The organism is Arthrobacter sp. B1I2 (assembly GCF_030816485.1).
Lineage (GTDB): Bacteria > Actinomycetota > Actinomycetes > Actinomycetales > Micrococcaceae > Arthrobacter.
On the sequence record NZ_JAUSYC010000001.1, the window covers coordinates 2318653 to 2549338 of the forward strand.

General features: G+C 65.8%; 203 protein-coding genes, 3 tRNA genes, 3 pseudogenes and 1 riboswitch (2 of these 210 running past the window's edge). Of the genes and pseudogenes, 118 read left to right on the forward strand and 91 right to left on the reverse strand.

What is annotated here, in order from left to right:
- Window positions 1–457, forward strand: the 3' portion of a protein-coding gene (locus QFZ57_RS10890) for a tRNA pseudouridine synthase A (RefSeq protein WP_306900166.1). 449 nt of this gene lie to the left of the window's left edge; the window shows 457 of its 906 coding nt (coding positions 450–906); its start codon lies beyond the left edge, outside the window; it ends in the stop codon at window positions 455–457.
- Window positions 458–498: 41 nt separating this feature from the next.
- On the opposite strand, the gene QFZ57_RS10895 is transcribed toward QFZ57_RS10890, so the two are convergent.
- A complete protein-coding gene (locus tag QFZ57_RS10895; RefSeq protein WP_306900167.1) occupies window positions 499–2160 on the reverse strand; it encodes a sensor histidine kinase in 1662 nt (553 codons plus the stop codon).
- 251 nt (window positions 2161–2411) lie between these two features.
- On the opposite strand from QFZ57_RS10895, the gene QFZ57_RS10900 reads away from it, so the two are divergent.
- On the forward strand, window positions 2412–3197 hold the full coding sequence (locus QFZ57_RS10900; protein WP_306900169.1) for a response regulator transcription factor: 786 nt from the start codon (window positions 2412–2414) through the stop codon (window positions 3195–3197).
- Between the two features lie 3 nt (window positions 3198–3200).
- Here the strand turns inward: QFZ57_RS10900 and QFZ57_RS10905 are convergent, their stop codons facing one another.
- The 19 genes from QFZ57_RS10905 to QFZ57_RS10995 form a co-directional block, all read right to left on the reverse strand.
- Window positions 3201–3683, reverse strand: coding sequence for an Hpt domain-containing protein (locus tag QFZ57_RS10905; protein WP_306900171.1), 483 nt, complete (start codon window positions 3681–3683; stop codon window positions 3201–3203).
- 93 nt (window positions 3684–3776) lie between these two features.
- Window positions 3777–4661, reverse strand: coding sequence for a type II secretion system F family protein (locus QFZ57_RS10910; RefSeq protein ID WP_306900173.1), 885 nt, complete (start codon window positions 4659–4661; stop codon window positions 3777–3779).
- A 7-nt stretch (window positions 4662–4668) separates the two neighbouring features.
- Window positions 4669–5601, reverse strand: a complete 933-nt coding sequence (locus tag QFZ57_RS10915) for a type II secretion system F family protein (RefSeq protein ID WP_306900175.1) — start codon at window positions 5599–5601, stop codon at window positions 4669–4671.
- A 10-nt stretch (window positions 5602–5611) separates the two neighbouring features.
- On the reverse strand, window positions 5612–7102 hold the full coding sequence (locus QFZ57_RS10920) for a CpaF family protein (protein WP_306900178.1): 1491 nt from the start codon (window positions 7100–7102) through the stop codon (window positions 5612–5614).
- The gene (locus QFZ57_RS10925) at window positions 7102–8298 is read right to left on the reverse strand and encodes an AAA family ATPase (protein ID WP_306900180.1); all 1197 of its coding nucleotides are present in this window, start codon (window positions 8296–8298) and stop codon (window positions 7102–7104) included. The genes QFZ57_RS10920 and QFZ57_RS10925 overlap by 1 nt, the downstream gene beginning before the upstream one ends.
- Complete coding sequence (gene cpaB / locus QFZ57_RS10930) at window positions 8295–9050, reverse strand: Flp pilus assembly protein CpaB (protein WP_306900182.1); 756 nt, start codon at window positions 9048–9050, stop codon at window positions 8295–8297. Before cpaB (QFZ57_RS10930) ends, QFZ57_RS10925 begins: the two co-directional genes overlap by 4 nt.
- Window positions 9051–9073: 23 nt before the next feature.
- Window positions 9074–10147, reverse strand: coding sequence for a TadE/TadG family type IV pilus assembly protein (locus tag QFZ57_RS10935; protein ID WP_306900184.1), 1074 nt, complete (start codon window positions 10145–10147; stop codon window positions 9074–9076).
- Window positions 10135–10509, reverse strand: coding sequence for a TadE/TadG family type IV pilus assembly protein (locus QFZ57_RS10940; protein ID WP_306900185.1), 375 nt, complete (start codon window positions 10507–10509; stop codon window positions 10135–10137). The genes QFZ57_RS10935 and QFZ57_RS10940 overlap by 13 nt, the downstream gene beginning before the upstream one ends.
- Window positions 10510–10608: 99 nt before the next feature.
- Window positions 10609–10827 carry a Flp family type IVb pilin gene (locus QFZ57_RS10945; RefSeq protein WP_306900187.1) on the reverse strand — a complete coding sequence of 73 codons (219 nt, stop codon included), beginning with the start codon at window positions 10825–10827 and terminating at the stop codon, window positions 10609–10611.
- Window positions 10828–11103: 276 nt separating this feature from the next.
- Entirely contained in the window at window positions 11104–12009 is a 906-nt protein-coding gene (locus QFZ57_RS10950; protein ID WP_306900189.1) for a type II secretion system F family protein, read from the reverse strand.
- A 9-nt stretch (window positions 12010–12018) separates the two neighbouring features.
- A complete protein-coding gene (locus QFZ57_RS10955) occupies window positions 12019–12966 on the reverse strand; it encodes a type II secretion system F family protein (RefSeq protein ID WP_306900191.1) in 948 nt (315 codons plus the stop codon).
- Window positions 12963–14399, reverse strand: coding sequence for a CpaF family protein (locus tag QFZ57_RS10960; protein WP_306900193.1), 1437 nt, complete (start codon window positions 14397–14399; stop codon window positions 12963–12965). Before QFZ57_RS10960 ends, QFZ57_RS10955 begins: the two co-directional genes overlap by 4 nt.
- On the reverse strand, window positions 14396–15592 hold the full coding sequence (locus QFZ57_RS10965) for an AAA family ATPase (RefSeq protein ID WP_306900195.1): 1197 nt from the start codon (window positions 15590–15592) through the stop codon (window positions 14396–14398). The genes QFZ57_RS10960 and QFZ57_RS10965 overlap by 4 nt, the downstream gene beginning before the upstream one ends.
- Window positions 15589–16332, reverse strand: coding sequence for a Flp pilus assembly protein CpaB (cpaB, locus tag QFZ57_RS10970; RefSeq protein WP_306900198.1), 744 nt, complete (start codon window positions 16330–16332; stop codon window positions 15589–15591). The genes QFZ57_RS10965 and cpaB (QFZ57_RS10970) overlap by 4 nt, the downstream gene beginning before the upstream one ends.
- 66 nt (window positions 16333–16398) lie before the next feature.
- Window positions 16399–17433 (reverse strand): TadE/TadG family type IV pilus assembly protein, encoded by a 1035-nt coding sequence (locus QFZ57_RS10975; protein WP_306900200.1) that lies wholly within the window; start codon window positions 17431–17433, stop codon window positions 16399–16401.
- Window positions 17421–17867: a TadE/TadG family type IV pilus assembly protein gene (locus QFZ57_RS10980; protein WP_306900202.1), complete on the reverse strand. Its 447-nt coding sequence runs from the start codon at window positions 17865–17867 to the stop codon at window positions 17421–17423. Before QFZ57_RS10980 ends, QFZ57_RS10975 begins: the two co-directional genes overlap by 13 nt.
- 191 nt (window positions 17868–18058) lie before the next feature.
- On the reverse strand, window positions 18059–18238 hold the full coding sequence (locus QFZ57_RS10985) for a Flp family type IVb pilin (protein ID WP_306900204.1): 180 nt from the start codon (window positions 18236–18238) through the stop codon (window positions 18059–18061).
- A gap of 37 nt (window positions 18239–18275) precedes the next feature.
- Window positions 18276–18467, reverse strand: coding sequence for a Flp family type IVb pilin (locus QFZ57_RS10990; protein WP_306900205.1), 192 nt, complete (start codon window positions 18465–18467; stop codon window positions 18276–18278).
- A gap of 278 nt (window positions 18468–18745) precedes the next feature.
- Window positions 18746–19411, reverse strand: coding sequence for a prepilin peptidase (locus QFZ57_RS10995; RefSeq protein WP_373461305.1), 666 nt, complete (start codon window positions 19409–19411; stop codon window positions 18746–18748).
- A gap of 295 nt (window positions 19412–19706) precedes the next feature.
- Between QFZ57_RS10995 and rplM the strand changes: the two genes are divergently transcribed.
- Both rplM and rpsI read left to right on the forward strand, forming a co-directional pair.
- Window positions 19707–20150, forward strand: a complete 444-nt coding sequence (gene rplM / locus QFZ57_RS11000; protein ID WP_015937805.1) for a 50S ribosomal protein L13 — start codon at window positions 19707–19709, stop codon at window positions 20148–20150.
- A gap of 38 nt (window positions 20151–20188) precedes the next feature.
- Window positions 20189–20695 carry a 30S ribosomal protein S9 gene (gene rpsI / locus QFZ57_RS11005; RefSeq protein ID WP_050684362.1) on the forward strand — a complete coding sequence of 169 codons (507 nt, stop codon included), beginning with the start codon at window positions 20189–20191 and terminating at the stop codon, window positions 20693–20695.
- A gap of 52 nt (window positions 20696–20747) precedes the next feature.
- Here the strand turns inward: rpsI and QFZ57_RS11010 are convergent, their stop codons facing one another.
- The gene (locus QFZ57_RS11010; protein ID WP_306900211.1) at window positions 20748–22676 is read right to left on the reverse strand and encodes a glycosyltransferase family 39 protein; all 1929 of its coding nucleotides are present in this window, start codon (window positions 22674–22676) and stop codon (window positions 20748–20750) included.
- Window positions 22673–23911, reverse strand: coding sequence for a bifunctional glycosyltransferase family 2/GtrA family protein (locus QFZ57_RS11015; RefSeq protein ID WP_306900212.1), 1239 nt, complete (start codon window positions 23909–23911; stop codon window positions 22673–22675). The genes QFZ57_RS11010 and QFZ57_RS11015 overlap by 4 nt, the downstream gene beginning before the upstream one ends.
- A gap of 193 nt (window positions 23912–24104) precedes the next feature.
- Between QFZ57_RS11015 and glmM the strand changes: the two genes are divergently transcribed.
- Window positions 24105–25466 (forward strand): phosphoglucosamine mutase, encoded by a 1362-nt coding sequence (glmM, locus tag QFZ57_RS11020; protein WP_306900214.1) that lies wholly within the window; start codon window positions 24105–24107, stop codon window positions 25464–25466.
- Between the two features lie 60 nt (window positions 25467–25526).
- On the opposite strand, the gene mscL is transcribed toward glmM, so the two are convergent.
- From mscL to coaA, 5 genes are all read right to left on the reverse strand, one after another.
- Window positions 25527–25928, reverse strand: coding sequence for a large conductance mechanosensitive channel protein MscL (gene mscL / locus QFZ57_RS11025; protein ID WP_142031959.1), 402 nt, complete (start codon window positions 25926–25928; stop codon window positions 25527–25529).
- 460 nt (window positions 25929–26388) lie between these two features.
- Window positions 26389–27816, reverse strand: a complete 1428-nt coding sequence (locus QFZ57_RS11030; RefSeq protein WP_306900216.1) for a phenylacetate--CoA ligase family protein — start codon at window positions 27814–27816, stop codon at window positions 26389–26391.
- A gap of 163 nt (window positions 27817–27979) precedes the next feature.
- Window positions 27980–29059, reverse strand: coding sequence for a hypothetical protein (locus QFZ57_RS11035; RefSeq protein ID WP_306900218.1), 1080 nt, complete (start codon window positions 29057–29059; stop codon window positions 27980–27982).
- 132 nt (window positions 29060–29191) lie between these two features.
- On the reverse strand, window positions 29192–30049 hold the full coding sequence (locus QFZ57_RS11040) for a M15 family metallopeptidase (RefSeq protein ID WP_306900220.1): 858 nt from the start codon (window positions 30047–30049) through the stop codon (window positions 29192–29194).
- 5 nt (window positions 30050–30054) lie between these two features.
- Window positions 30055–31050 carry a type I pantothenate kinase gene (gene coaA, locus QFZ57_RS11045; RefSeq protein ID WP_306630473.1) on the reverse strand — a complete coding sequence of 332 codons (996 nt, stop codon included), beginning with the start codon at window positions 31048–31050 and terminating at the stop codon, window positions 30055–30057.
- Between the two features lie 105 nt (window positions 31051–31155).
- On the opposite strand from coaA, the gene glmS reads away from it, so the two are divergent.
- The 8 genes from glmS (at window position 31156) to QFZ57_RS11085 (ending at window position 43953) form a co-directional block, all read left to right on the forward strand.
- The gene (glmS, locus tag QFZ57_RS11050) at window positions 31156–33048 is read left to right on the forward strand and encodes a glutamine--fructose-6-phosphate transaminase (isomerizing) (RefSeq protein WP_306630474.1); all 1893 of its coding nucleotides are present in this window, start codon (window positions 31156–31158) and stop codon (window positions 33046–33048) included.
- A 174-nt stretch (window positions 33049–33222) separates the two neighbouring features.
- Window positions 33223–33570, forward strand: coding sequence for a holo-ACP synthase (locus QFZ57_RS11055; RefSeq protein WP_013601780.1), 348 nt, complete (start codon window positions 33223–33225; stop codon window positions 33568–33570).
- Between the two features lie 12 nt (window positions 33571–33582).
- A complete protein-coding gene (locus QFZ57_RS11060) occupies window positions 33583–35166 on the forward strand; it encodes an NAD(P)H-hydrate epimerase (RefSeq protein ID WP_306900225.1) in 1584 nt (527 codons plus the stop codon).
- A 68-nt stretch (window positions 35167–35234) separates the two neighbouring features.
- Window positions 35235–37475 (forward strand): glycogen debranching protein GlgX, encoded by a 2241-nt coding sequence (gene glgX, locus QFZ57_RS11065; protein WP_306900227.1) that lies wholly within the window; start codon window positions 35235–35237, stop codon window positions 37473–37475.
- Window positions 37472–39799 (forward strand): malto-oligosyltrehalose synthase, encoded by a 2328-nt coding sequence (gene treY / locus QFZ57_RS11070; protein WP_306900228.1) that lies wholly within the window; start codon window positions 37472–37474, stop codon window positions 39797–39799. Before glgX ends, treY begins: the two co-directional genes overlap by 4 nt.
- Window positions 39796–41565: a malto-oligosyltrehalose trehalohydrolase gene (treZ, locus tag QFZ57_RS11075; protein ID WP_306900230.1), complete on the forward strand. Its 1770-nt coding sequence runs from the start codon at window positions 39796–39798 to the stop codon at window positions 41563–41565. Before treY ends, treZ begins: the two co-directional genes overlap by 4 nt.
- 102 nt (window positions 41566–41667) lie before the next feature.
- The gene (gene mgrA / locus QFZ57_RS11080; protein WP_306900232.1) at window positions 41668–42708 is read left to right on the forward strand and encodes an L-glyceraldehyde 3-phosphate reductase; all 1041 of its coding nucleotides are present in this window, start codon (window positions 41668–41670) and stop codon (window positions 42706–42708) included.
- 159 nt (window positions 42709–42867) lie between these two features.
- Window positions 42868–43953, forward strand: a complete 1086-nt coding sequence (locus tag QFZ57_RS11085; protein ID WP_306630480.1) for an inositol-3-phosphate synthase — start codon at window positions 42868–42870, stop codon at window positions 43951–43953.
- 82 nt (window positions 43954–44035) lie between these two features.
- On the opposite strand, the gene QFZ57_RS11090 is transcribed toward QFZ57_RS11085, so the two are convergent.
- The 4 genes from QFZ57_RS11090 to QFZ57_RS11105 all read right to left on the reverse strand — a co-directional run bounded on the left by QFZ57_RS11090 (window position 44036) and on the right by QFZ57_RS11105 (window position 49618).
- Window positions 44036–44953, reverse strand: coding sequence for a DUF559 domain-containing protein (locus tag QFZ57_RS11090; protein WP_306900236.1), 918 nt, complete (start codon window positions 44951–44953; stop codon window positions 44036–44038).
- A gap of 123 nt (window positions 44954–45076) precedes the next feature.
- The gene (locus QFZ57_RS11095; protein ID WP_306900238.1) at window positions 45077–46753 is read right to left on the reverse strand and encodes a formate--tetrahydrofolate ligase; all 1677 of its coding nucleotides are present in this window, start codon (window positions 46751–46753) and stop codon (window positions 45077–45079) included.
- Between the two features lie 89 nt (window positions 46754–46842).
- Complete coding sequence (gene mshA, locus QFZ57_RS11100) at window positions 46843–48108, reverse strand: D-inositol-3-phosphate glycosyltransferase (RefSeq protein WP_306900240.1); 1266 nt, start codon at window positions 48106–48108, stop codon at window positions 46843–46845.
- Between the two features lie 73 nt (window positions 48109–48181).
- The gene (locus QFZ57_RS11105; protein WP_306900242.1) at window positions 48182–49618 is read right to left on the reverse strand and encodes a family 4 glycosyl hydrolase; all 1437 of its coding nucleotides are present in this window, start codon (window positions 49616–49618) and stop codon (window positions 48182–48184) included.
- Between the two features lie 91 nt (window positions 49619–49709).
- Here QFZ57_RS11105 and QFZ57_RS11110 point away from each other — a divergent pair, with 91 nt between their 5' ends.
- Genes QFZ57_RS11110 through tsaD form a run of 6 tightly spaced genes read left to right on the forward strand, consistent with a single transcriptional unit; the run spans window position 49710 to window position 54953 of the window.
- Window positions 49710–50801, forward strand: a complete 1092-nt coding sequence (locus tag QFZ57_RS11110) for a carbohydrate kinase family protein (protein ID WP_306900245.1) — start codon at window positions 49710–49712, stop codon at window positions 50799–50801.
- A 55-nt stretch (window positions 50802–50856) separates the two neighbouring features.
- Window positions 50857–52095, forward strand: a complete 1239-nt coding sequence (gene alr, locus QFZ57_RS11115; protein WP_306900247.1) for an alanine racemase — start codon at window positions 50857–50859, stop codon at window positions 52093–52095.
- Window positions 52092–52682, forward strand: a complete 591-nt coding sequence (gene tsaE, locus QFZ57_RS11120) for a tRNA (adenosine(37)-N6)-threonylcarbamoyltransferase complex ATPase subunit type 1 TsaE (protein WP_306900249.1) — start codon at window positions 52092–52094, stop codon at window positions 52680–52682. Before alr ends, tsaE begins: the two co-directional genes overlap by 4 nt.
- Window positions 52676–53347: a tRNA (adenosine(37)-N6)-threonylcarbamoyltransferase complex dimerization subunit type 1 TsaB gene (gene tsaB, locus QFZ57_RS11125; RefSeq protein WP_306900251.1), complete on the forward strand. Its 672-nt coding sequence runs from the start codon at window positions 52676–52678 to the stop codon at window positions 53345–53347. Before tsaE ends, tsaB begins: the two co-directional genes overlap by 7 nt.
- Window positions 53348–53391: 44 nt before the next feature.
- Entirely contained in the window at window positions 53392–53865 is a 474-nt protein-coding gene (gene rimI, locus QFZ57_RS11130) for a ribosomal protein S18-alanine N-acetyltransferase (RefSeq protein WP_373461306.1), read from the forward strand.
- Entirely contained in the window at window positions 53862–54953 is a 1092-nt protein-coding gene (tsaD, locus tag QFZ57_RS11135) for a tRNA (adenosine(37)-N6)-threonylcarbamoyltransferase complex transferase subunit TsaD (RefSeq protein ID WP_306900254.1), read from the forward strand. The genes rimI and tsaD overlap by 4 nt, the downstream gene beginning before the upstream one ends.
- 69 nt (window positions 54954–55022) lie before the next feature.
- On the opposite strand, the gene QFZ57_RS11140 is transcribed toward tsaD, so the two are convergent.
- Both QFZ57_RS11140 and QFZ57_RS11145 read right to left on the reverse strand, forming a co-directional pair.
- Complete coding sequence (locus QFZ57_RS11140; RefSeq protein ID WP_306630491.1) at window positions 55023–55697, reverse strand: CPBP family intramembrane glutamic endopeptidase; 675 nt, start codon at window positions 55695–55697, stop codon at window positions 55023–55025.
- A gap of 184 nt (window positions 55698–55881) precedes the next feature.
- On the reverse strand, window positions 55882–57033 hold the full coding sequence (locus tag QFZ57_RS11145) for a glutamate--cysteine ligase (protein ID WP_306630492.1): 1152 nt from the start codon (window positions 57031–57033) through the stop codon (window positions 55882–55884).
- A gap of 383 nt (window positions 57034–57416) precedes the next feature.
- On the opposite strand from QFZ57_RS11145, the gene QFZ57_RS11150 reads away from it, so the two are divergent.
- Both QFZ57_RS11150 and QFZ57_RS11155 read left to right on the forward strand, forming a co-directional pair.
- Window positions 57417–58865: a glycoside hydrolase family 3 N-terminal domain-containing protein gene (locus QFZ57_RS11150; protein WP_306901568.1), complete on the forward strand. Its 1449-nt coding sequence runs from the start codon at window positions 57417–57419 to the stop codon at window positions 58863–58865.
- A gap of 35 nt (window positions 58866–58900) precedes the next feature.
- Window positions 58901–59743, forward strand: coding sequence for a shikimate 5-dehydrogenase (locus QFZ57_RS11155; protein ID WP_306900256.1), 843 nt, complete (start codon window positions 58901–58903; stop codon window positions 59741–59743).
- A gap of 15 nt (window positions 59744–59758) precedes the next feature.
- On the opposite strand, the gene QFZ57_RS11160 is transcribed toward QFZ57_RS11155, so the two are convergent.
- Complete coding sequence (locus QFZ57_RS11160; protein ID WP_306900258.1) at window positions 59759–61012, reverse strand: class I SAM-dependent methyltransferase; 1254 nt, start codon at window positions 61010–61012, stop codon at window positions 59759–59761.
- A gap of 53 nt (window positions 61013–61065) precedes the next feature.
- Here QFZ57_RS11160 and QFZ57_RS11165 point away from each other — a divergent pair, with 53 nt between their 5' ends.
- From QFZ57_RS11165 to groL, 3 genes are all read left to right on the forward strand, one after another.
- The gene (locus tag QFZ57_RS11165) at window positions 61066–61443 is read left to right on the forward strand and encodes a hypothetical protein (protein WP_306900259.1); all 378 of its coding nucleotides are present in this window, start codon (window positions 61066–61068) and stop codon (window positions 61441–61443) included.
- A 295-nt stretch (window positions 61444–61738) separates the two neighbouring features.
- On the forward strand, window positions 61739–62032 hold the full coding sequence (gene groES / locus QFZ57_RS11170; protein ID WP_003805290.1) for a co-chaperone GroES: 294 nt from the start codon (window positions 61739–61741) through the stop codon (window positions 62030–62032).
- Between the two features lie 78 nt (window positions 62033–62110).
- Window positions 62111–63721, forward strand: coding sequence for a chaperonin GroEL (groL, locus tag QFZ57_RS11175; protein WP_306630496.1), 1611 nt, complete (start codon window positions 62111–62113; stop codon window positions 63719–63721).
- Window positions 63722–63845: 124 nt separating this feature from the next.
- Here groL and QFZ57_RS11180 read toward each other — a convergent pair whose 3' ends face one another.
- Window positions 63846–64448 carry a dihydrofolate reductase family protein gene (locus QFZ57_RS11180; RefSeq protein ID WP_306900266.1) on the reverse strand — a complete coding sequence of 201 codons (603 nt, stop codon included), beginning with the start codon at window positions 64446–64448 and terminating at the stop codon, window positions 63846–63848.
- 223 nt (window positions 64449–64671) lie between these two features.
- Here QFZ57_RS11180 and QFZ57_RS11185 point away from each other — a divergent pair, with 223 nt between their 5' ends.
- From QFZ57_RS11185 to QFZ57_RS11200, 4 genes are all read left to right on the forward strand, one after another.
- Window positions 64672–66306, forward strand: coding sequence for a helix-turn-helix transcriptional regulator (locus tag QFZ57_RS11185; RefSeq protein ID WP_306900268.1), 1635 nt, complete (start codon window positions 64672–64674; stop codon window positions 66304–66306).
- A 94-nt stretch (window positions 66307–66400) separates the two neighbouring features.
- Window positions 66401–66763, forward strand: coding sequence for a hypothetical protein (locus tag QFZ57_RS11190; RefSeq protein ID WP_306630499.1), 363 nt, complete (start codon window positions 66401–66403; stop codon window positions 66761–66763).
- On the forward strand, window positions 66745–67851 hold the full coding sequence (locus tag QFZ57_RS11195) for a flavin-containing monooxygenase (RefSeq protein ID WP_306900270.1): 1107 nt from the start codon (window positions 66745–66747) through the stop codon (window positions 67849–67851). The genes QFZ57_RS11190 and QFZ57_RS11195 overlap by 19 nt, the downstream gene beginning before the upstream one ends.
- Before the next feature lie 58 nt (window positions 67852–67909).
- Entirely contained in the window at window positions 67910–69433 is a 1524-nt protein-coding gene (locus tag QFZ57_RS11200; protein WP_306900272.1) for an ATP-dependent DNA ligase, read from the forward strand.
- Between the two features lie 23 nt (window positions 69434–69456).
- Here the strand turns inward: QFZ57_RS11200 and QFZ57_RS11205 are convergent, their stop codons facing one another.
- Window positions 69457–70425 (reverse strand): DUF389 domain-containing protein, encoded by a 969-nt coding sequence (locus tag QFZ57_RS11205; protein ID WP_306900274.1) that lies wholly within the window; start codon window positions 70423–70425, stop codon window positions 69457–69459.
- Window positions 70426–70608: 183 nt separating this feature from the next.
- Here QFZ57_RS11205 and QFZ57_RS11210 point away from each other — a divergent pair, with 183 nt between their 5' ends.
- The 5 genes from QFZ57_RS11210 to QFZ57_RS11230 all read left to right on the forward strand — a co-directional run bounded on the left by QFZ57_RS11210 (window position 70609) and on the right by QFZ57_RS11230 (window position 80130).
- Window positions 70609–72681 (forward strand): acyltransferase family protein, encoded by a 2073-nt coding sequence (locus tag QFZ57_RS11210; RefSeq protein WP_306900276.1) that lies wholly within the window; start codon window positions 70609–70611, stop codon window positions 72679–72681.
- A gap of 23 nt (window positions 72682–72704) precedes the next feature.
- Window positions 72705–74759, forward strand: a complete 2055-nt coding sequence (locus QFZ57_RS11215) for an acyltransferase family protein (protein WP_306900278.1) — start codon at window positions 72705–72707, stop codon at window positions 74757–74759.
- 244 nt (window positions 74760–75003) lie between these two features.
- Window positions 75004–76515, forward strand: a complete 1512-nt coding sequence (gene guaB, locus QFZ57_RS11220) for an IMP dehydrogenase (RefSeq protein ID WP_306630505.1) — start codon at window positions 75004–75006, stop codon at window positions 76513–76515.
- A gap of 127 nt (window positions 76516–76642) precedes the next feature.
- A complete protein-coding gene (locus QFZ57_RS11225; RefSeq protein ID WP_306900282.1) occupies window positions 76643–78199 on the forward strand; it encodes an HNH endonuclease signature motif containing protein in 1557 nt (518 codons plus the stop codon).
- A 71-nt stretch (window positions 78200–78270) separates the two neighbouring features.
- A complete protein-coding gene (locus tag QFZ57_RS11230; RefSeq protein WP_306900283.1) occupies window positions 78271–80130 on the forward strand; it encodes an ABC transporter ATP-binding protein in 1860 nt (619 codons plus the stop codon).
- On the opposite strand, the gene QFZ57_RS11235 is transcribed toward QFZ57_RS11230, so the two are convergent.
- The 3 genes from QFZ57_RS11235 to QFZ57_RS11245 are packed head-to-tail and all read right to left on the reverse strand — an operon-like array spanning window position 80127 to window position 81576.
- A complete protein-coding gene (locus QFZ57_RS11235) occupies window positions 80127–80732 on the reverse strand; it encodes a hypothetical protein (RefSeq protein WP_306901569.1) in 606 nt (201 codons plus the stop codon). The genes QFZ57_RS11230 and QFZ57_RS11235 overlap by 4 nt on opposite strands.
- Entirely contained in the window at window positions 80729–81376 is a 648-nt protein-coding gene (locus QFZ57_RS11240) for a hypothetical protein (protein WP_306900285.1), read from the reverse strand. Before QFZ57_RS11240 ends, QFZ57_RS11235 begins: the two co-directional genes overlap by 4 nt.
- On the reverse strand, window positions 81373–81576 hold the full coding sequence (locus tag QFZ57_RS11245; RefSeq protein ID WP_306900287.1) for a hypothetical protein: 204 nt from the start codon (window positions 81574–81576) through the stop codon (window positions 81373–81375). Before QFZ57_RS11245 ends, QFZ57_RS11240 begins: the two co-directional genes overlap by 4 nt.
- A gap of 131 nt (window positions 81577–81707) precedes the next feature.
- Here QFZ57_RS11245 and QFZ57_RS11250 point away from each other — a divergent pair, with 131 nt between their 5' ends.
- The 7 genes from QFZ57_RS11250 (at window position 81708) to QFZ57_RS11280 (ending at window position 92900) form a co-directional block, all read left to right on the forward strand.
- A complete protein-coding gene (locus QFZ57_RS11250) occupies window positions 81708–82844 on the forward strand; it encodes a GuaB3 family IMP dehydrogenase-related protein (protein ID WP_306630511.1) in 1137 nt (378 codons plus the stop codon).
- A 101-nt stretch (window positions 82845–82945) separates the two neighbouring features.
- A complete protein-coding gene (locus QFZ57_RS11255; protein WP_306630512.1) occupies window positions 82946–84685 on the forward strand; it encodes a glycerol-3-phosphate dehydrogenase/oxidase in 1740 nt (579 codons plus the stop codon).
- Window positions 84686–84725: 40 nt separating this feature from the next.
- Window positions 84726–85214 (forward strand): PTS sugar transporter subunit IIA, encoded by a 489-nt coding sequence (locus QFZ57_RS11260; protein WP_306630513.1) that lies wholly within the window; start codon window positions 84726–84728, stop codon window positions 85212–85214.
- A 76-nt stretch (window positions 85215–85290) separates the two neighbouring features.
- Entirely contained in the window at window positions 85291–86160 is an 870-nt protein-coding gene (locus QFZ57_RS11265; RefSeq protein ID WP_306900291.1) for an SURF1 family protein, read from the forward strand.
- Entirely contained in the window at window positions 86157–86666 is a 510-nt protein-coding gene (locus QFZ57_RS11270) for a DUF3817 domain-containing protein (protein ID WP_306900293.1), read from the forward strand. Before QFZ57_RS11265 ends, QFZ57_RS11270 begins: the two co-directional genes overlap by 4 nt.
- 112 nt (window positions 86667–86778) lie before the next feature.
- Complete coding sequence (gene guaA, locus QFZ57_RS11275) at window positions 86779–88368, forward strand: glutamine-hydrolyzing GMP synthase (protein WP_306630516.1); 1590 nt, start codon at window positions 86779–86781, stop codon at window positions 88366–88368.
- 128 nt (window positions 88369–88496) lie between these two features.
- Entirely contained in the window at window positions 88497–92900 is a 4404-nt protein-coding gene (locus QFZ57_RS11280) for an AAA family ATPase (protein WP_306900295.1), read from the forward strand.
- A 102-nt stretch (window positions 92901–93002) separates the two neighbouring features.
- Here QFZ57_RS11280 and QFZ57_RS11285 read toward each other — a convergent pair whose 3' ends face one another.
- From QFZ57_RS11285 to QFZ57_RS11295, 3 genes are all read right to left on the reverse strand, one after another.
- On the reverse strand, window positions 93003–93746 hold the full coding sequence (locus QFZ57_RS11285) for an RcpC/CpaB family pilus assembly protein (protein ID WP_306630518.1): 744 nt from the start codon (window positions 93744–93746) through the stop codon (window positions 93003–93005).
- Window positions 93747–93858: 112 nt separating this feature from the next.
- Window positions 93859–94131, reverse strand: coding sequence for an FmdB family zinc ribbon protein (locus QFZ57_RS11290; protein ID WP_306630519.1), 273 nt, complete (start codon window positions 94129–94131; stop codon window positions 93859–93861).
- 111 nt (window positions 94132–94242) lie between these two features.
- A complete protein-coding gene (locus tag QFZ57_RS11295) occupies window positions 94243–94863 on the reverse strand; it encodes a 5-formyltetrahydrofolate cyclo-ligase (RefSeq protein WP_306630520.1) in 621 nt (206 codons plus the stop codon).
- Between the two features lie 106 nt (window positions 94864–94969).
- Between QFZ57_RS11295 and galU the strand changes: the two genes are divergently transcribed.
- The 4 genes from galU to QFZ57_RS11315 all read left to right on the forward strand — a co-directional run bounded on the left by galU (window position 94970) and on the right by QFZ57_RS11315 (window position 97719).
- Complete coding sequence (gene galU / locus QFZ57_RS11300) at window positions 94970–95875, forward strand: UTP--glucose-1-phosphate uridylyltransferase GalU (protein WP_306630521.1); 906 nt, start codon at window positions 94970–94972, stop codon at window positions 95873–95875.
- A 4-nt stretch (window positions 95876–95879) separates the two neighbouring features.
- Window positions 95880–96500, forward strand: a complete 621-nt coding sequence (locus QFZ57_RS11305) for a GNAT family N-acetyltransferase (RefSeq protein WP_306630522.1) — start codon at window positions 95880–95882, stop codon at window positions 96498–96500.
- Between the two features lie 105 nt (window positions 96501–96605).
- Complete coding sequence (locus QFZ57_RS11310; protein WP_306632484.1) at window positions 96606–97514, forward strand: hypothetical protein; 909 nt, start codon at window positions 96606–96608, stop codon at window positions 97512–97514.
- A 132-nt stretch (window positions 97515–97646) separates the two neighbouring features.
- Window positions 97647–97719: transfer RNA gene (locus QFZ57_RS11315), tRNA-Ala, on the forward strand.
- 155 nt (window positions 97720–97874) lie between these two features.
- On the opposite strand, the gene QFZ57_RS11320 is transcribed toward QFZ57_RS11315, so the two are convergent.
- Entirely contained in the window at window positions 97875–98765 is an 891-nt protein-coding gene (locus tag QFZ57_RS11320) for an LGFP repeat-containing protein (RefSeq protein ID WP_306630523.1), read from the reverse strand.
- 10 nt (window positions 98766–98775) lie between these two features.
- Entirely contained in the window at window positions 98776–99870 is a 1095-nt protein-coding gene (locus QFZ57_RS11325) for a hypothetical protein (RefSeq protein ID WP_306630524.1), read from the reverse strand.
- Window positions 99871–100149: 279 nt separating this feature from the next.
- Between QFZ57_RS11325 and QFZ57_RS11330 the strand changes: the two genes are divergently transcribed.
- Window positions 100150–100302 (forward strand): hypothetical protein, encoded by a 153-nt coding sequence (locus QFZ57_RS11330; protein ID WP_018760353.1) that lies wholly within the window; start codon window positions 100150–100152, stop codon window positions 100300–100302.
- A gap of 90 nt (window positions 100303–100392) precedes the next feature.
- Window positions 100393–100557 carry a hypothetical protein gene (locus tag QFZ57_RS11335; RefSeq protein ID WP_306630525.1) on the forward strand — a complete coding sequence of 55 codons (165 nt, stop codon included), beginning with the start codon at window positions 100393–100395 and terminating at the stop codon, window positions 100555–100557.
- A gap of 147 nt (window positions 100558–100704) precedes the next feature.
- Here the strand turns inward: QFZ57_RS11335 and corA are convergent, their stop codons facing one another.
- Both corA and QFZ57_RS11345 read right to left on the reverse strand, forming a co-directional pair.
- Complete coding sequence (gene corA, locus QFZ57_RS11340; RefSeq protein WP_306630526.1) at window positions 100705–101700, reverse strand: magnesium/cobalt transporter CorA; 996 nt, start codon at window positions 101698–101700, stop codon at window positions 100705–100707.
- On the reverse strand, window positions 101701–102195 hold the full coding sequence (locus QFZ57_RS11345) for an Lrp/AsnC family transcriptional regulator (RefSeq protein WP_306632485.1): 495 nt from the start codon (window positions 102193–102195) through the stop codon (window positions 101701–101703).
- 169 nt (window positions 102196–102364) lie between these two features.
- Between QFZ57_RS11345 and QFZ57_RS11350 the strand changes: the two genes are divergently transcribed.
- Window positions 102365–103627 (forward strand): MFS transporter, encoded by a 1263-nt coding sequence (locus tag QFZ57_RS11350; RefSeq protein WP_306630527.1) that lies wholly within the window; start codon window positions 102365–102367, stop codon window positions 103625–103627.
- Between the two features lie 20 nt (window positions 103628–103647).
- Here QFZ57_RS11350 and QFZ57_RS11355 read toward each other — a convergent pair whose 3' ends face one another.
- Window positions 103648–104151: an Lrp/AsnC family transcriptional regulator gene (locus tag QFZ57_RS11355; protein ID WP_306630528.1), complete on the reverse strand. Its 504-nt coding sequence runs from the start codon at window positions 104149–104151 to the stop codon at window positions 103648–103650.
- Between the two features lie 141 nt (window positions 104152–104292).
- Window positions 104293–105531, reverse strand: a complete 1239-nt coding sequence (locus QFZ57_RS11360) for an MFS transporter (RefSeq protein ID WP_306630529.1) — start codon at window positions 105529–105531, stop codon at window positions 104293–104295.
- Between the two features lie 117 nt (window positions 105532–105648).
- On the opposite strand from QFZ57_RS11360, the gene QFZ57_RS11365 reads away from it, so the two are divergent.
- Entirely contained in the window at window positions 105649–106623 is a 975-nt protein-coding gene (locus QFZ57_RS11365) for a LysR family transcriptional regulator (RefSeq protein WP_306632486.1), read from the forward strand.
- A 100-nt stretch (window positions 106624–106723) separates the two neighbouring features.
- Window positions 106724–107689, forward strand: a complete 966-nt coding sequence (locus QFZ57_RS11370; RefSeq protein ID WP_373461232.1) for an N-acetylglucosamine kinase — start codon at window positions 106724–106726, stop codon at window positions 107687–107689.
- A 36-nt stretch (window positions 107690–107725) separates the two neighbouring features.
- Here the strand turns inward: QFZ57_RS11370 and QFZ57_RS11375 are convergent, their stop codons facing one another.
- Window positions 107726–108745: a pirin family protein gene (locus tag QFZ57_RS11375; RefSeq protein ID WP_306630530.1), complete on the reverse strand. Its 1020-nt coding sequence runs from the start codon at window positions 108743–108745 to the stop codon at window positions 107726–107728.
- Window positions 108746–109010: 265 nt separating this feature from the next.
- Between QFZ57_RS11375 and QFZ57_RS11380 the strand changes: the two genes are divergently transcribed.
- The 6 genes from QFZ57_RS11380 (at window position 109011) to QFZ57_RS11405 (ending at window position 114792) form a co-directional block, all read left to right on the forward strand.
- Window positions 109011–110111 (forward strand): ABC transporter ATP-binding protein, encoded by a 1101-nt coding sequence (locus QFZ57_RS11380; protein ID WP_306630531.1) that lies wholly within the window; start codon window positions 109011–109013, stop codon window positions 110109–110111.
- Window positions 110111–110821: an ABC transporter permease gene (locus tag QFZ57_RS11385; protein ID WP_306630532.1), complete on the forward strand. Its 711-nt coding sequence runs from the start codon at window positions 110111–110113 to the stop codon at window positions 110819–110821. Before QFZ57_RS11380 ends, QFZ57_RS11385 begins: the two co-directional genes overlap by 1 nt.
- Window positions 110818–111564 carry an ABC transporter permease gene (locus QFZ57_RS11390; RefSeq protein WP_306630533.1) on the forward strand — a complete coding sequence of 249 codons (747 nt, stop codon included), beginning with the start codon at window positions 110818–110820 and terminating at the stop codon, window positions 111562–111564. Before QFZ57_RS11385 ends, QFZ57_RS11390 begins: the two co-directional genes overlap by 4 nt.
- A complete protein-coding gene (locus QFZ57_RS11395) occupies window positions 111561–112523 on the forward strand; it encodes an ABC transporter substrate-binding protein (protein WP_306900304.1) in 963 nt (320 codons plus the stop codon). The genes QFZ57_RS11390 and QFZ57_RS11395 overlap by 4 nt, the downstream gene beginning before the upstream one ends.
- A gap of 143 nt (window positions 112524–112666) precedes the next feature.
- Window positions 112667–113887 (forward strand): pyridoxal phosphate-dependent aminotransferase, encoded by a 1221-nt coding sequence (locus QFZ57_RS11400; protein WP_306900306.1) that lies wholly within the window; start codon window positions 112667–112669, stop codon window positions 113885–113887.
- A 50-nt stretch (window positions 113888–113937) separates the two neighbouring features.
- The gene (locus QFZ57_RS11405) at window positions 113938–114792 is read left to right on the forward strand and encodes a polyphosphate kinase 2 family protein (RefSeq protein WP_306900308.1); all 855 of its coding nucleotides are present in this window, start codon (window positions 113938–113940) and stop codon (window positions 114790–114792) included.
- Window positions 114793–114841: 49 nt separating this feature from the next.
- Here the strand turns inward: QFZ57_RS11405 and QFZ57_RS11410 are convergent, their stop codons facing one another.
- Window positions 114842–115060 (reverse strand): exodeoxyribonuclease VII small subunit, encoded by a 219-nt coding sequence (locus QFZ57_RS11410; RefSeq protein ID WP_056334565.1) that lies wholly within the window; start codon window positions 115058–115060, stop codon window positions 114842–114844.
- A complete protein-coding gene (gene xseA, locus QFZ57_RS11415; protein ID WP_306900311.1) occupies window positions 115057–116388 on the reverse strand; it encodes an exodeoxyribonuclease VII large subunit in 1332 nt (443 codons plus the stop codon). Before xseA ends, QFZ57_RS11410 begins: the two co-directional genes overlap by 4 nt.
- A 161-nt stretch (window positions 116389–116549) precedes the next feature.
- Between xseA and QFZ57_RS11420 the strand changes: the two genes are divergently transcribed.
- Both QFZ57_RS11420 and QFZ57_RS11425 read left to right on the forward strand, forming a co-directional pair.
- Window positions 116550–117401 carry a hypothetical protein gene (locus QFZ57_RS11420; protein WP_306900313.1) on the forward strand — a complete coding sequence of 284 codons (852 nt, stop codon included), beginning with the start codon at window positions 116550–116552 and terminating at the stop codon, window positions 117399–117401.
- Between the two features lie 9 nt (window positions 117402–117410).
- Window positions 117411–118490: a 4-hydroxy-3-methylbut-2-enyl diphosphate reductase gene (locus tag QFZ57_RS11425; protein ID WP_306630539.1), complete on the forward strand. Its 1080-nt coding sequence runs from the start codon at window positions 117411–117413 to the stop codon at window positions 118488–118490.
- A gap of 84 nt (window positions 118491–118574) precedes the next feature.
- Here QFZ57_RS11425 and QFZ57_RS11430 read toward each other — a convergent pair whose 3' ends face one another.
- Window positions 118575–119804, reverse strand: coding sequence for a DNA recombination protein RmuC (locus QFZ57_RS11430; protein ID WP_306900316.1), 1230 nt, complete (start codon window positions 119802–119804; stop codon window positions 118575–118577).
- Window positions 119805–119894: 90 nt separating this feature from the next.
- Between QFZ57_RS11430 and ychF the strand changes: the two genes are divergently transcribed.
- Entirely contained in the window at window positions 119895–120980 is a 1086-nt protein-coding gene (gene ychF, locus QFZ57_RS11435) for a redox-regulated ATPase YchF (RefSeq protein ID WP_306630541.1), read from the forward strand.
- Between the two features lie 8 nt (window positions 120981–120988).
- Here ychF and QFZ57_RS11440 read toward each other — a convergent pair whose 3' ends face one another.
- Complete coding sequence (locus QFZ57_RS11440) at window positions 120989–121513, reverse strand: DUF805 domain-containing protein (RefSeq protein WP_306900317.1); 525 nt, start codon at window positions 121511–121513, stop codon at window positions 120989–120991.
- A 219-nt stretch (window positions 121514–121732) separates the two neighbouring features.
- On the opposite strand from QFZ57_RS11440, the gene QFZ57_RS11445 reads away from it, so the two are divergent.
- The 5 genes from QFZ57_RS11445 to QFZ57_RS11465 all read left to right on the forward strand — a co-directional run bounded on the left by QFZ57_RS11445 (window position 121733) and on the right by QFZ57_RS11465 (window position 129173).
- Window positions 121733–123511, forward strand: coding sequence for an ABC transporter family substrate-binding protein (locus tag QFZ57_RS11445; RefSeq protein ID WP_306900318.1), 1779 nt, complete (start codon window positions 121733–121735; stop codon window positions 123509–123511).
- Between the two features lie 268 nt (window positions 123512–123779).
- Window positions 123780–125465, forward strand: a complete 1686-nt coding sequence (locus QFZ57_RS11450) for a peptide ABC transporter substrate-binding protein (protein ID WP_306630544.1) — start codon at window positions 123780–123782, stop codon at window positions 125463–125465.
- 126 nt (window positions 125466–125591) lie between these two features.
- Window positions 125592–126521 (forward strand): ABC transporter permease, encoded by a 930-nt coding sequence (locus QFZ57_RS11455; RefSeq protein WP_306630545.1) that lies wholly within the window; start codon window positions 125592–125594, stop codon window positions 126519–126521.
- Window positions 126511–127455, forward strand: coding sequence for an ABC transporter permease (locus QFZ57_RS11460; protein WP_306630546.1), 945 nt, complete (start codon window positions 126511–126513; stop codon window positions 127453–127455). The genes QFZ57_RS11455 and QFZ57_RS11460 overlap by 11 nt, the downstream gene beginning before the upstream one ends.
- Window positions 127456–127466: 11 nt before the next feature.
- Window positions 127467–129173 carry a dipeptide ABC transporter ATP-binding protein gene (locus QFZ57_RS11465; protein WP_306900319.1) on the forward strand — a complete coding sequence of 569 codons (1707 nt, stop codon included), beginning with the start codon at window positions 127467–127469 and terminating at the stop codon, window positions 129171–129173.
- A 49-nt stretch (window positions 129174–129222) separates the two neighbouring features.
- On the opposite strand, the gene QFZ57_RS11470 is transcribed toward QFZ57_RS11465, so the two are convergent.
- Window positions 129223–130161, reverse strand: coding sequence for an SGNH/GDSL hydrolase family protein (locus QFZ57_RS11470; RefSeq protein WP_306900320.1), 939 nt, complete (start codon window positions 130159–130161; stop codon window positions 129223–129225).
- Window positions 130162–130392: 231 nt separating this feature from the next.
- On the opposite strand from QFZ57_RS11470, the gene typA reads away from it, so the two are divergent.
- Window positions 130393–132321, forward strand: a complete 1929-nt coding sequence (gene typA / locus QFZ57_RS11475) for a translational GTPase TypA (RefSeq protein WP_306900321.1) — start codon at window positions 130393–130395, stop codon at window positions 132319–132321.
- 93 nt (window positions 132322–132414) lie between these two features.
- On the opposite strand, the gene QFZ57_RS11480 is transcribed toward typA, so the two are convergent.
- The gene (locus QFZ57_RS11480; RefSeq protein WP_306900322.1) at window positions 132415–132651 is read right to left on the reverse strand and encodes a putative acetyltransferase; all 237 of its coding nucleotides are present in this window, start codon (window positions 132649–132651) and stop codon (window positions 132415–132417) included.
- Between the two features lie 136 nt (window positions 132652–132787).
- Between QFZ57_RS11480 and fdxA the strand changes: the two genes are divergently transcribed.
- From fdxA to QFZ57_RS11495, 3 genes are all read left to right on the forward strand, one after another.
- Window positions 132788–133114: a ferredoxin gene (gene fdxA / locus QFZ57_RS11485; RefSeq protein ID WP_013601705.1), complete on the forward strand. Its 327-nt coding sequence runs from the start codon at window positions 132788–132790 to the stop codon at window positions 133112–133114.
- A 14-nt stretch (window positions 133115–133128) separates the two neighbouring features.
- Entirely contained in the window at window positions 133129–134274 is a 1146-nt protein-coding gene (gene dapC / locus QFZ57_RS11490) for a succinyldiaminopimelate transaminase (protein WP_306900323.1), read from the forward strand.
- A gap of 237 nt (window positions 134275–134511) precedes the next feature.
- Window positions 134512–135798 carry a citrate synthase gene (locus QFZ57_RS11495; protein ID WP_306630553.1) on the forward strand — a complete coding sequence of 429 codons (1287 nt, stop codon included), beginning with the start codon at window positions 134512–134514 and terminating at the stop codon, window positions 135796–135798.
- A gap of 68 nt (window positions 135799–135866) precedes the next feature.
- On the opposite strand, the gene galE is transcribed toward QFZ57_RS11495, so the two are convergent.
- Window positions 135867–136880: a UDP-glucose 4-epimerase GalE gene (galE, locus tag QFZ57_RS11500; RefSeq protein ID WP_306900324.1), complete on the reverse strand. Its 1014-nt coding sequence runs from the start codon at window positions 136878–136880 to the stop codon at window positions 135867–135869.
- Window positions 136881–136978: 98 nt separating this feature from the next.
- Between galE and QFZ57_RS11505 the strand changes: the two genes are divergently transcribed.
- Both QFZ57_RS11505 and QFZ57_RS11510 read left to right on the forward strand, forming a co-directional pair.
- Window positions 136979–137587, forward strand: a complete 609-nt coding sequence (locus tag QFZ57_RS11505; protein WP_306900325.1) for a TetR/AcrR family transcriptional regulator — start codon at window positions 136979–136981, stop codon at window positions 137585–137587.
- A 118-nt stretch (window positions 137588–137705) separates the two neighbouring features.
- Entirely contained in the window at window positions 137706–138317 is a 612-nt protein-coding gene (locus QFZ57_RS11510) for a hypothetical protein (protein ID WP_306630556.1), read from the forward strand.
- A 29-nt stretch (window positions 138318–138346) separates the two neighbouring features.
- On the opposite strand, the gene QFZ57_RS11515 is transcribed toward QFZ57_RS11510, so the two are convergent.
- Window positions 138347–139204, reverse strand: a complete 858-nt coding sequence (locus tag QFZ57_RS11515) for a hypothetical protein (protein WP_306900326.1) — start codon at window positions 139202–139204, stop codon at window positions 138347–138349.
- A 6-nt stretch (window positions 139205–139210) separates the two neighbouring features.
- Window positions 139211–140233 (reverse strand): 2,3,4,5-tetrahydropyridine-2,6-dicarboxylate N-succinyltransferase, encoded by a 1023-nt coding sequence (gene dapD / locus QFZ57_RS11520; RefSeq protein WP_306630558.1) that lies wholly within the window; start codon window positions 140231–140233, stop codon window positions 139211–139213.
- A 51-nt stretch (window positions 140234–140284) separates the two neighbouring features.
- Between dapD and dapE the strand changes: the two genes are divergently transcribed.
- Window positions 140285–141421, forward strand: coding sequence for a succinyl-diaminopimelate desuccinylase (gene dapE, locus QFZ57_RS11525; RefSeq protein ID WP_306900327.1), 1137 nt, complete (start codon window positions 140285–140287; stop codon window positions 141419–141421).
- Between the two features lie 72 nt (window positions 141422–141493).
- Here dapE and QFZ57_RS11530 read toward each other — a convergent pair whose 3' ends face one another.
- The 4 genes from QFZ57_RS11530 to QFZ57_RS11545 all read right to left on the reverse strand — a co-directional run bounded on the left by QFZ57_RS11530 (window position 141494) and on the right by QFZ57_RS11545 (window position 144778).
- Window positions 141494–142333: an amino acid ABC transporter permease gene (locus QFZ57_RS11530; protein WP_306900328.1), complete on the reverse strand. Its 840-nt coding sequence runs from the start codon at window positions 142331–142333 to the stop codon at window positions 141494–141496.
- Window positions 142330–142980, reverse strand: a complete 651-nt coding sequence (locus QFZ57_RS11535; protein ID WP_306630561.1) for an amino acid ABC transporter permease — start codon at window positions 142978–142980, stop codon at window positions 142330–142332. The genes QFZ57_RS11530 and QFZ57_RS11535 overlap by 4 nt, the downstream gene beginning before the upstream one ends.
- A gap of 85 nt (window positions 142981–143065) precedes the next feature.
- The gene (locus QFZ57_RS11540; protein WP_306630562.1) at window positions 143066–143953 is read right to left on the reverse strand and encodes a glutamate ABC transporter substrate-binding protein; all 888 of its coding nucleotides are present in this window, start codon (window positions 143951–143953) and stop codon (window positions 143066–143068) included.
- A 69-nt stretch (window positions 143954–144022) separates the two neighbouring features.
- A complete protein-coding gene (locus QFZ57_RS11545; RefSeq protein ID WP_306630563.1) occupies window positions 144023–144778 on the reverse strand; it encodes an amino acid ABC transporter ATP-binding protein in 756 nt (251 codons plus the stop codon).
- A 104-nt stretch (window positions 144779–144882) separates the two neighbouring features.
- On the opposite strand from QFZ57_RS11545, the gene QFZ57_RS11550 reads away from it, so the two are divergent.
- The 4 genes from QFZ57_RS11550 (at window position 144883) to QFZ57_RS11565 (ending at window position 147819) form a co-directional block, all read left to right on the forward strand.
- Window positions 144883–145665: an LOG family protein gene (locus QFZ57_RS11550; protein WP_306630564.1), complete on the forward strand. Its 783-nt coding sequence runs from the start codon at window positions 144883–144885 to the stop codon at window positions 145663–145665.
- Window positions 145666–145708: 43 nt separating this feature from the next.
- Window positions 145709–146164 (forward strand): DivIVA domain-containing protein, encoded by a 456-nt coding sequence (locus QFZ57_RS11555; RefSeq protein ID WP_306900329.1) that lies wholly within the window; start codon window positions 145709–145711, stop codon window positions 146162–146164.
- A complete protein-coding gene (locus QFZ57_RS11560) occupies window positions 146161–147417 on the forward strand; it encodes a hypothetical protein (protein ID WP_306900330.1) in 1257 nt (418 codons plus the stop codon). Before QFZ57_RS11555 ends, QFZ57_RS11560 begins: the two co-directional genes overlap by 4 nt.
- A gap of 234 nt (window positions 147418–147651) precedes the next feature.
- Entirely contained in the window at window positions 147652–147819 is a 168-nt protein-coding gene (locus tag QFZ57_RS11565; protein WP_009357720.1) for a DUF3117 domain-containing protein, read from the forward strand.
- A gap of 57 nt (window positions 147820–147876) precedes the next feature.
- Here the strand turns inward: QFZ57_RS11565 and QFZ57_RS11570 are convergent, their stop codons facing one another.
- Entirely contained in the window at window positions 147877–148509 is a 633-nt protein-coding gene (locus QFZ57_RS11570; protein WP_306630567.1) for an O-methyltransferase, read from the reverse strand.
- Between the two features lie 229 nt (window positions 148510–148738).
- Between QFZ57_RS11570 and sigE the strand changes: the two genes are divergently transcribed.
- The 3 genes from sigE (at window position 148739) to QFZ57_RS11585 (ending at window position 150734) form a co-directional block, all read left to right on the forward strand.
- A complete protein-coding gene (sigE, locus tag QFZ57_RS11575) occupies window positions 148739–149353 on the forward strand; it encodes an RNA polymerase sigma factor SigE (protein ID WP_306630568.1) in 615 nt (204 codons plus the stop codon).
- A 7-nt stretch (window positions 149354–149360) separates the two neighbouring features.
- On the forward strand, window positions 149361–150260 hold the full coding sequence (locus QFZ57_RS11580) for an anti-sigma factor (RefSeq protein WP_306900331.1): 900 nt from the start codon (window positions 149361–149363) through the stop codon (window positions 150258–150260).
- Window positions 150261–150329: 69 nt separating this feature from the next.
- Entirely contained in the window at window positions 150330–150734 is a 405-nt protein-coding gene (locus QFZ57_RS11585; RefSeq protein ID WP_306900332.1) for a Sec-independent protein translocase TatB, read from the forward strand.
- A gap of 45 nt (window positions 150735–150779) precedes the next feature.
- On the opposite strand, the gene QFZ57_RS11590 is transcribed toward QFZ57_RS11585, so the two are convergent.
- From QFZ57_RS11590 to QFZ57_RS11600, 3 genes are read right to left on the reverse strand one after another with little or no spacing between them, the layout of a single operon-like run.
- A complete protein-coding gene (locus QFZ57_RS11590) occupies window positions 150780–151919 on the reverse strand; it encodes an Mrp/NBP35 family ATP-binding protein (RefSeq protein WP_306900333.1) in 1140 nt (379 codons plus the stop codon).
- Window positions 151920–152618 carry a DUF1003 domain-containing protein gene (locus QFZ57_RS11595; protein ID WP_373461233.1) on the reverse strand — a complete coding sequence of 233 codons (699 nt, stop codon included), beginning with the start codon at window positions 152616–152618 and terminating at the stop codon, window positions 151920–151922.
- On the reverse strand, window positions 152602–153885 hold the full coding sequence (locus QFZ57_RS11600; protein ID WP_306630573.1) for a magnesium transporter MgtE N-terminal domain-containing protein: 1284 nt from the start codon (window positions 153883–153885) through the stop codon (window positions 152602–152604). Before QFZ57_RS11600 ends, QFZ57_RS11595 begins: the two co-directional genes overlap by 17 nt.
- A gap of 77 nt (window positions 153886–153962) precedes the next feature.
- Here QFZ57_RS11600 and QFZ57_RS11605 point away from each other — a divergent pair, with 77 nt between their 5' ends.
- Window positions 153963–154964, forward strand: a complete 1002-nt coding sequence (locus QFZ57_RS11605) for a general stress protein (protein WP_306900334.1) — start codon at window positions 153963–153965, stop codon at window positions 154962–154964.
- A 106-nt stretch (window positions 154965–155070) separates the two neighbouring features.
- On the opposite strand, the gene QFZ57_RS11610 is transcribed toward QFZ57_RS11605, so the two are convergent.
- Window positions 155071–156645 carry an aminopeptidase P family protein gene (locus tag QFZ57_RS11610; RefSeq protein WP_306900335.1) on the reverse strand — a complete coding sequence of 525 codons (1575 nt, stop codon included), beginning with the start codon at window positions 156643–156645 and terminating at the stop codon, window positions 155071–155073.
- 80 nt (window positions 156646–156725) lie between these two features.
- On the opposite strand from QFZ57_RS11610, the gene QFZ57_RS11615 reads away from it, so the two are divergent.
- Window positions 156726–157574, forward strand: a complete 849-nt coding sequence (locus tag QFZ57_RS11615; protein ID WP_306900336.1) for a PHP domain-containing protein — start codon at window positions 156726–156728, stop codon at window positions 157572–157574.
- A 21-nt stretch (window positions 157575–157595) separates the two neighbouring features.
- Here QFZ57_RS11615 and QFZ57_RS11620 read toward each other — a convergent pair whose 3' ends face one another.
- From QFZ57_RS11620 to thiE, 4 genes are all read right to left on the reverse strand, one after another.
- Window positions 157596–158468, reverse strand: a complete 873-nt coding sequence (locus tag QFZ57_RS11620) for a DNA-methyltransferase (protein ID WP_306630577.1) — start codon at window positions 158466–158468, stop codon at window positions 157596–157598.
- 8 nt (window positions 158469–158476) lie between these two features.
- Window positions 158477–160204, reverse strand: coding sequence for a DEAD/DEAH box helicase (locus QFZ57_RS11625; protein WP_306630579.1), 1728 nt, complete (start codon window positions 160202–160204; stop codon window positions 158477–158479).
- 288 nt (window positions 160205–160492) lie between these two features.
- Window positions 160493–161992 (reverse strand): RNB domain-containing ribonuclease, encoded by a 1500-nt coding sequence (locus QFZ57_RS11630; protein ID WP_306900338.1) that lies wholly within the window; start codon window positions 161990–161992, stop codon window positions 160493–160495.
- A gap of 36 nt (window positions 161993–162028) precedes the next feature.
- A complete protein-coding gene (gene thiE / locus QFZ57_RS11635) occupies window positions 162029–162763 on the reverse strand; it encodes a thiamine phosphate synthase (protein WP_306630581.1) in 735 nt (244 codons plus the stop codon).
- Between the two features lie 27 nt (window positions 162764–162790).
- Window positions 162791–162909: riboswitch (TPP riboswitch) on the forward strand.
- On the opposite strand from thiE, the gene thiO reads away from it, so the two are divergent.
- The 3 genes from thiO (at window position 162903) to QFZ57_RS11650 (ending at window position 165223) form a co-directional block, all read left to right on the forward strand.
- A complete protein-coding gene (thiO, locus tag QFZ57_RS11640; RefSeq protein ID WP_306900340.1) occupies window positions 162903–164183 on the forward strand; it encodes a glycine oxidase ThiO in 1281 nt (426 codons plus the stop codon). (Overlaps the previous riboswitch by 7 nt.)
- Window positions 164167–164403 (forward strand): sulfur carrier protein ThiS, encoded by a 237-nt coding sequence (gene thiS / locus QFZ57_RS11645; RefSeq protein WP_306630583.1) that lies wholly within the window; start codon window positions 164167–164169, stop codon window positions 164401–164403. Before thiO ends, thiS begins: the two co-directional genes overlap by 17 nt.
- 4 nt (window positions 164404–164407) lie before the next feature.
- The gene (locus QFZ57_RS11650) at window positions 164408–165223 is read left to right on the forward strand and encodes a thiazole synthase (RefSeq protein WP_306900342.1); all 816 of its coding nucleotides are present in this window, start codon (window positions 164408–164410) and stop codon (window positions 165221–165223) included.
- 81 nt (window positions 165224–165304) lie between these two features.
- On the opposite strand, the gene QFZ57_RS11655 is transcribed toward QFZ57_RS11650, so the two are convergent.
- Genes QFZ57_RS11655 through QFZ57_RS11665 form a run of 3 tightly spaced genes read right to left on the reverse strand, consistent with a single transcriptional unit; the run spans window position 165305 to window position 166583 of the window.
- The gene (locus QFZ57_RS11655; RefSeq protein ID WP_306900344.1) at window positions 165305–165607 is read right to left on the reverse strand and encodes a hypothetical protein; all 303 of its coding nucleotides are present in this window, start codon (window positions 165605–165607) and stop codon (window positions 165305–165307) included.
- Between the two features lie 25 nt (window positions 165608–165632).
- Complete coding sequence (locus tag QFZ57_RS11660; protein ID WP_306630586.1) at window positions 165633–165857, reverse strand: DUF3107 domain-containing protein; 225 nt, start codon at window positions 165855–165857, stop codon at window positions 165633–165635.
- A gap of 60 nt (window positions 165858–165917) precedes the next feature.
- A complete protein-coding gene (locus QFZ57_RS11665; RefSeq protein ID WP_306630587.1) occupies window positions 165918–166583 on the reverse strand; it encodes a TetR/AcrR family transcriptional regulator in 666 nt (221 codons plus the stop codon).
- An 84-nt stretch (window positions 166584–166667) separates the two neighbouring features.
- Between QFZ57_RS11665 and moeB the strand changes: the two genes are divergently transcribed.
- On the forward strand, window positions 166668–167867 hold the full coding sequence (gene moeB, locus QFZ57_RS11670; protein ID WP_306900345.1) for a molybdopterin-synthase adenylyltransferase MoeB: 1200 nt from the start codon (window positions 166668–166670) through the stop codon (window positions 167865–167867).
- Between the two features lie 72 nt (window positions 167868–167939).
- Here the strand turns inward: moeB and QFZ57_RS11675 are convergent, their stop codons facing one another.
- Window positions 167940–169262, reverse strand: coding sequence for a glutamyl-tRNA reductase (locus QFZ57_RS11675; RefSeq protein ID WP_306630589.1), 1323 nt, complete (start codon window positions 169260–169262; stop codon window positions 167940–167942).
- A 158-nt stretch (window positions 169263–169420) separates the two neighbouring features.
- On the opposite strand from QFZ57_RS11675, the gene hemE reads away from it, so the two are divergent.
- The 10 genes and pseudogenes from hemE to hemL all read left to right on the forward strand — a co-directional run bounded on the left by hemE (window position 169421) and on the right by hemL (window position 180544).
- Window positions 169421–170515, forward strand: a complete 1095-nt coding sequence (gene hemE / locus QFZ57_RS11680; RefSeq protein WP_306900346.1) for a uroporphyrinogen decarboxylase — start codon at window positions 169421–169423, stop codon at window positions 170513–170515.
- A gap of 3 nt (window positions 170516–170518) precedes the next feature.
- Window positions 170519–172020 (forward strand): annotated as a pseudogene (gene hemG, locus QFZ57_RS11685) (protoporphyrinogen oxidase).
- 105 nt (window positions 172021–172125) lie between these two features.
- Window positions 172126–173076: a hypothetical protein gene (locus QFZ57_RS11690; protein ID WP_306900348.1), complete on the forward strand. Its 951-nt coding sequence runs from the start codon at window positions 172126–172128 to the stop codon at window positions 173074–173076.
- A gap of 125 nt (window positions 173077–173201) precedes the next feature.
- A complete protein-coding gene (hemQ, locus tag QFZ57_RS11695; protein ID WP_306630593.1) occupies window positions 173202–173903 on the forward strand; it encodes a hydrogen peroxide-dependent heme synthase in 702 nt (233 codons plus the stop codon).
- Complete coding sequence (locus QFZ57_RS11700) at window positions 173900–175147, forward strand: ferrochelatase (protein ID WP_306900349.1); 1248 nt, start codon at window positions 173900–173902, stop codon at window positions 175145–175147. Before hemQ ends, QFZ57_RS11700 begins: the two co-directional genes overlap by 4 nt.
- Window positions 175144–176142 carry a hydroxymethylbilane synthase gene (gene hemC, locus QFZ57_RS11705; RefSeq protein WP_306900351.1) on the forward strand — a complete coding sequence of 333 codons (999 nt, stop codon included), beginning with the start codon at window positions 175144–175146 and terminating at the stop codon, window positions 176140–176142. The genes QFZ57_RS11700 and hemC overlap by 4 nt, the downstream gene beginning before the upstream one ends.
- A 7-nt stretch (window positions 176143–176149) precedes the next feature.
- Window positions 176150–177046 (forward strand): uroporphyrinogen-III synthase, encoded by an 897-nt coding sequence (locus QFZ57_RS11710; RefSeq protein WP_306900352.1) that lies wholly within the window; start codon window positions 176150–176152, stop codon window positions 177044–177046.
- Between the two features lie 63 nt (window positions 177047–177109).
- On the forward strand, window positions 177110–178093 hold the full coding sequence (hemB, locus tag QFZ57_RS11715; protein WP_306900354.1) for a porphobilinogen synthase: 984 nt from the start codon (window positions 177110–177112) through the stop codon (window positions 178091–178093).
- Complete coding sequence (locus QFZ57_RS11720) at window positions 178090–179166, forward strand: LLM class flavin-dependent oxidoreductase (RefSeq protein ID WP_306900356.1); 1077 nt, start codon at window positions 178090–178092, stop codon at window positions 179164–179166. The genes hemB and QFZ57_RS11720 overlap by 4 nt, the downstream gene beginning before the upstream one ends.
- A 46-nt stretch (window positions 179167–179212) precedes the next feature.
- On the forward strand, window positions 179213–180544 hold the full coding sequence (gene hemL / locus QFZ57_RS11725; RefSeq protein WP_306900357.1) for a glutamate-1-semialdehyde 2,1-aminomutase: 1332 nt from the start codon (window positions 179213–179215) through the stop codon (window positions 180542–180544).
- Window positions 180545–180625: 81 nt separating this feature from the next.
- On the opposite strand, the gene QFZ57_RS11730 is transcribed toward hemL, so the two are convergent.
- The 4 genes from QFZ57_RS11730 to QFZ57_RS11745 all read right to left on the reverse strand — a co-directional run bounded on the left by QFZ57_RS11730 (window position 180626) and on the right by QFZ57_RS11745 (window position 184148).
- Complete coding sequence (locus QFZ57_RS11730; RefSeq protein ID WP_306900358.1) at window positions 180626–181363, reverse strand: amino acid ABC transporter ATP-binding protein; 738 nt, start codon at window positions 181361–181363, stop codon at window positions 180626–180628.
- On the reverse strand, window positions 181360–182124 hold the full coding sequence (locus tag QFZ57_RS11735) for an amino acid ABC transporter permease (RefSeq protein ID WP_306900360.1): 765 nt from the start codon (window positions 182122–182124) through the stop codon (window positions 181360–181362). The genes QFZ57_RS11730 and QFZ57_RS11735 overlap by 4 nt, the downstream gene beginning before the upstream one ends.
- Before the next feature lie 33 nt (window positions 182125–182157).
- Window positions 182158–183111: an ABC transporter substrate-binding protein gene (locus tag QFZ57_RS11740; protein ID WP_306900362.1), complete on the reverse strand. Its 954-nt coding sequence runs from the start codon at window positions 183109–183111 to the stop codon at window positions 182158–182160.
- A 326-nt stretch (window positions 183112–183437) separates the two neighbouring features.
- On the reverse strand, window positions 183438–184148 hold the full coding sequence (locus QFZ57_RS11745) for a 3'-5' exonuclease (protein WP_306630603.1): 711 nt from the start codon (window positions 184146–184148) through the stop codon (window positions 183438–183440).
- A 63-nt stretch (window positions 184149–184211) separates the two neighbouring features.
- Between QFZ57_RS11745 and QFZ57_RS11750 the strand changes: the two genes are divergently transcribed.
- From QFZ57_RS11750 to QFZ57_RS11760, 3 genes and pseudogenes are all read left to right on the forward strand, one after another.
- On the forward strand, window positions 184212–184628 hold the full coding sequence (locus QFZ57_RS11750; RefSeq protein WP_306630604.1) for an MGMT family protein: 417 nt from the start codon (window positions 184212–184214) through the stop codon (window positions 184626–184628).
- A gap of 149 nt (window positions 184629–184777) precedes the next feature.
- Window positions 184778–187970, forward strand: a pseudogene (locus QFZ57_RS11755) (ATP-dependent helicase).
- Window positions 187967–191479, forward strand: coding sequence for a UvrD-helicase domain-containing protein (locus tag QFZ57_RS11760; RefSeq protein ID WP_306900364.1), 3513 nt, complete (start codon window positions 187967–187969; stop codon window positions 191477–191479). Before QFZ57_RS11755 ends, QFZ57_RS11760 begins: the two are co-directional and overlap by 4 nt.
- 32 nt (window positions 191480–191511) lie before the next feature.
- Here the strand turns inward: QFZ57_RS11760 and QFZ57_RS11765 are convergent, their stop codons facing one another.
- On the reverse strand, window positions 191512–192783 hold the full coding sequence (locus QFZ57_RS11765) for a macrolide 2'-phosphotransferase (protein WP_306630606.1): 1272 nt from the start codon (window positions 192781–192783) through the stop codon (window positions 191512–191514).
- Between the two features lie 142 nt (window positions 192784–192925).
- On the opposite strand from QFZ57_RS11765, the pseudogene nudC reads away from it, so the two are divergent.
- From nudC to QFZ57_RS11780, 3 genes and pseudogenes are all read left to right on the forward strand, one after another.
- Window positions 192926–193949: pseudogene (gene nudC / locus QFZ57_RS11770) on the forward strand (NAD(+) diphosphatase).
- A gap of 55 nt (window positions 193950–194004) precedes the next feature.
- Window positions 194005–196140: an ATP-dependent DNA helicase UvrD2 gene (locus QFZ57_RS11775; RefSeq protein WP_306630608.1), complete on the forward strand. Its 2136-nt coding sequence runs from the start codon at window positions 194005–194007 to the stop codon at window positions 196138–196140.
- Window positions 196137–196775, forward strand: a complete 639-nt coding sequence (locus QFZ57_RS11780) for a M48 family metallopeptidase (protein ID WP_306900366.1) — start codon at window positions 196137–196139, stop codon at window positions 196773–196775. Before QFZ57_RS11775 ends, QFZ57_RS11780 begins: the two co-directional genes overlap by 4 nt.
- A gap of 71 nt (window positions 196776–196846) precedes the next feature.
- On the opposite strand, the gene QFZ57_RS11785 is transcribed toward QFZ57_RS11780, so the two are convergent.
- Window positions 196847–198268, reverse strand: coding sequence for a zinc-dependent metalloprotease (locus QFZ57_RS11785; protein ID WP_306630610.1), 1422 nt, complete (start codon window positions 198266–198268; stop codon window positions 196847–196849).
- A gap of 136 nt (window positions 198269–198404) precedes the next feature.
- Here QFZ57_RS11785 and QFZ57_RS11790 point away from each other — a divergent pair, with 136 nt between their 5' ends.
- From QFZ57_RS11790 to QFZ57_RS11810, 5 genes are all read left to right on the forward strand, one after another.
- Window positions 198405–199586, forward strand: coding sequence for a YlbL family protein (locus tag QFZ57_RS11790; protein ID WP_373461234.1), 1182 nt, complete (start codon window positions 198405–198407; stop codon window positions 199584–199586).
- A gap of 148 nt (window positions 199587–199734) precedes the next feature.
- On the forward strand, window positions 199735–202713 hold the full coding sequence (locus tag QFZ57_RS11795) for a UPF0182 family membrane protein (protein WP_306901571.1): 2979 nt from the start codon (window positions 199735–199737) through the stop codon (window positions 202711–202713).
- Between the two features lie 121 nt (window positions 202714–202834).
- Window positions 202835–202908, forward strand: a tRNA-Met gene (locus tag QFZ57_RS11800).
- A 116-nt stretch (window positions 202909–203024) separates the two neighbouring features.
- Window positions 203025–203098: transfer RNA gene (locus QFZ57_RS11805), tRNA-Met, on the forward strand.
- Window positions 203099–203237: 139 nt separating this feature from the next.
- Window positions 203238–204170, forward strand: coding sequence for a cytochrome b/b6 domain-containing protein (locus QFZ57_RS11810; protein WP_306900368.1), 933 nt, complete (start codon window positions 203238–203240; stop codon window positions 204168–204170).
- A gap of 34 nt (window positions 204171–204204) precedes the next feature.
- Here the strand turns inward: QFZ57_RS11810 and QFZ57_RS11815 are convergent, their stop codons facing one another.
- The 3 genes from QFZ57_RS11815 to QFZ57_RS11825 all read right to left on the reverse strand — a co-directional run bounded on the left by QFZ57_RS11815 (window position 204205) and on the right by QFZ57_RS11825 (window position 208673).
- Entirely contained in the window at window positions 204205–205629 is a 1425-nt protein-coding gene (locus QFZ57_RS11815; RefSeq protein WP_306900370.1) for a cryptochrome/photolyase family protein, read from the reverse strand.
- 90 nt (window positions 205630–205719) lie between these two features.
- On the reverse strand, window positions 205720–206508 hold the full coding sequence (locus QFZ57_RS11820) for a PspA/IM30 family protein (protein WP_306630613.1): 789 nt from the start codon (window positions 206506–206508) through the stop codon (window positions 205720–205722).
- Window positions 206509–206615: 107 nt separating this feature from the next.
- A complete protein-coding gene (locus QFZ57_RS11825) occupies window positions 206616–208673 on the reverse strand; it encodes a TPM domain-containing protein (protein WP_306900372.1) in 2058 nt (685 codons plus the stop codon).
- A gap of 281 nt (window positions 208674–208954) precedes the next feature.
- Here QFZ57_RS11825 and QFZ57_RS11830 point away from each other — a divergent pair, with 281 nt between their 5' ends.
- The 4 genes from QFZ57_RS11830 to QFZ57_RS11845 all read left to right on the forward strand — a co-directional run bounded on the left by QFZ57_RS11830 (window position 208955) and on the right by QFZ57_RS11845 (window position 213394).
- Complete coding sequence (locus QFZ57_RS11830; protein ID WP_306900374.1) at window positions 208955–210613, forward strand: S1C family serine protease; 1659 nt, start codon at window positions 208955–208957, stop codon at window positions 210611–210613.
- 243 nt (window positions 210614–210856) lie between these two features.
- Complete coding sequence (locus QFZ57_RS11835; protein ID WP_306900376.1) at window positions 210857–211648, forward strand: electron transfer flavoprotein subunit beta/FixA family protein; 792 nt, start codon at window positions 210857–210859, stop codon at window positions 211646–211648.
- A 14-nt stretch (window positions 211649–211662) separates the two neighbouring features.
- A complete protein-coding gene (locus tag QFZ57_RS11840) occupies window positions 211663–212610 on the forward strand; it encodes an electron transfer flavoprotein subunit alpha/FixB family protein (RefSeq protein WP_306900378.1) in 948 nt (315 codons plus the stop codon).
- 4 nt (window positions 212611–212614) lie between these two features.
- Window positions 212615–213394: a PIG-L deacetylase family protein gene (locus tag QFZ57_RS11845; protein WP_306630619.1), complete on the forward strand. Its 780-nt coding sequence runs from the start codon at window positions 212615–212617 to the stop codon at window positions 213392–213394.
- A gap of 81 nt (window positions 213395–213475) precedes the next feature.
- On the opposite strand, the gene QFZ57_RS11850 is transcribed toward QFZ57_RS11845, so the two are convergent.
- The 4 genes from QFZ57_RS11850 to QFZ57_RS11865 form a co-directional block, all read right to left on the reverse strand.
- Window positions 213476–214336 carry an anti-sigma factor domain-containing protein gene (locus QFZ57_RS11850; protein ID WP_373461307.1) on the reverse strand — a complete coding sequence of 287 codons (861 nt, stop codon included), beginning with the start codon at window positions 214334–214336 and terminating at the stop codon, window positions 213476–213478.
- A gap of 10 nt (window positions 214337–214346) precedes the next feature.
- Window positions 214347–214955 carry a sigma-70 family RNA polymerase sigma factor gene (locus tag QFZ57_RS11855; RefSeq protein ID WP_306630621.1) on the reverse strand — a complete coding sequence of 203 codons (609 nt, stop codon included), beginning with the start codon at window positions 214953–214955 and terminating at the stop codon, window positions 214347–214349.
- Window positions 214956–215168: 213 nt separating this feature from the next.
- A complete protein-coding gene (locus QFZ57_RS11860; protein WP_306630622.1) occupies window positions 215169–215636 on the reverse strand; it encodes a tRNA (cytidine(34)-2'-O)-methyltransferase in 468 nt (155 codons plus the stop codon).
- Between the two features lie 23 nt (window positions 215637–215659).
- Window positions 215660–216607 (reverse strand): J domain-containing protein, encoded by a 948-nt coding sequence (locus QFZ57_RS11865; RefSeq protein ID WP_306900385.1) that lies wholly within the window; start codon window positions 216605–216607, stop codon window positions 215660–215662.
- A gap of 196 nt (window positions 216608–216803) precedes the next feature.
- On the opposite strand from QFZ57_RS11865, the gene QFZ57_RS11870 reads away from it, so the two are divergent.
- On the forward strand, window positions 216804–217499 hold the full coding sequence (locus QFZ57_RS11870) for a hypothetical protein (protein WP_306900387.1): 696 nt from the start codon (window positions 216804–216806) through the stop codon (window positions 217497–217499).
- Between the two features lie 111 nt (window positions 217500–217610).
- On the opposite strand, the gene QFZ57_RS11875 is transcribed toward QFZ57_RS11870, so the two are convergent.
- On the reverse strand, window positions 217611–218030 hold the full coding sequence (locus QFZ57_RS11875; RefSeq protein WP_306900389.1) for a DoxX family membrane protein: 420 nt from the start codon (window positions 218028–218030) through the stop codon (window positions 217611–217613).
- A gap of 88 nt (window positions 218031–218118) precedes the next feature.
- Between QFZ57_RS11875 and QFZ57_RS11880 the strand changes: the two genes are divergently transcribed.
- From QFZ57_RS11880 to QFZ57_RS11920, 9 genes are all read left to right on the forward strand, one after another.
- Window positions 218119–218784 (forward strand): helix-turn-helix transcriptional regulator, encoded by a 666-nt coding sequence (locus tag QFZ57_RS11880; RefSeq protein WP_306900390.1) that lies wholly within the window; start codon window positions 218119–218121, stop codon window positions 218782–218784.
- Between the two features lie 43 nt (window positions 218785–218827).
- Entirely contained in the window at window positions 218828–220057 is a 1230-nt protein-coding gene (locus QFZ57_RS11885) for a cysteine desulfurase family protein (RefSeq protein ID WP_306630627.1), read from the forward strand.
- A gap of 149 nt (window positions 220058–220206) precedes the next feature.
- Window positions 220207–221340 carry a tRNA 2-thiouridine(34) synthase MnmA gene (gene mnmA, locus QFZ57_RS11890; RefSeq protein WP_306630628.1) on the forward strand — a complete coding sequence of 378 codons (1134 nt, stop codon included), beginning with the start codon at window positions 220207–220209 and terminating at the stop codon, window positions 221338–221340.
- A gap of 266 nt (window positions 221341–221606) precedes the next feature.
- Window positions 221607–223247, forward strand: coding sequence for an ABC transporter substrate-binding protein (locus QFZ57_RS11895; protein ID WP_306900394.1), 1641 nt, complete (start codon window positions 221607–221609; stop codon window positions 223245–223247).
- A 127-nt stretch (window positions 223248–223374) separates the two neighbouring features.
- Window positions 223375–224466 carry an ABC transporter permease gene (locus QFZ57_RS11900; protein WP_306900396.1) on the forward strand — a complete coding sequence of 364 codons (1092 nt, stop codon included), beginning with the start codon at window positions 223375–223377 and terminating at the stop codon, window positions 224464–224466.
- A 1-nt stretch (window position 224467) separates the two neighbouring features.
- Window positions 224468–225484, forward strand: coding sequence for an ABC transporter permease (locus QFZ57_RS11905; RefSeq protein WP_306900398.1), 1017 nt, complete (start codon window positions 224468–224470; stop codon window positions 225482–225484).
- Window positions 225481–227187 carry an ABC transporter ATP-binding protein gene (locus tag QFZ57_RS11910; RefSeq protein ID WP_306900400.1) on the forward strand — a complete coding sequence of 569 codons (1707 nt, stop codon included), beginning with the start codon at window positions 225481–225483 and terminating at the stop codon, window positions 227185–227187. The genes QFZ57_RS11905 and QFZ57_RS11910 overlap by 4 nt, the downstream gene beginning before the upstream one ends.
- 100 nt (window positions 227188–227287) lie before the next feature.
- Window positions 227288–227695 carry a chorismate mutase gene (locus QFZ57_RS11915; protein ID WP_306630634.1) on the forward strand — a complete coding sequence of 136 codons (408 nt, stop codon included), beginning with the start codon at window positions 227288–227290 and terminating at the stop codon, window positions 227693–227695.
- Window positions 227692–228792: a hypothetical protein gene (locus QFZ57_RS11920; RefSeq protein WP_373461235.1), complete on the forward strand. Its 1101-nt coding sequence runs from the start codon at window positions 227692–227694 to the stop codon at window positions 228790–228792. Before QFZ57_RS11915 ends, QFZ57_RS11920 begins: the two co-directional genes overlap by 4 nt.
- Before the next feature lie 2 nt (window positions 228793–228794).
- Here QFZ57_RS11920 and QFZ57_RS11925 read toward each other — a convergent pair whose 3' ends face one another.
- Together QFZ57_RS11925 and QFZ57_RS11930 are read right to left on the reverse strand one after the other, a co-directional pair.
- Entirely contained in the window at window positions 228795–229508 is a 714-nt protein-coding gene (locus QFZ57_RS11925) for a DUF4166 domain-containing protein (RefSeq protein ID WP_306630635.1), read from the reverse strand.
- Between the two features lie 43 nt (window positions 229509–229551).
- Window positions 229552–230686, reverse strand: the 3' portion of a protein-coding gene (locus tag QFZ57_RS11930; protein ID WP_306900402.1) for a DUF58 domain-containing protein. The gene runs 158 nt beyond the window's last position; 1135 of the gene's 1293 nt are visible here — the last part of the coding sequence; its start codon lies off the right edge, out of view; it ends in the stop codon at window positions 229552–229554.

Consider the following 230686-nt stretch of genomic DNA (forward strand, 5'->3'; position numbering starts at 1 on the left):
GCCCGCCCTGTGGGATCCGCTGGGGCGGTACTTCACGCTGTGGCACAAGAGTCCGCTGGATGTGGATCTGCTGAATGAGGGTGCCTCACAGCTGCTGGGCCTGCAGAACTTCCTGTCCTTCTGCAAACCGCGCGAAGGCGCCACCACCATTCGGGAACTGCAGCGCTTTGAGTTCACGCGCGGGGAGGACGGCGTCATTGTGGCCGCCGTCCAGGCGGATGCCTTCTGCCACAACATGGTGCGGGCCCTGATCGGCTCGGCGTTGTACGTGGGGGAGGGTGCCGTGGAGCCCGGCTGGCTGCATGATCGCCTGCTGCTGCAGAAGCGGGACGCCAAGTCGGTCCTGGCCGCCCCGCACCCGCTGGTTCTGGAGGAAGTGGCCTACCCGTCCGACGGCGAGCTGCTGGCCCGGGCCGAACTGACCCGGGCACTGCGCAAGTCCCCATCCGCCCCCTAGCCTCACAAGTTCGGCCAGGGAACCCTGCGGCCGTGGGCCCACTAGAACGCCGGGGGCGGGCCCTCTGCCGGCAGCGTCACCGTAAACGTGCTGCCCTGGCCTTCATCGCTCTGGCACGTGATGGTCCCGCCGTGCCGCTCCACGATCATCCGGGTGATGGAGAGCCCCAGCCCAGCGCCCGGGATGGCGGCCGTCAGCGCGGACTCGGCACGGAAGAACCGGTTGAAGGCCTTCGCCGCGTCGTCGCCGGACATGCCCATCCCGGTGTCCGTGACGCTGAGCCGGACCCACTGCCTGTCCGCGTTCGCGCTGATGCTCACCTTGCCGCCGTCGGGAGAGTACTTGATGGCGTTGGAGACGAGGTTGTCCAGCACCTGCCCGAGCCGGAGCGGGTCCGCGTAGGCCCACAGGGGCGAGGGGACGTCGGCGGCGATCTCCACGTGGGACCGCAGCGCCGAGGCCTGGGCCGAACTCAGGCTGGTCTCCACGAGGCTGGCAAGGTCGGTCCGTTTTGGGTGGACGTTCAGGGTGGTGGATGCTGTCAGGTCGGCCACCAGGTCCAGCAGCCGTTCCGCGTTGCGCTGCACCACGAGCAGTCGCTGGGCCACCTGCGGAGACAGGCTGTCGGCGTCGTCCAGCACCAGGTCCACGTTGCCGATGATCGAGTTCAGCGGATTCTTGAATTCGTGCGAAACATTGGAAACCAGCTCATGGTTCGCGGCCAGGGATTCCACCCAGCCGGTGACGTCGCTGTAAACCACCACTGCCCCGGTGAGCCGGCCGTCCTCGCTGACCAACGGACGGGCGGCGGTGGAGACGGCACGTTGCTCAGGCCCCTCGCCGGCCCACACGAGATAATCCGCGAAGGATTCCCCTGCCATGGCCCGGTTGATGGGCCGCCGGTCCCGGGGGAGCAGGGTGCGGCGGTCCTGGCCGAAGATGAGCTGCTGCCCTTGGCCGGGAACGGCTTCGTCGGCGCCCGTGGTGCGGCGGAAGGTGCGCTGGCGGCTGTTGGACACCAGGAAGTGGCCGGAACGGTCGACGGCGGCAATACCGACGTCGGTGGCGTCCAGGACGGTTTCGAGCAGCTTCTCCCGTTCCCGGCTTGCGGCCAGCAGTTCCCGGAGTTCACGGTCTTTGTCGGCGAGCTCGGCCTGCTGCTGCCGGAGGCTTACGCTGGCGAAACGGATGGCCAGGGAGACTGCGAGCATCATGACAGGGAAGAGGACGGTACTGGTGATATCCGAGGCCGTGACGGCCGGGAAGTGGGCCACCACCGGCGGGACCATGATGAGGAACGGGCCCAGGAAACTGAGCACCAGGCTGCTGCGCGCGAGCATGCCGGAGGCGGAGAGCCAGATGACCGGGAAAACCACCAGCACCGCTAGGCCGGGCAGGAGCGGTGCCGCGCCGTTGCGCAGGAACCCGATCGCGGCGAAGTCCAGTACGGGGATCAGCAGGTACGGGCGGTGCGCCAGGCGTTCCCAGGGAACCAGGAAGCAGCCAAGGAACAGGATTGCGTGCAGGGCAATCCCGGCCACGTACAGCGGGCTGTGCATGAGCGAGGGCCAGGCGAAGGGGCTGCCCACGGCAATCGCAGCCACCATGAGGGTCAGGGGCAGCTGGCACAACACCACCTGGGCGCGGGTCCCCAGCCTGCGGAAGATGCGGCCGGGTCCACGGTGAAACAACGGCTCAGCCATGTTTCTGACTCGTACCCCTTTACGTCGGGAAGCAGATGCCGCCAAGGTGTTCAAATTCCCCCAGTTACCTTGGCGTGCACCCCTTCCTTTGGATATTGCACACGTCTTGTCATAATAATTGACTTTTCAATTTTCAGGGCCGATTCGGGTGTCATCAGCCGGGCTTACTAGTAGCGTATAAAGGGTTGGAGCGGGAATGGCATTGGCGCTGGGCCAATGGGGGGCCATCTCCGCCTGGCGCAGGGATAGCAATGGACGATCTTGGTGTAGCTGTAGTAATCGAAGATGACGCCGATGTGCGCAACCTCCTTGAAGGAGTGTTGACGCAGGCGGGCTTCGAAGTGCATACAGCTGTTGACGGGCGGGCCGGGGTTGAGGTGGTCCGCAGCAAGCAGGCCAATGTTGTGACGCTCGATATCGGCCTGCCTGACATTGACGGGTTTGAGGTTTTACGGAGGATCCGGAATTTCAGCAACGCTTACGTGGTGATGCTGACAGGCCGCACAGAGGAACCCGACCTGCTGTCCGCCCTCAACGCGGGTGCGGACGACTACATCGCAAAACCCTTCAGGCCAAGGGAACTCCGGGCCCGGGTGTCAGCCATGATGCGCAGGCCGCGGCACGAGGTGACCGGGAATCCCCTGTCTCCCTCCTTGGCGGAACAGGCCGCGGCACCTGCCGGCGGTCAGGCCGAGCCCGGAGTCCTGCAGCACAACGGGCTCCTGCTGAACCACCGGACGCGCACCGTGGAAATCAAAGGTGAGCCCCTGGGGCTGACGCGCAGTGAGTTCGACCTGCTCCACGTGCTGCTTAAGGGCGGCGGCGCCGTGTGCACTAGGGCCGACCTGGTTCGGGCGGTGCGGGGTGATTTCTATGACCGGGACACGTACATCAGCGAGGCGGACGAGCGCGCCGTTGAGGTGCACGTGGGAAACCTGCGGCGCAAGCTCAAAGAGGACCAGGTTGCCCCGCGCTGGCTGCAAACAGTCCGCGGGGTGGGATACCGGCTGGCACCGAGGCGGCCGGACGATAAGTAACTGCTATCCCTTTTCCAGGATGTAGGTTTCCTGAAGCTCGGACACAGTGCGTGCCCCGTCCCGGGCTACTCCGGCCATCATTGCCCGTCCCTGGAGAAAGTCACCCTGCCGGATCAAGCCTTCCAGGAGTTCCGCAAGCTTGGCCAGGCGCAGTCCGCCAACCATCGCGGAGCTGATCTTGAGGCTGATGACCGCGTCCAGGGCCAAGTCCTCGTCCTGACTGTAAATTGCTGTTTCCAGCCGGGCCAGGCGCAGATCCCACATGGCCGTGTAGTCACGGGCGAAGCGCTGCGCCAGCCCGGGTCCGGCCAGTTCATCTTCGAGTTCGTCCAGCACTGCTGCATCAATTAACGGCAAGAGAGCGGCCGCTTCCAGTGAGGGGACCGCGCTGGCGGCCGGAACGGGAGCGGCAGGCGAAGCGACCCCGGACAGCGGGGAGTCCACGGCGGGGCTCTTTCCGCTGGTGCCGGGATCGGGACTGTGCATTGTTCAAGGCTACTTCCTGGAATTCCTTTGGTGTCCTATTTCTTCTCATTCTGGGGAAACCTTGAGGCAACCTTGCCGCCGCCCTGAGTATCCTTACTGCCCGCTGAAGGTAATCACCGTGTTGATCACGGCCGGCCCCAGAATGGCAATGAAGAGGACCGGAAAGATAAAGAACAAGAGCGGGAAAAGAATCATGACGGGCAGCTTCAGGGCCTTTTCCTCGGCCCGTTGGCGCCGTTTGACGCGCATGACTTTCGCCTGGATGCGCAGGACCCGGCTGATGGCGATCCCGTACGTATCAGCCTGGACCACGGCCTGCACGAAGCTGCGCAGTTCGGGGATGTTGGTTCTCTCGGCCAGGGCGATGTAGGACTCGCGGCGGCTGCGTCCCACCTGCATGTCCTGCAGGGTGCGGACCAGTTCCTCGGCAAGGGGACCCTTGCCGTTATCGCCGGCGCGAGCCATGGCGCCTTCGAAGCCGAGCCCGGCTTCGACTGAAATCAGCATTTGGTCCAGTGTGTTGGCCAACTCCAGCTGCATCGCCTTCTGGCGTTCCACGCCCTTGCTGTAGAGGAGGAGGTCCGGGATGAAGTAGCCGAGGAAAAGGACGAAGAGTCCGGCGAGTTTCATCAGCGGGCTGCTTCCCACACCTGCCAGGTAGCCGCCCATGGCGACGCCGGCCAGGCCCAGGGCGAGCTTGGATCCCAGCACTTTTCCCAGCGGCATGGAGGCGGGCCGCCCGGCGAGGGCCAGGAGCCGGTCCAGGAAGGCGACATAGGCCGGGGGGGTGAGGCGCCGGCCCAGTGCTTCGAGCCGACCCGACGCTCCGGCAGGAGCAGCGGCAATGGCAGGCGCGCCGCGGGACAGAAGGTCGGTGGCAGCGAGGCGGCCCTGCTTGTCCACGGTCAGGACGGACCAAGCCAGAGCCCCTATGGGGAGGCAGACCAGGAGCACGGAGAGGAGGACGATCAGGTTCACGGGGTCCTCAAAACTTCAGGTCGATGATCTTGCGCATCCACAGCGCGCCAATGGTCATCAGGACAAAGGAAGCGCCGATCATCACCCAGCCGAGGGGGTGGGTGAACATGGAGTTCATGTAGCTGGGGCTCACGGCCAGCAGCATGGCCACGATGCCGAACGGCATGGCGATCAGGATGTAGGCGGAGAACTTGCCTTCCGCGGCCAAGGCCTTGATATGCCCCTTGATCTCCGCGCGCTCGCGGATGGTTTCGTTCACCTGGTCCAGGACCTCCGCCAGGTTGCCACCCACCTCCCGGTTGATCTGGATGGCCTGCGAGATCCAGACGAAGTCCTCGTTCTTCATCCGGTCGGCGGTGTCGTTGAGGGCGGCCAGCAGGTCCCGGCCGAGGCTTGTTTCGGTAATCACGCGCCGCATTTCCTCCGACGTCGGTTTCTGGGACTCGGTGGCGGCGGCCTCGATGGCCCGCAAGATGCTGTGGCCGGCGCGCAGGCCGCCGGAAAGCAGCTGCAGGGTATCGCCAAGCTGGCTGTCGAAGGCGGTACGGCGCTTGCCTGCCAGGAATCCGAGGACGAGTTTGCCCAGAAAAGGAGCCAGCAGGGCGAGCAGCAGTCCCACCACGGGACTCACGGTCACAGTGCCGACCAGCATCCCGACGCAGGCACCGATGCCCACCAGCAGGAAGAACTCGGCCTGGCTGAGGCGCAGGCCAGCGTTCTCCAGCTCCGGGCGGGAGAACAGCTTCACGTTCCGGCCCCCGAGCATCCGTTCGAACGACCTGACGCCGGAGAGTGCCAGGCGGGAGAGAGAGGATGGTGGCTCGGGTTCAAACGGACGACGGCGGTCCAGCGGCACCGCGGGGGCACTCGGCAGGAGCACGGCCACACCGAGCAGGCAGATGGCTGCCAGGAGAATGGCGCTTCCGATGGCGATGATCATGGCCGCGTCCCTACTTTGCGCCCGGGGACAGCGGCCCGGCGAACACTGCGGGGGACACGTGGATGCCCAGGTCCTCGAAGCGATCGATGAAGCGCGGCCGGATACCGGTGGCAACGGGCTTGCCGAGGAAGCGCCCATGGGCGTCCACGCCGGCCGAGTAGTCAAACACAAAGGCATCCTGAAGAGTGACGATGTCGCCTTCCATGCCCTGGACCTCGGTGACGTGGGTGATGCGGCGGGAGCCGTCGCGGAGCCGGGAAATCTGGACGATGAGGTTTACGGCGGAGGCGATCTGTTCGCGGATGGCGCGCAGCGGCAGGTCCATGCCGGCCATCAGCACCAGGGTTTCGAGGCGGGCGACGGCATCGCGGGGCGAGTTGGAGTGCACGGTGGAGAGGGAGCCGTCGTGGCCGGTGTTCATGGCCTGCAGCATGTCCAGGGATTCACCGCCACGGACCTCGCCCACCACAATTCGGTCCGGCCGCATGCGGAGGGAGTTGCGGAGGAGTTCGCGGATGGTCACCTCGCCCTTGCCTTCGGTGTTAGGCGGCCGGCTTTCCAGCCGGACCACGTGGTCCTGCTGGATCTGCAGTTCCACGGCATCCTCGATGGTGACGATGCGTTCGTCGCGCGGGAGGAAGGAGGACAGGACGTTGAGGAGGGTGGTCTTGCCGGTGCCTGTACCGCCCGAGACGATGATGTTCAGTTTGGCTTTGACGCAGGCGTTTAACAGCTCAGCCATCTCCGGCGTCAGCGTCCCGAAGTCAATGAGGTTGCGGACCGTCAACGGTGTCTTGCTGAACTTTCGGATGGTCAGCGATGAGCCGCCCACGGCCAGCGGCGGGATGACGGCATTTACGCGCGAGCCGTCCTCCAGGCGGGCGTCCACCAAGGGGGAGGATTCATCGATGCGCCGGCCCACCTTGGACACGATCCGTTCGATGACCTTGCGCAGGTGTTCCTCGGAGCTGAAGCGTGACTCGGTGAGGGTCAGCTTGCCCTTGCGTTCCACATAGATCTGGTCCATCCGGTTGACCATGATTTCGGTGACGGCGGGGTCGTCCAGCAGGCGCTGGAGGGGGCCGTAGCCCAGCACGTCGTCGGCAACGTCGCGGACCAGGCGGGTGCGCTCCTCGGGCGTCAGCGGCACCTGTTCGGCGTCGATGATTCGGGTGAGTTCCTTCTTGGCGGTGCTCCGCAGCTCCTGCTCGGTGACGGCGGCGTCGTTGAAGCGCGTTCCCATGCGTTCGAACAGGGCGGTGGCCGCCCTGTCCTTCATGGCTGCGAAGACGTCCACCCTCGGTGAGGCAGGCACCTGCTGCGCGGCGTCGTCGTACGTTGAATGCACGACGGCGGCCGGCGCCGGAACGTGCGGTTCCGCACCTTTTGCGGGGGACGGCAAAGGCGTCGAACGCGGCGGCTCAAGCACCGCCGTACTGGTCCCCGCGGCGGATGCCTGGTTGCGGTCCTGGACCGCGGTGATGCGTTCGGAGAGTTTCATCAGATAACCACCCTTCGGTGAAGCTTCCGCTGTGCCTGCGCGCGCCAAGCCGGGTTGAAGCGCTCCACGAGCTGGCGGAGGCTTTTGACGGCCGGGTCTTTCCTGGATTCCTGGAGGACGGGGATGCCCCGGTTGGTGGACAGTGCCACGGCGCGGGAGCGGGGGACGCTGACGTCCACGGGCGCGCCGATGGTGGATTCAACGTCCTGCACGTTCAAGCCTGCTTTGGCGTCGGCCATGTTCAGGACCACGTGCCGGGATTCGGGCATGATCTCCAACTGGCGGAGGACTTCCAGGCCGGAGCGGAGGCCGCGGAGGCTGGGGATGTCCATGGCGCTGACCCAGACCACGTCCGTGCACTGCTCCATGGCGGCGAGACCAATTTCCGGCATGCCGGGGGCGGTGTCCAGCACCACGTACTGGAATTCCTGGGCGAGCTGTTCCAGCAGGCGGGTGATCTGGTCCGGGGTGATGTGGTCCGCGTCCACCGGGTTGGGCGGGGCGCACAGGGCGTAGATGCCGGCCGGGTGCACGGTGAGGAAGGCCTTGAGGACCAGGGAGTCTTGGGCGGCCGCGGGGGTGACGGCGTCCGTGACCGTGTGTTCCGGGTTGAGGTAGAGGCCGGAGGCGACGTCCCCGAACTGGAGGTCAAGGTCCACGATGACCACGCCCATGGGCGCGATCTGGGCCAGGCCGATGGCGATGTTGGTGGCCAGGGTGGTCTTGCCCACGCCGCCCTTGGGGGAGAAGACGCCGATGACCAGGCCCTTGCCGCCTTTCTCCACCTGGGCTGATTCCGGGCTGCGGTGGCGGGTGGCGAAGGACTGGCAGGCGCGCTCGAGCAGCACCCGAATTTCCGCTGCGTCCGCCTGTGGGCTGAGGATGTCGCGGACGCCGGCGCGCATGGCGTGCAGCAAGCCATCGGGGTCGACGTCGCTGACCAGGACCAGGCTGAGGCCGGGGAGCTGGACGTCGAAGACTTTGGCGAACCGGAGTGCTTCCTCGTAGGGGACGTCCGGGCCAATGATCAGCACCTCCGGCTGCTCCTGGTTGAGGAGGGCGAAGAGTTCCTGGGGTCCGGCCGGGAGGATGTCCGAGGCGATGGTCTGGACGCTCCCCCGGAGGCCGTGGGCGACGGCGGCGCGCAGCTTCTGGTCGAAGTCGCCGTTGGGGGAGAGGAGGACGAAGCGGCTCATTTGTACACCGTGTCCTTCCTGGCGATGAAGCCGCCGTTGTCCTGGGCGTCGAGGGGTTCCTTGGTGAGCCAGAGGGTGCCGAACTCGGAAGTGAAGACGATCTTGTTGGCATCGACGTCGCTCACAGCGACAGTGATGATGAGTGCACCTTCCGGGACGGCGGTGTCTTGGGGGGTGGTGCCATCCGTCGGTTTCGCGCTTGCGTTCGCCTGCGGTGCCCGTTGAATGGCAGTGACCAGGACTTTGCGGAGGGTCAGCTGGGTCGTTGGTGCATCCGGTTTGGCTTTGTCGGTGCCCTCCTTAAAGCTGAGGGCAATACCAACATGGTCGCCCACCGCAATCCGGCCACCAACAACGCGTTGAGGTTCCAGCTGGAAGGAAACTTCCTGGAACCCGGCGGGCACCTTGACTGTGCCATCGTCCTTCGCGTCCTTTGGGGCCACAAGCCGTTCGGCCAGGAGTTGTTCGCCCGGGACGAGGTCAACTGCGGTCACAGTGCCTGCCTTGCTGTCGAGGCTGCTGAGTGCACTGGTTGAAACCGCCGAAGCGGGGACCTTTTTGATGGCAAGCGATGCGGCCACATCATTGACGGCGGTGCCGGCGGGAACGCTCTTTGTCACCACGAGCACGTCCTTCGGCTGCATGCTGGCCACAGCCCGTTGATCCGCCCCCTGGGCATAGAAAATAATGAGGACAGCTCCCACAAGCGCCAAGGCGACAGCGGCCGTGCCGGCGAGCATGCGAGACTTCACTTTTACTCCTGATGGGGGTAGTGCTAGAGGGTGAGGCGGACGATGGTGGCGCCGAAGGCGTTCACCGGGCCGAGCGTGAAGCCGTCGGCAAGCGACACGTACGTGACGAACTTCCCGATGATGCCGCGGCACGAACCTTTACATTCAGTCGTTTTTGTCACGCCAGTCGTGGTCGAGGTCAGATTATGAAAGGTGTAGGGGAGGCTGCTGTCGTCAAGACCCTTGCCGTCACCGCCGCTGAACTTCCAGCCTGTCACTTTGAATGCCGCGAAAGCGGTCAGGCCGTATATCGCCCCGTTGCCAGTGCCTGTCACCTTGTCGAAGACGGGGAGAAGAACGATGACGTCTCGACCGGCGTTAATGTCCTTGGCCCAGCCGTTAAGCGTGTCTGAGCAGTTGCCGGGAGCGTTGTTGCCGGGGTCGCTCCCGCCTTCGCTTACCGCGAGATCGATGGTGCCCCCGCACTTTCCGGCGTCCTGGACCAGCCAGCCGAAGCCTCCATCAACGGCCGCACCGGACGGCCCGTAGTTGCAGTCGGCGTTGGCGTTCTGGCCGTGGTCCTGGAGAAGCTGCAGCCCGCCGTCGATATTGTCCTTTACTTGGCAAATGGAGAAAGCCAAGGGGAAGGCCGTGCGACCCGCCTTGGGGCTGCCCCAGGCGGCCGAAGCGCTCGCGCCGACCTTCGCCGTGGGAATCCCCAGGACATCGGCGAAATAGAGCGAGACCGAGTCAGCGGGGGCGCCGTTTCCCTTTGCAGTGGTGTTTACCGTGACCTTGCGGGTTGTTGTATCCAAGGCGATGGACCTGACGTTACTCATGCCGTCCAGGGCGTTCTGGTCGGCAAGGGTCGCAGCCAGCGTGGACGTCGTGGAGCACAACGTATCGGTGGCCTTGCGCGCACACTTTTGAGCCATGCCTATGGCGGCAGCGTCTGCTCCGCTTTGAAGCTGTGAATGCTCCGAATACATGACCCCGACGTCGACAGCAACCGCCGCAGATCCGAGGAGGACAACCAGCATGATGGCAACGATGACTGAAATGGCACCGCGCTCACTTGTTGGCTTGTCTGCTGGCCGGACTGCCGTCAGCCGCCGCACAGCATGACTCCCTTGCCTGTCATTGGGAACGGACCGGCAATCCCGGTGATGGTGGAGAGCGTGTACTTGATGGTGACTGTCACTTGGGTACCCGTACTGCAAACGGTGGGGCTGACGGTGATGGCGGAGGTGGGGATGGTGGAGCTGACTGATGCGGCACCGCTCTGGGCTGCGGACGCGGCGGCTGTCGGATTGTTGTTGATGGCCATTACGCGGACGCCGTCGCGGGCTGCGTTGGTGAGAGTGAGCTGGGCGTTGTAGGCTCGGCCGAATTCGATTGTTCCCATCACCAGCATCAAGAGGAGGGGCAGCAGGATCGCGAATTCGACGGCGGCTGCACCGCGTTCCGAATCTTGTGACACCTGCTGCACCTCCTCATAGATGGCTTGTCTTCCGGGATGGGATGCTGCCCGAGACGGTGCGGTTCCGATATCGGGTCCGGAACCGGACTTTTGGTGGATCTAGCCGCCTACTACAGGGGCCTTCGGTGCCAGCTGAGTATTGATCGACTTGAAGAAGCCGTCCAACGTGCCGCCCAGGGTGCTGACGGCAACAATGATGACGACGGCGATGAGGCCGACCATGATGCCGTATTCGACGGCGGTGGCGCCCTTTTCGTTGCTGAGGCGGTCCTTGAGGCTGAAGCCGAGGGTCTGAAGGGTGGCGATGAGAGAAAGCATTTTGTACTCCTGAGCGAGTCGGATGGCTGGCCCTGCACCAGCACTAAGACGAAGTTAGCAACGCTTGATGCAGCGTTGACCGGATCTTGCAACATCCTGCGCAAAGCCTTTACCAAGTGCACTTTCACTGCGCTTTTGCCGGGTTTGTCCTGCGCTGATGGTGGGCTTCCTGAACTTTGGGGCACACACAAAGGGACCCCCTCGGTTCTGGGTGCCGAGGGGGTCCGGTATTTGGGGGCGCCGGATAGCGCACTGGGTGGCTTTCGCCGAATTAAGTCACCAGGCGGAGAAAGTTTTCATGACGTTGATGGCTGCCGGGCCGATGATCACAATGAACAGGACCGGCAGGATGGCGAACATCAAAGGGAAAAGTACCTTGACAGGCAGTTTCATGGCTTTTTCTTCTGCCCGCTGCCGCCGCTTGATCCGCATTTGTTTCGCCTGCGTCTTCAGGACCTTTGCGATAGCGATACCGTAAATATCAGCCTGTACGACGGAACGGATAAAGGCTCTAAGGTCAGGTACGTCTGTCCTGGTACCTAGTGCCTCATAGGCTTCCGCCCGGCTTCGGCCAACTTGCATGTCTTGAAGGGTCCGCATGAGCTCAAATGCAAGGGGACCTTTTCCATTCTGCGCCGCACGGGCCATGGCGCTTTCGAACCCCAATCCGGCTTCCACCGAAATGAGCATCTGATCCAAGGTGTTGGGTAGTTCCAGCTCGATCGCCTTCTGGCGTTCAGCTCCCCTGCCGTGCACCAGAATGTCAGGAACAAAGTAGGCGAGGGCTGCCGCCAGTACGACGAGCAGGGAGGCAGAAGGTGTCACGTTCTTGCTAATGAAAAGGATTCCCAGCACAGAGACGAGGAGAGCCAGAGCGGGCTTGGCAATCAGCAGCCTTGGAAGGGGCAGCTGTGCCGGTCGTCCAGCGCGAGCAAGGAGTTTGTCCAGCCATGCAACGTAGCCCTTCGGCGTGACTCTTATTCCAAGCGGGATTGCCGGCTTGGAACCAGGAAGTCCGGCAGCCACTGTCCCGGGCACCCGGCTGTCTATGAGGCGGATGCCTCTGCCGAGGTTGCTGCGGACTGCTGCGAAACCCCTTCTATCGACAGAGAGGAACGACCAAGCCAGGAAGGAAACAGGGAACACAATCAGGCCTATTATCAGCCAAGCCATTGTTGTCATTATTTCCTCCTAGAACTTGATCTTTACGACACGACTCAGCCAGAACGACCCAACGGCCAGGAGCACTACTGCTACTCCCAGAAGGACCCAGCCGATTGGGTTGGTGTAAAGAGTTGCGATGTAAGAGCTGTTGACGACCGACATGTAAAGAAACATGCCGATCGGCAAAGCGACGAGTATGTAAGCGGAAAGCCTTCCTTCAGCGCTGAGGGCCTGGACTTGGCCCTTGATCTGGCTTCGTTCCCGAATGGTTTCCCCGACCTGGTCAAGTACTTCCGCCAGATCACCTCCAACTTCACGGTGAATCTCTATGGCCTGCCCCACCCATTCAAAGTCCTCGCTGCGCAGCCGATGTGCTGCGTCAAGCATCGAGTCCCGGAGATCCCGTCCGAGCCTGTTTTCATTAACCAGTCTCGCGAACTCTTCGGAGGTAGGAGCGTCGGCCTCCTTGGCTACCGCGTCAACAGAACGGAGAAGGCTATGCCCAGCGCGTAGGCCGCCGGAGAGCATCTGAAGGGTGTCGCCCAACTGCGCCTCAAACTTGCTGCGGCGTCGGGACGAAAGCACATTCAAGACCAGCATGGCCAGGAATGGTGTGGCGATGACGAGGAGCAGCGCCGGGAGAGCGCCTCCAAGAATGAAGCCAACGAAGCCAGCCGTGACAGCGCCGCAGGTGACGAGCAACAGGAAGTCTGCCTGTCGCATCTTCAGGCCCGCTTGCTCCAGAGATGCACGACTGCCGAACCGCGCGTTCTTGCTGACGTTCTTTTCCACGAAGGAGGTAGCCGAGTCCGTGACTCGGGTAAGCAGCGTCGGGCCATTGACCACTCCCGGCCTCCTTCGGGTAATGGCAATTTCGCCCCGGGCACTCTTGAACGTAACGAGGAAGAGCACTGCCGCCGCCGACAAACAGAGTGAAACTCCAAGTGCCAGAAAGATTGGGTTGGTAATGGTCACCGGAATCCGCCGCCTACGGGGGAAGAACCGAAAATAGCAGGAGACAGTGGAATGCCGAGTTCAGCGAAGTGATCTACGAATCGGGGACGAACGCCGGTTGGCACCGGCTTCCCAAGGAACTTCCCGTTAGCGTCGACTCCCGCACTGTAATCGAACACGAAGGCGTCTTGAAGAGTAACGATATCGCCTTCCATTCCTTGCACCTCGGTTACATGAGTGATCCGCCGGGAGCCATCGCGAAGCCTGGAAATGTGAACGATCAGATTCACGGCTGAAGCAATTTGCTCGCGGATCGCACGGAGAGGAAGATCCATGCCCGCCATCAGGACCAGAGTCTCAAGCCTGGAGATCGCATCACGAGGTGAGTTGGCATGGACGGTGGAAATCGAGCCATCGTGGCCTGTGTTCATGGCTTGTAGCATGTCCAGCGATTCGCCTCCACGAACCTCGCCGATCACAATACGGTCGGGGCGCATACGCAGGGAGTTGCGGACGAGGTCTCTGATCGTTATCTCGCCCTTGCCTTCGATATTCTGCGGACGGCTTTCGAGGCGGACCACGTGTTCCTGTTGCAGTTGCAGTTCAACTGCGTCCTCGATGGTCACGATCCGTTCGTCCGGCGGAATGAACGAGGACAGCACATTTAGCATTGTTGTTTTGCCTGTTCCTGTGCCGCCGGCAACGATGATGTTGAGACGAGCTCGGACACACGCCTGAAGGAGTTCGGCGATTTCGGGAGACATGGAACCCAAAGAGATGAGGTTGTTTACGGTCAGTGGAACCTGGCCGAATTTGCGGATCGTTAAGGAAGAACCACTGACAGCCAATGGTGGGATGATGGCGTTGACGCGGGATCCGTCGCTCAGTCGGGCATCCACCAGAGGCGAGGACTCGTCGATTCGACGGCCAACCTTCGTAACAATCCGTTCAATGACTCTGCGAAGGTGGTCCTCGTCATTGAATCGGGATCCGGTGATCCCCAACTTTCCCTGGCGTTCGACATATATCTTGTCTGGGCCGTTGACCATGATCTCGGTAATGTCCCCGTCCTTGAGAAACTTCTCAAGCGGGCCAAGGCCAAGGACATCGTCGATGATTTCCTGGACCAGCCGGTTCCGCTCGCTGAGGGTCAGCGGGATGTCCTCCTCTTCGATGATCTTCTTCAGCTCATCCTTGACGTATTGCTGGAGATCGGCTTCGTCGATAGAAGAGTCTGTGATGCGGCTGCCCATTCGCTCATAGAGAGCAACGCCGGCACGGTCCTTCACAGCGCTGAGTGCCTCATTGGGCTCGCTGGCATAGCCCGCGGAGACAGTCGAATCGCCGGCCGGCGCCGCGTTGGGGTGCCATGGGGCTGCTGGAGTCGTTGTGAGGCCGCCGTTCGTGGCCTCATCGTTTCCCCGCGCTGCTTCCAACCTACGTGTCAGGCTCATTGCACTACCGCCCTTCTGTGCAGCTTCTTGTGCTGTTTTTCTTTCCAATCAGGTTTGAGCCGCTCCACTAGCTGGCTCAAACCACGGGCTGCGCCATCACGGCTACCATCTTGCAGGAGTGGCACGCCCTTATTCGTTGAGAATGGAACGGCCCGGGAGCGGGGGAGGACTACATCGACCGGGCACCCGATGGTGGCTTCAACGTCCTGGACGGTCAGACCGCTCCTACGGTCTGCGAAATTGAGCACAACATGGCGATTTTCCGGTACAAGGCTGAGTTCATCCAGGATCCGAAAACCCGTCCGCAAACCCCTGATGCTGGGGATATCCATTCCACACACCCAGACCGCGTCAGTGGCCCGATCCAAGGTCGCCAGCACATGTTCACCCAGCCCGGGTGCGGTGTCGACCACGACGTACTGGAATTCGCTGGCGAGTTGCGAGATGAGGTGTCCTACCTGCTCCCCGCTGATCTGGTCCGCCTGGGCCGGGTTTAGCGGTGCGCAGAGGGCGTATACGCCGGAGGGGTGCAGCGTCAGGTAGGACTTTAAGACCATGCTGTCCTGGACTGCGGCTCCTGTGACTGCGTCAGCCAGGGTGCGTTCCGGTTCCAGCATGAGGCCGGATGCGACGTCACCGAATTGCAGGTCGAGGTCAACGACCACGACGCCGCTCGGTGCTATTTTGCCGAGGCCGACAGCCAGATTGGTAGTGACCGTAGTCTTGCCGACTCCGCCTTTGGGGGACATCACTGCGATGATGCGTGAGCCTTTAGGTGCCTCTGCTACTGACGCCCCAAGTCCGCGGCGGCGTCCGGCGGATGCCAGGCTGGCCCGTTCCAGCATTACCCGAATGTCATCAACTGGGGCCTCTGGACTGAGCAGGTCACGAATTCCGGCGCGCATGGCGGGCAGGGCAACGTCGGGTCCTTCTCTAGCCACCAGGACAACGCTGATCTCTGGAAACTGGAGGTCGAACAGACTTGCAAGACGAATAGCATCATCCGTCGGAAGCCCGGGGCCGAGGAGAATCACTTCAGCCGGGTCCCCGTTGATCGTGCGGAGGATGTCGTCCGGGCTCGGCGGGAGGTAGTCGGCCTGAAGTGTTTGCAAGGCGCCGTGGAGGCCGCTCGTGGCCTGTTTGGTGCGCTGAGCGAAGTTGTTGTCCGGTGTGATCAACACAAACCTGCTCATTTGATCAGCTCCACTTTCTTGATAACGGTCGGAGAGCTTTCAGTAGCCGAAGCTGGTTCCTTCGTGAGCCAGAGCTTTCCAAACTCTGCGGCGAAGGCGATCCTCTGAGCGTCGGTATCGTTTCTTGCGAACGTGACCAGCAGCTGGCCTGTGGGAAGCTGAGTGTTTGCCTGCTCGGTGGAGGCTCCCTGATTGCCGGCAGAACCTTGGGCAGCGGCGCGCTGGATGCTGGTGACGAGTACTTTGTGGAAGATCTGCTGCGCAGTTCCGCCATCCGCGTTATCACCGGCGAACAGGGCGACGACGCCGACGGTGTCACCGGCCGCGATTCGTCCACCGACTACCCGCTGTGCGTCTAGCTGAACTGAGATCTCCTGCATTCCGGCAGGCACGGGGACAGATCCTGGGGCTGCCAGACTTGTTGGGTCAACGAGGCGGACTCCGAGAAGAGGTTCTCCCGGGACCAGGTCGGCGGATGTTACTTTCCCGTCGAGACCATCGAGGCTCTTCAGGGCGCCGTTGGGCACTGAAGCGGAGGGAAGGGAAGTGAGCTTTACTGCAGACTTAATCTGATCCAGGCTCGAGCCTTGCGGAATCTGCTTTTCAACCACCAGAACATCAATAGGTTGCAGGTCTGCTTGGGCCCTGGCTTCAGAACCTTGAACGTATGAGACTAAGAGCAATGTGCCAACTACTGCGAGCACAAGCGCTACGATGCCTCCCAGAAGGCGAGTTTTCACTTGTTATCTCCTTTGGTTATCTATCCGTGAAGCTGGCTAGTCCAGCCTCACCTGCTAAAGATCGCTCTAATTAGTGAGCTGGGCGCCGGTTGCGCCATATGTAGTTGGGCCGCCAAGCTTCATGGCCTCAGCAAGGGAAACCTTTTTGATGAAGCGACCGAAGATGCCGTTGTCACTGTTCTTGAGCTTGAGATCCTTGGACAGTTTCTTGGCTTCTGCGGTCATGAAGTCTTCGGGGAGAGTACTGCCGCCCGCAAGATTCCACCCGCGGAGAGAAATTTGCGCGAAAGCCTCTATATGGAACTCGGCGTTACTCCCCGTTCCGCGAGCATCATCGAAAATAGGAACAAGGATTTCCACCGTTTTGGAGGGGTCACTAAGTGTCGCCCCCCACTTGTTCATTGTTGCCGCGCAATCAGCGTCGTAGTCAGCGCCGGCGTCGGTGCCAACCCAAGGGTCAGCAATATTTACGTAGACACTGCAAGTCCCGGAGGGGTGGTCAAGCCAGCCAAAGCCTCCAGGTATCTCGAGCCCAGAGGATGAGGTTGTCTTGCATTCATAGGCGGGATCGGAAGACAACGCGTCCCCGTGGGACGGAAAGAACTGCAGGTCCTTCGTAAAACCGGGATCAGACTCACATTTCGAAAAGGCCAGCGGTACCACATTGCCGGCGGAGTAGCCGCCATACATTGCTTGGGCAGTGGCTTGGATATCCGCTGTTTGAATGCCGAGTGCACGCGCGAAGACGAGGGAAAAGTGGTTGTTGCCGGACGTGTCCTGTGCTTGCGTAGTCACGTTGACAAGGCCGGATGAGACCGTCGCACTGACGATGTTTGTGTGGGAGTCCAGAGCGTTCACGTTGGCCAGTGCCGATGCTTCCGTGACGGGGGAGGAACATGCTGCACTCGGGGGTGTCGCAAGGCAGCCTTGGGCAATTGCCAAAGCTGCCGAATCGGCTCCGTTTTGAAGCTGGGCGTGTTCCGAATACATGGTGGCGACGTCAACTGCAAAGGCGCTTAGTCCCAAGAGCGCCACCATGGACAGGGCCGCGATTGGGGCAATAACTCCGCGTTCGGGATTCTCCGCTTTCAACCGCCGCATCGCATTACACCCTTGCCTTGAATTGAGAGGGTGGCAGGCATTCCCGGTATGAGAGCGGGGAAACCTGTCATCCAGGGAGTTGAATAAGTCACGGTCGCCACAACGTTGCCGGTTGGGGTGCAAGTAGCCCCCGTAGTGAAGGAGATACCGACATTGGAGGCCGAGAGGCCGACCGATGGGGCCGCTGCTACTCCAGCAGCTTGTGCGCTGGAGTTTGAATAGCTCGACTCCGCATTGTGAATGGCCGCATAACGAGCTGACTCGCGGGCTGCTTCGCTAAGCGAGACTTGAATATTGAATGCACGCCCCATTTCAGCGATTCCCAGAACCAAAACCAGAAATATGGGGAGGATAAGCGCGAATTCCACAGCGACAGCACCGGTCTCCCGGGTTTTCCGGGAGGGCAGCCTCCGCTGGCTAAGTTTTTGCTTCATGTTGTGACCCGAGTTCTAGGGAGACCGGCCTACTGGAACTGCCGGCCGAGCTAAGAGTGGTTATGTGCGGCGACTGACGCGCCTCAAGCTGATTGTGGCGACTCAATGTGGAATGCCCAGGGGCGGGACAGGAATTGGCGAGCAACGGCTCAACTTCCCGCCCCGCCCCTCGGCTTCCGTTGGAATCGGAGTTACAGCTGGGCGGAAACCGTGTTGAAAGCGGTATTGATCTGCGTGCCCAACGACGCGACCACAACAATGATCACAGCAGCGATAAGAGCGACGAGAAGCCCGTACTCCACGGCCGTTGCACCTTTTTCCGACTCGATTCGATTCTGTATGCCTGCAATGTAGGCGAGGACTGAAATCATGACGGGAGCCACCATCTTTCCGTTGACGAGCTGCTGGCTACAGCTGGGCGGAGATCTTGGTGAACGCGGCGTTGATCTGAGTGCCGAGGGAGGCTACGACCACTACGATGACGGCCGCGATCAATGCGACAAGGAGGCCGTATTCGACGGCGGTTGCGCCCTTTTCGGAAGTGAAACGATCCTTGACGCCGGCGACGAAAGCCATCATCGAGACCATGAGAGAAGTCATTGTATTGTCCTTAATTCGGTGAAATTGGCTGATTATATATTCCAACGAATTTCCAGCTGCCCCCATAAATCCTCAGCGGCTGGACTTCGCTAAGAAGAGATTGTCATTTAGGGGCATGGGCAACAATGCGTAGTGGTACTCGACTTTTTCAGGGAATGCCAAAAGTACGTACTCGGACGAGGGGGCCGGTACTCAGAAAGCCGAGCGGGTACGTGGCTGAGTACTTGGAGCGCCTCCGCGGTGGCGCTCTCTGCCGGAAGGACTTACGGCGGCGGTGGCTAGGCGATGAAGAGCACGGCCGCTGCGAGGGCGCCCAGCATCGAGGGACCGTGCGCCACCTCTTTGGCTTTGTTTCGGCCTCTTCTACTAATTACGAGAACCGTCACCAAGCCATTCAGGATGAACCCGACGAGCCCGCCGTAAAGCAACTGACTCCACCCTAGGTACCCGAGGTAGAGCCCAACGGGAGCAGCGAGCTTCACGTCGCCCATGCCGATGCCGCCAGGAGAAATAAGTCCCAAAATTAGGTAGCCAGCAAACAGGATGACGGCTCCGAGTGCTGCGCGGAGTAGGTCATCAGCCCGCTTATCGAACAGTCCTGGCAGTAAAAGCAGTAAAAGGCCGCCGGCAAGCAGCATTAAGACTAATGGGTTTGGAAGCAGGTGGAGTGCGATGTCGATCCGCGACAGCTGCATGCCCAATACTGCAAGGAATAGGAAGGCTGGAAGGCTAGAAGTAATTCCAAAATGCAAAGTAAAGGCAAGGCACGCGAGGCCGGTGAGCGCCGCCGTCGTGATCCGTACAGAGAGGGTGGGCAGGCCGCCGAGCCTCGGAATCAATCGTGCTATCAGGATCTCGGTCATGGGGGAGAGGATGCAGCCCAGGAGTCCGGCTCCAATGACAACGAGCCATCCGCTTGCACTGTCATTCCCCACTGCTAGCACTTCATCCCCCATGAGTTCGTGAGGCCGGCGATGCCCAAGCGGCCTCCGGCTACCTCATTTTGACCCTGAACCCCCTAACGCGCTAATCTTGGTAGTCGTTGTGCGTGTCCTATTCCGATGGTGCGTGCCCGCTTGAGAATCCGGTTGCAGGATAACTACTCAACGTGCACATTCGGAACTTCAGGATGACTGGTTACATGGAGCCCTCACCTCTGTTCCGGTAGCGCGCAGACAGTAGGTGCACGAGCTAGTGACACCTAAACAAGAACGCCAGAACAAGAACGAGGCAAACACCGTGCGTACGTACACCCCGAAGCCCGGCGATATCAACCGCCAGTGGCACGTCATTGACGCCACCGACGTTGTCCTTGGTCGTCTTGCAAGCCAGACCGCAATCCTGCTGCGCGGCAAGCACAAGGCCACTTTCGCGTCCCACATGGACATGGGCGACTTCGTCATCATCATCAACGCTGAGAAGGTAGCCCTGACCGGCGCCAAGCTGGAGCAGAAGCGCGCATACCGCCACTCCGGCTACCCGGGCGGCCTGACCTCCGTCAACTACGCGGAACTGCTGGAATCCAACCCGGTCCGCGCCGTTGAGAAGGCCATCAAGGGCATGCTCCCCAAGAACTCCTTGGCTGCCCAGCAGCTCGGCAAGCTGAAGGTGTACCGCGGTGCTGAGCACCCGCACGCCGCCCAGCAGCCCAAGACTTTCGAAATCACCCAGGTCGCCCAGTAGTCCTGGCCACCAAACAACTTATCTATACAAGGAGAATCGTGGCTCAGAACGAAGAGACCACCGAAGCCGTTGAGGCCGAGGAAACCCTGACCAGCTACACCTCTGAAAGCTCAGCTGCTGACGCCGCTGCGCCGAAGAAGGAGCGCCCGGCCCTGACCGTTGCCGGCGCAGCTGTTGGCCGCCGCAAGGAAGCCGTTGCACGCGTTCGCGTTGTACCGGGCTCCGGCAAGTGGACCATCAACGGCCGTGCGCTGGACAACTACTTCCCGAACAAGCTGCACCAGCAGGACGTCAACGAGCCCTTCAAGATCCTTGATCTCGAAGGCGCCTACGACGTCATTGCCCGTATCCACGGCGGTGGCATCTCCGGCCAGGCCGGCGCCCTGCGTCTCGGCATCGCCCGTTCACTGAACGAGATCGACGTCGAGAACAACCGCGCCACGCTGAAGAAGGCCGGTTACCTGTCCCGCGACGCCCGTGTCATCGAGCGTAAGAAGGCCGGTCTCAAGAAGGCCCGCAAGGCCCAGCAGTACTCCAAGCGCTAAATCCGCTTGTACAGAAGCCCGTCCCGCCATTGGCGGGGCGGGCTTCTTTATGTCACGGCTGATGCAGGAAGTACAGTTCTACTCCATTGTTGATGTGCGTGGCATACGTTTCCCTGACCCACTGGACTATTCGTGCTGATTCGCCCTTTCCTTCGAGCGTTAGTGGGGGCAGTTCCTGGATTACCAATGATCCAACTCTGCCCTGCCCCACTAAGGCTTGAAATTGCTCCAGTGTTGGCGACGGATCTGTGCCGTCAAAACCGCCCACGGGTAGGACTGCGCGTCCTAGTTCCAGTTGGTAATTCGCGGCAGTTTCTGAACCAATAGTTGCTGTTACCCACGTGGTTGAGGGCGGGATTTTGCGGAGGGCATCTAGTACCGCTGGCGGGGGAGTGTCCCCGAACATCAAGGCTACTTGTCCGGGAATGACGTCATCGCCTAGCTGGTGCCTATCGGGGTGGTCGCTGCGGTACCCGGAGATACTGGGCCCAGCGACCACCCCCGCTCCGACATGCGGGCTGAGCGCGGTATTGGTGGACCAAATGATGGGGCCGGCCAACAGCACTGCCAGAAGTAGCGCCCTTGATGCTTGCCGAAGGCGTAGTGGAAGTGCCGGCAGGAGGTGAAAGGCGATCGCGATGGCCCACAGGAACAGCAGGAACAGAGGCAGGGCGGGGAAATCCGATGTGGACCGAAGGGCCGAAACATATGCCAGCGTCATCATTGCCACGAGTGTTGGAAGTAAAACGAGTCTTGTCTTACGGCTCTGAGACTCCACAAGATGCATTAGTCCGGTGGCGGCAAGGGTGCAAAGCGGTGGTACGGCGGTCAGGCTGTAGTAAGGATGCAGGATTCCTGACATGAATGCCAGGACCGTTGCCGAGGTTAGAAACCAAGTTCCGGAAAATAGCAGCAGCATGCGATTTCGCCTGCTACCTTCGCGCTTCACAAACCAGATTAAACCCATTGCAAGGCCAGCGACGGCGAGCGGCAGGAACCATCCGAATTGGCCGGAAAACTGCGGTTCCAGGAATCGCTGGAAGCCGCCGGTGAATGCATTGTCTACCGCTGCAGTGGGTGTGGTGCGTAGGGCGTCCTCCCCCGTGAGCCGCTGCAGGCCGTTGTAGCCCAGAGCGAGTTCCAGGGCGCTGTTGGTTCTGGATCCCCCAATGAACGGCCGATCCGTGGGGGCAGTCAATTGCACTGCTAAAAGCCACGATCCGCCTACCGCCGCTGCAGCAACTGCAGAGTAGGCCAGATGCAGGAACCGCTTGGGCCAAGTAGTGCCAGCGAATGCCAAGTACGTGATCGCAAGCGCCGGCAGTATGAGGCCAATCTGCAATTGCTTCGTGAGGAAACCGGCCCCTGCCAGCGCCCCCGCCACGACCATCAGCCAAGGGCGCTGGCGGTCTATGGCCGTGGTCACAGCCAAGGCGATAGCCACCATAATGAGAATCAGCAGGGCATCAGGATTGTTGTAGCGGAACATCACGGTGCTCACCGGTGTTACGGCCATGAAAGTCGCGGCCAAGAGGCCTACAGCAGCGCTGGTGTATCGCCGGACCAGGACGTAAAGCAGGTAGACAGTGACGACACCCATGAGAGCCTGCGGTAACAGGATGCTCCAGCTGTTGAGCCCGAATAACCGGACGGAGAGTGCCATCACCCAGATGCTCATTGGCGGTTTGTCAACGGTAATGGCATTTGCGGGGTCTGATGAACCGTAGAAAAATGCCGTCCAGTCCTGGGACCCTGCCATTGCCGCGGCGGAATAGTAGGAGTTAGCCCAGCCGTTCAGGTCAAGGCCCCAGCAGTACAGCAGGGCCGTGAAACATAAAAGGGCAGCAAGCGCTTTTCGTTCCCACGGGGCAGTGCCGAAAGACCACCGGTTGAGGAAACGAGCTACCGCAGGGGATTTGTAAAAGTAGGTGGGGCTGTTTCCTTGGCAATCGTCAGGCACGCTCTGCGTCGAAGTAGTCATCGGTTACTTCCCGCGCTGGTGTTAAGGGGCAGGATCCGGGCGAAATTGGAGCCCCGTCGATCCCGGAATACCCAAAGACGCAGCAGTACGAACCGCAAAAGAGTTGCCAGCACATTGGCTGAAGTAAGGACCAATAGTTCGAAACTTGGGAGTGCATCAGGTTGTATCGCGTGGAGTATTAGAAGCGACGAGGACGTGATTCCCCAAGCCAGAAGAAAAACGATCAGACCCTGAATTTGGTGCGTGAATAGCTTGGCCGGGCCGCTAATACCAAAGGTGAACCGGCGGTTTGCGGCTGTATTACCCATCGCCGTTATGAGGAGCGCGAGGAAATTGGCTTCCTGGGCGCCGAATGGACCCTGCATCATCAGATAGAGCAACGCGAATGCAAGTGTCGAGGCGACACCCACAAGGCCGAAGCGCAATACCTGGCCGAAGAAGCTAGGCCTTCCCGGAGGCACAACGGGCCTTCGACCCAGCTCCGCATAGATTGCCTGAACTGGAATGGCTCCTCTAAACAATGAACTGGCTACACGCACCATGCCCCGTAGGTCGTCGAGTGCCGTCTGTCTGATATCCACCCTGCTATCCGGATCATCCACCCAATCGACTGGGATTTCGTGTATCCGTAGTCCTGAGCGCTCGGCAATGATGAGGAGCTCGGTATCAAAGAACCACCCGTTGTCTTCCACATGAGGGAGCAGTCTCTCTGCAACGTCTGCGCGGATGGCCTTGAAGCCGCACTGGGCATCCGAAAAGCACACCTGCATGGTCCGCCTCAGCAGAAAGTTGTAAGACCTCGAGATGAATTCGCGCTTCGGGCCGCGGCTCACCCTCGAACTCTGTCCAAGCCTTGTGCCAATCGAGATGTCCGAATGGCCCGACAGTAATGGAGCCACCAGGGGCGGAAGGGCAGCGAGATCTGTGGATAGATCAACGTCCAGGTACGCCAGCACCTTGGCATCGGAAGCGCTCCAAGCATCCCTCAACGCGAAGCCCCGGCCCTTGACGTCAAGGCGCCGATATCCAACGTTCGGCATGTGCTCGCTAAGGCGGGCGGCAATCACCGGTGTCCGATCGGTGCTTGCATTATCGGCGATGGTAATCTTCCACGTCGACGGCATTTCTTGCGTCAAATATTCGGCGAGCCTTGTGATGCTTCTTTCGAGTACCGCTTCTTCGTTGTAGACCGGTACTACAATTTCGAGCGCCAAGCCCCCATAGCTAGGTGTCATGCATGGATCGTAGGGGCGCCCAAATAGGTATAGCGAGGGTTTGAAGTAAAGACGGGTACTGACCGTAGAAATCAAGTAGTTCAAGTAATCGGCTTGTCAGGAAGGCAGGTAGTGCCGTCCGTGTAACAGGTAGCAGAAGGGCCCCTCACCAGCCGTTTCAAGCTGCCACGCACCCATCCTCTACACTTGACCGGTGTCTAGATTATTTGGAACTGATGGTGTCCGGGGGCTGGCCAACGGCCTGCTGACAGCAGAACTGGCCCTGCAGCTGGCCCAGGCGGCCGCCGTCGTGCTCGGCCACGACCGCAACTCCAATGGCTCCCGGCCGCGTGCCGTGCTGGCCCGTGACCCGCGCGCCAGCGGCGAATTCATCGCCGCCGCGGTGGAGGCCGGGCTCTCCAGCTCAGGCATCGATGTCTATGATGCCGGCGTCCTGCCTACCCCTGCCGCTGCATACCTGGTGGCAGACCTGGACGCCGATTTCGGCGTCATGATCTCCGCCTCACACAACCCGGCGCCTGACAACGGCATCAAGTTCTTCGCCCGCGGCGGCCAGAAGCTCCCCGACGAGGTGGAGGACGCCATCGAAACGCAGATGGGCAAGGAAGCCGTCCGACCCACCGGCGCCGACGTGGGCCGCATCCAGCGCTTCTCCGATGCAGAGGACCGGTACATCGTCCACCTGCTCCGCACCCTGCCGCACCGCCTGGACGGCCTCACGGTGGTGCTGGACTGCGCCAACGGCGCTGCCAGCGGATGCTCACCCCAGCTCTTCAAGGACGCCGGCGCAGACGTGATCGTCATCGGCGCCGACCCTGACGGCCTGAACATCAACGACGGCGTGGGCTCCACCCACCTCGGCCCCCTCAAGGAAGCAGTGGTCAAGTACGGCGCAGACCTTGGTATCGCCCACGACGGCGACGCTGACCGCTGCCTGGCCGTGGACCACGAAGGCAACGAGGTGGATGGCGACCAGATCATGGCCATCCTCGCGGTAGCGCTGAAGAAGTCCGGCAAGCTCAAGAATGACGTCCTGGTGGCCACCGTGATGAGCAACCTGGGTCTCAAGATCGCACTCCGCAACGCAGGCATCACCATCGTGGAAACCGGCGTGGGGGACCGCTACGTACTGGAGGGCATGCGCGACGGCGGCTACAACCTGGGCGGTGAACAGTCCGGCCACGTCATCTTCGCCGATCATGCCACCACCGGCGACGGTCTCCTCACCGGGCTGCAGCTCGCCGCGCAGGTGGCACTGACCGGGAAGCCGCTCAAGGAGCTAGCCACCGTGATGACCAAGCTCCCGCAGGTGCTCATCAACGTCAAGGGCGTGGACCGCAGCCGTGTGGGCAGCAGCGATGTCCTGGCACAGGCGGTGGCAGCAGCGGAAGCGGCGCTGGGCGACACCGGCCGCGTCCTGCTCCGCCCCTCCGGCACCGAGCCCGTGGTCCGCGTGATGGTGGAGGCGGCCGACGAAGAGACCGCCCAGTCCATCGCGGAACACCTGGCCCAGGTGGTCCGGACGGAACTCGCGCTGGAGCTGGCTTCAAACTAGCCGCAAGAAAAGTGGCCCGCCTCCTCGTAAGGAGACGGGCCACTCTGCGTTAACTAAGGATTAGACGCGCTCTTTCAGCGCGTCCCGGATCTCGGTCAGCAGCGCAACCTGCGGATCCTCGGCAGCGTCCTTCTTCACGTCCTTGTTGATCCCCAGCCGGCGGTTGCGGCGCTCGATCATGATGTTCATCGGCATCACCACCACAAAGTAGATGGCCGCGGCAATCAGCAGGAAGTTCACTATGGCGGTCAGCAGGACGCCGAACTCGATGGCGTTGCCGTTCAGCTCCACCCTTGCGAAGCTGTCGAAGTTGGGCGCACCCACCAGGCCCGAGACGAATGGCATGAGCACCTTGTTCACCAGCGCCGTCACCACTGCGCCGAATGCAGTACCCATGACAACGGCGACGGCCAGGTCAACCACGTTGCCCTTCATGATGAAATTCTTGAATCCACTAAGCATGGAAACCAAAGTAGCGCAGATTTCAGTATCCGAACTTATCGGGAAGTGTAAGGCTGCGCCGTCAGCGGATCCAGATGCCTCAACACAAACGCCTTCCCCGGATCCCGGCCAGTGAGGGGCCAGCAGGCAAATCGATGGAAGACACACGATCACATCGCTTTGCCTCGGGACATGAGCATTCCCTTTCACACGGAAGAACGGACTGGGCTCGTGCTGACCATTCCGGTCATCATCGTTCTGCAATTGTCCGTGGCCGAGTGCGAGGATAACTGGAAGGGCCGTGGGAGCATTCCAGGACCTGTGCAATAGCTCGGGTCGGAAATCAAAGCTGACCACGTTCAGCGGTTACTGCGCCTGAGGCTACTTCTACTCCTCGTCGGCGGGTCCGGGACGCGCGTCTTCCCCGACGTCGTGGCCTGCCGACTTTGTGGGTAGGGCATGGCGTGTATCACCACGCGTCTCAGGTAGTGGCTGCGGGATTTTTTTGCGCTCGGAATGTCAGGTCCAGGGCCCAGTCTTGGGGAGCTGAGGGACCAAGCTGCCAGACGTATTCGTTTTTGAGTTTCGCGCCATCAGATACGAACGGGCCGGTGCGCAGCGCATAGAACGCAACTGTGGGCAGGCTGGACTCCGCCGACGTCAGAATTGCGTTGTTGAAATCACCGTTCATTGCTCTCAGTTGGTCAAGAATGTAGTTCCTGTACGACACCTGGTCCAAAGTGCGCTCATGGGTGGCCTTTGCAGTGAGCTGGAGCGCGATGTGCAGCTGCCGGTCTCCTTGCTCGTCTTCGAAACTGACAAGGCGGTGGTTTTCTACGGCTGCGAGAAGCCTGCGGTCGCTGCTGAGGACGTCCCGCAGGGCATCCGGTGCAACGACCGCGCCGTTGAAGTCAACGGACAGGTCGCTCCTGCCGTAGTGGAATAGCAAGGGCAAATCGAGGAACTGTTGGCGAATGATGTGTTCGAGCCCGAATTCCTTGAGCACGGCGTTGAGGTCGCGGACGCGCAGCACGTGTCCACGGTCATGGATGTTGTAGCGGATCCGCGGGTTGACGTTCTCTTTCCGCACGATCGTGGCGATCAGTTCGCCGTCCGCATTTGTTTCAAGGAGGTAGTCGTAGGGGTTGAACTGGAAGATCATCGGCAGTACGCCGTACTCGTCCTGCTTGGTGAGCCGCGCCGACAGCACCGGATCCGCGGCGATGGCCTGGCGGAGCGCCACCGTGTAGTCAGTCTCTATTGCAATGTTGATTTCCAGGTCGGAGGCCCCGTAGGAGCCGAAAGCGCTGTGGGCGTACTTTGTGATGTGCCCGCGCATGTTCTCGCTGATGCCCTCGCCGCCGAACGCCGCGACGATGTCGTAGTCTTCCCAATTTATGCGTTCATCTTCGAACAAAGCCTTCAGGAAGGGCGGGTAACTGAGGATGATGTACGTGTAATCCGTCCCAAATTCGAGCATCGTGGCGATGACTTTGTCACGGTCCGGCCCGATGGATTTGATCATTGTGACATCCGTGAGGGAAGTGCTGACGTTCATCCCCGTCGCCCATGCGCCAAGGGAGAAGCAGTTGAGCACGAACGGTTGCTTCTTGAGCGTCTCTGCAGTCCGCGAAAAACCAACCTGGAGCAACTGCCGGGTGGCGAGGCGTTCCTCCAGGCCGCGCACCCAGCTGGTGGGAACACCTGAGCTTCCGGACGATTCATCCACTACGACACCGTGGCGGGGAAGAACGCCGCCCACGCTGCGGGCAGGAATCGCCCAGCGCTTGATATAGCTGTCCTTGTCCATTTCCGGGAGCGCTGCGAACGCCTGCGTAAGCGTCTTGCCACTGAGGGAAAGCTTTCCGGGCACCCCATGTTCGGCGAGGAACTCGCGATAGGCAGGCACTCGTTTAGCCGCCATTTCAAAGGTCCGCCACGCCCTCCACCGCCCGGCGGTCCACCGGAAAGGTTCGATTCCAGGCATGAGCAGTATCCGGTGGGTGGAAATCCTTGGGGTGAACAGGCCAACGAACCTGTCCATCAGAAAAACGAATGCGAATACGAACGTTTTATTCACGGAGGGGCTCCTGTAGTGATGTGTCCTCAGGCAATGGACTAAGCAGGGTCGAGGCGGCCGGGCGGCGGTGCGCGGCTGGAGGGGTGGCGCTGTATCCGAACCTGAAGAGCATCCAGGCCATTCTGCCCGCGGTTTCATTAATTCCCGCCGCCCGGACGAATTCGGCGTGAGAGACCGGGTTGGTGATGACAGTGCCGAAGGGATGAAGGCACACGCCTTTTTCAGAGAAAAATAGCCAGACCCGCATGAACGTACGCCCGGCTTCCAAGTAATCCGCCGGCTTGTCGAAGGGGCCTTCGAGCCACCCGAGCTGACGCACCCCACGCATGGTGCGCAAGTAGATGGCTCTGATTAAGCCGCCGATTACGGGGAAGGACCACAAGCCGCGGTGCCGCATGGCGAAACGAAGCACAGGACCCGGCATGATCATGGTTTCTGCACTAAGACCGTCGGCCAGCGCTGCCGCTTCATCCTTCGAGAACCGCAGCCAATGCATAATCTCGGCGTAGACGGCATCATTGCGCAAGTCGGAAAACAGGGTCTTCTGGTTGATTTGCACAAGTAAAGAAACAATGCGGGCGTCGGTGGTCGACCGGAATTCGTATCCTTGCGCGGCGGCGATTGAATAAGCTGACGTCAGTAGCTCGGCGTCAACAAGCTTGCTGTCATAGGGCCGGCGGGAAGTTCGTCTTGACCGGAATGCAGCCAACCGACGTTGAGCTGCGGACTGCAACTCGTCGTCCTCGGGGAGGGGTTCCAATCGCACTGTCCCAATACGATGCAAGCGGTCTGTGGCAGCGAAATCCATTTCCGAATGTTCGAGGAATTCTATTGTCCTGTAGCCGCGGGCTTCCGCGACCACAGATAAGGACTCCAAGAAGACACCTGCACAGACATGGCCAAAAGGGATACCAAAAGATTCGGCAGGCAATCCCAGGTCGAGGTCATAATAAACAACTGCCGCCGTGTCACTGATGGCCCTCAGCTTGATCGGCTGGGAGTTATGGGGTGAGGGATACCAGCGAACGTCATCAACGAGGTCGAGCCAAAGGGCTCCGGCATCCATAACCATGTCGTCAATCTATGAGAACCAGCTACAAATAACCATCTGGCGCTAAATCCTTCGCAAGACTTGAGGAAATAACGGCATACGGCAGACCGAAATTGAGGTTGTCAGGATGCGCAGTCTAAATTCGCCGCTTTGTCACAAGTACGCGGGTGCCGCCTCCAGGCCGAAGTATTCCTCCAGCGTGCCAATGCCGCGGTTCACCATGTCCGTGGCCGCCTCCACCCCCACGTACCGCAGGTGCCACGGCTCGTAGTAGTACCCGGTGATAGGGTGCAGCATCCACGGGTACCGCACCACAAACCCGAACCGGTGCCCGTTCGCCTTCGCCCAGGACGCGGCGGGCTGGTCGGCGAAACACGGCTGGAAGCTGCAGGCTCCGCCGCCGTCGGCAATGTCGAATGCCCACCCCGTCTGGTGCTCGGAGTGGCCGGGCCGGGCGCTGGCGGTATCGGCGTCGGCCTGCCCGCGTGCGGCGACGTACCCGTTGTAGGTGGTCACCTGCGTGCCGTACGAGCGGTAGCCGCTGGCCAGGACCATCGCCACGCCGTCCGCCGCTGCCGACGCGAACATCGCCTCGGCCGCTGCCGCCGTCGTGCTGTTCAGCAGCGCCGCCTCACCTGCGGCGGAAATGGCGACGGCGGGTTGGGCCAGGTCGGCCGGCACGTAGTCCGCCGGGTTCAGGGGCCGGTGCTTGTTCACGATGACCCACTGGCTGGCTGGGTCGTCCAGCGAAAACTGCCGCGCCAGGGTGGCCGACGGAGACGGCGTGGGGGACGGCGCCTCCGGTGACCCGCTCACGGGGGCGGCTTCCGCCGTCGGGCCCGCTGAAGCGGTGACGGCAGCAGGGGAGGGGGAGGCGGAGGAAGGAGCGGACGACGGCGCCACCGCCTTGGGTGCCTCCGGCGTGCAGGCTGCCAGGACCGTCAGCCCGGCCCCCGCTGCGAGGAAGCGGGCGAAGCTGCGCCGACTGGGCGACCCGCATTGGTAGCACACCTGTGCTACACCTTCCGGAGGAGCATGCGGCGGATGGAGTGGTCCGCTTCTTTGGTCAGCACCAGCTGCGCCCGGCCCCGAGTGGGCAGGACGTTCTCCTCCAGGTTGGGCTCGTTGATGCGCTTCCAGATGTCGCGCGCGGTGCTTTCGGCTTCCTCATCGGACAGCGTGGCGTAGCGGTGGAAGTAGGACTCCGGCTGCGCGAACGCGGTGCTTCGCAGCTTCCGGAACCGGTCCACGTACCACTCCTCGATGTACGAGGTCTTGGCATCGACGTAGATGGAGAAGTCAAAGAAGTCACTCAGCGCCAGCCCCTGGCGGCCGTCATGCCGGGGCCTAGCCGGGGCCAGCACGTTCAGGCCCTCCACGATCAGCACGTCCGGGCGGCGGACCACCACTTCCTTGCCCGGCACGATGTCGTACGTGACGTGGGAGTACCAGGGCGCGCGCACTTCCTCGGCGCCGCCCTTGATCTCACTCACGAAGCGCAGCAGCGCCCGGCGGTCATAGGATTCCGGGAAGCCCTTCCGGTCCAGCAGCTGCCGGCGCTTGAGCTCGGCCAGGGGGTAGAGGAATCCGTCCGTGGTGATGAGCTCCACGTTGGGGGTGCCCGGCCAGCGGCGCAGCATCTCGCGCAACACGCGGGCGATGGTGGACTTGCCCACGGCAACCGATCCGGCCACGCCGATCACGAACGGGGTGCGCTGGGTCTGCTCGCCCAGGAAGGTGGTGGTGGCCGCGTGCAGCTGCCCGGCCGCCTCGACGTACAGGTGCAGGAGCCGCGACAGCGGCAGGTAAACGTCCCTGACTTCATCGATGTCCAGGGGGTCGCCGAGCCCGCGAAGGCGCAGCACATCCTCTTCGTTAAGGGGCTGTTCCATCTGGGCTGCGAGCCGGGACCAGGTATGCCGGTCCAGCTCCACGAACGGCGAGGCACCCTCCCCGTTCGCTTCATTGCGTTGCGAAGTCACGCTAAAGATTCTGCCCCCCGCCCGGCCCATCGCGAAATGACGCCCCTGCTCAGCGCGGCGGTGCCCGTCACGGAAGCCCCGCAGGGCGGCCTGCCGGTTTAGAGCAACAGCCGCGCTGCCGATAGTCTTGTGCCTATGTGTGGAATCGTGGGATACGTAGGCCGTTCGACTGACGGTGCAATTAACGGTCACAGTGCGCTGGACGTTGTCCTCGAGGGACTGCGCCGCCTGGAGTACCGCGGTTATGACTCTGCCGGGGTGGCGGTGGTGTCCAAGGGGACCATCGAGTCGCGGAAGAAGTCCGGGAAGCTGAGCAACCTGATCGCTGAGCTGGAGGCCCGCCCGCTGCCTGAAGCGGTGACCGGCATCGGGCACACCCGCTGGGCCACGCACGGCGGCCCGACGGACCGCAACGCGCACCCGCACCTGGCTGACGGCGGCAAGCTGGCCGTGATCCACAACGGCATCATCGAAAACTTCGCCGAGCTCAAGCTCGAGCTGCTGGAAAAGGGCGTGACGTTCCTGTCCGAGACGGACACCGAGGTCGCTGCCGCGCTGCTGGCCGACATCCTGCGGAACAAGCTGGGCGGTGACCCCGCGAACGGTGGCCTGACCCGTGCCATGGAGCTGGCCTGCCAGCGCCTGGAGGGTGCCTTCACGCTGCTGGCCGTGCACGCGGAGCAGCCCGACGTCGTCGTGGCCGCCCGCCGCAACTCACCGCTGGTGGTGGGCCTGGGCGAGGGCGAGAACTTCCTGGGCTCGGACGTCTCCGGGTTCATCGACTACACCCGCCGCGCGGTGGAGCTGGGCCAGGACCAGATTGTCACTATCACCGCGGACACGGTGGACATCACCGATTTCTACGGCAACCCGGCCCAGGGCAAGGAATACCACGTGGACTGGGACCCGGCCTCGGCGGAAAAGGGCGGCTTCTCCTCGTTCATGGAGAAGGAAATCCATGACCAGCCCGATGCCGTGGCACAGACCCTGCTGGGGCGTTCGGACATCAAGGGCAACCTGACCCTGGATGAGCTGCGGATCGATCCGGAGCGCCTGAAGCAGGTCAACAAGATCATCGTGCTGGCCTGCGGCACCGCTGCGTACGCGGGCATGGTGGCCAAGTACGCCATCGAGAACTGGTGCCGGATCCCCACCGAGGTGGAGCTGGCGCACGAGTTCCGCTACCGGGACCCGATCCTGGACGAGAACACCCTGGTGGTGTCCATCAGCCAGTCCGGCGAGACCATGGACACCCTGATGGCCGTCCGGTACGCCCGGGAGCAGGGCGCCAAGACCATCTCCATCTGCAACACCAACGGCTCCACCATTCCGCGCGAGTCCGACGCCGTGCTGTACACGCACGCCGGCCCGGAGATCGCGGTGGCATCCACCAAGGCCTTCCTGGCGCAGATCACCGCCGCGTACCTGCTGGGCCTGTACCTGGCGCAGCTGCGCGGGAACATCTTCTCCGGCCAGATCAAGGACGTCCTCGCGGACCTGAACAAGATCCCCGCGAAGATCCAGAAGATCCTGGACAACGCAGGGCCGCTGCGCGAACTGGCCCGCAGCATGGCGGACGAGAAGTCCGTGCTCTTCCTGGGCCGGCACGTAGGCTACCCCGTGGCCCTCGAAGGCGCGTTGAAGCTCAAGGAAATCGCGTACATCCACGCCGAAGGCTTCGCCGCCGGCGAGCTCAAGCACGGCCCCATCGCACTGATCGATGACGGCCAGCCGGTGTTCGTTGTGGTCCCGTCCCCGCGCGGCCGGGACTCGCTGCACGCCAAGGTGGTCTCCAACATCCAGGAAGTCCGTGCCCGTGGCGCCCGGACCCTGGTCATCGCCGAGGAAGGCGACGAAGCCGTCAAGGCCTACGCCGAGTACGTCTTCTACGTCCCCGAAACCCCCACCCTGCTCATGCCCCTGCTGACCACGGTCCCGCTGCAGATCTTCGCCGCGGAACTGGCAGCGGCCAAGGGCTACGACGTGGACCAGCCCCGCAACCTCGCCAAGAGCGTCACCGTCGAGTAGCGGTTACTCCCTGAACAGCCGGAAGCCCCGGGCCCTCGCGGCCTGGGGCTTCCGCCGTTAACACTGCCGTGCCAAAACCTCACGTTTGCGCTGATGGCGGACAAGGGCGCTATCCCGCCGGAACTGCGGCATCCGCCGGCTTCCGGCCGGGAGGGCCACCGTAGAATAAAGCGCATGATCGTTGGCATTGGGGTAGACGTAGTAGACATCGAGCGGTTCGGCCGCCAGCTGGAACGGACGCCGGGCCTGAGGGACCGCCTGTTCGTGCCGGCGGAACGGGAACTGAACACCCGGTCCCTGGCTGCCCGGTTCGCCGCGAAGGAAGCGGTGGCCAAGGTCCTCGGTGCCCCCGCCGGCATGAACTGGCAGGACTGCTGGATCGGCCTGGACCACAACGGGCCCACCGTCCAGGTCAAGGGGACCGTCCTGGCGGTTGCCGAGGCCAAGGGCGTCAAGCGCTGGCACCTGTCCATCAGCCACGACGGCGGCATCGCTACGGCCACGGTCCTGGCCGAAGGCTGACCCGGCCGCAGCATGATCAGCGCCTACACCGGAACCCAGGTCCGTGCAGCCGAGGAGCCCCTCCTGGCCGCCGGCCTGGGGGACGTGCTCATGCAGCGCGCCGCGCACGGCCTGGCCAACGCCGTCGTCCATGAACTCAAGTCCCGCGGCCGCCGCCTGAGCGGCGCCCGCGTGGTGGTGCTGGCCGGCAAGGGCAACAACGGTGGCGATGGTCTCTACGCGGCCGCCTTCCTTGCCACCCGCGGGATGCGCACGACGGCGGTACTCACCGGGGATTCCGCCCATCAGGCCGGGCTGGCCGCGTTCGAGCGTGCGGGCGGCAGGGTGCACCGGCTTACGGATTCGGCACTTCCGGCACTCGCGGCGGAAACCGCCGCTGCCGACGTCGTGATCGACGCCGTGCTGGGAACCGGCGCGAAGGGCGGGCTGCGGGGGAGTGCCGCGGAGCTGGTCCAGGCCCTCACTGACGGAGACATGCCCGGGCTCGTGGTGGCCTGCGACCTCCCCAGCGGCGTCGACGCGGATACCGGCGAGGCCGCCGGTCCGGTCCTGCCGGCGGACCTGACCGTCACCTTCGGGGGAGCGAAGGCCGGCCTGCTGGCCGATCCCGGCGCAGACCATGCCGGCCGGGTGCTGGTGGTGCCGATCGGGATTGAGGAGCATTTGCCGAAGCCGTCACTGCGCCGGCTGGAGGACGCCGACCTGGCACGCCTCCTGCCGCAGCCCGCACGGCGCGCGCAAAAATACTCCCGCGGCGTGCTGGGAGTGGTGGCCGGATCCGAGGACTACCCAGGGGCAGCAGTCCTCGCATGCAGGGGTGCCCTGGCCGCGGGAGTGGGCATGGTCCGGTACCTCGGTCCGCCGTCGGTGGCCGACCTGGTCCGGCAGTCCTGCCCGGAGGTGGTTTGCAGCACGGGAAGCGTGGCCGACAACCGGGTGCAGGCGTGGCTGGTGGGCTCCGGGATGGGGCCGCAGGACCACGAGCAGCTGGCCCGGGCCGGGCATGCGATTGCGTCCGGCCTTCCGGTGGTGGCCGACGCCGGCGCGCTGCCCGCCCTTCCTGACACCCTCGCCCCGCACGTGGTGCTGACGCCGCATGCCGGGGAGCTCGCATGCCTGTTCCAGCGCCTGGGCGGCGGGGAGGACCGGGAGGCGGTGGAAGCCGGGACGCTCGCCGCTGTCCGCCAGGCTGCCGACCGCACCGGGGCCACCGTCCTGCTCAAGGGCGCCAGCACCCTCGTGGCCGCGCCCTCGGGCCATACCTTCAGCCAGGCCGACGGTACGCCCTGGCTCGCCACTGCCGGCAGCGGGGACGTCCTGGCCGGCGTCATCGGTGCGCTGCTGGCCCAGGCGGGGCCCGACGTCGGCCGCTTCCGTGAAGTGGGCATCGAGGCGGACGGGCGGTGGGCTGCCATCGCCGCGCTCGGGGCCGCCCTGCACGGCCGGGCCGGGAGGGCGGCGTCGGATGGCGTATCGGGCGGCCCGGTCACCGCGGGCAGCGTGGCGAATGCCGTACCAGAAATCTGGGGTAAAGTAAGCCTGCTTAGTAACTATGGAGCCTGGAAACGTAATAGTCACAGCCAGCCATTACGGTAGGCATTAGTTCGCACCAGCAGCAGGGGCGTTCCGATGCCGTTGCTGCTGACCAATAAATGAGGAGCACGATGGAAGTCTGGCCTGGAAACGCCTACCCGCTGGGAGCTACCTTTGACGGCACCGGCACCAATTTCGCCCTGTTCAGCGAACGGGCCGAGCGGGTGGAACTCTGCCTCCTGTCCGATGACCTGACCGAAACCCGGATCGAACTGACCGAGGTGGACGGATACGTGTGGCACTGCTACCTGCCGCACATCCAGCCCGGCCAGAAGTACGGCTACCGCGTGCACGGCCCCTACGATCCCGCGAGCGGCAACCGCTTCAACCCGAACAAGCTGCTCATGGACCCCTACGCCAAGGCCATCCAGGGCCAGATCGACTGGGACCCTGCGCTCTTCTCCTACGAATTCGGCGACCCCGATTCCCGCAACGACGCCGATTCAGCTCCGCACACCATGCACGGCGTGGTCATCAACCCCTTCTTTGAGTGGGACGGCGACCGCCAGCTGCGGATCCCGTACCACGAATCCGTCATCTACGAAGCCCACGTCAAGGGCCTGACCGAGCTGCACCCGGAGATCCCCGACGAGCAGCGCGGCACCTACGCCGGCGTGTCCCACCCCGCGGTCATCGACCACATGAAGAAGCTCGGCGTCACCGCCATCGAGCTCATGCCCGTCCACCAGTTCGTCAACGACGGCACCCTGGTGGAGAAGGGGCTCAACAACTACTGGGGCTACAACACCATCGGGTTCTTCGCCCCGCAGAACACCTACAGCTCCACGGGCGACGTGGGCCACCAGGTGCAGGAATTCAAGGCCATGGTCCGCGACCTGCACCGCGCGGGCATCGAAGTGATCCTCGACGTCGTCTACAACCACACCGCCGAAGGCAACCACCTTGGCCCCACGCTGTCCTTCAAGGGGATCGACAACCAGGCCTACTACCGCCTGGTGGATAACGACCTCAAGCACTACATGGACTACACCGGCACCGGCAACTCGCTGAACGTGCGCCACCCGCACTCCCTGCAGCTGCTCATGGACTCCCTGCGCTACTGGGTCACCGAGATGCATGTGGACGGCTTCCGTTTCGACCTCGCCTCCACACTGGCCCGTGAGTTCTACGATGTGGACAAGCTCTCCACCTTCTTCGAACTCATCCAGCAGGACCCGGTAGTTTCCCAGGTCAAGTTGATCGCCGAGCCCTGGGACGTGGGCCCGGGCGGCTACCAGGTGGGCAACTTCCCGCCGCAGTGGACGGAATGGAACGGCAAGTACCGCGACACCGTCCGCGACTTCTGGCGCGGTGAGCCCTCCACCCTGGGCGAGTTCGCTTCCCGGCTGACCGGCTCCGCCGACCTTTACGAAAGCTCCGCCCGCCGCCCCGTGGCCTCGATCAACTTCGTCACCGCCCACGACGGCTTCACCATGCGGGACCTGGTCTCCTACAACGAGAAGCACAACGAGGCCAACGGCGAAGGCAACAACGACGGCGAATCGCACAACCGGTCCTGGAACTGCGGCGTTGAAGGCGACACGGACGATGACAAGGTCCTGACCCTGCGCGCCCGCCAGCAGAGGAACTTCATTGCCACCCTGCTGCTCTCCCAGGGCGTGCCCATGCTGCTTCACGGCGACGAACTCGGCCGCACCCAGCAGGGCAACAACAACACCTACTGCCAGGACTCCGAGCTCAGCTGGATCCACTGGGAAGCCATGGACCAGCCGCTCGTGGAGTTCACCGCCTTCGTCAACAGGATCCGCCACGACCACCCCACGTTCCGCCGCAGCCGCTTCTTCGACGGCCGGCCGGTACGCCGCGGCGAAGGCGAGAAGCTGCCGGACATCGTCTGGCTGAAGACCGACGGCACCGAAATGCTGCCGGAGGACTGGGGAAGCGGCTTCGGCCGGACCATCGGCGTGTTCTACAACGGCGACGGCATCCAGGAACAGGATTCCCGCGGCCGCCGGATTACTGACGACAGCTTCATCATGGCCTTCAACGCCCACGACGACGTTGTGGACTTCTGCCTGCCCTCCGACGAGTACGCCCAGTACTGGGAGGTGCTGGTTGATACGGCCAAGCAGGCCGATGCCTACGAGCCCCTCAAGGCGAAGGCGACACTGACGCTGGAAGCGAAGTCGATGGTGGTGCTGCGCGCCTACTCCGGCCCCGAGGAAGAAGTGGACCTTTCCGCCGCGGCTTCCCTGGCCTCCATGGCCGAGCATGAGGAAGCCCAGGAGGAGATGGTGGAAGCCCAGACCAAGGCAGCGGAAGCAAGCGAGGAAAGGGCAACAAAGGCATGAGGACCCCGGTCTCCACTTACCGCCTGCAGATCCGCAGCAGCTTCACCCTGTTCGACGCTGCCCAGCAGGTCCCGTACCTGAAGGACCTCGGCGTGGATTGGGTGTACCTGTCGCCCATCCTCACCGCGGAGAAGGGCTCGGACCACGGCTACGACGTAACCGATCCCTCCGCCGTGGACCCGGACCGCGGCGGCCCGGAAGGCCTGCTGGCCCTCTCCAAGGCAGCCCGCGAGCACGACATGGGCGTCCTGGTGGACATCGTGCCCAACCACGTGGGCGTGGCCTCCCCGCCGCAGAACCCGTGGTGGTGGTCCCTGCTCAAGGACGGCCGCGAATCGCCGTACGCCGAAGCGTTCGACGTCGACTGGGACCTGGGCGGCGGAAAGGTCCGGCTTCCCATGCTGGGCTCCGATGCGGACCTGGACAAGCTGGAGGTCAAGGACGGCGAGCTCCGCTACTACGACCACCGGTTCCCCCTGGCCGAGGGCACGTACAGCGAGGGTGACTCCCCGCAGGACGTCCACTCCCGGCAGCACTACCAGCTGATGGACTGGCGCCGCGCCGACGCCGAGCTGAACTACCGGCGCTTCTTTGCGGTCACCACGCTCGCCGGCATCCGGGTGGAAGTACCGTCCGTCTTCGAAAAGGCCCATGCCGAGGTGGGCCGCTGGTTCACCGACGGCCTGGTGGACGGGCTCCGCGTGGACCACCCGGACGGGCTGGCTGATCCCGCCGGCTACCTCCGCTGGCTCAAGGACCTCAGCGGCGGCGCGTACGTCCTGGTGGAGAAGATCCTGGAACCGGGCGAAGTGCTGCCGCAGGACTTCGCCTGCGAAGGCACCACCGGATACGACGCGCTGGCGGACGTGGACCGGGTCTTCGTGGACCCGGCAGGGCAGCAGGCCCTGGACACACTGGATGCCAGGCTGCGTGGAACCCCGGAACCTGCGGACTATGCCGAAATGATCCGTGGCACCAAACGCATGATCGCCGACGGCATCCTGCGCTCGGAAGTGCTGCGGCTGGCCCGGCTGGTCCCGGAGTCCCGCGGGCTCCCCGTGGACCAGGCAGCCGATGCCATCGCCGAGATCATCGCGTCCTTCCCGGTGTACCGGTCGTACCTTCCGGTGGGTGCCGACGTCCTCAAGGAGGCCTGCGAGTCCGCCGCGGCGCACCGGCCGGACCTGGAAGTGGCGGTGGGCACCCTCCTTCCGCTGCTGCTGGATCCTGCCGAACCCATTGCCGTCCGGTTCCAGCAGACCTCCGGCATGGTCATGGCCAAGGGCGTGGAGGACACTGCGTTCTACCGCTACACCCGGCTGGGCACCCTGACCGAGGTAGGCGCCGAGCCCACCGAGTTCGCCGTGGCACCGGAGGAATTCCACCACCGAATGCAGCGGCGCCAGCAGGAACTGCCGCTGTCCATGACCACCCTGTCCACCCACGACACCAAGCGCAGCGAGGACGCCCGGGCACGCATCTCGGTCATCGCCGAGCTGCCGCAGGAGTGGGCGGACACACTCGAGACGCTGCGTGGCCTGACGCCGATCCCGGACGGGCCGTACGAGAACCTGCTGTGGCAGGCAATCGTCGGGGCCTGGCCGGCAAGCCGGGAACGGCTGCAGGGCTACGCCGAGAAGGCGGCCCGGGAGGCCGGCAACTCCACGAAGTGGACTGATCCCAACGAGGACTTTGAGGCCAAGGTGAAGGCCGCCGTGGACGCAGTCTTCGACGACGCCAAGGTTGCCAAAGTGGTTGACGACTTCGTGGCCCGCATCGACGCCTTCTCCGCCGCCAACTCGGTTTCCGCGAAACTGGTCCAGCTGACCATGCCCGGCGTACCGGACGTGTACCAGGGCAGCGAGTTCTGGGAACGGTCGCTGACGGACCCGGACAACCGCCGGCCCGTGGACTTTGGCGCACGGCAGGCGGAGCTGGCAAAGCTCGACGCCGGCACGTTGCCTGACGCGGGCACGGAGGCCAGCAAGCTTTTGGTCACCTCGCGGGCACTGCGCCTGCGCCGGGACCGGCCCGAGCTGTTCCAGGGATACGCGCCGGTGGCAGCCACCGGCACGGCCGCCGGGCACCTGCTCGCGTTCAGCCGCGGAACCGACGCCTCCTCCGGCGCCCTCACGCTTGCCACCCGGCTCCCCGCCGGACTGGAAGCCGGCGGCGGCTGGCGGGACACCGCCGTCGAGCTTCCCGCTGCCATGCGTGACGAACTCACCGGGGCCGGGTACGGACCTGGCCGGGTTTCGGTGGCAGAGGTCCTGGGTACCTACCCGGTGGCCCTGCTGGTACCCGTGGATGGAGAAAAGGCATGACCCTGGTCAACGTTGGACCCGAACGCTTCGATGTGTGGGCGCCGGACGCCGAGTCCGTCATCCTGCTGGCCGACGGCCGGCAGTACCCCATGCAGAAGAAGGAAACGGAGCCGGGCTCGGAAGGGTGGTGGACGGCGCCCGACGCTCCTGCGGACGGCGACGTGGACTACGGCTACCTGCTGGACGGGGACACCACTCCCATCCCGGACCCCCGGTCCCGCAGGCTTCCCTCCGGCGTGCATGAGCAGTCCCGGACCTACGATCCCGCCGCCTATGCCTGGCAGGATTCCGGCTGGCGCGGCAAGGACCTGCAAGGCGGCGTGATCTACGAACTCCACGTAGGCACGTTCACGCCCGAAGGAACCCTGGATGCCGCCGTGGAGAAGCTGGGCTACCTGGCGGACCTGGGCATCGACTTCGTGGAGCTCCTGCCCGTCAACGGCTTCAACGGCACCCACAACTGGGGCTATGACGGCGTCCAGTGGTACACCGTGCATGAAGGCTACGGCGGACCAGCCGCGTACCAGCGCTTCGTGGACGCCGCCCACGCCGCCGGACTGGGCGTCATCCAGGACGTGGTGTACAACCACCTTGGACCCAGCGGGAACTACCTGCCCAAGTTCGGCCCCTACCTCAAGCAGGGCGACGCCAACACTTGGGGCGATTCGGTGAACCTGGACGGACCCGGCTCGGATGTGGTGCGCGAATACATCCTGGACAACGCCGCACTCTGGCTGCGCGACTACCACGTGGACGGGCTCCGCCTCGATGCCGTGCACGCTCTGCGGGACGAACGTGCGGTGCACATCCTGGAGGACCTGGGGGCTTTGGGCGACGCCATTTCGGCCGAGACCGGGCTGCCCAAGACGCTCATCGCGGAATCGGACCTGAACAACCCGCGCCTGCTCTACCCCCGGGATGTGAACGGGTACGGGCTGGCCGGGCAGTGGAGTGACGACTTCCACCATGCCGTGCACGTCAGCGTCAGTGGCGAGACCACCGGCTACTACTCGGACTTCGAATCCCTGGCCGTCCTGGCCAAGGTGCTGAAGGACGGATTCCTGCACGACGGCAGCTACTCCAGCTTCCGTGGACGCCATCATGGCCGGCCCATTAACGCCAACCTGGTGCAGCCGGCGGCGCTGGTGGTCTGCAACCAGAACCACGACCAGATCGGCAACCGGGCCACGGGGGACAGGCTCTCTCAGTCCCTGTCCTACGGGCAGCTGGCCGTGGCCGCGGTCCTCACGCTGACGTCCCCGTTCACGCCCATGCTGTTCATGGGCGAGGAATACGGCGCCTCCACGCCGTGGCAGTTCTTCACCTCGCATCCCGAACCGGAGCTCGGCAAGGCCACTGCGGAAGGGCGCATCAAGGAGTTCGAGCGCATGGGGTGGGATCCCGCCGTCGTGCCTGACCCGCAGGACCCCGAAACCTTCCGCCGGTCCAAGCTGGACTGGGCCGAGGCCGCCACAGGTGACCACGCCCGGCTCCTGGAGCTGTACCGGGCGCTGACGGCCCTGCGCCGCGAGCATTCGGAACTGGCCGGGCTTGGCTTTGGCGAAACCGGGGTTTCGTTCGACGATGACGCCGGCTGGCTGCGGTTCCGGCGCGGGTCCGTCGAGGTTCTGGTGAATATCTCGGACTCGAAGGTCCGGCTGGACGAAGCCTCCGGCAGCGTCCTCCTGGCCACGGACGAAGGAACCGCGCAGGACGGCGGATCCCTGGAACTGGCGCCATGGAGCGCCGCGATCCTCAAGTCCTAAACGGGAGAAGTTACGCCGCGGACCTGGTCCGCGGCGTAACTTTTTTGCTCGGCGCCCAACACCTGGCGTGTAGCGCGCGTCACAACTGGCAGGATGGAACGTATGACTTATTCAGCAGCGGACAACCGTTACGAATCCATGCCCTACCGCCGGGTGGGCCGCAGCGGGCTCAAGCTTCCGGCCATCTCCCTGGGCCTGTGGCACAACTTTGGCGACGACAAACGTTTCGAGGAACAGCGCGACATCCTCCGCCGTGCCTTCGACCTCGGTGTGAACCACTTCGACCTCGCCAACAACTACGGCCCGCCGGACGGCTCCGCCGAAACCAACTTCGGCCGCCACCTGCGGGACGACTTCAAGCCCTACCGCGACGAACTGGTCATTTCCACCAAGGCCGGCTACTACATGTGGCCGGGTCCCTACGGCGAATGGGGTTCCCGCAAATACCTGATCTCCAGCCTGGACCAGTCGCTGCAGCGCATGGGCCTGGACTATGTGGACATCTTCTACAGCCACCGGCCCGATCCTGAAACACCCATGGAAGAGACCATGGGCGCCCTTGACTACGCCGTCCGTTCCGGCAAGGCGCTGTACGCCGGCATTTCCTCCTACACTCCGGAGCAGACCCTTGAAGCCGCCCGCATCCTCAAGGAACTGGGTACGCCGCTGCTGATCCACCAGCCCAGCTACTCCATGCTCAACCGCTGGACCGAGGACGGGTCGCCGAACCTGTACGAGGTGCTGGACCAGGTGGGTGCCGGGTCCATCGCCTTCTCGCCACTTGCCCAGGGGATGCTCACGGACCGCTACCTTCACGGCATCCCCGCCGATTCGCGGGCAGCCAAGGCCCGGTTCCTCTCCGAGGACTCCATTACGGAGGAGAAGCTGGACCGGGTCCGCGGGCTGCGGAAGATCGCTGAGGGCCGCGGCCAGTCACTGGCCCAGATGGCCATCGCCTGGATCCTGCGGGACCAGCCCAAGGGCTCGCCCGTTACGTCGGCACTGGTGGGCGCATCCAGCGTCCGGCAGTTGGAGGACACGCTGTCCTCCATCAACAACCTGGTTTTCACGGACGACGAACTCACCGCAATCGATGAATTCGCGGTGGAGTCGGACATCAACCTCTGGAAGCAAAACGCCTGACGGCTGTTGTCTTAACAAAGCGGGACCGGGCGCACCATGCCCGGTCCCGCTCCTTTGGGTAGTATGAAGAGGCGCCGCGTGGCGCCGTGCCAGCCGGCCGCCGTCGTACCTTCTGCGTAGCAAACCCGGCCGGCTGACGTTTGTCCCCAAAGGAGTTCTGTGTCTTCACATCCCATCCGTGTTGCAATCGTTGGCGTGGGCAACTGCGCCGCCTCGCTGGTGCAGGGCGTCCAGTACTACAAGGACGCCGATCCCGCGGAGACTGTTCCGGGCTTGATGCACGTTGAGTTTGGCCAGTACCACGTAGGTGACGTTCAGTTCGTCGCCGCGTTTGATGTTGACGGCAAGAAGGTCGGTGTTGACCTTTCCGACGCCATCCTGGCCAGCGAGAACAACACCATCAAGATCGCCGACGTTCCGCCCACAGGTGTTACGGTCCAGCGTGGCCACACCCTGGACGGGCTGGGCAAGTACTACCTCGAGACCATCGAGGAATCCACCGAAGAGCCCGTGGACGTGGTGCAGGCACTCAAGGACGCCGAGGTTGACGTCCTGGTATGCTACCTGCCCGTCGGTTCCCAGCAGGCAGCCGAGTTCTACGCCCAAGCCGCGATCGACGCCGGCGTGGCGTTCGTCAACGCCCTGCCGGTCTTCATTGCCGGCACCAAGGAATGGGCGGACAAGTTCACCGCCGCGGGTGTTCCGATCGTGGGCGACGACATCAAGAGCCAGATCGGCGCCACCATCACCCACCGCGTGATGGCGAAGCTGTTCGAGGACCGGGGCGTCACCCTGGACCGCACGTACCAGCTGAACGTCGGCGGCAACATGGACTTCAAGAACATGCTGGAGCGTGACCGCCTCGAGTCCAAGAAGATCTCCAAGACCCAGGCCGTGACCTCCAACGTCGAGGCTGAGCTGGCCGCCAAGGACGTCCACATCGGCCCGTCCGACTACGTGCAGTGGCTGGATGACCGCAAGTGGGCGTTCGTGCGCCTGGAAGGCCGGAACTTCGGTGACGCCCCGGTGTCGCTGGAGTACAAGCTGGAAGTCTGGGATTCGCCCAACTCCGCCGGTGTGATCATCGATGCCATCCGTGCCGCCAAGATCGGCCTTGACCGTGGCATCGGCGGCCCGCTGCTGTCCGCTTCGAGCTACTTCATGAAGTCCCCGCCCGAGCAGTTCAACGACGACCTCGCCCGTGAAAAGGTCGAGGCCTTCATCCGCGGCGACCTGGAGCGCTAAGCCTCCACCCCCCTGGTTGCTCTATCAGATTTGGTCCCTAAACCTCCGGGTTGGGGACCAAATCTGATAGAGCAACTTGTGTCTAAGGCTCCCGAAGCGCCATTCGGACCTGGCCAACCGCCCTGTGGAAGTCGTTGGCGAGGTCGTCAGCGTTGAACTTGAAGTACCGCCACCCCGCAGAGAAGAAGGCGGCGTCGCGGCGGTTGTCCCGGGACTGCTGTTCCCGGGTGAGGTGATGTCCGCCGTCGTACTGGATGGCAATCCGGTGCCGCCGGTAACCCAGGTCCGCAGCGGGCGAGTAGGAATCGCCGGGGATGATCTGCACCTGGAGCTCGGGCTCGGGAAGCCCTGCGTCAATCATGGCAAGGCGCAGAAAGGTTTCCGGAGCCGAATCCACGCCCGCACGGATCATTTCGACGGCGGCACGTGCCTTCACGATGCCCTGCATCTTTGGGTGCCGCGTCAGCATCTCCCGAAGCTCCTGGACCGTTGACCAGGGCTGGGAGCGCAGTTCAAGTTCCTGGCGCGGCTGGCGGATCAATTGATCTCCCAAGGCGATGAGGTCTTCCAGGGGCAGCACGCGGGCAAGGTCCAGCCACGTCCGTGCAGGGGTAGAGATCCGGATGCCCTCCCAAAGCATGATTTCGTCGTCGTATGCCAACACGGTGTGACCAACGACCCCGTGACGCCGGACCTGCGGCAGCGACCTTGGCTTGCTCAGGTGCAGGTCCCGGCAGTGCTGGAGCCAGGCCGGGAGCCACAGCCCAAGCAGGACGGCTGCAGTGAGGTGGGATACCCACGCTCCGGGCGTCGCGGCCGACAGGGCCCGGGCCAAAGAGGGTAGCTCGAATTCCCAACCGGCGGGAAGATACAGCAGCCGCCCTGCGGAAGCCAGGTCCGACGATCGGAGCCGGCCCCTGCTGAGGTTTGCTGCCCGCGCTTCGCTGACGGTGAATGGTACAGACTCGAGGTGGGCCGGCAACGGCGAAACTGGTCGCATGCGCCTCATTGTTCCCCGCATGCTGGTGGCCGCGCAGAAGTTATCCACACCCGTTGTTGCTCCACCACTTTTGGTCGCTAAACCGGGGTTTTAGGGACCAAAAGTGATGGAGCAACTCTGGGGCTAGGTGAGGCCTACCGGGTTGCCGTCCGCGTCCACGTCCATGCGCAGGGCCGCCGGGACGGGAGGGAGGCCGGGCATGGTCATCACGGCACCGGTCAGGGCCACGATGAAGCCGGCACCCGTCTTGGGCAGCAGGTCGCGTACATGGATGGTGAACCCCTTGGGCGCGCCCAGGCGGGAGGCGTCATCAGTGAACGAGTACTGCGTCTTGGCCATGCACACGGGCAGTGCGCCCCAGCCGTTCCGTTCGATGTCCGCCAGGCGCTTCAAGGCCGGCACGGAGAAGTCCACACCGTCCGCGCCGTAAATTTCCTGGGCAATGGTCCGGATCTTGTCCTCAAGCGGCAGTCCCAGGGCATAGAGGTGCCGGAAGCTGTTGGGCCCCTCCGCCGCTTGCACAACGAGGGCTGCCAGTTCGTCACCGCCGTCGCCCCCGCCGCCGCGCCCCCAGACATCGGCGACGGCGGCGCGAACCCCCTCGGCTGCGCACCAGGCCAGAAGCCAGTCGAGTTCCTCGGGCGAATCGGACGAGAACCTGTTGATGGCCACCACGGGGGTAACCCCGAACTTCTCCACGTTGCGCACGTGCCGGCGCAGGTTCGCCACCCCTGCTTCGAGGGCCGCTACATCCGGCTGGGCCAGCCGGTCCTTTGGTACCCCGCCCTGCATCTTCAGGGCCCGCACGGTGGCCACGACCACAACAGCGGAGGGTGCCAGGCCACCGTACCGGGCCTTGATGTCCATGAACTTCTCGGCCCCCAGGTCAGCCCCGAAACCTGCTTCCGTCACCACGATGTCCGCCAGCCGCCGGGCGGTCTGCGTGGCAATCAGCGAATTGCAGCCGTGGGCGATGTTCGCGAAGGGCCCGCCGTGGACCAGGGCCGGGGTGCCGGCGATGCTCTGCACCAGGTTGGGTTTGACCGCCTCCTTGAGGAGCAGCGTCAAGGCGCCCTCCACCCCAAGGTCCGCCACCGTCACCGGCACCCGGTCATAGGTGTAGCCGAACGTGATCCGGCCCAGCCGGGAACGCAAATCAGCCAGGTCCGTGGCGAGGCAGAAGACGGCCATGACCTCGGACGCCACGGTGATGTCGAACCCGTCCTGCCGCGGCACGCCCTGCGAAGGCCCGCCCAGGCCAATGACCACCTCCCGCAGGGACCGGTCGTTCATGTCCAGGACGCGTTTGAAGGTCATCCGCCGCGGATCGATGTTCAGCGCGTTGCCCTGGTAGATGTGGTTGTCCACCAGGGCCATCAGGGCGTTGTTGGCCGAGGTGATGGCATGGAAGTCGCCGGTGAAGTGCAGGTTGATTTCGTCCATGGGGAGCACCTGTGAGTAGCCGCCGCCGGTGGCCCCGCCTTTCATGCCCAGCACCGGACCGAGCGACGGCTCCCGCAACGCGATCATCACCTTGTGGCCTGCCCGGGCCAGGGAATCTGCCAGTCCCACGGTGGTGGTGGATTTGCCTTCGCCGGCCGGGGTGGGGGACATGGCCGAGACCAGCACCACCTTGCCGTGCGGATCCGGCGCTGCGAGCCTGGCCGGATCGATCTTGGCCTTGTACCGCCCGTACTGCTCCAGGGCTTCCGGGTTGATCCCCGCGGCCGCCGCGATGTCCTCGATGGGCTGGATCCGGGCAGCCCGGGCTATCTGAAGATCAGAAGGGAGAGCAGACATCCTTGTCCTTTCCTGCACAGGCTCCTGCACCGGACGGCGCCGGAGGCCTGCCCCTAAGCTAACAGCTTCCGCGCTTGCAGGGGGAAGTTTCAGGAAGCAGGAACCACCGGGGCCAGCCGTCGGCCCGCAAAGTTGTCGACGGCGGCATGGTAGCTTTCCAGCGTGATGGCGGCGGTGCGCTGCCAACCGGAGTTCTGGGCGCGGATTGCGGCGGCCCGGCCCAGGTCCTCGCGGGTGGCGGGATCGTCGTACAGGGCCTCCAGGGCATCGGCCCAGTCGGCAGCGTGGTGGCCGTCCACCAGCAGACCGGTCCGGCCGTGGAAGATGGCGCGGGAAAGGCCGCCGACGCGGGTGGCCACGACGGGCGTGCCGCAGGCCTGGGCCTCAAGTGCCACCAACCCGAAGGATTCGCTGAAGGAAGGCATCACCACAACGTCGGCCGCGCGGAACCAGGATGCAAGCTCAGGTGCCTTCACCGGCGGAAGCTGCGTGACGACGTCGGCCATTCCTGCTTCCGCAACCAGGCAGCGCAGGTTGAATTCCTTGCTGCCGCTCAACGCGCCCAGGATGGTGACGTGCAGATCGATGTCCGGGCGGCGTTTGCGCAGCAGTGCCGCGGCCTTGACCAGGACGTGCGGGCCTTTCAGCCGTTGGATGCGGCCTGCGAACACCAGGTGGAAGGTGTCCGGACTGATGCCGTGTCGGGACCGCGACCGCGCCCGGAACGCGGGCGTAAAGGTGCTGAGGTCAACCCCGGGCGGCGCAATGTCGATGCGGTCGTACGTGGCGCCGTAGTGGGAGACGAGTTCGGCGGCCTCGGAGCTGGTGTTGGCGATGAGCCTGGACGCTCCGTCCACGATGCGGTGTTCGCCCAGTTCGCGCCGCCGGGGCTCGGGCTTTTCGCCGGACTCGAGGAGCAGGTTCTTGACCTTGGCCATGGTGTGCATGGTGTGCACCAGCGGCACGCCCCACAGCTCCGACAGTTCCAGGCCGGCGATCCCGGACACCCAGTAGTGCGAATGGATCACGTCGTAGCGGCCGTGCGGCTGCCGGCGCCGGATCTGCTCGATCTCGGCCACCATGGCGTGCAGCAACCCGGGCAGTTCCTCCTTGGGGATCTTCCGGGGCGGGCCGGCCAGGACATTGTGCACGCATACGCCGGGATCCGGATGCTCGACGGCGGGCTGGTCGGCTGAGGTGGCGCGGGTGAAGATCTCCACCTCCACACCCGCCTCGGCCAGCGCCGATGCCAGCTCGCGGATATAGACGTTCATTCCGCCGGCATCGCCCGAACCCGGCTGTTCCATAGGGGAGGTGTGGAGGGAGAGTAGAGCGACCCTGCGGATCAGTGCCACGGGACCTCCTTCCGGCCGGCGGATGTCAGGGCAGCCGGTTCAATGCGCGTTCGATAAAACACTACTCCTTCCCCTAACGCTCGCCGCCCTCCCATATCTTCCCCAACGCCGGGAATGCCTGCTCGTAACCTGCCAGGAGCTTCGCGGCCAGGTCGGGCGAATCCACGAGCGGGTGCCGGGCGAAGGCCTCGAGGGCGGCGGCACGGCTGCCGGTTGTGGCAGCACGCACAGTGAGCCGTTCCACCTCTTTGACCCGCTGGAGCAGTCCCAGCTGCGGTTCGACCGGCGCTTGTTGGGGCAGCGGGACGGCGCCTTTGGCCGTGACAGTGCAGGGGACTTCGACGACGGCGTCCGCTGGCAGGCCGGGAATGGCGGCTTGGGAAGGGGGTGCTGTTGCCGTGGCGGGGGCGGGTGCGTGGGGTTCCAGTTCCCCGGCTTTCCCGGCGGGTGCCACGGCGTTCCGGGTGTTGAGGATCAGTTGGGTACTCCCGCCGCCGGCCAGGGCCCGCATGGCCGCCAGCGCAACCCGCTCATAGCCGCCCCCGGCCAGGTCCTCCTCGTTCCGGCGCTCGCCCTCAGGCCGGGCCTCGGCCAGGTAGCCCTCTTCGCGGGAGCGCCGCGCCTCCTCCCACAGCCGGTAGGCATCAGGTCCGGCAGCGGCCAGCCGCGGATACAGCTCCTGCTGCTGGCTGTGGATGGTTTCACCGCGGGTGCGCGCCATGGCCCGCATCGCCCGCCGGGCTGCGTCGCGCTGGTAGTAGTAGTACAGGTACTCGTTCGGAAGCATGCCCAAACCGGCCAGGAACGGCTGCGGGAAGAGCCTGCCTTCCTCGAACGACTGCAGCGCCCCGGCGTCCGCAATCAAGTCCGGCAACACGTCCCGGCCCCTGGACTCCAGCCGGTACAGCCAGCCCAGATGGTTCAGCCCGTAGTAGCCCACGCCGTCGAGCCGCCCCTCCGGCAACGGGACGCGTGCAGCGTCCGCCGCCCGCTGCACCAGGCCGCCCGCAGAGTCACAGATCCCGATGACACGGTGGCCCAGGACGGGAACCAGCGCCTCGGTGACCATTCCGGCCGGGTTGGTGAAGTTGACCAGCCACGCGTCCGGACAGTGTTTTCGCATCAGCCGGGCGAGGTCCAGCATGTGCGGGATGGTCCGCAAGGCGTAGGAAATTCCCCCGGCCCCGGTGGTTTCCTGTCCGAGGAGTCCAAGCTCCTGCGCCACCTTTTCGTCCGCCATGCGCCCAGCAGTCCCGCCCGGCCGGATCGCCGCGAACACCATGGTTGTCCCGGGCAGGGCTCCGGCAAGGTCGGTGGTGGCGTGGACCGGAAGGCGGGCACCCTCATTCCCGGGCATGCTGGCCAGCACGGCGGTGACGGCCTCAAGGCGGGCGGGATCGACGTCGTACAGCACCAGTTCGGTGACCAGCCCGGAAAAGCGGCCGGACACCAAAGCCCGGTAGATCAGCGGCACCCGGAAACCCCCGCCGCCGGCAATCAGAAGCCGCATACCCTGCAGTGTAGGCCGGGCATCCCGCAGCCTGTCCACACCCTCCCAAGGCCCCTACCGCAGCACTGTGTCACGGCGTATCCTGCGCTCTATGGACGCGATTCCAGCCCGCCGTTACGATCCCCTGGCCGCCGTCCGCTCACACGTCGAGCCCGGATTCGACCTGCTATTGGCTGGGACCGTGTTCCAGGACATCATCTTTACCGGCCTGCCCCACGGGCCCGAACCCGGTACGGAAATCTGGAGCGACGGCATGGGCAGCTGCCCCGGCGGGGTGGCCAACCAGGCTATTGCCGCTGCCAGGCTGGGGCTGCGTACGGGTCTCGCTGCCGCGTTCGGGGACGACGGCTACGGGGACTTCAACTGGAAGATCCTCTCCGGCCAGGAGCACGTGGACCTCAGCCTCTCCCGCCGCATCCCGGGTTGGCACTCCCCGGTGACGGTGTCCCTCTGCGTGGACCAGGACCGCTCCCTGGTGACCCACGGGCACTCCGCGCCGGTGACGAACTCCGAGCTGATCGGAGATCCGCCCAAAACGCTCGCCGGCATCGCCGAGGTAGGCCTGGAGATGGAGCCGTGGGCCCGGGCAGCCCATGCGGCCGGGGTGAGGCTGTTCGGGGATGTGGGGTGGGATCCCAGCGGGGAGTGGGCGCCGGTGCGGCTCGAAAACCTTCAGTACTTCTACGCCTTCCTGCCCAACCAGCGTGAGGCCATGGCATTCACGGGCAAGGACAACCCGTGGAGTGCCCTCTATGCGCTGGCGGACCGCGTTCCGGTTGCCGTCGTGACCCTGGGAGCCCAGGGTGCCATGGCGGTGGACTCGGAAACCGGTGAGGAGGAGTGGGTCCCGTCCCTTCCGGTCAAGGCGCACGACCCCACCGGAGCCGGTGACTGCTTTGACGCCGCGTTCATCGTGGGAACCCTGGCCGGGTGGCCGCTGGGGGACAGGCTGCGGTTCGCCAACCTGTGCGCAGCCCTGGCGGTGCAGGAGGTGGGCGGCTCGCTGGCGGCCCCGGGCTGGGGCGACATCGCCGACTGGTGGCGACGCGCCAACGCCCGGCCGGAACGGCAGACGAGCCAATGGCTGCGGCGCTTCGGGTTCCTCGCGGACATCATCGAAGACGTGCCGCTGGCAGCCCAGCGCAGGGCAGCGGCCACCATCGCGCACCTTTCGGATGCTTAGGGAGCACCGGTGCCCCGATTATTCGGCGCGAAGTGCCCGCACTAGAATCACTTAGGTGACCTACCCCGCAACAACCGGTGAGTTCAGCGCTGCCTCCGGCCCGGATCCCCGCCATGAGCGGTCCGCCGTGATTGACCTGGACGCCATCCGGCACAACGTCCGCCGGCTCGCCGCCGCTGCCTCCCCTGCCAAAGTCATGGCCGTCGTCAAGGCAGATGCGTACGGGCACGGCGCCGTCCCCGTGGCCCGCGCAGCCCTGCAGGCAGGCGCGGCCTGGCTCGGCGTCGCCCACATTTCCGAGGCCCTCTCGCTTCGCGCTGCCGGCATTGATGCGCCCCTTCTGGCCTGGCTGCACACCACGGAGAGCAACTTCGGCGCCGCCGTGGCCGCCGGCGTCGACATTGGCTGCTCGGGTTGGGAGCTGGAACGCATCGTGGCCGCGGCCCGTGACCAGGAGCGTCCGGCTCGGGTGCACCTGAAGGTGGACACCGGGCTGGGACGCAACGGAGCCACCCCTGATACCTGGGACCGCCTGGTGGGGGAAGCCGTAGATTACCAGGACCAGGGACTGCTGCGCGTGGTGGGCATCTTCTCCCACCTGGCCGTGGCGGACGAGCCGGAGCGGCCCGAGACGGACCAGCAGGTGGCCGCATTCAGGGAGGCGCTGGCCATCGCCGAGGACGCGGGCGTGGATCCCGAGGTCCGGCACCTTGCGAACACACCCGCCACCCTGTCCCGGCCGGACACCCATTTTGACCTTGTCCGTGTTGGCCTGGGCATCTACGGACTGTCGCCATTTGACGGGCAGACCTCGGCAGAGCTTGGTCTCCGCCCCGCCATGACGCTGCGCACCCTGGTGTCGCAGTGCAAGGACGTGCCCGAGGGGCAGGGCGTTTCCTATGGGCTGCATTACCGCACCCGGACGGCGAGCACGCTGGCACTGATTCCGCTGGGTTATGCCGACGGCGTCCCACGGGTCGCCACCGGAGGGCCCGTCCGCGTCGCCGGGAAAACCTACCCCGTGGTGGGCCGGATTGCCATGGACCAGATGGTCATCGACCTCGGTGCGGAGGCTTCCGGGGCCGCACTGCAAGGTGCGGAAGCGGAACTGTTCGGGGACGGCGCCGATGGCGGGCCCACCGCGGACGACTGGGCACGCGCCGCCGGGACCATCAACTATGAAATTGTGACGCGGATCAGCCCCCGAGTTCCCCGGCGTTTCGTCAATGAGGACGAGCCGGCAGGCAACGGCAAGGGCTTGGTTGGCGTGCCGGGCAAGGCGGGGGCCGCATGAGCGCCCCCGAACAGTTGGCCGCCAACTGGGAAAAGACGTTTACGGCGACGACGGCGGATCAGACCCACGCTTTCGGCGCGCGTTTGGCGGAGGTGCTGCAGGCCGGGGACCTGGTGGTGCTCTCCGGCGAGCTGGGTGCCGGGAAAACAACCTTCACGCAGGGCCTGGGCGAGGGTCTGGGCGTCCGCGCAGGCATCATTTCGCCAACCTTCGTTTTGGTCCGGATCCATCCGAACCTGCCGGACGGGCCGCGGCCCGGCGGCCCTGACCTGGTGCATGTGGACGCGTACCGGCTGGGCTCGGCGGCGGAGATCGACGACATTGACCTCGAAAACACCATGGACTCGTCCGTGACCGTGGTGGAGTGGGGGCATGAGCGGGTGGAGCACCTGAGCGACAGCCGGCTGGAGATCGACATGGTCCGTCCCATCGGCCTCGGTGCCGGGGACAGCGGAGCCGGAAGTGGAAGCCTGGACTTCGACGGCGAAGACACCGACGAGCCCCGCACCGTCGTGATGCGCGGCTACGGGCCGCGGTGGGCAACCGCTCCCGGACTGGCCGCGCCGGAAGGAAGCGTCCCATGCTGATCCTCGCCATTGACACATCCGCGGTGGCCAGCGCCGCACTGGTGTCCGACACAGCCCCGGAAGGCGTGGTGGCCAGCTTCTCCACCGAGGACACACGCAGCCATGCCGAGGTACTCGCTCCGGGCATCCACGGCATGCTGGCCTCGGCCGGCGTCACCGGCCAGGACATCGACGCGCTGGTGGCGGGCGTCGGTCCCGGCCCGTTCACCGGGCTCCGCTCGGGCATCGCCACGGCCCGCACCCTGGCATTTGTCTGGGGCAAGCACCTCCACGGGCTCATGAGCCTGGACGCCCTAGCCCTGGAGGTGGCCGAATCCACCGCTGCCGTCTCCGAATTCCTGGTGGTCACGGATGCCCGCCGGAAAGAGGTCTACTGGGCCCGCTACAGCCTCGATGACGGCCAGCTGCCGCTGCTCGAGGACGGCCCGCATGTCGGATTCGCCGCGGACCTTCCGGACCTGCCCGCATTCGGTGCAGGCGCCGGGCTGTACGCCGGCGTACTTCAGGCCCACCCCGAGTTCGCCGGGGAGCAGCCTGACGCCCTGTACCTTGGCCAGTTCGCCCTGGCAAGGCTGGCTGCCGGACACGACCTGCTGGACTCCACACCCCTGTACCTGCGCGAATCCGATGCCCAGGTTCCCGGACCACGGAAGAGGGCATTGTGACTGGCACCCCCGAACCCCAAAGGGCAGGCGTCACCGTCCGCGACATGACGCTGGACGACGTGCCCGCCGTCGGCGTCCTGGAACACACGCTCTTCCCCATCGATGCGTGGCCGGTGCAAATGTTCCTGGATGAACTGTCCCAGCCGGAAACCCGGCGCTACCTGGTTGCGGAGACCGCAGACGGCATCGTGGGCTATGCCGGCCTGATGTGCATCGAGCCCATCGCGGACATCCAGACCATCGCCGTGGTGCCTGAATACGAAGGGCGCGGGATTGGCACCACGCTGCTGACCCAGCTCATTGAGGAGGCGCGGCGCAGGTACGCCGTCGATGTCCTGCTCGAGGTCCGCGCGGACAACCCGCGGGCGCAGCAGCTGTACACGCGGTTTGGTTTCGAGCAGATCCATGTCCGTCCCCGCTACTACCGTGACGGCGTGGATGCCCTCATCATGCGGCTCCAGCTCACCGGCACGCCGGAAGCCGACCATGACCAGGCAACGGAAGCAGGCCAGCCATGAACCGTTCACAGCCCCTGGTGCTGGGCATCGAATCATCCTGCGACGAAACCGGCGTGGGCATCGTCCGCGGCACCACGCTCCTGACCAACACTGTTTCTTCCTCGATGGATGAGCACGTCCGCTTCGGCGGCGTCATCCCCGAGATCGCTTCGCGCGCCCACCTGGACGCATTCGTTCCCACGCTTGAGCAGGCACTGGCGGAAGCGGGCGTAAGCCTGGAGGATGTGGACGCCATCGCCGTGACGTCCGGGCCCGGGCTGGCCGGGGCACTCATGGTGGGTGTGTGCGCTGCCAAGGCGCTCGCCGTCGCCACCGGGAAGCCGCTGTACGCGATCAACCACCTGGTGGCACACGTTGGCGTGGGACTCCTGGATGACCGTACCACCGGCCGGAAGCAGGAACTGCCGGAGAACCTGGGCGCCCTGCTGGTGTCCGGCGGCCACACGGAGATCCTGCGGATCAACAGCCTCACCAGCGATGTGGAGCTCCTGGGCTCCACAATCGATGACGCCGCGGGCGAGGCCTACGACAAAGTGGCCCGCATCCTGGGTCTTGGCTACCCGGGCGGGCCTGCCATCGACAAGGTAGCCGGCACCGGCAACGCCAAGGCGATCCGCTTTCCCCGCGGCCTCACCCAGCCCAAATACATGGGCACAGCGGAGGAGCCGGGGCCACACCGGTACGACTGGTCCTTCAGCGGCCTGAAGACGGCGGTGGCCCGCTGCGTGGAGCAGTTCGAGGCCCGTGGGGAGGAGATCCCCGTGGCTGACATCGCGGCTGCTTTCCAGGAAGCCGTGGTGGACGTAATTTCCGCCAAGGCGGTCCTGGCCTGCCGCGAGCACGCCATTAAGGACGTCCTGCTGGGCGGGGGAGTGGCGGCCAACTCCCGAATGCGCGAACTGACGGGGCAGCGCTGCGCGTCCGCCGGCATCCGGCTGCATGTCCCGCCCCTGGACCTGTGCACGGACAACGGTGCCATGGTGGCCGCGCTCGGCGCCCAATTGGTGATGGCCGGTGTGGAGCCCAGCGGGATCAGCTTCGCCCCGGACTCCTCCTTGCCGGTCACCTCGGTATCCCTGCCGGCCTGACTCCCCGCGTTGCTCTATCAGATATGGCTCCCAAACCAGCGGTTTAGGAGCCATATCTGATAGAGCAAGTCAGGCGGCGTAAGTTGCAAGGATGAGCAGCGACAGGTCGTGCAGGCCGTGGGCTGTTCCAGTCGCCAGGGTTGAGCAGTGCCGGATCCTTACGCGGGCCGTGCCCCACAGTGCCCCGAAGAACGTGGTCATCACGACCTGGAGCACATCCTGCCCGCCGGGGTAGTGCCAAAGGCCAAAGAGCGCCGAAGACAGCAGGATTGCAGCGGTATCCGAGTGCAGAGCCCGCCGTAGCGAGCCCAGGACGTAGCCGCGCCAGATCAACTCTTCGCCAAAACCCACCAGGATGAAGTTCCGCACCGCCGCGTACAGGAACATCACCAGCTGGGGCTGGCCCTCGCCGAACATACGGAAGCCCACGGCGGCCAAGGCCAGTGTCAAAGCCAGCGAAACAACCAGAAGCCCCAGAGCGATAAGCAGTTGGAGGCCCAGGTGGCGCCGGGAAATCCCGACGGCGGCGGCGAATGTTCTGCCCTCCGCCCGGGCTGCTGCGGCCACGGCAGCAAAAAAGATCGCGAACGGCACCAGATTGACGGCGATTTGTCCTGCCGCACCGGCGTTCCTGGCGGCGCTGTTACCCACCAGGGGCCACAGCGCCGCCACCGCGAACAGGACCAGCACCACGGCCATGAGCGGGAGGAAGCGGCGCACCGGCTCGACAGGAGCTTTGGACATTCACCATTCCTTCCCCTCAGGAGCCCACAGCTACAGGGGAAAAGAATCACCCGCTAATCCAACCCGGGGCAGGGCCAAAAGTCCTCAGCATCCCTGTTGCTCTATCAGATATGGCTCCCAAACCAGCGGTTTAGGAGCCATATCTGATAGAGCAACAGGGGGGTCTAGAGCAACAGGGGGCGGATCAGGCAGTGGGGCCGTTCCGCATCTGCTTGACCAGGTCCAGCACCACGGCCTGGAGGTTTCCGCCGTTTTCCGCGGCCACGCGGCGCTGGCGCTGGTACCCGGCTCCCCGGCGGATGATCTTTTCGACGTCGGCAAGCTCGTCGGCGCAGTGCAGCTTGGCCGCGACCGGCTCCAGCCGGTTCAACGTCTCCAGCAGGTGGTCGGTGACCAGCTGCTCCCGGCCTGCGGCGTCCAGGATGATGATGGCGTCCATGCCGTAGCGGGCTGCGCGCCACTTGTTCTCCTGCACGTGCCATGGCGGCATGGTGGGGATGGTGCCCCCGTCGTCCAGGATGCTGGAGAACTCATCCACCAGGCACTGGGTGAGGGCCGCTATGGCGCCCACTTCCTCCAGCGTGGCCAGGCCGTCGCAGATGCGCATTTCGATGGTGCCGAGGGCGGGTACGGGCCGGATGTCCCACCGGATCTCGGAGATGGCGTCGATGACACCGGTGGTGGTCATGTCCTGCACATAGGACTCGTATTCCTCCCAGGACTTGAACTGGAAGGGCAAGCCTGCCGTGGGAAGCTGCTGGAACATCAGTGCCCGCTGGGAAGCGTAACCGGTGTCCTCGCCGCCCCAGAACGGGCTGGAAGCGGAGAGCGCCTGGAAGTGCGGGAAGTAGTTGACCAGGCCGTCCAGGACCGGAAGGGCCTTGTCCCGGCGGTCCAGCCCCACGTGCACGTGGACGCCGTAAATGACCATCTGCCGGCCCCACCACTGGGTCCGGTCAATGAGTTTGGCGTATCGGGCCTTGTCCGTCACGGGCTGCAGCTGCGGCGGGCTGAACGGGTGGCTGCCGGCGCAGAACAGCTCCACGCCCATGGGATCGGTGATCTCGCGGACGGCGGCCACAGACCGGTTGAGGTCTTCCTTGGCCTCGGCGGCTGTCTCGCAGATGCCGGTGACCAGTTCCACCGTGTTCAGCAGCAGTTCCTGTTTGATGTGCGGGTGTTCGTCGTCTTCATTGAGTTCGGGGTGGCGGGAGGCCACGCCGCGGAGCACCTGGTTGGCAACGGAAGCAAGCTCGCCCGTTTTTCCGTCCACCAGGGCAAGCTCCCACTCAACACCGAGGGTTGACTGCCTCGATGACGCGAAGTCGATCTTCACACGTTTCCTTACTGTCCGGTTTGCCGCTGGCTGAAGCCGCTCACAGGCTGCTGCCGGCAGGCGAACGGGTGGTTCAAGTCTAGTGCAGGGGTAGCATCGTATTGATGGCCCCGTTCCTGCTGCGTCACAGTCCTGCCAAAACCAGGCCCGCCAAATCCTTCCCCCTCATCCTGGCCCTGTCAGCCATGGCCTTGGCTTCCTGCACCGCCTCCCCAAGTGCCGCGCCGACGTCGTCCGCGCCGCCCACCGGGGCCCCTTCCCCGTCAGCAAGTACGACGACGGCGCCTCCCGCCGCTGCTCCCTCACCTGACGCAGGTTCCCGGCCGCTGGGGTGGGGCCCGGAACAGCGGGACCAGGACGCCGCCGTGGCCGCCGTGGCAGCCATGACTCCGGAGGAGAAGGCCGGGCAGGTGCTGCTCCCGTTCTTCACGGGCAACCAGGTGGAGGCCCATGCCGCGCTCATCCAGCGGCTGCACCTGGCAGGATCCATCATCATGGGCGACAACGTGCCACGTGACCCGCAGGGACAGGTGGACGTTGCAGCCATGGGCGCCGTAAACCAGCGGCTGCAGCAGGCGGTTGCTGCCGGCGGCCGGCGCTGGCCGGGAATCATCAGCGTGGACCAGGAAGGCGGCGCCGTGGCACGCCTTGGTGCGCCCCTCACCGAATGGCCCACGCCCATGAGCTACGGCGCAGCCAACAACCCGGCCCTGACCCGCCAGGCAGGGAAGGGCCTGGCTGCGGAGCTGGTGCCGCTGGGTTTCGACCTCGACTTCGCACCCGATACGGACGTGACCATCGGTCCCGGCGACCCCACCATCGGTGCGCGCTCCATGTCCGCGGATCCGGCAACCGCGGCAGCCCACGGAGTCGCCTTCTCCGAGGGCATGCTGGACGCCGGTGTGCTCCCCACCGTCAAGCATTTTCCCGGACACGGCTCGGTAACCACCGATTCCCACGTCAGCCTGCCCGTCCAGCCCGCCGGCATCGAGCAGCTGCGGGGCAGGGACTGGAAACCCTTCGAGGCCGCGGTCGCCGCCGGGCTTCCCATCGTCATGACCGGGCACATCGCCGTGCCCGCGCTGGAGCCCGGCGTCCCGGCGTCGCTCTCGGCGCCCAGCTATGCGGCCCTGCGGAGCCTGGGCTTCAAAGGCGTGGCCGTGACGGACGCCCTCAATATGGGTGCCGTGGACAAGCAGTATCCAGCCGGAACGGCCGCGGTGAAGGCGCTGGCCGCCGGTGCGGACCTGCTGCTGATGCCGGCGGACGTGGAGCAGGCGCACGCCGCCATCCTCCAGGCCCTGGCTGCCGGCACCCTTCCCGCTGCCCGGCTGGATGAAGCCGCGCAGCGGGTGGCCACAATGATGATCTGGCATGCCCGCGCCGCGCCGCCTGCCGGAACAGCGGGCGCAGGTGCTGCGGCCGGAAGCGGTGCCGCGTTGTCAGCCCAGGTCTCGGCATCGGCCGTCACGGTTGTTTCGGGTCCCTGCAGCGGACCCCTGGCGCCCGGTTCGGTGCGCGTCGCCGGCGGGGGCCCGGGGGACCGGGAGCGTTTCGAAGCCGCCGCCGCGCGTGCCGGTCTGACCCTTGGGTCGGGCCCGGTGGTGAACCTCATCGGCTTCGGCGGGAGACCGGCGGGAGGGGACATCGCCGTGGCCCTGGATGCCCCCTGGCCGCTCCAGGGCGCCACCGCTCCGGTCAAGCTGGCGCTGTACGGCCGCACCGACACCGCCTTCGATGCGTTGGCCGCCCTGCTGGCAGGGAAAGCGCCCGCACCCGGGAAGCTGCCCGCCGCCGTCGGACCTTTCCCCGCGGGAACCGGCTGCCCCTGACCGCGAAGGAAGGGAAGTACGCGTTTAATGGTCAGGTGCCCATTCTGAATAAAGACATGACCCTCTGCATCTCGCTCTCTGCCCGGCCCAGCAACAACGGGACCCGGTTCCACAACCACCTGTACGGGCAGCTGGACCTGAACTGGATCTATAAGGCGTTCGCGCCCACCAACCTGGAACAGGCCATCGCCGGGGTCCGCGGCCTGGGCATCCGCGGCTGCGCCATCTCCATGCCCTACAAGGAAGACGTGATCGCGCTGGTGGATGAGATGGACCCGTCAGCCAAGGCCATCGACTCGGTGAATACCATCGTGAACACCGACGGCCACCTCAAGGCCTACAACACCGACTACACGGCCATCGAACAGCTGCTGGCGTCCAATGAGGTCCCCACGGACTATTCCGTGCTGGTCCAGGGGGCGGGCGGCATGGCGAAGGCCACAGTTGCTGCCCTCCGGGACGCCGGCTTCAAGGACGTCACCGTCATCGCCCGGAACGAGGCTGCGGGGCGCGCGCTCGCGGACCAGTACGGCTTCCAGTGGCGTGCAGCGCTCGACGGCGGCACGGCGGACCTGATCATCAACGTCACCCCCATCGGGATGGCCGGCGGTATGGCGGGAGGGATGGCCGGCGGCGCCGAAGCGGACAGCCTGTCCTTCCCCAAGGAGGCGGTGGCCGCGGCCAAGGTGGTGTTCGACGTCGTCGCCCTGCCAGCCGAGACGCCGCTGATCAAGGCGGCGCGGGCAGCAGGGAAACCGGTAATCACCGGCGCGGAAGTAGCCACCATCCAGGCGCTCGAACAGTTTGTGCTTTACACCGGGGTGCGGCCGGGCCCCGAACAGGTGCGTGCCGCCGAGGAGTTCATGCGGGCCCAGTAACGGGTCCTAAGGGAGCTAAACGGGTTCCACCACGATGGCCACCCGGTCCTCGCCGATGCGGGTCAGGACCAGGGTGGCCGTCTTGGCGCCCTTTTTTGCGGCTTTCCCGCCCGTGTTTTTGCCCTGCGGGAGGAGTTGCTTCCGCAGCTCCTCCGGGGTCACCGCCGTACCCCGCTTCTTGATATCCAGCACGGTGATGCCTTCCTGCTTGACCCAGGCCTTGAGCGCCTTGACGTTGTAGGGCATGACCTCCAGCACCTTGTAGGCCCTGGCGAACGGGGTGTCCAGGAGTTCCGGGGCGCAGATATAGGCAATGTGTTCGTCCACCAGGTGCCCGCCGAGCTGCAGCGCCACATCCGCCACCAGCCCGGCGCGGATCACGGCGCCATCGGGTTCGTACAAGTAGCCTTCAACCGGTCCTACCGGCGCGGACGGGCCGGCACCGAAGTCGTCCGCGCTGGTCAGCTCGGCGGGCCCCTGGGAGCCCAGGACAAGGGCGGCGCGGCGGACGCCGGGCCGGCGTACGGCGTTGAACCACAGGGTCACTTCGGTGACGTCCCCGGCCACCGACACCCACTGCGCCTCGCAGCCCGCGGGCACGGAGTCATGCGGCATGCCGGGTCCCATCTTCACGCCCACGGACTTCCCCGAGGCGGCCAGCGACTCCACGAATGACAGCGGCGGGGAAAAGGCTTCAGGATCCCAGAGCCGCTTGGTGCCGGACGTGGAGGTGACCCGGCGTGCGGGATCCAGCCAGACGCCGTCGACCCCGTCCAGCGGAACCGATTCAGCGTTCGCGTGGACCACCGTGGCGTTGGGAAACGGAATGAGGTTCATGGTGGCGCAGGCAGCGGTGGTTTCATCCATCTCCACCGCGGTGACATTGATATCAAGGGACGCCAGGGCCATGGAGTCGGCGCCCAGGCCGCAGCCCAGGTCCGCCACGCGGCTGATCCCGGCAGCAGCAAACCGCTGCGCATGGTGCGCCGCGACATTCAGGCGCGTCGCCTGCTCCAGGCCGGCCTGCGTGAAGAGCATCTGGCGGGCGAACTCGCCGAATTTCGCCTCCGCCCTGGTGCGGAGCCGGGACTGCGTCAGGACTGCGGACACCAGTTCGGCAGGATGGCCGGCCTTCCGGAGTGCGGAGTTGAGCTCAAACGAGTCCTCGTCCCGGTAGGGGCCCAGGGATGCCAGCAGGTCCCAGCCTTCCGGGGTCAACAGCGGTGCAATCCGGTCTTGGGAAATCTGGTCCTGGGGAGCGTGAGCCATGGGTTCCAGCCTAATGGAGGAGCGCGTGCCGGGATGCGGATACTGTGGAATCCATGGATGACAACGCAGCGCCAGGGGATACCGGCGACCACAGGGCCAGGGGCAGCGGTTCGGCCCGGTTTGCCCGTCCCGTCCTGATCGCCGCCTCCGTGGTGGCCGTGGTCTCCATCGCCCTCCTGGTGATCATTTTCCTGCTGGACACGTTCAACGCCACCGTCTATTCCGTGGGCGGCAACGACCTCCAGGACAACACCCAGGAGTCCCGGGACATCCGGGGGCTTTACGACGGCGCCCGGGCGGGGAGTATCTTCTTCCTCGTTGTTGCCCTGCTCGCCGCAGCGGCGGCCGGATGGGTGCTCTACCGGGCACCTAAGCGGGGCGGTGACGCCGAGGGCGGCGAGGACGTGGACTTCGACGACCTGGGCCGTTAAAGCAACACCTCTTCCGCCCGACCGCCCGACCGCCCGACCGTCCGGCCGCCCGCCGTCGTCGCAGTCGTCGTCGTCGTCGGACCAGAAAAGGCGTACGCCCATGACGAAACGTTGGCACTCGCCTTGACCGAGTGCTAACGCTTACATAGAGTCTTCATTAGCACTCTCCCTAGGAGGGTGCTAATACATGAAGAGCTGCCAGCCAGGCTGCTGCCGGCACCGCGACGACGGTTTGCCAGCCACGGCGGAAAGCTTTCCAGTCCACGAATTTGCTGACGTAGAAGGAGAGGTCCGAGTGTCGGTCTCTATTAAGCCTCTTGAGGATCGTATTGTTGTCCGCCCGCTCGAAGCCGAGCAGACCACGGCTTCCGGCCTGGTCATCCCGGACTCCGCACAGGAGAAGCCGCAGGAAGGCGAAGTTGTTGCAGTAGGCCCCGGCCGCTTCGAAGATGGCAACCGCGTTCCTGTTGACGTAGCCGTCGGCGACGTCGTCATCTACTCCAAGTACGGCGGAACCGAAGTCAAGACCGGCGGCACCGAGTACCTCGTGCTGTCCGCCCGCGACGTCCTGGCGATCGTCGTAAAGTAACTCTTCGGATCCCCGTGCCGCCGGCCATGCTCATGCTGGCCGGCAGCGCGGGGTTTCTGTCTTTGAAAGGACAAAACCATGGCAAAGCAGCTTGCGTTTAACGACGCTGCCCGCCGGTCCCTTGAGGCCGGCATCGATAAGCTCGCGAACACCGTCAAGGTGACGCTCGGCCCCCGCGGCCGCAACGTCGTCCTGGACAAGAAGTGGGGTGCCCCCACCATCACGAACGACGGCGTCACCATCGCCCGCGAAGTCGAGCTGGACGACCCCTACGAAAACCTTGGCGCACAGCTGGCCAAGGAAGTAGCCACCAAGACCAACGACGTTGCCGGCGACGGCACCACCACCGCTACGGTCCTGGCCCAGGCCCTGGTCAAGGAAGGCCTGCGCAACGTGGCAGCCGGCGCTGCCCCCGGCCAGATCAAGCGCGGCATCGAGGTTGCGGTTGAAGCCGTTGCCGCCCGCCTGCTGGAGAACGCCCGTCCGGTCGAAGGCACCCAGGTAGCAAACGTTGCCGCCATTTCCGCCCAGAGCGACGAAATCGGCGAGCTCCTCGCCGAGGCTTTCGGCAAGGTGGGCAAGGATGGTGTCATCACCATCGAGGAATCCTCCACCACCCAGACCGAACTGGTCCTCACTGAGGGCATGCAGTTCGACAAGGGCTACCTGTCCCCGTACTTCGTCACTGACGCGGAACGCCAGGAAGCAGTCCTTGAGGATGCACTCATCCTGATCAACCAGGGCAAGATCTCCTCGATCCAGGATTTCCTGCCGCTGCTGGAAAAGGCACTGCAGGCCTCCAAGCCGCTGTTCATCATCGCCGAGGACGTCGAGGGCGAGGCCCTGTCCACGTTGATCGTCAACCGTATCCGCGGCACCCTGAACGTCGTTGCCGTCAAGGCTCCCGGCTTCGGTGACCGCCGCAAGGCCATGCTGCAGGACATCGCCACCCTCACCGGTGCGCAGGTTGTCTCCCCGGAGCTGGGCCTGAGCCTGGACACCGTTGGCCTGGAGGTGCTGGGTACCGCCCGCCGCATCACCGTCACCAAGGACAACACCACCATCGTCGACGGCGCAGGATCAGCCGAGGACGTGGCCGCACGCGTTGCCCAGCTGCGCGCCGAGGTAACCCGCACCGACTCCGACTGGGACCGCGAAAAGCTCCAGGAGCGGCTGGCCAAGCTGGCCGGCGGCATCGGTGTCATCAAGGTGGGTGCCGCAACCGAGGTTGAGCTGAAGGAAAAGAAGCACCGCATCGAGGACGCCGTTTCCTCCACCCGCGCTGCCCTCGAAGAAGGCATCGTGGCCGGCGGTGGCTCCGCCCTGATCCACGCCCTCAAGGCACTGGATGAGGACGCCGCGGTGAACGCCCTCGAAGGCGACGCTGCAGCCGCCGTCGGCATTGTCCGCCGTGCACTGGTGCAGCCGCTGCGCTGGATCGCCCAGAACGCCGGCTTCGACGGTTACGTCGTGACGTCGAAGGTTGCCGACCTTGAGGTCAACAACGGGTTCAACGCCAAGTCCGGCGAGTACGAGGACCTGATCGCTGCGGGCGTCATCGACCCCGTCAAGGTCACCCGTGCAGCCCTCCGCAACGCGGCGTCCATCGCCGCCCTGGTTCTCACCACCGAGACCCTTGTTGTGGAGAAGCCGGCCGAAGAGGACGAGCACGCAGGCCACAGCCACTAATCCCCACCGGACCCCAAGTCCCGCTTCACTCGACTTGGGTCCCTCACCGGCGTGGTCCCTGTGGTGGCATACAAAGAACCGGCCCAGCATCCGCTGGGCCGGTTTTTTGTTCGGGCGGTGCGGGTCAGGTCGCCGCCATCTCCTGCGTCTCCACCTCGCCCCCACGCTCGTACACCAGCGACACGGCTCCCTTCGGGAAGCTGCGTGCCGGCTTGGCGAGCCGGAAGGCGGCCGGCACCGTCCCGGCGTCGAAGAGGTGCTTGCCCTGCCCCAGGGTAATCGGATAAAGCCAGAGATGAAGGCGGTCCAGCACCTCTGCTTCCAGCAGTGAACGGATGAGGACCCCACTGCCGAACATGTGCACCTGCTGGTACTCATCCCGGAGCCTGCCTGCTGCCATGGCATCCGGCAGCACGGTGGTGCCTGCCCAGGCGGGATCAGTCAGAGAGCCGGACACGACGAACTTGGGTACCCGGTTGAGGGTATCCGCGATGTCCCCGGACTGGTGGGGCCAATAGGCGGCGAAAATGTCGAAGGTCTTCCGGCCGAGGAGCAGGGCATCGATGCGCCCGATTTCGGCCGCAATGTCCGCGCCGGCCTCGTCGTCGGATACCGGTGCCTGCCAGCCGCCAAAGGCAAATCCGCCGTCAGGGTCTTCTTCGCGGCCGCCCGGCGCCTGGTAGACACCGTCGAGGGTGATGAACAGGTTCGCAACGATGAGTCCCATGAGTCCAGTGTGGAAGCCTGGTCCGGGCCTGTCCAGCATCGCCGTGGCCGATCTCGACGCTGGGCCGGCTGGCCGAGGTGGACACCATTCAAACCTTGCGGGCGCTGCTGCCCTGCAGTGCGTTGTCACAGCTCCGCGGCGGGCGTACCGTGGCGCTTAGGTAGTTCCGCATGCAATGGCGACAACGGCGGACCGGCTGGGGTGGTATCCAAGAGGAGGCCAGGTGACAGCTGAGGCGGGCCTGGACCAGGGCCGGTCAGCCTTCCATGAGCACCGCTGGACTGAAGCTTTCGAAAGCTTCCGGGATGCCGACCAGCGGGGCGGACTGCCGGCCGCGGACCTGGAGCGGCTGGCAACAGCGGAGATCCTGACGGGCAACGCTTCCAGCGGGCTCGAATCGCTCACCCGTGCCCACGAGGAATATCTCGTGATCGGAGATATCCCCGCTGCTGCCCGGTGCGCCGCCTGGATGGCGATGCACCTGACGCATCTGGGGGAGGGGGCGCGCGCCGGAGGCTGGCTTGCCCGCGGCCAGCGGCTGGTGAATGAGCTCGCCGAGCCGGACCCGGTGCAAGGCTTCCTGCTCATCCCGGAGTGCCTTGGGAAACTGTATGGCGGCGACCCCCAGGGCGCCCTCCGGTTGTTTTCCCAGGCGGCAGATATCGGCCAACGGTTCCAGGACAGGGACCTGTCCGCGCTCGCGCTGCTCGGTACGGGCCAGGCGACGCTGGAGCTGGGCCGCGCTGAGGAGGGCCTGCGGATCTTCGATGAGGTGATGGTGGCGGTCACTGCAGGGGAGCTTTCGGCAGTGCCGTCCGGCATTGTCTACTGCGCGGTGATCGGAAACTGCCACGTGGCCTTCGACCTGGAGCGGGCCCTGCAGTGGACGGCCGCCCTTGACCGCTGGTGCAGGGACCGCCCGGACATGGTTCCCTTCAGCGGACAGTGCCAGGCCCACCGGGCAGAGCTCTTCCGGCTGCACGGGGCCTGGGCAGAAGCTCTCGAGGCAGCCGCCGTAGCCCAGGAACGATCCGGCAGGGGCGATCCCCAAGCGCTGTACGGGGGCCATTACCAGCAGGGGGAAGTGCAGCGGCTCATGGGAAAACTGGATCTGGCAGAAGCTTCCTTTTTGCAGGCGGCGCGCAGCGGCTACGAACCGCAGCCCGGACTTGCCCTCGTGTCCTTGGCCCGCGGCGACCCAAAGCAGGCCCAAACGATGATCCGCAGGGCCGCCGGGCTGGCGGACACCGCCACCCGCCGGCATCTGTTGCCCGCGCTGGTGGACATCGAACTGGCAGTGCCCGACCTGCCCGCGGCGCGGCAGGGTGCGGAGGAACTGGCCCGCTTCGCCCGCCAGTGCCCCATGCCCATGGTGCGGGCCGTCGCGAACCAGGCTAACGGCGCGGTCCGGCTGGCGGAGGGCGATCCCGGGGATGCTGCGCAAGCGTTGCGGCAGGCTTGGCATCTCTGGCTTGGACTTGGCGTGCCCTATGAGGCTGCGCGCTGCCGCGTGCTGATCGGACGGGCCTGTCGGGACCTCGGTGACCAAACGTCAGCCCGGATGGAATTCGAAGCGGCCCATGCTGAATTCCTGGAGTTGGGTGCGGCGCCGGCGGCAGCATGGGCCGCGTCACTCATGCGGAACGACGACGCCGGTGCTCCCGGGCCGCTGACGGCCAGGGAAGCGGAGGTGCTGAAGCTCGTCGCCTCCGGCCAGGGGAACCGGGCCATTGCCGCAACCCTCTTCCTGAGCGAGAAAACCGTTGCCCGGCACATCAGCAACATCTTCCTGAAGCTTGGCCTTTCATCAAGGGCCGCCGCCACCAGGTATGCCTTCGAGCACGGTCTCACAGGCTGACGGGATCTGCATAAAACTACCCATCCGGTCCCTGCCGGATACATACATGATTTCCCCGAAGCGGAGGCCGGAGCCCCGGTCATAGCCTCAAAACATGAACCTTCCAGTCCTTGCCGGCACACTTTCCACGGTGCTGTTCGCCGCGGGAATGCTGCCAATGCTGGTGAAAGCCGCACGCACGCGGGACCTTGCTTCCTACAGCCTGGGGAACCTGGTCCTGAGCAACGTGGCCAACGCCGTGCACTGCGTCTACGTCTTCAACCTCCCGGCCGGGCCCATCTGGGTCCTCCACCTGGCTTACGTCCTCGCCTCCGCGCTGATGCTGGCCTGGTGGCTGCGCTACAGGGAAGCGGGCAGCGACGTGAACGGCGCTGGGGCAGCAGGGCAAAAGGAACGCTCAGCCGCAGGCATCCCCGTCAGTGAAACAGGAGCACAGCGATGGACAACAACCACGTGACCGGCATGCTGGACACGATCATCATCGGCGGCGGCCAGGCAGGCCTCACCCTCGGCCACCATTTGAAAGCGAAGCAACGGAACTTCCTGATCCTGGACGCGAACCCGCGCAGCGGCGATGCATGGCGCCAACGGTGGGACTCGCTCCGGGTGTTCACCCCCGCGAAGTACGACGGCCTGCCGGGTGAGCCCTTCCCGGCAGACCCGTTGTCCTTTCCCACCAAGGATGAGGTGGCCGGGTACCTGGAAAACTACGCCGTACACAACGCCCTGCCCATAGTCCATGGAACCCGGGTGGAGCGCCTGTGGCGGGAAGGCGGCCACTTCGTCGCGGCCTCCGACGGCCGCCGCTGGGAGGCGCGCAACGCCGTCGTGGCCACCGGAGTCAGCCAGGCCCCCAGAATTCCCTCGTTCGCGAGGGAGCTGCCGCCATCCACTATCCAGCTCCACTCCGCGGAATACCGGAATCCCGGCCAGCTGCAGGATGGCCCGGTCCTGGTGGTGGGGCTGGGGAACTCGGGCGCGGAAATCGCCCTTGAGGTGGGCCGGACCCACCCCACCACCGTCGCGGGAAAGCCGGGCGGTGAATTGCCGGTGAAGCACGGCCGGGCCGCAGCCCGATACGCCCTGCCGGTGGTGCGTTTCCTTGGACTGCATGTCCTGAACCTCGACACGCCTGTGGGACGCAAAGCCGCCCCCGCCTTCAAGGCACATGCCGCGCCCTTGATCAGGACCAAGACCAAGGACCTGGCGGCGGCCGGCGTCCGGCTGGTGCCACGGGTCACGGGCGTGGAGAACGGCAAGCCCGTCCTGGCGGATGGAACCCGGGTTGATGCGGCAAACGTCATCTGGTGCACCGGCTTCCGGGACGACTTCAGCTGGATGGATCCGGAACTGCTCGACGACGGTGCGCTGCCCCGCCAGCACCGCGGTGTGGCTCTCGATACGCCGGGATTGTTCTTCCTGGGACAGGAATTCCTGTACTCCGCGGCGTCCGCCACGTTGCCCGGAGCGGGCCGCGACGCGCGGTATTTGGCAGGGAAAATACCCCAGTCAGGTGGAGTCGATGTTTTGCCTATGCGCCAATGAGGTCTATTTGTCTGGAACAGCCCCGGGGGCTTGTCCAGAGCCGTGGCAGGATGGTGCCATGCTGCTCCTTGAGCTCGTCAAAACCGCGGAGGCCGTCACCGCCACGCGTTCCCGGCTGGCGAAGGTGGATGCCCTGGCCCAGCTGCTGGGCCGGCTTGACCCGGGAGAAATCCCGACGGCGGTGGGCTGGCTCGTTGCCAAGCCCCGCCAGGGGCGCGTTGGCGTCGGTTGGAGCGCGGTGGCGGCGGCCAAGGAGGCACCCGCCGCCGAGCCAAGCCTCACACTGGCCGACCTTGACGCTGCCCTGGACGGGCTGCTCGCCACAGCGGGTACGGGATCGGGCGCCGGGCGCGCAGCCATCCTCCGGACGCTGATGGCGGCAGCCACCGGCCCCGAGCAGTCATTCATCACCGGAGTACTCCTTGGCGAGTTGCGCACGGGCGCCCTGGAGGGAGTGCTGACCGATGCTGTTGCCCGCGCTGCCGGGAAGCCCGTCGACGCCGTACGGCGTGCGGCCATGCTTTCCGGGGACTTGGGCGGAACCGCCCTGCTGGCCATCACGGGCACCGAAGCCGAGCTTGACGCCGTCGGCCTGGTGGTCGGCCGCCCTGTGCAGCCCATGCTTGCCGCCACCGCAGCCAGTCCCAGTGCAGCCCTGGACGTAACGGGTGAGTCCTCGGTGGAATACAAGCTCGACGGCGCCCGCATCCAGGTCCACCGGGCTGGCGACGACGTCAGTATTTTCACCCGCAACCTCGCCGACGTCACCCACCGGCTCCCCGAGGTGGTGGAAGCAGTGCGCGGACTGCCGGTGCGGGACGTGATCCTTGACGGTGAAACCCTTGCCCTGGACGAGGAAGGCGGCCCCCGGCCATTCCAGGAAACCATGGCGCGCTTCGGCGCGGATGCAGTGCGCGAAACGGTGCTGCATCCCTGGTTCTTCGACGTGCTGCATATCGATGGGCGTGATCTGCTCGACGAGCCGCTGTCAGCACGAATCGGTGAGCTCGAGCGGATAGCACAGGAGTACCGGATACCGGGGGAGGTGACGGCTGATCGGGCCGTCGCTGAACGGGTATCGCAGGATGCACTGGCCGCGGGACATGAGGGCGTTGTGGTGAAGGCCATTGGGTCCACCTACGCGGCCGGGCGGCGTGGGGCCAACTGGGTGAAGGTGAAGCCTGTGCTGACGTACGACCTGGTGGTGCTCGCCTGCGAATGGGGGTCCGGACGCCGCACCGGAATGCTGTCGAACCTGCACCTGGGGGCGCTGGACCCGGACGGGGAGTTCGGTGCACCGGGCGGCTACGTAATGGTGGGGAAGACCTTCAAGGGCCTCACCGACGCCCTGCTGCGCTGGCAAACCGAACGGTTCCAGGAGCTTGAGGTGCGGCGCACTGCCGGTACCGTGTGGGTTGAACCGGTCACCGTCGTCGAAATCGCCATCGACGGCGTGCAGCAGTCCCCGCGCTACCCGGGCGGAATCGCCTTGAGGTTTGCCCGGGTCAAGCGCTACCGGGACGATAAGGCCCCCGCTGAAGCGGACACGATCCAGGCCCTGCGCGCCCTGCTGCGGTCATAGCGGAACGCCGATGCGGCGGCCGCTCAGTTCCGGGCCCCGCTCCGCTGGCGCTTCAGGTTCCGTGCCACCCCGTTGGGCAGGCGCCTGGAAATGATCCGGTAAAAGAGCAAAACTGCGACGGCGGCTGCCACGATGCCCACGAGGTTGAGCAGCAGCTGGAGGGCCGAGCCCGCCGCCTTCTGGTATTCGCCCAGGACCAGGGCCACCGCAACGTATCCTGCCGCCGGCACGGTGGTCACTGAGATGAAGACACCGACCAATGCCGCGGAGCGCCGGCCGATGATGGAGAGCATTCCGGCGATCCCCGCCAGCACGGCAACAATCAATGAATAGGGGCCCGGATGGTAGATAAATTCGACCGCCGAACCTTTGTCCAGTGCATCGCGTGGGAAAAGGCCCAGTGGAACCGAAAGCCACGCCGTCAGGGCCGCCAACAGCATGGCAACCGGGAAACCGACGCACAGCGCAACTGCGGCGCGCCGCCCCAGCTTCCACTGCCGGGTGGCAAGAGAGACGGCGAGGGCGGCCAGCGGTCCGAATTCAGGCCCTACCGCCATGGCGCCCACAATGGCAATGGGGGAGTCGGTCACGATGCCAATTCCGGCGAGTTGGGTTGCCAACACCAGGAAAGCAACGAAGTTCCACGTCAGCCGGGAATCCTCGCCCGTTTGCCGCGTGACGTCGTCCCAGATCACCGCGTCCGCGCCGTCTCCGGGTGCAGCGCGCTCCGCCCGGTCGGCGTTGCCGGACAGGACGAATTCCGGCGTGGTCATGGCAATGGATCCCACCTCGTGGATCTTCAGGATCTCCAGCTTCTCGAGCAGTTCCTCCACTGACTCCCGGGCAATCAGGACCTCGATGACATCGCCCGGTGGCACCACGGACGCACCCTGAACCAACGCCACTTCGGCCACGCCCCGCTGGTCGCGGCACGTCTTCAGCGCCACCGCGGACAGCTCCCCGGGCACACAGATCCGCAACTGCACTACCACGCCGGCTCCCTTCGATGGTTGGGGCCAGCATAGTCGTGCGCAACTGCGTCCCCCTCTTTTTCGGACCGGATCTTCAGGACCGGCGCGTTGGTTCCGGGAGTGGCGCAGCTCTCTTGATTGGCCCTGCCCTGCGCCGGTGCGTAGGCTTAACGCTTTGACCGGCCGGTGTAATAAGGGGTTTGCGTGTCTACTTTGGGAACCAAGGCAGCACGAGTACACGCAGGAAGCCCCGCCGGCCGGCCGCGCAAAACGTCGTTCCGCCCGGAAATACAGGGCCTCCGCTCATTGGCCGTCCTGATGGTGGTCACCTACCACGTCTGGTATGGACGGGTCTCCGGCGGAGTGGACGTCTTCCTCCTGATCTCAGCGTTCCTGATGACCCTGCAGTTCGTCGGCCGTCACGAACGGCGGGAGCCTTTCGCCCTCCTGAAGCACTGGCTGCATCTTTTCCGCCGGCTCCTGCCGGCAGCGGTGACCGTCATCGTGGCCACCCTGGCTGTCTCCGCCGTGGTCCTTCCCCCGACCCGATGGCTGGACGTCATCCAGCAGGGCTGGGCATCCCTTTTCTATTCCGAGAACCGGCTGCTCCAGCAGGCGGCCGTGGACTACTACGCCAATGACCACAGCCTCGCCAGCCCCTTCCAGCACTTCTGGTCGCTCTCCATCCAGGGACAGGTCTTCATCCTGTGGCCCCTGATCTTCCTGCTGGCGGGCTGGACAGCGCGCCGTTACAGCCTGTCGTACCGGCCGCTGCTTGCCTACATCTTCTTTGCGGTCTTCCTGGGCTCGCTGGGCTATTCCGTGTACTTCACAGCCACCAACCAGGCAATGGCATATTTCGATACGGGCGCCCGGCTCTGGGAGTTCGCGCTGGGCACGCTCGTGGCCCTGATTCTTCCCGGCCTGCGTTTTTCGCGCCGGGCACGCATCGTCATGGGGTGGGCGGGCGTCGCCGCCATGCTTGCCTGCGGGATTGTCCTGGACGTCCAGGGGGCCTTTCCCGGGGTGGCTGCCCTCTGGCCCACCGTGGCCGCCGCCTTGGTGATCGCGGCGGGACAGACCCAAAGCAGGGCGGGTGTGGACCGCATTCTTACATCGGCCCCCCTGGTGCGGCTCGGTGACATGTCCTATGCCCTCTACCTGTGGCACTGGCCACTGCTGGTGCTTGCGCTTGCATGGAGCGGCAAGGACCACGCCGGCTGGTTGTCCGGCTCCGCGATCATCGCCGCGGCCCTGGCCCTGGCTTACCTGACTACCCGGTACATCGAAAAGCCCTGGCGGGGATGGAAGTGGCCCGAGGTCAGGAAACGCCGTGCCGTCCTGGCCATCATGCTGGTGACGGCCGTGGCGGTGGCGCCCCTGGCCGGTTGGCGGCACCAGCTCGACGCCGAACGACGCGCCTTGCAGGAAGAAAAGCTGGCCAACAATCCCGGGTCACGCGTCCTGGACCCCACCTTCACGGCAGCCGGAATGCCCGCGGAAGGAGCAGCTCTCCTGCCGCTTGCGGCCGATTTGCCCAAGAACTGGGTAGCCATGGACGGGCCCTGCACGGCGGAGATCGCCCCGGAGGACCCGCTGTTGCGGGACGCCTGCGGGGAACAGAGGCCGTCCGGCAACCCTTCGCGGCGGGTCCTGGTACTTGGGGACAGTCACGCCCAGCAGTGGTCCGGAGCCGTCAAACCGCTGGCTGCCCAGAAAAACTGGCTTCTCTATTCCATCCTGAAGGGCGCCTGCAAGGCCACGCCGCCCGGGCTGGGGGGAAGCGAAGACTGTGACAACTTCAACGCGGCGGTACGGAACGAAATCAACAGGCAACAACCCGACGCCATCATCCTGCTGGGCACCGCGGCGGTTCCCTCCAGCCCCACGGAGGAGCTGACACCAGGTTTCGAGGAACTGGTCACGGGCTGGCTGGACAAGGGTATCGACGTTGTGGCACTCCGGGACAACCCCCGTTTCTCCTTCAACATGGCGGAGTGTGTGCTGCGGGACGGGGCAGAGGCCCAGGCCTGCCGGCCGCCCGCCGCGGAAAACCTCCGACTCGACAGCCCCTTCGGCAGCCTGGACATGGCCAGGCTCCCGGGCCTGTCACTGCTGGACCTGACGGACAGGATCTGCACCCCGGCGGAATGCCCTGCCGTGGTGGGCAACGTCTTTGTGTACCTGGACAATAACCACCTGAGTGCGGAATATGCGGACAGCATGGCCGACGAGTTCGCCAAACGGTTGCTGAGCTCAACAGGGTGGACCGGCTAATGCCCTCCGGAACCAAAGATGCCATGTCGCCCTTTGCAGTTCCACCAGCCGCAAAACCCAGGAAGCCCACTTTCCGTCCGGAGGTCCAGGGGCTCCGTGCCCTGGCTGTCCTCATGGTGGTGGCTTACCACGTCTGGCTGGGCCGGGTGTCCGGCGGCGTGGATATCTTCCTGCTGATTTCGGCTTTCCTGCTCACCCTGTCCTTCGTCCGCAAAGCAGAGTCGGGCCAGCCTTTCCGGCTCCTGGTGCACTGGTTGCACCTTTTCAAGCGCCTGCTGCCGGCCGCCGTCGTTGTGATCCTCGGAGTGCTGGCAGGCACCTGGCTGATCCTGCCGCAGGGCCGTTGGCCGCAGGTCCTCGATCAGGCATGGGCATCGCTCCTATACGGACAGAACTGGGTCCTTGCAGATACCGCAGTGGACTACTACGCGCAGGACCACGCCGGCGCCAGCCCGCTACAGCACTTCTGGTCCTTGTCCATCCAGGGCCAGGTGTTCATCCTGTGGCCGCTGATCTTTGCCGCGACCGCAGCCGCGCTGACTGCGTTGCAGCGGATTCCACGCCTCCAACGGCTGACCTACCGCGGGTTGCTGGCACTGGTTTTTGGAACGGTGTTCGTGGTGTCGCTGGCCTACTCCGTTGAGCAGACAGCCACCAACCAGGCCTATGCGTACTTTGACACCCGGGCCAGGCTTTGGGAATTTGCCCTGGGGTCCCTGCTGGCACTGGCCCTGCCGTACCTCAGGCCCGGCCCTGTGCTGCGGGTGGCCCTGGGCTGGGCAGGACTGGCAGCCATGGTGTCCTGCGGCCTGGTCCTGACCGTGGACCGGTCCTTCCCCGGATATGTGGCGCTGTGGCCCACGCTGGCTGCGGCCGCATCCATCACCGCAGGGCAGACCGGCAGCCGGTTTGGCGTGGACCGGCTGCTCAGCAGCCGCCCCGCCGTCGCGCTGGGTGACAACTCCTACGCCCTGTACCTCTGGCACTGGCCCGTCCTGGTGCTGGCGCTCACGGCCACTGGCGTGGAGGCGCCAAACATCACCCAGGGCCTGGGCATCGTCGGCGCCTCCATCGTGCTCGCCGTCCTCACCACCCGCTTCGTCGAAAAGCCACTGCGCGACTGGCACTGGCCCAAGCTGCGCGCCCGGCGCACGGCCGTCGTCATTGTTGCCTGCGGTGCCCTGCTGGCCGGGCCCGTCGCCGTCTGGCAAACGTCACTCACCGCGGAGGAAAGCGCGACGGCGGCACAGCCACGTGAGCTCACGCCCGGGGCCCTGGCGCTCACCCCAGGGAACGAAAACACGCCCGCGCCCAAGGCCAGGACCATCCCCGGGCCCGCCGCACTGGACAATGACTGGGCCGGCATCGACTCGCCCTGCACAGGTGCCAACGCCACCAGCGATCCAATCCTGGAGGGGTGCCGGCAGGAACTCCCGGCGGAACCGTCCACCAAGCGCATCGTGGTGCTCGGCGACTCCCACGCCCAGCAGTACCTGGCCGCGCTGGCTCCGGTGGCGGCTGCCCGTGGCTGGGAACTGGTGACCCTGCTGATGCCCGCCTGCCGCTTCGGCGCTGAGTCCGAAAGCAGGAATGCCGAGTGCAACGCCTACAACAAAGCCAGCTCCGCCTACGTCCTGGAACACCGGCCGGACGCCGTCTTTACGGTGGCGTCCCTGACCCACGAGGAAGCGCCGGTCGAGACAGAGGTGCCGGGGTACCTCGAAGGCGTGAAGCCGTTCGCTGACGCCGGAATCGAGATTGTGGGCATCCGCGACAACCCGCGGTTCACCTTCAACATGCCCCAGTGTGCGCAGAAGAATGGCGCCGACGACCCTGCCTGCAACCCGTCGCTGGCCGGGTCCCTGGTGGAGCCGTCACCGTTGGAGAACTACCGCGGCAAGCTGCCGGGGCTGCACCTGATGGACATGAGCGACTTCATCTGTGCCCGTGGTGTCTGCCCTGCCGTGGTGGGGAATGTGTACGTCTACAAGGACGACAACCACCTCACCAGGACATATGTGGAGACCATGATTCCCATGTTCGAGCAGCGGCTGCTGGCTGCAACCGGCTGGAGCTGAGGGGGTGCCCCACACCCGGCTGGGCTCACCTGGCGGGACCACGTGCGGTTGCTCACATTGGGAACGTGGAATAGGGGGATCGGCGCCGAGGTTCTAATATTTACTCAACACTTTCTGCCCCCGGAACGCCGTGCTGCACGGTGGTCCCGCAGGATCGTCTGCACAGGCCAGTTCCGTAATGACGGGCTGGTCATCGGCTGCAACCCCTACCCGTGACCCAGCAACCAAGGTAAGAGGCGCACTTATGACCGAGCCCGAACACAATCCCTTCGGCTTCATTGGCCTGACCTACGACGACGTCCTGCTCCTGCCGGGCCACACCGACGTCATCCCGTCCGAGGCGGACACCTCATCCCGGATCTCCAAGCGGATCACGGTGCAGACGCCGCTGCTCTCCGCGGCCATGGACACCGTTACGGAGTCCCGCATGGCCATCGCCATGGCCCGCCAGGGCGGCCTGGGCGTGGTGCACCGCAACCTGTCCATCGCCGACCAGGCGGACCAGGTGGACCGGGTCAAACGGAGTGAGTCTGGAATGATCACCAACCCGCTGACTATCCGCCCCGAAGCCACCCTGCGTGAACTGGACGATCTCTGCGCCCACTACCGCGTCTCCGGCCTGCCCGTGGTGGACGAGGACAACCGCCTGCTGGGCATCGTCACCAACCGCGACACCCGCTTCGTACCCGAGTCCGACTTCCCGCTGCGGCTGGTCAGCGATGTCATGACCAAAATGCCCCTGGTTACCGGGCACGTGGGGATCAGCCGTGAGGAAGCCTCGCACAAGCTGGCCACCAACAAGATCGAGAAGCTCCCGCTCGTCGATGAGCAAGGCCGGCTCAAGGGCCTGATCACCACCAAGGACTTCACCAAGGCCGAGCAGTACCCCCTGGCCACCAAGGACGACGAGGGCCGGCTCCGCGTTGGTGCCGCCATCGGCTTCTTCGGGGACGGCTGGGAGCGGGCCATGGCACTGGTTGATGCCGGCGTCGACGCCCTGTTCGTGGACACCGCAAACGGCCACTCGCAGGGTGTGCTGGACATGATCCGCAGGCTGAAGTCGGACCCCGTAGCCGCGCATGTGGACATCATTGGCGGCCAGGCTGCCACCCGCGAAGGCGCCCAGGCTCTGATTGATGCCGGCGCCGACGGCATCAAGGTTGGCGTTGGTCCCGGATCCATCTGCACCACCCGCGTGGTGGCCGGCGTGGGTGTCCCGCAGATCACTGCCATCTACGAATCCGCCAAGGCCGCCATTCCCGCCGGCGTGCCGCTGATCGCCGACGGCGGCCTGCAGTACTCCGGCGACATCGGCAAGGCGCTGGTGGCCGGCGCCGACACCGTCATGCTGGGCTCACTCCTGGCCGGCTGTGACGAGTCGCCGGGCGAGCTGATTTTCGTCAACGGAAAACAGTTCAAGTCCTACCGCGGCATGGGCTCCCTGGGCGCCATGCAGTCGCGCGGCAAGAACACGTCATACTCCAAGGACCGCTACTTCCAGGCGGATGTGTCCGGGGACGACAAGCTGATCCCCGAAGGCATCGAGGGCCGCGTGGCCTACCGCGGACCGCTGTCCTCCGTGGCCTACCAGCTGGTTGGCGGCCTCCGCCAGACCATGTTCTACACCGGCGCGCCCACCATCCCCGAGCTGAAGGTCCGTGGCAGGTTTGTGCGGATCACTTCCGCCGGGCTGAAGGAGTCGCACCCGCACGACATCCAGATGACCGTCGAGGCACCGAACTACGGTTCGCGGTAGCTTGCGGTGGCTCCAGGCCACTGACGAAGCGTGAACACGAGGAGGCAGGGGTGACCCTGCCTCCTTTTGTTTGCCCTTCATGAGGTTGCCGATCTTGATTGTCAGTGCCTCGTTGGATGATGTCTTTATGGGAATCAGCACGGGTGTTGGGGTGGCCTTGGAGGGTGTTCATGCCTCCGTTGCTGCCCTTGATGCCCTGACCCTGGAAGACGCTTCGCTGGCTGCCGGGGCTGGCGTTAGTGCCGGGATTGGCGATGGTGCTGATGTGGATGTCTTGCAGCGGCGGTACGAGCTCCGGCTGGAACGGATGGAGCTGACGTCCCGGCTGGAAGCGCAACTCGCGGCAGTGAAGACCCGGGACGCGGCCCGGGCGATCGAGTTCCAGCAGGCCATGACCCCGCCCGACGCCTCAGTCCAGGACCGAACCTATGCCGAGATGTCGGCGGTGGAGGAGGTCGCCGGGGTCCTCACCCTCAGCTCCGCGGCCGCCGGGGCGTTCGTGGAACAGTCCCGGCGGGTGTGTTCCCTGCCGCCGGTGATCGATGCGTTGTCCGCCGGCGCCATCTCCTGGCAGCACGCCAGGATCGTGGCCGATGAAACCGAAGGCCTCACCCCCGACGGTGCCGCCGGGCTGGTGGCGCACTTCTTCGACCCCAACGACCCCAACCCCGCCCGCGGCGCAGCCCCCGGCGAGCTCGTCCCGTCACGGTTCCGGGCCAAAGTCCGCGCCTGGCGGGAACGCCACCACCCCGAAACCCTCGAAAAGCGCCACGCGAAAGGCGTCACTGACCGGCGGATGGAATACACCCCGGACCGGGACGGCATGGCCTGGATCTCCCTCTACCTCCCCGGGGACACCGCCTGCGCCATCTGGAACCGCACCACCGCCACCGCCCGCGGCCTCCAAGGACCCGGCGAAGACCGCACCCTTACCCAACTCCGCCCCGACATCGCCGCCTCACTGCTCCTCGGCACCAGCAGCGCCAGCGCCTCTGACACCACCAGCACTACAGCCGCCGAAAACACCATGGGGATTGGGAGGATCCCTACCCCGCGGGCCGATGTGCTGGTTACCGTGCCGGTGTTCTCCCTCCTCGGCCTGACCGATGAGCCCGCAATGCTGGACGGTCTGGGGCCCATCCCGGCGTCCATGGCGCGCAGGCTCGTCGCGGACGGGGCGGATTCGTTCTACCGGGTCCTGGTCGACCCCCGCGACGGGGCGCCGCTGGAGATCGGCCGGACGCGCTACCGGCTCCCGGAAACCATCAAACAATGGATCCGGATGCGGGACGGCACATGCACCTTCCCCGGCTGCAGCAACCGTTCCCCGGACAACGAGACAGACCACTTGAAGGCCTGGGAACACGGCGGCACCACCGGTGCCAGCAACCTCGGACAGCTCTGCCCCAAACATCACCGGCTCAAACACGCCCGCCCGTGGAAACCCACCCCCGGAACGAAAAACGAGCCGCCCGGCTGGACCTCACCCACCGGCCGCCACTACAACGCCGAACACCCCGACCGCGAACCAACCCACTGGCCGCCAGGCATAAATCTGCAATCGACGAAGAGGAAGGGCCCGGCGAAAGCGCTGCGAATGGCCGGCCATCGGACGGACTTCCACTTCATGGAGCAGTCCCCGGGTGAAGCTGCCCTGGCGCGCTGTCTTCATTCCAAGGCGTGACGGGATGCTTCACCACACCGGGTGCTTAGGGCGCCGCCCTTTCATGGGCAACCCAGCACTAGGCTGATTCCATGCCCCCATCACGCCATCCGGCGGAACTGACCCCCAAACGCGACCCGCAAAAGCGGCTGGCCCTTCGTCCCTATGCCCGCGCTGTAGCCCAGGTGCTGCGGGTCAGCCTCCACGCCTCCCCGGGTGCCGTGGTCATGAAGGTGCTCGGCTCACTGATCTCGGCCGTGCTGCCGCTGGTCACCACGTACTTCGCGTCCCTCACTACCACGGCTCTGGCGGCAGCGTATGCAGGCGACGGGGGAGCGGGCCGGCTCGCGGTGGTCTACGTCGTGGTCACCGCCGCGCTGGGTCTCTTTTGGGGCGCCTTCAACAGCATTGACCGCTACATCCAGCAGCTGATGAGCTTCAAGGTGGGCGCCATCGTGGGCGACCAGATGTACGAGCGTTTCCTGGCCCTCGAGTTCTGGCGTTACGACGACAAGGAAACCGTGGACCTCTATGACCGCGCCAAGAGGTTTTCCGATTCCTACGCCCGCGTCCTGGACCGCATCGCTGCCATCTTCACGCAGCTCATCTCGGTTCTCCTGGCCATCGGCGCCCTGTTGCTGGTCAGTTGGTGGATCGCCGTCATCGTCCTGGTGGCGATCGTGCCCAGCGTGTACCTGCAGTTCAAGCTGTCCAGGGAGCAGATTGCTCACTGGAACACACAGGTGGACTCACGCCGCCAGCGCCGCATGATTGAAACCAACCTCCTGCGCCCGCAGCATATTGCCGAGATGCGGCTCTACGGCATCGTCGGTTACCTCATGGACCTTCGTTCCCGGCTTCGCGATGCAGACGAGCGGCGCCGCCTCGATTACCAGCGGCGCTACATCCCCAGGCAACTCGCTGCAGATGCGCTGCAATACGGCGCGGAGGTGGTCTCGCTGATCTGGGTGGTGGGCCAGATCATCGCCCGCGCCCAGCCTGTGGGCCAGTTCCTCTACGTGCAACAGATCGTCAGCCGCGCCTTGTCTACCGCGAACAGCCTGGTCTCTTCCTTGAGCTCCATCGACGAAGACCTCGCCAACCTGAAGGACTACGAGCTGTTCATGGCGATGCCCATGCACTCGGAGCACGCACCGCCGCTGCTGGAAGCGCCGAAGGAAGTAGAGCTGAAGGACATCCGCTTCACCTACACCGGCAGCGACATCGAGGTGATCCGGGGCATCAGCCTCACCATTCATCAGGGCCAGCACATAGCCATTGTGGGGGAGAACGGTGCCGGCAAATCCACGTTGATCCGTATCCTCGCCGGCCTGTACCGTCCCGACTCCGGCCAGGTACTGCTCGACGGCGTGGACCTTGCCGCCGTCGACGTCACCTCCTGGCACCGTCATCTGGCGGTACTCAGCCAGGAGTTCCTCAAATACGAGTTCGCCACGGCAGCCGAGAACATTTACTTCGGCGATGTGGACAGTCCGCGCGACGACGGCCGCATCCGGCGCGCAGCAGCCGACGCCGAAGCGTTGGATTTCATCAACAAGCTGCCAAACGGCCTGGACAACCACGTCAGCAACTGGATGGAGGACCCGCGAGGCCGGAAGGGAAGTGGCCTTTCCGGCGGCCAGTGGCAGCGGCTGGCCATGGCCCGGAACTTCTACCGGGACGCGTCCTTGATGGTGATGGACGAGCCCACGTCCGCCATTGACGCCCTCGCCGAGCACCGCATCTTCACCCGGCTCTTCGCAGACCGCAGCAGCACCATCATTGCCATCAGCCACCGGCTCGCCACCATCGAAAAGGCGGACATCGTCTACATGCTGGAGGACGGAAAGATCGTGGAGCAGGGCACGCACAAAGAGCTGGTGGCCCTGCGCGGCAGGTACTTCAGGATGTTCGAATCCCAGCTTTCCGTGGAGGAAACCACCGGAACCTAGGCTTCCACCACAGTCGTCCTGACCCGTGCAACACTGGGCCGGGGCGGGACGCTGCTGAACCCAAACGTAACGGCGGGGCGGATGGGGGCAAGGGTCCCGGCGTCGGCGCCGTCCCAGCTGACGACGGCGGAGGTCACGTGGTGCAGGTCCGTCACCCCGTAATACTCGGCCCTTCCGCTGCCCGCCGTGCCGTAGGTGCGGGCGCCGGGAGCCGCCAGGGCGGCGAGCGGACTGACGGCGGAAAGCCAGCGCGGATGGGTTGCAAGGCGCCGCGGCACTGCCCGCAGGGCTGAACCGAGGTAAGTCCTCGCCCCGGTGACTGCCTGGATCACAAGCGGGCCGGCGTCGACCGTCAATGCGCCGGCCGCCAGTCCGGCACGGACGTCCACCATGCGCACCTCATCAAAGTTGTACGTGGCGGCGATGAACTCTGCCACCTTGGGGCACGGCGCCAGCAGCAACCGGTGTCCGGAGGGCTGCTGCACCATGACGTCCGCGAAGGTCCCGAAAGGGGAGTCCTGCCACATCCCGATCACGGCGCGCAGTCCGGACGTGGTGCCAATGCCGGCGATGTGGCCGTCGAAGATCCAGCGTTTCATCAGAGCGGGCCGTAGCCTGCGTTGCCGTAGGGGTCCCGCCAAACGGCCAGGTCCTGTTCCACAGCGCTGCGGAGTTCAGGGTTCGCCTGGACCCGCAGCCTGAACGACTGCCGGGCCCGGCCCATGACCGTGGATGGGACAACGATGCAGGCAACCAGGAGGGCCAGGATGAGCACGAAGGATCCCACCAGCGTTGTGGCCGCACCGTTGCCCTTTGCAGTAACCGAGGGCAGGTACATGGACAGGATCCCGCCCAGGGCAACTGCCAGAACGGACACCATGGCGATGCCACCGCGGGCCGATCCCGGGCCTCGGCTGATCAGGAGCCGGTCCGTGTTGGGCAGGGTGGCCCGAACCCGCCTCCACGAGGCGAGGCCAAGCACCAGGAGGGCGGCACCCAGCGGGCCGAGGACCAACACCGCGGCAGGGATTCCTGTAGTAACTGAGAAGAACGCACCCGCCAGGGCCAGGACGGGTCCGCCGGCGATCGCGCTGCTCCAGCCTGCCGCCAGGGTGACCTGGGCATCGGCCAGTTGCCGTAACCGGGAGGGAGCGTTCGGGGGGCTGATCCGGGCCAGTTCAGGGGAGAGCCAGTGATCGAGGGAGTGTGCGGGCAGGCCGGCGGGGAAGGGAATGGGATGTGTCATGCCGTCTGACGGCCCAGACCCTGGCGCAGCCGGTCTGCCAGGTCCTCGCCCTGCAGGGCAGCAGGCGACGGCTGCGTCTCGTCGTCGTTGAGTATCTCCAGGATGATCCCGCGTTCCGTCTCCAACCGGCGTGGCCGCGAGTGCCCCATGGCCGTGGACAGCGACTGCTGAATACCGGCGCTGTAAAGGCCACGGGCCATAGGTGGTTCTCCTTGGAATCGGGCAGGGGGAGCGTTCACCGAACCCCTGCCCTAGGTTACGGATTTCTTCGGGTCGTTGCCATGGGCACCGCTGCCCATGGCGCCGGGTAATGCTGGGATAACCTAGAGCAGTGACTTATGAGATCGAGATCGGCCGTGGCAAGCGTGGGCGTCGTGCCTACTCCCTGGATGACATTGCAATCGTCCCCAACCGTCGCACCCGCGACCCCAAGGACGTCTCCGTCTCCTGGCAGATCGACGCCTACCAGTTCGAGATGCCGGTAATCGCGGCCCCGATGGACTCGGCCATGTCCCCGCAGACGGCCATCGCGCTGGGCAAGCTCGGCGGCCTGGGTGTCCTGGACCTTGAGGGCCTCTGGACCCGCTACGAGGACCCGCAGTCCGTTCTTGACGAGATCGCGGCACTGGAGGACGAGACCAACAGCCCGGCAGTCACCGGCCGGATGCAGGAGCTGTACAGGGCGCCGATCCAGCCCGAGCTGATCACGTCCCGCCTGGCCGAGATCCGCGAGGCCGGCGTCACCGTAGCCGGTTCACTGACCCCGCAGCGCACCCAGGAGCACTACAAGACCGTTGTGGCTGCCGGCGTCGACATCTTCGTCATCCGCGGGACCACCGTGTCCGCCGAGCACGTCTCCAAGGACCACGAGCCGCTGAACCTCAAGCAGTTCATCTACGAACTCGACGTCCCCGTCATCGTGGGTGGCGCGGCGGGCTACACCCCGGCGCTGCACCTCATGCGGACCGGCGCGGCAGGCGTGCTGGTGGGCTTCGGCGGCGGCGCAACCACCACCACGCGCCGCGCCCTGGGCATCCACTCGCCCATGGCGTCCGCCATTTCGGACGTCGCAGCCGCCCGCCGGGATTACATGGACGAATCGGGCGGCCGCTATGTGCACGTTATTGCCGACGGCGGCATGGGCACCTCGGGTGACATCGTCAAGGCGATCGCCATGGGCGCCGACGCCGTCATGCTGGGCAGTGCCCTGGCCAGGGCAGAGGAAGCGCCCGGCAAGGGCTGGCATTGGGGCCAGGAGGCACACCACCTGGAGCTGCCGCGCGGTGACCGCGCCAACGTCGGCACCGTGGGCCCGCTGGAGGAGGTCCTCTTCGGACCCGGCCACCACACCAACGGCACGTCCAACCTCATTGGCGCGCTGCGCCGCTCCATGGCGACCACAGGCTATTCGGACCTGAAGGAGTTCCAGCGGGTCGACGTCGTCGTGTCGCCTTACGCAGGGAACTGACACGCAGGGCAGGGCGGGGAGGCCGCTTCCCGCCCTGCCCAAAGCACGCCGCCAGCAAGTAGTGTGGGTTTACTACCGGCACTAGGCACTGGAGGCGTTCAATGAAGAGTGTTGCTGCAAACGGCGGGGCCCTTGGCCCGGAAGCCAGGGAAGCATCCATCCAGCGGCTGCGAGGCACTGCCGAACCCGGCCAGGAACTGGACATCCTGATCGTGGGCGGCGGCATCGTTGGTGCGGGAGCCGCGCTGGACGCCGTGACCCGTGGGTTGAGCGTCGGCATCGTTGAGGCAAGCGACTGGGCTGCCGGTACGTCCTCCCGGTCCTCGAAACTGATCCACGGCGGCCTGCGCTACCTGGAGATGCTGGACTTCGCCCTGGTCAAGGAGGCCCTGCAGGAACGCGGGCTGCTGCTCTCCGAAATCGCCCCGCACCTGGCCCGGCCGGTGCCCTTCCTGTATCCACTCACCAAACCGTTCATCGAGCGGCCCTACGTCGGCGCCGGCATCGCCCTGTATGACGTCATGTCCATCTCCAGCGGGCACAGCCGCGGCGTGCCGTTCCACAAGCACCTGAGCAAGCGCGGCACCCTGCGCGCCGCCCCCAGCCTGAAAAATGATGCGTTCGTCGGGTCCATCCGGTATTACGACGGCCAGGTGGATGACGCGAAGTACGTGGCGAACCTGGTCCGTACCGCTGCCCACTACGGCGCCCACGCCGTGAACCAGATGGCGGTGGTGGACTTCCTGCGCGAGGGCGAGCGGGTGGTCGGAGCCAAGGTGGAAAACCGTGAGGACGGGACGAAATTCAGCATCCGCGCCAAGCAGGTCATCAACGCCACCGGCGTTTGGACCGACGAAACCCAGGCCATGGTGACCGACCGGGGCCAGTTGAAGGTCCGCGCCTCCAAGGGCATCCACCTGGTGGTTCCCCGCGACCGCTTCCAGTCCACCGTGGGCCTGATCCTGCGCACCGAGAAGTCAGTGCTGTTTGTCATCCCGTGGGGGCGGCACTGGATCATCGGCACCACGGACACCGACTGGCACCTGGACAAGGCCCACCCCGCTGCTTCCAGCAAGGACATCGACTACGTCCTGGAACACGTCAACCAGGTGCTGAAGCGGCCGTTGACCCGGGAGGACGTCGAAGGAGTCTATGCAGGGCTCCGCCCGCTGCTGGCCGGTGAAAATGACTCCACGGCCAAGCTTTCCCGCGAGCACGTGGTGGCACACCCGGTCCCCGGCCTGGTAGTGGTGGCCGGCGGCAAGTGGACCACGTACCGGGTCATGGCCAAGGACGCCGTGGACGAGGCCACCCGCACCATGGACGAACGGGTCCCACCAAGCTGCACCGAAACCATCCCGCTGCTGGGCGCCAGCGGCTTCCGTGCCGCCTGGAACCGCCGGAACCGCACGGCCGAGGAATCCGGGGTGCACGTGGCGCGGATCGAGCACCTGCTCAACCGGTACGGTTCCATGACGACCGAAGTGCTGGCCATCATCGAGCAGAACCCGGAACTGGCCCAGCCCCTCCCGGGAGCGGACGACTACCTGCAGGCCGAGGCCGTCTATGCCGCAACCCATGAAGGCGCCCGCCACGTGCAGGACGTCCTCACCCGGCGCACGCGGATTTCCATCGAAGCCTGGGACCGCGGCGTGTCCGCTGCCCCCGTTGTCGCTAAACTGATGGGTGACGTCCTGGGCTGGAGTGACACGCAGCGGGAAAACGAGGTCCGCCACTACATTGCCCGGGTGGAAGCCGAACGCCTCAGCCAGCAACAGCCGGACGACGAATCCGCAGACGCCGCCCGCCTGGGCGCGGAAGACATCGTGCCCTTGCGCTGAGGGGCCGTTCGCCCCGCACTGCTGACTGAAGGGATACGCCTTGGCGGAACCACTGGACCCGTATGACGCCCACCTCACCACGGCCGACATGGTGATCCTGGAAATGGAGGCGAAGGACAAGACCGACGCCACCAACCAGCTGGCAGAACGGTTGCACGCAGCCGGGCGGATCTCGGATCTTGACGGCTTCCTGAGGAACGTCAACGCCCGGGAGCACCAGCTGGCCACGGGGCTCCCGGGCGGCATCGGGTTGCCGCACGCGCGCAGCGAATTCGTCTCCCAAACCTCAATCGCCGTCGGGATCGCCAAGTACGGCCATGCCCTGGACTTCGGTGCCACCGACGGGCCCGCCACGGTGATCCTTCTGATTGCCACCCCCGCCAGTTCTTTCTCGGACCATCTGGAAGTGCTGGCCACCCTGGCACGGTCGCTCTCCAAGGAGTCCTTCCGGGAATCACTTCGGCGCGCCTATGACGCCGAAGTGATTGCCGAGCTCATCAATTCCAGCCTGGTGTTCTTCGACCACTAGGCACGCCCGCCCCTTTTCCGGGTGCGGTCGCCCTGGCGTTTAGTTGTTCTACAGAAGTACGAAGTACGGTTAAGACGTGTGGAAAACAGCCCTCAAGCCCCGATGGATCGCAGGCTTTATCTTCGCGATCGCACTCTCCGGGGTCTTCGTGCTGCTGAGCCAGTGGCAGTTCGGCCGCTCCACCCAACCCGAGGTGCCGGTCAATCCGGCCACTGAAGAAGTGCAGCCGCTGATCAATACGCTCCAGCCGGGTGAGTTTTTCCACGGCAGCGTCGCAGACCAGATGGTCACAGCCCAGGGCACCTACAGTCCGGACAAGCAGGTCCTGGTTCCGGGCCGGCTCCATGACGGAAAGAGCGGCTACTGGGTGGTTTCGGCTTTTGCCGTCAACGGCGCCCCCGTGCTGACCGGCGCAGCCGCGTCACCGCAGACCTGGATCCCGGTGGCACGCGGGTGGGTGGCGGAACCCCAGGACGCGGCAGCACCGCCGTCGGGCCTGGTTGAACTGACCGGACGCCTGCTGCCGTCCGAAGCCCCGGTGGCCGGGAAGGCGCCCAGGCCGGGGGAGGCCTCGGCGGTTTCCGTGGCCGAGCTCATCAACTACTGGGAGGTGAGCAGCTACCCGGGCTTCATGTCGGCCACCGCGGAGGTGGTGGGCGGCCAGGACGTCAGCGCCGCAGCGGTGCCCGGAAACCTCCTCCCTCTGGACATCGGCCCGCAGCCGCCGGCACAGCGCATCAACTGGCTCAACCTCTTCTACTCCATTGAGTGGGTGGTCTTCGCCGGCTTCGCGCTCTTTATCTGGTGGCGCCTGGTCAAGGACGACTACCACCGGGACCTTGAGGAGGCCCTCGATGAGGCCGAAAATTCCGCCGGCGACGAGCGGCACGAAACGCACCAGCCTCCACAGCAGCCTGAACAGCACCAGCAGAAGGTACAGCCATGATTGATCCGAAACCGGCCACCCCGTCAGCCCCGGCCCCCGGCGGCAAGACTGCCGGCAAGAAGCGCCGCTTTGGCGGCACCGAGGCACAGATCCGGTCCGCCCTGAAGTTCTACAAGGTCATGGCCTATCTCACAGGCACCATGCTGCTGCTGCTGTGCGCCGAGCTCGTGGCCCGGTACGGCTTCGGGCAGTACCTGTTCGCGGGCGGCACCAACGCCGTCACCGGCCAGCCGTTCGGCTTCGGGTTCGCTGACGCCGAGCCGCCGGGAGTGCTAAACGGCGTGAACGTCTCCGTCACAGTGCTGATCGTGCACGGCTGGATGTACGTGGTCTACCTGATCTCCAACTTCCGGTTGTGGTCCCTGATGCGCTGGCCCTTCCTGAAGCTGGTCCTGCTGGCCCTCGGCGGTGTGGTGCCGTTCCTGTCCTTCAGCGTCGAAAAGAAGTTCCACGCTGAGGTGGAGGCCGAGCTGGCCGCCAACCCGCAGGCGCCGCAGCGCTACTGATCCGTTTCGGCGTGCGGGCCTCCCTGCCAGCGACCCGCCGTCGAACGTCTGCTCCGTCACAGCGCGGCGTCCCAAGATGCGCCGGTGCAACGGCGCCAAGTAGGCTATTACGGTGACTACTCCCACTGCATCCCAGACTTCCCAGAAGCCGGTGCTGGTTGTTGATTACGGTGCCCAGTACGCGCAGCTGATTGCCCGCCGCGTCCGGGAAGCGAATGTGTATTCGGAAGTGGTTCCGCATACCTACTCCACCGAGCAGCTCCTGGCCAAGAATCCTGCCGCCATCATCCTGTCCGGCGGCCCTTCCAGCGTTTATGCCGACGGCGCCCCGAGCGTGGGTGCCGACCTTTTCGAAGCCGGCGTCCCCGTCTTTGGCATCTGCTACGGATTCCAGGCCATGGCCAACGCCCTGGGCGGCAAGGTGGACAAGACCGGCCTGCGGGAGTACGGATCCACGGAAACCACCATCCTGGGTGACGGCCGCTCGGTGCTTGAGGGCATGCCGCAGCACCAGAAGACCTGGATGAGCCACGGCGACTCCGTGCACGAGGCACCTGCCGGCTTCGATGTCCTGGCCACGACGGCCGGCGCGGAAGTTGCGGCGTTCGCCAATGAGGAAAAGTGCCTGTACGGCGTGCAGTGGCACCCCGAGGTCAAGCACTCCGCCTACGGCCAGCAGGTCCTGGAGAACTTCCTCTTCAAGGGCGCCAAGCTGGAGCCCAACTGGACCACCGGCAACATCCTTGAAGAGCAGGTGGAGCGCATCCGCCAGCAGGTGGGGGATGCCCGGGTCATCTGCGGCCTCTCCGGCGGCGTGGATTCGGCCGTGGCGGCAGCCCTGGTCCAGCGCGCTGTGGGCGATCAGCTCACCTGCGTGTTCGTGGACCACGGACTGCTGCGTGAAGGCGAAGCGGAGCAGGTGGAACGCGACTTCGTGGCCGCCACCGGCGTCAAGCTGTACGTCGCAAACGAACAGGAACGCTTCCTGTCCGCGCTGGCCGGCGTCAGCGATCCGGAAACCAAGCGCAAGATCATCGGCCGCGAATTCATCCGCGCCTTTGAAGAAGCCGAACTGGCCATTATCGCCGAGGCCGCTGCCCACGGCGAGAAGATCAAGTTCCTGGTCCAGGGCACCCTGTACCCGGACGTCGTCGAATCCGGCGGCGGCGAAGGTGCGGCGAACATCAAGAGCCACCACAACGTGGGCGGCCTGCCGGAGGACCTGCAGTTCGAGCTCGTTGAGCCGCTGCGTGCCCTGTTCAAGGACGAGGTCCGCGCCGTGGGCGCCCAGCTGGGCCTGCCGCAGGAGATCGTCGGCCGCCAGCCGTTCCCCGGCCCCGGCCTGGGCATCCGGATCGTCGGCGAGGTGACCAAGGAGCGGCTGGATCTGCTGCGCAAGGCAGACGCCATCGCCCGCGCCGAACTCACCGCCGCCGGACTGGACAACGAGGTATGGCAGATGCCCGTGGTCCTGCTGGCGGATGTCCGCAGCGTAGGAGTCATGGGCGACGGCCGCACCTATGGCCACCCCATCGTGCTTCGTCCCGTCTCCTCGGAGGACGCCATGACAGCCGACTGGTCGCGCCTGCCCTACGACCTCCTGGGGCGGATTTCCAGCCGCATCACCAACGAAGTGGAAGGCGTCAACCGCGTGGTGCTGGACGTTACCAGCAAGCCGCCGGGAACCATCGAATGGGAATAGCATCCTAAGTGGCCGGCCTCCGGAAGCGGGGGCCGGCCGCTGCTTTTCCCGGATGAATCCTCCGCAATTTCCCTGCTCCAGTGTTGCGGTCTCTCAAGTCCGGGGCCGAAGCGGCTACTCTCGAATCTATGCCGGTATGGTCCAGGACGTCACGTGCAAACGCAGAAAAGAAGGCAGAAGTGTCAGTTGGTCAAGGCCACCCGGAAGGCTCGGAAGAGCTTCGTAAATGGCTGTCCGGGCTTAAACCCGTTACCGGTGCGGACACGATGCTGCGCTTTACCAAGACGCCGGAAGGTTCCATCGACCTTACCTCCGCCCACCCCTCAGGTTTGGCCCAGCTCATGGCCGGGCGCCGCACGCGCCTGTCCACGCTGATCCGTGACCGGCAGCAGTACGTGGTGGCGGCCAGGGCTTCGCGCAACATCCGGTCCAAGATTTTTGAGCTCGCCAACGACCGCGGCATCGACGCCGGGTACCTGTCCGCGGGCACTGTGGTGTGGACGTCCGCCGTCGGGGGCAAACCCCAGCGGGTGTCAGCCCCGGTCATGCTGACCGCCATCTCCCTCACGGTGCGCCCGGGCGAGGATGACTTCGAACTGCAGCTCACCGAGCAGGCGCACATCAACCCCGCTTTGGTGCGGCATCTGAAGAACATCCACGGCATCGTCTTCGACGTCAACGCTGTGACCCGCCTCGCCTACAGCACTGCCCGGTTCGACCCCCAGCCCGTGCTGGACCGGCTGGCGACCCTCATCCGGCCCATCCACGGAGCGGAAACCCAGCACAACCTGCTCGTTTCCACCTTTGCCGACCTCTCCGGCAACCTCGACGACCCATGGATCAACGACTCCCATCCCGTTGTGTCCGCCCTGGCCACTGCCGCCGGCGGCGAAGTGGTGGACGTCGAGGAACCGGACCCCTCCCGTTTCCCGCCTCTGGACAACAGGCATCCCAAGGACGAGCTGCTGCTGCTGGATGCGGACACTGACCAGCAGTACGTCGTCGATGCGGCCCGCGCCGGAGACTCCCTGGTGGTCAGCAGCCCGCCCGGCACCGGGCAGACCCAGACGGCTATCAACACCATCGGTGCCTTGGTGGATGCCGGTAAGACCGTGCTGGTGGTGGGCGACCGCCGCGCCAGCCTGAATGAGGTCTCCGGGCACCTCGAGTCGCTGGGGCTGGAGTCCATCCTGTTCCAGCTTTCCGGAAACGTCAGCGCGCAGCAGCTGAAGGGCCAGCTGGTCCGGGCCATCGTGCGAAACGAAAAGTCGCTGGAACCGCAGCTTGGGAACCTCCACAACACCCTGATCGAACACCGGCACGCGCTCATGGACCACGTGGCGTCGCTCCACAACGTCCGCGATCGTTGGGGCTGCTCGCCCTACCAGGCCATGCAGTCGCTCGCCGAGCTCACCTCCATCCACCCGGCACCCGCCACCACGGTCAGGCTCAAGCGAAGCGTGCTGGACAGCATCCGGGACCGCGAGGAACTGGCGGGCAGGCTCCGGCGCGCCGCGGAACTGGGCAGCTTCAGCAAGGCCGCCACAACCAGCCCGTGGCACGGGGCCCGGCTGTTGACCCGCAAGGAAACCGAGGAAGCCCAGGACCTGGTCCGCTCCGTCGCCAAGAGCCTCCCGGTACTGCGCGACCGCATGGACGCCGTTGCCGAGCACGCCGAAATCCGTCTCGGTGAATCCTTTGCCGAGTGGGGTGAGCAGCTGGAACTGCTGGTCGCCGTCCGCGAAAGCCTCGACAAATTCACCCCGGACATCTTTGACCGGCCCGTGACGGACCTGATTTCCGCCACGGCGCCGTCCGCCTGGCGGCGTGAGCGCGGCATCGAGCTGACCGCAATGCAGCGATCCAGGCTGCGCCGGGTGGCCAAGGAATATGTCCGTCCGGGCGTCCACATCGCGGACCTGCACTCGTCCCTGGTGCTGGTCCAGGAACAGCGCGCCCTGTGGGCAGGCTACGCCACCACGCAGCGGCACCCCGCCGTTCCGTCCGGCCTGGCCGAAATGAACGCCATGTACCGGTCCCTGGACCGTGAGCTGGCACAGCTGGGCGAGGCGCTGCGGCACACTGCAGACGGCGGGTCGCTCTCCAGCGTTCCCTATGCGCAGCTGATGGAACGCCTGGAGCGCCTGGTGGCGGACACCGATACGCTCAAGACCCTGCCCGAACGCACCCTCCTCATCGAGAACATGCGCGAACATGGCCTGGGCGAGCTCCTTGCCGACCTCGCCGAGCGCGAAGTCCCGGAGGGATCTGTTGCGGCCGAACTGGAGCTGGCCTGGTGGCAGTCCGCGCTTGAGGCCATGATCAGCGGTGATGACTACCTGGCCATGTCCGACGGCGACGCCCTGCGCCAGCTTGAAGCAGAATACCGGCTGGCGGACAACGCACACATCGCCAGCGGCGCCGCCCGGCTGCGGTGGGACCTGGCGGAGCGGTGGCGCACAGCCGTCGCTGCCCAGCCCCGCCAGGCCGATCTCCTGCGCAGTTTGCTCAAGGACGGCAGGGTCTCCCTGCCGGCCCTGACAGCACAAGCTCCCGAACTGATCGGCACACTGGTTCCCGTCTGGTCTGTCAGCCCGTACCTGATGACGGGCCTGCTTCCGGCCGAACAGCACTTCGACGCCGTCGTGATCCTCGACGCCGAAGCCACGTCCCTGCAGGCGGTCCTGCCTTCGATCGCCCGTGCCCGGCAGGTCATTGCCTTCGGCGACTCGCGCATCGCTACCCCGCGGACCTTCACCGTGGGTGTGGAGCGGCTGGCACCCGGGGAGTCGGCCCACCAGCGCGTGGAGAGTGCCTTCACCGCACTTTCCGCTGTGCTGCCGGTATGGCGGCTCAACGTGGTGTACCGGGCGGTGGACGAGGACCTGGTCCTTCAGCTGAGCAAGAACTTTTACGACGGCGGCCTGCGCCGGCTGCCCGAAGGCCAGTCGGCCACGGGGCTGGACAGGGCCCTGCTGGTGGAATACCTTCCGGACGGCACCGGCCTTCCCAGTGCCGACCACGAGGGCGTGGAATCCGTGGTTGCGGAGGTCAACCGGGTGGTGGAACTGGTCTTCGAGCACGCCCGCCTGCGTCCGCGCACTTCACTGGCGGTGGTCACGGCCAGCCTGCGGCACGCCGCCAGGATTGGCGAGTCAATCAGGCTTCACCTGTCCAATCAGCCCGGCCTGGCCGGTTTCTTTGGCGCCGGCCCGGAGTCCTTCCGGGTGGTGGACCTCGAACGTGCCCAGGGCCTGGTCCGCGACCACGTCATTTTCTCGCCGGGTTTCGGGCGGACCCCGCATGGCAGGGCACTCCACAACTTCGGGCCGCTGTCCGCTGAGGGCGGCCGGGAGAAATTCGCCCTGGCCATGACCCGGGCGCGGCGTTCCCTGCACGTGCTCACCTGCTTCCGTCCCGAGGACCTGGACCGCACCCGGCTCACCCACGGGGCAGTGGATCTCTACACGCTGCTCGACCGGGAAATTTCCGGCAACACGGACCTCGGCACTCCCGCGTCCCGTGCCGCCGCCAGCGAGCAGGCGCTCGGAGCGGACCCCCTGGTGGCAGACCTGGGGGACCGGCTGCGTGCGCGCGGCGCAAGGGTCTGGCACCAGTACGACGGCGCAATCGACGTTGTTGCCGCGGCGGACCCCCTGAACACCATGGGCCAGGACGACGCGGATCTCCCGCGGCCGGTGGCCATCGAGTCCGACGGCACGGGGCAATACCGCACCATGAGCGTCCGCGAACGCAGCCGGCTGCGCCCGCAACTGCTTGAACGCCTGGGCTGGCGGTACATGCCGCTGTGGACCATCGAGGTTTTCACCGACCCCTCATCCTGCGCCGACCGCATTGCCGGGTACCTGGGCCTTGAAAAGATGGTGCTGCCGGCCCGGAGCGCGTCGTCCGCCGGGTTCCTTGACGACGATTTCAATCACGATCTGCATGGGATCGACGAACCGCCTGCCGGTGTTTCCTACCTGCCCCGGGACGCCGGCGGGCACCGAAACAGCGATGGCGGGAACCGCCGTCAGGACGACGGTGGAAACCGGCAGGGGGCTGGGGAAGACGTCTCCGGTTCCGGCTCAAGCCACAACAGTGCGGGCCACAACAGCACGAACGATGACCCCACGGGCCAGAACAGCACAGGCCAGAACAGCACGGGCCAGAACAGCACGGGCCAGAACAGCACAGGCCAGGACGGCCAGGGCAGGCGGGCCGGTGCCCCCGCCACCAAGGAAGCGGCTCCCACGACTGCCGATAACAGCCCGGAGGAAGACAGGCCCGAGGAAGATATGCGCCCGAACGACAACATGGACGAGAACAGGAACGGGAAGCTGGAACCCGGAACCGAGGGGGCCGATTCTGCGGACTCCACGGCACCTGCCCCGGCTGCCCGGCCCGCTACAGGTGGTACCGAAGAGCTCCTCCCGAGCAAGGCGGCGGAAGACGACGCCCGCAGTTGGGGCGATCGGGACGAGAACCACGACAACTGGTTGAAGGAACAGAAGCCGCCGCACTGGGGCTGACCGCCGCCGGGCCGAATCGGCCCTGCCCCGGGTCGATGCGCCGGGGTTAGTGCCTGGGACTAGCGGCGCCGGCATTTGTGCCCTACGGCTTGTGCCCGCGGGTTAGGGCGGCCCGACCAGGACGAAGAACAGTTTGCCCTCGGTGGAGGCTCCGGCCAGGCGTGAGGATTGTTCGGCGTTGGCTGCCACCACGATCAGGCCGTCTGTCTCCGTGGTACCCAGCCACTGTCCGCTCTGCGCGCCCTTGTTCGAGGTCCACAGCACCGGGACGGCAGACGCCAGCACTTCAGAGGGGCCCTGCTGGTCGAATCCATTGGCGGATGTCAGCACCACATTGACCAACTGGCCGGGGGAGACCAGCTGGATGGATGAGGCATCTGCCATCCGCAGTGGAACCGCGGCCGAACCGGGAGGTGTGCCCGCCAGAAGCCCGGGGCCCAGCAGCTGCGCGTCGGTAAGGAGCTGGCCCTTGCGCAGCGGCGCGGCCAACTGCTTGCCTGCCGCTGCGGCGCCTTCCCGGAGAAAGCCATCGGCCACCATCCCGGGCGGCACTTGCACGCGGGCCAGATCTGCTTCGGTCACCGCAGTTCCGGCGGGCAGGTCCCGTGCAGCGGCCAGGGCGGTGACGGTGGACAGTGGGGCAGGAGTGATCTGCTGGACGGTAATGGCCGCAGCCGCACTTAGAAGCAAGGCCGCGGCGAGGCGGCGGTTCCGGCTTAACCAGCCGGCAACCCGGAGGCGCAGGGGACGCTTTCCGGGGCGGCGGCCAACCTTGCGGGTACTGCTGGCACTTCGGAAATTCGTGGGAAACCGAAGGCCATCGCGGCGGCGGGGAAGTATGGGCATGCGCCCACGCTAATCAAAGCCGACGCGGCTGGGGAGCCAGGACGGCGGCTATGTGGACAAAGGCGTCCGGACGCTGGAACGCGCCGGCCGCCGTCGTAATGACCTGGGCTGCTTAGCTGGCTGCGGCTGCCGGCGCCGAAGCGGCGGGGGCAGCAGCGGGCGCAGCCGGAGTGGCGGCTGGTGCCGGGGAGACGGCGCTGCCTTTGGAATCGCGGGAGTCCGTGCGGTAGAAACCTGAACCCTTGAAGACGACGCCGACGCTGTTGAACTTCTTGCGCAACGTGCCCTGGCATTCAGGGCAGGACGTCAGGCTGCTGTCCGAGAACGACTGGACGATGTCGAAGGCGTGGCCGCAATCCTTGCAGGCGTAAGCATATGTTGGCACTGGTGCTCCTCCTCTTGGGCAAACGAGAGGTCCCGTGCTGCCATCTGGTAAACCATTAGCAGTCGCAGGGCCTGAGTGCTAATTCTATCACTGTGCCCGGGAGCTCCGGGATCAGGCGCCGCCCGCCAGCGGCCGGTAACCGGACGGAGCCAGGACGGCCGGGACCGGCCGGTCGAACTCCTCAGCCGGAATCCGGCCTGCGGGCAGCAATTCGTCGTCGTAGATAACAGCGGCCAGCGGAATTTCCTTCCCTGCCGTGGCAAGGTGCCCCAGGAATTTGTCGTAGTACCCGCCGCCCTGGCCGATTCTGTTGCCCGCGAGGTCCACGGCCGTAGCCGGAATGAAAAGCATTGCTGCACCGCCGGCCGTCTCCGGCCCGTGCCGGAGGCCTGCAGGTTCCAGGATCGGCGCATATCTGCTGCGCTCGAAGCCGGTGTCCGGCGTCCAGAACACCCAGCTCAGCTCGCGGCCGGGTTCGCATACCGGAAGCAGCACCTTTTGCCCGCTGCGATGCAGGGCGTGAATCAGGGGCAACGTGGGCGGTTCATGTCCCACGCCAAGATACACGCAGGCTATCCCGGGGCGGTTCCCTGTGACCGCCGTTGCCCACGCTTCCCCGTGAGCTGCCAGGGCAGCGCCGGCCACTTCCAGTTGCGCCGGCGTCAGGGTTGCCCGGCGCCGCCGGTGGGTGGCCCGGATGTCGTCCTTGACCGCGTTCGTCTCCTGCAGCATGGTGTCCTTCCTGCGTTGCCCGGCATTCCGGGGCTTTTCCCTCCAGACGTGGGCCTGCCCCGCCGGTGGTTACTGAAATGCTTGACGCTGACGTTAGATTAGACCGGTGAACACCAGTAACCCCAGAGTCCGCAAAGCCGTCATTCCCGCAGCGGGCCTGGGCACCAGGTTCCTGCCTGCCACCAAGGCGATGCCGAAGGAAATGCTGCCCGTCGTGGACAAGCCTGCCATCCAGTACGTGGTGGAGGAAGCCGTCCACGTGGGCCTCAATGATGTGCTGATGATTACGGGCCGCAACAAGCGGGCCCTGGAAGACCACTTCGACCGGGTGCCGTCCCTCGAATCCACCCTGAAGGACAAAGGGGACATAGAGAAACTTGCGTCCGTCCAGGCGGCCAGCCAGCTGGGCGACATCCACTACGTCCGGCAAGGCGACCCCCATGGTCTTGGCCATGCGGTGCTCCGTGCAAAGCAGCATGTGGGCGAGGAAGCCTTTGCTGTACTGCTGGGTGATGACCTGATTGACGCCCGCGACGAACTGCTCAGCACAATGATTGACGTCCATGCCAAGACCGGAGGGTCCGTCGTGGCCCTCATTGAAGTGGAGCCCTCGCAGATCAGCGCCTACGGCTGCGCAGACGTGCAGGCGATCGACGGCGAAGACTACGTCCGCGTCAACCGGTTGGTGGAGAAGCCGTCCCCGGAGGAAGCGCCGTCCAACCTTGCCCTGATCGGGCGTTATGTCCTGCACCCCGCCGTTTTCGGCGTCCTCGAGCACACCGGGCCGGGGCGGGGAGGGGAAATCCAGTTGACGGATGCCCTCCAGGAACTTGCCACCGGTGACGCTGAGGGGTACGGCGTGTACGGCGTCGTGTTCCGAGGCCGGCGCTACGACACCGGGGACAAGCTCAGCTACCTCAAGGCCTGCATCCAGTTGGCCATCGACAGCGATGACCTGGGCCCGGGCCTGCGCGAATGGCTTCCGGGTTTCACTGCGGACCTTTCCCGGTAGCGCCGTGCGCAGTGGTCCCATCTGGCCGGTCTCCCTGGAATGCGGCGACCTGGTCCTGCGGCCCATCCGGTACCGCGACAAGAACGAATGGATGGAGGTGCGCTCGCGGAACAGCGAGTGGCTGCAGCCATGGGAGGCCTCCAACCCGGACCCCGGCGGCCGGCTCCCCGATTACCGGCACATGGTCCGGTCGCTCAAGGTGCAGGCCGGCCAGGCCACCGCGCTGCCCTTCCTCATTACAGAGCGGAGGCCGGGCCTCAGGAGCCCCGCTATAGTGGGCCAGCTGACGGTGTCTTCAATTGTCTGGGGTTCAGCCATGATGGCCACCCTTGGGTACTGGGTGGATCAGGCGAGGGCAGGGCGGGGGATAGCCCCCACCTCCGTGGCTTTGGTGACTGACCACTGCTTCAGAACCCTTGGCCTGCACCGGATGGAAATCAACATCCGGCCCGAGAACGGCCCCAGCCTGCGGGTGGTGGAGAAGCTGGGGTTCCGGGACGAGGGGTACCGGCCCCGATTCCTCCACATCAACGGCAAATGGGCTGACCACCGTTCGTTCGCCCTCACCTCGGAAGAAGTCCCGGAGGGGCTGCTGGGTCCCTGGTTGGCTTCCCGCCGGTCATAAATCCAACGGTTTGCCAGCGGGGCCACGACACACCGCGGGTAATGCGGCCTGAGCAGGCATGATGCTCATACGGTTTTGAGTGTGGACTTCCCCCTTAGCAGCTCAGTGATCCTCGTGGTTGCCGTCGCGCTCTGGATTGTATGGGTTGCCCCTTACGTCCTCCGGAACCGCAGGCACCAGTTCCAGCCCGCCGGTGAGTTCCTTGCAGACGCCCCCGCCGATGAGGGGCCGGACCCGCACGCCGGCCTGGTCTTGAACGTCGCCGCCCAGCAGGAGAAAGCCATGGAATCCAGGAAGAGCCCGGCATCCGCTGCCGGCGCTGCCAGCACCCCGTCTCCAGCCCGGTTCCGCATCCGCTATGGACGGACGGCTTTGGCCCTTGTGGGGCTGCTCTCCCTGGTCACGGCCTTCATCTCGGGTGTCCTGGCTGCATTCGGCGTTGGCTCGCCGGCTCTTCCGCTCCTGTGCACGGTGCTGACCGTTGCGTCGGTAGCGCTGCTGCGTTTCCTCGCTGTCCGCGACCGCAAGGCCAAAGTCGATGCGGCGTTCCGCTCGGCCATGAGTGCGCCGGCACGCCGCCCGGACCCCGCCGAAGCCATTCCTCCGAAGCCCGAGGCTGCCCCGATGCGGCCGGAAAGCCCGCTCTTCGACGCTGAGGCAGGCCAGACCAAAATCAAGCGGCTGACTGTCGCGGAACTCCGTGAAGCAGCCCTCGCCGTCGCCGTCGCTGCCGGTGACACCAGCGCTGCAGCGGCCGTGGAAACCACTCCCGCGGGCACCCCCTGGGAGCCGGTGGAAGTCCCAAAACCCGTTTACGTGGAGGCGGCCAAGGCGAAGCGTCCTGAGCCCGAGCCGCTTGAACTTCCCGAGGCACCCAAAGCGGTCGGCAAGCCATCCCTGAAGCAGGGGGCTGCCGGGGCACCGGCGGCAGAGGCCGCCGAAGCGCAGCAGATGACGAAGGCACAGACTGCGCTCAGCAATCTCGACGACGTCCTTCAGCGCCGCCGCGCCTAGGGTTGCGTCGGGGTGCTTTGGCGCCTCATCGGATGGTCAGCGCGTCAATTGGCATTGGGACCGGAAAATTTGTAGCCTAGGGACACCGGTTCCGCACCCGCCTGGAGTACATCGCAGGTTGCGGGCACTTCCGGGGCTATAGCTCAGTTGGTAGAGCGCTTCGTTCGCATCGAAGAGGTCAGGAGTTCGAATCTCCTTAGCTCCACAAGATTCACACCGCCCACCCACCTTTTGCCTTGTGGTGCGTCTTGAGCGGCCCTGGCCGGGGGGCTATGCGCACGGACCGCCCCCGGCCGGCGCCTGGTTTTCACGGATCAGGCACCGGCGACCCAGAGAAGATCCTGCGCGCCACGCGGCCCCTTACTCGATTCTTGCGGTCCCATCCTTGGAGATCGTGATCCTGCCGCCCTGGAAGTCCTGGACTGTGCTGCCGTCGGCGGTGACGTAGTTGTCAGTCGTCGGGTAGCCGAGCCTGCCCCCTTCGAAGCCGGTGCCCGCCCATGCGTCGCGCGTCGCGCCGGTGGACAGATGAACTCCTGTTGCCGGACTGGAGATAAGCGCGCCCTTCTGGAAGTTGGTGTACGCGCCGCCGTCCTTCAGGCCGGTGACCCGGTTAGTCGCTGGAAAACCAAGGGCAGACAGGCCGCCAACAGTTTCGAACTTGGCATTGTAGTCAGCTGCCATGGAGTAGGCGCCGAGGCCTGCCGTCCAGTAGATGGCCCCGCCCTGATAAGTCTGCGTCACCCCGCCGGCGACGGAAATTTCGTCGCCGGTGGGGTAGCCGAGGTAGCCGTTTTCGAAGCCTGTAAGGGCCCAGGCGCCACGGGTGGCTCCGGCGGAAACATGGGCGCCGGTAGCGGGTGACCACAGGAGGGACCCGTACTGGAAGTTCTGGTAGACACCGCCGTCTTTGATTCCCGTCTGCCGGCTCGCGGGATAACCCAGGGCGCGGCCCATCGCATCGTATTTCTGGAAGATAGCCCCGTTCACCACGAACGTTCCTGCAGCCGTGGAGGTAATCACGCCGCCCTGGTAATTCTGGGCAACGCCGCCGGGAACGGCGTATTCATCACTGGTTGGGTAGCCGAGGGTGCCATGCTCAAAGCCCGTGGACGCCCAGACATCCCGAATTGCACCCACAGAGACCCGGGGCCCATAGGAAGGCGTCCAGATGATGGCTCCGCCTTGGTAGCTCTGGTAGGCGCCGCCTTCCTTCAGGCCAAAGACGACGTCCGTGGTCGGGTACCCCAAGCGGCCGCCTTCAAAGCCTGTAGAAGCCCACTTCTCCCGAATCGGTCCCACAGAAATTGGCCCCGCTGGATGGTGACCAAAGAATGGCTCCGCCTTCATAGTTCTGGTAAACGCCGCCGTTCTTGAGGCCACCCACTTCGTCTGTAGTCGGGTAGCCGAGGACGCCGTCCTCGAAATTGGTCGCCGCGTAGAGTGCGCGAATTGAACCGACGGAGATTCTCGCTCCCGTGGCGGGGGACCAGAGGATGGCGCCACCCTGGAAGTTCTGGTAGGCGCCCCCGTTCTTGAGCCCACCGGTTTCATTCGAGGCCGGGCTACCGAGGCCACCCGCCGGACCGCCGGTCGTTGCGTACTTGTCAGTGATCTGCCCGAAGGGGTTGGCGGAGTACGGGGTAAAGATGTCGTCCACGGCACCCATGATGATCCGGTCGCCGGGCCTGTTGGTGCGGAGGAACTGGTTGACGACGCCCAGGCTGGTGGAGATACAGCCGGCGGATGTGGTGCGGCCCGCATGCAGGAAGATCGCGTAGGACGCGCCCTGGACAGTGTCCATGTCAGGCCGGCGGTTGTAGTTGATCACCGCCGCCTGTTCGTAATATCCCTGGTTCATGTAGTAGTAGAGGTTCTCGTCCGACGGACCGCCGGCACCCTCGAAGTACTGGTTGTACATGGGGCCGTACTCGCCGCCCCACCGGGAGTTCGGGTTGAGCGTGTGATAGGCGAGGGCCGTTCCTGGATTGGAGCGGCCGAGGGCCTCGCTGACGCTAAAGGAGCCCGTGGGGGATTTGAAAGTGTCCTCCCAGGTCAGTCCTGGCGGGGCAAAACCTTTCAGCCCCGAGTAGCCCCAGTCCTGCCACTCCTGGATGTAGCCGTTGCCGGAGCGGACGCATACGGTAATGGTCACTACGTTTGAGCTACGACTTTCCGCTGTGGCGAATGTGACCCGGTTGGCGCTGAATCCGGAGTATTTTGTTTGTCCGGCGGAGAGGCGCTGGCAAGGGTTGTAGACCTGGGCGGAAGCTGTGGCGCTGCCTGTACCAAGGAAAGCGCTGCCCGCGAGGACGAGCACTGCCAAGGCGAGCGAGATCGGTTTGGGTTTAGGCACAGGCTACCTTCTTATGGGCAGGGATAGCTTTCCCCGCAGTGTGGTGGGTTGGCAGACCCTAAACCCGCTCTGACGTGGGTCGATACGGAGTCCGGGGCCGACTGCCCTCAGGCTACGACCCCGCTGGCCAACTGATGCCCTTTAATGTGCCAGCCACGCCGATGCCGTTTTTCCCGGTGGTTCTTCGCGTCGCATCCATGGCTCTGGACTGTGAAGTCGGTCAGCGAAACGCCGGTTGATGCCCGACCCATTCCTACCGGGCAGGCCTAGAGTTGGCCCATGGGAATCATCATCGGACTTCTTGTCATCTGGCTCATCCTGTCCATCGTCGGTTTCGTCGTGAAGGGCCTTCTCTGGCTCGCCATCATCGGCCTGGTCCTCTTCGTCGCCACCGGCGTCTGGGGCTGGCTGAAGCGCAGAACCAACGCCTGACCGCGGCCGCAGGGAAATCTTGCGGTTGGGCTTGTCCTGGTCATTTCAGGAGCACGGCGGCGAAGCCGGTTGCCGCTGTGGTGGGACCAGATGTTCGGTGCGCTGGTCCTGTACCTGGTCATGACAGGCATTATCTACATCGTGCTTGTGGCTCCGCCGGAAGAGCAATGGTGGACCTGGGATTTGTATTGGCCGCAGCCTGCCCACCACCGCCTGGCCCCGCTGGTGGCAGCCCTCGATTGGATAGTTCCTTGACCCCACACTCGACGGGGGCTGGGTGAGGGTGATGGGTGCCACCGGCCAGGTTCTCGCCACATTCCTCGTTGTTTCCCTCCTCGTGCACGCAACGGGCAACGCGCGGGTGGCCCTGGCCGCCGGACGGCTGCCCAAGCCGAAGTCCGGCTAGAGCCAGCCCTTCCTCTTGAAGATGCCGTACATAAGGCCGCCGGCGGCCACCATGAGGAACAAGGCCAAGGGATAGCCGAAGGACCAATGGAGTTCGGGCATCTTGTCAAAGTTCATCCCGTAGATTCCGGCCACGAATGAGGGCGCAAAAAGGATTGCCGCCCAGGACGAGATTTTTTTGACCTGTTCGTTCTGCTCGGCACTGGCCTCGTTCTGCCGGTTCGCAGTCAGTGTCCCGTCCAGGGTCAGGGCGTTCTGCAGCAGGTCGCGGAACGAGTCCGCCCGGGAGATCACCCGCTCAACATGGTCTTCCACGTCGCGCAGGTTGTGCCGCAGTTCGCTTTCCACTTCGTATTTCTCGAAGCCGCGCTTCAACTGGTCCAGCATCTCGGGCAGGGGGTGGATGGCGCGCTGGAACTGGATGACCTCCCGGGCGAGTTCATATATTCGCCGGGACACCGAGGAATCCCCGCTGAACAGCTGGTCCTCGATCTCATCAATGTCGTTTTCCAGCCCTGCCACCACCGGCGCGTAGTCATCCACCACACGGTCCAGCAGTGCATACAGCACAGCTTCGGGCCCATACCGGAGGAGGTCCGGCCGTCCCTCCAGCCGCTGCCGCACCCTGGCTACGCCTGCGGTTTCTGCATGCCGCACCGTCACCACAAAATTCTTCCCGGTGAAGACGTGGAGTTCGCCGAACTCCACGGTCTCGTCAGCATCCACGTACCGGGCCGGCCGCAGGACAGTGAAAAGGTTGTCATCGTAACGCTCCAGCTTGGGCCGCTGGTGGGCTGAAACGGCATCCTCGACGGCAAGGGCGTGGAGCCCGAACTCGGCGGCCACGGCAGCCATTTCCTCCACAGTGGGCCGGTAGAGCCCAATCCACGCCATGCCGCCGTGCCGGGCCAGGGTGTCAAAAGTTTGTTCAAGGCTTTCGGGCTCTGCGTGGCGGACGCCGTTGACGTAGACGGCGTTATCGATGATGGTCATTCAGGAGATCCTAGCCGCCGGAGCTGCGGCGCTGCTGAGACCGCTGATGAGGGGCTCGGTCCGGTAGGGGATATGGGTGTGCAGGGCAAGGACGGTCTCTGTCCGAATGACGCCCTTGATCCTCAGGACCTGCCGCAGCGAGGACTGGAGGTTGTGCGTGTCTGTGGCCACCACCCGGCACCAGACGTCGCCGCGGCCGGAGATCTCATGGACCTCCAGGACCTGCGGGATGAGCCGCAGCGCCGCCACAACGCCGTCGAGCTCGCGGTGGGAGACCTCGATGGTCACGAAGGCCACCACGTCGTAGCCCACCGCCTCAAGGTCAACCTCGCGGCCGCCCGGGCTCAGCACGCCGGCGCGCAGCAGGCGGCGCACGCGGGACTGCGCCGTGTTGCGGGCGATGCCCAGGGATTCGCTGAGCTCGCCGATCTGGATCCGGGGATCCCTGATGAGGGCCAGGAGGATCTTCAAATCCGTGGGGTCCAACTTGTTCAAGATCGTCACTCTCCATCATTCAGGGATCCATAAGTTGATGATTGTGCTCAATTATCCCCGCAAAATCAGAGACATAGCGCAGCTGTGCCGCACTCTTTAACCATCACAGTTGTATCCGCGCCGGGCTCCCACAAGGACCGCCTGCCGCGGCGACCCCTAAGGCGGCACAATGACGGTTTTCAGCGAACTGCGCATGCGCCCGGTCACGGCCGCGGCCAGCGGGTGGAATGCCTCCACCATGGCGCGGCTGGTGATTTCGGGGGCGGCCATCTTCGTGCTCCTGGTGGGCGCCAACCTTGCCACGCCGCTGTACCCCCTGCTGCAGGCCAACCTCGGCCTGTCCAGCCTCGAGGTTACTGCGGCTTTCGCCAGCTACGTCCTTGCGCTGGTGGGAACGCTGCTGCTGGCCGGGCACTGGTCGGACCATATCGGCCGGCGGGCCGCCCTCCTGGTCGCTGTGCTGACCGGGCTGGCGGGTGGCTGGATTTTCGCGGAAGCGGGGACGTTGGCCGCGCTCTGCGCCGGACGGGCCCTGCAGGGAATCGCAGTTGCGCTCGCCACGGGCGCCAGCGCCGCCGCCCTGCGTGAGCTGCTCCCGTCCCGGCCGGAGTGGGCATCGCGCTTTACGCTGCTGGCGTCCTCCGGGGGAGTGGCAGCGGGCCCGGTCATTGGCGGGCTGTTGTCGCTGCTTCCCGGCGCCACCACGGCTCCCTACATCGTCCACTCGCTTCTGCTTGCCGGGCTCCTGGTGCCGCTGTACCTGATCCGGGCACGCCCGGCCATTATGGTTCCGGCAGTGTCCCGCCCGCTCCACGCCCTCGCCCCGCGACGTCCTTCCATTTCGCGGCAGGCGAGGGGCGCTTTCTGGCTGGCGTCCGGCGTCGGCTTCCTGAGCTTTGCCGTGTTTGGCTTCTCCCTGTCACTGGCGCCCGGTTATTTCGCGCAGGTCCTGGGCACGGACTCCCGGCCGCTGATCGGCGTATTGGCGGGCCTGCCGCTGGGGGCCTCGGCCCTGAGCCAGCTGGTCACCGTGCGCGGGCGGCTGACCGTGCCCGCGGGCCTGGCAGTACTGGGCGTCTCCGTCATACTGCTGGGGGCCGCCGGCGCATGGCACAGTCCCGTGTTGCTGGTGGGGGCCGCCGTCGCCGCTGGCGTGGGGCAGGGGCTGGCATTCCGGACTGTCTTCAACGAGGTGGCAGGCAGGGTTGAGCCGGCCATGCATGCCCAGATCATCAGCACCGTCTACGTGATCACGTATCTGGGGAGCGCGGTGCCGGTCCTGGGCTTGGGGTGGGCCAGCGCCGTGTTCGGGACGGCTGCAGCTGTACAGGGCTTCGTACTGGTGTGCGGCGCCGCGGCACTCGCCCTGTCCGCCGCGACGCTCACCACCGCGTTAACACGGCAGGGCGGGCAGCGGACCGGCGCCCTGTAACGGACCCGGCCCTCGGAGGGCTAGTCCGGCAGCGGTCCGTGGTTGCCCTGGATGTGTTCAAAGACAAGCGTGGTTTCGGTGTGGCCCACCACGGGGTCAGTGGCAAGATTGTCCAGGACCCAGTCCCGCAGGTCTTCGGTGCTTCCGACGGCGATATGCAGCAGGTAGTCCACGGAGCCTGAGGTGTGGAAGGTCGAAAGCACGGCGGGCAGGTGCGGCACGCGTGCAGTGAAGCGGTCGATCTGGTCCCGGTCATGGGCGCGGAGCCGCACGGCCACCAGGGCCTGCACCGACCTGCCGATGGCTGAGAGGCTCAGTTTTGCCTCATAACCCTGCACGATGCCCCGCTCCGACAGCGCGCGGGTTCGCATCAGGGCCGTGGACGGCGCGATCCCCACCATCTCGGCGAGCTGCTTGTTGGAGATTCTGGCATCGGCCACGAGGGCTGCCAGGAGGCGCTCGTCAATGGCGTCCAGCGGCTCCAGATGCGTCCCGGGCCTGATGTTCCTGGCATTCGTACTCACTGCGGTTCCTTCCACGCGGTCCTCAGTTCATCCTAGACCGCAGGACCCGCCGTCACAGGCGCGGCAGCTGCGCGTCCCGCCGAATATCCACACCGTGTTGCCGTCCTGCATTGCACGTTAATTCGCGGACAGCGCCTGGCGTCAGGCAGCCGTCACTTCCGCTCTGGGATTGACGACGGCGACAGTTGCGGCAGTGAGGCACGCCAAGGCCATGACGGCTCCGGCAAGTGCATTCCAGCCCCAGGCCTGGAAGGCCAGGCCGCCCGCCCAGCCCAGCAGGCTGGAGCCCAGGTAGTAGGCCAGGTTGTACAGCGATGCTGCCTGCGCCCGGCCAGTACTCGCAATGGCGCCCGTCCAGCCGGATCCGATGCTGTGAGCGGCGAAGAAACCGCCGGTAAACACCACCAGCCCGGACAGGATCAGCACCAGGGACGGGGTGAGGGTCAAGGCCAGTCCACCCACGGCGAGGGCAAGTCCGGCCAGCAGCACGTTCCGGCGCCCGTATCTGGTGGTCAGGCCCGCCGCCCAGCGGGAGGAGAAGGTGCCGGACAGGTATGCCAGGAAGATCAGGCTGATCACGGTGGTCGGCAACCCGAACGGTGCGCCGGACAGCCGGAAGCCCAGATAGTTGTACACGGCCACGAATCCACCCATCATCAGGAAGGCCTGGGCGTACAGGGCCAGCAGCCGGATATTCCGCAGGTGGCCCGCGAGCGTCCCAAGGGCACTGCTCATGCCGGAGGCCGGGGCCGGGACAAATCCCCGGGCACGTGGCACGAGGACAAGGAACGCAACGGCGGCAACGCCCGCCAGCACGGACACTGCGAGGGTTGCCGACCGCCAGCCCCAGAGTTCGCCGGCCGGTCCGGCCATCAGCCGCCCGGACAGTCCACCCAGGGTGGTACCGGCAACATAGCTGCCCGCTGCAAGCGCGGCGTGGGCTTTTCTCACCTCCTCGTTGAGGTAGGCGATGGCGACGGCGGGAATGCCGCCCAATGCCATGCCCTCCAGCAGCCGCAGGACCAGCAGCATGCCGAAGTTGGCGGACAACGGCACCAGCAGTCCCAGGACGGTTGCCGCGGAGATACCCCACATCATGGCCTTCACCCGGCCGATCCTGTCCGCCAGGAAGGACCAGGGAATCACGGTGGCTGCCAAGCCCACGGTGGCGAGCGAGATGGTGAGGGCGGCCTCTGCCGCAGTGACGCGCAGATCGGCTGCGAGGAGGGGCAGCACTGCCTGCGTGGAGTAGAGCTGTGCGAATGTGGCCACACCGGCGCACGACAGGCCGGCCAGGATCCGCCCGTAAGCCTTGGACCCCTTGGCATGGCCGTTCCAGGCCGGCACCGCGCCAGTCCCGGCACTCGCTCTTTGTCCCATCAAGTCAGCGTAGTCCTCCGGCAACGGATGCCTCCAATGCATACTTCGTGCGAAACTGATAGCAAAATCGGATTGATTTCCCTTGGCGGAGGCGACGGGGGAGCGAAAGGGGCGGCATTGGAACCGGACCGGAAACAATTGGCGCAACTGCTGCCCCTCCTGCCGGTACTCGCCGAACTGGGACGGACTGAACACGTCACGGAGACGGCGGAACTCCTCGGAGTACCCCAGTCAACGGTGAGCAGGGCAGTGGCCAGGGCCAGCGCCGCCGTCGGCACCGAACTCCTGGTCCGGGACGGCCGGGGGGTCCGCCTGACTCCTGCAGCCCATACCCTGTTGCCCTATATCGAGCAGGCGCTCGCGGAGTTCCAGGCGGGCCTGGACCTGGTCCGGAATGAGTCCGAAGTGGTCAGGGGCACCGTGTCCGTGTCGTTCCAGCACACCTTCGGGGAGGCCACGCTGCCGCTGCTGATCAGTGCGTTCCGTGCAAGGCATCCCGTCACCGGGTTCCGGCTCAGCCAGGGCGCGCGCAGCGCCTGCCTTGAAGAGCTGTCGCACGGAGAAGCAGACCTGGCCCTCACCGCGCCCGTGGCCCCGGCAGGCAAACTCCTCGATTCCGCGCCGCTGTACCGCGAACCCCTCCGGCTCGTGGTGCATCACGGCCACCCACTGGCGCGGCAGCGGATGGTGCGGCTGGCCGATATCCGCACCGAGCCGTTCGTTGCGCTGGGGCCCGGCTACGGGCTGCGTTCGCTGACGGACGCACTGTTCCGCGAAGCAGGGTACCGGCCCCGGATCGCCTTCGAGAGCCAGGATTCCCACACCGTCCGCGGGTTGGTCTCGGCAGGCCTCGGCGTCAGTATCCTGCCGCCGGGCGGTGACGCCCCCGGCAGGACGCTCCGCCCGGAAACGGGAGACCTGGGGTGGGTGGAAGTACCGCTTGACTCCGCGCTCGCCTTCCGTGAAGTCGGCGTCAGCTGGCGGCGGCGCAAACCCGAAAGCGAACCCGTACCGGCCAGGTTGTTCCGCGAACTGGTGGTGGCCCAGGGGCCAGGTTTGCTGGCCGGGCTGGTGACCGGGGCGGGCCGCTGACCGGACACGTGTCCGACGACGACGGCGGGCGGCGGCGCGGCGTGCCGTGAAGGATGTGTGCCCGCGCCCCAAAGACATCCCGCGCAAGTACCCTTGTGACGTGAGAAACACCCAGAACCCCGTCGCCAGTCCTGCCCAGCCCGCGCCGGGGCCGGCCAGCAATCCGCTCCACGGCAATCCTCTGCACGGCATTACGATCGGGCTGGACATCGGCGGCACCAAGACCCATGGCGTCCGCTTCGAGGACGGCCGCCCGGTCGCTGACGATTCGGCCGGGAGTTCCAACGTCCAGAACGTCAGCCGCGACCAGGCGGCACAAAATCTGGCGGAGCTTTTCGCCAGGATCGGCGGGGGCCGCGTGGACCGGGTCTACGCAGGGTCCGGCGGAATCGATACCGATGAGGACGCAGCCGCCCTGGCCGGCCTGATCCAGCCGCTGGCCCCGGAAGCCCGCGTCACCGTTGTCCACGACTCCCGGCTGCTCCTGGCAGCGGGCCGTGCCAGTACCGGGGTGGCCGTTATTGCGGGTACCGGCTCGGCCGCCTGGGGGCGCAACGCCGACGGCGGCGAGGCCAGGGCCGGCGGCTGGGGATACCTGCTGGGGGATGAAGGCAGCGGTTATTGGCTGGGCAGGGAAGCGGTGAGGCACAGTCTCCGCAGGATGAACCAGGGCCTGCCCATTGACCAGCTCACGGCAGCCCTCCTGGCATCATGCGGGCTGGACCATCCCAACAAGCTGATCGCGCTGTTCCACTCCCCGGATACGGGACGGCGTTTCTGGGCGCAGCAGGCCAGGCACGTTGTGGAAGCGTCAGCTGCCGGGCACCAGGAAAGTGCAGCCCTGCTTGACCAGGCCGGGCAGGACCTTGCTTCCTTGGCCGCGCAGGTGCTGGGCCAGCTGCAGATTCAGGGTCCCGTGATCCTGGGCGGCGGGCTGGGCATGAACGTGGCACCCCTGCAGGAGTCATTCCGCCGGAACCTCGGAGCCGCCGGGATCACGGACGTGAGGGTCCTGGACCAGGAACCGGTGTTCGGCGTCCTGCAGCTCCTGGCAGAGCCCGCCTGACAGCCGAGCCGAACGAACGTGTAGCCGAAGGAACGTTTAGCCGACCGAGCGCTTGCGGGGTGTCAACCGGACGCCGGGGAGTGGGGGAGCCGGAATACGGCCCGCCTCCGCACCGGCCTCCGGTCCGTGGCCGGGCACCAGGCCGTAGCGGGCGGCAGCTGTTTCGGCATCCGGCAGCCCGGCCTGCGCTTCCCAGTCCGCCTTGGCCTGCTCCACTTCGTCATGCGTGCGGCCCACGAAGTTCCACCACATCAACAGTTCCTCACCGAACGGCTCACCGCCAATGAGCAGGAACCGGGTGCCGGGGCGCGCCTGCAGCCGGAGTTCGCTGCGGCCGGTGCCCAGGTAGCCCAGCGGTCCCGACGGCAGGTCCTGCCCGTCCACCGCCAGGCTGCCGTCGAGCACCAAAATGCCGTGCTCAAAGCCGGGGTTCAGCGGCAGCACCGCATCCCCTTCGCAGGAAACGTCCGCGCCAACAATGGGCGAAAACATCATTGCGGGTGACTTCACCCCCGCAAGCTCTCCCACCATGACGGTGGCGGTGAAGCCCTGGCCGGCGGCGCGCGGCAGCTCCCGGTGCTGTTCAAATGACGGCTCCCGGTGCCGGTCTGCGTCAGGGAGGGCAACCCAGAGCTGCAGGCCGCGTTGCACGGGCAACTCCCCTCCGTCGGGAGGAAGCACCGCGAACTCCGAGTGCGAGACCCCATGCCCTGCGGTCATGATGTTCAGCTCCCCGGGGCGCACCACTACGTCGCTGCCCACGCTGTCCCGGTGGCGGATGTGCCCCGCCAGCGGCCAGGTCACGGTCTGCAGCCCGATATGGGGATGGGGGAGGACAGACATCGCGGTGCGGTCCGGTCCAAAGCTGTCCAGGAAGCACCAGGCCCCGATCGTGGGCAGTCCGCGCTGCGGCAGGGTGCGCTTGACGTTCATGGCGCGGACCCCGCCCAGCGGCACCTCGCGCTCGGGCCACAGCTGCAGGCAGGGGCCGGACGCCCCTCCGGCAGGGGCGGGCGGACAAACTTCCTGCTGGGGTGAAACTTCCAGGTTGGTCACGCCTCCACTTTAGGCCTGCGGGGTCCCAGGCTGGCGTTGTCTTGGCCGGCAAACCCACGGTTGCGCCAGTGCCAGTCTGCTTCCCCCGGCCACCCATCCGCGCCGGCCCGGGTACCGAATGGTTACAGTAGGGATTCCTTTGCGCGGATTAGGGCTTCAGCTGCTGAAGCCGGCTCCCGTTTGGGCTACCGTAACTATCAGCGTGCTGATGGCAATGTCGCGGTGCTGAGAACAGCCCGTCCAAGAGAACAGGTAAGTCCGCACCATGGACCAGGCGATGATCGAGTTCCGGAACGTCACGAAGCAGTACCCGGGCGGCCAGCCCGCAGTGGACGGGTTGTCCATGTCCATCGCCAAAGGCACTGTCACCGTCCTAGTGGGTCCTTCCGGCTGCGGCAAAACAACGTCCCTCAGAATGATCAACCGCATGGTGGAACCCACGTCCGGGACCATCACCGTGGACGGCCGGGACGTCACCTCAGTACCGGCGGCGGAACTGCGCCGGTCCATGGGCTACGTGATGCAGTCGGCAGGGCTGTTGCCGCACCGCTCGGTACTGGACAACATCGCCACCGTTCCGCGCCTGAACGGCGTCTCGAAAGCGGACGCACGGAAGCGTGCCGAGGAGCTCCTGGACGTGGTGGGCCTGGCGCACTCCCTGGGCAGGCGCTACCCGTCCCAGCTCTCCGGCGGCCAGCAGCAGCGCGTGGGCGTGGCACGCGCGCTTGCCGCAGACCCGCCCGTTCTCCTCATGGATGAGCCGTTCAGTGCGGTGGACCCCGTTGTCCGTGACGAACTCCAGCAGGAGCTGCTGCGCCTGCAGAAGGACCTTGCCAAGACCATCGTGTTCGTGACCCATGATATTGACGAAGCCACCATCCTCGGCGACAAGGTGGCCGTCTTTGCCACCGGCGGCAAGCTGGCCCAGTACGCCACGCCGGAGGAGATCCTGCGGGCGCCCGCAAACAACTTCGTGGCGTCCTTTGTTGGCCGGGACCGAGGCTTCCGCCATCTGGGCTTCACCCCGTCCGACGGCGTGGCGATCCATCCGGTGCCAACGATTATCCGGAGCGCCAACGGCTACGAGTCGGATTCCGGCGCTTCCGGCGGCTGGCAGTTGGTGGTGGACGCTGACAGGCGCCCGCTGGGCTGGTCGGCGCCGGGCACCGAGATGGAACTCGTTCCCGGCGGGTCCCTGTTCCGCCAGGGCGAGAGCCTGCGCCGGGCCCTGGACGCCGCCCTGTCCTCGCCGGCCGGGCTTGGTGTTGCCGTGGATTCCGAAGGCAGGGTCCTGGGCGTGGTCCGCGGTGGCGAGGTCCTGGCCCTGATCGAAGAAGCGCGCCAGGTGCGGCAGGCTGCCCTCTGATGGAATGGTTCCTGGCCAACACCGGCATGGTCCTGGAGCGCGGCGGCCAGCACCTGGTGCTGGCGCTGGTTCCCATGGTCCTCGGCCTGCTGTTTTCCATCCCGCTGGCGCAGTTGGCCCGGAAAAACAGGGCCCTTCGCTCCGTGGTGCTGACAGCCTCCTCCCTCCTCTACACCATCCCGTCCCTGGCGCTGTTCATCATCCTTCCCACCATCCTGGGGACCCGGATCCTCGATCCCCTCAACGTGGTGGTGGCGCTGACCATCTACGCCGTGGCACTGCTGGTGCGCGCTGCCCTCGACGCCTTCGATTCCGTGGATGCGGATGTCAGCCAGGCTGCGCAGGCCATGGGCTTTAAGCCGCTGGCCCGGTTCCTGCAGGTTGACCTGCCGCTCTCGTTGCCGGTCATGTTCGCCGGGTTGCGGGTGGTGTCCGTCAGCAACATCTCGCTGGTCAGCGTTGCGGCCCTGTTGGGCGTGGGCAACCTGGGGATGCTCTTCACGGACGGACTTCAGCGGGACTTCGTCACCGAGGTGGTGGTGGGGATCGTCGCCATCCTGGTCCTCGCGCTGGTGATGGATGCCGTCCTGGTCATGCTGGAACGCATCCTCACCCCGTGGGAGCGGGCAGGCAAGCAGCGGGGGAGCCACCATGCGGAGGCATCCGCCGCCGCGGAGCGGGCGACGACCACGGCGGGAGAAGCAGCGTGAGCAACGTCTTTTCCGATACTTTCGCCTGGCTCGCCGACCCGTTGCACTGGTCCGGGAGCATGGGCATTCCCGCCCGGCTGGGGGAGCACCTGCAGTACACCGGGCTGGTCATGCTGATCGCCACCGCCATCGCAGTTCCCGTCGGGCTTTTTGTGGGCCACACGGGAAGGGGGCGGGTGGCCGTCGTGGCTCTGGCCGGGGCCCTGCGCGCCCTGCCCACCCTCGGCCTGCTCATCCTGTTCGTCCTGCTGGCCGGCATCGGGCTCATGCCCCCGGTGTGGGCCCTGGTAATCCTCACCGTGCCCCCGCTCCTGGCCGGGACGTATGCCGGCATTTCAAGCGTGGACCCGAACGTGGTGGACGCCGCCCGGGCCATGGGGATGACCGAACTGCAAGTCCTGTTCCGGGCGGAGCTGCCCAATGCCCTCACCGTCATGTTTGGCGGGTTCCGCACCGGCGTGCTGCAGGTGATCGCCACCGTCTCCGTGGTTGCCTATATCAACCTCGGCGGCTTGGGCCGCTACCTCTTCGACGGCCTGGTCCTCAGCGACTTCCCCCAGATGCTGGGAGGTTCCCTCCTTATCGCGGCCCTGGCGATCGCCGTCGACCTTGTCCTGTCCCTGATCCAGAGGCTGTTCCTGACACCGGGCGCCTCGAAGCAGTCCCACCGCCGCCACGAGGCTGCGGTTGATCTCACAGACCCCGTGGTTGCGGAGGCTGTTGTACAAGGAGGTAAGTCATGAAAGAAAGCCGTCCCCAGCGCTTCGGCAGGCGGGCGTTCCGCGGCCTTGCCGCCGGACTTGGCCTGGCCGTGGCGCTGTCCGCCTGCGGCGGTTCGTCCGATCCGCTCAGCAAGGCACCCGCGTCCAGCGGCGGCGCGTCCGGTGGGGCCACCTCCCTGGTGGTGGGCTCCGCGGACTTCCCGGAGAGCCAGGTCATCGCCGAGCTGTACGCCGGAGCGCTGAATGCCAACGGAATTACTGCCACCACCAAACCGAACATCGGTTCCCGTGAGGTTTACTTCAAGGCCGTCCAGGACGGCTCGGTGGACGTAGTGCCCGACTACAGTGGCAACCTGCTGCTATACGTGGACAAGGAAGCCAAGGAAGTCTCCGCCGACGACATCGCCAAGGCCCTGCCCGGCAAGCTGCCGGACGGGCTGGGCGTGCTGGACGTCTCCAAGGCCGAGGACAAGGACGCCATGGTGGTCACCAAGGCAACCGCGGAGAAGTACCAGCTGAAGTCCATCGAGGACCTGGCCAAGGTCTGCAGCGAGATCGTGGTGGGAGCCCCGGCCACCTTCGCCGAGCGCGCCTACGGCCTGCCCGGGCTGAAGAAGAACTACAACTGCGTCCCCAAGAAGCTTGAGCCCTTCAGTGACGGCGGCGGCCCGGTAACGCTCAAGGCGCTGCTGGAGAACCAGGTGCAGGTGGCGGATATCTACACCACCACGCCGTCCATCGCCGACAACGACCTGGTGGTGCTGGAGGATCCCAAGAACAACTTCATCGCCCAGCAGGTCCTGCCGCTGTACAACAAGGCGAAGATGACGGACAAGGCCAAGCAGGCGCTGAACTCGGTATCCAGCACCCTCACCACGGATGACCTGATCAACCTCAACCGGGCGGTCAGCGGCAGCCAGAAGCAGGATGCCAAGGCGGCGGCAACCGCGTGGCTCAAGGACAAGGGCATCGTCAAGTAAGGAGTCCAGCCCCACCGCATGGGCAGGGGACAGGCTGGTGATGACGACGGCGGCTGCCGGACTTCCAAAGGTCCGGCAGCCGCCGTCGGCCATGTGGTGGACGTCTCAACGGCCGTGCATCCTTCCTGTGGCATATTTGAGGGATGGCAGAATTCAGGCAGTCCACGAAGCTCCACAACGTCCTCTATGACATCCGTGGACCCATCCTTCAGGCCGCCCAGCAGATGGAGGCGGAGGGCCACAGGATCCTCAAACTGAACATCGGAAACCCGGCGCCGTTCGGCTTCGAGGCGCCGGACGCCATCCTGGTGGACATGATCCGCCACCTGCCGCACGCCCAGGGCTACAGCGATTCCCGCGGCATCTTTTCCGCGCGCACCGCCGTCTCGCAGTACTACCAGACCCGGGGCATCCAAAACATCCACGTAGACGACATCTACCTGGGCAACGGCGTCAGCGAACTCATCACCATGTCCCTGATGGCACTGCTGGATGGTGGGGACGAGGTCCTCATCCCCACCCCTGACTACCCGCTGTGGACAGCATCGGTAGCGCTGGCGGGCGGCAAGCCGGTGCACTACCTCTGCGATGAGGAATCCGGCTGGCAGCCTGACCTTGAGGACATGGAAGCCAAGATCACGCCCCGCACTAAGGGAATCGTGGTGATCAACCCGAACAACCCCACCGGCGCCGTCTACCCCGAAGAGACGCTGAAACGGATTGTAGCCCTGGCCGAAAAGCACGGCCTGGTGATTTTCGCCGACGAGATCTACGAGAAGATCCTGTACGAGGACGCCGTCCATGTGAACCTTGCCAAGCTCACCGGCGACCATGTCCTGTGCCTGACGTTCAGCGGGCTGTCCAAGGCATACCGGGTCTGTGGGTACCGCGCCGGCTGGATGGCAATTTCCGGCCCCAAAAAGGACGCGGCAGACTACCTTGAAGGCATCAGCCTCCTGGCAAACATGCGCCTCTGCGCCAACGTTCCCGCCCAGCACGCCATCCAGACGGCGCTCGGGGGCTACCAGAGCATCAACGACCTGATCCTCCCGGGCGGACGGCTGCTGGAGCAGCGCAACAAAGCCTATGAAATGCTCAACGCCATCCCCGGCGTCAGCACGCAGCAGGCCCGCGGCGCCCTCTACCTGTTCCCGAAGCTGGACCCGGAGGTGTACCACATCAGGGATGACGAGAAGTTTGTCCTTGACCTCCTCAGGGATCAGAAAATCCTGGTCTCGCATGGCCGGGCCTTCAACTGGGTGCGCCCGGACCACTTCCGCATGGTGACGCTGCCCAATGTCAAGGACATCGAAGAAGCTGTCGGCCGAATGGGGGACTTCCTAAGCAGGTACCAGGGGAACTAGCCTGTGCTCACGGGCCCGCCGGTCCGTGCAACCTTGCGGAAAGGACTCCCATGGCCCGCGTCGTCGGCTTCGACCAGCATCCCTCCGAAACCCTGCGGGTCGGGAAGGGATTTTCCCTCGCAGGGGTGGATCCCGACTCAACGCCCGGATACAGCGGAAGCAAGGCCGACGGCCGCCTGCTGCTGGCCGAGATGGATGGCCAGCTCTCTGAGTTGCAGGAAAAGCTCTTTGCCGAATCACGCTTCGGCGGGACCAAACGGATCCTGCTGATCCTGCAGGCGATGGACACCGCAGGCAAGGGCGGCATCGTCAGCCATGTCATGGCTGCCATGGACCCGCAGGGCGTCCAGTTCAAGGCCTTCAAGGCGCCCACGGATGAGGAAAAGTCCTACGACTTCCTGTGGCGGATCGAAAAGGAAGTCCCGGCCGCGGGCATGGTGGGTGTGTTCGACCGTTCCCACTACGAGGACGTCCTGATCCACCGGGTCCACGGCTGGGCCACCCCGGACGAGATCAAGCGGCGCTACGTGGCAATCAACGAGTTCGAGGCCAGACTGTCAGACTCAGGGACGCATGTCCTCAAGGTGATGCTCCACATCAGCGGAGACGAGCAGAAGGAACGGCTGCTGGCCCGGCTGGACAATCCCGCAAAGCACTGGAAATACAACCGGGGCGACCTGGACGAACGCGCCTTCTGGGATGATTACATGAGCGCGTACCAGGCGGCGATCGACGAAACGAGCACGGCGACCGCGCCCTGGCACGTTGTTCCCGCCAATAAGAAATGGTTCGCCCGGATTGCGGTCCAGCAACTGCTGCTCGGCGCTTTGTCCGGCATGAACCTGAAGTGGCCGAAGGCCGAGTTCGATGTCGCCACGGAGCGGGACCTGGTGGCCCGCTCCTGACACCTGTTCCCCACGCGGCGGTGCTGTCGGTTTTAGCTCTTCCGGTGGATTAAAGTGGCTGGTCCCTGGCGGCTGCCAGCCGCTTCCGGGCGCCTTCCAGCCACTCCTCGCACCGTGCGGCCAGCGCCTCGCCGCGCTCCCACAGGGCCAGGGACTCCTCCAGGCTTGCCCCTCCTGCCTCCAGCCTGCCCACCACGGCTATCAGCTGCTCCCGCGCCTCCTCGTAGCTCAGCGCTGCGACGTCGGACTCTGGTTTCTGTTCGGTCATGCCTTCTCTTCCAATTCCTGGTGGTGGTCCGGGTTTCCTGTTGATGCCCCGGTGGACGTGGCGCCGAAGCGCCCCTCCGCAACGCGGATGGACAGGGCGGCGCCCGCGGGCGCTTCGGCGGGACGGCGGACAACAGCGTGTCCGGCTTCCGCGATCCGGGCGGCCTGGTCTCCTGCCAGTTCAACGACGGCGTACCCCCGGTCCAGCGTCTTCTGCGGGGAGAGGGCGCGTACCTGCGCTTTCAGGTGCTCAAGCTGGTCCGCAGCCCGCACCACCGTGGAGCTCACTGCAGCGGAGGAGCGCCGCAGCAGCCGCTCGATTTCCTCGGCCCGGACGGAGACCATGCCCTCGGGTGCCGCCATGACGGGCCGGGAATGCAGTGCCGCCAGCCGGTCCGATTCGCGGTCCACCAGCCGTTCCATGCAGCGCCGCAGCTGTTCCCGCGCCTGGCGCACGCCGGCAAGTTCCTCGGAGACTTCGGGAACAATCCGCTTGGCGGCATCGGTGGGGGTGGAGGCCCTGAGGTCTGCAACATAATCCAACAGCGGGCGGTCCGCCTCATGGCCAATGGCGCTCACCACCGGCGTGGCGGCAGCAGCCACGGCCCGGACCAGTTCCTCACTGTTGAATGGCAGCAGATCTTCCAGCGCCCCGCCGCCACGGGCGATGACGATGACGTCCACCTCGGGCCGGGCGTCCAGCTCACGCAGGGCGCGGACCACCTGGGCCACCGCGGTATTCCCCTGGACAGCAACCTCGCGGATCTCAAACTCCACCGCCGGCCACCGCAGTGCCGCGTTCCGCAGGATGTCCTTCTTTGCGTCCGAGTCGCGCCCCGTGATGAGGCCGATGCGGTGCGGCAGCAAAGGCAGGGCTTTCTTTCGGGAGTCGGCAAACAGGCCCTCGGCCGCCAGGGCCTGGCGCAACCGCTCAATCCTGGCCAGCAAGTCGCCCAGACCCACCGGCCGGATGTCCCGTACCAGCATGTTGAGCCTGCCGGTCTTGAGCCAAAATTCCGGTTTCAGGAGGGCCACCACCCGCGAACCACGCTCCAGCGGCAGGTTCTGCCGTTCCAGCACCTTGGTCCAGACGGACGCCGGAAGGGATACCTCTGCATCCACGTCACGAAGCGTGAGATAGGCGTTGGTGCCGCGGCGGTTCAGTTCGATGACCTGGCCCTCCACCCACGCCGACGGGGTGCGGTCGATATGGGCCTTCAGCTTCTGCGAGAGCAACTGCAGCGGCCAGGGGTTATCCGGGCTTGTCTCCGCTGCGGTGGCCGGCAGGGTAGTGGGTGCGGCACCCGGAAGAGAAGCCTGGTCAGACATGCGGACGCCGTTGCGGGGCTGGTGCTGCGGGCATGGGGTCCTTCAACTGTTGTGGGCGGTCAATCAACCTTATCCATAAGGTCTAGCACCGGGGACTGACAGGGACAGCCCACCGATCCTGCCTAGGATGGGGTAAGGCCCCCAACCCCGAAGGACCTGTTGTGCGCACTTTTGTCTCTGCCATCGCCACCGTGCTGGGCATCCTCCTGGCCGCCGTTGCCGTTCCCGCCCTGTGGGTGGACCGGAACATCGTCCAGGAAGACGGGTTTGTCCGTCTTGCAGCTCCGCTCGGCAAGGATTCAGAATTCCAAAGGAAACTGGCTGCTGCGGCGGTGGGAACGATCGATACCGGATCGGTTCCGGGTTTTCTGTCGGGGCTGGTCCAGCCGATGCTTGAGAAGGCAGCGGAGTCACTGACCGGGCTCCCCGGTTATCCGGCGGCCTGGGAGGAGACGCTCCGCAGGAGCCACCGCCTGAGCTTCGCTGATCCCGCAGCCGGGGCGCAGGAAGGTGCTTCGGCGTCATCGCTGACCCTTGATGTCGCCCCGCTGGTAGCCCTCGGCTCTGAGGAGATTTCGCGCACCACCCGGCTGCCCCTCGACCCGCCGCAGCAAACGCTGATCAACGTCGGCCAGCCGGCACAAAAGGAGTGGACTGAGCGGCTGGCCACATATGCACCCATGGGCTTCATCCTGGCCATCGGTTCGGCTCTGGCGTTCCTGCTGGCCCTTGTAGCGGCACGCCGCCGCTGGACTGTGCTGCTGACTGCCGGGCTCGGAGCCCTGGCCCTCGCGGGGCTGTGGGGGCTGGGCTTACAGCTGGGCTCGGCCCGTGCCCAGGCCACGGACACCGGCAATGCAGTGGCCAACATGTTCCGTGATGAGTTCCTGGCCGCGGCAGGCACCGATTTCCAAACGTGGATCACCACCGCCGCGGTTACGGGCGGTGTCCTGGTGGCAGCAGGCGTTGTGACATTGTTCGCATCCCGGAGACGGACGCGGACCAGCCGGTAGCATGGAGGGATGACCACCTCGGCTGTATCCCTCTCGATGCCAACCATTCCGCGCAGGCGCCGCTCGCCTGAGGAAGTAGCAGCTGCAGCCCCGGTGAACGGCACCAAGAAGGTGCTGCTGGCTGCTCCCCGTGGCTACTGCGCTGGTGTTGACCGGGCCGTGATCGCGGTCGAAAAGGCGCTGGAGCACTACGGGCCGCCCGTGTATGTCCGCAAGCAGATTGTCCACAACGTCCACGTGGTCAGCTCGCTGGAGGAAAAGGGCGCCATCTTTGTGGACGAGACAGACGAAGTTCCCGAAGGCGCCTTGGTGATCTTCTCTGCGCACGGCGTGTCCCCGGCAGTGGTGGAGTCCGCCGAAAACCGCGGGCTCCGCACCATCGATGCCACGTGTCCGCTGGTCACCAAGGTGCACAAGGAAGCCGTGCGCTTCGCGAAGGACGATTTCGACATCCTCCTGATCGGCCACGACGGCCACGAGGAGGTGGAAGGCACCTCCGGTGAAGCACCGGAACACATTCAGATCATCAACGGACCCCACGAAGTGGACAAGGTAACCGTCCGTGACCCCGAAAAGGTCATCTGGCTTTCGCAGACCACGCTGAGCGTGGACGAGACCATGGAGACCGTCCGGCTGCTCAAGGATCGGTTCCCCACCCTCCAGGACCCGCCCAGTGATGACATCTGCTACGCCACCACCAACCGCCAGGTGGCCATCAAGAAGATTGCGCCCAAGGCCGACCTGGTGATCGTGGTTGGTTCGGCCAACTCGTCGAACTCCGTCCGCCTGGTGGAAGTGGCACTCGAGTACGGCGCCAAGGCCTCGTACCGGGTGGACTTCGCCAACGAGGTTGACGAATCCTGGTTCGAGGGCGTCGCCACCGTGGGTGTCACGTCCGGGGCATCCGTTCCGGAGGTGCTGGTGCAGGATGTGCTGAGGCTGCTGGCCGACTACGGCTACGGCACGGTGGAGGAAGTGGTTACAGCAGAGGAAGACCTGCTGTTCTCGCTGCCCAAGGAGCTCCGCGCAACCCTGAAACAGGCCGGTGACGTCAGCCGCGCCCTGGGCGGGCGCAGGCCCCGCAGCTGACAACAGCCAACAGTTCAAGCAGAAGTAAAAGGATGGGCCGGGCAGTTATCAACTGCCCGGCCCATCCTGCATCCACCGGCTCTTTCAGGCTGCTTCGTCGTCGCCTTGGAGTTCCGGTGCCACGAGCGCCCGCGGGGTCACCTCCACGACGGGGGGCGCCACCAGGCCTGACTCCTCGAGGGAGTTGAGCTTCCGGGCCGTAGGCAGGACTCTGGCTTCCAAGGTGCCCACCATGGCGTTGTAGCGGTCCACCGATGACTTCAGGGAAGATCCCAGTTTGGTGACGTTTTCACCCAGGGTCCCCATCCGGTCGTACAGCTGCCGGGCGAGCTCGAACAGCTCGCGGGCACTGTCCGTCAGGACGTCCTGGCGCCAAGTGAAGGCCACTGACTTCAGCACGGCAAGGAGGGTACTCGGTGATGCAAGGACCACGTTGCGGGACAACGCGTGGTCCAGGAGCCCGGCGTCGGCCATCAGTGCCGCCGCCAGGATGGATTCGGCCGGAATGAAGCAGACCACCAGTTCAGGCGAGTTCCCCGGGATGTCCCAATACTTCTTGCTTCCCAGCGAATCGACGTGTGCCCTGAGCGCCTTGGCATGCGCCGCCAGCAGGGCCTCCCGGTTCCGGCCGTCGTTCACCGACTGCAACCCGGACGGCTGGCCCGGGCGCGGGTCAACCGCCCCCAGCTCCTGCGCCTCCAGGTAGGACGACAACGGGACTTTGGCGTCCACCACCAGCTGCTTATCGCCGGGCAGCAGCACCACCAGGTCCGGGCGGACAGCTGCATCGTGGCCGGCGCTGTGCACCTGCTCCACGAAGTCCACGTGGCGGAGCATGCCCGCAGCCTCGACTACACGCCGGAGCTGCACCTCGCCCCACTGGCCCCTGGCGCTGTTGGAACGCAGGGCCGATTCCAGGGCATGCGTGGACCGGATGAGCTGCTCATCGGAAAGCCTGGCCTCCTGCAGCTGCTGCGCCAGCTGGCCGTACTGTTCCACCCGGTCCCGCTCCAGCAGTGCCACCTGCTGCTGGACCGCGGAAAGCTTCTCCGCCACGGGAGCCAGGGCACGCAGGACGCTGCCGTCCTGCGTCCTTGCCTCACCCAGCTCATGGTTCTGTACCGCCAAAAGCCGCCGCTCGGCGTCGGCCCCTGCCAGCTGTGCCGTGACCTCTGAAAGCCGGGACGACACCTGGTCAAAGTCGGACTCCAAAGCATGGGAGTTCCTGCGCAGTGAAAAATACGTGGCAGCGGCGCCGGCAAGCGCACCGAGCAGCAGCATGAGAAGGGCCAGAATCAAGGCAAAAGCATCCATGGCTTCACTGTTGCACGGGGCCCTGACAATCAGGGGCAGTGACATCCCCCGGTACTGGCTGCCGGGGCCCTGCGGGTAGAATCAATGCTCGTGGCTCTTACTATTGGCATCGTCGGACTGCCCAACGTCGGCAAATCAACCCTCTTCAATGCGCTCACCCGCAACCAGGTGCTGGCCGCGAACTACCCGTTCGCCACCATCGAACCCAATGTGGGCGTCGTGAACCTCCCGGACCCCAGGCTCCAGAAGCTCGCCGGCATCTTCGGCTCGCAGCGTGTCCTGCCTGCCGCCGTGTCCTTCGTCGACATCGCAGGCATCGTCAAGGGCGCCTCCGAGGGGGAGGGGCTGGGAAACCAGTTCCTGGCCAACATCCGCGAGGCAGAAGCCATCGCCCAGGTTGTCCGGGTCTTTGACGACCCCGATGTGGTGCACGTTGACGGCAAAGTGGATCCGCGCTCGGACATGGAGACCATCAACACCGAGCTGATCCTCGCCGACCTGCAGACCATCGAAAAGGCCATCCCGCGGATCGAAAAAGAAGTCAAGATCAAGAAGCGGGAGGCCGCCGAGCTTGCCGCCGTTAAGGCCGCGCAGGCCGTGCTGGAGCGTGGAGACACCATCTACTCCTCCATCAAGAGCGACAAGCTGGAGATGGAGCACCTCAAGGAACTGGGGCTGCTGACGGCCAAGCCCTTTATCTACGTGTTCAATGCGGACGAAGGCATCCTGGGCAGTCCGGAAAAACAGGAGGAGCTGCGCGCCATGGTGGCCCCGGCGGACTGCATCTTCCTTGACGCGAAGCTCGAAGCCGACCTCGTGGAACTGGATGAGGAAGAAGCGCGCGAGATGCTGGAGATGAACGGCCAGGACGAATCCGGCCTGGACCAGCTGGCGCGCGTGGGCTTCCACACCCTGGGGCTGCAGACTTATCTGACCGCCGGGCCCAAGGAAGCACGGGCCTGGACCATCCGGCAGGGGGACACGGCACCGCAGGCGGCCGGCGTCATCCACTCCGACTTCCAGCGCGGGTTCATCAAGGCCGAGGTGGTCTCCTTCCACGACCTCGTGGAGGCCGGATCCATGGCGGAGGCAAAGTCCCGCGGCAAGGTCCGCATCGAAGGCAAGGAATACGTTATGGCCGACGGCGACGTGGTGGAGTTCCGCTTCAACGTCTAGCGCCGGCCCTACAGACGCGGCGGACCACCGGTATCCGGCGGGTAGGGAGGCTGTTGCCGGGGCCCATAGGGGGGAGCGGCTGATGCCTGACCGTATTGGGCTGCCGAGTAGCTGTCGAAGCGCTGGCCGAACGGGTTCTCCCGCTGCGCGAGCAGCACGACGAGCGCAATCCACCCAAGCACCGGGATGAGGGCGAGCAGCAGCATCCAGGCGCTGAGGTTCGCGTCGTGAAGGCGCCGGGCCGCCACCGCGAGGGACGGGACCACTGTGGCGAGGAACCATAAACCACCCAGGGCGCTGGACCCCGTCACTTGGCCGTTGACCACGTTGGGGTTGATCGAGTTCAGCACCGCGGAGGTCAACCCCGAAGCGAGGAACCACCACCAATATTCGCTGCGGCTCGCGCGGCCCGCGAAGACCGCGTACTTCTGAAAAACGCGTTTGACCGCGTCGGCCGGCGGGGCGCCATAATAGGGCAGTTCGAGGGGCGGGACTGCGCTGCGGGACGCATCTGCAGGTTGGGGGATGCTCATTGCGCCGTTCCTTCCCTAGGGTTCCAATGCCAGCATGCTACGGAACCGGTCAGGGTCCGGGCTTGGGCCGTAGGTCCCGTCCGCCGCGTGGGACACCCCTTTAGTCTGCAGGGGATTCCGGATCGGTTGCCGGGCATCGGCACCAAGTATCCTGACTATGTAGGGCGTGATCGTGGCGAGCCCGTCCCCTCCGGAGAGGGCAAAACACAAGGAGGCGGCATGCCGGTCCGGCGTCTGATGCAGTTACTCATCGCCGCGTTGGCGGCTGCCCTGGTTCTTTCGGGCTGCTCGGGCGGCGGCGCCCCGTCGGTGGTGGTGGGGGAGGCAAAGCGCGGTGGCAGCGTGACGGCGGCAGAGGTTAACGCCTTCTCATCGTTCAATCCCTACAGCGCGAACGGCAATACCGACATCAATTCGAAGATCGGTGCCATCACACACTCGGGCTTTTTCTATCTCGATGACAGCTCAAAAGTGGTCAGGAACGACAAGTTCGGGCAGTTCGAGAAGGTCTCTGACCAGCCGCTGAAGGTGAAGTACACGGTCAACGAGGGCGTGAAGTGGTCAGACGGTGCGCCCATCAGCGCTGCCGACCTCCTGTTGAGCTGGGCCGCCGGTTCCGGTTACTTCGATGACGTCGATCCCGCGGCCGGCAGGGGCACGAAATACTTCTCCGTTGCCTCTGACACCACAGGTCTGGCCGGCACCCTGTTTCCCGAAATCGGCTCGGACAACCGTTCAATCACCATCGAGTACGCCGCACCGTACGCTGACTGGGAAGTCGCGTTCGACGTCGGCCTCCCGGCCCACGTCGTCGCCGCCAAGAGCGGGCTGAACGATGAGGAAGACCTGGTTAAACTCCTCAAGGACACGCCGCGCGGGAACCCGGAGAAGCCGGTGTCCAACCCCGCGCTCAAGAAAGTCAGCGACTTCTGGAATACCGGGTTCGATACAAAATCCATTCCCGATGATCCGGCGCTCTACCTGTCCAGCGGCCCCTACATCGTCCGCGACATTGTGCCGGAAGTATCCATGAAACTGGTCCGGAACCGGGACTACGTTTGGGGCCCGGAACCCTGGCTCGACGAAATCAATATCAGGTTCACCGGGGCAGTGCCGGCCGCGGTCGATGCCCTGCGCAACGGCCGGGCGGACGTCATCTCGCCCCAGCCCTCAGCCGCAACGGACGATCTCCTCACGGGCCTGTCGGGCCAGGGCATCACCGTGGAACGGTACAAACAGTCCGGCTACGACCATCTGGACCTCAACTTCTCCGGACCGTTCGCCGGCAAGGACGTCCGGGAAGCCTTCCTCAAAACGGTTCCGCGGCAGGCCATCGTGGACGCAGTGCTGGGAACCCTGGTGCCCGACAACAAGCCGTTGGACTCACACGTCTTCCTGCCCGGACAGCCTAAATACGATGAGACGGTCAAAAAGAACGGCTCTTCGGACTACGCCGAGGTGGACATCGACGCCGCCAAAGGCCTTTTGAAGGGTGCCACGCCCACCATCCGGATCCTCTATAACCGGGACAACCCCAACCGTGCCAAGGCGTTCGCCCTGATCCGCGACTCTGCCGGACTGGCGGGATTCCGTGTGGTGGACGGCGGCCAGGGGAGTGCCGACTGGGCGGCCGCCCTCAGCCGGGGCGGCTACGACGCCGCGCTGTCCGGATGGATTGGCACGGAAGCCGGCGTGAGCCGGGTGCCGCAAATCTTCCGCACGGGGGCGGGCAGCAATTTCACGGGATATTCCGACGGCGACGCGGACAAGGTCATGGAGCAACTGGCGGTGACCACGGACCTGGGCAAGCAGGACGAACTCCTTGCCGAGATTGACAAGCATGTCTGGGAGGACGCGTACGGGCTGCCGCTCTACCAAACCCTGGGGACAACTGCCTTCAGTTCCCGCATGGCCGGCGTGAAGACCAGCCCCGGGCCCCTCGGCGTGTGGTGGAACGTATGGGAGTGGCGGCTGTCCGGAGCAGCCGCGTCCCTTTAGGTCTTCCGGCCCTAGCGGAGCCTTCCTGCCGCCGATTCGCCGTCGGGCCTACCGGCGAGTAGCATGTGACGTGCCTAACTATCTACCCTGGACTGGGGCATTTCACTGCGCCGGTCACGGTTTGGCAACGGAGTACCAGTATCTGGACTTCGTGCGGTTAGGCTAACTCGTATTATGTAGGTTTCGTCACAGCGGTGAGCTGCGTCCGGCCTGCGGGGAAGCACCAGATTTCCCCTATATATCTCTCCCACAACTCATAGGAGGCGGAATGCGTTTTACGCGCACTTCCAAAGCACTGGGCATCGTGGCAATCGCCGCGCTTGCCCTGACCGGGTGCGGTGCCGGCGGCGGCAGCACTGACGGGTCCAGCAATGCTGCAGGCGATCCGAACAAGGTCATTACCGCTTACAACAGCGAACCGCAAAACCCCTTGCTGCCAGCAAACACCAATGAAACGAACGGCGGCCGCGTCATCAACCTGCTTTTCGAAGGCCTCCGCACGTATGATGCGGACGGCAAAGCAGTGAACTCGCTGGCTGAGTCCATCGACTCCTCCGACGCGCAGAACTGGACCATCAAGGTCAAGCAGGGCCAGAAGTTCACCAACGGCGAGGCCATCACGGCCAAGACCTTCGTGGACTCCTGGAACTTCGCCGCCAACTCCAAGAACCTGCAGAACAACAGCTTCTTCTTCGAGTCCATCGAAGGCTACGAGGATGTTTCCGCCGTGAACACGGAGAAGTCCGCGGACGGCAAGACCACCACCACGCCTGCTCCCAAGGCTGCCACCATGTCCGGCCTGGCAGCAACCGACGATTCCACCATCACCGTCAAGCTCGTCCAGCCCGAGGCAGACTGGTCCCTGCGCTTGGGATACTCCGCCTTCTACCCACTCCCGTCCGCCGCGCTGGCCGACCCCAAGACCTTCGGCGAAAACCCCGTGGGCAACGGACCCTACAAGTTCGAAAAGCAGGGCGCCTGGGTCCACGACCAGTCAATCGCGCTGGTGAAGAACGCGGACTACAAGGGTCCACGCGAGGCAAAGAACGGTGGCATAACGTTCAAGTTCTACACGGATCCGGGCCCCGCCTACACTGACCTGCAGGCCGACAACCTGGACATCACAGACGTTCTGCCGTCGAACGCCACAAAGACCTATGTCTCCGACTTCCAGGACCGCAACGCCACCAAGCCGGTTGCCACGAACGCCACCTTGAACATCCCGGGCTACAACCCGAACTTCCAGGGTGAAGCCGGCAAGCTGCGCCGCCAGGCGCTGTCCTACGCCATCAACCGTGAAGAAATCACCAAGGTAGTCTTCAACGGCACCCGCACCCCGGCCAAGGCATTCGTCCCGCCGGTCATCGACGGGTTCAAGGAAGGCCTCAAGGGCAGCGAAGTCCTGAAGTTCGACGCCGCAAAGGCCAAGGACCTGTGGACACAGGCTGAAAAGATCCAGCCGTACGACAACTCGAAGCCGCTCCAGATTGCCTCCAACACCGATGGTGGCCACAAGGAATGGATCGACGCCGTTGCCAACGGCTTCAAGAACAACCTCGGTATCCAGGCTGAAATCCAGCCGTTCGCCAAGTTTGCTGAGGTCCTCAACCTGCGCAAGTCCCAGCAGCTGCCCGGCCTGACCCGCGCGGGCTGGCAGGGTGACTACCCGTCGCTGTACAACTTCCTGGGACCGGTCTGGGCCACGGGCGCTTCCTCCAACTACGAGAAGTACTCGAACCCTGAGTTCGACAAGCTGCTCAAGGAGGGCCTGGCTGCGAAGAGCACCGACGATGCGAATGCCAAGTTCAACCAGGCGCAGGAAGTTCTGTTCCAGGACCTGCCCGGCCTGCCGCTTTGGGACTACGCCAAGGCGATTGTGTGGAGCAACAACGTTGTGAAGGCCGAAACTGGCTGGAACGGCGAAATTCTCTACTACAACATCACGGCAAAGTAAGTCCTCAGATCTAACTTGCCAGCAGGTGCGTTGGGGGTCCGGTTACGGCCGGGCCCCCATTCGCTTGCAAGGGCAGGAAGGCATTCATGAACTCGTTCTTCTCCTTACCGGAAAGCAGGTGACCCTGTGATCCGGTTTATCCTGCGCCGACTCCTTCAGGTGATCCCTGTCTTCCTCGGCACTACACTCCTCGTCTATTACATGGTGTTCGCCCTGCCGGGCGACCCCATCGCGGCGCTCTTCGGTGACCGGCAGCCCCCGCAGGCTGTCATTGACACGCTGCGCAGCCAGTACAACCTTGACCAGCCGTTCTGGGTCCAATACGGACTCTTCCTCAAGAACCTCTTCACCTTTAATCTCGGCAATGACTTCACGGGCCAACCCATCGCTGCCACGTTGGCTCGGGTGTTCCCGGTTACAGCCATGCTGGCGATTGAGGCCCTGATTATTCAGGCGGTCTTCGGCGTAGCGTTCGGCGTTTTCGCCGGCCTGCGCCGCGGCGGCTGGTTCGATTCAACCGTCCTGGTAGCCTCGCTGGTGGTTATCGCAGTCCCCACCTTTGTGCTGGGCTTCGTTTTCCAGCTGGTCTTCGGTGTGCAACTCGGCTGGGCCAAACCCACCGTGGGCGCCAATGCAAACTGGGGAAACCTGTTGTTGCCGGCTGTGGTCCTGGGGCTTGTTTCCTTTGCCTATGTGCTGCGCCTGACCCGCGCATCGGTAAGCGAAGGCATGAACGCCGACTTCGTCCGAACAGCTACGGCAAAAGGACTGTCCCGGCCCCGGGTGGTTCTGGCGCACATTCTGCGCAACTCGCTGATCCCGGTGGTGACCTACCTGGGAGCCAACCTCGGCGGCCTGATGGGCGGCGCCATTGTCACCGAGGGCATCTTCAATGTACCGGGCGTGGGCAACAAGCTCTATCAGGCAGTCCTCCGCAGCGAAGGCCCCACCATCGTCTCCATCGTCAGCGTACTGGTGCTGGTATTCGTCGTAGCCAACCTGCTCGTCGATCTCCTGTACGCCTGGCTTGATCCGAGGATCCGCTATGACCAGTAACAACAGCCACTTTGTGGCACCCATTGAGGAAACGCCGCTCCTGGCCACAGACGCTGTCAAGGCTGACCAGGCTCCGCTCAGCCTGTGGGCAGACGCCTGGCGCAAGCTCCGCCGTCGTCCGCTGTTCATCATCTCGGCATTGCTGATTTTGGTGCTGGTTGTGATCGCGTTGTTCCCGGGCCTGTTCTCGTCAGTGCCCCCCAACGAGGGTTGTGAGCTTGCCAACTCCGAGGGCGGGCCTGCTCCTGGACATCCGTTCGGCTTTACGTTCCAGGGCTGTGATGTGTACTCCCGCGTCATTCACGGCACTCAGGCGTCCCTTTCCGTGGGCATTCTTTCCGTCCTCTGCGTCCTCATCGTCGGGGTGACCTTCGGTGCCCTCGCCGGCTTCTATGGCGGCTGGCTGGACACCGTTCTCGCCCGGCTCGGTGACATCTTCTTCGCTTTGCCACTGATTCTCGGGGCGCTTGTCATCACGCAGCTGCCCCTTTTCAGGGCAAACAAGAGCGTCTGGACGGTGGTTTTCGTCATCTCGCTGCTTGCGTGGCCGCAAATGGCGCGCATCACCCGCGGCGCAGTCATCGAGGTTCGCAACGCCGACTTCGTGACAGCGGCCCGGGCGCTCGGCGTATCGAAATTCGGCACGTTGGTAAAACATGTGCTGCCGAACGCGCTGGCACCCGTGATCGTCCTTGCCACCCTGGAGCTCGGCGTCTTCATCGTGGCTGAAGCAACCCTGTCCTTCCTGGGAATCGGACTGCCCGAAGGCGTCATGTCCTGGGGTCACGATATTTCGGCGGCACAGACCTCCATACGCACACACCCGCAGATCATGCTCTACCCGGCCGCGGCGCTGTCCATCACGGTGTTGAGCTTCATCATGCTTGGTGACGCCGTACGTGACGCCCTTGACCCGAAGAGCCGTCAGCGATGAGAGATAACGAGATGACAAGTCCAGACGTCCGCATTGATGAGGCCGGCACCACCGGCGTTAGGCCGCTGCTCGAAATCCTTGACCTGGCCATCACCTTCAGGACCGGCAGCGGCGAAGTCCAGGCTGTACGGAATGCGCACCTCACCATCATGCCCGGTGAAACGGTCGCCATCGTGGGGGAGTCCGGCTCCGGCAAATCCACCACCGCCCTGGCGGCCATCGGACTCCTGCCCAACAACGGCACGGTGTCCGGCGGACAGATCCTGCTTGACGGCGAGGACATCGCCCACGCCAGCGAGCATCGCATGATCGAACTGCGCGGCAACACCATCGGCATGGTCCCGCAGGACCCTATGTCCAACCTGAACCCCGTGTGGAAGATCGGCTACCAGGTCCGGGAAACACTGCGGGCGAACGGCCGTCCCAGCGGGCCGGACGATATCGCCAAGGTGCTGTCCCAGGCTGGACTGCCGGACGCCAAGCGCCGTGCCAACCAGTACCCGCACGAGTTCTCGGGCGGAATGCGCCAGCGTGCACTGATCGCCATCGGCCTCTCCTGCCAGCCGCGCCTGCTGATTGCGGACGAGCCGACGTCGGCCCTCGACGTCACCGTCCAGCGGCAGATCCTGGATCACCTGGAGACCATGACCAGCGAGCTGGGCACCTCGGTCCTGCTGATCACCCACGACCTGGGCCTGGCAGCCGAGCGCGCAGACAAGGTCGTGGTCATGTACCAGGGCCGCGTTGTTGAAGCGGGACCGTCGCTGGAATTGCTCCGCAACCCGCAGCACCCCTACACCAAGCGGCTCGTGGAGTCCGCTCCGTCCCTGGCCAGCCGCCGTATCCAGGTGGCCAAGGAGCAGGGAGTGGAGACGACGGACCTGCTGGCGCCCGCCGTCGAGACGGTGAAGCCCGAAACCTTCCTGCAGATCCAGGACCTGCGGAAGGTGTACAAGCTCCGCCAGGGGCTGGGCAAGTCAACGGACTTCGCGGCTGTTGACGGCGTGAGCTTCGACGTCCGGCGTGGAACCACGACGGCGATCGTGGGGGAGTCGGGATCCGGCAAGTCCACAGTGGCCAAGATGGTCCTCCAGCTGGAGAAGCCGACGGACGGCAGGATCCTGTTCGACGGCGTCGACACCTCCGCACTGAAGCCTGCTGAACTGTTCAAGTTCCGCAGGCGGGTCCAGCCGATCTTCCAGGACCCGTACGGCTCCCTCGATCCGATGTACAACATCTACCGCACGATCGAAGAACCGCTCCGGGTCCACAAGATCGGGGACCAGGCCAGCCGGGAGAAGAAAGTCCGGACGCTGCTGGACCAGGTTGCGCTGCCCCAGTCCGCCATGCAGCGGTACCCGAACGAGCTGTCGGGCGGCCAGCGGCAGCGTGTCGCCATTGCCCGGGCGCTTGCGCTGGACCCCGAGGTCATCATCTGTGATGAGGCCGTATCCGCGCTGGACGTGCTGGTGCAGGCGCAGGTACTGAACCTGCTCGCCGACCTGCAGGCCAACCTTGGGCTGACCTACCTGTTCATCACCCACGACCTTGCGGTGGTTCGGCAGATCGCGGACCACGTGTGCGTGATGGAGAAGGGCCGCCTGGTGGAAACCGGCTCCACGGACGACGTCTTCGAATCGCCCCAGCAGGACTACACCAAGGCCCTGCTCAACGCCATTCCGGGGGCGAAGCTGATGCTTCCGCCCGAGGTGGCGTAGCGGGAAGTTTCCTGTAAAGGGCTGAAGCCGGGACCTTCGGGTCCCGGCTTCAGCCCTTTACACCGTTCGTTCCCGCTGGTGCCGGGGTTGCGCCGGTGCCGGGGGCGCCGGGAACCTGCAGTTCGCGGAAGCGGCGTTCCAGAACTTCGCCAAGCTGCCTGCGGCCTTCGGCGTCCATGTGGACTGCGTCAGCCAGATGCTGCGTGAGGTTGTACTTCGTCAGCCAGTCGCCCGCGCTCACGAAGGTGACCTTTTGCCTGGCCGCGATGTCACCCAGCAGTCCGTCCACCTGGCTCCGGCGGCCGCCACCGTTTTGGGCTCCGCGCGCAAGGGTTCCCACCATGACGATCTGCGTGGTGGGGTACCTGGCTTTGAGTGCCTGGATGAGCCGGTTGGCGTTGGCGGAGATTAGGGCATCGGATGCTCCGTGGGCAGCATCGTTGCCGCCGCCTTCCACCACTATCAGTCCCGGTGTTCCCGCCGGAAGTAGCCAGTCGCCGCGCTCCAGGGCATCGATGTAGTTTCCGATTTTCCCGTTGGCAGCGGTGAATCCGGTGCCGCCGTAGCCACAGAAGTGGACGTTGTAACCCAGGCCTGCCAGGGCCCGGCGCGGCCAGCTGTCATCAGGAACGGACTGTGAGTCCCCGATGAGAACCGCTGTGCTCCGGACATTCGCAAGCACAACTTCCTTGCGGCCAAAGACGGGGTTTCGGTAAATGTCCCCGGGAAAAAGCGCGGGCCGGTGCAGTACTTCCGCCAGGTCGATCTCCAGGGACCGGGATGCGTCGTCCAGGCGCGGTGTGTCCGCCGCCCTGAGCAGGGCCGGCGGGATACTCTCCGTTGCTGCCGCGGGGGCATCCTCCGGCAGGTCCACAACCGGTTGTCCCGGACCCGCGAGAACCACCCCGGCAGTCAGTGCGAACACCGCGGCGCGGGCGAGGACACGCGCAGGTCTGGAACGCGATTTCCGGGGGATTTTGCTGCTCATTACCAGCAATGATGGGGCATCAGGACAGATTTCTCCAATAACTGTGACCTGAAGAGGAAGGCCTGCGGACACGGCCGCGCCCCCCGCTGTTTTCCCGGATTTTAGGCCAATACTTGCCGCTGCGATTAGACTTGGGTAAGGAGCCCCGTGTTAAGGGGCTGATCTGTCGTGCGTTTCGGTTGGAAATGTCGCGATGACTAACAACTGACCCACTGAATCGAGCCTTTACGCATGTCTGAAACCACCACCAACACCGCGGTAGCCACTGCCTCACGCAGTGACCTGCGCAACGTCGCGATTGTGGCCCACGTTGACCACGGCAAGACCACTTTGGTCGATGCCATGCTCAAGCAGACCAACTCCTTTGCCGAGCACAACCACCTCGAAGACCGCGTGATGGACTCCGGTGACCTGGAGCGCGAAAAGGGCATCACCATCCTGGCCAAGAACACCACGGTGGCCTACAACGGTCCGTCCTCCAACGGCGAGACCATCACCATCAACGTCATCGATACCCCCGGCCACGCCGACTTTGGTGGCGAGGTGGAGCGCGGCCTGTCCATGGTTGACGGCGTCGTCCTCCTCGTCGATGCTTCTGAAGGGCCGCTCCCGCAGACGCGCTTCGTGCTGCGCAAGGCCCTCGCCGCCCACCTGCCGGTGATCCTGCTGGTCAACAAGACCGACCGCCCCGACGCGCGCATCGATGAAGTGGTGCACGAGTCCATGGACCTGCTGCTGGGCCTCGCCTCCGACCTCGCGGACGAAGTTCCCGACCTTGACCTGGACAAGATCCTCAACGTCCCCGTCGTCTACGCCGCAGCGAAGGTCGGCCGCGCCTCCCTTGAGCAGCCCGCCAACGGCACCGCCCCGGAGAACGAGGACCTGGAGCCGCTGTTCCAGACCATCATCGAGCACATCCCTGCACCGACCTACAACCCGGAAGGTGTCCTGCAGGCGCACGTCACCAACCTGGACGCTTCCCCGTTCCTCGGCCGCCTGGCACTGCTCCGCATCTACAACGGCACCCTGCGCAAGGGCCAGACCGTCGCCTGGGCACGGGCCAATGGCGAGCTCAAGAACGTCAGGATCACCGAACTCCTCGCCACCAAGGCCCTGGATCGTGTCCCGGCCGAGTCCGCCGGGCCGGGTGAGATTGTCGCCGTCGCCGGCATTGAGGAGATCACCATCGGTGAGACCCTGACGGACGCCGAGAACCCGCAGCCGCTGCCGCTGATCACCGTGGACGATCCCGCCATCTCCATGACCATCGGTATCAACACCTCCCCGCTGGCCGGCAAGGTCAAGGGCGCCAAGGTCACCGCGCGCCAGGTGAAGGACCGCCTGGACAAGGAACTGATCGGTAACGTCTCCATCAAGGTGCTCCCCACCGAGCGTCCTGACGCCTGGGAAGTCCAAGGCCGTGGCGAGCTCGCCCTGGCCATCCTCGTGGAGCAGATGCGCCGCGAAGGCTTCGAACTGACCGTGGGCAAGCCGCAGGTTGTCACCAAGACCATCGACGGCAAGATCCACGAGCCGATGGAGCACATGACCATCGACGTCCCCGAGGAGTACCTTGGCGCCGTGACCCAGTTGATGGCAGCCCGCAAGGGCCGCATGACCAACATGGCCAACCACGGCACCGGCTGGTGCCGGATGGAATTCATCGTTCCGGCCCGTGGCCTGATCGGCTTCCGCACCAAGTTCCTCACGGACACCCGGGGCGCCGGCATCGCCGCGTCCATCTCCGAGGGCTACGAGCCGTGGGCCGGTCCCATCGAGTACCGCACCAACGGCTCCATGGTTGCCGACCGCGCCGGTGTGGTGACCCCGTTCGCCATGATCAACCTGCAGGAACGCGGCTCCTTCTTCGTGAAGCCCACGTCCGAGGTGTACGAAGGCATGATCGTGGGCGAGAACTCCCGCGCCGACGACATGGACGTCAACATCACCAAGGAAAAGAAGCTCACCAACATGCGTGCGGCTTCTTCGGACACCTTCGAGAACCTGACCCCGCCGCGTGACCTGACCCTTGAAGAGTCGCTCGAATTCGCCCGCGAGGACGAGTGCGTCGAGGTGACCCCGGAAGCCATCCGAATCCGCAAGGTCATCCTGGACACCAACGAGCGTGCCAAGGCCACTCGCGCCCGCGCCAAGGCATAACAACGCCCTGATTGCGCAGAATGCCACCGGCTACAGGCCGGTGGCATTCTGCGTTTAAGCCTTGCTGCGTCCCTGCATCGTCGGGAGCAGCCCTCAGCGCGCTGGGCGCCGCGGGGGAGCGGGCGGGACTTCCTTGGCGGCCACCACGCGGTCAAGGGGAATGACGACGTCGGCCTGCCGGGTGCGGACGGTACAGGAACCGGCATCGCACCGCAGCAGGTGGCCCAGGGCGTCCGTCAGGCCTTCCTCGATCCGGTAGCGCACCACCACCCGAATGCCTGGCTCAGCCGAGCTAAGGAACCGGGCGGGCGCAGGGACTGGCAGACTCACCAGTTCATACTAGGGGCCCGGCTAGGTTCGCGGTAACGGGCTGGGAGATAATAGGCTCAGATGTCGAGAGTCCGGCCGTGCTGCCGGATGCAAGAGCCGGCGGGACGCCGGAACCCAACGTGGAGAGGCCAGGGACGTGACGTACGTAATCGCGCAGCCGTGTGTGGATGTTAAGGACAAGGCGTGCATCGAGGAATGCCCGGTCGACTGCATCTATGAAGGCGAGCGTTCGCTGTACATCCATCCGGATGAGTGCGTCGACTGCGGTGCCTGCGAGCCGGTGTGCCCGGTAGAGGCCATCTACTACGAGGATGACACCCCGGAAGAATGGGCGGACTACTACAAGGCCAACGTGGAGTTCTTCGATGACCTTGGTTCCCCGGGCGGCGCCGCCAAGATCGGCAACACGGGCAAGGACCACCCGATGATCGCCGCCCTGCCGCCGCAGAACCAAGACCACTAAAGCGGACGGAAGCCGTGACCGCAGCAGTGAATTCGTTTGGCCTGGACCTGCCCGACTACCCCTGGGAGGCCATGGCGCCGTACCTGGCCAAAGCATCGGAGCATCCCGGCGGAGCCGTGAACCTCTCCATCGGTACGCCCGTGGACCCCACGCCGCAGCTGGTACAGGATGCACTGAAAGCGGCCGCAAACGCCCCCGGATACCCCACGGTGCACGGCACCCCGGCACTCCGGGAAGCCATCGCGGGATGGTTCGAACGCCGGCGGGGTGTTTCCGGCCTTGATCCCCGCAACATCATGCCCACGGTGGGCTCCAAGGAACTCGTCGCTTGGCTCCCGCTGCTGCTGGGCCTCAAGCCCGGTGACGTCGTCGTACGCCCGAAGGTGGCCTACCCCACGTACGATATCGGCGCGACCCTCGCCGGGGTCACGTCCGTCGCCACGGACAACCTGGACGAGCTCGACGACGCCACCCGGTCACGCGTCCGCCTCATCTGGGTCAATTCGCCGGGGAACCCTACCGGCAGTGTCCGCGACGCTGACTCGCTGAAGGCCCTGGTGGTCCAGGCTCGTGAACTGGGCGCGGTCGTGGCCTCGGATGAATGCTATGCAGAGCTTGGATGGGGCGACTGGGACGTCCAGCGCGGCGGCCGGCCCGTCCCCAGCATCCTCGACCCACGGGTGGCCGGGGGCTCGCACCAGGGCCTGCTGGCCGTGTACTCACTGAGCAAGCAGTCCAACCTCGCCGGTTACCGCGCAGCGTTCGTGGCCGGTGATCCGGACCTGATGCCGAATCTGGTCAACAGCCGCAAGCATGCAGGCATGATCGTCCCGTACCCGGTCCAGGAGGCCATGCGGGTGGCGCTGGGCGACGACGCCCACGTCGAGGCCCAGAAGGATTTGTACCGCGGCCGGCGCGAACGGCTGGTGCCCGCGCTGCTGGACTTCGGCCTGGAGATCAAGGAATCCGATGCCGGACTGTACCTGTGGTCGACGGCCGGAGAGGACACCTGGGACACAGTGGCCCGCCTGGCCGGGCGGGGCATCGTGGTGGGACCGGGCGTCTTCTACGGAGACGCGGGCAACGGCTACATCCGGGTTGCCCTCACCGGATCCGATGAGCGGATCGACGCGGCTGTTGAACGGCTTGCCGGCTCCTGAGGGCACGTAATATTCGTGTGACTCGCCCCACATCCGGTGCATTTTAGGGCGGATTGGACGGCCTCGGATTAGTGACACCCGCCAAGGAGCGGTACTTTTTAAGTGACTATCAATGGTGGCTTTCTACAAGAAGGCAGCCCGGGTGTTGGAACCTGTCTTCTCAGGCTTCGTGCGCGGCTCACCTGATGTTGGATCAAGCTTTCGACAGAGGCCCAGAAGCCTCATGAAGGGGACTCCATGACTGAGACCAACAATGCTGCGACCCTGCTCCACGCAGGTGGCGAGCTGAAGCTCCCGCGCATCCAGGTTGTTGAAGGGAACGAGGGTTACGACGTCTCCAAGCTGCTGAAGCAGACCGGCGCCGTGACCTTTGACCCCGGCTTCATGAACACCGCAGCAACCACCTCGGCAATCACCTACATCGATGGCGATGCGGGCATCCTGCGCTACCGCGGATACCCCATCGAGCAGCTGGCGCAGCACTCCAGCTTCCTTGAGGTGTCCTACCTGCTGATTTACGGCAACCTGCCCACGCCCACCGAGCTGGACGAATTCGACCAGAAGATCCGCCGGCACACCCTGCTGCACGAGGAACTCAAGGGCTTCTTCGGCGGCTTCCCCCGCGACGCGCACCCCATGCCCGTGCTGTCGTCGGCCGTGTCTGCGCTGTCCACCTTCTACCAGGACTCGCTGGACCCGTTCAATGCCGAGCAGGTGGAAGTCTCCACGATCCGCCTCATGGCCAAGCTGCCGGTCATCGCTGCCTACGCGCACAAGAAGTCCATCGGCCAGCCCATGCTGTACCCGGACAACTCCATGAACCTGGTGGAGAACTTCCTGCGCCTCAGCTTCGGCCTGCCCGCCGAGCAGTACGAGGTGGACCCGGTGGTTGCCAAGGCCCTGGACCTGCTGCTCATCCTCCACGCTGACCACGAGCAGAACTGCTCCACCTCCACGGTGCGCCTGGTGGGTTCGTCCAACGCCAACCTCTTCGCCTCGGTTTCCGCGGGCATCAACGCCCTCTTCGGCCCGGCCCATGGCGGTGCCAACGAGGCCGTGCTGAAGATGCTCCGCCAGATCCAGGCCGAGGGCCTCAAGCCCGAGGACTACATGGAGAAGGTCAAGAACAAGGAAGACGGCGTCCGCCTCATGGGCTTCGGGCACCGCGTGTACAAGAACTACGATCCGCGTGCCAAGATCGTCAAGGCCACGGCCCACGAGATACTCAGCAAGCTCGGCGGCAACGACGAACTGCTGGATATCGCCATGCGCCTGGAAGAGAAGGCACTCAGCGATGACTACTTCATCCAGCGCAAGCTCTACCCGAACGTCGACTTCTACACCGGCCTGATCTACAAGGCCATGGGCTTCCCCGAGAAGATGTTCACGGTGCTGTTCGCCATCGGCCGCCTCCCCGGCTGGATCGCCCAGTGGCGCGAGATGATCAGCGACCCCAACACCAAGATCGGCCGTCCGCGCCAGCTCTACATCGGCGAGCCGGAGCGGGACTACCCGGTCCGCTAAAACCAGGCATTACGACGGCGGCCGCCCACCTTCCAGAGGTGGGCGGCCGCCGTGCTTAATCACCAGGGTCAGGAATTGTAGCCCTGGGGGTTGTTCTTCTGCCAGCGCCAGTGGTCCTCGCACATCTGGTCCACAGTCTTGGTGGTGGACCAGCTCAGGTCCGCCAGGGCGGAGGTGGCGTCGGCCCAGAAGGCGGGAAGGTCCCCTGTGCGGCGGCCGGTGATCTCGTACGGGATGGGCTTGCCCACGGCCTTCTCAAAGGAGCGCAGGACCTCCAGGACGGAGGAGCCCTTGCCGGAACCCAGGTTCCAGCGGAAGACCCCTGTCCGCCCGGCGATGTGGTCCAGCGCTGCGACGTGCCCTTCGGCCAGGTCCACCACGTGGATGTAGTCGCGCAGGCAGGTGCCGTCCGGGGTGTCGTAGTCGCCGCCAAAGACCATGAGCTTCTCGCGCCGGCCCACGGCCACCTGGGCGATGAACGGGACCAGGTTGTTGGGGATGCCCTGGGGGTCCTCGCCGATACGGCCTGAGGGGTGCGCGCCGACGGGGTTGAAGTAGCGCAGGAGTGCTATGTGCCAGCGGGAGTCGGCTGCGCCAAGGTCGGAGAGGATGTCCTCGATCTGTTCCTTGGTGCGCCCGTAGGGGTTGTTGGCGCCAATCTCCATCTTCTCCACGTAGGGGATGGGATTGTGTTCGCCATAGACGGTGGCAGAGGAGCTGAAGACGATGGACCGGACATCGTGCCTGTCCATGACGCGGATCAGGTTCAGGGTCCCCACCAGGTTGTTGTAGTAGTACTTCAACGGCTCCTGGACTGATTCCCCCACGGCCTTGAGCCCCGCGAAGTGGATGACGGCGTCGATGCCGCTGCCGGCAAAGACCTTTTCGACGGCGGACTCATCCACGAGGTCAACGTTGTGGAAGTCTGCGGTCTTGCCGCTGAGTTCAGCCACGCGGCGCAGCGACTCCTCGCTGGAGTTGACCAGGTTGTCGATGACGACCACGTCGTGGCCGGCTTCCTGCAGGGAAAGAACAGTGTGGGAACCGATGTAGCCGGTGCCGCCGGTGACCAGGATTTTCATGCCTCAACGCTATCCCACCTGAAGCCTTGCCCGCCCCTGCGTCCCGGATGCCGGGCGTCCGGACGCAAGGTTGAAGCACAAGTGTGCTAGTAAGGATAGTGCCCAAAATTGTAGATGCCGGCGCCAGGCGGCAGGACGTAGTCCAGGCGGTTCTCCGCATCATCGCTGTTGACGGGCTTGAACGTGCCTCCCTGCGCGAAGTGGCGGACGAGGCCGGGCTGGCCGTCGGTTCTGTCCGGCACTACTTCGACGGCAGTGAGGAGCTCCTGGCGTATTCGTTCGGCACGGTGGTGGACCGGGTGGTCGGCCGGCTCGAGGGCCTGCTTCCCGCCGTGCAGGAGGCTCCACGGGCCAGCCTCGAACAGCGTCAGGCCGTATTAACCCTCCTGGGCGGCATGCTCCCCCTGGATGAGGAAACAGCCGTGGAAGCCTGTGCCCTGCTGGCCTTCAAGAACGCGGCGCGGATCAGGCCGTTCCTGGCCGCGGAAGCCGACCGCAGCCACCGCGAAGTCGCGGCCATCGTTGGCGGGGTGGTTGCCACCGTGCTGCCGGACGATGAAGCCCAGGAGACCCTGGTGGTGGAGGCGGAACGGCTCCTGGCCACGCTGGACGGACTGTGCATGCATGCCCTCCTGCAACCGGGCTGGATGACCGCGCAGATGTGCCGCGACGTACTTGAGCGGCACCTGGAGGGGCTGGAACCGTAGCCACCCCATCCGAAGCCGTCCTGCACTGCCGGGAACCGGCTGCGGGAATAGACTGATAGCCGGGTTACGTGGACCGGATCATGCCGCCCGGCATGAGTAGGTCAGGGAAGGACTTCGGATGCATCACGCAAGCGGTTCAGGGTGGAAGATCACCACCGACACGTCCGGGCCGATGATGATCGCGCTCTACGTCCGGGACGCGGCCGGCTTGAACGGAGTGGGGAACCCGATGCTGTCCCATGCCTCGCCCAAAATCCGGTCCGCCGACCACACGCACCTGACGGCAGACGTTGGTGGGCTCAGCGCCTTGAAGACCGAGTGGGAGGCATGGTGGGAGCAGTTGCTGAAGGCCTACCCACACACATCCCCGGAACTCGCCCCGCCCGGTTTCGAGGCGTTTGGCAACTCTCCGGCCCTCCAGCGGGTCCTGCAGGCACATTTTGGCTCCGCCCTCACCTGGGCAAGGGAGCGCAGGAGCGAATATGCCGAGCTTGAGGCCGAACGCGTGGCCTCCGGAATCGACCAGTTGCTCGAGGACATGGTGGACGACAGGCTGATGGAAGTGGGGCGGGACTCGCGGGACTTCACACTGACCATCATCGAAATGCCGCTGGATGAGCAGCGCGCCTGGTACCTGGAGCCGGACAAGATCATCATGAGCCGGCACTTGATGGGGCAACCGGACCTGTTCCGCAGCTACGTCCAGCCGGTGCTGGAAATCCTCGTCTAGCGCTCCGTCCGGCAGGACGACGGCGGCTGTCAGCTGCCGCCGTCGTCCCCCCGGACGGTGATGCGCACCTGGCCGTCCGGGACCCCTGAGACCTGCCAGCCATCCCCGTCGGGTCGGTGCCAGGTGCGGCCTGCCACGTCCACCTGGGTGACGGCCAGGTCCTTGGCGTTGGCAACCGCCCACTGGGCAATCGACCACGCCAGTGTTCCGTTCGCGTCCACCACCAGGGTGGCGCCGTCCATCTGGGAATCCACACCGCCGTAGGCCCGCTCCAGCTCCGTGACCACCGGTTCGGACGTCCCGCCGGCCGTGGGGGAGCGCAGCGTGCACTGGATTCCCGCCGGTGTCTGTCCGGTAAACCCGGAGGCAAAAGCGCGTCCCATGTCCTCGTGCTGGGCGTATGCCTTGGGGTAGGCGGACCGCTGGACCCGCTGGGCTGCATCCGTGATGTCCAGCGCCTCATACCCCGGAATTTTCACCAGCGCGTCGTAGAAGGCGTTGACGGCGTAGTAGGGGTCCATGATTTCGGCCTCGGTGCCCCAGCCCTGGGACGGCCGCTGCTGGAAGAGCCCCCGCGAGTCCGGACCGGCCTGGTCGCCGTGCCCGATGTTGCGCAGCTTGGACTCCTGCATGGCAGTGGCCAGGGCGATGGTGGCGGCCCGTGGCGGCAGTCCCCGCCGGACAGCCGCTGCGGTGATCAGCGCCGCGTTGGCCGCCTGGTCCGGCGCAAGCTCACCGGTCCGGTTGCCGGCCGCTGCTGTGCAGCGTTCCGAGACGAGGGTTTCGGAACGCTGCGCAAAGTAGACCGCCGTGTAAATGCCTCCCGCTGCCAGCGCGAGGGTCAGCAGCAGCACCGCCAGGCGGCGCAGGCCGCGTCTGCGTGCCACGGAGTATCAGTTGGCGTGCAGGGCGTCGTTCAGTTCAACGGTCTGGCCCTTGCGGGGGAGGGCTTCCACGGCGCCCGTGGTGGAGTTGCGGCGGAACAGCAGGTTGGGCACGCCGGAGAGTTCGGCGGCCTTGACGATCCTGGTGGTGTCCTCGCCCACCTCGTCCTTGGGTCCGGGGACGCGGACGCGGGTGCCGGCCGTGACATAAAGCCCTGCCTCCACCACTGAATCGTCCCCGATGCTGATGCCCACGCCTGAGTTCGCGCCGAGCAGCACGCGCTCACCGATGGTGATCTTCTCCTTGCCGCCGCCTGACAGGGTGCCCATGATCGAGGCGCCGCCGCCTACATCGCTTCCGTCGCCGGTGACAACGCCTGCGGAAATGCGGCCCTCCACCATGGAGGTACCCAGGGTCCCCGCGTTGAAGTTCACGAAGCCCTCGTGCATGACGGTGGTGCCGGCGGCGAGGTGCGCACCCAGGCGGACGCGGTCGGCGTCGGCAATCCTGACCCCGCTGGGCACCACGTAGTCCACCATGCGCGGGAACTTGTCGATGCCGTAGACGGTGACGGCACCGCGGCGGCGAAGCCTGGCGCGCGTCAGTTCGAAGCCTTCAACGGCGGCGGGGCCGAAGTTGGTCCACACGACGTTGGGGAGCTTGCCGAAGATCCCGTCCAGGTTGATGCTGTTGGGCCGGACCAGGCGGTGCGAGAGGAGGTGCAGGCGGAGATAGGCGTCCGCGGTGTCCGCAGGGGCCGCGTCGAGGTTGATCTGGACAAAAACCACCTTCTGCTCGGTGCCGCGGTCCTCGTCGGCGCCGTGCTCGGCGATCTGCACCAGGGTCTCGTCCGCGTTTTCCACCGAGCGGAGGTTCTCCGCGGCAACACCGAGGGCCGGTGCGGGGAACCAGGCGTCCAAGACGGTGGCATCGCTGGTGGCGATGGTGGCTACGCCAAAGCCATAGGCGGAACGGTCATCAGCGTCGGAGGTCAGGGTTTCGGGCACGGCAGAGGAAGCGGTCTCAGTCATGTGCTCCAGTCTATCGAGGGCCGGGCATGGGGTTCGAACTAGACTGGCTTCGTGACTGCCGAAACCGCCCCTGACTCGTCCGTGTCCACCCTCGACCTCCGCCAGGACGTGGCGTTGCTGACTGCGGCGCTGATGGACATCAACAGTGTGTCCGGCCATGAGAAGCGGCTCGCGGATGCTGTTGAGGCCGCCCTGCTGGAGATTCCCCAGCTGGCCGTAGTGCGGGACGGGGACGCCATCATCGCCCGGACCGACCTCGGCCTGGGTGAGCGCGTGATCCTGGCCGGCCACCTGGACACGGTCCCGCTGCCCCAGACCGAGGGTTCCAGGGGCACGGTCCCTTCAACCTGGGAGTCCGGGGTTCCGGGCGAGGGTGTCCTCTACGGCCGTGGTGCCACGGACATGAAGGGTGGCGTGGCGGTCCAGCTTGCCCTGGCGGCAGGACTGTTCGACGGCGGCACGCAGCCCGGGCGGGACGTCACCTTTGTCTTCTACGACCACGAAGAAGTGGAAGCAGTGAAGAGCGGACTGGGACGCCTGGTCCGCAACCACGGAGACCTGCTCCAGGGGGACTTCGCCATCCTGCTGGAGCCCACCCACGGCACTGTGGAAGGCGGCTGCAACGGAACCAGCCGGTTCGAGGCCACCACGGTGGGGGAGGCCGCACACTCGGCCCGTGCCTGGATGGGCAGCAACGCCATCCATGCGGCAGCGCCGATCCTGGCCCGCCTTGCCGCCTACGAGCCCCGGACTATCAATGTTGACGGGCTTGATTACCGGGAAAGCCTCAACGCCGTGAAGATCAACGGCGGCACGGCCGGCAACGTTATCCCGGACCGCTGCGTGGTGGAGATCAATTACCGCTTCGCGCCGGACAAGACGCCGGACCAGGCCGAAGCCCACGTGCGGGAATTGCTGGAAGGCTTCGACGTCGTCCGCACCGATGCCGCAGCGGGTGCCCGTCCCGGCCTGCAGCACCCGGCTGCCGCCTCCTTCGTTGCCGCCGTGGGAGCCGAGCCCAAGCCCAAATACGGCTGGACCGACGTCGCCCGCTTCAGTGAGCTGGGCATCCCGGCGGTGAATTTCGGCCCGGGCGATCCGCTGCTGGCGCACAAGGACAACGAGCACGTCCATGCCGACGCCGTCCGCGAGTGCCTGCGCGCCCTCCAGAGTTGGCTTGCTGCCTGACAGATTCCCTCATGGAAAAGGTCCGGAACTCCCACGGGAATTCCGGACCTTTTCCATCACCAGCTTCGAAAGTTACGGAGCTGCGGCTTCCAGCACATCGGGTTCGGCCTTCGCCATACCGCCGGCAGCCTTCTTGGAACCGCGTCGCTCGATCCACACGGCAAGGCGTGACACCGAGATGTTGATGGCGATGTAAATGGCCGCCGCGACGAAGAAGATCGGGAACAGGTACTGCGTGCCCAGGAAGTCCGCCATGACCTGGACCGCGCGCAGGAGTTCGCCGTACGCCACGATGTAGCCCAGCGAGGTGTCCTTCAGGAGGACTACCATCTGTGCCACGAGCGAGGGCATCATGCGGCGGATCGCCTGCGGCAGTTCGATCAGCATGCGCGACTTGTAGCTGGTCAGCCCGATGGCCAGGCCGGCTTCCCGCTGTCCCTTGGGCAGGGACTGGATGCCGGCGCGGATGATCTCGGCGAACACGGCCGCGTTGTAGAGCACCAGGCCGGCCACGACGGCGATAAACGCCGAGGTGCCGAAGCCCAGCAGGATGAACAGCATCATCAGGACCACGGGCATGCCACGAAGGAACTCCAGGAGCACCCGCATGGGAACCCGGATCACAGCAGCGTCGGAAATACGCAGGAGGCACAGCAGCAGGCCCAGGGGGAAGGCGATGACTGCCGCGAGTGCCGCTGCGGACAGGGTGGATCCCAACCCGTTGCCGAGCAGCCGCCACACATCGGCGCGGGTGAAGATCTGCCAGCGGCGGGCTTCGAAGATGCCCTGTTGGGCGAGGATCATGATCACCCAGGCCAGCAGGCCAAGAATCAGCAGGCCACCGATGATGGAGGCAATGAGGGAGAACCGGCGCGCCTTGGGGCCGGGGACGTCGTAGAGAACCGAGCTCATCGGGCAATCGCCACCTTTCGTTCCACCGTGTTGGCGAGGATCCCCAGCGGAACGGTGAGGAGCAGATAGAAGAACGCCGTGCCGAGCAGGACGGCGATCACGGCATCACCGTTGGCGTTGGCCAGCTGGCGGCCGTAGCCGAACAGCTCCAGGACGAAGAAGGCGCCGGCCACCGACGAGTTCTTGACCAGGGCGATCAGGATGTTGATCAGCGGCGGGATCACCGTCCGCAGCGCCTGGGGGAGGATGATGAGCGAGAGAACCTGGCCGAAGTTCATGCCGATGCTGCGTGCTGCTTCGGCCTGCCCCACGGGCACGCTGTTGACACCTGAGCGGACAGCTTCGGCGATGAACGCGGCGGTGTAGGTGCTGAGGGCAATGATCGCGGCGATCTCGAACTGCTCAAACTTGACCCCGATCCGGGGGAGCACGACGGCTGCGAAGAAGAAGGCGATGGTCAGCGGGGTGTTGCGGAGGACTTCCACGTAGACGGTGCTGAAACCGCGCAGCGCCGCAACCGGGGAGACGCGTGCCGCGGCCAGCAAGGTGCCAAGGATCAACGCGATGATACCGGAGACGACGGACAGGAAAAGAGTGCGGAGAAAACCCTCCCAATACAGGGGCAGGTTTTCAAGAATGACGTCCATAAGATCCTTCGGCTGTAAGCGTGGACGGATTGAAGGCTGTGCTGCCGGGGCCGTTGGGCGGCCCCGGCAGCGTGGCGGACGCTACTTAGTAACGGTTGATGGCAGGCAGGCTCGGTGCCGTCTTGATGACCGAACCGGCGGTGGCTTCCCATGCCTTCTTGTAGGAGCCGTCCTTCTCGAAGGACTCCAGCTGGTCGTTGATCCAGTTGCGGAACTGGGTGTCGCCCTTCTTCAGGCCGATGCCGTAGGGCTCCTTGGTGAAGGTTTCCTCGGACGCGAGCTTGAAGGCATCCGGCTCCTTGTCGACGAAGCCGGCGAGGATCACGTTGTCCGTGGTGACAGCTTCAACCTGCTTGTTGCGCAGCGGTTCGAGGCAGGCGGAGTAGGTGGCGGCCGGGACCAGTTCCGCGCCGTACTTGTCCACGATGGTGGCGGCGGGGGTGGAGCCCGTCACCGAGCAGACCTTCTTGCCCTTGACGTCTTCGGGCTTCTTGATGGTGTCGTTGTCCTTGTTCACCATGAGGGCCTGGCCGGCTTCGTAGTACGGGCCGGCGAAGTCGACAACCTGCTTGCGCTTGTCGCTGATGGTGTACGTGGCGATGACCAGGTCCACCTTGCCCTGCTCAATGAAGGGCTCGCGGTTTGCCGAAACGGTCTCGGACCATTCGATCTTGTCCGCGGCGATGCCCAGCTTGGCGGCGACCAGCTTGCCGATCTCAACGTCGAAACCGACGGGCTTGCCGTCCAGGCCAACCTGGCCGAACAGCGGCTGGTCGAACTTTGTGCCGATCTTGATGGTGCCGGCGGAGGACAGCTTCTCCATGGTGGTTCCGGCAGCGAAGGACGGCTTCTCAACGGGGCTCGGGTTGCTGGAACCTCCGGAGTCGCCTCCACCGCAGGCGCTGAGGGACAGGGCGAGGGCAGCTGTAGCCGCCACGACGAAGGATTTCCGCCGGGACATAAATGCCTTCATAACATTCCTTTCATTGATGGCCGTGGGTTTCCGGCCTGGATGCGAACTGCCGGGTGGTGGTTCGGGCAATCAGTGGGTGAGGAGCTTGGACAGGAAGTCCTTTGCGCGGTCACTCTTCGGGTTGGTGAAGAATTCCTCCGGGGTGGCGTCCTCCACGATCTGGCCGTCCGCCATGAAGACCACACGGTCCGCGGCCTTGCGGGCGAAGCCCATCTCGTGCGTGACCACGATCATGGTCATGCCTTCCTTGGCCAGCTGGACCATGACATCAAGGACCTCGTTGATCATTTCCGGGTCCAGCGCGGACGTGGGCTCGTCGAACAGCATGACCTTCGGCTTCATTGCCAAGGCGCGGGCGATCGCAACACGCTGCTGCTGGCCACCGGAGAGCTGTGCCGGCAGCTTGGGAGCCTGGTGGCCCACGCCCACCCGTTCGAGCAGGGCCATGGCATCCTTTTCCGCGGCTGCCTTGGCAACGCCCTTGACCTTGATGGGTCCCAGCGTCACGTTCTCAAGGATGGTCTTGTGCGCGAACAGGTTGAAGGACTGGAAAACCATTCCGACGTCGGCGCGAAGCTGGGCCAGTTCCTTGCCTTCCTCGGGGAGCACTTTCCCGTCGATGCTGATGGTTCCGCCCTCAATGGTTTCCAAACGGTTGATGGCCCGGCAGAGGGTGGACTTACCGGAGCCCGAGGGTCCGATGACCACAACAACCTCGCCCTTGCGGACGTGCAGGTTGATGTCCTTCAAAACGTGCAGCTGGCCGTAATGCTTATTAACGGCGTTCAGGGAGACGAGGGCATCGCCGGGCACATGAGTAGTCATAGGAAAGAATCTAGCGAACAACGGTGCGTTATGACGCCAATCACCCCAAGTTCCTGCCGATCGTGATTCAAGAGATACCTGGAGTTGGAGGTTAGCCTAGGGGAATGAGTATCAACGCAGACCCGGCCAAGAATTCCCAGCCGCGCCGTAAGGGGCCCCTCGAACTGCGCCGCAAACAGGCGGCCGTGGAAATGTCGGACCAGCACCTGCTTGATACCAAGGGCCCGGGCCAGTTCGTCCACACCGACCCCTGGCGTGTCCTGCGGATCCAGAGCGAATTCGTCGAAGGCTTCGGTGCGCTCGCGGACATCGGAAAAGCGGTCAGCGTCTTCGGCTCAGCACGGACCAAGCCCGGCAGCCAGTATTACGAGATGGGTGTTGAGGTGGGTCGCAAGCTCGCCGAAGCCGGAGTCGCCGTGATCACCGGCGGCGGCCCTGGTTCCATGGAGGCGGCCAACCGGGGAACGGTGGAGGGCAACGGCGTATCGGTTGGCCTTGGCATTGAGTTGCCGTTCGAACAGGGACTGAACCAATGGGTGGACCTGGGAATCAACTTCCGCTACTTCTTTGCCCGCAAGACCATGTTCGTCAAATACGCACAGGGCTTCATTGTGCTGCCCGGCGGACTGGGTACCCTGGATGAGCTGTTCGAAGCCATGGTCCTGGTCCAGACGCGCAAGGTGACGTCCTTCCCCATCGTGCTCCTCGGCGTCGAGTTCTGGGGACCGATGATCGAATGGATCAGGGGCACCCTGGTGGCCGAAGGCATGGTCTCGGAGAAGGACCTGGATCTCATCCAGCTCGTGGACGATCCCGCAGAGGCCGTTGACCGGGTCCTGCATGGAGGGGTGACACCGTCACTGAACGGGGAGCAGCGGCCGGAGTAGCCGCAGTCCGTAGTCCCGGCCGCCGGTCTGGCACGATGGAACCGTGAGCTTCTTCCTCGTTTTCCTCGCCGTCGTGCTGGTGGCGGCCGTCCTGTGGGCCGGCCTGGGCCGGCGATCCCGCAAGGGCAGCGCGGCTGCGCTGCCCGCACTGCTGGACGGGGGATTCCAAGAGCCACCCGCCAACCTCCCGCCCGTGCTGCTGCCGGCGCATGCCGGTCCCGGCGACGTTGAACAGGTGCGTTTCTCCCTTGGCCTGCGCGGCTACCGGATGGACCAGGTGGACCAGGTCCTGGATGAGCTGCGGGACCAGCTGGCTGCAAGGGATGCGGAGCTGGCTGAGCTGCGGGGCCGTCTGGCTGCCCTGGAGCAGGTTGGGAAGCAAGCTTCCGACGGCGGATGCAAGGACCCCGGCGCCCCGGTGACGGAAGAGCCCGGCACAGGGCACGGTGGGAGCGGGGCTGCCGACGAGGTTGCCGCGCAAGGAAAGGGCGGCCTGTGAGCACGGTGGCCCGCCGCAGCCCCCTGGCCTCCACCGGCGACGCGGCCCACCGCCTGGCTTCCGCCGTCCGCAGCTGGCCGTGGTGGCTGCAGGTGACCACACTTTACGTCGGCGCCCGCCTGGTCTCAGCAGGCTTTTTTATGGCCGCGGCGCTCCACCAGGGCGCGAACCCCTGGTTCCCGCCGAAGCCGGATTATTGGAACTTCATCAATATCTGGGATGCCCGCTGGTACGGCCGGGTCATCTCCGACGGCTATCCGTCAGTCCTTCCCACGGGACCAGCCGGCAATGTGCTGGAGAATACGTGGGCTTTCTACCCGCTCTTTCCTTCACTGGCCGGCGGACTCAGCCGCCTCAGCGGGCTGAACCCCGCCGCGTCGCTCACCCTCGTCGCAATGCTGGCAGGATGGGCGGCTGCCCTCGTGGTGTACGCGCTCTTCCGGCAGAAGGCTTCACACGCACCGGCCATGTGGGGGGTGGCGTTTTTTTCGACTTTTCCGGTCTCCGCCGTGCTGCAGGTCCCTTACGCCGAGCCGCTGTCCCTGCTGCTGCTCGCCGGGGCCCTGCTGCTGGTGGTGCGCCGGCAGTACCTGTGGGCCATCCCGGTGGTGTTCCTGATGTGCCTGTCCCGGCCCGTTGGTGTTCCCTTCGCCGCCATGGCGGGACTGTTGCTGGTTTTCCGGGCAATAGCACTTGTCCGAAACGGGCGGAAGGGCGCCGGGGATGACAAAGCCCATTCTGTCGGGGATCTGGCGGCACTGACCGGGCTCACCGCCGTCGCGGGTGTATCCGCGCTGGCCTGGCCCGCCGCGGCGTGGGCAGCGACCGGGGACCCTCAGGCCTATACCAAAACCGAAACCGTGTGGCGGGGCGAGGACCTGGTCCCTTTCAAACCGTGGTTCGACTCCGGGGTCGACCTCTTCGGCCCTGTACTGGGCGTCCTTGCCCCCGTGGTCTTCGTGGCACTGTTCGCCGCGATGCTGTTCCTTCCCCCGGTGGTGCGGCTCGGCGTCGAACTGCGGCTCTGGTGCGCCTGCTACATGGGTTACCTGCTGGCGTTCCTCCATCCGCAAACCAGCACCTTCAGAATGCTGTTGCCGCTGTTTCCGCTGGCCCTGGCGGCGGCGTTCCTGTCCCGCTCCAGGGCTTACCGGGGGACGGTGGTGGCCATGTTCCTGCTGCTTCAGATCGTCTGGATCGTCTGGCTGTGGGCGTGGGCGCAGCTGCCCGGCGGAGGGGATTATCCGCCTTAACAAATCCGGCTTCCACGCAGGTCAGCGCGGGAATAACACGCGCCGGGAAATGTCCATCGATTAGCTACGTGCGGGTAATTCCGCGATAATGATAGGTAAGCAAGGACAAAAGCATTAAGAAAACGCGCAGCCTTGGCGGTGAAACCACCACCGCCGCCACAGCGGCCTGATCGACATGCGGACACAGCCCACCCGGGCTGATTAGTCCTGGAACAAAATGGAGGGGAATTCCTCATGGCGGCTATGAAACCACGCACCGGCGACGGCCCAATGGAAGTCACCAAGGAGGGCCGCAGCCTGATCATGCGCGTCCCGCTCGAAGGCGGCGGGCGCCTGGTGGTCGAACTGAACGCTGCCGAAGCAGCCAACCTCAAGGAATGCCTGGTCGGCGTTACCGAATAGTCGTGCCGGACAGGGTGCGCAGCCTGCCGGCTGCGCACCCTGTCCTTTTTGCAGCGCTTACTTCTTGACGGCCACCAGCAGGCCGTCGCCGGTGGGAAGCATCGCGGAGGCCAACCTGTCGTCGTCGCGGATTGCCCTGCCCACCTGGCGGAGGACCACGGTATTTGCCTCCCGGCCCGCAGGGTTGGCTACCTTGTCCTTGTCCAGTGCGTCGTTGATGACCAGCAGTCCCGCGGGCTTCAGCAGCCGGATGGCCTGCTGCACATAGCCGGGCAGGCCGGGCTTGTCCGCGTCGATGAACACCAGGTCGTAGGCGCCATCCGTGAGCCGCGGCAGGACGTCACCCGCGCGACCCGATATGGTGCGGGTACGGTTGGCAGGACTGCCGGCCTCGGCAAACGCTTCGCGGGCGGCCCTCAGGTGTTCGACGTCCACGTCAATGGTGGTCAGGACTGCGTGCGGGCCAAGGCCCCGCAGCAGGCATACGCCGGAGACGCCCGCGCCGGTGCCGATCTCCACGGCGGTCTGGGCTTTGGATGCAGCAGCGAGGACCGTGAGGACGGCGCCCACGCCGGGGCTGATGGCGCTTACCCCTAATTCAAATGAACGTTCCCGGGCCCGAAGCATAACCTCATCCTCAGCGGGCAGATCTTCTGCGTAGGACCAGCTGCTGGACTTGTCGGCGCTCATGAATTATCGCTTTCTGGGCGTAAAGGGGGAATGTCTCCTCCAGCCTACTGTGTCAGGCCCGGCCGGCCGGGAAAGCAGCAGTTGCGCCCAAGGCTGAAGTTTGCCCGCAGTCAGGAAATTCCCAGCCAAGTTTGACATGATTAATATCCGCTCATCCAAAAGGTGACCGGCGCCGAATCAGAGATGTCAACAGTATCCGGGCGTTAGCATTCCACGAGGGGAGTGGACGATGTCATCTTCAGTTGTGGCACCTGTCCCTGCAGTAAACAATCCCGACGATGAGTGGGTCCGTCCCACCTGGGAAGAAGTGGTTACCAACCACTCCGCAAAGGTCTACCGGCTGGCCTACCGCCTGACCGGAAACAAGTACGACGCCGAGGACCTCACCCAGGAAGTCTTCGTCCGCGTCTTCCGGTCGCTGGAGAACTTCAAGCCCGGAACACTCGACGGCTGGCTGCACCGGATCACCACCAACCTGTTCCTGGATCAGGCCCGGCGGAAGACCCGCATCCGGTTCGACGCCCTCGCGGAGGACGCGGAGTCGCGGCTCCCCGGCCGTGAACCGGGTCCCGAGCAGAGCTTTGAGCTGAACAACCTGGACCTCGACGTGCAGGCCGCGCTGGAGGAACTTCCGCCGGACTTCCGCGCCGCTGTGGTCCTGTGCGACCTTGAGGGGCTGTCCTACGACGAAGTCGCCGAGGCCCTGGGCGTCAAGCTGGGCACCGTCCGCTCGCGCATCCACCGCGGCCGGACCATGCTCCGCGAGAAGCTGGCCCACCGCGACCCCCGCCCGCAGCAATCCCGCCGCAAGCTTGCGATGCCCCGCATCGCCGGCATCCTCTGAACGGCACATGAGGTCCCAGTTTCCTCTCGGCGGCAGGCATCAGCGCACCGGCAGCCACCTTGAGGCCTGCCAGGAGTGCGCTGCCGCCGTGCGCCGGGAACGGCAGTACCTTGAGCGTCTACGGGATGCTCCCATCCCGCCCGCCAGCGAGGACCTGACGGCGCGGCTGCTGGCACGCACCCACGAACTGGCTGCCCAGCCGCCCGCACCTGAGAACCAGGGTGGGACTTCCCGGATGGCTGGACGGGCGTTTGCGCTCACCGCGGGCGGAACCATGGCAGCGGCCGGAGTGCTGGCCATGGGGGCATTCACCGCGGCGGGAGACCCTGCGGCCGGCGAACCGGCTGGAACCGAAGCGGCATTTTCGCACGTCTCGTCGCAGACCCCCGCGGACGGCAGGACCTTAACGGCTTCACAGCTGGCCACGTTACGCTCCGAGGGATGGGCCTGCCCGGAACTGCAGGCCATGGGATTCCACCTGGAAGCCGCCAAGGCGCTGGTGGTTGACGGGCAACCTGCAGTGGAGTTGCGGCTCACCGACGGCGCCCACCACGCCACCGTCACGGAACAGCACCCAGTCAACAAGGGAACGGCAAGCCCGCCCGCGCCTGCGGGTAGTGCGGAGGGGGAGAGCGCGGCAGGCCGGGAAGCTGACCCGCTGCAGGTTTCGAGTACCTCTCCCTGGCTCGCCACGTACCGGGCGGCCGGCCTCACTATCACCTACCGTTCCGATCTGCCTCCCGAGCAGGCCGATGATGCCTTGCCCATCCTCAAGCGGTTTGCCGATACCGCCGCAGAAGGGGTTGCGGCGGCCGTCCCCGAAACGACCGGCAGGCCCGCCGCCGAGTCTTTGGAGGCAAGGCTGGAGCGGGGAATCAACAAGATCGCGGCCCTGTTCACCCAGTGACACGGACTGTTTCCCCGTCCGCCGGCCGGGAATCGTCACTCGCAGCCCGGAGAGGGTAATCTTCCTAAAGTGTTTGGAATCAACGGCCCGGAGTTCATCCTTCTGCTGATCATTGGCGTTTTGGTGATCGGCCCCCAGCGGCTGCCCGAATACACCCAGAAGCTGGCAAACCTGGTCAAGGAACTTCGCCGCATGGCCTCCGGTGCGCGTGAACAGATCAAGGAAGAAGTGGGCATCGATATCGACGATGTCGACTGGAAGAAATACGATCCGCGCCAGTACGATCCCCGCCGCATCATCAAGGAAGCGCTGCTGGACGACGACACCAAGCGGGTCAGCGCCGGCGCCCCTGCCGCGGTGGCTGCCGTTTCCGGCGCCGCCGCCGCGGCAGATTCGGCCCCCAAGCGGCCTGAGAGGGTTGTCCAGCGGCTCGCCGCGGGCGAACCCGCCCCGTTCGACACCGAATCCACGTAGGAGCCTGCCGTCAGTCCCGCCCCGACCTGCCGGCCGGGATAAAACTCAGCGCGGCTGCAGCCCCAGCTTCATCCCGGCGAGGCCGCGCGGTTTGGTGGCCAGCTGCCCGGCAATGCCCGCCATCGCTTCAGCTGCGGGGGCTTCGGGCTGCCCGAGGACGATCGGAACCCCCGTGTCCCCGCCTTCCCGCAGACGGATGTCCAGGGGAATCTGGCCCAGCAACGGGACCTCCACCCCCACCATGGCGCTCAGTCGTTTGGTGAGGACCGCACCGCCGCCGCTTCCGAAGAGGTCCATCCGGCCGCCGTCGGGCATTTCCAAATAGGACATGTTCTCGATAACGCCGGCGATCTTCTGCCCCGTCTGGGTGGCGATGGCACCGGCGCGTTCGGCAACATCGGCTGCCGCCGCCTGGGGTGTGGTGACCACCAGGATCTCGGCCTTGGGCAGCAGTTGGGCAACGGAGATGGCGATGTCGCCCGTACCCGGCGGGAGGTCCAGGAACAGGGCATCCAAGTCGCCGAAGTAGACGTCGGTAAGGAACTGTTCCAGGGCCCGGTGCAGCATGGGTCCACGCCAGGCAACGGGCTGGTTGCCGGTAACGAACATGCCAATGGAGATCACTTTCACGCCGTAGGCAACCGGGGGAAGGATCATGTCGTCCACCTGGGTTGGCGCTTGGGTGATGCCCATCAGCGCGGGCACGGAGAAGCCGTAGACGTCCGCGTCCACGATGCCGACGCGCAGGCCCTGGGCGGCCAGTGCTGTGGCCAGGTTGACCGTTACCGAGGACTTGCCCACTCCGCCCTTGCCACTGGCCACGGCGTAGACCTTCGTGAGGGAATCCGGTTCATTGAAGGGGATTTTCCGCTGGCCGCCTGCGCCGCGCAGCTTCTCCTTGAGGGCATCACGCTGGGCCTGGGTCATCACCTTGAGCTCGACGTCGACGGCGGTGACGCCGGGGACTGCCAGCAGCGCCTTGGTGGCGTCGGCGGTGATGGTGTCCCGCAGCGGGCAGCCGGCGATGGTGAGCAGGACTGCCACGGTGACCTTGCCGTCGCCGGAGACCTGGACAGAGTCCACCATGCCCAGTTCGGTGATGGGGCGCCGGAGTTCGGGATCGATGACCGTGGCCAAGGCGGCGTTGACCGCCTCGCGCGAGGGGCTGGCGGGAGATGCGCTCAATTAACGTTCCTGGGTTGAATGGCCGGGCTTGACCCGGGGAATCTGCTGGGTGCGGGGGTTCCGCTGCCGCTCGCGCTGTTCTTTGAGTTTTTCCCGAACCTTGTCCCGTGGGGACTCGTGCTGCCCCTGGCCGGTTGAGTCATGGGTTCGGAGCTCTTCCTGGGCCTCCAGCAGGTCTTCCAGGAGAGAGCGCAGCTCCGCTCGGACGTAGTCCCGGGTTGTCACCTCGCGCAGGGCAATGCGCAGCGAAGCCAGCTCCCGGGTCAGGTACTCGGTGTCGGACAGGTTGCGTTCGGCGCGCTGGCGGTCCTGCTGCAGCGAGACGCGGTCGCGGTCGTCCTGTCGGTTTTGCGCCAGCAGCAGCAGGGGTGCCGCGTAGGAGGCCTGCAGGGACAGCATCAGGGTGAGCAGGGTGAAGCCGAGGTCGCGCGAGTCGAACTGCCATTCCAGCGGCGCCCAGGTGTTCCAGGCAAGCCAGATGACGACGAACACCGTCATGTAGACCAGGAACTGCGGCGTGCCCATGAACCGGGCAAAGCCCTCAGTGGCGTGGCCAAACGCGTCCGGGTCCGGGGAGAACTTGGGCAGGATCCGCTGGCGGCCGCTCAGCGGTGTGTCGAGGCTGCCCGCGGGAGCCGTCTTGGCGGGGGGACGCGGTGCGGGGTTCTTTGGAGCACTGATATCAGCCAATACGGCCACCGAGCCTTCTTATCGGGGCTTCACCGTCATGGGCGCGCCAGTCATCGGGCAACAGGTGATCCAAAACGTCATCAACAGTCACCGCCCCCACAAGCCGGCCGGAGTCGTTAACCACCGGAAGGGAGTTCAGGTTGTAGGTAGCCAGGGTCCGTGCCACTTCACTGATGTGCGCCTGGTCGGACAGGGGCTCCAGGTTTTTGTCCACGAGGTTGCCGAGCGATTCGAAGGGCGGGAAGCGGAGGAGCTGCTGGATGTGGACCACGCCCAGGAACCGGCCCGTGGGCGTCTCCAGCGGGGGCCGGGCGATGAAGATCGACGACGCCAAGGCGGGAGAGAGTTCCTCGCGCCGGACGTGGGCCAGGGCTTCGGCGACGGTGGCTTCCGGGGGCAGGATGACGGGCACCGGGGTCATCAGGCCGCCCGCGGTGTCTTCGTCGTATTCAAGCAGGCGGCGGACGTCCTCGGCGCCCTCGGGCTCCATCAGCTGGAGCAGTTCCTCGGCCTGGGCGGAGGGGAGTTCACCGAGGAGGTCGGCGGCGTCGTCGGGATCCATCTCTTCCAGGACGTCGGCGGCGCGCTGGACATCCAGTGCGGAGAGGATCTCCACCTGGTCGTCCTCCGGCAGTTCCTGGAGGACGTCGGCCAGCCGTTCGTCCTGCAGTTCGCTGGCCACTTCGAAGCGGCGCTTGTCGCTCATTTCCTGCAGGGCTTCGGCGAAGTCGGCGGGTTTGAGGTCTTCGTGGTTGGCCACGAACTGGGTTGCGGCCTGCGGCTCGGTGCGCGGGCCCTGCTGGGCGTCCGCCCAGTCAATAATGAGGGTTTCGTTGCGGCGCAGCCGGCTCAAGGGGGAAAGGGAATGGCCGCGACGGACAAAGAGTTTGCTGACGAACCAGTCCCGGGACCGGTGCTGGTCCATGGCGATGTCTTCGATGGTGGCGTCGCCGCTGCCGTCGCGGAGGGTAACCCGCCGGTCGAACATTTCCGCCACCACCAGTGTTTCCGCCCCCCGCTGTTCAAACCGGCGCAGGTTGACCAGGCCCGTGCAGATGATTTGGGTCTGATCGATTGAGGTGATGCGGGTCATGGGAACGAAGACCCGCTTTTTTCCCGGAACTTCCACCACGATGCCCACTACGTGCGGAGCTCCCTGGGTTCCGCGGGACAGCACAACAACATCGCGCAGCCGGCCCAGCCGGTCGCCCAGCGGGTCGAAGACGTCGAGGCCCAGGAGGCGTGCCACGAAGACGCGTGTCGGTGTTGTACTCACCACTACAGGCTACCGAGTCTGCTCTCTTTTAGCTGAATTTACAGGCGGCACCCACCTTGATGGGCAAGAATGGGTTTATGTCGAACATTTTTGGTGCTCCCAAGGCCGGGGCCGCGAACGGACCGGACGATGCCCGTGCCGTACCCACCGGTGACACCGTAGGCTCCTACTCGTCCTACCTCGACGCCCAGAAAGCAGTTGACTACCTTGCGGACCAGCAGTTTCCGGTCCAGATGGTGTCCATTGTGGGCAATGAGCTGAAGATGGTGGAGCGGGTTACGGGGCGCCTGAGCTATCCAAGGGTGGCACTTTCAGGGGCACTGAGCGGCATGTGGTTCGGCCTGTTCGTGGGCGTCATGCTGTCCTTCTTTGCACCATCACCCGGGTACTTCTCGATCCTGACGTCGGTGCTGATGGGTGCGGCCTTCTTCATGCTCTTCGGCATCGTCACCTACGCCATGCAGCGCGGCAAGCGGGACTTCACGTCCACCAGCCAGGTTGTGGCAACGAGCTACGACGTCATCGTGGCACCCGAGGCCGCCCACGAGGCGCGGCGCCTGCTGCAGCAGCTGCCGATGTCACGCTCGGACGCGGCATCCGGCCACGGTCCATACACCCAGCAGGACTACTCCAACCAGCCGTACCAGCACCAGCAGCAGCCGGGACAGGGGCAGCAGCCGGGGCAGGGTCCGGCCCGTCCCGCCGGGTGGAACGATCCCTACGGCCAGCGGCCCTCCGGTTCGCCGGACCAGGACGGACCGGCCCAGGACGGATCAGTCCAGGACGGACACGGTTACCCCAACGACGGCGGCCAGCAGCACAGCGGCCAGCAGTACAACGGCGCGCATCAACAGCAGCCGGCGCAGCCAGCCGCCCCGGCCCGGGCAGTCCGCTACCCGGACCTGCCCGACGGCCGTCCCCAGTATGGCGTCCGCCTGCCGCAGGGTCCCGCCGCTGGCCAGGGCCAGCCAGGGGCAGGACAGCCCACAGAGCGCAACGCAGAAAACGGTGCTGAACACCCTGCGGACAGCCAGTACGGTCCGGACGGGGACCAGCACCACGGCGAACACCGGCAATAGGACCGCCCGGACAGCCAAGGCCCAACAAGTCTGACGGCACGGGAAACAAAGAGCGGGACCGCTGGAGAGAATCCGGCGGTCCCGCTTTTTGCTGTCCTCGCCTGTGTCAGGCTTCTTCGGTCCGGTAGATGCCGGCCATCCAGTCCTCCACGTCCTCCGGGTTGCGCGGCAGTGCGGCACTGAGGTTGACGGGGCCGTCAGCCGTCATGAGGATGTCGTCCTCGATCCTGACGCCGATGCCGCGGTACTCCTCGGGGATCGCCAGGTCTTCCTTCTTGAAGTACAGACCCGGCTCGATGGTGAAGACCATGCCTTCGGTGAGGACGCCGTCAAGGTAGAGTTCGCGCTTTGCCTGCGCGCAGTCGTGCACGTCCAGTCCCAGGTGGTGGCTGGTACCGTGCGGCATCCAGCGGCGGTGCTGCTGGCCTTCCGGGCTGACCGCTTCCTTCACGCTGACGGGCAGGATGCCCCATTCGGCCAGACGCTCCGCCAGGACAGTGGTGGCCGCGGTGTGGATGTCACGGAACTTGGTTCCCGGCCGGGCAGCGGAAAACCCGGCGTCGGCGGCATCCAGGACCGCCTGGTAGACCTTGCGCTGGACATCACTGAAGGCGCCGCTGGCCGGAAGAGTGCGGGTGATGTCTGCGGTGTAGAGCGAGTCCGCCTCGACGCCGGCGTCCAGGAGCAGGAGCTCGCCGGCGTGGATGCGGCCGGTGTTGCGGGTCCAGTGCAGCACGGTCGCGTTGTTGCCGGAAGCTGCGATGGTGTCGTAGCCCAGTTCATTGCCCACCTCGCGGGCGCGGGCAAAGAAGGCTCCTTCCACCACCCGCTCGCCGCGGGCATGCGTGAGGGCCCGCGGCAAGGCCTTGACCACTTCTTCAAACCCTTCAACGGTGGCGGACACCGCGATCTTCATCTGCTCGATCTCCCACTCATCCTTGAGCAGGCGCAGTTCGGAGAGGGCCTCGCTCAGCTTCTCATCCAGCGCATCGAGGACGCCGAGGTCCAGGTTCTCGGGGTCCTTCGCCGTGTTATACCGGGCCGTGTCCACCAGGGCGTCGATGTTCTCGTCCACCTTGCGGACCAGGCGGATGGAGATGCCGCCGATTTCCGGGGCACCCACGTCCTTGGTGATGGCCGTTTCCAGTTGGTCGACGTGTGCGGTGGCCAGTCCCAGCCGGGCCTCGAACTCCTCCAGGGTGGGGCGGGCTCCGATCCAGAACTCGCCGGAGCGGGAGTCCGCGTAGAACTGCTCCGTGTCCCTGCCGGCCAGCGGCCGGAAGTACAGCGTCGCCCGGTGGTTGCCGCCGTCGTCGCCCTTTCCCTCTTCAACCGGTTCCAGGATCAGGACGGCGTCCGGCTCGTGGTCCAGGCCGAGCCCGGTCAGGTGGGCGAAGCCGGAGTGCGGCCGGAAGCGGTAGTCGCAGTCGTTGGAGCGGACCTTGAGAGGGCCGGCGGGGATGACCAGGCGTTCGCCTTTGAACAGGACGGAGATTGCCTTGCGCCGGTTTGCGGCGTAACCGGCGACAGCATCCCGCTGGGGAAGTTCCTGGCTGGACGGCGCCCAGTTGCTGGCCATGAAGGCCTTAAAGGCGTTGGAACTGGGCCGCTGTGAGCGGTTGTTGACGCGCTCCTCCAGCGGCTGGGCAGCAGAGTTTTGGGTGTTTTCGGCATCGTTCACGGCACCATCGTCTCACCAGCTTCCCGGCTAAGCGAACAAGGCAGCCGGGCCGCCCTGCCGCCGTCCACTAGGCTGGACGGGTGAGGATTGACCTGCATGCCCACTCCAACGTTTCCGACGGTACCGAGCCACCGGCCGATGTCATGGCATCTGCTGCGCGCGCGGGCCTTGACGTCGTTGCCCTGACCGACCACGATTCAACGGCTGGCTGGGCGGAGGCAACGGCTGTCGCGTCAACGTTCGGGGTGGCATTGGTCCCGGGCATGGAGGTCTCATGCCGGACGGAGGAAGGCATCAGCGTCCACCTGCTGAGCTACCTGCACGATCCCACCCATCCCGGCCTCCTGGAGGAAATTACCAAGGCCAAGGATTCCCGGCACACCAGGGCCGAACGGATGGTCACCATCCTGGCCGAGGACTACCCGCTGACCTGGGATGACGTCATCCACCACGTGGCACCCGGCGCCACCCTTGGGCGGCCGCACATCGCTGACGCCCTCGTCGCCGCCGGCGTGGTGGAGGACCGCTCAGAGGCCTTCGCCTCCATCCTCACCTCGCGGTCCCGCTACTTCATCCCGCACTATGCGCCGGACCCGGCCACCGCCGTCGAACTGGTCCGTGCCGCCGGCGGTGTGCCCGTGTTTGCCCATCCCGTGGCGTCTTCCAGGGGACGGATCGTAGGGGAGCGTACGTACCGTGACATGATCGACGCCGGCCTGGCGGGCCTGGAGATCGACCACCGGGACAATCCGGAAGAGGGCCGCGATTTCCTGCGCAGGCTGGCGGCCAGGCATGGCCTGCTGATCACCGGCTCCTCCGATTACCACGGCACCGGCAAGCCCAACCTGCTGGGGGAAAACGTCACGGCACCCGACATGCTGGCGCGAATCGAGGAACTCGGCACGGGAGCCGCCGTCGTCCGGCCCTGACACCGCGGCCCCTCTGACTGGTCAGGTGGGCCGGAACGAGGTGAGTGTGGCGTGGGCGCCGAGCCGCTTGGCCATGATGTCAATGGCAGGCTGGTTCTGGTCCACGCACACGAACTTCCGGCCAAGCCTGGCGGCAACTGCCCCCAGCGTCCCGGAGCCGGCGAAGAAGTCCAGGCACCAGTCACCGGGCCGGCTCGAAGCGGCAACCACCCGGCGGACCAGGCCCTCCGGCTTCTGGGTGGGGTAGCCGGTTTTCTCCTTGCCGGTGGGCGAGACGATGGTGTGCCACCAGACGTCGGTGGGCAGCTTTCCCAGTTCACGCTTGGCAGGCGTCACCAGCCCCGGGGCCATGTAGGGCTCGCGGTCCACCTCGGCGCTGTCAAAGTGGTATTTCGCCGGGTTCTTCACGTACACCAGGATGTTGTCGTGCTTGGTGGGCCACCGGTTTTTTGCCCGGGCGCCGTAGTCGTAGGCCCAGATGATCTCGTTCAGGAAGCATTCCCGGCCGAAGATGGCGTCCAGCATGACCTTGGCGTAGTGCACCTCGCGGTAGTCCAGGTGCAGGTACAGGGTCCCGTCATCGGCCAGCAGGCGCCACGCCTCCACGAGCCTGGGTTCGAGGAAGGACCAGTAGTCGCTGAACGCGTCATCGTAGCGGTGCAGGGCACCCTTGATGGTGTCGTAGGAGCGGCCTTTGAAGCCCACACGGTCTCCGCTGCCACCGGCGTTGACCACCATCCGGGTTTCCTGGCGTTGCTGCGGCCTGCCGGTGTTGAAGGGCGGGTCCACGTAAATCAGCGTGAAGGCGCCGTCCGGCAGCGTGGGGAGGTACTCCGCGTTGTCCGCGTGCACCACCAGGCTGCCGCCGTCCGGCGCCCAAACAGTGTCAGTCATCAGGGCAGTTAGCCCTCGGCATTGCCGGGCTGCGTGCCATTGTCGGCACCTGCCACCACTTCGCCGTTGCGGCGGCGGGTGCGCGTCCGGCGGCGGGCGCGGGTGGCGCGGTCCACCTCGGCCGGGGCGCTCGCCGTTGCCGGGGCGCTTGCCTCTGCGGGACCGGCCGCGGTTTCCTTCTCGGGCGAACGACGACGGCGCTCACCGGAGCGTCCGCTGTCACGGCCGCCTTCGCGTGCACCGTCACGGGAGCCGGAACGGCCGCCCTCACGGGAGCCGGAGCGGCCGGAGTCGCGCCCGCTGCTCCTGGCGCCGTCCCGGGCACTGTCCCTTGCGCTGGGGCGGGTGTTCTTCTTGCCGGTCTCGCCAAGGTCTTCGAGGACTTCTGCGTCGACGCCGGCGAGCACCCGCTTGTCGCGGGGGAGGCGGCCCTTGGTGCCCTCCGGGATGTCCAGTTCCTCGAACAGGTGCGGCGAGGAGGAGTAGGTCTCAACCGGTTCGGGCACGCTCAGGCCCAGGGCCTTGTTGATCAGGCCCCAGCGCGGCATGTCGTCCCAGTCGACGAAGGTCACGGCGGTGCCCTTGTTGCCCGCGCGGCCGGTGCGGCCGACGCGGTGCAGGTAGATCTTCTCGTCTTCGACGCACTGGTAGTTGATCACGTGCGTCACGTCGTCAACGTCGATGCCGCGCGCGGCGACGTCGGTGGCGACGAGGACGTCGACCTTGTTGTTGCGGAAGGCGCGCAGCGCCTGCTCGCGGGCGCCCTGGCCGAGGTCGCCGTGGATGGCGGCCGCAGCGAAGCCGCGGTCCACGAGTTCCTCTGCGACCTTGGCGGCGGTGCGCTTGGTCTTGGTGAAGATGATGGTCCGGCCGCGTCCGCGGGCCTGCAGGATGCGGGCCACCACCTCGATCTTGTCCATGCTGTGGGCACGGTAGATCAGCTGGCGGATGTCGCGCTTGGTGAGGCCCTCATCCTCGGGATCCGCGGCGCGGATGTGGGTGGGCTTGGTCATGTAGCGGCGTGCCATCGCGACGACCGGGCCGGGCATGGTGGCGGAGAACAGCAGGGTCTGGCGGACGGCCGGGGTGCCCGCGATGAGGGTTTCAACGTCCGGCAGGAAGCCCAGGTCCAGCATCTCGTCGGCCTCGTCGAGCACCACGATCTTGACGTTCTTCAGGCTCAGGAGCTTTTGCTTGTAGAGGTCGATCAGCCGGCCGGGGGTGCCCACCACAACCTCGACGCCCTGCTTCAGGGCCTCCACCTGGGGCTCGTAGGCGCGGCCACCGTAAATGGTGGCAATCCTCGCATTGCGCTTGCGTGACGCCGTCACCAGGTCCCCGGCCACCTGCACGGCCAGTTCACGCGTGGGAACGATGACCAGGGCCTGCGGGGCTCCCGGCACGGCGAGCTTGGCATAGCCGGGGTCGTCCTGCCCGATGACCCGCTGGAGTGCGGGAATGCCGAAGCCCAGGGTTTTGCCGGTGCCGGTCTTGGCCTGGCCGATAATGTCATGGCCGGCCAGGGCCACCGGCAGGGTCATGGCCTGGATGGGGAAGGGGTGGGTGATCCCGGCGTCAGCCAGGGATTCAACGATGTCCTCACGGACGTTGTAGTCGGCAAAGGACTTTTCCGCGATCTCATGCGGCGTCTCGTCCGAGATGATGGTTTCTTCCGGCTCTATGGTTTCCGTGCCGGACTCATCGGTTAGAAGCTGGTGGGTATGCAATTCACTCACGGGGAGTTTCCTTATTCATTTGGGCAATGGCGCTGCCTGCTCAACGGGCCGGCCAGGGCTGGCCGTTCCGGAGCACGCTCAGGCGCGCAAGCGATTCCAGTGGAAGCCGATCGCGGGCTATCTATGCTGGCACTGGTGACCAGCGGGCAAATCTCAAGATCGCGTAGGGGCGGGCTTGTTGGTTTCAAATCAAGGAAATCAACGACCGGGCATCCATTTCTACCCCTTTAGTCTAGCCGCACGGGCACAAGAACACTGTTTCGGCCCGCTTGCGGCGCCCGCCGAAGCTCAGGAGACGAGTTCGAAATGGATCTGCCGGGTGGTGATGTCCGAGGAAACAAGCCGGACCCGGACCTTGGTACCGGACTCCAGGTCGCCCGCGCAGCGGGCGGTGACCGCCGGCTCGGCAATCTGGATGATCCCCGAACTTCCGTTGCCGTTTCCGGTCTTCCCGTTCCCGTTGCCACCCTTCCCGTTGCCGTTGCCATTTCCGCTTTGCGGCTTGGATCCGGAGATGACGATGGCGTCGAACTCCTGCCCGATATGGTTCAGCAGCAGCGCTGCCTCCACGGTGTCCAGGGCCAGGCGTTCCATCCGCGACGCCAGCTGGTCTGAGCCGGCCATGATGCCCGGCAGCAGCGGAAGGGCTTCGCGTGCCCAGCCGGGAACATCGCCGCGGTTGCTCAGGGCCTCGCAGATGACCAGCACAAAGCGGTCCACCAGGCGGCGCAGCGGCGCGGTGGTGTGGGCATAGGCGGCACCAATGGCGGACTGCACACCATCCTCGGGGACGGTCCCGTCAAAGGCGGTGTACGAGGCTCCCCGGAACAGCATGCCGGCGGAGTGCATGATGGCCAGCTGGCGCGGATCGGTGGGATCCAGCGAACGCAGGTACTCGCCATAGCTGACTTCGCCGTCCCAGGGCCTCCCCAGCACCTCGGTCTGCAGCCGGAAATGCCCCAGGGACCGTTCGTCCGGAGCCGGCATGGTGCGCAGGATGCCCACCTTGCCCTCCAGCATGAGCTGCGCGGCGGCCATCCCGGTCATCAGCGAAATCTGCGCGTTCCAGTCCTCCACGGGAAGCTGCGGTACGGCATCAATGCGGTAGCCGCCGTCGGGCAGCTGGACAATTTCCTGCTCGGGCATGTTGAGGCTGGCCCCTCCGCGTGCCCGTTCCAGTGCCACCCGTTTCAGGCCCACCTCGCGGAGCAGCCGCAACACGGGGGAGGCGGTCCCGGCGTCGAGGTCTGCCTGCGCGCCCTTGTAGCTGAGCTTGTCGCGGCTGCGGACCCGCGCCCGCCGGACGCCCACTGACAAAACCGACGCGTCGCCGTCCAGCGTGAAGTCCCACACGAAGGCCGAACATTCCTGGCCGGGCAGGAGGCTCCCTGCCCCTTCGCTGATCACCTCAGGGTGCAGCGGTATCCTGCCGTCCGGAGCATAGAACGTCTGTCCGCGGCGCCGGGTCTCGGCGTCCAGGGGACCTCCCGGCGCAACAAACGCCGGGACGTCGGCAATCGCGTACATCACCCGGTAACCGTTCCCGTCCGGTTCGATGAACACGGCCTGGTCCAGGTCCGTGGACGACGCCGGATCGATGGTCACGAACCCGACGGCGGTCAGGTCGTAGGACGGCAGCTTCAGCCCTGCCACCGCGGCCCGGGCATCCTCCACCGCTTCAGCCGGATACGGGCCCGGCAGTTCGAGTTCCGTCCGCAGCAGGCCCAACGCCTCTTCCACGGCGTTCCTGTGGTCATGGACGTTGGGGGCCAGCCGATGATGTGACACAAAAATCAGCGTAGCTCCAAGTCCACCGATATGGCATCAGGAGCCGGTGGCGTCCAGCGCGTCGAGGAGGGAAGCGGCAGCGGCGGCGGGGTCGGGGGCCTCGGTGATGGCGCGGACCACCACGATCCTGCGGGCACCCGCGTCCACCACCTGGTGGACGTTTCCGTGATCGATGCCGCCAATGGCAAACCATGGCACCGGATCCGCCGCCTGCCGGGAAGCTTCGGCCGCGTACTTCACCAGTCCGGGTCCGACGGCGGTCCTGCCCGGTTTGGTGGGCGTGGCCCAGACGGGACCCACACAGAAGTAGTCCAGCCCGGCCGGGCCGGCAGTTGCTGCCAGTGCCGCGTCCACCTGTCCGGTGGTGTGGCTGGAGAGTCCGATGGCGGCGTTTCCGTTAACCAGCGTCCGCGCTGCTGCCAATGGCAGGTCCTTCTGGCCGATGTGGAACACCGGCGCCCCGGACAATACGGCGATGTCCGCCCGGTCATTGACCGCCCACAGCCTGCCATGCCGTACCGCGGTCTCCTTCAGCACCGCCAGGAGGTCAAGTTCCTCCGCAGCCTCGATGGTCTTGTCGCGCAGCTGGATGATGTCCACGCCACCGGCGAACGCGGCGTCCACGAACTGCGCAAAGTCACCCCGGTCCCGGCGGGCATCGGTGCAGAGGTACAGCCGGGCTGCCTTGAGGGCGTCGCTGTCCCGGGCATTGACAACTTCGGTGGCTGAAGGGCGGTGGCCCGCGGGGAAGGATGGGGTGGACACATTCATGGCTGCAAGCCTAGTTCCTCTAAACTGGGCTGGTACTGCGGGAGCCCGCGGCAGCTGTCACAAAGCGCCGGGCTGAGAGGGCGTCAGAGCCGACCGCTTGACCTGATCCGGGTAATGCCGGCGTAGGGAAGGAACCCATATGCGTACCCCCACCCCACCCACCGTCCGGGCCGACGTCGCCGTCATCGGCGGGGGAGTGGTTGGCCACGGAATCGCGTGGGAGGTGCAGCGTTCCGGACGCTCCGTCGTCCTCATCGATGACGCGCCCGGTACCGGTGCCAGCTGGGCCGCCGCCGGCATGCTGGCCCCGGTCAGCGAACTGCACTACCAGGAGGAAGACCTCCTGGAACTCATGCTCGAAGCATCCTCGCGCTGGCCCGGGTTCGCCGCCGGCGTCGCCGGAGCAACGGGCGCCGACCCCGGATACCTTACGACGCCGACCCTCGCCGTGGGTGCCGACGCAGCCGACCGCCGCGCGCTGATGGACCTGCGCACCGTACAGCAGGCCAACGGGCTGGCGGTGGAACCGCTGACCGTGCGGGAGGCCCGGCAGCGCGAGCCACTGCTCAGCCCGGCCATTGCCTGCGCCCTGGAGACCCCGGCCGACCACCAGGTGGATCCCCGGCGGCTGGTAGCGGCACTGCGGCTGGCCCTGGCCGGTACCGTGCAGGAGAAACCGGAACTGGCGGTTGCCGGGGCGGTGGACGGATATGCCGTGCCGGAGCGGGCAGCCGGGCTCTTGTGGGAGGGCGGAGCGGTTGCCGGTGCCCGCCTCGCGGACGGCGGCACGGTCCTGGCGGGGGAAACCGTGGTAGCCAACGGCCTGCAGGCGGGGGCGCTCGGCGGCCTTCCCGGCGGCCTGGAGCTGCCCCTGCGGCCCGTGCACGGGGACATCCTCCGCCTTGCCGTTCCCCGGCACCTTCAGCCCCTGGTGACCGCCACGGTGCGGGGCCTGGTCCACGGCATCCCGGTGTACATCGTCCCGCGGCAGGACGGAACCGTGGTGATCGGAGCCACGCAGCGGGAGGACGCCCTTTCCGATGCCGTCAGCGCCGGGGGCGTGTACCAGCTGCTGCGGGATGCGCAGGCGCTGCTGCCCGCCGTCGCTGAACTGGAACTCCTGGAGTGCACCGCCCGCGCCCGGCCCGGAACCCCCGACAATGCGCCGCTGCTGGGCCGGGTGCCGGCGGCCCCTGGCTCCGCCGGCGAAGGCGCCGGGCACGTCCCGGGGCTCATCATTGCCACCGGGTTCTTCCGGCACGGCGTCCTGCTCACTCCGGCCGCAGCCGCCATCTGCACGGAACTGCTGGACGGAAAAGCCGATCCCCGCTGGGCACCCTTCAGCCCCGGCCGGTTCTCCAGGCCGGCGACGCCGCCACAAGCCCCCACATCAAGGAGACAGCGTGAACATCACCCTTAACGGAAACCCGCACACAGTGCCCTACGGCGCCTCCATCACCACGCTGGTCAGCCAGGTCACCGGACGCCCGCTGGCTGACAACGGACAGGCGACTGACGGCGGGAAACTCGGCGTCGCCGTCGCGCACAACGCCCAGGTGGTGCCGCGCAGCCAATGGTTCGCCACCGCGCTCGCCGATGGCGACGACATCGAACTTGTCACAGCAGTACAGGGAGGCTGACGCCATGACCGAAACCAGCACCATCAACCCCGCCGGAAATGCCGGCGCCAGCGACGCCCTGGTGATCGACGGCGTCGCCCTCGGGTCGCGGCTCATCATGGGCACCGGGGGAGCGCCCAGCCTGGATGGCCTGGGCGCGGCCCTCCTGGCCTCCGGCACCGCCTTGACCACCGTGGCCATGCGCCGCTACTCCACGGCGGAAACCGGCTCGCTTTTCCAGCTGCTGGTGGACCACGGGATCCGGGTGCTGCCCAACACGGCCGGCTGCTTTACCGCCCGGGACGCAGTCCTCACGGCGGAGCTGGCCCGGGAGGCGCTGGAGACCGACTGGGTGAAACTGGAGGTCATCGCCGACGAACAGACGCTCCTGCCGGACGCCGTGGAACTCGTGGAGGCCACGGAGCAGCTGGTCAACCGCGGCTTCAAGGTCTTCGCCTATACCAACGACGATCCCGTGCTGGCGCTGCGGCTGGAGAACCTCGGCGCCACCGCCGTCATGCCGCTGGGTTCCCCGATCGGCACCGGCTTGGGGATCCTGAACCCGCACAACATTGAACTCATCGTTTCCCGGGCCTCCGTGCCTGTGGTCCTGGACGCCGGGATCGGCACGGCATCGGACGCCGCCCTTGCCATGGAGCTGGGCTGCGACGCGGTGCTGCTGGCCACGGCCGTGACCCGCGCGCAGAACCCGGCGCTCATGGGCGAGGCGTTCAAGCACGCGGTGGCCGCCGGCAGGATGGCAAGGGCAGCCGGGCGCATCCCGCGCCGGGAGCATGCCCTGGCGTCATCGGCCATGGAGGGCCGGGCGGAATTCCTCTGACCCCGGACATACAGTTGTGGCCACCACCCGGGCGGGTGGTGGCCACAACTGTTTGATCCGTCCGCAGGCGCAGGCCGAAACTCAGCGCCGCAGTACCGCGGTGAGCTGCTCCGCGTCGTGGCGCGCACGCGTGCGGCCCAGGTAGACGACGGCGGCGACGGCAGCTGCAATGCCCAGGACAATGGGCAGGACCCATGGAAGCCAGGTCAGCCCGGGCAGGTAACCGAAACCGGCTGCCATCAGGATGATCCATACCAAGGCTGCAACACCGACGGCGACGCCGGACGGCAGTCCCGCGCCGTACTTCGCGTGCCGCTTGTCGTTGGCCCAGACGACGAATCCGGCGGCGACGGTGGCCAGCACCACGATGGTCAGCGAAAGCATGAATCTCCTTGGAAAGGCGGGTGGCTTAGAACTGGCCGAAGCCTACGCGCCGAACCTCTTCGGCACCGATTTCCACGTAGGCCAGCGCGTTGCCCGGAACAATGAGCAAGCGTCCCTTGTCATCCTTCAACCGCAGTTCGCTGCCTGCGTTGATGGCTTCGCCAACAACCTTGGCCACGGCCTCCGCATCGTCGGTTGATTCCAGCACGATTTCGCGGGCAACGTTCTGCACGCCGATCTTAATTTCCAAGGGGGCCTCCCAGCCTGTGAAGTGCTCGTGTTCTCTACAAGGTGTTGTCTTATTTGTAGTCTAGGACTCTTTGGGGAAGCGAGAGATTCCGCGCCAAGCTAAACGGTAGATGAGGTCGCTGGCCACATTGAGGTCCAGGTTGCCGTCCGTTTCCAGCCAGTACCGGGCGCTGACCTGCGCCATCCCGGCCAGTCCGCGGCCCAGGAGTTCGGCTTCGAGGTGGGGGAGCTTGGTGTCCTCGGCAATGACCCTGGCGATGGCGTCGGCGAAGGTCCGGTTGAAGGTTTCCAGCCTGGAGCTGACATCGGGGTCGTTGATCAGGTCGGACTCAAACACCAGGCGGTGGGCCTGGTCGTCATTGGCAATGAAGTGGAAGTAGGCGCGCATGACGGCCTGGACACGTTCATCATTGTCCGTTGTGGAGTTCAGGGCGCCCAGCATCAGCTCCGTCAGGGAGGCCAAATGGCTTTCCAGCAGCGCCAGGTACAGGTCGCGTTTGGAAGGGAAGTGCTGGTACAGCACCGGCTTGCTGACATGGGCGGTCTCTGCAATTTCATCCATTGCGGCGCCGTGGTAGCCGTTGGCCACGAACACCTCCTGGGCGGCAGCAAGGAGCTGTGCGCGGCGCTCATCCCGGGGCAGCCGGGCGGACCGATGGCCTGCGGGGCGGGAGGGAGTTTGCGGTTCGGCCGCGGGCGGGCGGTCAGCCCGTGCTTCAGGGACCACAGTTGTCCTTCTTTCCATTGCAGTTACCTTCACTTTACTGCGGGGTAATATGACCCGGCGGTATCCCGGGGCATACATTGAAGTATGGCTTCGTCTTTCACCGCAAATGTTTCACCCCTTTCCCTGGATCCGCTGGTGGAACCGGCCGCCGACCTCACCCCCGCCGAGGTGGAACGGTACTCCCGGCACCTGATCATTCCCGAGATAGGTGCCCTGGGCCAGCGGCGGCTCAAGAACGCCAAGGTGCTGGTGATCGGCGCCGGCGGCCTCGGTGCTCCCGCCCTGCTGTACCTTGCCGCGGCGGGTGTTGGCACCATCGGAATCATCGACGACGACGTGGTGGACCTGAGCAACCTGCAGCGCCAGGTGATCCACGGCGTCAGTGACGTGGGACGGCCCAAAATCGAATCGGCCCGGGACACCATCGCCGGGCTGAATCCATTGGTGGATGTCCGGCTGCATAACGTCCGCCTGGACTCCTCCAACGCCCTGGAGCTGTTCAGCGGGTACGACCTCATCCTTGACGGCGCCGACAACTTCGCCACCAGGTACCTGGTGAACGACGCCGCCGCCATCCTGGGCAAGCCCTACGTGTGGGGTTCCATCTTCCGTTTTGACGGCCAGGTCAGCGTGTTCTGGGAGAAGCACGGCCCCACCTACCGGGACCTGTATCCGGAGGCCCCGCCCGCCGGTTCCGTTCCCTCCTGTGGTGAGGGCGGCGTGTTCGGTATGGTCTGCGCTGCCGTGGGATCGCTGATGGTGACCGAGGCAGTGAAGCTGATTACCGGCGTCGGACGTTCCCTGCTGGGCCGCGTGGCACTGTATGACGCCCTGGGCGGCAGCTGGCGCGAGATCCGGGTGTCAAAGGACCCCGCGGCGGAACCCATCACCGAACTCACCGACTACGAGGCTTTCTGCGGCATCGCCCCGGCCTCTCAGGCCGATACCGAGCACACCGTCACCGCCACCCAGCTGGCCACCATGCTGGCGTCGCGCCAAGCCGGGCTCAAGGACTTTGAGCTGGTGGATGTCCGCGAGGCCGGGGAATACGACATTGTCCGGATCGAGGGGGCCAGGCTGATCCCGCAGGGGCGGATCCTTGCCGGGGAGGCATGGGACGAACTTCCGCAGGACCGGGACATTGTGTTCCACTGCAAGGCCGGGACCCGGTCCGCCAGCGTGCTGGCGGCGGCACGGCAGGCCGGTTACCAGCGGGTCAGCCACCTCGACGGCGGGATCCTGGCCTGGGTGCGCGACGTGGAACCGGAGAAACCCGTCTACTGACACCTTGCTCTATCAGATATGGCTCCCAAACCACCGGTTTAGGAGCCATATCTGATAGAGCATCGTGGTGAATCAGGCGGTTTCGCGGCCCTTGTGGTCCACCGGGCATTCGGCCTCAAAGCCGGCAGGGGCGGGGCTGGGCTGCTCAACGGTGATGCCGTACAGGGCCTCCAGCGCGGCAACGTAGTCATCCTGCTGGCCGTTCGCGGCGAGTTCGCGGGCGCGGACCGTGGGAACGTGCAGCAACTGCTTGACCATGCGGCGGAGCGCGAATTCGACTTCCTCGGCGGCGGCGGTGCAGCCGTGGCGGGCACGGACCTTTTCCATCTCCGTGTCCAGGACGTTCATGGTGTGGCGCCGCAGGGCAACGATTGCTGAATCCACGGAGCGGGCCTCGCGCTCCTGCTCGAAGGCCTTTGCGGCACCCTGCACGATGCCGCTGGCCTGGGCCAGCGATTCCGCCTGTTCCTGCGGTGCGGCCAGGCGCACGGATTCCAGGGTCAGCAGCTCCACGCCGTCCAGCTCGCCGACTGCGGGGTCAAAGTCGTGGGTCAGGGCAAGGTCGATGGCGATGAGGGGCTGCGGTGAACCGGCGCGGACCTGGGCCAGTTCATCGGCTTCCACCCGGGTGTCCGACCCGCTGCAGCCGATCATGACGTCGGCAGCCGCCACTGCGGGCCGCAGCGATTCCGCATTCAGGGCTGTGCCGCCCCGCGAGGCCACAAAGCCTTCGGCGCGGCCGGAGGAGGAGAAAACGGAGATGTCCGTGCAGCCGCGTTCACGCAGCAGTGCCATGGTGGCGCCGGCGTAGGCGCCGGTCCCGAACAGCACGACCTTCTTGGTTGACCAGTCGGGGCTTTCAGACAGATCCGTGGCCAGGTCCAGTGCCACAGAGACGATGGAAAGGCCCCGGGAACCGAGGGCCGTTTGCGCGCCCACATCCTTGGCGGTCTTGGATGCAGCCTGGAAAAGCCGGACGAGCCCGGCGCTTGCAGTGCCGTCATGCTGGGCGGTGATCAGCGCCCGCCGCACCTGGCCGGCGATCTCGCGTTCACCCACGACGGCGGAGTCCAGTCCCGCGCTGACGGCGAACAGGTGCTGGGTCACCTCGGGTCCGGTGCGCGTGCTGAAGGAACGCGATACAAGGGGTTCGGCCAGTCCGCTGGCCTCGCTGATCCGGGATACGAGCGCTGCCCGGGCCGCTTCGACGTCGTTGGGGTTGGCGGCTTCGCCGTAAATCTCGTAGCGGTTGCAGGTGGCGAGGACCACCGCGCCGGCCACAGCAGGGGATTCGGTGAGTGCGGATGCGGCAATCCCGGAAGAACCGTTGCTCAACTGAGCAACGGTTTCAAGATCGATGTCGGCGTGTGTAGCCACCAATGAGAAAAGAACCACAGCAGACCAATCATAGCTTTTTCGTTGCCTGGTAGAACAACCACCGAAAAGGATAGTCGCCACACCGCACAGTGATTCCCGACACCTTCCCGGCCCCCGCGTGGCGGGCGACAGGTTGTCGTTATCTTTTGCAGCTCTTTTTGGGCACAATCAAAAGCATGACTCCTAGCCCTGCCGTCTCCGCTGCCGGCGCCCTCGCCGCAGACCATCCACTGATGGACGGCCGCACAGCGGACTCACCGCTGATCACGGCCTACCGCGGGGGCAAACCGTCCCGCCGTCCTGTCTGGTTCATGCGGCAGGCAGGCCGGTCGCTGCCGGAATACCTTAAGGTACGCGAGGGCATCGCCATGCTGGACTCCTGCCTTCAGCCGGAGCTGGCCTCCGAGATCACGCTCCAGCCCGTCCGGCGCCATGACGTGGACGCGGGCATCTTCTTTTCAGACATTGTGATCCCGCTGAAGCTCGCGGGGGTCGGCGTGGACATCGTGCCCGGGGTGGGCCCCGTCCTTGATAAGCCCGTGCGCACCGCGGCCGACGTTGCCGCCCTGCCCCAGCTCACCTGGGAAGCCCTGGAACCCATCCGCGAGGCCGTCCGCCTGACTGTGGCCGAACTGGGCAAGACACCCCTGATCGGCTTCGCCGGCGCGCCGTTCACCCTGGCCGCCTACATGGTGGAAGGGAAACCGTCGCGCGACCACCTCGGCCCCCGGACCATGATGCACGCGGACCCGGAGACCTGGACCGCGCTGGCCAACTGGGCTGCCGACGCTTCCGGCATGTTCCTCCAGGCCCAGCTCGAGGCAGGCGCCTCCGCCGCCCAGCTCTTCGACTCCTGGGCCGGCTCGCTGGGACTGGCCGACTACACCAAATACGTTGCGCCGGCGTCGGCCCGTGCGTTGGACCATGTCCGCCACCTGGGTGCGCCGCTGATCCACTTCGGCACCGGCACGTCCGAACTTCTCGTTGCCATGCGCGATGTGGGCGTGGACGTGGTGGGGGTTGACTACCGGCTGCCGCTCGATGAGGCGAACCGCCGGCTGGGCGGCACCGTTCCGCTGCAGGGAAATATCGACCCCGCACTGCTGGCAGCCCCCTGGGAAATCCTCGAGGCCCACGTCCGGGAAGTCATCGCCGCCGGCTCCGCCGCCCCCGGCCACGTCCTGAACCTTGGGCACGGCGTGCCGCCCGAAACGGACCCTGACGTCCTGACCCGGGTGGTGGAGCTCATCCACTCCATCTCGCCGGAATAACCCGTGGGCAGTTCCCCTGCGGAGCCTGGTACCGCCCTGGTGGTGGGCGGCGGAATCTCCGGGCTGCTGGCCGCCCGGGAACTCGCCGCTGCCGGCCACGAGGTGACGGTCCTTGAGGCGGGGACCACGTGGGGCGGCTGCGTGGGCAGCCACACGGTAGCCGGGCTCACCCTGGATAGCGGTGCCGAGTCCTTCGCCACGAGGTCCGACGGCGTCGCCCGGCTCTGCGCCGAACTCGGCCTGGGCGGCAGGATCGTTCCTCCCCGTCCCGGCGGTGCGTGGGTGCAGCTTCCGGATGGCCCCCGCGAACTGCCCCGGACCGGAGTCCTGGGCATCCCCGCGAATCCCTGGGACCCGGAGGTCCGCCGCACCCTGGGCATCATGGGCTCGCTGCGCGCTTCCCTGGACCGGCTGCTGCCTGCTTCCGTGGGAGCCGGCAAGGGAGTCACCAGCGTTTCCGCCCTGGTCCGGGCGCGGATGGGTTCGCGCGTGCTGGAACGGCTGGTCTCGCCCGTGGTGGGCGGCGTCCACTCGGCTGATCCCGGCCTGCTCGACGTCGACATGGTGGCTCCCGGCCTGCGGGCCGGCCTGCGGCAGTACGGTTCCCTTGCCGCCGCTGTTTCAGCCCAGCGGCGCCGTGCCAGCGCAAACACAGCCAGCGCGGGAACGGCCGGTGCAGCCGCCCAGCCGGGACCAACGGCTGAACCTGCCGGGCCGGCCAAACCTGCCAAGGCCGGCTCCGCCGTCGCGGGCCTCGAAGGCGGCATGCACACGCTCGTGGACGCCCTGGTGGCAGATCTCCGGCGCCGGGGCGTGACCCTCTCCTGGCGGACACCGCTGCCACATCGGTTTCCCGCGCAGCCGAAGGCTGGCGCGTCGACGCGGCCGGCACAACCTTCCGCACTGACCTGCTGGTCATGGCCGTGGACGGTCCGGCCGCCGTCGGGCTGCTGGAAAGTGCTGTCCCTCCGATCGCAGGAAAGAAGCCGGCGTCCGGGCCTGACGTCAAGCTGGTCACCCTGGTGCTGGACAAACCCGAGCTGGACCGGCGGCCCCGTGGAACAGGAATCCTGGTGGCCCCGCAGACGCCGGGCATTGAAGCAAAGGCGCTGACGCATGCCACGGGCAAATGGGATTGGCTCGCAGCCGCTGCCGGCCCCGGGCGCCACGTGGTGCGCCTCTCCTATGGCCGGGTGGACGGCGCCTCGGCGCAGCCTGCCGGCCCGGAAACCGATGATGAGCTGTTCGCGGCCGCGCTGCGGGACGCCTCGGCACTCCTGGGCGTCCGGATCACCGGCGAGGACGTGCGGGGCTGGGACGTGGTCCGGTGGCGGGGAGCCCTGCCGTTCGCTGCCGTGGGTCACCGCGCCCGGGCAGCAGAGATCCGCCAGGCATGCACTGCGGCCGGCGGCCTGGCGGTGGTCGGCGGCTGGGTGGCCGGAAACGGGCTGGCCGCCGTCGTTGCGGACACACGTGAGCAAATCGGCCAGCTGGCCGCCGCCTGAGTATCGCCGCTGGTCAGGGCGCCAGGGCCGGTCAGCCGGCTTGTCCGGTACACGCCGTGCCGGCTATCCCGGTTTCCGAACGGGCAAGCGTTCTGGTTAGGGTCGATGACTATGTTTCAAGACAGGTCCGAGCTTTCCATGTCCCGGACCGGTATCCATGGGGGACTCCGACGCGGTACTGCAGCCGCGGCCGTCGGAGTGGTACTGGTCCTTTCCACCGGCGTCCAGGCGTCCTTGGCCGACGAGACGGCGCCCCCTCCCCAGGGACCCGCGGCGCCGGTATCCCCGGCCGGTGCGCAGGGCAAGGACGGTCCAGGTGCCGCTGCCCCCACTCCGCGTGCCAAGGCTCCCTCCATCCTTGCCGTCCCGGGTGCCTTGCTCCCGGCGGTGAAGGCAACGGTCCCGGCCGGTTCGGCGACAGCCACCGCGAAGGCTTCGGTCAGTGCCCTGCCAGTTCCAGACCTCCCGCTCCCCACAGCCTCTGCCACGTCCCTGGTGCCCGGCGTGCCGGCTGCCGCGCCCGCGGCACCCGCCGGAACCGCTTCTTCCCCGGCACCCGCCCAGGCCGGGTCCGGCCCTGCGGCCCTGGCCAGCGGGCCCGGGACCACCAGCCAGCCGGAACCCGTCGCAGCATCCGCAGCAGGTGATGCACCTGTGCCCGCCGCACCGGCCGCTGCAGATGGAGGTGCGGGTGCAGGTGCCGGTGCAGGCCAGGCATCCGGCGCCCAGGCGTCCGAGCTGGGTTCCGGCGGGATGGCGGGAATTGCGGGCGGCGGCAGTGCCGAAACGGACGGCGCTGCAGCCGGCCAAGCCGGGACGGGCAGTGCGGATGCCACGCCTGCTCCGGCACTGCCGACTGCGCTGTCCATCAACGCGCGGAACTCCCAGCCCACCCGCATGCCGCAGGCTGCCGGTGCACCTGCAGGTCCGGGCCGCGCCGTTTCCTCCACGGAACCATTGCCGGGCATGCCGGACGCCATGGTCTGGCTGGGCGCAGGCCTGGTGGGCGTAGGTGCCGCGGCAGGGCTCGTATTCCTGCGCATGCGCCGCCCCTAAAGTCGCCGCTAAAGCTGTGGCGTGGGGTGGCCTGCGGGACGACCAATTGTGACCTTGCTCACTTCTACGGGTTGTAGAACTTTTCGGTTTCGCCTTGGGGGCAGCGAAGGGGCAAACTTGTAACCATGAGCCACACTTCTGCCGAATCTGTCACTAAAACCGAAGAATCAGCCGAGCAGTTCTTTACCCTCTGGACGGTATTCAAGCGGTCGGAGTCAGTGGTCCGCAGTGCGAATGCTGCTGCCGACTTCGAAGCGCTGCTGGAGCGGCTCGCCGAGGCCGGCGTGACGCACCGCGGCAGCTACGACGTCTCGGCCATGCGGGCCGACGCCGACGTCATGGTGTGGCTCCATGGCCCCAAGCCGGAGGCGCTGCAGCAGGCCATCCGCGACATCCGCCGCAGCACCCTGTTCGCCGGCACCGAGATCGTGTGGTCCGCCATGGGCGTCCACCGAGAGGCAGAGTTCGCCAAGAACCACACGCCCGCCTACTCGCGCGGCGTCGCGCCGGCCGAGTGGCTGTGCGTCTACCCGTTCGTGCGCTCTTACGAGTGGTACATCCTGCCGGAAGCCGAGCGCGGCAAGATGCTCCGCGACCACGGGTTGCTTGGCCGGGATTTCCCCCAGGTCATCTCCAACACCGTGTCATCGTTCGCGCTGGGCGACTGGGAATGGATCCTCGGCCTGGAGGCCCCCGAACTCGTTGACCTTGTGGACCTGATGCGCCACCTGCGCGCAACGGAGGCGCGCAACCATGTCCGTGAGGAGGTCCCGTTCTACACCGGACGCCGGATCTCCGCCGATGAAGTAGCAGAGGTGCTCGCATGAACCCGATGGACCCGACACTTGTCACTTCCGTCAACCCGGTCACCGAGGCCGGACGCATGGCTCCCAAGAATTACGACGCCGTCCTGCTCGCCTCCTTCGGCGGCCCCGAGGGCCAGGAGGACGTCATCCCGTTCCTCCGCAACGTCACCCGGGGCCGGGGAATCCCGGACGAGCGGCTTGAGGAGGTCTCGCACCATTACCGCGCCAACGGCGGCATCAGCCCCATCAACCAGCAGAACCGCGAGCTTAAGGCCGCGCTGGAAGCTGAACTGGCTGCCCGCGGGATTGACCTGCCCGTGCTGTGGGGCAACCGCAACTGGGCGCCCTACATCCCCGAAACCCTGCAGGAAGCGTACGACGCCGGCCACCGCCGGGTGCTGATGCTCACCACGAGTGCCTACTCCTGCTACTCCAGCTGCCGCCAGTACCGCGAGGACATCGGCATGGCTCTGACGGAGACCGGCCTGGACGGCCGGCTGGAAGTGGACAAGGTCCGCCAGTACTTCGACCACCCCGGTTTCGTGGAACCGTTCGTGGAAGGAACCGCTGCCGGCCTGGCCGACGTCCGTGCCAAGCTTGCCGAAGCCGGCAGCCCGGACGCCCCCGTCCACATCCTGTTCGCCACGCACTCCATCCCCACGCGGGACGCTGAGGCTGCGGGCCGGTCCGAGGGGGAGCCGCGCGAGTTCGAGGAAGGCTCGGCCTACGTGGCCCAGCACCTCGCCAACGCAGCAGCGGTCATCGACCGGGTTAAGGCAGAATCCGGCCTGACCGCGCCGTGGACCCTGGTGTACCAGTCCCGTTCCGGCGCCCCCCATGTGCCGTGGCTGGAGCCGGACATCAATGACGCCATCGAAGAGCTCGCCGGCCAGGGTGTCAAGGGCATCGTCATCGTTCCCCTTGGCTTTGTCAGCGACCACATGGAAGTTGTCTGGGACCTGGACACCGAGGCCCTGGAGACCTGCGCCAACCTTGGCCTGGCGGCAACGCGTGTTCCCACTCCAGGCACGCACCGCTCGTTCGTCAGCGGCCTGGTGGACCTCATCTGTGAGCGCACGGTGGCCAACAACATCGGCAACCGTCCCGCCCTCTCGGATCTTGGTCCCTGGTATGACGTCTGCCGCCCAGGATGCTGCGCCAACTTCCGCGCCGAAAAGCCCACGATTTCAGGGGCCGACACCACCGTTGGCACCGGCCATGACCCGTATCCCTCCAGCACTGCCGGGGAAACGGCGCAGCTGTGACTGTCCGGATTGGAACCCGCGCCAGCAAGCTCGCGCTCACCCAGACCCAGCAGACCGCGGACCAGCTGGCCGCCGTCGGGGGTTTCCCGGTGGAGCTGGTGCACATCCGCACGGATGGCGACGTCCTCACCGGGTCGCTCTCCCAGATGGGCGGCACGGGCGTCTTTGTCGCAGCCCTGCGCGACGCGCTGCTGCGCAGTGAGTGCGACGTAGCCGTCCATTCACTCAAGGACCTGCCCACCGGTGCAGCGGTAGGCCTGAGCCTTGCCGCCACGCCGCGTCGGGTGGATGTCCGTGACGTCCTGTGCGCCCGCGATGGGCTGAAGCTGGCCGACCTGCCTGCCGGAGCCCGCGTCGGCACCGGCTCGCCGCGGCGGGCGGCCCAGTTGCGGGCGGCCCGCACCGACCTGGACATCATCGATATCCGCGGCAACGTGGACACCCGCCTCGGCCGCGTCCCCGGTTTGCCCGGCAACTCAACGGACCAGGTGGTGCCCGGAAAGTCCTGTGACCTGGACGCAGTGGTGCTCGCTGCCGCCGGCCTTGAGCGCATCGGCAGGCTGGATGCCGTCAGCGAATACCTCGAAACGGACGTAATGCTGCCCGCGGCCGGCCAGGGATCACTGGCCATCGAGTGCCGTACGGCCGACGCGCCGCCGAAACCCGGATCGGCCGAAGGTTCCCGGGAGGTCCTGGCCCAGGCCCTCGCCGCCCTGGACGACCCGGACACGCGCCTCGCCGTCACAGCAGAGCGCGCCCTGTTGGCGCGGCTCGAAGCAGGTTGTGCAGCCCCCGTGGGCGCCTACGCGTACCGGAAAGGCAGCATGCTGCACCTCGAAGCCGTGGTGTGCGCCGTCGATGGCACCGCCACGGTCCGGGACAAGCGCGCCACGGACGGGCTGACGGAAGTCGGAGCCACCCTGTTGGGCATCGAACTGGCAGAAGCCCTCCTTGCTGCCGGAGCCGCGGACATCGCAGACCTGCAGGCGTCCTGACCTGGCGATGACGCAGCCCTCCCGCGAGTCCGGACCGCACACGCCACCCGGCAGCCAGCCGCCCGGTGACCGGCCGCTCGCCGGAACCCGGGTCCTGGTGACGCGCAGGCCGGAACGTTCCGGCGCCCTGGTGGAGGCGCTGGAAGAAGCGGGAGCCACGCCTGTGCTGCTGCCGCTTATCGACTTCGAGCGGGCCCCGGACCAGCATGCGGTCGACGTCGCCTGCGATGCCCTGGCAGCGGGTGCCTTCGACTGGCTGGTGGTCAGCAGTGCCACGACCGTGCACGTCCTGATGGAGAAGGCCGCCGAGCGTGGCCTTGGCCTGGGCCAGTTGGTCCCCTCCGGTACACGGATCGCGGCCATCGGTCCCGCCACCCGCAGCCTGCTGGAAGCGGGCGGCCTGGACGTCGCCCTGATGCCGTCCGGCGAGCAGTCGGCGGCCGGCCTGCTCACGGTATGGCCCGGAGGCGGGAGGATCCTGCTGCCGCAGGCAGACATCGCTGCCGGCACGCTGGCGCAGGGCCTTGCGGCCGCAGGCGGCGTCGTTACCGCCGTTACTGCCTACCGCACCGTTGACTACCCGGCGGCAGCGGAGCGCAGGCTCGCCGTGCAGGCGGAGGACGGCGGCGCCGGGCCGCAACCGGCGTCGTACTCCCTCCTGACGCCGGAAACCGCCGCCGCGGACATCGCCGGAGGGCGCATAGCGGCCGTGATCGCCGCCTCGCCGAGTGCCGTGCGCCGGATCTCCGCACTCGGTCCGCTGGGCGCCTGCAGGCTCGTGGCGATCGGCCGTTCGACGGCGGACCAGGCTGCTGCCCTGGGCCTGGACGTGGCCGCGGTGGCGGCTGAGCCCACACCCGACGGGCTGGTGGCAGCCGTCGTGAAGTCCCTCAGCCCGCCCTGACCGGCCGGCATGACGCCCCGCTCCATACAAAGCTTCAAGAAAAAATCGCGAAGGGACATGACCATGACTTTCCCCAACCAACGCCCCCGCCGCCTGCGCACCACTCCCGCCATGCGCCGGCTGACCGCCGAAACCCGCCTTGCGCCCGCGGAACTCATCCTTCCTGTTTTCATCCGGGAGGGGCTCACCGAACCCAATCCCATCACGTCCATGCCGGGCGTGGTCCAGCACACCACCGACACGCTGAAGCGGGCCGCGGCGGAGGCTGTTGAGCTCGGACTGGGCGGCATCATGCTGTTCGGCATCCCCGAAACCCGCGACGCCGAGGGCACGGCGTCCCTCGATCCGGAGGGTGTGCTGAACAAGGCCATCCGGGACGTCCGCGCGGAAGTGGGTGATGACCTGGTGATCATGAGCGATGTGTGCCTGGACGAATTCACCGACCACGGCCACTGCGGAGTGCTCGACGGCGACGGGTACGTGGACAATGACCGCACCGTGGAAATTTACGCCAGGATGGCCGTGGCGCAGGCGGAGGCCGGCGCCCACATGCTGGGCCCGTCGGGCATGATGGACGGCCAGATTGCCGCCATCCGTTCCGCCCTGGACGAGGCCGGCCACGCCAATACGTCCGTCATCGCGTACGCCGCGAAGTATGCCTCGGCGTTTTACGGGCCGTTCCGTGAAGCGGTGGATTCCCAGCTCAAGGGTGACCGGCGCACCTACCAGATGGATGCCGGCAACCGCACCGAGGCCCTGCGCGAGGTGGAACTGGACCTCGCGGAGGGTGCGGACATCATCATGGTCAAGCCGGCCATGAGCTACCTGGACATCGTGGCCGATGTTGCCGCGATGAGTCCCGTGCCGGTTTCCGCGTACCAGATCTCGGGTGAATACGCGATGATCGAGGCTGCCGCAGCCAACGGCTGGATCGACCGGCGCGCGGCCATCACCGAATCCGTCCTGGGCATCCGCCGCGCCGGCGCCCACATGGTCCTCACCTACTGGGCCGCCGAACTGGCCGGCTGGCTGAAGGAATCCCGGTGACCGACGGGCAGGTCGCTGGGCCCACCGCGCCGGTGGGGGAGGACCGCATCCTCCTCGGCCTGAACACCTTCGGGGACGTCGGCGAGAATCCGGACGGCAGCCCGCAGCCGCATGCCCAGGCCCTGCGCCAGCTGCTGGAGCAGGCGGAACTTGCGGACGCTGTCGGGCTCCATGCCTTTGGGGTGGGGGAGCACCACCGCAAGGACTACGCGGTGTCTGCGCCGGAAGTCTTCCTTGCCGCCGCTGCCGCCCGTACCACCCGCATCCGGCTGGGTTCCGCCGTGACGGTCCTGAGCTCGGATGACCCCATCCGGGTCTTCCAGCGCTTTTCCACCGTGGACGCCATCTCCAACGGCCGGGCCGAAGTCATGCTGGGACGGGGATCGTTCGTGGAGTCCTTCCCCCTGTTCGGGCTGGACCTTGCGGATTATGAGGTCCTGTTCGAGGAGAAACTCGAGCTGTTCGACAAGGTCCGGGCACAAAAGCCGGTGCACTGGGAGGGCCGCACCAGGCCGGCGCTGCATGGCCTGGGCGTGTATCCGCCCCTGGAACGCCACCTGCTGCCCACGTGGATCGGGGTGGGTGGAACGCCCGAATCGGTGCTTCGCTGCGCCCAGTACGGCTATCCCATCATCTTCGCCATCATCGGGGGCCAGCCCCGCGGCTTCCGGCCCCTGGCCGACCTTTACCGGGAAGCGATGGCCAAGTACGGGCACCCGATGCAGCAGATGGCCACACACTCGCCCGGCCATGTGGCCGAAACCGATGAGCAGGCCCGGGAAGAGCTGTACCCGCACTGGTTGAAGCTGCGCAACAAGCTGGGCGCCGAGCGGGGGTGGGGACCGGCCGGGCGCGGCGAGTTCGATGCCCTGTGTTCCGACGAAGGTGCCCTGTACGTCGGTTCACCGGAAACGGTGGCCCGCAAGATCGTGCGGCTGAAGCGGAACCTGGGCGTAGACCGCTTCGACCTGAAATACAGCAACGGGCCGCTGCCGCACGCGGCCATGATGCGCTCGATCGAACTGATGGGCACGGCGGTGGCGCCCCGGGTGGCAGAGTTGCTCGCCGGCTGACTGCGCTGGCTAACTGCGTTTCCGGCTAACTGAGAGAATAGGAACCATGACTTCCAGCAATCCTCGCAACGAGGCACTCTTCGACCGCGCCCGCCAGCTGATGCCGGGCGGAGTCAATTCGCCGGTCCGGGCTTTTGGTTCCGTGGGCGGGACGCCTCGCTTCATGGTCGCCGCCAAGGGGCCGTACCTGACCGATGCAGACGGCAAGGAATACGTGGACCTGGTCTGCTCCTGGGGTCCGGCCCTGCTGGGGCACGCCCACCCGGCCGTGCTGGATGCCGTCCACGCCGCCGTCGACCGCGGCCTCTCCTTCGGCGCCTCCACGCCTGACGAAGCCAACCTGGCCGAAATCGTCAAGGAACGCGTATCCGCCGTCGAACGCCTCCGCATGGTCTCCACCGGCACCGAAGCCACCATGACCGCAGTCCGGCTGGCCCGCGGGTTCACCGGCCGCAACCTCATCATCAAGTTCGCCGGCTGCTACCACGGCCACCTCGACGGACTCCTGGCCGCTGCAGGCTCCGGCGTGGCCACCCTCGCCCTGCCCGGCTCCGCCGGCGTCACTGAAGCCACGGCCGCCGAAACCCTGGTGCTGCCCTACAACGACCTTCAGGCCGTCAAGGAGGCTTTTGCCACGCACGGGCCCAACATCGCGGCAGTGATCACCGAGGCCGCGCCGGCCAACATGGGCGTGGTCACCCCCGCCGAAGGGTTCAATTTCGGACTTTCGCGGATCACCCGCGAGCACGGGGCGCTCCTCATCGTCGACGAGGTCCTCACCGGCTTCCGCACCGGCTACTCCGGCTACTGGGGCCTCACCGGCGGTGCGCCGGACGCCGGCGAGCCGTGGACGCCGGACCTGCTCACCTTCGGCAAGGTCATCGGCGGCGGCATGCCGACGGCGGCACTTGGCGGACGTGCCGACGTCATGGACTACCTTGCCCCCACCGGCCCCGTGTACCAGGCCGGAACGCTCTCCGGGAACCCGGTGGCCATGGCGGCAGGGGTGGCCACCCTGACGCACGCCACGCGGGACGTCTATTCCTTCATCGACGTCCGGTCCCTCGAACTGTCCTCCGCGGTCTCCAATGCCCTGGACGCCGCCGGGGTGGACCATTCCATCCAGTTCGCCGGGAACCTCTTCTCGGTGGCCTTCGGGACCTCGGCCCACGGCGTCCACAACTATGCCGACGCCCAAGCACAGGAGACGTTCCGCTACGCCCCGTTCTTCCACTCAATGCTGGAGTCCGGCGTATACCTCCCGCCATCGGTCTTCGAGGCCTGGTTCCTCTCGGCCGCCCACGACGACGACGCCATGAACCGGATCTACGACGCACTTCCCGCGGCAGCCAAGGCCGCTGCTGCCGCCCAGGGCTAGTACCGCCGTCTTTCCCCCCGGGAACAGGAAAACCCCGGTTGCACTGCAACCGGGGTTTTCCCATGCCTTCGAGCGTGCTGGCTACAGGACGTCCGAGAGGAAGCCCTTGAGCCGGTCAGTCTTCGGCTCGGTAAAGAGCTGATCCGGGGGCCCGGACTCCACCACCACCCCGGCGTCCATGAAGGTCACGGCGTCGGACACATTGCGGGAGAAACCCATCTCGTGGGTCACCACCACCATGGTCATGCCGCCCTTGGCCAGGTCCGTCATCAGCGCCAGGACGCCCTTGACGAGCTCGGGGTCCAGGGCTGAGGTGGCCTCGTCGAAGAACATGACTTCCGGTTTCATGGCCAGTGCACGGGCAATCGCCACGCGCTGCTGCTGGCCGCCGGAAAGGTTGGCCGGGCGGGAATCCGCCTTGTGCTTCAGTCCCACCAGGTCCAGCTGCTCCAGCGCCTCACTGCGCGCTTCCTCCTTGGAGAGCTTGCGCAGCTTCCGCAGCGCCAGCGAAACGTTCTCCTCAACCGTCTTGTGCGGGAACAGGTTGAACTGCTGGAACACCATGCCGATCCGGCGCCGGAGTTCGTCCGGGTTGTCCTTCAGGACTGAACGGCCATCGAGCAGGATGTCGCCTTGGTCCGGTTCGATCAGCCGGTTCATGACCCGCAGCAGGGTGGATTTTCCGGACCCGGAAGGGCCGATCACCGACGCTGTGGTGCCCTTCTCCACGTGCAGGTCAATGCCGCGGAGAACATGATTGTGGCCGAACGAGAGGTGCAGGTTCTTGCCGGTCAGGGTTCCGGAAGCGAATTCCGTCATACCTGTGCCCCCTTGCCTATAGGTGCTGCCAGCTCATCGGGTTCCTTCTTCTCCGGCTTGCCGGTGCGCAGCCGGTGGTCGATGTAGTTGACCAGATGCGTGAGCGGAATGGTCATGGCCAGGTAGAAAATGGCGGCGGCAACGTATGGGGACAGGTTGCCGCTGCGTGCGGCAGCGTCCTGCCCGATCTGGAACAGCTCGCGTTCCGTGGCCAGCAAGCCCAGGGTGAAGACCAACGAAGAATCCTTGATCAGGGCAATGAACTGGTTCATGAGGGCTGGAAGCACCCTGCGGATACCTTGGGGCACCACCACGAGACGCATCGAGGGTCCGTAGCCGAACCCCAAAGCGCGCGATGCCTCCAGCTGCCCCTTGTCTACGCTCTGAATGCCGGAGCGGAAGATTTCGCCCGTGTATGCGGCAGCCATGAGTGACAAAGCCGCAATGCCCATCGGGTAGGGGCTGTTGCTGCCCGTGACTTCGCGATAGATTGGCCCGAATCCAAGGCCGATGACCAGGATGGTGAGGACCGCTGGGAGTCCACGGAAGACGTCTGTGTACACCCGCGCGGCCCACCGTGCCACAGGATTCCGTGAGATTCCCATGAGGGCCAGGACCAGGCCGACAAAAGCCCCGATCAGTCCTGAGGTGATCGCCAGGACCAGCGTATTGGGCAGGCCCACCGCAAACATACTTGGCAGAACCCCGGCGATCTGCTTCCAGTCAAGGAAGGTCTCTCCGAGTCGTGTCAGGAAATCCATATGGCGTCGCTATCTTCTCTGGGTGGCCGGCTTCTAGTTCGCAGGGAGCTTGACGGCCTTGCTGCCCGGCTTCCAGCCCTCGGGGGTCTGCTCGGCAGCGGTCGGGCGGTCGGTGTACCACTGGGCAGTCTGCTTGGACCAGGTGCCATCGGCAATTATGGCGTCCAGGGCAGAGTTCAGCGCTTCGAGGAGGGCCGGGTTATCCTTGGCAACGGCGTAGGCCGTGAAGTTCTGCGTGTTGAGCTTCTTCTCGGCGATCTTGGTGCCGTCACCGGGCTTGACCTGGCCGGTAGCCTGCTGCGACGGTGACACCCAGGCGTCCACTTGGCCACTCTTCAGGCTGGCGAAGACAGTGTTGTAGTCAGGGAAGGCTACCGGCTCAAGGTTCAGGGTGTTCTTGACATAGTCTTCCTGCACACTGCCGCTGACGACGCCAACGCGCAGGCCGCTCTTCAGGTCAGCGAACTTCTGGGCCTTAGCGTCTTCTTTGGTCACCAGGGCCATGTAACCGAAATCGTAGCCGTTGGTGAATGCAACTGTTTCACGGCGGGCGTCCGTGGTGGAAATCGAGGAGGATCCGACGTCGAACTGCTTGTTCTTGACCTGGCTGAGAAGAGCCTGGAACTTGGTGGAGGCAAACTCGACCTTGAGCCCCAACTTGTCGGCCATCGCACGCAGGAGCTCGTTGTCGTAGCCAGTGAACTTCCCGGACGGGTCAACGAAGATATTCGGCGGGGCGTCTGACAGTGTTCCTACGCGAAGCGTGCCTTCGGTGATGAGGCCAAGCTTTGTCTTGTCGATCTTGTCGATCGGGGTGACGTCGGCGGTGGTGTACTTGTCCAGCGTCTGCTGGTCGCTGCCGGCGAGGGCGTCGCTGGGGGTGCCGCTGGGCTGGGAAGAGCCGCCGCCGCCACAGGCTGCGAGGGAAACGGCGAGGGCCAGTGCAACGGGAGCGGTAGTGAGCCACTTCATCGCTTTGATTTTCATCAGGTTGTCACTTTCATATGAGGCATAAGTCGACCGGGCCGCGAGGCAGCGCTGTGGCGCCTGGCACCTGCCCGGCGCTGGTCAAGCTGTCCGGGGCAGGGGTGACCGCAAAACTTTATTGTCTCACTAGGATGAAGGGCGGGCCTTACTCGAAGAAGGGGGAGTTGATTCCCGTTTATGTCGAAGGTAATTCTGTCCTTCGCGGTCCGGCAGGTCCAGGCTGTAAGCAGTGGCGTCCGCCGGCGAACGATCCGAGCGCGGGGGCCGCGGTTTTTGTTAAGCAGCATGACTGTGACATGCCTCCCACAGGAGCGGTGCGGCAGCGCCTAGAAACCATCTGCCGTGGCGTCCTGGGGCGGCAGTACCGGCCAGTCGCCCTCGATTACGGCCGCTGGCTTTGTCTTTCGGAGGTACCCCTGAAAATCCGCCGCCTGGCTGACCGCCCAGTCCACCTGCAGCTGGTGCAGCTGGCTGGCGGGCATTACCAGCTTGGGGAACTTTCCCGCCATCGCATCCAGGACCCGGAGGGTGGCCAGGGCATCCGCCGCGGAAGTATGGGCGTTGTCCAGGATTACCCCGTACTCCTCACACAGTGCGGTGAGCGTCCGCTTGCCCTTACGGTACCGGTCAACCTGCTTGTTCATGATGTAGGGGTCCAGGACCGGGAAGCGTGTCAGCTGCGGAATCCCGTAGCGGGCAGACTCGGCGGCAAGGACCGTAAAATCGTAGCTCGCGTTGAAAGCGATGACCGGGGTGCCGGAATCGAAGAGCTCCTGGAGTGCCGCCGCGACCTCGCGCGTGACCTCGTGGGCGGGGCGGCCTTCCCGCCTTGCCTGTTCAGTGGTGACGCCGTGGACATCACTTGCCTCTGTGGGAATCTCCACGCCCGGGTCAGCCAGCCACTCGTGCTCCTTGATGACCTCACCCTGGTGGTCCACCACGGTGATGGATGCCGTGACAATTCTTGCTGCGCGCGAATTGCGGCCGGTAGTTTCCAGGTCGAAGGCTGCACGGGGGAGGGTGTTCCAGGAACTCATGCTTCAACGCTAAGGGGACCCACCGACAATTCCGCGGAACGCCACTGCGGCTACATTGGATCAATGCGGAATGAGTACGTCCAAGCGGTCCTGGCCGTCGTCAGGCTGGTGCCGGCAGGGTCCGCAGTGTCATACGGGGACGTTGCCGAACTCCTGGGTTCGGGTGGGCCGCGCCAGGTCGGTTCCGTTATGAGCCACCACGGTGGGGCCGTTCCCTGGTGGCGCATCCTGAAAGCCAGCGGCCATGCGCCGGAGGGGCACGAGGCCGAAGCCCTGCTCCTTTACCTTGAAGAAGACACCCCGCTCGTTGGTGACTACAGGTCCTATCTCCGGACCGGGGAGGGGCGGTGGCGGGTGGACCTGACCGCCGCACGCTGGGCGCCGACGGACAGTGATTTTGACGTCATCGATGCAATTGCCGAGGAACTGGAGCGGCGGCTCCATAGAATGTCGGTGCCTGATGATGGAATGGCTTTGTGACCGTAACAATTCCTTTGACCGGCCTCTGGGACCCGCACCGCCAAGAGCCGGGTACCGGCCAGGAGCAGGCTTTCCCTGGTGCGGGTGATCCGGACAGCAGTAAGGTCCAGCAGGGCACCCCTGCCCTTCGGTTGCTGCCGCCACGGCGGGTGCACGCGAAGGCGCTTCGGCTCACACCGGACCAGCAGGCAGCAGTCGACGTCGCCCAGGGGCTCCGGACCAGTCCTGGTGCCGGGCGCACCGGGCACGGGGAAGACCACTGTCCTGGTCGAGGCTGCCGTCCAGCGGGTCCTCCGTGACGGCGTGGACCCCGAACGCATGCTGATCCTCGCGCCAACCCGCCTTGCCGCCGATTTTCTGCGGGACCGTTTCACTGCCCGGCTGGACAGGAGCCTCAGCACTACTCCCGCCAGGACGTGGGCCTCGTACGCCTTCGACGTGATCCGGCGGGCAAAGGCTGAAGGCGTCATCCCGCTTTCCAGGCCTCCGCGCCTGCTATCAGGCCCCGAGCAGGACCTCATCATCAAGGAACTCCTTGAGGGCCACAGGCTTCCGGGACTGGAACTGCCTTGGCCCGCCGATCTTGACGGTGCCCTGGAAACCCGCGGCTTCCGTCAGGAAGTACGGCAGCTCTTCGACCGCATTATCGAATCGGGCCGTACGGCCGAAGACCTTGTCCAACTGGCAGATGACTGCGGCCGGCCGGATTGGAAAGCCGCAGCAGCCCTGTACGCCGAATACCGCGACGTCCTTGACTTGCGGATGCCCGAAGCCTTCGACCCCGCCGGGATCATCACAGCCGCCCGGCAGATATTCCAGGATGCACCGGACTTCCTCGCCGCGGAACGCGCAAGGCTGCAGGTTGTCCTGGTGGACGATGTCCAGGAAGCAAACCCTGCGATTTTCGAACTGCTGGTTGATATCGCCGCGGGCAAGGACACTTACGTGACATCGTCTCCGGACACAGCGGTCCAGGGATTCCGGGGAGCCCGGCCCGATCTGGTTGCTGAGCTGCCCCGGCTGCTGTCAGGCCAGGCGCCAGTCCTTGAGCGTCCCCTGTGGCACGCCCACGGCCTGACGCCCGCTGTGGCGGAGGCGTGGTTGAACGTCGCGGGCCGAATTTCCCAGCGTGCAGGCGGGCAGCTGGCACGGCGCCTCGAGCAGCCCGTGTGGGCGGAGCAGCCCGAACCTGCAGTTCCCGGCAGCGTCGAGGCCCATCTGGTTCCCACTCCGGTGCACGAGCTGCGGTATGTGGCACAGCGGATCCTGGACCAGCACATCAACCACAACCGGGACCTGGCGGACATTGCCGTCATCGTGCGCAACGGCGGACAGGTCAGCGAACTGCAGCGCTACCTGTCCGGACAAGGCATTCCCGTGCGGGTGCCTGTGGCTGAATCCGCCGTCCGGGACGAGGTAGCTGTACGTCCGCTCCTGGATGCTTTCGCCATTGCCCTTGATCCCGCGTTGTTGACGCCGGAGGCTGCGGTGTCCCTCCTCACGTCCCGCATCGGGGGTGCCACCTCGATCGAGCTCCGCAGGCTCCGGCAATCGTTGCGGCGCGAGGAACTCCTCGGCGGCGGGGGCCGCGCCAGCGATGCGCTGCTGGTTGAGGCCCTGCTCGAGCCTGGCGCGCTGGGTGCGCTGGGTATCGAAGGGCGTGCCGCCCGCCGCACGGCCCGGATGATCCGTGCGGGGCGGGAAGCCGCCCACCTGCCCGGCGCCAACGCCGAGTCGGTGCTGTGGGCACTCTGGAATTCAACCGGCCTCTCTTCGGCCTGGGCAGCCACCGCTTTATCGGGCGGACCCCACGGGGCCCGGGCTGACCGCGACCTTGATGCGATGATGGCGCTCTTCCATACTGCCGAACGCTACGTGGACCAGATGCCGGGTGCCGGCCCCGAACAGTTCCTGGAGTACCTCCTGAACCAGGAGCTTCCCATGGACACCCTCGCAGCCCGCGCCCAGCTCGATGATGCTGTCGAGCTGATGACGCCGGCCAGCGCCGCCGGGCGGGAATGGCCCGTCGTCATCATCGCGGGGTTGCAGGAGGGAGTGTGGCCCAACACAAGGCTCCGCGGTGAACTGCTCGGCAGCACGCTGTACGCGGACGCTGTGGAACATGGCCCGGAGTATGCTCTCCAGCGTGATCCCTTGAGCCGGCTGCGGGACATCCGCTACGACGAACTCCGGAGTTTCTCCACGGCCGTTTCCAGGGCACGGGAACTGCTGGTTTGTACCGCGGTCTCTTCGGAAGATGAGCAGCCGTCGTCTTTCCTGGACTTCGTTGCGCCCCTGGGCGCGGGGGAGGAGGGAAGGGCTTTCACGCAAGTGGAACGCCCCATGACGCTGCGCGCCCTGGTCGCGGAGCTCCGGCAGCATGCCCAAATGGAGGGAACGGCGCAGGCAGAGGAAGCCGCGAGGGTTCTGGCGCATCTCGCTGCAGAGGAGCCCGCCGTGGCTGGAGCGCACCCGGACAGCTGGTGGGGGCTTGCCCCGCTGACGTCCTCCGAAGCGGTGGTCCCGCCAGGGGGAACGGTGTCCGTATCCCCTTCAAAGGTGGAGGCCGTGCAAAAGTCGCCGTTGGACTGGTTCGTCCAGGCAGCAGGCGGGGAACCAGCCACCGACTTTGCCCGGAGCCTCGGCACCCTGGTGCACGCGATCGCCCAGGATATGCCGGACGCATCCGGATCAGAGTATGTTGCTGAACTCGTGCGGCGCTGGCCCGCGCTGGGCATGAAGGACAACTGGGAGGGAAGGCTGGACTTCCAGCGTGCCGAGGTTATGGTGCGCAAGCTGGCGCAGTACGTGCTTTCGATGAGGAGTGAAGGTCGCAGCCTGCTGGGGGTGGAACAGGATTTCGAGGTGGCCCTTGGCCCCGTAGTGGTGGATGAAGCTCCGCCCCGGGAGGCGCTGCTCCGAGGCCAGGTGGACCGGTTGGAGATCGACGGCGAAGGCCGCCTTGTGGTGGTGGACCTCAAGACCGGAAAGCGGCAGCCAGGCAAGGATGAGCTGTCCCGCCACCCGCAGCTTGGCGCCTACCAGGCGGCAGTGCTGGCCGGCGGCTTCGACCCCGGCGGGGCAGGCGGCAGCGGCCTCTCCGGCGGGGCCGTGCTGGCGCAGCTTGGGACCGGGGCGGTAAATCCCGGTATCCAGCAGCAGGAACCACTCGACCCGCAGGAGAACTGGGCATTGGACATGGTCAAGGACGCCGCCGCCGTGATGGGTGGCAACGAATTTATTGCCCGGCATGACCCAGCCAAGGGCAGCCATGGCGGCCACGGTTGCCGCCTGCCCGAGGTGTGCCCATTATGCGCGCGTGGAAGGCAGGTGACCGAATGAGCGCGCCGCTGCCTGCGCTTCCGGCCGCGGAAGCGGCCCCGGCCGTGCGCTTCAGCCCTGAAGAACTCTCCGTGCTGCTCGGCGAGAAGAATACCCCCACGCCTGAGCAATCAGCCATTATCTCTTCACCCCTGGCGCCCCGGCTGGTCATCGCGGGAGCTGGATCGGGAAAAACGGCCACCATGGCGGACCGGGTGGTATGGCTCGTGGCCAACGGGTGGGTCACCCCTGAGCAGGTCCTGGGCGTGACCTTCACCCGCAAGGCTGCCGGTGAACTCGCCAGCCGGATCCGGTCAAAGCTCCTGGCACTTCAGCGTCTTGCCGCGAAGGATGCAGGGAAGGGCGTCTTTCCGGAGGGCCTGCTCAGCAGTGATGCCCTTGAGCCCAAAGTGTCCACCTACCATTCGTTCGCCAGCGGCATCGTCTCCGACTACGGTCTTCGGCTTGGCGTGGAGCGGGATGTGGTGCTGCTCGGCGGCGCGCAGGCGTGGCAGCTGGCCAGTGAGGTGGTCGAGGCCTACGACGGCGAATACGCGCACTTCCGGGCCGCGAAGTCCACGCTGGTGAAAGCCGTCATCCAACTCTCGGGAGAGTGCGCGGAACACCTCCAGGAACCTGAGGACGTCGAAGCGTGGCTCATGGCCCGCCTTTCGGAGTTTGAATCCCTGCCTTACCTGGCCGGCAAAAAGAGGAACCCGCCCAAGACGGCCCTGGACCTGGGCGGAATGCTGCGGACCAGGGCAAGCGTCGCTGACATGGTCGGCCGGTATGCCGCAGCGAAACGGGCCCGCGGCGCACTCGATTTCGGTGACCTGGTGGCGCTCGCGGCCAAGGTGGCGCAGGACGTCCCGCTGTCAGCCCAGATGGAGCGCCAGCGGTACAAGGTGGTTCTGCTCGACGAGTTCCAGGACACGTCGTATGCGCAGCTGGTCCTTTTTTCCCGGCTCTTTGGTGGCGGCCATGCCGTCACCGCGGTCGGTGATCCGAACCAGTCAATCTATGGCTTCCGTGGCGCTTCGGCAGGACAGTTGTTCCATTTCGTCCGCGAGTTTCCCGTCCGCACTGCCGCATCAGATGAAGGAGCCGGTTGGGCGCCGGCCCCCACCTCCTATCTCACGACAGCCTGGCGGAATGGCCGGTCAATCCTGGCCGCAGCCAATGTCATGTCGCAGTCCCTCGGCCGGACAGCGGCTCACGGCGGACCTGCCGGGGACAGGGCCGCCTCTGCTGAAGTGCCTCCGCTGCAGCCGAGCCCACATGCCGTGGCCGGGACTGTGGTGCTGGGGCGTTTCGCCAGCGATGTGGAGGAAGCTGCCGCCCTGGCTGACGACGTCCTGAGATATCGGGTGACTGACTTTGAGCTGAAGCCTGACGGGACTGAAGAGCCGCCGGCCCTCGCCGTGCTGTGCCGCAGGCGTGCCCAGATGGAAACGGTCCGGCGGCAGTTCGAGGCCAGGGGGATTCCCTACGAAATCGTGGGCCTCGGAGGGCTGCTGGACACCCCTGAGATTGTTGACCTGGTGGCCACCCTGCGCGTCCTTGCCGATCCCGGCCGGTCTGATGCCCTCATGCGGCTCCTCGCGGGTGCCCGGTGGCGGATAGGTCCTGCCGACCTCATGGCATTGCGCGACTGGTCCGGCCAGCTGGCGCGGAGCCGGGGAAGGGTTGCCCGGGGGTTCGACGCCGACACCCAGGACAGCGACAGCGATGAAACAGAGGCCCCCGTCCTGGAGGGTGACCTGAGCGACGGCGCCAGCCTGGTGGAGGCACTGGACTTCCTGCCGCGCGACGGGTGGACGTCCTCGAATGGCCGCACCCTCAGCGCGGGGGCGCGCAGCAGGCTGTCCAGGTTGTCGATGGAGCTGCGGCAACTGCGCGGCTACCTCGGCGATGACCTCACCACGCTCCTGGGCGAGGTGGAGAGGGCCATGCTGCTGGACATCGAAGTGGCAGCGCGCCCGAGAATCAGCATCCACCAGGCCCGCCGCAACCTTGATGCTTTCCAGGATGCGGCCGCCGGATTCCTCCGCACCTCGCAGAGAGTGGACATCCTCGCTTTCCTGTCCTGGCTGGAGGCGGCGTCGGTGGAAGAAAACGGACTGGAAGCGCCAGCCAGCGACGTGAACCGGGAAGCGGTGCAGCTGTTGACGGTTCACGCTTCCAAGGGCCTGGAATGGGACGTTGTGTTTGTCCCTGGAATGAATGCGGGAGCCTTCCCCAGCGACCGTGACTCCCGCTGGAGCAGTGGTGCTGCCGCGCTGCCCTGGCCCCTGCGCGGGGACCGGGCCGACCTTCCGCAGTGGGACCTGGACCAGCCTGACCAGAAAGGCTGCCTGGATGCGGAAAAGGACTACAAGGCCGCCGTCCAGGTCCACGGCGAGTCGGAGGAACGGCGGCTGGCATACGTTGCCTATACCAGGGCCAAGCATGTCCTGTGGGTGTCCAGTGCAGCCTGGGTGGGTTCACGGGCCGGGCGCGCCGAGATGTCTCCGTTCCTTGCCGAGCTGGAAGCCTTGACGCAGGCCGCTGACGGCGCGCCCCATGCCGATGCTGTGATCCACCCGCTGTCGCTGCAGGAATCTGAGCTGCCTCACCAGAGCCCGTTAACACTGGAAAAGGAAGAAGCAAGCTGGCCGTACGACCCCCTTGAGGGACCCGTGGACCCACGGAACGGTGAGCGTCTGCGACTGGCCGCCGGACGCCGGACAGCCATGGAAGCGGCGGCACAGCGGGTGCTCGGGATCATGAAGGCCGGCGGGGGACAGCTGGTGCCGGCGGAGGCCCGGGGGCAGGGGGGCACTGCACTGCCCGGGCCGCAACGGGGCCTTCCGGGAGCGGCGGCAGGCTGGGCACGCGAAGCTGCCCTGCTGCTGGAGCGCAGGGCAAGAAGGTCCAGTGGCCAGGATGTGCACCTGCCCACCCACATCTCCGCTTCCACCCTGGTTGACCTCGGCGACGACCCGGAAGCGGTGCTGGGCCGGCTGCGCCGGCCGGTACCGCGGGAACCAGGCATGTCGGCCCGGAAGGGCACCGCTTTCCACGCCTGGGTGGAGGAATATTTCGGAAAGGCCGGAATGCTGGACCTCGGCGAAGCGCCGGGTTCGGACGACCACATCGATGCTGCCTACGATCTGGATGAGATGGTGGCCACCTTCAAGGCTTCCCCGTGGGCCGGCAGGTCCCCGGCTTTCGTTGAGGTCCCCGTGGAAACCAGGGTGGGGGAGGTGGTGGTCCGGGGACGGGTGGACGCCGTGTTCAGGGACGCCGACGGCCGCTGGGACCTTGTGGACTGGAAAACCGGCCGTCGGCCGTCCGCTGCGCAGCTGAAGATCCGGTCGATCCAGCTGGCGGTGTACCGGCTGGCGTGGGCGCGCCTCCAGGAGGTTCCGCTGGAGGACGTGCGGGCTGCGTTCTTCTACGTTGCTGACAACGCGGTGGTGCGGCCCCACGACCTGGGGACGGCCGACGAGCTGGAAGGAATCGTTGCCGCGGCGCTCACCCGGCCTTAAGTGGCGCAGCCACACGCCAGGGCGGCCCAGGCTCAGCCCTGTTTGGCGTTAATCACCGAGATGGCGGCTGTGGATGTGTCGTCCGGACCCTTGGTTTCGGCGTCCGGGACCGGCGCGGCCTCAACCACTGCAGTGGGCTGCTCGGCCGGGATCGGAGTCACGTGCACGGCCGGTTGTGCTGGCGCCACCGGCTGTGCCGGAACCGTGGCCTGAGCCTGCCCTGCGGGTTGGGCGGGAACCGGGATGACTGTGACGGCTGGAGTGACCAGGGAACTGCCGCCCCGGGACCCGGGGGCGGCCCCCGAAACTGCAGCCGAGGCAGGAGCGGACGTTCCTGGTCCGTCAGGGCTGCCCTTGGCGGGAAGTGGCTCAACGCTGATAGGCCTGCCGCCATACTCGGCGATGTCACTGGCAAGGCTCTCCAGCATGTCCTCCGCCTCGCTGACCATGTCCTGGTCACCGGCCGCGAGGCCCTTGACCAGGTACTGCGCCAGGGCGAACTCGGCGGACAGGGCGGCCCGCCGCAGCAGGTGCTGGTCGGGGACGTCGCGGCGGCTGGAAATGTAGGCCTGCAGTACGGCGTCAATGAAGTCCTGTTCATTCGAAGCCACCAGCCAGGCAAAGTCGTCGGCAGGGTCGCCGATGCGCAGGTCCGTCCAGCCGGTTACTGCGGTCACCCTTCCCGCCTCCACCAGCAGGTTGTCCTCGTGCAGGTCCCCGTGGACCACGCAGGGGTTGAACCGCCACAGGGACACGTCCTCCATGGCGTGCTCCCAGCGGCGCAACAGTGCGGCCGGAATCTTGCCAGTGGTCGCCGCCTGGTCCAGTTCGTTCAGCCGCCGTTGGCGGAACTCGTTGGGTGTGTAACTGGGCAGGTCGGCGTTGCTGACCAGTGACCGCGGCAGGTCGTGGACCGCGGCCAGCGCGGAACCGATTTCGCGGGCCAGGCCGGCCGGTCCCGACGTCAACTCTTCGACGCTGCGCGTGGTGCCGGACAGGTGCGAGTAAACGAAGGTGGTCAGCGTTCCCAGCCGGACGCTGCCGGCAACCGTCGGCATCAGGAACGGCAGTTCCGCCCGGACGGCGGGAGCGAAAGCCCGCAGCACCAGGAATTCCGTTTCCAGCCGCGCGCTGGCTTCGGCGTGCCGCGGCGACCGGACCCGCCAGCGTTTGCCTTCGGAGTCGAGGAGCAGGGCTGAGTCGAAGTCCGCGGGGTCATCCGGCGCAGAGCTAACAGCCGTCGGGGTCAGCCCGGGGACTGCCGCGGTTGCAATTGCCGCCAGTTCAATCGGTTTTCTTCTCACCGTTCCACGGTAGATTGCCCGCCGTCCCGGACAGCGGTCTGGCCGCGGCGAGTCTCCAGATAGCTCAAATAGGGGGGGCCTCCCGCAGCAGGCGGAACCTCCCGGAATGTGAAATGTCGGTAGCAGTCAGTACGGTGGAAGCATGAGCCACGCGGAGTCCATAACACCCGTCCACCAGGCTGCGCCGGCACGGCTGCCGGCGAACCATTTGGCGGATACCCTGCTCCCCGTGAAGCCGGCGCTGGTGGACCGCGGCTCCGCCGCGCGCATCAGGCCCGGCATGGTCGATGACCTGCTGTCCGGCCCGGATGTCCTGGCTGCGGTCCTGTCGAGTCGTCAGGGGCTGGTCCAGGGCAGCAACATCGCCCTGATCGGGGCCAGGGAGCTCCTGACAGAGCTGAAAGAAGCAGGTTCCACGCCGGAGCTGGTGGTGTACTTGGGATCTGCCCTGCCTGCGGCTGACCTTCCGGCCGGCACTGAGCTTCTGCTTTTCGTCCTGCCCGAGCCTGTGGAACCCGGCACCGGCGGTATCCCGGCCGATGCGGCCTGGGCCGGGATTCCGGGAAGTCGCCGCAGCCTTGACCCCCACCTCCACCGCCTTGTTCGTGGAAGCCAGTGCCATCACCAACTGGCACGCTGCCCACACGCATTGCCCCCGCTGCGGAACACCCACGCAGGTGGAAGCCGGCGGCTGGGTGCGGCGGTGTCCGGCGGACAACTCTGAACATTTTCCCCGCACCGATCCCGCCATCATTGTTACAGTCGTGGGCCCGGACGGGCGGCTGCTCCTGGGCGGCGGCGGTCCTGTGGACGCCCGGAATTACTCCCTGCTCGCCGGCTTTGTAGAGCCCGGCGAGTCACTCGAAGAGGCCGTGGTGCGCGAGATCCAGGAGGAAGTTGGGGTGCGGGTCACCGCCTGCCAGTATCTCGGCTCCCAGTCGTGGCCGTTCCCCGCCTCGCTTATGCTTGGATTTACCGCCGTCACCGAGGACGCCCAGGCAACGCCCGACGGCGTGGAGGTCACCAGGGCCCGATGGTTCAGCCGCGAGGAACTCCAGGAAGCGGTGCTCAGCGGGGAGATCACCATTTCCAGCAGGCTGTCCATTGCCCGCTCGCTGATTGAGCACTGGTACGGCGCCCGGATCCAGGACCGGGCCGGCGCCTAAGTTATTCCATCCACCAGACTCCAGCACGCGGTAGTCGAGAAATAAAGCAGCAGAAGTGACTACAGAGAATTTTGACGGAGCAGCCTCGCTGGAAGACCGGATCCTTGGGGGTCTGGACGCGGAACAGCGTGAGGTGGCGAGCACCCTGAACGGCCCGTTGTGCGTGCTGGCAGGCGCGGGAACCGGGAAGACCCGCGCCATCACCCACCGCATTGCCTATGGCGTGCACTCGGGGGTCTACACTCCACAGCGCCTGCTCGCCGTAACGTTCACTGCCCGGGCCGCGGCCGAGATGCGCAGCCGGCTGCGCGATCTTGGCGCCGGCAATGTGCAGGCCCGGACCTTCCACGCCGCTGCCCTGCGCCAGCTGCAGTTCTTCTGGCCGCAGGCTGTGGGGGGCACGTTGCCCAACCTGCTGGACCACAAGGCCCAGATGATTGCGGAGGCCGCCCGGCGTCTCCGGCTGAGCACGGACAGGGCCTCCATCCGGGACCTTGCCTCGGAAATCGAATGGGCCAAAGTCTCCATGCTGACGCCGGCCAACTACCTGGAGAACGCCCAGGGGAGGGGTGCGCCCGGCGGGCTCGACCTCACCACGGTGGCCCGCGTCTTCCAGTCCTACGAAGACGTCAAGACCGACCGCAACGTGATCGACTTCGAGGACGTCCTGCTCATCACAGTGGGCATCCTCCAGGAGGACGAGAAGGTGGCTGCCACGGTTCGGGAACAGTACCGCCACTTCGTGGTGGACGAATACCAGGACGTCTCCCCGCTGCAGCAGCGGCTCCTTGAGCTCTGGCTCGGCGGGCGTGACGAACTCTGCGTGGTGGGTGACGCCAGCCAGACCATCTACTCCTTCACCGGCGCGTCGCCCCGGCACCTCCTGGATTTCAAGACCCGTTACCCCCAGGCCAATGTGGTGAAGCTCATCAGGGACTACCGGTCCACTCCGCAGGTGGTGAAACTGGCCAACGACCTGCTGGCCGCCCGCCGCGGCGGCGGGCCCACCGCCGACGCCGCATGGGCATCACCCCTGCAGCTGGTGGCGCAGCGCCCCGCCGGGCCCACGCCCCAGTTCACCGAATGCACCGACGATGAAGCCGAAGCCGCCACGGTGGCGCAGAAGATCAAGGCACTGCTCGACGCCGGCACCCCGGCCAGCGAGGTTGCCATCCTTTTCCGTACCAACGGCCAGTCGGAGGCCTATGAGCAGGCACTCGCGGCGGCAGGCATCGGCTATCAGCTGCGGGGCGGTGAACGCTTCTTCGCCCGCAAGGAGGTCCGGGACGCCATCCTCCAGCTGCGCGCGGCCACCAGGGCCGTTTCTGAGACGGATACGCCGGAACCGCTGGGGCAGCTGGTCCGGGATATCGTCTCCTCCCTCGGCTACACGGACTCCGCACCACACAGCGGAGGTGCCCTGCGCGAACGCTGGGAGTCCCTCGCGGCACTGGTGGCCCTCGCCGACGAACTCGTGCAGACCCGCGGCCCCCAGTTCGGCCTGGCGGATTTCGTCAACGAACTCCAGGAGCGTTCCCTCGCCCAGCACGCGCCAACTGTGCAGGGCGTTACACTCGCCTCACTCCACGCGGCCAAGGGCCTGGAATGGGACGCCGTCTTCCTGGTGGGGCTCAGTGAAGGCCTGATGCCCATCTCCTTCGCCGATTCACCGGAATCGGTGGACGAGGAACGCCGGCTCCTGTACGTCGGGATCACCCGCGCCCGCGAACACCTTTCGCTCTCGTGGAGTACGGCGAGAACTCCGGGCGGCCGGGCCAACCGGAAACCATCCCGGTTCCTCGACGGCCTGCGCCCGGATTCGGTGGCAAGCTCAAGTACCCGGGGCAAGGGAACCCCGCCGCGCCGGAAGGCTGCCGCCCCCGCCGTGTGCCGGGTCTGCGGCAGCATGCTTGCCACCGGGGCCGAACGCAAGGTGGGACGCTGCAACGCCTGTCCTCCCACCTATGAGGAGCAGACGTTTGACGCGCTACGCAACTGGCGCCGTGAGGTGGCGCAATCCGCGGACGTCCCAGCCTTCGTCGTATTCACCGATGCCACCCTTACTGCCATTGCCGAGGCCAAGCCGGCATCGCTGGAGGAGCTTGCCGGCCTCGCCGGCGTTGGCCCGTCCAAGCTGGAAAGGTATGGGGAAGACGTCCTTCGGGTCCTTGCCGAAAGCAGTGTCCTATGAGGCGTGGACCCAACGGCGGCCCCCAGCAGGCCGCCGTGCTGACCACCGCGAACGGTTCTCCCGTGGAGGTGCGGCGCTCTGCCCGGCGCACCCGCACGGTGGCGGCGTTCTGGGAAGACGGAACGGCGGTGGTTGCCATTCCGGCCCGCTTCACTGCCGCGCAGGAGCGCGAGTGGGTTCACCGCATGCTGGCCAAACTGCATAAACAGGGGGAGCGGCAAGCGGCAGCCGGCCGGCGGCGTCCTGCCAGCGACGAGGCCCTTGCCGCCCACGCCGCTCAACTGTCCGCCCAATATCTCGGCGGCCGGCCGGTGCCCACATCCGTCCGTTGGGTCAGCAACCAGAACTCGCGGTGGGGTTCAGCCACTCCGGCCGAGGGAACCATCCGGCTGTCGGACAAGCTGCGGCCCATGCCGCAATGGGTCATCGACTACGTCCTGCTCCACGAACTGGCCCACCTCCTGGTGGCCTCGCACAACGCCGCGTTCTGGAAGCTGCTGGAGACCTACCCTGAAACCCAGCGGGCCAAGGCGTTCCTCGAGGGTGTCTCGTTTGCCACGTCCCGGGGACTGGACAAAGAAGTCACGGCGGGCAGTGGACACGCCCCGGACACCTGGGCCGGCGACGCCGACTAGCGCCCGTCTCGAGCACGTGCGGCCGAAAAACACTCCGGCGGGCCAGGAAATCCCGGCCCGCCGGAAAAGCCTCAGCCCCGGGGCTGGTCCGGTCCGCCGTCGTCCTTGCTGCCGGTGTCCCCGGCCCCGCCTTCATCGTTGGGGGTGTCGTCGAAGCCGCCGTCCAGCAGTTTCTGCAGGGCGTCGTCCACTTCGCTGTCGCTGGCTTCGGCGAGCTTGCGGCGGGAGCTGAAGCCTTTGGGATCGTCCAGGTCCTCGGCAGTGGGCAGCAGGTCGGGGTGATGCCAGATGGCGTCACGGCCCTCGATGCCGCGTTCCTCCTTCAGCGTGGCCCACAAGGTGGCGGCGTCGCGCAGCCGGCGCGGCCGCAGCTCCAGTCCCACCAGGGAAGCGAAGGCGTGCTCGGCGGGGCCGCCCGTTGCCCGGCGGCGCCGCACTGTCTCCCGCAGCGCGCCCGCGGACGGCAGGACCTTCTCTGTCGCAGCGGCGGTGAGTTCGTCCACCCAGCCCTCCACCAGGGCCAGTGCTGTCTCAAGCTTCTCCAGCGCCTGCTCCTGCGCGGGGGTCCGCTGCGGCATGAAGACGCCTTGGGAAAGGGCCTCCTGGATGCCTTCCGGGTTGCTCGGGTCAAGGTCCCGGGCGAGTTCCTCGATGCGTGAGGTGTCGATGTGGATGCCGCGGGCGTAGGCCTCGATGGCGCCCAGCAGGTGTCCGCGAAGCCAGGGAACCTGAACGAAGAGCCGTGCGTGCGCGGCTTCCCGTACGGCAAGGAACAGCCGGATGTCGTTCTCGGGGAGGGACAGGCCCTCGCCGAACGCAGCAACATTCACCGGCAGGAGAGCCATCTCAAGGTCGGCGAGCGGGACACCGATGTCAGTGGAGCTCACCACGTCCTGGGACAGTGCACCGATGGCCTGCCCCAGCTGCATGCCGAAGATGGCGCCGCCCATGTTCTGCAGCATGGAGGAGGCGCCCCCCATCATGGACTTCATTTCCTCGGGCATCTGCTCCGTCATGGCGGAGGAGAGCGCATTGGCGATGCTGTTGGCCACGGGTTCGGTCAGCCGCTTCCAGGTTCCCAGGGTGGCCTCCACCCATTCCGCGCGGGACCAGGCCTTGCCGATCAGACCGGTGGCAGGCAGGTCGGTGACCGGGTCCAGCCACAGCTCCGCGAGGCGGAGTGCTTCATCCACATCGCGGGACTGCTGGGCAGTGACCGACGGGTCAGAGCTGCCGGCTGCCACCCGCCGGGCGTTGTCGTGGGCCAGGGTCCAGTTGACGGGACCCTCGGACGGGGCACTCATCATTGCCTGCACTTGGGAGAACATCTGGGCCAGCAGGTTGGGGTCATCCGGCAGGCCGGCAGCCTTGGCGAGCTCGGCGGGATCGAAGTTTTCCATCCCCTTGCCGCCCATCAGGTTCTGCAGCATTTCGGTCAACGGATCCTTTGGGGTGTCGTCGCCGTTGGACGGATTGAGTGGGTTGGAGGTCATGGTCCCGCCGATCGCTGGTGTGACTGTTGATCAACCTTCACGGTACCCCGGCGGGGGTCGGCTGTCTGCCGCCTGCCGCCGTCGTTCGCTCTAGGCAAAGCGCCCCGGCGCACCACCACCGCGTACTGTTGGTGGAGTGACTACAACCCGTGGCAGCCATCCTTCCGAGGACCACGTTCCCGATCTTCCTCCCTTCCCAAACGTCGGTCCTTTGGACGCCGGCAGCAGTGCCGGCGCGGACGACGGCGGACGCCCGGGCAGGAGGCTTTCCACCATGATGGTTGCCGGGCTGGCGGCGCTGGGGCTGGGAATAGCCGTGGGCACGCTTCCGGTGCCCTACGTCATCGAGTCGCCCGGGCCCACGTACAACACCCTGGGGGAGAGCCAAGGGCATCCGGTCATCAATGTCAGCGGCCGTGAAACGTATCCCGCCGCCGGGAGCCTGGACCTGACGACGGTGTATGTCGACGGCGGTCCCACTGGTTCCGTCAGCATCCTGAACGCCTTCTCCGCATGGCTGGACAGTTCCAAGGCCGTGTACCCGGTGGAACTGATCTATCCCACGGGCACCACCAGGGAAGCGGCCCAGGAACAGGGCGCCGTTGCCATGGCCACTTCCCAGGAGAACGCTGTGGCCTCTGCCCTGAAAGAACTCAAGATCCCCTTCGGGCAGCAGCTCCAGGCCGCAGACCTGTCCAAGGATTCGGCATCCGCGGGCAAGATCCTGCAGGGGGACATCCTCAAGTCCATCAACGGCAAGGACATCACCTCACTTACCGTCATCCAGGATGAACTGGCAGCGGGCAAGGGTGCACCGGTCCCGGTAACGGTGGAACGCGGCGGCCGGCCCATCACAGTCGAGGTCACCCCCAAGGACAATGGCCAGGGCCGGTTCATCCTTGGCGTCATGTTGAAGTATCTGTTCAGTTTCCCTTTCCAGGTGCAGATCTCCCTGGACAAGGTGGCCGGCCCCAGCGCCGGGCTCATGTTCTCGCTTGGCATCATTGACACGGTCACGCCGGGCGACCTCACCGGTGGCAAACATGTAGCGGGCACGGGCACTATTTCGCCCGACGGTGCGGTGGGGCCCATCGGCGGCATCGGGCAAAAGATGCAGGGGGCGCGCTCCTCTGGAGCCTCCCTCTTCCTCGCTCCCGCGGGAAACTGCGATGAGGTGGTGGGCCATGTCCCCGACGGTCTCCAGGTGGTCCGTGTTGAGAACCTTGCGGAGGCCCGGCATGCGGTCGAAGTGGCCGGAAGCGGACAGGACACATCTGGACTCCCGGCCTGCACCAGCAAATCGACCGGGCCCAACTAGACTCGACAGGAACTAAGCTTTACCGCCACTCGTGGCACAGATGACGGACGAAACCAGCCGTTAGACCGGTACCGTACGTCGCCCGCACGCTTCGGATATTTCGACGACCAGCTATGAGGTACCCAGTTTGTCCCGTCCCGCCAGCACCATGTCCACCGGCAGACCCCCTTCACGACGTGGTGCCCTGACGCCCACCCTGATCGTTGTCGCCCTGGTGGTCGTGGGCTTCATATTCTTCGCCAACGTCTGGACCGACGTCCTCTGGTACCGGCAACTGGGCTTCATCGAGGTCTTCGTTACCGAAAACCTGGCCAAGATCGCCATCTTCGTGGCCGGCTTCGCCATCATGTTCACTGCGGTCTTCTTCGCAATCCGCATTGCCTACAACGCCCGGCCCGTCTACGCGCCGGACTCTGAGATCCGGGACAACCTCAACCGGTACCAGGCACAGCTGGAGCCCGTGCGCCGGATTGTCATGGTGGGCTTGCCGGTCCTCTTTGGCCTCTTTGCGGGCAGCGCAGCCGCGAGCCAGTGGCAGAAAGTCCTGCTCTTCTTCAACCAGGTTGGCTTCGGCCAGGCCGATCCCCAATTCAACATGGACATCAGCTTCTACCTGATGACCCTGCCGTTCCTCGGATTCGTGACCGGATTCCTGATCAGCGTGGTGGTGATTGCCGGTATCGCCGGCATCCTCACGCATTACCTGTACGGCAGCATCCGGCTGATGGAGCGCGGCGTGTTCACCAGCCGCGCAGCGCAAATTCACATCGCAGTGACCGGCGCCGCCTTCCTGGTGCTCCTGGGCGCCAACTTCTGGCTGGACCGCTACTCCTCGGTGCTAAGCAGCGGTGGCCGCTGGGCCGGTGCGCTCTACACTGACGTCAACGCCGTCATCCCCACCAAAGCCATCCTCGCTGTGGCTGCCGTCCTGGTGGCCATCCTCTTCATTGTTGCCGCCGTCATCGGGCGCTGGCGCCTGCCCGTGATCGGCACCGCCATGCTGATCATTACCTCCATCCTGGCGGGGGGCGTCTACCCCTGGGTGATCCAGCAGTTCCAGGTCCGCCCGTCGGAGCAGACACTGGAAAGCAAGTACATCCAGCGCAACATCGAGAACACGCGCAGGGCCTACGGCCTGGACGGCATCCAGGAAACGCGGTACGACGCCACCAACACGGCCAGCACCGGAGCGCTCGCGCCCGATGCCCAGACCACGGCCAACATCCGGCTCCTGGACCCGAATCTGATCTCCGACGCGTTCGCGCAGCTGGAACAGTACCGCCCGTACTACCAGTTCCCCAAGGCCCTCAACGTTGACCGCTACGAGGTGGACGGCAAGATCCAGGACACCGTGATCGCGGTCCGGGAATTGAACCCCACGAACGTCGCTACCAACCAGCAGGGCTGGCTGAACCAGCACGTGGTGTACACGCACGGCTACGGGGTTGTGGCGGCCAAGGGCAACAAATTCACGGTTGACGGCAAGCCGGAATTCCTGCAGTCCGGCATTCCGTCAACAGGCGTGCTGGGTAACGATACAACCTACGAACCGCGGATCTACTTCGGCGAGTCCTCCCCCGAATACTCGATCGTGGGGGCCCCTGACGGCGCCACCCCGCGCGAGCAGGACCGCCCCTCCGGCAAGGAAGGGGAGGGCGAAACCCAGTACACGTTCAAGGGGAACGCCGGGCCGAATGTCGGCTCCTTCTTCAACAAGGTCCTTTACGCCATCAAGTTCCAGTCGTCGGACCTGCTGCTCTCGGACGGTGTCAATCCCGAGTCCCAGATCCTGTACGACCGCAGCCCCCGCGAGCGTGTCCAGAAGGTGGCCCCCTACCTGACGGTGGACGGCGGCGCCTATCCTGCTGTAGTGGACGGCCGGGTCAAGTGGATCGTTGATGGGTACACCACCAGCCAGTACTTCCCGTACTCCCAGCAGAAGCAGCTCTCGGACGCCACTACTGATTCGCAGACGAGTTCCGGCCGCGCCGTCGCCCTGCCCAACAGCACGGTGAACTACATCCGCAACTCGGTCAAGGCCACGGTTGACGCCTATGACGGCTCGGTCACCCTTTACGCTTGGGATGACACCGACCCGGTCCTGAAGGCCTGGCAGAAGGTCTTCCCGTCATCCCTGAAGCCGTACTCGGAGATGTCCGGCGCGGTGATGAGCCACGTCCGCTACCCGGAGGACCTGTTCAAGGTCCAGCGCGAGCTGTTGGGGCAGTACCACGTGACCGATCCCACCAGCTTTTACAAGAACAATGACGCCTGGAGCGTACCTGCAGATCCCACCGTGGATACTGACGTGAAACAGCCGCCGTTCTACATGTCGCTGCAGATGCCGGACCAGCAGAAGCCGGCCTTCCAGCTGACTTCTTCCTTCATCCCGCAGATTGTGAACGGAAACGCCCGGAACGTCCTGTACGGCTTCCTGGCAGCAGACTCGGATGCAGGCAACCAGGCGGGAGTGAAGGCCGAGGGCTATGGCAAGCTGCGGCTGCTGCAGATTCCGCCGGAAACACAGGTGCCGGGTCCAGGCCAGGCACAAAACAAGTTCAACTCGGACCCCACGGTGTCGCAGGCCCTCAACCTGTTGCGGCAGGGTGCGTCTGATGTGTTGAACGGCAACCTGCTCACCCTGCCCGTGGGCGGTGGAATCCTCTACGTCCAGCCGGTCTACCTTAAGTCGACCGGTGAGACCTCGTACCCCACCCTGCAGCGCGTGCTGGTGGCCTTCGGCGACAAGGTGGGCTTCGCGCCAACACTCGACGCAGCCCTCAAGCAGCTCTTCGGTGGTGATTCCGGTGCAGCCGCGGGTGATTCAGCCAACAACGGCCAGACGCCGCCGGGCCCGGGAGCGCCTGCCACACCGGCAGAAGCGGACGCGAAGGCACAGCTGAAGGCGGCCCTGGATGAGGCGAACTCGGCCATCCAGTCCGGCCAGGCGGCACTTGCGGCCGGCGACTTCGCTGCCTACGGCGAGGCGCAGAAGAAAATCGCGGCCGCGCTGAAGAAGGCGATGGACGCCGAGACCAAGATCCCGGTTACTGCTCCGGAGGCCAGCCCGGCCCCCGCTGCTTCCAGCTCCCCTTCGGCCACGCCGTCCCCGTCAGCGGGTCAGTAGCAGGACGGCGGCGGCCCGGCACCGGGATCCCGCGGGGACCAGGGTGCCGGGCCGGCGTAACGGACGTCACGCCGTCTCAATTTGGCCCGCGGTTCACCTCCCGGTAAAGTAGTTTTTGCGACGCGGGGTGGAGCAGTTCGGTAGCTCGCTGGGCTCATAACCCAGAGGTCACAGGTTCAAATCCTGTCCCCGCAACTGAGGAAAGACCCGGATATCGGAAACGATGTCCGGGTCTTTTGCTTTCCCCGAAGGCCGGGTCCGATGGCTGTGGTCAGGGCGGACGTAAAAGTAGGGTAGTGTTGATCAAGCGACGCGGGGTGGAGCAGTTCGGTAGCTCGCTGGGCTCATAACCCAGAGGTCACAGGTTCAAATCCTGTCCCCGCAACTTATGAAGGCCCTGACCGGCAGTTACGCCGGTCGGGGCCTTCCCTTTTCCTTTGATGCGCCCAGTTCCTAGTATTCTCTTTCGAAGGGCCCCGCTATCTGTGGGCAGCCCCAGTCATTCCTGAGAGGTATGTTGTTCGATGGCCACACCCACGAAGAAACCCGGCGCCGCGACGGGTAAGCGGTCCCGGCTTTACTGGGTGGTTCCTGCCGTGCTCGTGGCGCTGGTCCTGGTGGTGCTCGCTGCCAGGCTGCTCATGGGACTGCCCGCCGTCGCGTCCTTTGTCGCCGACTACCCGGGCCAGTCGGAACTGCCGGGCAACGCTCCGGCCGGTTTCCCGGCGTGGCTGGCCTGGCAGCACTTCCTCAACGCTTTCTTCCTGCTTCTGATCATCCGCACCGGCTGGCAGGTGCGCACCACAACGCGGCCCAGCGGGCACTGGACCAGGAACAACAAGGGCCTGATCCGCACCAGGAATGCACCCACCAAGATCAGCCTTGAACTGTGGTTCCACCTGACGCTGGACGCCCTCTGGGTCCTGAACGGGCTTGTCTTCGCCGTGCTGCTGTTCGCCACCGGGCAATGGATGCGCATCGTGCCCACCAGCTGGGACATCTTCCCCAACGCCGTGTCGGCCGCGCTGCAGTACGCCTCGCTGGACTGGCCCACGGAAGACGGCTGGATCAACTACAACGCGCTGCAGCTGCTGGCATACTTCGTGACCGTCTTCATCGCGGCGCCGCTGGCGTTCATCACGGGCCTGCGGATGTCTTCCGCCTGGCCAAAGAAGGCGACCGGCCTCAACAAGGCGTACCCGATCGAATGGGCGCGCGCCGTGCACTTCCCCGTGATGATCTATTTTGTGGCGTTCATCGTGGTCCACGTCTTCCTGGTGCTCGCCACCGGTGCGCTGCGGAACCTGAACCACATGTACGGGGTACGTAATGACGACAGCTGGTTCGGGTTCTGGGTGTTCCTCGCCTCCGTGGCAGTCATGGTTGCTGCCTGGTTCCTGGCCCGCCCGATCTTCCTGCGGCCTGTCGCCTCCCTCATGGGCAAGGTCAGCCGCTAAGGCCCGCAGCTTTCCGCCGATCAGCCAGGACGGCTCAGCCGTCCTTGAGCTGCTGGTAGGCGGCCAACGCCCGTTCCCGGGATTCCGGCAGGTCAACGAGCGGTTCCGGATAATCCGGTGCCTCCGCCTTCCATGGCTCGTGGATGGCTTTGTTGTCCAGGTTGGCCAATTCCGGGATGAACTCGCGCAGGTACCGGCCCCCGGCATCGAATTTCTTGCTCTGGGTCACGGGATTGAAGATGCGGTAGTACGGCGACGCGTCAGCGCCTGAGCCCGCTACCCACTGCCAGTTGGCCGGGTTGCTGGCGGCGTCAGCGTCCACCAGGGTGTCCCAGAACCATTCCTCCCCGATCCGCCAGTCGGCCAGGAGGTTCTTCACCAGGAACGAGGCCGCGGCCATTCGCACCCGGTTGTGCATCCATCCGGTCCGCCAAAGCTGCCGCATCCCGGCATCCACCAGGGGGTAGCCCGTGCGGCCCTGCTGCCAGGCTGCCAGCTCGTCCCTGCCCGGCTGCTGCCAGGCGAACCGGTCGAATTCGGGCCGGTAGTTGCGGGTGGCCAGTTCCGGATTGTTGTACAGCAGCTGCCAACAGAATTCACGCCAGCCGAGCTCGGAGCGGAAAATTCCGACGTCGGCGGGAACCTTCTGGGGAAAGCGGCTGCGGATCTCGCGCCACACGCGGAACGGGCTGACTTCGCCAAAACGCAAATGGGGTGACAAGCGGCTGGTTCCCTCGATACCGGGCAAATTCCGCCCGGTTCCGTACTCCTCGGCAGGACCGTCCAGGAATTCCTCCAGCCGGTGGAGGGCGCCTTCCTCGCCGGGAGTCCAGGTGGCCGCCAGGCCGCCGCTCCAGTCGGGGGAGGAGGGGAGCAGCTGCCAGCTGTCGAGGTCGTCGCCCGCCTGGGGACGACCGTGTTGAGGGGGACCAGGGATCCGCGCGGGAGGCTCCAGGGGATCCCGGACATCCTGGCCGGCAAGGCATGCGCGCCAGAACGGCGTGAACACCTTGTAGGGCCCGCCGGATCCGGTCTTGACCGTCCAGGGTTCGAACAGGAGGTTCGCCTGGAAGCTTGACGCCGCCAGGCCGTTCTCGCCGGCCCACCCCTGCACTGCGGCGTCGATGGTCCGCTCAGGCATGCCATACCTCCGGTTCCAGAAGAGATGCGCAGCTCCGTTCTCCGCCACCACGTCCTTGATCACCCGCTCGGCCGGTCCCCGGCGAAGAAGCAGACCGGAGCCGCGGGCCTCAAGGGCGGAAGCCAACGAGGCCAGCGAGTGGTGCAGCCACCACCGGGTGGCACCGCCCAGCGACCGGACGCCTGGAGATTCCGCATCGAGGACGTACACCACCGTCAACGGAAGACCGAGCCCGGCTGCGGCGTTCAGTGCCGGGTTGTCATCCAGGCGGAGGTCGTCACGCAGCCAGACCAGTGCGGTCTCTTCAGTGGAGGTCATGGTTCCACGCTACACACCGTGGACATGGCAATGGCCGGGACCGCGGTCCCGGCCATCAGCCTGTTCTGCTTCGTGAGGTGTTACCTGGTCTCAGAGTTTGTCGAAGTCGGCTTCGTCCAGACTTGACTCCGACTCTGCGGGGCTGCCGGCTCCGAGGGCAGGCTTGGCGCCGCCGGTCTTCAGGGCGGCCAGGCGGGCCTCAATCTCCGTCTGCTCGCCCAGGTCCTCCAGCTGGTTGAACTGGGCGTCCAGGCTGGACGCTGCAAGTTCTTCGTGGCCGCGGACCCTGGCCTCTTCGCGGCGGATTTTTTCCTCGAAGCGGCCCACTTCGCTGGTGGGGTCCATGATGTCGATGCTCTTGATCGCGTCGTGCACCTGGGACTGCGCCGCTGCCGTCTTGGACCTGGCAACCAGTTCGTTGCGCTTGCTGGTCAGCTGGTTCAGCTTGTTCTTCATCTGGTCCAGGCCGGTTTTCAGCTTGTCCACCACCTCGCGCTGGGAGGCGATGCTGGGCTCTGCACCCTTGGCTTCGTTCTCGGCCGCCATCTGCCGCTGCAGGGCGACCTTCGCCAGGTTGTCGAACTTCTCGGCGTCGGCAACGTCGCCGGCCGCACGGAACTCGTCAGCCTTGCGGGAGGCGGCCAGTGCCTTGTTTCCCCAGTCGCGGGCGTTCTTCACGTCCTCGTTGTAGTCGTCTTCCAGCATGCGGAGGTTGCCGATGGTCTGCGCCACGGCAGACTCGGCTTCGGCGATGTTGTTGGTGTAGTCGCGGACCATCTGGTCCAGCATCTTCTGTGGATCCTCGGCGTTGTCCAGCAAAGTGTTGATGTTCGCCTTTGCCAGCTGCGCGATCCGGCCGAAAATGGACTGCTTAATCATGGTGTTTGCCTTTCGTCCTGCTCTGTGTTGACCACTGGAACCGGTGCACAGTGGTGTACCGCTTCTGTCCGCCCCGGGGTCTTCCGACGTGTTGCGGCGGAAAGTCTTTAGAAACTGCCCGAGTCTCCTCCGCCGAAGTCTCCTCCGCCGAAGCCGCCGCCGTCACCGCCGAAGCCGCCGCCTCCTCCGCCGTCGCCCCAGCCGCCTCCGCCGCCCCAGCCGCCGTGCCCGCCGTTGAGGATGGAGTTGATCAGGATGCCGCCCAGGATCGCGCCGCCCAGGCCGCCGCCCCCTCCGCCTCCGCCGCCGAACATGCCGCCCCGGCCGAAGCCCTGGTTGGCGTAGCCGTCGAAGTGCTCGACGTCGGCCTGGGCCAGCTGTGCGGCCTGCGCGGCCAGGGCGTGCGCCTGCTGCGCGTAGGTAAGCGCAGTGACGGGGTCGGTGCGGGCTATGGACAGCGCGTAGTCAAGGTTTCGCTGCGACTCCGCCAGCCGTGTGCGTGCCTCGGTGCCCACGCCGCCGCGGCGGGCGGTGATGTAGTCGGAGGTGGCACTGATCTGGGCTTGGGCGGACATGATGGTTTGCTGCAGCGATGCCTGTGCGCGCCGGGCCTGGTCCTGCTGGTCCCGGATCCCCGTCAGGGCCTGGTCCAGTGACTGGTGCGCGGTTTCGACCCGCTGCAGGGTGGCGATGGGGTCGATCTTTCCGCCCTGGATTTCGCTCTTCACCTGCGCCAGCGCGGCCTCCACCGCGGCTACCGGCCCGGCCAGTTCGGCGTGGGCGCCGGACTGGATCATGGCCTTCGCCTGGGCCAGGTCCTGTGACGTATCCACGACGGCTGCTTCCAGGCCGTTGCGGGCCTCGTCGAGATTGGTTGCGACCTTGGCGATGGCGTCCAGGAGGACGTTGGTCTGGTGCAGGCTTTCTTCGGCAGCACGTACGGCCACCGTGGCAAGGCTGCTCTCGCCTTCACCGAGCTTCTGCTGGGCAGTTCCGGAAGCGTTCTGCACAAAAGCCAGACGTTCCTTGGCCTGCACGATGTTGTCCGAGACCTGGGCCAGCGCGCTGTCCGCGTACTTGGCCCGCATGGTGGCCAGGGACTGCTCAGCGCTGGCGATCTTGGCGTCAGCTTCGCGGGCTCCGGCGTTGACAGCGGCAAGGGCCTGCGGGGCGTTCTTCTCCAGCTCACGCAAGGAGTCGAAGTCCGCCTTCTGCTCCTGGAGGGAGGCCAGGGCCGCCTCGGAGCGGCGGATGATCTCGCCGAGCCAGGTCCGTTGCTGCTCCTCCGTGTCCGGAATGTGGTCATCGAGCTGCTGCTGCAGCTTGAAGGACTCGGTCATGTGGGCCTTCGCTTCCGCCAAAGCCTTGGTGAAGTTCCCGACGGCGGAGTCACCGTATTGTGCCTGGGCGAAGCCAAGTTCCTGCTCGCTGGACTTGATGGCGTCATCCGCCTCGATCAGCAGGGAACCGCTCTTCCGGCGGAGTTCTTCCACGCTAAGGGAGGCCAGCGGGTCCAGTTCGGCGCCCTGGGGGCCGTAGCTTCCGCTGGAGGCCGCCTGGCCGGCAGCCTTCTTCCGCCGGTTCCGGTAGTACAGGTAGGCGCCGCCTCCGGCCACCACCACGCCCGCCCCGACCAGTACGCCCGCGCCGGCTCCGTCACCGGATGACACATTGCCGCTGCCGCCGCCGGCAGCGTCACCAACGGCTGATGCGGTGTCGATTGCAGCCTGGGCGAAATCCCGTTTGCCTGCGCCGAGGTTTGCGGCGACAGCGTTCTGGGTGATGTTGGTGCGCTTGGAGTAGATGGAACTGGCGGAGTTGGGGGAGAAGTAGTACTTGCCCTGGTCGGTTGCGATGGCCAGGATCACGTCTGCCTTGCCCATGCCCTTGGCCTGCGCCACGGCGTTGCTCCAGGCCGCAGGATCCGCAGGGTTCTCGAAGTTCTTTACCGTGACCACGTACAGGTTGTACTTGTGGTCCTTCAACAGCTTCTGGATGGCGTCCTGGACCTCGCCTTTCCGACTGCCCAGGACGTTGGCGTCGTCAACGATGTTGGTCCCGGAGGGAATGGCCACCGGGTCTTCGGCCCAGGCGGCGCCGGCGGGTACCGCCAGCAGCCCGGCAAGGCCAATCACGGCGAGGATACGTTTGAACTTTGACCGCATGTGCAACCCTTCAGCACGCCTGACACCGATTCCGGACGAATCAGTCGTCGAATCCAGCAGCGCCCCCACGCTTGGTGTGAAGCCGCAGGTCGCTGTGGCAATTCATCTTGATTCTATGGTGCACCCCACAGCCCGTCCATGCGGCGGAATATGCCCCCAGCGAAACGCCCCTCCGCGTGGACTCCCATCCTCCGGTCGTTCAGGAAGCTCTCAGCAAACATCCGAGCTTGTTCCAGCGGGACAGTCCATAGTTAATGCAGACGAGGATGAAAGGAAGTCCCATGACTGAGAATCAAACCCCAGGACCGGTCCCGGAAGACAACCAGGCGGGCAGCCGGAACCCGTGGCAGCAGCAGGGCCCACAGCAGGACCCGCAGCAGCCCGGAGACCGCCAGGCGGCCACTCAGTATGGGAACGGGGCTGGGGGGCAGGAGCACGCCGGCTACAGTGGCGCGGGGCAGCAGCAGAACCATGCAGCGCAGCAGCATAACCACGCAGCGCAACAGCAGAACCACACGGAGCAGCTGGACCAACCGCAGATGGGTGACAACCGCACCCAGGAACTGCCGGGTGCCCCGCGCCCGGTGTACCCGCAGCGCCAGCCGTTTTACGGCCAGTCCGGATATTACGGCCAGCAGCAGCACCAGAACGGCCAGCCTATTCACGGTGCGGGCCACAGCACGCCCAATGGGAGCGTCGGACTGGCCCCCAACCCCAAGGACGCGCCGCGACGGAAAGCAAGCTTCGGCGTCGGCACCCTCGTGGCCAGCATCCTCGCAGCAGGGCTCGTGGGCGGCGGAGTGGCAACCGTTGGTGCCGGCGAACTGTTCGGACCCACCGGGTCCAGCACCTCGACGGTCGGCAGCAACAGCCAGTCCGGGACCGTCATTGTCAACAACAAGGACGACGTCAACGCGATCACCGCAGCTGCCGTCAAGGCTTCGCCCAGCGTGGTCACCATCAGCGCCACCAGCGGCAGCTCCGGGGGCACCGGATCCGGCATCGTCCTCGACGACCAGGGGCACATCCTCACCAACACGCACGTGGTGACCCTGGACGGGCAGACCGCCGACGCCACCCTCGAGATCCGGACCAGTGACGGAAAGGTCCTGCCCGCGAAGCTGGTGGGCACCGATCCCTTGTCCGACCTCGCCGTGATCAAGGTGGACGACACCTCCAGCCTCACCCCCGCCACCCTGGGAGACTCCTCCAAGCTCAACGTGGGGGATACCGCCATCGCCATCGGTTCCCCGCTCGGCCTGACCGGGACCGTCACGGACGGCATCGTGTCCACCCTCAACCGGACCATCAGCGTCGCATCGTCTGCAGCGCCGAAGGGCGGCGACAACAGCCAGGGCGGCGACCAGGGATTCCAGTTCGCCCCTCCGGGCGGCGGCCAGAGCCAGCAAAGCTCAAGCGAGGGTTCCATCGCCATCAACGTGATCCAGACTGATGCGGCCATCAACCCCGGCAACTCCGGCGGTGCGCTGGTGAACAGCAAGGGCGAGGTCATCGGTGTAAACGTGGCCATTGCCTCCGCCGGATCCGGGACGTCCACCTCGCAGAGCGGCAACATCGGCGTCGGGTTCAGCATCCCGATCAACAACGCCAAGCGCGTGGCCCAGGAAATCATCGACACCGGCAAGGCCTCCCATGGCCAGCTGGGCGTCAGCGTCAAGGCCAAGACCTCTTCGGGCGCATCCTCCGAGTTCTCGGTGGGGGCCGACGTGGCCACCGTTGAAGCCAGTTCGGCGGCAGGAAAGGCCGGCATCAAAGTCGGCGACGTCATCACCAAGTTCAACGACCTCACCATCGGCGAACCGAACCAGCTGACAGCGGCCGTCCGCGAACAGCCGGCAGGATCCACTGTGAAGATCACGGTGATGCGCGGCGGCAAGGAGCAGACGTTCGACGTCACGCTGGGCGCCGCTGCCAGCTGAGGCACCACACTCCGGCCGTGAAAAACCGGCAATGACGACGGCGGTGTTCCCACCCAAGGGGGCGCCGCCGTCGTCATGGCGTGCTCAGGAAGACCTGACACAGACGTTAACGGAAGAGGGCGCGCGGGCGCGCCGATATGGTTAGCTAGGAGCTACCCGCCTGCCGGGCATTCCGCGGCCATGACCCACCCGGCTGGCTGTCCACAAGCATGGAAGGCTGCTGCAAAAACAGTGGAAGAGACATTGAAGATCGTAGTCCTGGTCAAGCATGTACCGGACGCCCAATTCGACCGTCACCTCAGCGGGGAGGGCAACACTGCGGACCGCGACGAAAGCATTCTGTCCGAGCTTGACGAGTACGCCCTCGAGGCAGCGCTGCAGCTGGCCGAGGCACGTGGTGGCAGCAAGGCCGGGAACCAGGTCATCGCCCTCAGCATGGGCCCGGACGGGGCCGTCAACGCCGTCAAGAAGTCGCTGCAGATGGGCGCCACCGAGGGCGTGCACCTCACGGATGACGCCCTCGCCGGCTCGGACGCGGCAGCCACTTCGCTGGCGCTCGCGGCAGCGGTCCGGCACCTGGGTGATGTGGACCTGGTCATCACCGGCATGGCCTCCACCGACGGCGAAACCTCGCTGGTTCCGGCGCAGCTGGCCGAACGGCTCGGGCTGCCGCAGGTGACGTTCGCGTCCACGCTGGAGGTCGACGGCGGTCGGCTGACGGCCCGCCGCGACGCCGACACCTCCTCGGAAACGGTGGAGGCACCGCTGCCCGCCGTCGTGTCCGTCACCGACCAGATCAACGAGCCCAGGTACCCCAACTTCAAGGGCATCATCGCCGCCAAGCGCAAGAGCATCACCACGCTCTCCCTGGCCGATATCGGCGTGGACCCCTCGCAGGTGGGCTTCGCCGGTTCCTGGACCAGCGTGGCCAGCGCGGAACAGCGGCCGCCCAGGACGGCAGGCACCATCATCACCGACGAGGGCGACGCCGGCATCAAGCTGGTTGACTTCCTGGCCGCCCAGAAGCTGCTCTAAGAGGGATCATCGACATGGCAAAAGTACTTGTATTCATCGACAACCCCGGCGCTTCGCTCAAGAAGAGCAGCCTCGAGCTGCTGACCCTGGCGCGTTCCCTCGGCGAGTGCACTGTGGCGGTTAACGGAGACCTGTCCGACGGCGTCGCAGCCGGCTTTGCGGAGTACGGCGTGGGCAGCGTCCTGCGCCCGTCGGTCCAGGACCTGAATGACTATCTGGTGGCACCCAAAGCCGCCTATGTGGCCGCCGCGGCTGAAACCAGCGGCGCCGGCATCGTGCTGCTGGACAACTCGCCGGAAGGCAAGGAGATCGCTGCCCGGGTGGGCATCCGTCTGAATGCCGGCGTCATCACGGACGTCGTCGCCGTGGACCCGGACGGCACCGCGCACAAGTCCGTCCTGGCCGGCTCGTACAACACTGCCTGCAAGGCCACCACTCCGGTTTCCGTGCTGACCCTGAAGGCCAACAACGTCACCCCGGAACCCGCGCCTGCCCCCACCACTCCTGAAATCGCCACCGTTGACGTTCCCAACGTGGCCGCAGCGGCACGGATCACGGCCCGCGAGCAGAAGGTGGCCAGCGGCCGGCCGGACCTCACGGACGCACGGATCGTGGTTGCCGGCGGACGCGGCATGGACGGCGACTTCGGCCCGGTGGAAGAGTTGGCAGATGCCCTCGGCGCCGCCGTGGGTGCTTCGCGTGCAGCCACGGATGCGGGCTGGATCAGCCACGACGCCCAGGTGGGGCAGACCGGCAAGACCGTCTCCCCGCAGCTGTACATTTCCGCGGGCATTTCCGGTGCCATCCAGCAGAAAGCCGGCATGCAGACAGCCAAGGTCATCGTGGCCGTGAACAAGGATGCGGAGTCCCCGGTCTTCGAGATTGCGGATTTCGGCATCATCGGCGACGTCTTCGAGGTCCTCCCGCAGGCCACGGCCGAGATCAAGAAACGAAAAGGCTGAATCTTTGACTGCCTCCCACGGGCAGGCAGGGAGCCCGTTCAACCCGGATACGCACCGGGTTGAACGGGTGCTCTGTTTTGCGGCCCACCCTGACGACATCGACTTCGGCGCAGCAGGCACCATTGCCGCCTGGACGGCCGCAGGTGTGCAGGTCAGCTACTGCATCATGACCGACGGCGACGCGGGCGGCTTCGACCCCGCCCACCGCGCGGACATCATCGCCATGCGCGACGCCGAGCAGCGCCGCGCAGCGGAACTGGTGGGCGTCACCGACATCCGCTACCTCCACCAGCGGGACGGATACCTTGAGCCGTCGCACGAGGTGATGAAAGGGGTGGTGCGGCTGATCCGCGAAATCCGGCCCGAAGTCGTTCTCGCCATGCACCCGGAACGGAACTGGCAGCGGATCCAAAAGAGCCACCCGGACCACCTGGCCGTGGGGGAAGCGGTGACGCGGGCAGTGTATCCGGCAGTGGAAAACCCGTTCGCCTACCCTGAACTGGCCGAAGCCGGCCTCGCAGCCTACAAGCTGCCGTGGCTGTGGCTTTACGCGGGACCTGAGGAACGCGAAAACCACTTCGTGGATGTCACGAGCCATGTGGATGCCAAGCTGTCCGCCATCCATGTCCATGTCAGCCAGCACCCTGACGTGGCGGCCATGGAAGCCACTGTCCGCCGAGGTATGCGTGTCAACGCCGCCCGGGCAGGGCTGCCGGAGGGGCGCAGCGCGGAAGCCTTCCACGTGGTGGCGGTCAACGGGCCTGGCACCATCGCGGGTTTCTAAGGCAGGAGAAGCGCCTCCGGTTCTTCCTTCAAGGAGGAACCGGAGGCGCTTCTTTCGTATGGCCGCCGGTGTTCGTGCCGGTCAGGCTCCGAGTGGGGCCGCCGCCACCGTGGGCAGGGTGGGGGCCTTGGACCCGCCGGCCGGCTCAACAGTAATTCCCAGTGAGGCAGCTGAGTGGATGCCCTGGACCACGGCGGGCTTGGAGAGTGCCTGCTCGTCCATCAGCCCCTGCGACACTGGTGCGGAGCCGTCCTTGGGGATCAGCCACATCTGGTAGACCTTGCCCGCCGGGGGAGCGGGCACGCCGCTCATCTTCACCACGGCCGCGTCTTCCGACGCTGATATCAGGAGGGTGGCCTTGCCGCCACCGGCCACGTTGACGGAAGCCTCGCGCAGGTCACCGGCCCTGGCCACCTGGTTGACGGGATCGGCTTGGTCGGCCAGGTAGGCGCCCACGCCCACACCGCCCAGGGCGATGGCTGCTGCCGCTGCCACGCCGATCAGCCAGCGCCGGGCGCCCGACGGGCCGCGCCGTTCCTCCCGGCGCTTGCGGGCCTGCGTCAGTTCGTCCTGGGTGCCCGGCTGGAGGACAGGTGCCGTGCTTTCGGCTGGTGCCGGGGCGCCTCCACCTGTCATTCCCTGCTGCCCGGGGAATTGGGCAGGAAGCTGGGCAACGATCCGCTCGAACAGGTCCGACGGCGGTTCCTCCTCCGCCCGGAAGGTGCGGGCCAGTGCCTCCCGGGACTGCCGGACGCGGTCAAGGAAGGCCAGGCGTTCCGCTTCCGGCGCCATTGAAATATAGAGGTCGATGGCGTCGCGTTCCTGCTCCGTGACCGCATCCAGGGCGTAAAGTTCGGCAAGGTCGACGGCGCGGCCTGACGCAAGGTCCATGGCGACGGTGTCGCCGAAGGAACGCGAACGCCCAGTGCGGCCTTCATCCATGTCGCTCATCTCAACTCACCCCCAAACAGGTCTTCAATCGGATCAGTCCATCGCGGATGCGGGACTTGATGGTGGGCACCGCTGCATTCAGCCGTTCTGCGACTTCCCGGTAGGTAAGGCCGCCGTAGTAGGCCAGGCGCACGGATTCCTGCTGTGTTTCGGTCAGCGTTCCCAGGCAGCGGACCACCGCCTCAGCTTCCAGCCGGCTGCCCACTTCGTCGGAAACGCTGTCGTGGTCGATGTCCTGCGTGCTGGCCCCGTATCTGGCTTCCCTGTCAGTGGAAGACTGCGACGACCGCACCTTGTCCACTGCCCGCCGGTGCGAGATGGTCATCAGCCAGGAGAGCGGGCTTCCAGCCTGCGGATCGAACTTCGCCGCGTTCTGCCAGACCTGCAGGAAAACTTCCTGTGTGGTGTCTTCGCTGAGCTCGGGATCGATCAGGACGCGCCGTGCCATGCCGAAGACCCTGCGGGACGTCAGCTGGTAAAACTCGGCAAACGCCGCCTGGTCCCCGCGGGCGGTGCCCGCCAGGAGGACCGAGAGGCGCTGGCTGAGGTCTGCAGGTGGGTCAGTCACCGCGGCGGAGCCCTCGGAATTTGGCGCGTTGGGAGTTTCCATTAAGTCCAAGCATAAGTCTCCGGGCGGCGAATCCTCAGCAGTGCCGTGCCGGCTGCGGCTGGCCTGCCTGGATCCTGCCTTCAGTAGTGTCACCTGCCGCTCCTTGCTCCGCTCGAGTGCCTTCAAGAGTCATTCGATGCCGGCGGCGGGGCGGATGGGACAGCGGGTAAGGAATTTGCCCCGGCCGGGGCAAAGACTCTATCCGGTGGCGTGCTAAAGCCTGGCCCCGGCAAAGCCCTGCTGGCGCCACGCCTCGTACACGGCAATCGAGGCCGCGTTGGCGAGGTTCAGCGAACGCAGGGCCGGCAGCATGGGCAGGCGCACCGTGGCTGTCACGTGGGGATCGGTCTTCAACTCTTCCGGCAGGCCCACCGATTCACGGCCGAACATCAGGACATCGCCAGGGTGGTAGGTGATATCCGTGTAACCGGTTGTGCCGTCCGAGGTGAAGGCGTAAACATGCTCAGGCTGAAGATGCTCCCAGGCGTCTTCGATCGACTTGTGCACGGTGACGACGGCGAGGTCGTGATAGTCGAGTCCCGCCCGGCGAAGTTTTGCGTCGGAGAAGTCGAAGCCCAGGGGTTCCACGAGGTGCAGTTGGGCGCCGGTGATTGCGGCAAGTCGGATGGCGTTGCCGGTATTGCCGGGGATTTCTGGGGCATGGAAGAGGATGCGGAACACCTCCCCATCCTAGCCATCCGTTCTCAGTGCATGCCGCGCAGCAGCCTGGCGAGGACCGGAACGTTCACCGTGTTGGGGGCCGGGCCCGATGCCAGGAATTCCTTCAGGCCGCGCACCATACCCGCGGCGTTGACGATCTGCACGGTCTCCAGCGAGCCTGCGGGGCGCCGGTGGTGGTCGATCACAGGCTCATGGAGGTTGCCGTCCGGGCTGTGCACCACAGTCCATCCGGTGACGTTGAGCTCCGGAAAGATGTCCTGCATGGCCCAAACCACGCGGGCCAGCTGCGGGGGTGCCACGGAGCGGCCGCCGTGGTTCAGGGTCCGGCCGTCCCAGGCATACGCGCCCTTGGGCAGGAGCATCGAGTTGACCAGAGCCAGCCGGTAGCCGGAAAGGACCGCGTGGTCGATGTGGCTGTTGTCCGCCGGTGACTGCAGGCCATTGATGAGCCGCGCAGCCGGAATGCCCGGCAGCACCTGCCGGGACAACAGCTGCACGGTGCGCATCTCGCGCTGGATGCGGGCCTCGGCGCCGAAAATTCCGCGTTTCCGTGGCATCCCGTGCACCTGTTGGCGCGCCTGGGCCAGGGGAACGAGCGGGACCTCGGCGCCGCCGTCCCCATAGGGCGGAACGTAGACCGGCGGGTCGCCGGCGGTGTTCCTGCCGTTGTCCGGCCTGCGGACGGTGGCAGAAGCCCGGCTTCCGGCGGCCGGCGCATCAAAGTGGGCGCCGTCGTCGGACGAGGTGCCGCGGACTGGACCGGCACCGTAGGAGCGGTCGTAGGCTTTCCGGCGCTCCGGATCGATCAGGGTCTCATAGGCAGTGGTCACGCGGCGGAAGGCGGCCGCGTCACCCCCGTGGTCCGGGTGGGCGGTCCTGGCAGCGCGCCGGTAGGCCACCTTGATTTCTTTGTCGGTGGCGGTGACGGCCACGCGAAGGACCTGGTAATGGGAGCTGCTGCTCTCGGTCAAGATCTTCCTTTTCTTGATGCGCGGCTTCTTAATTTCCGCGGGGAAAGCGAAGTGCCCGCCCAGTCTAGCCAGCACGGATGGTGTGCCTGCCCCAACAACGAATGTCCGGTGCTTGCGGGTTCCCGCCGGATTCGGAGTCTAGACTCGTGCCTGCGCGGCCGGACACTGGGCCGAAGGGGAAGCGACGGGTGGAGAGATGGAAATGCCGACGACGGCGCAGCGGGCCGGCAGGGCCTGGAACCGGGCAGTGCCGCTCGCCATTGCCGGCCTTGGGGCGGTGCTTCTGGGCGGCTGCAGCGTGGATGTCCGGGATCCGTCCGTGCCTGCCGCTCCGGCCAACACTCCCGTCCTGTCCACGCCCACCATCACTCCCGGACACGACGCCGCGGCAGTGGCGGGACGCGACCTGCCCTTTGCTGCCGGCGGCACGCTGGCACCCGGGGTGCCCGTGGGCATTTCCGATGAGCTGAAAGCCGCCCCGGGGTGGAAGCTGGTGCGGGAGAACGTGGCAGGTGCAAGCCAATACGCCAAGGCTGATGGCTGTGTGGTTGCCGCCAGGGTCAGCACGGGCCAGGCCCCGCTGGTCCGGGGAGAGGACCGGGAGTCCACCGTTGCTCTTTTTCAATATCTGGACGCCACCATCCAGCCCTCATACCTGAAGACCGAAACTCTGCAGTGGGGCGGCGCCCCGGATGCTCCCGGTAAAAAGGTGGAGGTGCTGGCGCTGGAACAGGCGGCTCCCGGCGGGAGGTCCACTGCCGTGCTGGCAAGGGTTTTCGGGGCCGCCGGTTCGTCGGCTTACATATCCGTTTCCTGCCCGGATGCGGCAACCCTTGCTTCTGCACGCAATGACGTGCTCCGGTACCTGCCGTTGGTGCCGCCGACTGCTTGAGCCCTCGAAGGTGATGCGCCTCCCGGGGCGCAAAAGCCGCCGGCGGCTGGAGGGCTCAGCTGCCGGCGGGTCTTTTGGGGAAGGTTACGGGCCCCGCGGAGGCCCGTAGTGTCACGCGGAGGTTCGGCTGTACTGGGTCGCCAGCCGGTTGAGTGCCAGGGCGCCGATCAGCAGCCCGAAGTCGCGCAGGGCGACGTCATAGAAGCTTCCCAGCATGAGCAGGTTGATGATGATTCCCGCAAGCCAGGCGGCCACGAGCAGCGACCCGTATTTTGGGCGGACAGCCACGGCGATGCCCGCGATGATCTCCACGACGCCCACGGCGTACATGAAGGTCTGGGGCGGCAGCGGCAGGACGGCGGTGGCCTGGGGTGCGAGGTAGACGGTCCAGTCCGTGAGGATGTTCGCAAACTTGTCCAATCCGAAAAGGATCGGCGCAACGGTGAAGACAGTGCGCAGCAGCACGAAGGCCTGCCGCGCTGGCTCAGCGGTTGATACGTGCTGCATGCGCATTGCCGATGCTGATTTCATGGGGAGCTCCTTCTAAAAGTAGGTATTCTTATTTTAGAAGCGGGCAGTTCTATAATCAATAGATCCTGACTTTAGATTGGTAGGCATCATGTACCGGCTTCCCTGGACTGACAGAATCGCTGCTGTCGCCTCGCTTACAGACGCCAAGAGGCTGCTGCTCTTCGAACTGGTGGCAGCGTCACCGCGGCCGCTGGGGCGCGACCAGGTGGCCGAAGCTGCAGGGATGGCCCGGAGCACGGTCTCGTTCCACCTGGACCGTCTGGTGCAGGACGGCCTGCTGGCCGTGGAGTTCCACAAACCCGCAGGCAGGACGGGCCCCGGCTCCGGGCGCCCCGCCAAGATGTACCGTCCGGTGGGAAGCGAAGTGGGAGCATCCGTGCCGGACCGGAATTATGACCTCGCGGGGGAACTCATGGCAGCCGCCATCGAGGCGTCCCAGACCGAAGGCGCGCCGGTGGGTGAGTCGCTCCGCGATGCCGCGTTCCGGAAGGGCCGGGAATTGGCAGAAGCGGCCGGGGGCCTGGAGGAGTTCCTGACCGAAGCGGGCTACCAGCCACAGCCCGACGGCGACGGCGGCTACCTCCTTCCCAATTGCCCGTTCCACCGGCTTTCACAGGCACACGCGTCAGTGGTATGCGACATGAACGGCGCCTTCCTGCGCGGGGCCGCAGCCGGGTGCGGTGCTCCGGAGGGCCGGGTTGCCGGCGTTGCCGGACCGGGTCATTGCTGCGCAAGGATCACGGGCGGGGACTGACGGCTCCATGCGGGCGGGTGGGCTGCCGCGATAGAATTGGAAGATGCCCGCCTACCTCGACCATGCCGCCACCACGCCGCTTTCCGGTGCAGCCCTCGCCGCCCTGACGCGCGAACTGGCGCGGACGGGGAACCCGTCATCCCTGCACGGATCGGGCCGCCGGGCGCGGCGTGCCGTTGAGGATGCGCGGGAGGTTATCGCCGCCGCGGCGGGAGCCCACCCCTCGGAGGTCATCTTCACCTCGGGAGGCACCGAGTCGGACAACCTGGCAGTAAAGGGCATGTACTGGTCCCGGGTGGCAGAGAACCCCAAGCGGCGCCGCATCCTTTGCTCCGCCGTCGAACATCACGCTGTGCTGGACACCGTGGAATGGCTCGAACGCCACGAAGGCGCGGAAGTAGCCTGGCTGCCCGTGGACAGCCAGGGCCTGCTGGACCTCGACGTCCTCGAAACGGAGCTCGCGCGCGACCCCGGCACCGTGGCCCTGGTGACCGTTATGTGGGCCAACAACGAGGTGGGTACCGTCCAGCCCATCCGGCGCGTCGTTGAACTTGCCCACGCCGCCGGCGTCCCGGTGCACTCCGACGCCGTCCAGGCGTTCGGCTCGGTGCCGGTCGACTTCAAGGATTCGGGCCTGGACGCCATGTCCATCTCCGGACACAAGATCGGTGGCCCGGTGGGAGTCGGCGCGCTCCTGTTGGGCCGGGCAGTCAAGCTGACACCGGTACAGCATGGCGGCGGGCAGGAACGTGACGTCCGCTCGGGCACGCTGGACACCGCTTCCATCGCTGCCTTCGCTGCTGCCGCAGAAGCTGTCACCGCCGCCTTGCCGGCGGAAGCGGCGCGGATCGCCGCCTTGCGCGACCGCCTGATCGACGGCGTCCGCGAATGCGTTCCGGAAGCCGTCCTCCGGGGTGCTCCCGACGACGGCCGGCTTCCGGGCAACGCGCATTTCACGTTCCCAGGCTGCGAAGGGGACTCGCTGCTGTTCCTCCTTGACCTCGCCGGTGTCGAATCGTCCACCGGCTCGGCCTGCACCGCCGGCGTGCCGCGGCCGTCCCACGTGCTGTTGGCCATGGGCCTGGACGAGGAAACGGCGCGCGGAGCGCAGCGCTTCAGCCTGGGGCACGCGTCCACGCAGGCCGACGTCGATGCCTTGCTCATCGCGCTGCCCGAGGCTTATTCGCGGGCGCGCCAGGCAGGCATGGCCGGGCACGAGTCCTCGATCCAGACGGCGGGAACCGTGGCACGGCAGGCGCTGCACGGCGCTTAAGCCGAAACCCGGAGTGTTCTACGCCGGATGCGCCTTTGCATGCGGCGGCCTGATTTGCCTGCCACCGTAGAATAGACAGGCGAAGATCGTTTCCGCCGCCGGCGGTCCAGCCGGCCCCGGAAAACCATAGCCCCCAACAGAAAGCCAGCATGCGAGTACTAGCAGCCATGAGCGGCGGAGTTGATTCCGCCGTTGCCGCCGCCCGCGCGGTGGAGGCAGGTCACGACGTCGTCGGCGTCCACCTGGCCCTTTCGCGCATGCCCGGCACCCTCCGCACGGGCAGCCGCGGCTGCTGCACCATCGAGGACTCCCGTGACGCGTGGCGGGCCTGCGACGTGCTGGGCATTCCCTACTACGTGTGGGATTTCTCCGAGCGCTTCAAGGAAGACGTCGTCCAGGACTTCATCGACGAATACGCCGCCGGCCGCACTCCCAACCCCTGCATGCGCTGCAACGAACGCATCAAGTTCGCCGCCTTGCTGGAGAAGGCCATTGCCCTGGGCTTCGACGCCGTCTGCACCGGGCACTACGCCAAGGTGATCGAGGACTCCGACGGCAACCGGGAACTGCACCGCGCCGCCGACTGGGCCAAGGACCAGAGCTACGTCCTGGGCGTCCTCACCCACGAACAGCTCAAGCACTCCATGTTCCCGCTGGCCGACACCCCGTCCAAGGCCGAGGTTCGGGCCGAAGCGGAGCGGCGGGGCCTCTCCGTGGCCAACAAGCCTGACAGCCACGACATCTGCTTCATTCCTGACGGCGATACCGCGGGCTGGCTTGCCGAAAAAATTGACATGGCCAGCGGTGACATCGTGGACGAGACCGGCGCGAAGGTAGGGGAGCACCCGGGAGCCAACGCATTCACCGTCGGGCAGCGGCGCGGACTCAAACTGGGAACTCCTGCTGCGGACGGCAAGCCCCGGTTCGTCCTGGAAATCCGGCCCAAGGAAAACAAGGTCGTGGTGGGGCCCGAGGCGCTGCTGGCGATCGACGAGATCCGCGGCATCAAGGTTTCCTGGGCAGGCCTTCCCATCGCCGAGGTGGAAACGGGAGGGGAGTTCGACTGCTACGCGCAGGTCCGGGCGCACGGCGACCCGGTTCCGGCCGTTGCCCGGATGGAACCCGCCACGGATGGTGCAGCCGGAAGCCAGCTGGTGGTCCGGCTGGTGACACCCCTGCGGGGCGTGGCTCCCGGCCAGACAGTGGTGCTCTACCAGGGCAGCCGGGTGCTTGGCCAGGCCACCATCGACGCCGCCCGTTCGCTCCAGCGGGCCGCGCTGTAACTCATACGATTTGAAGCACCGTTCCGGTCATTTCCGGGGCGGTGCTTTGTTGTGCCCTGTGCTTTGTGGTGCCCGGGAGCCTGGGCCCGCGGCCGGGTCAATGGCCGGGGGTACCAATGAGATAAATTTTGTGTTTCAACTCACAGGATTGGCCGTCCCGAGGGCTGACTCTCTGATTGAATCTAGGGATCAGCACTGCGCGCCGGGCCGGGGCCATACGCCCATGTGGCCGGCGCGCACGTACTCATCGGACAGAAAGTTCACAGATGATCAAGAGCACAAAGGCCCTGCACCGCGCCATCGCGCTGGCAGGCATCTCCGCCCTGGCCCTGACAGCCTGCACCGGGCCATCGGGCGGCGGCGGCGGAACGGCCAGCGGCGGCAGCGCCGGTGGCGGTGCCATCACTTTCGGAACGACCGACAAAGTCGTCACCCTCGACCCCGCCGGTTCCTACGACGCAGGCTCCTTCCTGGTGATGAACCAGGTGTACCCCTTCCTGATGAACTCCAAGCCGGGTTCGGCCGAGGTCAGCCCGGACATTGCCGAATCCGCCTCCTTCACCGCACCCACCGAGTTCACGGTGAAGCTGAAGCCCAACCTGAAGTTTGCCAACGGCCATGCGCTGACTGCTTCAGACGTGAAGTTCTCCTACGACCGGGTAGTGAAGATCGACGACCCCAACGGCCCCGCATCCCTGCTGTCCAACCTCAAGTCGGTTGAAGCCAAGGACGACACCACCGTGGTCTTCACCCTTAAGCAGGCCAACGACCAGGTGTTCCCCAGCGTCCTGGGCACCAACACGGGCCCGGTCATCGACGAGGAAGTCTTCCCGGCCGACAAAGTGATGAGCGATGAGGACATCGTTGCCGGCAAGCCCTTCGCCGGCCCGTACACCATCGATTCCTACAAGAAGAACGAGCTGGTCAGCCTCAAGAGCAACCCGGACTACAACGGGCTGCTGGGCAAGCCTTCCAACGACAGCGCCGTCATCAAGTACTACGCCGACTCCAACAACCTGAAGCTGGACGTCCAGGGCGGCAACATCGACGTTGCCGGCCGGAGCCTGACCGCAACCGACGCCGCGGACCTCGACAAGGATTCCAAGGTCAAGGTCTACAAGGGCCCCGGCGGCGAACTCCGCTACATCGTCTTCAACTTCGACACCATGCCCTTTGGCGCCAAGACGCCCGAAGCCAACCCCGCCAAGGCACTCGCGGTGCGGCAGGCCATGGCCGACATCGTTGACCGCCAGGCCATCTCCGACCAGGTCTACAAGGGCACCTACGTCCCCGCGTACTCCGTGGTCCCGGACGGCCTGCCCGGTGCAACCCAGCCGATGAAGGAGATGTACGGCGACGGCAGCGGCAAGCCCAGCCTGGACAAGGCCAAGAAGGTTCTGTCCGACGCCGGGATCACCGGGCCGGTCAACGTGAAGCTGCAGTACAACCCGGACCACTACGGCAAGTCCTCCGGTGATGAATATGCCATGGTCAAGGAACAGCTGGAGAAGTCGGGCCTGTTCACCGTGGACCTCCAGTCCACCGAATGGGTGACATACTCCAAGGCCCGGACCTCTGATGCCTACCCCGTATACCAGCTGGGCTGGTTCCCTGACTACTCGGATGCGGACAACTACCTCACGCCGTTCTTCATCCCCGGCAACTTCCTGAAGAACCACTACGAGAACCCGACTGTCACGGACCTCGTACAGAAGCAGCTCACCACGCCGGACAAGACCGAACGCGGGAAGCTGATTGGTGACGTCCAGTCTGCGGTGGCCAAGGACCTTTCCACGCTGCCGCTCCTCCAGGGCTCCCAGCTGCTGGTGGCCGGGAAGGACATTAAGGGGGTCGAGAAGACCCTTGATCCCTCCTTCAAGACGCGCCTTGGCGTCCTGTCCAAATAAGCACACCACCCCCATCGGGCTCTGACGGGCCGGAGGCGGGACGCCGGAACGGCGTCCCGCCTTTTGCCGGTCATCAGCCAGCACCGAGGGGACTGCTGGCTCCCGGTCACCACGAATCCAGGTACCGATGACAACTTTGATTGACGCGCCACCAAGTGACGCGGACGGACTCCTTCCGCCCAGGAAAAAGCAGGCAGGCGGAGGGCTGGGCCAGTACATCCTGGTCCGCTTCCTGCTGATCTTCCCCACCATCCTCATCCTCGTCACCATGGTGTTCTTCCTCATGCGGATCACCGGGGACCCCATCACCGCCGCCATGGGCGGCAGGCTGCCCCCGGAACAGCTGCAGGAACGCATCACCGCCGCCGGCTACGACCGGCCGCTGTTGGTGCAGTACTTCGAATACCTGGGCCAGCTGGCCACGGGTAACTTCGGCACCACCCTCTCGGACAACCGCAAGGTCACCGAGATGCTGACCACCTACGGTTCCGCCACCCTGGAGCTGGCCATCAACGCCATCATCGTGGCCCTGCTGGTGGGCATCCCGCTGGGCATGGTCGCGGCCCACCGGCGTGACCACCTGCCGGACGCAGTGCTCCGGATCCTGGCCATCCTGTTCTACGCAACCCCGGTCTTCTTTGCCGGCATGCTGCTCAAGCTGGTGTTCTCGGTATGGCTGCACTGGCTGCCTGTGGCCGGCCGCGCGGGAACCAGGACCGAACTGTCCCTCACCGCGCTGGAAGCGCCCACCGGCATCTACTGGCTGGACGCCCTGCGCAGCGGAAACATGGCCGCCTTCAGTGATGTGATGTCCCACGCTGTCCTTCCGGCGCTGGCACTGGGCCTCCTGACGGCAGGGGTCTTCCTGCGCCTGGTCCGGACCAACGTCATCGGCACCCTTGGCAAGGACTACGTCGAGGCGGGGCGTTCACGCGGGGTCAGTGAGTTCCGGCTGGTCACCAAGCACGCCTACAAGCCGGCGCTGATCCCCATCATCACGGTCATGGGCCTGCAGATCGCGGTGCTGCTCGGCGGCGCCGTACTTACGGAAACCACGTTTGAGTGGAAGGGCCTCGGGTTCCAGCTGGCCAACTACCTCACGGCGCGTGACTTCGTGGCCGTCCAGGGCATCGTGGTGCTGCTGGCCGTCATCGTCGCCGTCACCAACTTCATCGTGGACATCATCGCCGCGCTGATCGACCCCCGTGTGAGGTACTGACATGACTGCCAACACCACCATCGAGCCCGTCGCCAACCCGAGGGCTCCCTTGCTCCGGCGGCTGCCGGTTGTTTCGCATTTCAACAAGAGCGTCGGCCTGCAGCGCTTCATGCTGGTGGTGGGTCTCGTCCTCACCGGCATCTTCCTGCTCACAGCGCTGGCCGCACCGCTGCTGGCACCATATGGCTTTGCGCAGCTGTCGGATGCCGACGGCAGCTTCCCCACCCAGCAGGCACCCGGCGGCAAGCACCTCCTCGGCACCACGGTGGGCGGTTATGACGTCCTGTCACGCGTGATCTGGGGTACCCAGACGGCGCTGCTGGTCATCATCGTGGCCGTGGTCCTCTCCATCTTCGCCGGCGTCATCCTCGGCCTGGTGAGCGGCTACATCGGCGGGTGGCTGGACCGCATCCTCGTCGTGGTGGCTGACGCGATCTACGCGTTCCCTTCACTGCTGGTTGCCATCGTCATGGCCATCGTCATCAGCGGAGGGCAGTCAAGCCTGCTGGGCGGGATCCTGGCCGCCGCCATCTCCATCACGGTGGTCTTCATCCCGCAGTACTTCAGGGTGATCCGGGCCGAGACCATCCGGCTCAAAGCTGAGCCCTTCGTCGAATCGGCGAAGGTGGTCGGCGCATCGAACATCCGCATCATGACCCGGCACATCTACCGCAATGCCACCCGGACCCTGCCGCTGATCTTCACCCTCAACGCGTCGGAATCCATCCTGACCCTTGCCGGCCTGGGCTTCCTGGGCTTCGGCATTGAGCCAAGCTCGGCAGCGGAGTGGGGCTTTGACCTGAACAAGGCACTCGCCGACACCACGTCAGGCATTTGGTGGACCGGACTGTTTCCCGGACTCGCGATCGTGTGGACCGTGCTGGGTCTGACGCTGGTGGGAGAAAGCATTAATGACTTGAATGATCCGCGCCTCCGGGGCCGCAAGCGCACCGGTGGCGGCAGTTCCCCGGTGCCGGTGGCCGCTGAGGCCCTCGGCGCAGAAGTGAGGACGTCATGACCATCAACATCGATCCTTTGCCCAGCCACGACCCCGACGGCGGCGGGTCAGTTCTCGACGTCGACCACCTTAAGGTCACCTTCGCCACAGACGGCGGTGACGTCCACGCAGTCAAGGACGTGAGCCTCGAGGTCAGGAAAGGGGAGGTGCTTGCCATTGTGGGCGAATCCGGTTCCGGCAAGACGGTAACCGCCAAAACCATCCTGGGCCTGCTGCCTGAAACCGCGACCAGCTCCGGCACGGTCCTGATCAACGGCGCCGACGTCATCAGCGTGAGCGCCGCGAAGCTGCGCCAGATCCGCGGCCGGGACGTGGCCATGGTGTTCCAGGAGCCGTCCACCGCCCTGAACCCGGTGTTCACGGTGGGCTGGCAGATCGCCGAAGGCATCCGCGCGCATGCCGGCGGGGGCCGCGTATCGAAGAAGGAAGCCAAATCCCGGGCCATCGATGCGCTACGGAAAGTTGGCATTCCCGACCCCGAACACCGCGTCAACTACTACCCGCACCAGTTCTCGGGCGGACAGAAGCAGCGGGTGGTCATCGCGGCGGCCCTGGCTCTGAACCCCGGCCTCATTGTGGCCGACGAACCCACCACGGCCCTGGACGTGACCGTCCAGGCGGAAATCCTCCAACTCCTCCGGGACCTGCGGGACACATACGGCACCTCGATCGTGCTGATCACGCACAACATGGGTGTGGTGGCGGATCTGGCGGACCGTGTGGTGGTGATGTACCAGGGCGACATTGTGGAGGAAGCCCCGGCGAAGAAGTTGTTCGCTGAGCCCAGGCAGGACTACACCCGCAGCCTCCTGGCCGCTGTGCCGCACCTGGGCCGCAATTCGGCGTCGGCCGGGCTGACCGAACGGCCCCACCAGGATGAGGAAGTGCTGGTGGCAGCCGACAACCTGGTGATCGAGTATCCGGGCCGGCTGGGCACGCCGGCCTTCAAAGCCGTGGACGGGGTCAGCTTCACCCTGTCCAGGGGTGAGGTGTTCGGTCTGGTGGGGGAATCCGGATCCGGTAAGACAACCATTGGGCGGGCCATCGCGGGGCTCAACCGGACCACGGGCGGCAGCCTCAAGGTGCTGGGCTACGAGATGCTGACCCTACGCGAACGCACATTCAAGCCGCTCCGCAAGGACATCGGGTTCGTGTTCCAGGACCCGGCCGCCTCCTTCAACCCGCAGCTGACCATTGGCGACTGCATCGCCGAGCCCATGCTCATCCACACCCGGCCCACCGATGCCCAGGCACGCAAACGGGTGGGGGAGCTGCTCGAATCAGTCCAGCTGCCGGCGTCGTACGCGGGGCGCTACCCGCACGAACTCTCCGGCGGCCAGCGGCAGCGTGCATCACTGGCGCGCGCGCTGAGCCTGAACCCCCGGCTGCTGATAGCGGATGAGCCGACGTCGGCCCTGGACGTTTCGGTCCAGGCGAAGGTTCTGGAGCTGTTCAGGGACATCCAGGAAGAGTTTGGCTTTGGCTGCCTGTTCATCAGCCACGACCTGGCGGTGGTGGACATCCTGTCCTCCTGGGTGGGCGTGCTGTACAAGGGCAAGCTGGTGGAGCAGGGGATCGGCAGCCAGGTCATGGGGAACCCCCAGCATGACTACACGCGCCGGCTGATCGCGTCGCTACCGGTGCCGGACCCGGACGAACAGGCCAAACGCCGGGAAGAGCACCGGGCACTCCTGGGCATCTGACCCCGGAGGAGACCCGCGGCGTGAAGCGCCGGTACCGGCGGAAGGCGGCACCGGCGCTTCACACCCACGTCGATTCCATCGGCTCCCATAGACTGGAGCCATGACGCAGCACAACCCCAGCTCTCCTGGCTCCGATGATTTTGATCCCTCCGCCAGCTCACTGGCAGGCCACGTGGACGAATCGGTGATGGCTGAACTGCTGTCCATCCGCTCCAGCATTGACAACATCGATGCCACCCTGGTGTACCTCCTGGCCGAGCGCTTCAAGGCCACCCAAAAAGTGGGCTTCCTGAAGGCAACCCACCGACTGCCGGCCGGCGACCCCGGACGCGAAGCAGCCCAGATCGCCAGGCTGCGCCGCCTTGCCGAGGACGCCCACCTCGACCCTGCATTCGCGGAGAAGTTCCTCAACTTCATCATCGGCGAGGTCATCCGCCACCACGAGGCCATCGCCGAGGACCACCAGGCCTCCTCCGGCCAGCAGCCGCAGACCTCCGCGCTGGCGTGAGCCGCGAACAGCGCCAACCGGGGTCCGGTCCGCTTCCGGCCGCTGCCCGGCCCAGGGAAGGCTCAGCCAAGGAACCCAAGACCAGGGAAGTCACTGCCACCGGCCTGGGTCCGTGGCCCGGCGATGATCCGCTGGAAGCCGCACGGATCATCCGCGGCGAACTCGGAAGCCCGCACCTGCCATTCCTCGCCGAACTGCCGGGCCGTGGCGTCGGTTCCGACGCCCTGGGCCGTACCGCCTCGCTCCTGGAGGAACTGGCGGTTGACGTCCAGCCCCACGGATGGCGGCTCGTTGACCGCCCCGGCAAGGACATGCAGCGCGCGGCGTCCGCGCTGTCCACTGACCTCAACGTCCTCGCCGACGTTGCCGGCGCCGAGGACGTATCAGCCGGTGAACTCAAGGTTCAGCTGGTAGGGCCACTCAGCCTTGCCGCCGGCCTGCATCTGCACAACGGGGAGCGCGCCCTGCTGGACTACGGCGCCCGCCGGGATGTGGCCGCCTCCCTCGCAGCGGGAGTGGCCGGTTACCTCAGCCGGGTGGCCGCAGCCGTTCCCGGCGCCCGGCTGGTGGTGCAGGTGGACGAGCCTGCCGTCGCCGCCGTGCTGGCCGGAACCATACCCACGGCCAGCGGCTACCGCACCCTCCGTGCAGTTGCAGCATCGGAAGCACGTGAGTCCTGGCGCCTGGTGCTGGACGCCCTGCGCGCAGCCGGTGCAGCCGACGTCGTGGTGTCATTCCCCGAGATCGAGGCACCGATCGAGCTGGTCCTGGCCGCAGGGGCCGACGGCGTCGCGCTGCCGTTGAAGGCACTGACCAACCGCCAGTGGGAGCAGGTGGCAGGCGCGGTGGAGGCAGGCAAGCAGTTTTGGGCCGGCGCGCTGGACGTGCCTGCCGGCGGTGACCTGCCCAGGGTTGCCGACTGCGTGGAATCGGTATGGCGGCCCTGGCGCCAGTTGGGCCTTCCGGCATCGCTGCTCGGCGCCATCCGGGTGACGCCGTCGGCAGGACTGGCTGGCCACACACCCGCACAGGCCGCCGCCGTCCTTGGCAGGCTCACCCAAGTGGCCGACGGCCTGAACCAGCAGGCGCTGGGCTAGGGCTAAACCCTGTTCTCCCAGCGGTCCGGCTGGGCGTAGCGGGGGAGGTAGCTTTGGGCGGAACTGCCGCCATTGTAGGCGCGCAGCCGGTAGTCAAAGGCCCCCGCGTACACCAGGACCAGACCGATCTGCGGCTGGATGACCTTCACCTGGATGCGGTGCCGGCCGTTGCTGCCCTCAGCGGGATCCCACCATTGTTCCGCGTACGCTTTGGCGTCCAGTGCTGCCGGAAGCGGCACCCGGAGCGGGCCCAGGAAAAGCCGCGATGCCTCCGACACCCCGCGCAGCCTTCCCTCATTGGTGACACTCAAGTTCAGGTCGGTCACCAGGCGCCGGTACCGGCCCACGTAATCCACCAGCTGGCTGGTGCCGCCCCGGTTCGTAACGCTGGTGGTGTCCTGGAAGAGCCGGGTGTGTTCCGGGAAGCGGATCTCGCGGCGGGCGGTAAGGCTGGACCGGCCGAACGGGTCCTGGTGCGCATGGTTCTCGATCCGGAACGGGATGTTCTCACCGTACTCAGGGAAAAAGGCTTCCTCGCCCCCGGAGAGCCGCAGCAAAGGGCGCAGCCACCGCTGGCGGCACCCCACGACGTCGAACGTTCCTTCCCCTACGCCGTACTGTCCGGATCCCGGGGCCAGCGAGAAGTACTCCTGGAGTTCGGGCTGCAGCCTGGAGAACTCCGTGCCCAGGGCCTGCTGGTAGATCGGGACGCTCATGAAGTGGACCTCCTGTTGCCTGTGGAGGTGACTGCCTCCGGTTTCACAATCTACCTGCAGCCTTGAGCCTGATGTACATGTCCGCAAGCCGGGGCGGCAACTCGTGGGGCTCGGCGTCCACCACCTCCACCCCATACCGCCGCAGCTCCTCGGTTACCGCCGCGCGCTGCAGGAGGGCGCGCTCGGCCGCAGCCGCGCGGAACACCCCGGTGGCATCGTCGCGTTCCCGGAGCATTGCACCCAGCTGGGGGTCCCGGACAGCCGCCACCACCACGACGTGCTGGCCGGCCAGCCGCTCCGCCACGGGAAGCAGACCTTCCTCCGGCGCCCCGCTGTCCAGGGACGTCAGCAGCACCACGAGGGACCGGTGCGCCGAAACGGCGCGGACCTGCCCCGGGACCGCCGGCCAGTCCATCTCGATCAGCTCGGCGTTAAGGGGGGCCATGGCCTGGACCAGCCGGCCCAGGATGTTGCCCTGGCCGGCAGAACCAACCCGCGCCCGGGTTCTCCGGTCGAAGGCCACGAAGTCCACCCGGTCGCCGCCCCGTTCGGCCAGGACGCCCAGCAGCAGCGCAGCCTCGATCCCGGTGTCCAGCCGGGTTTCGTCGCCAATCCTTGCCGCGGCCGTCCGGGAGGTGTCGAGCACTATTACTACCCGCCGGTCCCGTTCCGGGCGCCAGGTCCGGACCACGACGGCGGAACGCCTGGCTGTGGCGCGCCAGTCAATGGAGCGCACGTCGTCGCCGCGGACGTAGTCGCGCAGGGAATCGAACTCGGTGCCGGCGCCGCGTACCTGGACGGCTGCTTTCCCGTCGAGTTCGCGCAGCTTCCGCAGCTTTGACGGCAGGTGGCGCCGGGAATGGAAGGGTGGCAGCACCCGCACCGAGCCTGGACACCCGATGGTCCGCTGGCGGGCCGCCAGGTGCAGCGGGCCAAAGGAACGAAGCGTCACATGCGGCGCGGCGAGGTCACCCCGCCGGACCGGCCGGAGCCGGACCGCGAACCGCCTGCTCTCGCCGGCGGGGACGTCAATGTCCTGAACGGGGTTCTGCGCACCGGCGGAAGGTTGCCATCCGTCCCTGAACGATCCTCGAAGCGCCCGGTTGCCGCCGTTGCGGACCGTGAGGACCGCTTCCACTGCCTTATCGAGCGTCACGGTCTCCGGTTCCGCACGCGCC

Coding starts and splice junctions, on each gene's coding strand:
- QFZ57_RS11200 (WP_306900272.1), top strand. CDS start 67,910: ATGCTGCTCCTTGAGCTCGTCAAAACCGCGGAGGCCGTCACCGCCACG.
- QFZ57_RS10920 (WP_306900178.1), bottom strand. CDS start 7,102: ATGAAACTCTCCGAACGCATCACCGCGGTCCAGGACCGCAACCAGGCA.
- QFZ57_RS11825 (WP_306900372.1), bottom strand. CDS start 208,673: ATGCGGTCAAAGTTCAAACGTATCCTCGCCGTGATTGGCCTTGCCGGG.
- QFZ57_RS11035 (WP_306900218.1), bottom strand. CDS start 29,059: ATGGTTATGGATGCCGGAGCCCTTTGGCTCGACCTCGTTGATGACGTT.
- QFZ57_RS11655 (WP_306900344.1), bottom strand. CDS start 165,607: ATGCTTTCGCTGACCATCGTGGTGCTGGCCACCGTCGCCGCCGGATTC.
- QFZ57_RS11095 (WP_306900238.1), bottom strand. CDS start 46,753: ATGTCTGCTCTCCCTTCTGATCTTCAGATAGCCCGGGCTGCCCGGATC.
- QFZ57_RS10965 (WP_306900195.1), bottom strand. CDS start 15,592: ATGAGCAGGTTTGTGTTGATCACACCGGACAACAACTTCGCTCAGCGC.
- QFZ57_RS11400 (WP_306900306.1), top strand. CDS start 112,667: ATGGCAGAATTCAGGCAGTCCACGAAGCTCCACAACGTCCTCTATGAC.
- QFZ57_RS11445 (WP_306900318.1), top strand. CDS start 121,733: ATGCCGGTCCGGCGTCTGATGCAGTTACTCATCGCCGCGTTGGCGGCT.
- treZ (WP_306900230.1), top strand. CDS start 39,796: ATGACCCTGGTCAACGTTGGACCCGAACGCTTCGATGTGTGGGCGCCG.
- QFZ57_RS10945 (WP_306900187.1), bottom strand. CDS start 10,827: ATGCTTTCTCTCATCGCCACCCTTCAGACCCTCGGCTTCAGCCTCAAG.
- QFZ57_RS11620 (WP_306630577.1), bottom strand. CDS start 158,468: ATGACTGACACTGTTTGGGCGCCGGACGGCGGCAGCCTGGTGGTGCAC.
- QFZ57_RS11215 (WP_306900278.1), top strand. CDS start 72,705: ATGTCGCCCTTTGCAGTTCCACCAGCCGCAAAACCCAGGAAGCCCACT.
- QFZ57_RS11180 (WP_306900266.1), bottom strand. CDS start 64,448: ATGGGACTCATCGTTGCGAACCTGTTCATCACCCTCGACGGTGTCTAC.
- QFZ57_RS11925 (WP_306630635.1), bottom strand. CDS start 229,508: ATGAGCGTCCCGATCTACCAGCAGGCCCTGGGCACGGAGTTCTCCAGG.
- hemQ (WP_306630593.1), top strand. CDS start 173,202: ATGAGCCACACTTCTGCCGAATCTGTCACTAAAACCGAAGAATCAGCC.
- QFZ57_RS11150 (WP_306901568.1), top strand. CDS start 57,417: ATGACTCCGGAGGAGAAGGCCGGGCAGGTGCTGCTCCCGTTCTTCACG.
- rimI (WP_373461306.1), top strand. CDS start 53,392: ATGACGCTGGACGACGTGCCCGCCGTCGGCGTCCTGGAACACACGCTC.
- QFZ57_RS11910 (WP_306900400.1), top strand. CDS start 225,481: ATGACCATCAACATCGATCCTTTGCCCAGCCACGACCCCGACGGCGGC.
- QFZ57_RS10895 (WP_306900167.1), bottom strand. CDS start 2,160: ATGGCTGAGCCGTTGTTTCACCGTGGACCCGGCCGCATCTTCCGCAGG.
- QFZ57_RS10915 (WP_306900175.1), bottom strand. CDS start 5,601: ATGATCATCGCCATCGGAAGCGCCATTCTCCTGGCAGCCATCTGCCTG.
- tsaD (WP_306900254.1), top strand. CDS start 53,862: ATGAACCGTTCACAGCCCCTGGTGCTGGGCATCGAATCATCCTGCGAC.
- QFZ57_RS11535 (WP_306630561.1), bottom strand. CDS start 142,980: ATGGACGTCATTCTTGAAAACCTGCCCCTGTATTGGGAGGGTTTTCTC.
- glgX (WP_306900227.1), top strand. CDS start 35,235: ATGGAAGTCTGGCCTGGAAACGCCTACCCGCTGGGAGCTACCTTTGAC.
- QFZ57_RS11785 (WP_306630610.1), bottom strand. CDS start 198,268: ATGACCTCCAACCCACTCAATCCGTCCAACGGCGACGACACCCCAAAG.
- QFZ57_RS11510 (WP_306630556.1), top strand. CDS start 137,706: ATGCATCACGCAAGCGGTTCAGGGTGGAAGATCACCACCGACACGTCC.
- hemE (WP_306900346.1), top strand. CDS start 169,421: ATGACTCCTAGCCCTGCCGTCTCCGCTGCCGGCGCCCTCGCCGCAGAC.
- QFZ57_RS11875 (WP_306900389.1), bottom strand. CDS start 218,030: ATGAAATCAGCATCGGCAATGCGCATGCAGCACGTATCAACCGCTGAG.
- QFZ57_RS11530 (WP_306900328.1), bottom strand. CDS start 142,333: ATGAGCTCGGTTCTCTACGACGTCCCCGGCCCCAAGGCGCGCCGGTTC.
- QFZ57_RS10900 (WP_306900169.1), top strand. CDS start 2,412: ATGGACGATCTTGGTGTAGCTGTAGTAATCGAAGATGACGCCGATGTG.
- QFZ57_RS11430 (WP_306900316.1), bottom strand. CDS start 119,804: ATGGATGCTTTTGCCTTGATTCTGGCCCTTCTCATGCTGCTGCTCGGT.
- QFZ57_RS11565 (WP_009357720.1), top strand. CDS start 147,652: ATGGCGGCTATGAAACCACGCACCGGCGACGGCCCAATGGAAGTCACC.
- QFZ57_RS11820 (WP_306630613.1), bottom strand. CDS start 206,508: ATGATTAAGCAGTCCATTTTCGGCCGGATCGCGCAGCTGGCAAAGGCG.
- hemL (WP_306900357.1), top strand. CDS start 179,213: ATGACTTCCAGCAATCCTCGCAACGAGGCACTCTTCGACCGCGCCCGC.
- QFZ57_RS11280 (WP_306900295.1), top strand. CDS start 88,497: ATGCCGGTATGGTCCAGGACGTCACGTGCAAACGCAGAAAAGAAGGCA.
- QFZ57_RS11905 (WP_306900398.1), top strand. CDS start 224,468: ATGACTGCCAACACCACCATCGAGCCCGTCGCCAACCCGAGGGCTCCC.
- dapD (WP_306630558.1), bottom strand. CDS start 140,233: ATGACTGAGACCGCTTCCTCTGCCGTGCCCGAAACCCTGACCTCCGAC.
- QFZ57_RS11335 (WP_306630525.1), top strand. CDS start 100,393: ATGTTCGGTGCGCTGGTCCTGTACCTGGTCATGACAGGCATTATCTAC.
- QFZ57_RS11230 (WP_306900283.1), top strand. CDS start 78,271: ATGCCCCCATCACGCCATCCGGCGGAACTGACCCCCAAACGCGACCCG.
- QFZ57_RS11900 (WP_306900396.1), top strand. CDS start 223,375: ATGACAACTTTGATTGACGCGCCACCAAGTGACGCGGACGGACTCCTT.
- QFZ57_RS11745 (WP_306630603.1), bottom strand. CDS start 184,148: ATGAGTTCCTGGAACACCCTCCCCCGTGCAGCCTTCGACCTGGAAACT.
- QFZ57_RS11690 (WP_306900348.1), top strand. CDS start 172,126: ATGACTATGTTTCAAGACAGGTCCGAGCTTTCCATGTCCCGGACCGGT.
- tsaE (WP_306900249.1), top strand. CDS start 52,092: ATGAGCGCCCCCGAACAGTTGGCCGCCAACTGGGAAAAGACGTTTACG.
- QFZ57_RS11015 (WP_306900212.1), bottom strand. CDS start 23,911: ATGACACCTAGCTATGGGGGCTTGGCGCTCGAAATTGTAGTACCGGTC.
- QFZ57_RS11090 (WP_306900236.1), bottom strand. CDS start 44,953: ATGCGACCAGTTTCGCCGTTGCCGGCCCACCTCGAGTCTGTACCATTC.
- thiE (WP_306630581.1), bottom strand. CDS start 162,763: ATGAATGTGTCCACCCCATCCTTCCCCGCGGGCCACCGCCCTTCAGCC.
- mscL (WP_142031959.1), bottom strand. CDS start 25,928: ATGCTTAGTGGATTCAAGAATTTCATCATGAAGGGCAACGTGGTTGAC.
- QFZ57_RS11830 (WP_306900374.1), top strand. CDS start 208,955: ATGACTGAGAATCAAACCCCAGGACCGGTCCCGGAAGACAACCAGGCG.
- tsaB (WP_306900251.1), top strand. CDS start 52,676: ATGCTGATCCTCGCCATTGACACATCCGCGGTGGCCAGCGCCGCACTG.
- QFZ57_RS11880 (WP_306900390.1), top strand. CDS start 218,119: ATGTACCGGCTTCCCTGGACTGACAGAATCGCTGCTGTCGCCTCGCTT.
- QFZ57_RS11870 (WP_306900387.1), top strand. CDS start 216,804: ATGGAAATGCCGACGACGGCGCAGCGGGCCGGCAGGGCCTGGAACCGG.
- moeB (WP_306900345.1), top strand. CDS start 166,668: ATGGCTTCGTCTTTCACCGCAAATGTTTCACCCCTTTCCCTGGATCCG.
- hemB (WP_306900354.1), top strand. CDS start 177,110: ATGACTTTCCCCAACCAACGCCCCCGCCGCCTGCGCACCACTCCCGCC.
- QFZ57_RS11605 (WP_306900334.1), top strand. CDS start 153,963: ATGTCGAACATTTTTGGTGCTCCCAAGGCCGGGGCCGCGAACGGACCG.
- QFZ57_RS11055 (WP_013601780.1), top strand. CDS start 33,223: ATGATCGTTGGCATTGGGGTAGACGTAGTAGACATCGAGCGGTTCGGC.
- QFZ57_RS11885 (WP_306630627.1), top strand. CDS start 218,828: ATGCCCGCCTACCTCGACCATGCCGCCACCACGCCGCTTTCCGGTGCA.
- QFZ57_RS11915 (WP_306630634.1), top strand. CDS start 227,288: ATGACGCAGCACAACCCCAGCTCTCCTGGCTCCGATGATTTTGATCCC.
- QFZ57_RS11545 (WP_306630563.1), bottom strand. CDS start 144,778: ATGACTACTCATGTGCCCGGCGATGCCCTCGTCTCCCTGAACGCCGTT.
- QFZ57_RS11060 (WP_306900225.1), top strand. CDS start 33,583: ATGATCAGCGCCTACACCGGAACCCAGGTCCGTGCAGCCGAGGAGCCC.
- QFZ57_RS11460 (WP_306630546.1), top strand. CDS start 126,511: ATGACCAGTAACAACAGCCACTTTGTGGCACCCATTGAGGAAACGCCG.
- mnmA (WP_306630628.1), top strand. CDS start 220,207: ATGCGAGTACTAGCAGCCATGAGCGGCGGAGTTGATTCCGCCGTTGCC.
- QFZ57_RS11160 (WP_306900258.1), bottom strand. CDS start 61,012: ATGGCTCACGCTCCCCAGGACCAGATTTCCCAAGACCGGATTGCACCG.
- QFZ57_RS11425 (WP_306630539.1), top strand. CDS start 117,411: ATGACCACCTCGGCTGTATCCCTCTCGATGCCAACCATTCCGCGCAGG.
- QFZ57_RS10980 (WP_306900202.1), bottom strand. CDS start 17,867: ATGAAGCAAAAACTTAGCCAGCGGAGGCTGCCCTCCCGGAAAACCCGG.
- QFZ57_RS11740 (WP_306900362.1), bottom strand. CDS start 183,111: ATGAAAATCAAAGCGATGAAGTGGCTCACTACCGCTCCCGTTGCACTG.
- QFZ57_RS11165 (WP_306900259.1), top strand. CDS start 61,066: ATGGATGACAACGCAGCGCCAGGGGATACCGGCGACCACAGGGCCAGG.
- QFZ57_RS11410 (WP_056334565.1), bottom strand. CDS start 115,060: ATGACCGAACAGAAACCAGAGTCCGACGTCGCAGCGCTGAGCTACGAG.
- groL (WP_306630496.1), top strand. CDS start 62,111: ATGGCAAAGCAGCTTGCGTTTAACGACGCTGCCCGCCGGTCCCTTGAG.
- QFZ57_RS11710 (WP_306900352.1), top strand. CDS start 176,150: ATGACGCAGCCCTCCCGCGAGTCCGGACCGCACACGCCACCCGGCAGC.
- QFZ57_RS11330 (WP_018760353.1), top strand. CDS start 100,150: ATGGGAATCATCATCGGACTTCTTGTCATCTGGCTCATCCTGTCCATC.
- thiO (WP_306900340.1), top strand. CDS start 162,903: ATGCGTACCCCCACCCCACCCACCGTCCGGGCCGACGTCGCCGTCATC.
- xseA (WP_306900311.1), bottom strand. CDS start 116,388: ATGTCTGACCAGGCTTCTCTTCCGGGTGCCGCACCCACTACCCTGCCG.
- QFZ57_RS11750 (WP_306630604.1), top strand. CDS start 184,212: ATGCGGAATGAGTACGTCCAAGCGGTCCTGGCCGTCGTCAGGCTGGTG.
- QFZ57_RS11380 (WP_306630531.1), top strand. CDS start 109,011: ATGGACCAGGCGATGATCGAGTTCCGGAACGTCACGAAGCAGTACCCG.
- QFZ57_RS11700 (WP_306900349.1), top strand. CDS start 173,900: ATGAACCCGATGGACCCGACACTTGTCACTTCCGTCAACCCGGTCACC.
- treY (WP_306900228.1), top strand. CDS start 37,472: ATGAGGACCCCGGTCTCCACTTACCGCCTGCAGATCCGCAGCAGCTTC.
- sigE (WP_306630568.1), top strand. CDS start 148,739: ATGTCATCTTCAGTTGTGGCACCTGTCCCTGCAGTAAACAATCCCGAC.
- typA (WP_306900321.1), top strand. CDS start 130,393: ATGTCTGAAACCACCACCAACACCGCGGTAGCCACTGCCTCACGCAGT.
- QFZ57_RS10960 (WP_306900193.1), bottom strand. CDS start 14,399: ATGAGCCTGACACGTAGGTTGGAAGCAGCGCGGGGAAACGATGAGGCC.
- QFZ57_RS11110 (WP_306900245.1), top strand. CDS start 49,710: ATGGACGCGATTCCAGCCCGCCGTTACGATCCCCTGGCCGCCGTCCGC.
- QFZ57_RS10925 (WP_306900180.1), bottom strand. CDS start 8,298: ATGAGCCGCTTCGTCCTCCTCTCCCCCAACGGCGACTTCGACCAGAAG.
- QFZ57_RS11815 (WP_306900370.1), bottom strand. CDS start 205,629: ATGACCTCCACTGAAGAGACCGCACTGGTCTGGCTGCGTGACGACCTC.
- QFZ57_RS11190 (WP_306630499.1), top strand. CDS start 66,401: ATGAACCTTCCAGTCCTTGCCGGCACACTTTCCACGGTGCTGTTCGCC.
- QFZ57_RS11580 (WP_306900331.1), top strand. CDS start 149,361: ATGAGGTCCCAGTTTCCTCTCGGCGGCAGGCATCAGCGCACCGGCAGC.
- QFZ57_RS11895 (WP_306900394.1), top strand. CDS start 221,607: ATGATCAAGAGCACAAAGGCCCTGCACCGCGCCATCGCGCTGGCAGGC.
- QFZ57_RS11855 (WP_306630621.1), bottom strand. CDS start 214,955: ATGGAAACTCCCAACGCGCCAAATTCCGAGGGCTCCGCCGCGGTGACT.
- QFZ57_RS11550 (WP_306630564.1), top strand. CDS start 144,883: ATGAGTATCAACGCAGACCCGGCCAAGAATTCCCAGCCGCGCCGTAAG.
- QFZ57_RS11470 (WP_306900320.1), bottom strand. CDS start 130,161: ATGAGCAGCAAAATCCCCCGGAAATCGCGTTCCAGACCTGCGCGTGTC.
- QFZ57_RS11225 (WP_306900282.1), top strand. CDS start 76,643: ATGGGAATCAGCACGGGTGTTGGGGTGGCCTTGGAGGGTGTTCATGCC.
- QFZ57_RS11405 (WP_306900308.1), top strand. CDS start 113,938: ATGGCCCGCGTCGTCGGCTTCGACCAGCATCCCTCCGAAACCCTGCGG.
- QFZ57_RS11850 (WP_373461307.1), bottom strand. CDS start 214,336: ATGGATGAAGGCCGCACTGGGCGTTCGCGTTCCTTCGGCGACACCGTC.
- QFZ57_RS11810 (WP_306900368.1), top strand. CDS start 203,238: ATGGCCACACCCACGAAGAAACCCGGCGCCGCGACGGGTAAGCGGTCC.
- galE (WP_306900324.1), bottom strand. CDS start 136,880: ATGAAAATCCTGGTCACCGGCGGCACCGGCTACATCGGTTCCCACACT.
- QFZ57_RS11285 (WP_306630518.1), bottom strand. CDS start 93,746: ATGCCCATACTTCCCCGCCGCCGCGATGGCCTTCGGTTTCCCACGAAT.
- QFZ57_RS11760 (WP_306900364.1), top strand. CDS start 187,967: ATGAGCGCGCCGCTGCCTGCGCTTCCGGCCGCGGAAGCGGCCCCGGCC.
- QFZ57_RS11350 (WP_306630527.1), top strand. CDS start 102,365: ATGACGGTTTTCAGCGAACTGCGCATGCGCCCGGTCACGGCCGCGGCC.
- QFZ57_RS11450 (WP_306630544.1), top strand. CDS start 123,780: ATGCGTTTTACGCGCACTTCCAAAGCACTGGGCATCGTGGCAATCGCC.
- guaB (WP_306630505.1), top strand. CDS start 75,004: ATGACCGAGCCCGAACACAATCCCTTCGGCTTCATTGGCCTGACCTAC.
- QFZ57_RS11730 (WP_306900358.1), bottom strand. CDS start 181,363: ATGACGGAATTCGCTTCCGGAACCCTGACCGGCAAGAACCTGCACCTC.
- QFZ57_RS11385 (WP_306630532.1), top strand. CDS start 110,111: ATGGAATGGTTCCTGGCCAACACCGGCATGGTCCTGGAGCGCGGCGGC.
- QFZ57_RS11540 (WP_306630562.1), bottom strand. CDS start 143,953: ATGAAGGCATTTATGTCCCGGCGGAAATCCTTCGTCGTGGCGGCTACA.
- coaA (WP_306630473.1), bottom strand. CDS start 31,050: ATGGGCCGGGCGGGGGGCAGAATCTTTAGCGTGACTTCGCAACGCAAT.
- QFZ57_RS11240 (WP_306900285.1), bottom strand. CDS start 81,376: ATGACACATCCCATTCCCTTCCCCGCCGGCCTGCCCGCACACTCCCTC.
- QFZ57_RS11010 (WP_306900211.1), bottom strand. CDS start 22,676: ATGACTACTTCGACGCAGAGCGTGCCTGACGATTGCCAAGGAAACAGC.
- QFZ57_RS11195 (WP_306900270.1), top strand. CDS start 66,745: ATGGACAACAACCACGTGACCGGCATGCTGGACACGATCATCATCGGC.
- QFZ57_RS11795 (WP_306901571.1), top strand. CDS start 199,735: ATGTCCACCGGCAGACCCCCTTCACGACGTGGTGCCCTGACGCCCACC.
- QFZ57_RS11360 (WP_306630529.1), bottom strand. CDS start 105,531: ATGGGACAAAGAGCGAGTGCCGGGACTGGCGCGGTGCCGGCCTGGAAC.
- QFZ57_RS11105 (WP_306900242.1), bottom strand. CDS start 49,618: ATGCGGCTTCTGATTGCCGGCGGCGGGGGTTTCCGGGTGCCGCTGATC.
- QFZ57_RS11570 (WP_306630567.1), bottom strand. CDS start 148,509: ATGAGCGCCGACAAGTCCAGCAGCTGGTCCTACGCAGAAGATCTGCCC.
- QFZ57_RS10905 (WP_306900171.1), bottom strand. CDS start 3,683: ATGCACAGTCCCGATCCCGGCACCAGCGGAAAGAGCCCCGCCGTGGAC.
- QFZ57_RS11245 (WP_306900287.1), bottom strand. CDS start 81,576: ATGGCCCGTGGCCTTTACAGCGCCGGTATTCAGCAGTCGCTGTCCACG.
- QFZ57_RS11270 (WP_306900293.1), top strand. CDS start 86,157: ATGATTGATCCGAAACCGGCCACCCCGTCAGCCCCGGCCCCCGGCGGC.
- QFZ57_RS11650 (WP_306900342.1), top strand. CDS start 164,408: ATGACCGAAACCAGCACCATCAACCCCGCCGGAAATGCCGGCGCCAGC.
- glmS (WP_306630474.1), top strand. CDS start 31,156: ATGTGTGGAATCGTGGGATACGTAGGCCGTTCGACTGACGGTGCAATT.
- QFZ57_RS10950 (WP_306900189.1), bottom strand. CDS start 12,009: ATGACAACAATGGCTTGGCTGATAATAGGCCTGATTGTGTTCCCTGTT.
- mgrA (WP_306900232.1), top strand. CDS start 41,668: ATGACTTATTCAGCAGCGGACAACCGTTACGAATCCATGCCCTACCGC.
- QFZ57_RS10975 (WP_306900200.1), bottom strand. CDS start 17,433: ATGCGGCGGTTGAAAGCGGAGAATCCCGAACGCGGAGTTATTGCCCCA.
- QFZ57_RS11495 (WP_306630553.1), top strand. CDS start 134,512: ATGACTGAGACCAACAATGCTGCGACCCTGCTCCACGCAGGTGGCGAG.
- QFZ57_RS11140 (WP_306630491.1), bottom strand. CDS start 55,697: ATGTCCAAAGCTCCTGTCGAGCCGGTGCGCCGCTTCCTCCCGCTCATG.
- QFZ57_RS11440 (WP_306900317.1), bottom strand. CDS start 121,513: ATGAGCATCCCCCAACCTGCAGATGCGTCCCGCAGCGCAGTCCCGCCC.
- QFZ57_RS10990 (WP_306900205.1), bottom strand. CDS start 18,467: ATGACTTCTCTCATGGTCTCGATGATGGCTTTCGTCGCCGGCGTCAAG.
- QFZ57_RS11735 (WP_306900360.1), bottom strand. CDS start 182,124: ATGGATTTCCTGACACGACTCGGAGAGACCTTCCTTGACTGGAAGCAG.
- QFZ57_RS11780 (WP_306900366.1), top strand. CDS start 196,137: ATGAGGCGTGGACCCAACGGCGGCCCCCAGCAGGCCGCCGTGCTGACC.
- QFZ57_RS11465 (WP_306900319.1), top strand. CDS start 127,467: ATGACAAGTCCAGACGTCCGCATTGATGAGGCCGGCACCACCGGCGTT.
- QFZ57_RS11295 (WP_306630520.1), bottom strand. CDS start 94,863: ATGCTGCAGGAGACGAACGCGGTCAAGGACGACATCCGGGCCACCCAC.
- corA (WP_306630526.1), bottom strand. CDS start 101,700: ATGACCATCATCGATAACGCCGTCTACGTCAACGGCGTCCGCCACGCA.
- QFZ57_RS11840 (WP_306900378.1), top strand. CDS start 211,663: ATGGCAAAAGTACTTGTATTCATCGACAACCCCGGCGCTTCGCTCAAG.
- QFZ57_RS10985 (WP_306900204.1), bottom strand. CDS start 18,238: ATGATTTCAGTCCTCGCCTACATTGCAGGCATACAGAATCGAATCGAG.
- QFZ57_RS11395 (WP_306900304.1), top strand. CDS start 111,561: ATGAAAGAAAGCCGTCCCCAGCGCTTCGGCAGGCGGGCGTTCCGCGGC.
- QFZ57_RS11255 (WP_306630512.1), top strand. CDS start 82,946: ATGAAGAGTGTTGCTGCAAACGGCGGGGCCCTTGGCCCGGAAGCCAGG.